The 223896-nt window shown below is 64.5% G+C and carries 224 protein-coding genes, 1 tRNA gene, 3 pseudogenes and 1 riboswitch (1 of these 229 only partly in view); of the genes and pseudogenes, 107 read left to right on the top strand and 121 right to left on the bottom strand.

Annotated features, from left to right (window positions below; all coding sequences use genetic code 11):
* Positions 1 to 135: 135 nt before the first annotated feature.
* Positions 136 to 735 (bottom strand): NADPH-dependent F420 reductase, encoded by a 600-nt coding sequence (locus tag ABID58_RS13885; RefSeq protein WP_354033036.1) that lies wholly within the window; start codon positions 733 to 735, stop codon positions 136 to 138.
* 45 nt (positions 736 to 780) lie between these two features.
* Positions 781 to 1515: an SDR family NAD(P)-dependent oxidoreductase gene (locus tag ABID58_RS13880; protein ID WP_354033035.1), complete on the bottom strand. Its 735-nt coding sequence runs from the start codon at positions 1513 to 1515 to the stop codon at positions 781 to 783.
* 268 nt (positions 1516 to 1783) lie between these two features.
* Between ABID58_RS13880 and ABID58_RS13875 the strand changes: the two genes are divergently transcribed.
* Positions 1784 to 2680: a LysR family transcriptional regulator gene (locus ABID58_RS13875; RefSeq protein ID WP_354033034.1), complete on the top strand. Its 897-nt coding sequence runs from the start codon at positions 1784 to 1786 to the stop codon at positions 2678 to 2680.
* Positions 2681 to 2855: 175 nt separating this feature from the next.
* On the opposite strand, the gene ABID58_RS13870 is transcribed toward ABID58_RS13875, so the two are convergent.
* The 3 genes from ABID58_RS13870 to ABID58_RS13860 all read right to left on the bottom strand — a co-directional run bounded on the left by ABID58_RS13870 (position 2856) and on the right by ABID58_RS13860 (position 4266).
* Positions 2856 to 2932 (bottom strand) — tRNA-His (locus tag ABID58_RS13870).
* Positions 2933 to 3127: 195 nt separating this feature from the next.
* Complete coding sequence (locus ABID58_RS13865) at positions 3128 to 3559, bottom strand: phasin (RefSeq protein ID WP_148751179.1); 432 nt, start codon at positions 3557 to 3559, stop codon at positions 3128 to 3130.
* A 323-nt stretch (positions 3560 to 3882) separates the two neighbouring features.
* Entirely contained in the window at positions 3883 to 4266 is a 384-nt protein-coding gene (locus ABID58_RS13860; RefSeq protein WP_354033033.1) for a phasin family protein, read from the bottom strand.
* Between the two features lie 228 nt (positions 4267 to 4494).
* On the opposite strand from ABID58_RS13860, the gene ABID58_RS13855 reads away from it, so the two are divergent.
* Entirely contained in the window at positions 4495 to 7794 is a 3300-nt protein-coding gene (locus ABID58_RS13855; protein ID WP_354033032.1) for a PAS domain-containing sensor histidine kinase, read from the top strand.
* 37 nt (positions 7795 to 7831) lie between these two features.
* On the opposite strand, the gene ABID58_RS13850 is transcribed toward ABID58_RS13855, so the two are convergent.
* Positions 7832 to 9805 carry a methyl-accepting chemotaxis protein gene (locus ABID58_RS13850; protein ID WP_354033030.1) on the bottom strand — a complete coding sequence of 658 codons (1974 nt, stop codon included), beginning with the start codon at positions 9803 to 9805 and terminating at the stop codon, positions 7832 to 7834.
* A 361-nt stretch (positions 9806 to 10166) separates the two neighbouring features.
* Here ABID58_RS13850 and ABID58_RS13845 point away from each other — a divergent pair, with 361 nt between their 5' ends.
* Positions 10167 to 10316, top strand: a complete 150-nt coding sequence (locus ABID58_RS13845) for a hypothetical protein (protein ID WP_354033029.1) — start codon at positions 10167 to 10169, stop codon at positions 10314 to 10316.
* On the opposite strand, the gene ABID58_RS13840 is transcribed toward ABID58_RS13845, so the two are convergent.
* The 12 genes from ABID58_RS13840 to ABID58_RS13785 all read right to left on the bottom strand — a co-directional run bounded on the left by ABID58_RS13840 (position 10297) and on the right by ABID58_RS13785 (position 22354).
* A complete protein-coding gene (locus ABID58_RS13840) occupies positions 10297 to 10767 on the bottom strand; it encodes a DoxX family protein (RefSeq protein WP_354033028.1) in 471 nt (156 codons plus the stop codon). The genes ABID58_RS13845 and ABID58_RS13840 overlap by 20 nt on opposite strands.
* Before the next feature lie 193 nt (positions 10768 to 10960).
* Positions 10961 to 12133: a thiolase family protein gene (locus ABID58_RS13835; RefSeq protein WP_354033027.1), complete on the bottom strand. Its 1173-nt coding sequence runs from the start codon at positions 12131 to 12133 to the stop codon at positions 10961 to 10963.
* A 268-nt stretch (positions 12134 to 12401) separates the two neighbouring features.
* Complete coding sequence (serA, locus tag ABID58_RS13830) at positions 12402 to 13991, bottom strand: phosphoglycerate dehydrogenase (protein ID WP_354033026.1); 1590 nt, start codon at positions 13989 to 13991, stop codon at positions 12402 to 12404.
* 169 nt (positions 13992 to 14160) lie between these two features.
* Positions 14161 to 15333 carry a phosphoserine transaminase gene (locus tag ABID58_RS13825; RefSeq protein WP_148751172.1) on the bottom strand — a complete coding sequence of 391 codons (1173 nt, stop codon included), beginning with the start codon at positions 15331 to 15333 and terminating at the stop codon, positions 14161 to 14163.
* A 79-nt stretch (positions 15334 to 15412) separates the two neighbouring features.
* Positions 15413 to 15604 carry a hypothetical protein gene (locus ABID58_RS13820; protein WP_246229842.1) on the bottom strand — a complete coding sequence of 64 codons (192 nt, stop codon included), beginning with the start codon at positions 15602 to 15604 and terminating at the stop codon, positions 15413 to 15415.
* A gap of 173 nt (positions 15605 to 15777) precedes the next feature.
* Positions 15778 to 16242, bottom strand: coding sequence for a GNAT family N-acetyltransferase (locus ABID58_RS13815; protein ID WP_354033025.1), 465 nt, complete (start codon positions 16240 to 16242; stop codon positions 15778 to 15780).
* Positions 16243 to 16287: 45 nt separating this feature from the next.
* Positions 16288 to 16878 (bottom strand): glutathione S-transferase family protein, encoded by a 591-nt coding sequence (locus tag ABID58_RS13810; protein WP_354033024.1) that lies wholly within the window; start codon positions 16876 to 16878, stop codon positions 16288 to 16290.
* Positions 16879 to 16953: 75 nt separating this feature from the next.
* Complete coding sequence (locus tag ABID58_RS13805; RefSeq protein WP_354033023.1) at positions 16954 to 17811, bottom strand: outer membrane protein; 858 nt, start codon at positions 17809 to 17811, stop codon at positions 16954 to 16956.
* Positions 17812 to 18020: 209 nt separating this feature from the next.
* Entirely contained in the window at positions 18021 to 18863 is an 843-nt protein-coding gene (locus ABID58_RS13800; RefSeq protein ID WP_354033022.1) for an outer membrane protein, read from the bottom strand.
* 227 nt (positions 18864 to 19090) lie between these two features.
* The gene (locus ABID58_RS13795; RefSeq protein ID WP_354033021.1) at positions 19091 to 20332 is read right to left on the bottom strand and encodes an MFS transporter; all 1242 of its coding nucleotides are present in this window, start codon (positions 20330 to 20332) and stop codon (positions 19091 to 19093) included.
* 287 nt (positions 20333 to 20619) lie between these two features.
* On the bottom strand, positions 20620 to 21966 hold the full coding sequence (gene glmM / locus ABID58_RS13790; RefSeq protein ID WP_148751165.1) for a phosphoglucosamine mutase: 1347 nt from the start codon (positions 21964 to 21966) through the stop codon (positions 20620 to 20622).
* 220 nt (positions 21967 to 22186) lie between these two features.
* Complete coding sequence (locus tag ABID58_RS13785; RefSeq protein ID WP_187434829.1) at positions 22187 to 22354, bottom strand: hypothetical protein; 168 nt, start codon at positions 22352 to 22354, stop codon at positions 22187 to 22189.
* 133 nt (positions 22355 to 22487) lie between these two features.
* Here ABID58_RS13785 and ABID58_RS13780 point away from each other — a divergent pair, with 133 nt between their 5' ends.
* Positions 22488 to 23630 (top strand): alpha-hydroxy acid oxidase, encoded by a 1143-nt coding sequence (locus ABID58_RS13780; protein WP_148751164.1) that lies wholly within the window; start codon positions 22488 to 22490, stop codon positions 23628 to 23630.
* Between the two features lie 120 nt (positions 23631 to 23750).
* On the opposite strand, the gene ABID58_RS13775 is transcribed toward ABID58_RS13780, so the two are convergent.
* From ABID58_RS13775 to ABID58_RS13740, 8 genes and pseudogenes are all read right to left on the bottom strand, one after another.
* Positions 23751 to 24380, bottom strand: a complete 630-nt coding sequence (locus ABID58_RS13775) for a single stranded DNA-binding domain-containing protein (RefSeq protein WP_148751163.1) — start codon at positions 24378 to 24380, stop codon at positions 23751 to 23753.
* Positions 24381 to 24454: 74 nt separating this feature from the next.
* Positions 24455 to 25081, bottom strand: a complete 627-nt coding sequence (locus ABID58_RS13770; protein ID WP_148751162.1) for a hypothetical protein — start codon at positions 25079 to 25081, stop codon at positions 24455 to 24457.
* Positions 25082 to 25137: 56 nt separating this feature from the next.
* Complete coding sequence (locus ABID58_RS13765) at positions 25138 to 25977, bottom strand: shikimate dehydrogenase (RefSeq protein WP_354033020.1); 840 nt, start codon at positions 25975 to 25977, stop codon at positions 25138 to 25140.
* 52 nt (positions 25978 to 26029) lie between these two features.
* A pseudogene (locus ABID58_RS13760) lies at positions 26030 to 27788 on the bottom strand (SulP family inorganic anion transporter).
* 90 nt (positions 27789 to 27878) lie between these two features.
* Positions 27879 to 28151: pseudogene (locus tag ABID58_RS13755) on the bottom strand (helix-turn-helix domain-containing protein).
* A gap of 264 nt (positions 28152 to 28415) precedes the next feature.
* The gene (locus ABID58_RS13750) at positions 28416 to 30464 is read right to left on the bottom strand and encodes an elongation factor G (protein WP_354033019.1); all 2049 of its coding nucleotides are present in this window, start codon (positions 30462 to 30464) and stop codon (positions 28416 to 28418) included.
* A gap of 161 nt (positions 30465 to 30625) precedes the next feature.
* The gene (locus tag ABID58_RS13745) at positions 30626 to 31105 is read right to left on the bottom strand and encodes a DUF992 domain-containing protein (RefSeq protein ID WP_354033017.1); all 480 of its coding nucleotides are present in this window, start codon (positions 31103 to 31105) and stop codon (positions 30626 to 30628) included.
* Positions 31106 to 31527: 422 nt separating this feature from the next.
* Entirely contained in the window at positions 31528 to 32730 is a 1203-nt protein-coding gene (locus tag ABID58_RS13740) for a pyridoxal phosphate-dependent aminotransferase (RefSeq protein WP_354033016.1), read from the bottom strand.
* A 541-nt stretch (positions 32731 to 33271) separates the two neighbouring features.
* On the opposite strand from ABID58_RS13740, the gene ABID58_RS13735 reads away from it, so the two are divergent.
* The 6 genes from ABID58_RS13735 to ABID58_RS13710 all read left to right on the top strand — a co-directional run bounded on the left by ABID58_RS13735 (position 33272) and on the right by ABID58_RS13710 (position 37157).
* Positions 33272 to 33922: a glutathione S-transferase family protein gene (locus ABID58_RS13735; RefSeq protein ID WP_148751155.1), complete on the top strand. Its 651-nt coding sequence runs from the start codon at positions 33272 to 33274 to the stop codon at positions 33920 to 33922.
* 155 nt (positions 33923 to 34077) lie between these two features.
* Complete coding sequence (locus ABID58_RS13730) at positions 34078 to 34254, top strand: hypothetical protein (protein WP_354033015.1); 177 nt, start codon at positions 34078 to 34080, stop codon at positions 34252 to 34254.
* Positions 34255 to 34324: 70 nt separating this feature from the next.
* On the top strand, positions 34325 to 34486 hold the full coding sequence (locus ABID58_RS13725) for a hypothetical protein (protein WP_354033044.1): 162 nt from the start codon (positions 34325 to 34327) through the stop codon (positions 34484 to 34486).
* Positions 34487 to 34615: 129 nt separating this feature from the next.
* On the top strand, positions 34616 to 35428 hold the full coding sequence (locus ABID58_RS13720; RefSeq protein WP_354033014.1) for a PAS-domain containing protein: 813 nt from the start codon (positions 34616 to 34618) through the stop codon (positions 35426 to 35428).
* Positions 35429 to 35501: 73 nt separating this feature from the next.
* A complete protein-coding gene (locus ABID58_RS13715; RefSeq protein WP_148751153.1) occupies positions 35502 to 35957 on the top strand; it encodes a GNAT family N-acetyltransferase in 456 nt (151 codons plus the stop codon).
* A 258-nt stretch (positions 35958 to 36215) separates the two neighbouring features.
* Entirely contained in the window at positions 36216 to 37157 is a 942-nt protein-coding gene (locus ABID58_RS13710; RefSeq protein WP_148751152.1) for an aldo/keto reductase, read from the top strand.
* Positions 37158 to 37174: 17 nt separating this feature from the next.
* Here the strand turns inward: ABID58_RS13710 and hmuQ are convergent, their stop codons facing one another.
* Genes hmuQ through ABID58_RS13690 form a run of 4 tightly spaced genes read right to left on the bottom strand, consistent with a single transcriptional unit; the run spans position 37175 to position 40630 of the window.
* Positions 37175 to 37498 (bottom strand): heme-degrading protein HmuQ, encoded by a 324-nt coding sequence (hmuQ, locus tag ABID58_RS13705; RefSeq protein WP_354033013.1) that lies wholly within the window; start codon positions 37496 to 37498, stop codon positions 37175 to 37177.
* A gap of 56 nt (positions 37499 to 37554) precedes the next feature.
* The gene (locus tag ABID58_RS13700; RefSeq protein ID WP_430640169.1) at positions 37555 to 37818 is read right to left on the bottom strand and encodes an endonuclease domain-containing protein; all 264 of its coding nucleotides are present in this window, start codon (positions 37816 to 37818) and stop codon (positions 37555 to 37557) included.
* Positions 37819 to 37856: 38 nt separating this feature from the next.
* The gene (locus ABID58_RS13695; RefSeq protein WP_354033043.1) at positions 37857 to 39074 is read right to left on the bottom strand and encodes a DUF1501 domain-containing protein; all 1218 of its coding nucleotides are present in this window, start codon (positions 39072 to 39074) and stop codon (positions 37857 to 37859) included.
* 2 nt (positions 39075 to 39076) lie between these two features.
* Positions 39077 to 40630 (bottom strand): DUF1800 domain-containing protein, encoded by a 1554-nt coding sequence (locus ABID58_RS13690; RefSeq protein WP_354033012.1) that lies wholly within the window; start codon positions 40628 to 40630, stop codon positions 39077 to 39079.
* A 114-nt stretch (positions 40631 to 40744) separates the two neighbouring features.
* Here ABID58_RS13690 and ABID58_RS13685 point away from each other — a divergent pair, with 114 nt between their 5' ends.
* Entirely contained in the window at positions 40745 to 40948 is a 204-nt protein-coding gene (locus ABID58_RS13685; protein WP_354033011.1) for a cysteine-rich CWC family protein, read from the top strand.
* A gap of 91 nt (positions 40949 to 41039) precedes the next feature.
* Here the strand turns inward: ABID58_RS13685 and ABID58_RS13680 are convergent, their stop codons facing one another.
* From ABID58_RS13680 to ABID58_RS13670, 3 genes are all read right to left on the bottom strand, one after another.
* Positions 41040 to 41735 (bottom strand): glutathione S-transferase family protein, encoded by a 696-nt coding sequence (locus ABID58_RS13680; RefSeq protein WP_354033010.1) that lies wholly within the window; start codon positions 41733 to 41735, stop codon positions 41040 to 41042.
* 99 nt (positions 41736 to 41834) lie between these two features.
* A complete protein-coding gene (locus tag ABID58_RS13675) occupies positions 41835 to 42065 on the bottom strand; it encodes a hypothetical protein (RefSeq protein WP_148751146.1) in 231 nt (76 codons plus the stop codon).
* Positions 42062 to 42841: a TSUP family transporter gene (locus ABID58_RS13670; protein WP_354033009.1), complete on the bottom strand. Its 780-nt coding sequence runs from the start codon at positions 42839 to 42841 to the stop codon at positions 42062 to 42064. The genes ABID58_RS13675 and ABID58_RS13670 overlap by 4 nt, the downstream gene beginning before the upstream one ends.
* Positions 42842 to 43160: 319 nt before the next feature.
* Here ABID58_RS13670 and ABID58_RS13665 point away from each other — a divergent pair, with 319 nt between their 5' ends.
* From ABID58_RS13665 to uvrB, 4 genes are all read left to right on the top strand, one after another.
* Positions 43161 to 44075, top strand: coding sequence for a LysR substrate-binding domain-containing protein (locus ABID58_RS13665; RefSeq protein ID WP_354033008.1), 915 nt, complete (start codon positions 43161 to 43163; stop codon positions 44073 to 44075).
* Between the two features lie 174 nt (positions 44076 to 44249).
* A complete protein-coding gene (locus ABID58_RS13660) occupies positions 44250 to 44477 on the top strand; it encodes a hypothetical protein (protein ID WP_148751143.1) in 228 nt (75 codons plus the stop codon).
* A 61-nt stretch (positions 44478 to 44538) separates the two neighbouring features.
* Positions 44539 to 44769, top strand: coding sequence for a hypothetical protein (locus ABID58_RS13655; protein WP_354033007.1), 231 nt, complete (start codon positions 44539 to 44541; stop codon positions 44767 to 44769).
* A 107-nt stretch (positions 44770 to 44876) separates the two neighbouring features.
* The gene (gene uvrB / locus ABID58_RS13650) at positions 44877 to 47924 is read left to right on the top strand and encodes an excinuclease ABC subunit UvrB (protein WP_354033006.1); all 3048 of its coding nucleotides are present in this window, start codon (positions 44877 to 44879) and stop codon (positions 47922 to 47924) included.
* Between the two features lie 102 nt (positions 47925 to 48026).
* On the opposite strand, the gene ABID58_RS13645 is transcribed toward uvrB, so the two are convergent.
* A complete protein-coding gene (locus ABID58_RS13645) occupies positions 48027 to 48266 on the bottom strand; it encodes a hypothetical protein (RefSeq protein WP_354033005.1) in 240 nt (79 codons plus the stop codon).
* A 273-nt stretch (positions 48267 to 48539) separates the two neighbouring features.
* On the opposite strand from ABID58_RS13645, the gene ABID58_RS13640 reads away from it, so the two are divergent.
* The 4 genes from ABID58_RS13640 to ABID58_RS13625 all read left to right on the top strand — a co-directional run bounded on the left by ABID58_RS13640 (position 48540) and on the right by ABID58_RS13625 (position 51181).
* Positions 48540 to 48980 carry a nuclear transport factor 2 family protein gene (locus ABID58_RS13640; RefSeq protein WP_354033004.1) on the top strand — a complete coding sequence of 147 codons (441 nt, stop codon included), beginning with the start codon at positions 48540 to 48542 and terminating at the stop codon, positions 48978 to 48980.
* Positions 48981 to 49238: 258 nt separating this feature from the next.
* Positions 49239 to 50156 carry a hypothetical protein gene (locus tag ABID58_RS13635; protein ID WP_354033003.1) on the top strand — a complete coding sequence of 306 codons (918 nt, stop codon included), beginning with the start codon at positions 49239 to 49241 and terminating at the stop codon, positions 50154 to 50156.
* 172 nt (positions 50157 to 50328) lie between these two features.
* Entirely contained in the window at positions 50329 to 50751 is a 423-nt protein-coding gene (locus tag ABID58_RS13630; protein WP_354033002.1) for a hypothetical protein, read from the top strand.
* 292 nt (positions 50752 to 51043) lie between these two features.
* Entirely contained in the window at positions 51044 to 51181 is a 138-nt protein-coding gene (locus ABID58_RS13625; RefSeq protein WP_187434827.1) for a hypothetical protein, read from the top strand.
* Positions 51182 to 51223: 42 nt separating this feature from the next.
* Here ABID58_RS13625 and ABID58_RS13620 read toward each other — a convergent pair whose 3' ends face one another.
* The 3 genes from ABID58_RS13620 to ABID58_RS13610 form a co-directional block, all read right to left on the bottom strand.
* Positions 51224 to 51370 carry a hypothetical protein gene (locus tag ABID58_RS13620; RefSeq protein WP_314951336.1) on the bottom strand — a complete coding sequence of 49 codons (147 nt, stop codon included), beginning with the start codon at positions 51368 to 51370 and terminating at the stop codon, positions 51224 to 51226.
* Between the two features lie 201 nt (positions 51371 to 51571).
* Entirely contained in the window at positions 51572 to 52051 is a 480-nt protein-coding gene (locus ABID58_RS13615) for a MaoC family dehydratase (RefSeq protein ID WP_354033001.1), read from the bottom strand.
* On the bottom strand, positions 52051 to 52503 hold the full coding sequence (locus ABID58_RS13610) for a MaoC family dehydratase (protein ID WP_148751135.1): 453 nt from the start codon (positions 52501 to 52503) through the stop codon (positions 52051 to 52053). The genes ABID58_RS13615 and ABID58_RS13610 overlap by 1 nt, the downstream gene beginning before the upstream one ends.
* Before the next feature lie 159 nt (positions 52504 to 52662).
* On the opposite strand from ABID58_RS13610, the gene ABID58_RS13605 reads away from it, so the two are divergent.
* On the top strand, positions 52663 to 52959 hold the full coding sequence (locus tag ABID58_RS13605) for a DUF4282 domain-containing protein (protein ID WP_045003742.1): 297 nt from the start codon (positions 52663 to 52665) through the stop codon (positions 52957 to 52959).
* A gap of 143 nt (positions 52960 to 53102) precedes the next feature.
* Here the strand turns inward: ABID58_RS13605 and ychF are convergent, their stop codons facing one another.
* From ychF to ABID58_RS13585, 4 genes are all read right to left on the bottom strand, one after another.
* Positions 53103 to 54200 (bottom strand): redox-regulated ATPase YchF, encoded by a 1098-nt coding sequence (gene ychF / locus ABID58_RS13600; RefSeq protein ID WP_354033000.1) that lies wholly within the window; start codon positions 54198 to 54200, stop codon positions 53103 to 53105.
* 5 nt (positions 54201 to 54205) lie between these two features.
* Positions 54206 to 54811, bottom strand: coding sequence for an aminoacyl-tRNA hydrolase (pth, locus tag ABID58_RS13595; RefSeq protein ID WP_354032999.1), 606 nt, complete (start codon positions 54809 to 54811; stop codon positions 54206 to 54208).
* A gap of 58 nt (positions 54812 to 54869) precedes the next feature.
* Positions 54870 to 55595 (bottom strand): 50S ribosomal protein L25/general stress protein Ctc, encoded by a 726-nt coding sequence (locus ABID58_RS13590; RefSeq protein ID WP_354032998.1) that lies wholly within the window; start codon positions 55593 to 55595, stop codon positions 54870 to 54872.
* Positions 55596 to 55778: 183 nt separating this feature from the next.
* Positions 55779 to 56030, bottom strand: coding sequence for an accessory factor UbiK family protein (locus tag ABID58_RS13585; RefSeq protein WP_128953911.1), 252 nt, complete (start codon positions 56028 to 56030; stop codon positions 55779 to 55781).
* A 184-nt stretch (positions 56031 to 56214) separates the two neighbouring features.
* Between ABID58_RS13585 and ABID58_RS13580 the strand changes: the two genes are divergently transcribed.
* The 4 genes from ABID58_RS13580 to pgeF are packed head-to-tail and all read left to right on the top strand — an operon-like array spanning position 56215 to position 59713.
* Positions 56215 to 56952: a dienelactone hydrolase family protein gene (locus ABID58_RS13580; RefSeq protein WP_148751131.1), complete on the top strand. Its 738-nt coding sequence runs from the start codon at positions 56215 to 56217 to the stop codon at positions 56950 to 56952.
* An 8-nt stretch (positions 56953 to 56960) separates the two neighbouring features.
* Positions 56961 to 57806: a prolipoprotein diacylglyceryl transferase gene (lgt, locus tag ABID58_RS13575; RefSeq protein ID WP_354032997.1), complete on the top strand. Its 846-nt coding sequence runs from the start codon at positions 56961 to 56963 to the stop codon at positions 57804 to 57806.
* 21 nt (positions 57807 to 57827) lie between these two features.
* Entirely contained in the window at positions 57828 to 58946 is a 1119-nt protein-coding gene (locus ABID58_RS13570) for a class I SAM-dependent methyltransferase (RefSeq protein ID WP_354032996.1), read from the top strand.
* Positions 58946 to 59713 carry a peptidoglycan editing factor PgeF gene (gene pgeF / locus ABID58_RS13565; protein WP_354032995.1) on the top strand — a complete coding sequence of 256 codons (768 nt, stop codon included), beginning with the start codon at positions 58946 to 58948 and terminating at the stop codon, positions 59711 to 59713. Before ABID58_RS13570 ends, pgeF begins: the two co-directional genes overlap by 1 nt.
* 3 nt (positions 59714 to 59716) lie before the next feature.
* Here the strand turns inward: pgeF and ABID58_RS13560 are convergent, their stop codons facing one another.
* Positions 59717 to 60289 carry a hypothetical protein gene (locus ABID58_RS13560; protein ID WP_354032994.1) on the bottom strand — a complete coding sequence of 191 codons (573 nt, stop codon included), beginning with the start codon at positions 60287 to 60289 and terminating at the stop codon, positions 59717 to 59719.
* Between the two features lie 93 nt (positions 60290 to 60382).
* On the opposite strand from ABID58_RS13560, the gene ABID58_RS13555 reads away from it, so the two are divergent.
* Together ABID58_RS13555 and ABID58_RS13550 are read left to right on the top strand one after the other, a co-directional pair.
* Positions 60383 to 61021 carry a hypothetical protein gene (locus tag ABID58_RS13555; protein ID WP_502916406.1) on the top strand — a complete coding sequence of 213 codons (639 nt, stop codon included), beginning with the start codon at positions 60383 to 60385 and terminating at the stop codon, positions 61019 to 61021.
* Positions 61022 to 61215: 194 nt separating this feature from the next.
* Entirely contained in the window at positions 61216 to 62169 is a 954-nt protein-coding gene (locus ABID58_RS13550) for a ribose-phosphate pyrophosphokinase (protein WP_187434825.1), read from the top strand.
* A gap of 81 nt (positions 62170 to 62250) precedes the next feature.
* Here the strand turns inward: ABID58_RS13550 and ABID58_RS13545 are convergent, their stop codons facing one another.
* The gene (locus tag ABID58_RS13545; RefSeq protein WP_354032993.1) at positions 62251 to 63339 is read right to left on the bottom strand and encodes a serine hydrolase domain-containing protein; all 1089 of its coding nucleotides are present in this window, start codon (positions 63337 to 63339) and stop codon (positions 62251 to 62253) included.
* Between the two features lie 97 nt (positions 63340 to 63436).
* On the opposite strand from ABID58_RS13545, the gene ABID58_RS13540 reads away from it, so the two are divergent.
* Positions 63437 to 63766, top strand: a complete 330-nt coding sequence (locus tag ABID58_RS13540) for a PadR family transcriptional regulator (protein WP_354032992.1) — start codon at positions 63437 to 63439, stop codon at positions 63764 to 63766.
* Positions 63763 to 64335: a DUF1700 domain-containing protein gene (locus tag ABID58_RS13535; RefSeq protein ID WP_354032991.1), complete on the top strand. Its 573-nt coding sequence runs from the start codon at positions 63763 to 63765 to the stop codon at positions 64333 to 64335. Before ABID58_RS13540 ends, ABID58_RS13535 begins: the two co-directional genes overlap by 4 nt.
* A gap of 113 nt (positions 64336 to 64448) precedes the next feature.
* On the opposite strand, the gene ABID58_RS13530 is transcribed toward ABID58_RS13535, so the two are convergent.
* Positions 64449 to 65006: a 6,7-dimethyl-8-ribityllumazine synthase gene (locus ABID58_RS13530; RefSeq protein ID WP_354032990.1), complete on the bottom strand. Its 558-nt coding sequence runs from the start codon at positions 65004 to 65006 to the stop codon at positions 64449 to 64451.
* Between the two features lie 76 nt (positions 65007 to 65082).
* Positions 65083 to 65242, bottom strand: a riboswitch (FMN riboswitch).
* A gap of 406 nt (positions 65243 to 65648) precedes the next feature.
* Between ABID58_RS13530 and ABID58_RS13525 the strand changes: the two genes are divergently transcribed.
* Positions 65649 to 66149 (top strand): type III secretion system chaperone family protein, encoded by a 501-nt coding sequence (locus ABID58_RS13525; RefSeq protein WP_148751121.1) that lies wholly within the window; start codon positions 65649 to 65651, stop codon positions 66147 to 66149.
* A 199-nt stretch (positions 66150 to 66348) separates the two neighbouring features.
* Positions 66349 to 67188: a pyrroline-5-carboxylate reductase gene (gene proC / locus ABID58_RS13520; RefSeq protein ID WP_354032989.1), complete on the top strand. Its 840-nt coding sequence runs from the start codon at positions 66349 to 66351 to the stop codon at positions 67186 to 67188.
* Positions 67189 to 67202: 14 nt separating this feature from the next.
* Here the strand turns inward: proC and ABID58_RS13515 are convergent, their stop codons facing one another.
* The 4 genes from ABID58_RS13515 to ABID58_RS13500 form a co-directional block, all read right to left on the bottom strand.
* The gene (locus ABID58_RS13515) at positions 67203 to 67595 is read right to left on the bottom strand and encodes a thioesterase family protein (RefSeq protein ID WP_354032988.1); all 393 of its coding nucleotides are present in this window, start codon (positions 67593 to 67595) and stop codon (positions 67203 to 67205) included.
* A gap of 173 nt (positions 67596 to 67768) precedes the next feature.
* Positions 67769 to 67972 (bottom strand): tautomerase family protein, encoded by a 204-nt coding sequence (locus ABID58_RS13510; protein WP_008144861.1) that lies wholly within the window; start codon positions 67970 to 67972, stop codon positions 67769 to 67771.
* 121 nt (positions 67973 to 68093) lie between these two features.
* Complete coding sequence (hisS, locus tag ABID58_RS13505) at positions 68094 to 69593, bottom strand: histidine--tRNA ligase (protein WP_354032987.1); 1500 nt, start codon at positions 69591 to 69593, stop codon at positions 68094 to 68096.
* 80 nt (positions 69594 to 69673) lie between these two features.
* Positions 69674 to 70756 carry a branched-chain amino acid aminotransferase gene (locus ABID58_RS13500; RefSeq protein ID WP_354032986.1) on the bottom strand — a complete coding sequence of 361 codons (1083 nt, stop codon included), beginning with the start codon at positions 70754 to 70756 and terminating at the stop codon, positions 69674 to 69676.
* Between the two features lie 338 nt (positions 70757 to 71094).
* Here ABID58_RS13500 and ABID58_RS13495 point away from each other — a divergent pair, with 338 nt between their 5' ends.
* The 3 genes from ABID58_RS13495 to ABID58_RS13485 are packed head-to-tail and all read left to right on the top strand — an operon-like array spanning position 71095 to position 73773.
* Positions 71095 to 71637, top strand: coding sequence for a MarR family winged helix-turn-helix transcriptional regulator (locus ABID58_RS13495; RefSeq protein ID WP_187434824.1), 543 nt, complete (start codon positions 71095 to 71097; stop codon positions 71635 to 71637).
* Positions 71634 to 72365, top strand: a complete 732-nt coding sequence (locus tag ABID58_RS13490) for a response regulator (protein WP_148751115.1) — start codon at positions 71634 to 71636, stop codon at positions 72363 to 72365. The genes ABID58_RS13495 and ABID58_RS13490 overlap by 4 nt, the downstream gene beginning before the upstream one ends.
* Positions 72366 to 72384: 19 nt before the next feature.
* Positions 72385 to 73773, top strand: coding sequence for an ATP-binding protein (locus tag ABID58_RS13485; RefSeq protein WP_148751114.1), 1389 nt, complete (start codon positions 72385 to 72387; stop codon positions 73771 to 73773).
* A 17-nt stretch (positions 73774 to 73790) separates the two neighbouring features.
* Here the strand turns inward: ABID58_RS13485 and ABID58_RS13480 are convergent, their stop codons facing one another.
* Both ABID58_RS13480 and ABID58_RS13475 read right to left on the bottom strand, forming a co-directional pair.
* The gene (locus ABID58_RS13480; protein WP_354032985.1) at positions 73791 to 74321 is read right to left on the bottom strand and encodes a DUF3617 domain-containing protein; all 531 of its coding nucleotides are present in this window, start codon (positions 74319 to 74321) and stop codon (positions 73791 to 73793) included.
* A gap of 53 nt (positions 74322 to 74374) precedes the next feature.
* Positions 74375 to 74668 carry a hypothetical protein gene (locus tag ABID58_RS13475; RefSeq protein ID WP_148751112.1) on the bottom strand — a complete coding sequence of 98 codons (294 nt, stop codon included), beginning with the start codon at positions 74666 to 74668 and terminating at the stop codon, positions 74375 to 74377.
* A 182-nt stretch (positions 74669 to 74850) separates the two neighbouring features.
* Here ABID58_RS13475 and ABID58_RS13470 point away from each other — a divergent pair, with 182 nt between their 5' ends.
* From ABID58_RS13470 to ABID58_RS13455, 4 genes are all read left to right on the top strand, one after another.
* Positions 74851 to 75315, top strand: coding sequence for a hypothetical protein (locus ABID58_RS13470; protein ID WP_148751111.1), 465 nt, complete (start codon positions 74851 to 74853; stop codon positions 75313 to 75315).
* Between the two features lie 119 nt (positions 75316 to 75434).
* Positions 75435 to 76136, top strand: coding sequence for a ribonuclease T2 family protein (locus ABID58_RS13465; RefSeq protein ID WP_354032984.1), 702 nt, complete (start codon positions 75435 to 75437; stop codon positions 76134 to 76136).
* A 53-nt stretch (positions 76137 to 76189) separates the two neighbouring features.
* Positions 76190 to 77056, top strand: coding sequence for a 23S rRNA (adenine(2030)-N(6))-methyltransferase RlmJ (locus ABID58_RS13460; RefSeq protein ID WP_354032983.1), 867 nt, complete (start codon positions 76190 to 76192; stop codon positions 77054 to 77056).
* A 252-nt stretch (positions 77057 to 77308) separates the two neighbouring features.
* On the top strand, positions 77309 to 77524 hold the full coding sequence (locus ABID58_RS13455; protein ID WP_027534220.1) for a cold-shock protein: 216 nt from the start codon (positions 77309 to 77311) through the stop codon (positions 77522 to 77524).
* A gap of 86 nt (positions 77525 to 77610) precedes the next feature.
* On the opposite strand, the gene ABID58_RS13450 is transcribed toward ABID58_RS13455, so the two are convergent.
* Complete coding sequence (locus ABID58_RS13450) at positions 77611 to 78234, bottom strand: outer membrane protein (protein WP_148751108.1); 624 nt, start codon at positions 78232 to 78234, stop codon at positions 77611 to 77613.
* Between the two features lie 251 nt (positions 78235 to 78485).
* Here ABID58_RS13450 and uvrC point away from each other — a divergent pair, with 251 nt between their 5' ends.
* The 9 genes from uvrC (at position 78486) to ABID58_RS13405 (ending at position 87271) form a co-directional block, all read left to right on the top strand.
* Positions 78486 to 80558 carry an excinuclease ABC subunit UvrC gene (uvrC, locus tag ABID58_RS13445; RefSeq protein ID WP_354032982.1) on the top strand — a complete coding sequence of 691 codons (2073 nt, stop codon included), beginning with the start codon at positions 78486 to 78488 and terminating at the stop codon, positions 80556 to 80558.
* A 100-nt stretch (positions 80559 to 80658) separates the two neighbouring features.
* Complete coding sequence (pgsA, locus tag ABID58_RS13440; protein WP_148751106.1) at positions 80659 to 81276, top strand: CDP-diacylglycerol--glycerol-3-phosphate 3-phosphatidyltransferase; 618 nt, start codon at positions 80659 to 80661, stop codon at positions 81274 to 81276.
* Entirely contained in the window at positions 81273 to 81524 is a 252-nt protein-coding gene (gene moaD / locus ABID58_RS13435; RefSeq protein ID WP_354032981.1) for a molybdopterin converting factor subunit 1, read from the top strand. The genes pgsA and moaD overlap by 4 nt, the downstream gene beginning before the upstream one ends.
* Before the next feature lie 3 nt (positions 81525 to 81527).
* Positions 81528 to 82010: a molybdenum cofactor biosynthesis protein MoaE gene (locus tag ABID58_RS13430; protein ID WP_354032980.1), complete on the top strand. Its 483-nt coding sequence runs from the start codon at positions 81528 to 81530 to the stop codon at positions 82008 to 82010.
* Positions 82010 to 82969, top strand: a complete 960-nt coding sequence (gene prmB / locus ABID58_RS13425) for a 50S ribosomal protein L3 N(5)-glutamine methyltransferase (RefSeq protein WP_354032979.1) — start codon at positions 82010 to 82012, stop codon at positions 82967 to 82969. Before ABID58_RS13430 ends, prmB begins: the two co-directional genes overlap by 1 nt.
* 78 nt (positions 82970 to 83047) lie before the next feature.
* Positions 83048 to 83635, top strand: a complete 588-nt coding sequence (locus tag ABID58_RS13420) for a phage holin family protein (RefSeq protein WP_354032978.1) — start codon at positions 83048 to 83050, stop codon at positions 83633 to 83635.
* Positions 83635 to 84765 (top strand): YihY/virulence factor BrkB family protein, encoded by a 1131-nt coding sequence (locus ABID58_RS13415; protein WP_354032977.1) that lies wholly within the window; start codon positions 83635 to 83637, stop codon positions 84763 to 84765. Before ABID58_RS13420 ends, ABID58_RS13415 begins: the two co-directional genes overlap by 1 nt.
* Before the next feature lie 151 nt (positions 84766 to 84916).
* The gene (locus ABID58_RS13410; RefSeq protein ID WP_354032976.1) at positions 84917 to 86401 is read left to right on the top strand and encodes an EAL domain-containing protein; all 1485 of its coding nucleotides are present in this window, start codon (positions 84917 to 84919) and stop codon (positions 86399 to 86401) included.
* Positions 86402 to 86416: 15 nt separating this feature from the next.
* Positions 86417 to 87271 (top strand): TIGR01459 family HAD-type hydrolase, encoded by an 855-nt coding sequence (locus ABID58_RS13405; protein WP_148751099.1) that lies wholly within the window; start codon positions 86417 to 86419, stop codon positions 87269 to 87271.
* Between the two features lie 141 nt (positions 87272 to 87412).
* On the opposite strand, the gene ABID58_RS13400 is transcribed toward ABID58_RS13405, so the two are convergent.
* Positions 87413 to 87808 (bottom strand): response regulator, encoded by a 396-nt coding sequence (locus tag ABID58_RS13400; protein WP_007596883.1) that lies wholly within the window; start codon positions 87806 to 87808, stop codon positions 87413 to 87415.
* 228 nt (positions 87809 to 88036) lie between these two features.
* Here ABID58_RS13400 and ABID58_RS13395 point away from each other — a divergent pair, with 228 nt between their 5' ends.
* The 7 genes from ABID58_RS13395 (at position 88037) to arfB (ending at position 97089) form a co-directional block, all read left to right on the top strand.
* Entirely contained in the window at positions 88037 to 89008 is a 972-nt protein-coding gene (locus ABID58_RS13395) for a bifunctional riboflavin kinase/FAD synthetase (RefSeq protein WP_354032975.1), read from the top strand.
* A 203-nt stretch (positions 89009 to 89211) separates the two neighbouring features.
* Complete coding sequence (gene ileS / locus ABID58_RS13390) at positions 89212 to 92220, top strand: isoleucine--tRNA ligase (protein ID WP_354032974.1); 3009 nt, start codon at positions 89212 to 89214, stop codon at positions 92218 to 92220.
* A 9-nt stretch (positions 92221 to 92229) separates the two neighbouring features.
* Complete coding sequence (gene lspA / locus ABID58_RS13385; RefSeq protein WP_148751096.1) at positions 92230 to 92724, top strand: signal peptidase II; 495 nt, start codon at positions 92230 to 92232, stop codon at positions 92722 to 92724.
* Between the two features lie 110 nt (positions 92725 to 92834).
* Positions 92835 to 93566 (top strand): hypothetical protein, encoded by a 732-nt coding sequence (locus ABID58_RS13380; RefSeq protein ID WP_148751095.1) that lies wholly within the window; start codon positions 92835 to 92837, stop codon positions 93564 to 93566.
* A 192-nt stretch (positions 93567 to 93758) separates the two neighbouring features.
* A complete protein-coding gene (locus ABID58_RS13375) occupies positions 93759 to 95150 on the top strand; it encodes a M16 family metallopeptidase (protein ID WP_354032973.1) in 1392 nt (463 codons plus the stop codon).
* On the top strand, positions 95147 to 96538 hold the full coding sequence (locus tag ABID58_RS13370) for a M16 family metallopeptidase (RefSeq protein WP_502916405.1): 1392 nt from the start codon (positions 95147 to 95149) through the stop codon (positions 96536 to 96538). Before ABID58_RS13375 ends, ABID58_RS13370 begins: the two co-directional genes overlap by 4 nt.
* 128 nt (positions 96539 to 96666) lie before the next feature.
* The gene (gene arfB / locus ABID58_RS13365; RefSeq protein WP_354032971.1) at positions 96667 to 97089 is read left to right on the top strand and encodes an alternative ribosome rescue aminoacyl-tRNA hydrolase ArfB; all 423 of its coding nucleotides are present in this window, start codon (positions 96667 to 96669) and stop codon (positions 97087 to 97089) included.
* A gap of 59 nt (positions 97090 to 97148) precedes the next feature.
* Here the strand turns inward: arfB and ABID58_RS13360 are convergent, their stop codons facing one another.
* On the bottom strand, positions 97149 to 97562 hold the full coding sequence (locus ABID58_RS13360) for a hypothetical protein (protein ID WP_354032970.1): 414 nt from the start codon (positions 97560 to 97562) through the stop codon (positions 97149 to 97151).
* Between the two features lie 234 nt (positions 97563 to 97796).
* Between ABID58_RS13360 and mutL the strand changes: the two genes are divergently transcribed.
* A complete protein-coding gene (gene mutL / locus ABID58_RS13355) occupies positions 97797 to 99608 on the top strand; it encodes a DNA mismatch repair endonuclease MutL (protein ID WP_354032969.1) in 1812 nt (603 codons plus the stop codon).
* A 1-nt stretch (position 99609) separates the two neighbouring features.
* Here the strand turns inward: mutL and rsmD are convergent, their stop codons facing one another.
* A complete protein-coding gene (gene rsmD / locus ABID58_RS13350) occupies positions 99610 to 100167 on the bottom strand; it encodes a 16S rRNA (guanine(966)-N(2))-methyltransferase RsmD (protein ID WP_148751089.1) in 558 nt (185 codons plus the stop codon).
* Position 100168: 1 nt separating this feature from the next.
* Positions 100169 to 102265: a pseudouridine synthase gene (locus tag ABID58_RS13345; RefSeq protein WP_354032968.1), complete on the bottom strand. Its 2097-nt coding sequence runs from the start codon at positions 102263 to 102265 to the stop codon at positions 100169 to 100171.
* 119 nt (positions 102266 to 102384) lie between these two features.
* On the opposite strand from ABID58_RS13345, the gene ABID58_RS13340 reads away from it, so the two are divergent.
* Positions 102385 to 102843 (top strand): nucleoside deaminase, encoded by a 459-nt coding sequence (locus ABID58_RS13340; RefSeq protein WP_354032967.1) that lies wholly within the window; start codon positions 102385 to 102387, stop codon positions 102841 to 102843.
* Here ABID58_RS13340 and ABID58_RS13335 read toward each other — a convergent pair.
* Both ABID58_RS13335 and purD read right to left on the bottom strand, forming a co-directional pair.
* Positions 102840 to 103745, bottom strand: coding sequence for an alpha/beta fold hydrolase (locus tag ABID58_RS13335; protein ID WP_354032966.1), 906 nt, complete (start codon positions 103743 to 103745; stop codon positions 102840 to 102842). The genes ABID58_RS13340 and ABID58_RS13335 overlap by 4 nt on opposite strands.
* 133 nt (positions 103746 to 103878) lie before the next feature.
* Entirely contained in the window at positions 103879 to 105162 is a 1284-nt protein-coding gene (gene purD / locus ABID58_RS13330) for a phosphoribosylamine--glycine ligase (protein WP_354032965.1), read from the bottom strand.
* 203 nt (positions 105163 to 105365) lie between these two features.
* On the opposite strand from purD, the gene ABID58_RS13325 reads away from it, so the two are divergent.
* Together ABID58_RS13325 and ABID58_RS13320 are read left to right on the top strand one after the other, a co-directional pair.
* Entirely contained in the window at positions 105366 to 106181 is an 816-nt protein-coding gene (locus ABID58_RS13325; RefSeq protein WP_354032964.1) for a TIR domain-containing protein, read from the top strand.
* Positions 106081 to 107337: a tetratricopeptide repeat protein gene (locus ABID58_RS13320; RefSeq protein ID WP_354032963.1), complete on the top strand. Its 1257-nt coding sequence runs from the start codon at positions 106081 to 106083 to the stop codon at positions 107335 to 107337. Before ABID58_RS13325 ends, ABID58_RS13320 begins: the two co-directional genes overlap by 101 nt.
* Before the next feature lie 97 nt (positions 107338 to 107434).
* On the opposite strand, the gene ABID58_RS13315 is transcribed toward ABID58_RS13320, so the two are convergent.
* The 5 genes from ABID58_RS13315 to ABID58_RS13295 form a co-directional block, all read right to left on the bottom strand.
* Positions 107435 to 107947 (bottom strand): IS3 family transposase, encoded by a 513-nt coding sequence (locus tag ABID58_RS13315; protein WP_354032962.1) that lies wholly within the window; start codon positions 107945 to 107947, stop codon positions 107435 to 107437.
* Between the two features lie 163 nt (positions 107948 to 108110).
* Positions 108111 to 108632, bottom strand: coding sequence for a hypothetical protein (locus tag ABID58_RS13310; RefSeq protein WP_354032961.1), 522 nt, complete (start codon positions 108630 to 108632; stop codon positions 108111 to 108113).
* 797 nt (positions 108633 to 109429) lie between these two features.
* On the bottom strand, positions 109430 to 109732 hold the full coding sequence (locus ABID58_RS13305) for a winged helix-turn-helix domain-containing protein (protein WP_028157942.1): 303 nt from the start codon (positions 109730 to 109732) through the stop codon (positions 109430 to 109432).
* A 4-nt stretch (positions 109733 to 109736) separates the two neighbouring features.
* The gene (locus tag ABID58_RS13300; protein ID WP_354032960.1) at positions 109737 to 110291 is read right to left on the bottom strand and encodes a hypothetical protein; all 555 of its coding nucleotides are present in this window, start codon (positions 110289 to 110291) and stop codon (positions 109737 to 109739) included.
* Positions 110288 to 111298, bottom strand: a complete 1011-nt coding sequence (locus tag ABID58_RS13295) for an alpha/beta hydrolase (protein WP_354032959.1) — start codon at positions 111296 to 111298, stop codon at positions 110288 to 110290. The genes ABID58_RS13300 and ABID58_RS13295 overlap by 4 nt, the downstream gene beginning before the upstream one ends.
* 119 nt (positions 111299 to 111417) lie before the next feature.
* Between ABID58_RS13295 and xseA the strand changes: the two genes are divergently transcribed.
* Positions 111418 to 113055 carry an exodeoxyribonuclease VII large subunit gene (xseA, locus tag ABID58_RS13290; protein ID WP_354032958.1) on the top strand — a complete coding sequence of 546 codons (1638 nt, stop codon included), beginning with the start codon at positions 111418 to 111420 and terminating at the stop codon, positions 113053 to 113055.
* A 254-nt stretch (positions 113056 to 113309) separates the two neighbouring features.
* Here the strand turns inward: xseA and ABID58_RS13285 are convergent, their stop codons facing one another.
* On the bottom strand, positions 113310 to 113459 hold the full coding sequence (locus tag ABID58_RS13285) for a hypothetical protein (protein ID WP_354032957.1): 150 nt from the start codon (positions 113457 to 113459) through the stop codon (positions 113310 to 113312).
* A gap of 43 nt (positions 113460 to 113502) precedes the next feature.
* Positions 113503 to 114333, bottom strand: a complete 831-nt coding sequence (locus ABID58_RS13280) for a dienelactone hydrolase family protein (RefSeq protein WP_354032956.1) — start codon at positions 114331 to 114333, stop codon at positions 113503 to 113505.
* Between the two features lie 179 nt (positions 114334 to 114512).
* Between ABID58_RS13280 and ABID58_RS13275 the strand changes: the two genes are divergently transcribed.
* Entirely contained in the window at positions 114513 to 114740 is a 228-nt protein-coding gene (locus tag ABID58_RS13275; protein ID WP_354032955.1) for a DUF2093 domain-containing protein, read from the top strand.
* Positions 114741 to 114756: 16 nt separating this feature from the next.
* Here ABID58_RS13275 and ABID58_RS13270 read toward each other — a convergent pair whose 3' ends face one another.
* The 7 genes from ABID58_RS13270 to ABID58_RS13240 all read right to left on the bottom strand — a co-directional run bounded on the left by ABID58_RS13270 (position 114757) and on the right by ABID58_RS13240 (position 120776).
* Positions 114757 to 115065 (bottom strand): hypothetical protein, encoded by a 309-nt coding sequence (locus tag ABID58_RS13270; protein ID WP_354032954.1) that lies wholly within the window; start codon positions 115063 to 115065, stop codon positions 114757 to 114759.
* A gap of 177 nt (positions 115066 to 115242) precedes the next feature.
* A complete protein-coding gene (lpxK, locus tag ABID58_RS13265) occupies positions 115243 to 116259 on the bottom strand; it encodes a tetraacyldisaccharide 4'-kinase (RefSeq protein WP_354032953.1) in 1017 nt (338 codons plus the stop codon).
* Entirely contained in the window at positions 116252 to 117568 is a 1317-nt protein-coding gene (locus ABID58_RS13260) for a 3-deoxy-D-manno-octulosonic acid transferase (RefSeq protein WP_354032952.1), read from the bottom strand. The genes lpxK and ABID58_RS13260 overlap by 8 nt, the downstream gene beginning before the upstream one ends.
* Positions 117561 to 118274 carry a lysophospholipid acyltransferase family protein gene (locus ABID58_RS13255; protein WP_148755094.1) on the bottom strand — a complete coding sequence of 238 codons (714 nt, stop codon included), beginning with the start codon at positions 118272 to 118274 and terminating at the stop codon, positions 117561 to 117563. Before ABID58_RS13255 ends, ABID58_RS13260 begins: the two co-directional genes overlap by 8 nt.
* Positions 118271 to 118516, bottom strand: a complete 246-nt coding sequence (locus ABID58_RS13250; RefSeq protein WP_128953976.1) for a DUF4170 domain-containing protein — start codon at positions 118514 to 118516, stop codon at positions 118271 to 118273. Before ABID58_RS13250 ends, ABID58_RS13255 begins: the two co-directional genes overlap by 4 nt.
* Before the next feature lie 57 nt (positions 118517 to 118573).
* On the bottom strand, positions 118574 to 119386 hold the full coding sequence (locus ABID58_RS13245) for an inositol monophosphatase family protein (protein ID WP_354032951.1): 813 nt from the start codon (positions 119384 to 119386) through the stop codon (positions 118574 to 118576).
* Positions 119373 to 120776, bottom strand: a complete 1404-nt coding sequence (locus ABID58_RS13240) for a TldD/PmbA family protein (protein ID WP_148755092.1) — start codon at positions 120774 to 120776, stop codon at positions 119373 to 119375. Before ABID58_RS13240 ends, ABID58_RS13245 begins: the two co-directional genes overlap by 14 nt.
* 278 nt (positions 120777 to 121054) lie before the next feature.
* Here ABID58_RS13240 and ABID58_RS13235 point away from each other — a divergent pair, with 278 nt between their 5' ends.
* On the top strand, positions 121055 to 121573 hold the full coding sequence (locus tag ABID58_RS13235; protein ID WP_354032950.1) for a DUF6101 family protein: 519 nt from the start codon (positions 121055 to 121057) through the stop codon (positions 121571 to 121573).
* Here ABID58_RS13235 and ubiA read toward each other — a convergent pair.
* Together ubiA and ABID58_RS13225 are read right to left on the bottom strand one after the other, a co-directional pair.
* Complete coding sequence (gene ubiA / locus ABID58_RS13230) at positions 121570 to 122502, bottom strand: 4-hydroxybenzoate octaprenyltransferase (protein ID WP_148755090.1); 933 nt, start codon at positions 122500 to 122502, stop codon at positions 121570 to 121572. The two genes, ABID58_RS13235 and ubiA, sit on opposite strands and share 4 nt — an antisense overlap.
* The gene (locus ABID58_RS13225; protein ID WP_148755089.1) at positions 122499 to 123158 is read right to left on the bottom strand and encodes a hypothetical protein; all 660 of its coding nucleotides are present in this window, start codon (positions 123156 to 123158) and stop codon (positions 122499 to 122501) included. The genes ubiA and ABID58_RS13225 overlap by 4 nt, the downstream gene beginning before the upstream one ends.
* Before the next feature lie 210 nt (positions 123159 to 123368).
* Here ABID58_RS13225 and ABID58_RS13220 point away from each other — a divergent pair, with 210 nt between their 5' ends.
* On the top strand, positions 123369 to 124124 hold the full coding sequence (locus tag ABID58_RS13220) for a 16S rRNA (uracil(1498)-N(3))-methyltransferase (RefSeq protein ID WP_354032949.1): 756 nt from the start codon (positions 123369 to 123371) through the stop codon (positions 124122 to 124124).
* 15 nt (positions 124125 to 124139) lie between these two features.
* On the opposite strand, the gene ABID58_RS13215 is transcribed toward ABID58_RS13220, so the two are convergent.
* The 3 genes from ABID58_RS13215 to ABID58_RS13205 all read right to left on the bottom strand — a co-directional run bounded on the left by ABID58_RS13215 (position 124140) and on the right by ABID58_RS13205 (position 126552).
* The gene (locus tag ABID58_RS13215) at positions 124140 to 125198 is read right to left on the bottom strand and encodes a helix-turn-helix domain-containing protein (RefSeq protein ID WP_354032948.1); all 1059 of its coding nucleotides are present in this window, start codon (positions 125196 to 125198) and stop codon (positions 124140 to 124142) included.
* Positions 125158 to 125664: a hypothetical protein gene (locus ABID58_RS13210; RefSeq protein ID WP_148755086.1), complete on the bottom strand. Its 507-nt coding sequence runs from the start codon at positions 125662 to 125664 to the stop codon at positions 125158 to 125160. The genes ABID58_RS13215 and ABID58_RS13210 overlap by 41 nt, the downstream gene beginning before the upstream one ends.
* A gap of 180 nt (positions 125665 to 125844) precedes the next feature.
* Positions 125845 to 126552, bottom strand: a complete 708-nt coding sequence (locus tag ABID58_RS13205) for a GntR family transcriptional regulator (RefSeq protein WP_354032947.1) — start codon at positions 126550 to 126552, stop codon at positions 125845 to 125847.
* Between the two features lie 237 nt (positions 126553 to 126789).
* Between ABID58_RS13205 and ABID58_RS13200 the strand changes: the two genes are divergently transcribed.
* The 9 genes from ABID58_RS13200 to ABID58_RS13160 all read left to right on the top strand — a co-directional run bounded on the left by ABID58_RS13200 (position 126790) and on the right by ABID58_RS13160 (position 136659).
* Positions 126790 to 128364, top strand: a complete 1575-nt coding sequence (locus ABID58_RS13200) for a sugar ABC transporter ATP-binding protein (RefSeq protein ID WP_354033041.1) — start codon at positions 126790 to 126792, stop codon at positions 128362 to 128364.
* Entirely contained in the window at positions 128361 to 129698 is a 1338-nt protein-coding gene (locus ABID58_RS13195) for an ABC transporter permease (RefSeq protein WP_354032946.1), read from the top strand. The genes ABID58_RS13200 and ABID58_RS13195 overlap by 4 nt, the downstream gene beginning before the upstream one ends.
* A gap of 37 nt (positions 129699 to 129735) precedes the next feature.
* Positions 129736 to 130659, top strand: coding sequence for a substrate-binding domain-containing protein (locus ABID58_RS13190; protein ID WP_430640200.1), 924 nt, complete (start codon positions 129736 to 129738; stop codon positions 130657 to 130659).
* 139 nt (positions 130660 to 130798) lie between these two features.
* The gene (locus ABID58_RS13185; protein ID WP_148755082.1) at positions 130799 to 131392 is read left to right on the top strand and encodes a DUF1349 domain-containing protein; all 594 of its coding nucleotides are present in this window, start codon (positions 130799 to 130801) and stop codon (positions 131390 to 131392) included.
* 213 nt (positions 131393 to 131605) lie between these two features.
* Positions 131606 to 132757, top strand: coding sequence for an ATP phosphoribosyltransferase regulatory subunit (locus tag ABID58_RS13180; RefSeq protein ID WP_148755081.1), 1152 nt, complete (start codon positions 131606 to 131608; stop codon positions 132755 to 132757).
* Between the two features lie 3 nt (positions 132758 to 132760).
* The gene (gene hisG, locus ABID58_RS13175) at positions 132761 to 133738 is read left to right on the top strand and encodes an ATP phosphoribosyltransferase (RefSeq protein WP_354032945.1); all 978 of its coding nucleotides are present in this window, start codon (positions 132761 to 132763) and stop codon (positions 133736 to 133738) included.
* 88 nt (positions 133739 to 133826) lie between these two features.
* Positions 133827 to 134873 (top strand): glycosyltransferase family 2 protein, encoded by a 1047-nt coding sequence (locus tag ABID58_RS13170; protein ID WP_148755079.1) that lies wholly within the window; start codon positions 133827 to 133829, stop codon positions 134871 to 134873.
* Positions 134870 to 135715 (top strand): ChbG/HpnK family deacetylase, encoded by an 846-nt coding sequence (locus ABID58_RS13165; protein ID WP_354032944.1) that lies wholly within the window; start codon positions 134870 to 134872, stop codon positions 135713 to 135715. Before ABID58_RS13170 ends, ABID58_RS13165 begins: the two co-directional genes overlap by 4 nt.
* Before the next feature lie 125 nt (positions 135716 to 135840).
* Positions 135841 to 136659, top strand: a complete 819-nt coding sequence (locus ABID58_RS13160) for a DUF2076 domain-containing protein (protein ID WP_354032943.1) — start codon at positions 135841 to 135843, stop codon at positions 136657 to 136659.
* Positions 136660 to 136724: 65 nt separating this feature from the next.
* Here the strand turns inward: ABID58_RS13160 and ABID58_RS13155 are convergent, their stop codons facing one another.
* The gene (locus ABID58_RS13155) at positions 136725 to 137540 is read right to left on the bottom strand and encodes a L,D-transpeptidase (RefSeq protein WP_354032942.1); all 816 of its coding nucleotides are present in this window, start codon (positions 137538 to 137540) and stop codon (positions 136725 to 136727) included.
* A 312-nt stretch (positions 137541 to 137852) separates the two neighbouring features.
* On the opposite strand from ABID58_RS13155, the gene ABID58_RS13150 reads away from it, so the two are divergent.
* Entirely contained in the window at positions 137853 to 138632 is a 780-nt protein-coding gene (locus ABID58_RS13150; protein WP_354032941.1) for a protein phosphatase CheZ, read from the top strand.
* Positions 138633 to 138820: 188 nt separating this feature from the next.
* Here the strand turns inward: ABID58_RS13150 and ABID58_RS13145 are convergent, their stop codons facing one another.
* Entirely contained in the window at positions 138821 to 139342 is a 522-nt protein-coding gene (locus ABID58_RS13145; RefSeq protein ID WP_354032940.1) for a hypothetical protein, read from the bottom strand.
* Positions 139343 to 139661: 319 nt separating this feature from the next.
* Between ABID58_RS13145 and ABID58_RS13140 the strand changes: the two genes are divergently transcribed.
* The 3 genes from ABID58_RS13140 to ABID58_RS13130 all read left to right on the top strand — a co-directional run bounded on the left by ABID58_RS13140 (position 139662) and on the right by ABID58_RS13130 (position 143052).
* Entirely contained in the window at positions 139662 to 139958 is a 297-nt protein-coding gene (locus ABID58_RS13140) for a co-chaperone GroES (RefSeq protein WP_014491914.1), read from the top strand.
* A 117-nt stretch (positions 139959 to 140075) separates the two neighbouring features.
* Complete coding sequence (gene groL / locus ABID58_RS13135; protein ID WP_148755073.1) at positions 140076 to 141704, top strand: chaperonin GroEL; 1629 nt, start codon at positions 140076 to 140078, stop codon at positions 141702 to 141704.
* Between the two features lie 136 nt (positions 141705 to 141840).
* Positions 141841 to 143052 (top strand): hypothetical protein, encoded by a 1212-nt coding sequence (locus ABID58_RS13130; protein ID WP_354032939.1) that lies wholly within the window; start codon positions 141841 to 141843, stop codon positions 143050 to 143052.
* A gap of 131 nt (positions 143053 to 143183) precedes the next feature.
* Here the strand turns inward: ABID58_RS13130 and ABID58_RS13125 are convergent, their stop codons facing one another.
* Positions 143184 to 143582, bottom strand: coding sequence for an META domain-containing protein (locus ABID58_RS13125; protein WP_354032938.1), 399 nt, complete (start codon positions 143580 to 143582; stop codon positions 143184 to 143186).
* A gap of 136 nt (positions 143583 to 143718) precedes the next feature.
* Positions 143719 to 145383 (bottom strand): L-lactate permease, encoded by a 1665-nt coding sequence (locus ABID58_RS13120; protein ID WP_354032937.1) that lies wholly within the window; start codon positions 145381 to 145383, stop codon positions 143719 to 143721.
* A 315-nt stretch (positions 145384 to 145698) separates the two neighbouring features.
* Between ABID58_RS13120 and ABID58_RS13115 the strand changes: the two genes are divergently transcribed.
* A complete protein-coding gene (locus tag ABID58_RS13115; RefSeq protein ID WP_148755069.1) occupies positions 145699 to 147462 on the top strand; it encodes an ABC transporter ATP-binding protein/permease in 1764 nt (587 codons plus the stop codon).
* 76 nt (positions 147463 to 147538) lie between these two features.
* Here the strand turns inward: ABID58_RS13115 and ABID58_RS13110 are convergent, their stop codons facing one another.
* The 5 genes from ABID58_RS13110 to ABID58_RS13090 form a co-directional block, all read right to left on the bottom strand.
* On the bottom strand, positions 147539 to 148564 hold the full coding sequence (locus tag ABID58_RS13110) for a TorF family putative porin (protein ID WP_354032936.1): 1026 nt from the start codon (positions 148562 to 148564) through the stop codon (positions 147539 to 147541).
* 432 nt (positions 148565 to 148996) lie between these two features.
* Complete coding sequence (locus tag ABID58_RS13105) at positions 148997 to 149389, bottom strand: histone (protein ID WP_354032935.1); 393 nt, start codon at positions 149387 to 149389, stop codon at positions 148997 to 148999.
* Between the two features lie 70 nt (positions 149390 to 149459).
* Positions 149460 to 150782, bottom strand: coding sequence for a glycolate oxidase subunit GlcF (gene glcF, locus ABID58_RS13100; protein ID WP_354032934.1), 1323 nt, complete (start codon positions 150780 to 150782; stop codon positions 149460 to 149462).
* Positions 150779 to 152017: an FAD-binding protein gene (locus ABID58_RS13095; RefSeq protein WP_354032933.1), complete on the bottom strand. Its 1239-nt coding sequence runs from the start codon at positions 152015 to 152017 to the stop codon at positions 150779 to 150781. The genes glcF and ABID58_RS13095 overlap by 4 nt, the downstream gene beginning before the upstream one ends.
* A 33-nt stretch (positions 152018 to 152050) precedes the next feature.
* Complete coding sequence (locus ABID58_RS13090; RefSeq protein ID WP_354032932.1) at positions 152051 to 152740, bottom strand: ArsR/SmtB family transcription factor; 690 nt, start codon at positions 152738 to 152740, stop codon at positions 152051 to 152053.
* 229 nt (positions 152741 to 152969) lie between these two features.
* Here ABID58_RS13090 and ABID58_RS13085 point away from each other — a divergent pair, with 229 nt between their 5' ends.
* On the top strand, positions 152970 to 153305 hold the full coding sequence (locus ABID58_RS13085; RefSeq protein WP_354032931.1) for a putative quinol monooxygenase: 336 nt from the start codon (positions 152970 to 152972) through the stop codon (positions 153303 to 153305).
* Between the two features lie 51 nt (positions 153306 to 153356).
* On the opposite strand, the gene ABID58_RS13080 is transcribed toward ABID58_RS13085, so the two are convergent.
* Positions 153357 to 154850, bottom strand: coding sequence for an FAD-linked oxidase C-terminal domain-containing protein (locus tag ABID58_RS13080; RefSeq protein WP_354032930.1), 1494 nt, complete (start codon positions 154848 to 154850; stop codon positions 153357 to 153359).
* Between the two features lie 254 nt (positions 154851 to 155104).
* Between ABID58_RS13080 and cycA the strand changes: the two genes are divergently transcribed.
* Entirely contained in the window at positions 155105 to 155500 is a 396-nt protein-coding gene (cycA, locus tag ABID58_RS13075; RefSeq protein ID WP_148755061.1) for a cytochrome c-550 CycA, read from the top strand.
* Positions 155501 to 155518: 18 nt separating this feature from the next.
* On the opposite strand, the gene ABID58_RS13070 is transcribed toward cycA, so the two are convergent.
* Positions 155519 to 156475 carry an alpha/beta fold hydrolase gene (locus ABID58_RS13070; RefSeq protein WP_354032929.1) on the bottom strand — a complete coding sequence of 319 codons (957 nt, stop codon included), beginning with the start codon at positions 156473 to 156475 and terminating at the stop codon, positions 155519 to 155521.
* A 330-nt stretch (positions 156476 to 156805) separates the two neighbouring features.
* Between ABID58_RS13070 and ABID58_RS13065 the strand changes: the two genes are divergently transcribed.
* The gene (locus ABID58_RS13065) at positions 156806 to 156988 is read left to right on the top strand and encodes a hypothetical protein (protein ID WP_354032928.1); all 183 of its coding nucleotides are present in this window, start codon (positions 156806 to 156808) and stop codon (positions 156986 to 156988) included.
* Positions 156989 to 156990: 2 nt separating this feature from the next.
* Here ABID58_RS13065 and ABID58_RS13060 read toward each other — a convergent pair whose 3' ends face one another.
* The 3 genes from ABID58_RS13060 to ykgO form a co-directional block, all read right to left on the bottom strand.
* A complete protein-coding gene (locus tag ABID58_RS13060; protein WP_354032927.1) occupies positions 156991 to 157251 on the bottom strand; it encodes a hypothetical protein in 261 nt (86 codons plus the stop codon).
* A 125-nt stretch (positions 157252 to 157376) separates the two neighbouring features.
* Positions 157377 to 158015 (bottom strand): tetratricopeptide repeat protein, encoded by a 639-nt coding sequence (locus ABID58_RS13055; RefSeq protein WP_354032926.1) that lies wholly within the window; start codon positions 158013 to 158015, stop codon positions 157377 to 157379.
* A 135-nt stretch (positions 158016 to 158150) separates the two neighbouring features.
* A complete protein-coding gene (gene ykgO, locus ABID58_RS13050) occupies positions 158151 to 158276 on the bottom strand; it encodes a type B 50S ribosomal protein L36 (RefSeq protein WP_006611362.1) in 126 nt (41 codons plus the stop codon).
* Between the two features lie 306 nt (positions 158277 to 158582).
* Here ykgO and ABID58_RS13045 point away from each other — a divergent pair, with 306 nt between their 5' ends.
* Entirely contained in the window at positions 158583 to 159467 is an 885-nt protein-coding gene (locus tag ABID58_RS13045) for an amidohydrolase family protein (protein WP_354032925.1), read from the top strand.
* A 79-nt stretch (positions 159468 to 159546) separates the two neighbouring features.
* Here ABID58_RS13045 and ABID58_RS13040 read toward each other — a convergent pair whose 3' ends face one another.
* Positions 159547 to 160731 (bottom strand): alpha/beta fold hydrolase, encoded by a 1185-nt coding sequence (locus ABID58_RS13040; protein ID WP_354032924.1) that lies wholly within the window; start codon positions 160729 to 160731, stop codon positions 159547 to 159549.
* A 204-nt stretch (positions 160732 to 160935) separates the two neighbouring features.
* Between ABID58_RS13040 and ABID58_RS13035 the strand changes: the two genes are divergently transcribed.
* The 4 genes from ABID58_RS13035 (at position 160936) to ABID58_RS13020 (ending at position 163775) form a co-directional block, all read left to right on the top strand.
* On the top strand, positions 160936 to 161517 hold the full coding sequence (locus ABID58_RS13035; protein ID WP_148753262.1) for a TetR/AcrR family transcriptional regulator: 582 nt from the start codon (positions 160936 to 160938) through the stop codon (positions 161515 to 161517).
* A 93-nt stretch (positions 161518 to 161610) separates the two neighbouring features.
* Entirely contained in the window at positions 161611 to 162342 is a 732-nt protein-coding gene (locus tag ABID58_RS13030; protein WP_354032923.1) for a haloacid dehalogenase type II, read from the top strand.
* A 56-nt stretch (positions 162343 to 162398) separates the two neighbouring features.
* Complete coding sequence (locus ABID58_RS13025; protein WP_354032922.1) at positions 162399 to 162866, top strand: YbaK/EbsC family protein; 468 nt, start codon at positions 162399 to 162401, stop codon at positions 162864 to 162866.
* Positions 162867 to 162929: 63 nt separating this feature from the next.
* Positions 162930 to 163775, top strand: a complete 846-nt coding sequence (locus tag ABID58_RS13020) for an adenylate/guanylate cyclase domain-containing protein (protein ID WP_354032921.1) — start codon at positions 162930 to 162932, stop codon at positions 163773 to 163775.
* Positions 163776 to 163834: 59 nt separating this feature from the next.
* Here the strand turns inward: ABID58_RS13020 and ABID58_RS13015 are convergent, their stop codons facing one another.
* Entirely contained in the window at positions 163835 to 164200 is a 366-nt protein-coding gene (locus ABID58_RS13015) for a hypothetical protein (RefSeq protein ID WP_354032920.1), read from the bottom strand.
* A 97-nt stretch (positions 164201 to 164297) separates the two neighbouring features.
* A complete protein-coding gene (locus tag ABID58_RS13010) occupies positions 164298 to 165284 on the bottom strand; it encodes a tripartite tricarboxylate transporter substrate binding protein (protein WP_354032919.1) in 987 nt (328 codons plus the stop codon).
* Positions 165285 to 165441: 157 nt separating this feature from the next.
* Between ABID58_RS13010 and ABID58_RS13005 the strand changes: the two genes are divergently transcribed.
* Positions 165442 to 165699 carry a hypothetical protein gene (locus ABID58_RS13005; RefSeq protein ID WP_148753256.1) on the top strand — a complete coding sequence of 86 codons (258 nt, stop codon included), beginning with the start codon at positions 165442 to 165444 and terminating at the stop codon, positions 165697 to 165699.
* 115 nt (positions 165700 to 165814) lie between these two features.
* Here ABID58_RS13005 and ABID58_RS13000 read toward each other — a convergent pair whose 3' ends face one another.
* Together ABID58_RS13000 and ABID58_RS12995 are read right to left on the bottom strand one after the other, a co-directional pair.
* Positions 165815 to 166336, bottom strand: coding sequence for an REP-associated tyrosine transposase (locus tag ABID58_RS13000; protein ID WP_502916407.1), 522 nt, complete (start codon positions 166334 to 166336; stop codon positions 165815 to 165817).
* A gap of 199 nt (positions 166337 to 166535) precedes the next feature.
* Positions 166536 to 167471, bottom strand: a complete 936-nt coding sequence (locus ABID58_RS12995; RefSeq protein ID WP_354032917.1) for a LysR family transcriptional regulator — start codon at positions 167469 to 167471, stop codon at positions 166536 to 166538.
* Between the two features lie 117 nt (positions 167472 to 167588).
* On the opposite strand from ABID58_RS12995, the pseudogene ABID58_RS12990 reads away from it, so the two are divergent.
* From ABID58_RS12990 to wrbA, 3 genes and pseudogenes are all read left to right on the top strand, one after another.
* Positions 167589 to 168335 (top strand): annotated as a pseudogene (locus ABID58_RS12990) (SDR family NAD(P)-dependent oxidoreductase); the annotation flags it as partial.
* Positions 168336 to 168438: 103 nt separating this feature from the next.
* Complete coding sequence (locus ABID58_RS12985; protein WP_354032916.1) at positions 168439 to 169137, top strand: pirin family protein; 699 nt, start codon at positions 168439 to 168441, stop codon at positions 169135 to 169137.
* 47 nt (positions 169138 to 169184) lie between these two features.
* Positions 169185 to 169784 carry an NAD(P)H:quinone oxidoreductase gene (wrbA, locus tag ABID58_RS12980; RefSeq protein ID WP_148753252.1) on the top strand — a complete coding sequence of 200 codons (600 nt, stop codon included), beginning with the start codon at positions 169185 to 169187 and terminating at the stop codon, positions 169782 to 169784.
* Between the two features lie 51 nt (positions 169785 to 169835).
* On the opposite strand, the gene ABID58_RS12975 is transcribed toward wrbA, so the two are convergent.
* The 4 genes from ABID58_RS12975 to ABID58_RS12960 form a co-directional block, all read right to left on the bottom strand.
* On the bottom strand, positions 169836 to 170720 hold the full coding sequence (locus ABID58_RS12975) for a protein-L-isoaspartate O-methyltransferase family protein (RefSeq protein WP_354032915.1): 885 nt from the start codon (positions 170718 to 170720) through the stop codon (positions 169836 to 169838).
* A 79-nt stretch (positions 170721 to 170799) separates the two neighbouring features.
* Complete coding sequence (locus ABID58_RS12970) at positions 170800 to 171945, bottom strand: GNAT family N-acetyltransferase (RefSeq protein ID WP_354032914.1); 1146 nt, start codon at positions 171943 to 171945, stop codon at positions 170800 to 170802.
* Between the two features lie 152 nt (positions 171946 to 172097).
* Entirely contained in the window at positions 172098 to 173450 is a 1353-nt protein-coding gene (locus ABID58_RS12965) for an O-antigen ligase family protein (RefSeq protein ID WP_354032913.1), read from the bottom strand.
* Positions 173451 to 173489: 39 nt separating this feature from the next.
* Positions 173490 to 174557, bottom strand: coding sequence for a glycosyltransferase (locus ABID58_RS12960; RefSeq protein WP_354032912.1), 1068 nt, complete (start codon positions 174555 to 174557; stop codon positions 173490 to 173492).
* 304 nt (positions 174558 to 174861) lie between these two features.
* On the opposite strand from ABID58_RS12960, the gene ABID58_RS12955 reads away from it, so the two are divergent.
* Positions 174862 to 175758: a glycosyltransferase gene (locus ABID58_RS12955; protein ID WP_354033040.1), complete on the top strand. Its 897-nt coding sequence runs from the start codon at positions 174862 to 174864 to the stop codon at positions 175756 to 175758.
* Between the two features lie 18 nt (positions 175759 to 175776).
* Here the strand turns inward: ABID58_RS12955 and ABID58_RS12950 are convergent, their stop codons facing one another.
* Entirely contained in the window at positions 175777 to 176805 is a 1029-nt protein-coding gene (locus tag ABID58_RS12950; protein WP_354032911.1) for a glycosyltransferase family 2 protein, read from the bottom strand.
* A 391-nt stretch (positions 176806 to 177196) separates the two neighbouring features.
* On the opposite strand from ABID58_RS12950, the gene ABID58_RS12945 reads away from it, so the two are divergent.
* From ABID58_RS12945 to ABID58_RS12925, 5 genes are all read left to right on the top strand, one after another.
* Complete coding sequence (locus tag ABID58_RS12945) at positions 177197 to 177997, top strand: class I SAM-dependent methyltransferase (protein ID WP_354032910.1); 801 nt, start codon at positions 177197 to 177199, stop codon at positions 177995 to 177997.
* 297 nt (positions 177998 to 178294) lie between these two features.
* Positions 178295 to 180589 carry a GumC family protein gene (locus ABID58_RS12940; RefSeq protein WP_354032909.1) on the top strand — a complete coding sequence of 765 codons (2295 nt, stop codon included), beginning with the start codon at positions 178295 to 178297 and terminating at the stop codon, positions 180587 to 180589.
* Positions 180582 to 181388 carry a WecB/TagA/CpsF family glycosyltransferase gene (locus ABID58_RS12935; protein WP_354032907.1) on the top strand — a complete coding sequence of 269 codons (807 nt, stop codon included), beginning with the start codon at positions 180582 to 180584 and terminating at the stop codon, positions 181386 to 181388. The genes ABID58_RS12940 and ABID58_RS12935 overlap by 8 nt, the downstream gene beginning before the upstream one ends.
* A gap of 14 nt (positions 181389 to 181402) precedes the next feature.
* Positions 181403 to 182395: a UDP-glucose 4-epimerase GalE gene (gene galE, locus ABID58_RS12930; protein WP_148753244.1), complete on the top strand. Its 993-nt coding sequence runs from the start codon at positions 181403 to 181405 to the stop codon at positions 182393 to 182395.
* A gap of 204 nt (positions 182396 to 182599) precedes the next feature.
* A complete protein-coding gene (locus tag ABID58_RS12925) occupies positions 182600 to 182941 on the top strand; it encodes a hypothetical protein (protein WP_148753243.1) in 342 nt (113 codons plus the stop codon).
* Here the strand turns inward: ABID58_RS12925 and ABID58_RS12920 are convergent.
* A complete protein-coding gene (locus ABID58_RS12920; protein WP_354032906.1) occupies positions 182915 to 186481 on the bottom strand; it encodes a bifunctional diguanylate cyclase/phosphodiesterase in 3567 nt (1188 codons plus the stop codon). The genes ABID58_RS12925 and ABID58_RS12920 overlap by 27 nt on opposite strands.
* A 367-nt stretch (positions 186482 to 186848) precedes the next feature.
* On the opposite strand from ABID58_RS12920, the gene ABID58_RS12915 reads away from it, so the two are divergent.
* Both ABID58_RS12915 and ABID58_RS12910 read left to right on the top strand, forming a co-directional pair.
* A complete protein-coding gene (locus ABID58_RS12915; protein ID WP_354032905.1) occupies positions 186849 to 188216 on the top strand; it encodes an LLM class flavin-dependent oxidoreductase in 1368 nt (455 codons plus the stop codon).
* Positions 188217 to 188231: 15 nt separating this feature from the next.
* Positions 188232 to 188393 carry an Rv2993c-like domain-containing protein gene (locus ABID58_RS12910; RefSeq protein ID WP_354032904.1) on the top strand — a complete coding sequence of 54 codons (162 nt, stop codon included), beginning with the start codon at positions 188232 to 188234 and terminating at the stop codon, positions 188391 to 188393.
* On the opposite strand, the gene ABID58_RS12905 is transcribed toward ABID58_RS12910, so the two are convergent.
* Positions 188376 to 189296, bottom strand: a complete 921-nt coding sequence (locus ABID58_RS12905; protein WP_354032903.1) for a LysR family transcriptional regulator — start codon at positions 189294 to 189296, stop codon at positions 188376 to 188378. The two genes, ABID58_RS12910 and ABID58_RS12905, sit on opposite strands and share 18 nt — an antisense overlap.
* Before the next feature lie 130 nt (positions 189297 to 189426).
* Here ABID58_RS12905 and ABID58_RS12900 point away from each other — a divergent pair, with 130 nt between their 5' ends.
* The 3 genes from ABID58_RS12900 to ABID58_RS12890 all read left to right on the top strand — a co-directional run bounded on the left by ABID58_RS12900 (position 189427) and on the right by ABID58_RS12890 (position 191326).
* Entirely contained in the window at positions 189427 to 189825 is a 399-nt protein-coding gene (locus ABID58_RS12900; protein ID WP_246230054.1) for a hypothetical protein, read from the top strand.
* Positions 189826 to 189865: 40 nt separating this feature from the next.
* Positions 189866 to 190396, top strand: coding sequence for a DUF8737 domain-containing protein (locus ABID58_RS12895; protein ID WP_354032902.1), 531 nt, complete (start codon positions 189866 to 189868; stop codon positions 190394 to 190396).
* A gap of 90 nt (positions 190397 to 190486) precedes the next feature.
* A complete protein-coding gene (locus ABID58_RS12890) occupies positions 190487 to 191326 on the top strand; it encodes a DUF8737 domain-containing protein (RefSeq protein WP_354032901.1) in 840 nt (279 codons plus the stop codon).
* 9 nt (positions 191327 to 191335) lie between these two features.
* Here the strand turns inward: ABID58_RS12890 and ABID58_RS12885 are convergent, their stop codons facing one another.
* Positions 191336 to 191791 (bottom strand): Lrp/AsnC family transcriptional regulator, encoded by a 456-nt coding sequence (locus ABID58_RS12885; RefSeq protein ID WP_148753238.1) that lies wholly within the window; start codon positions 191789 to 191791, stop codon positions 191336 to 191338.
* Positions 191792 to 191945: 154 nt separating this feature from the next.
* Between ABID58_RS12885 and ABID58_RS12880 the strand changes: the two genes are divergently transcribed.
* A complete protein-coding gene (locus ABID58_RS12880) occupies positions 191946 to 195419 on the top strand; it encodes an indolepyruvate ferredoxin oxidoreductase family protein (protein WP_354032900.1) in 3474 nt (1157 codons plus the stop codon).
* Here the strand turns inward: ABID58_RS12880 and mctP are convergent.
* Both mctP and ABID58_RS12870 read right to left on the bottom strand, forming a co-directional pair.
* Complete coding sequence (gene mctP / locus ABID58_RS12875; protein WP_354032899.1) at positions 195381 to 196880, bottom strand: monocarboxylate uptake permease MctP; 1500 nt, start codon at positions 196878 to 196880, stop codon at positions 195381 to 195383. The two genes, ABID58_RS12880 and mctP, sit on opposite strands and share 39 nt — an antisense overlap.
* 10 nt (positions 196881 to 196890) lie before the next feature.
* Positions 196891 to 197070 carry a DUF3311 domain-containing protein gene (locus tag ABID58_RS12870; protein ID WP_354032898.1) on the bottom strand — a complete coding sequence of 60 codons (180 nt, stop codon included), beginning with the start codon at positions 197068 to 197070 and terminating at the stop codon, positions 196891 to 196893.
* A gap of 175 nt (positions 197071 to 197245) precedes the next feature.
* On the opposite strand from ABID58_RS12870, the gene iaaH reads away from it, so the two are divergent.
* Entirely contained in the window at positions 197246 to 198670 is a 1425-nt protein-coding gene (gene iaaH, locus ABID58_RS12865) for an indoleacetamide hydrolase (protein WP_354032897.1), read from the top strand.
* Positions 198671 to 198838: 168 nt separating this feature from the next.
* On the opposite strand, the gene ABID58_RS12860 is transcribed toward iaaH, so the two are convergent.
* Complete coding sequence (locus ABID58_RS12860) at positions 198839 to 199750, bottom strand: LysR family transcriptional regulator (protein ID WP_148753234.1); 912 nt, start codon at positions 199748 to 199750, stop codon at positions 198839 to 198841.
* 140 nt (positions 199751 to 199890) lie between these two features.
* Between ABID58_RS12860 and ABID58_RS12855 the strand changes: the two genes are divergently transcribed.
* The 3 genes from ABID58_RS12855 to ABID58_RS12845 all read left to right on the top strand — a co-directional run bounded on the left by ABID58_RS12855 (position 199891) and on the right by ABID58_RS12845 (position 203210).
* Positions 199891 to 201042, top strand: a complete 1152-nt coding sequence (locus tag ABID58_RS12855; RefSeq protein WP_354032896.1) for an HlyD family secretion protein — start codon at positions 199891 to 199893, stop codon at positions 201040 to 201042.
* 61 nt (positions 201043 to 201103) lie between these two features.
* Positions 201104 to 202723: an MDR family MFS transporter gene (locus ABID58_RS12850; protein ID WP_354032895.1), complete on the top strand. Its 1620-nt coding sequence runs from the start codon at positions 201104 to 201106 to the stop codon at positions 202721 to 202723.
* A 25-nt stretch (positions 202724 to 202748) separates the two neighbouring features.
* Complete coding sequence (locus ABID58_RS12845) at positions 202749 to 203210, top strand: carboxymuconolactone decarboxylase family protein (protein WP_354032894.1); 462 nt, start codon at positions 202749 to 202751, stop codon at positions 203208 to 203210.
* Between the two features lie 142 nt (positions 203211 to 203352).
* Here the strand turns inward: ABID58_RS12845 and ABID58_RS12840 are convergent, their stop codons facing one another.
* The 6 genes from ABID58_RS12840 to ABID58_RS12815 form a co-directional block, all read right to left on the bottom strand.
* Positions 203353 to 204213 carry a D-amino-acid transaminase gene (locus tag ABID58_RS12840; RefSeq protein WP_354032893.1) on the bottom strand — a complete coding sequence of 287 codons (861 nt, stop codon included), beginning with the start codon at positions 204211 to 204213 and terminating at the stop codon, positions 203353 to 203355.
* Between the two features lie 188 nt (positions 204214 to 204401).
* Complete coding sequence (locus ABID58_RS12835; RefSeq protein ID WP_148753229.1) at positions 204402 to 205133, bottom strand: amino acid ABC transporter ATP-binding protein; 732 nt, start codon at positions 205131 to 205133, stop codon at positions 204402 to 204404.
* 12 nt (positions 205134 to 205145) lie between these two features.
* Positions 205146 to 205838, bottom strand: coding sequence for an amino acid ABC transporter permease (locus ABID58_RS12830; RefSeq protein ID WP_354032892.1), 693 nt, complete (start codon positions 205836 to 205838; stop codon positions 205146 to 205148).
* Positions 205839 to 205842: 4 nt separating this feature from the next.
* Positions 205843 to 206574 carry an amino acid ABC transporter permease gene (locus ABID58_RS12825; RefSeq protein ID WP_148753227.1) on the bottom strand — a complete coding sequence of 244 codons (732 nt, stop codon included), beginning with the start codon at positions 206572 to 206574 and terminating at the stop codon, positions 205843 to 205845.
* Positions 206575 to 206827: 253 nt separating this feature from the next.
* On the bottom strand, positions 206828 to 207739 hold the full coding sequence (locus ABID58_RS12820) for an amino acid ABC transporter substrate-binding protein (protein WP_148753226.1): 912 nt from the start codon (positions 207737 to 207739) through the stop codon (positions 206828 to 206830).
* 84 nt (positions 207740 to 207823) lie between these two features.
* The gene (locus ABID58_RS12815; RefSeq protein WP_354032891.1) at positions 207824 to 209224 is read right to left on the bottom strand and encodes a M20 family metallopeptidase; all 1401 of its coding nucleotides are present in this window, start codon (positions 209222 to 209224) and stop codon (positions 207824 to 207826) included.
* Between the two features lie 240 nt (positions 209225 to 209464).
* Here ABID58_RS12815 and ABID58_RS12810 point away from each other — a divergent pair, with 240 nt between their 5' ends.
* Positions 209465 to 210844 carry an LLM class flavin-dependent oxidoreductase gene (locus ABID58_RS12810; protein WP_148753224.1) on the top strand — a complete coding sequence of 460 codons (1380 nt, stop codon included), beginning with the start codon at positions 209465 to 209467 and terminating at the stop codon, positions 210842 to 210844.
* Between the two features lie 13 nt (positions 210845 to 210857).
* On the opposite strand, the gene ABID58_RS12805 is transcribed toward ABID58_RS12810, so the two are convergent.
* Positions 210858 to 212519, bottom strand: a complete 1662-nt coding sequence (locus tag ABID58_RS12805; protein WP_354032890.1) for a thiamine pyrophosphate-binding protein — start codon at positions 212517 to 212519, stop codon at positions 210858 to 210860.
* A gap of 145 nt (positions 212520 to 212664) precedes the next feature.
* Between ABID58_RS12805 and ABID58_RS12800 the strand changes: the two genes are divergently transcribed.
* Positions 212665 to 213090 carry a TfoX/Sxy family protein gene (locus ABID58_RS12800; protein ID WP_354032889.1) on the top strand — a complete coding sequence of 142 codons (426 nt, stop codon included), beginning with the start codon at positions 212665 to 212667 and terminating at the stop codon, positions 213088 to 213090.
* On the opposite strand, the gene ABID58_RS12795 is transcribed toward ABID58_RS12800, so the two are convergent.
* The 3 genes from ABID58_RS12795 to ABID58_RS12785 form a co-directional block, all read right to left on the bottom strand.
* Complete coding sequence (locus tag ABID58_RS12795; RefSeq protein WP_354032888.1) at positions 213044 to 213550, bottom strand: GFA family protein; 507 nt, start codon at positions 213548 to 213550, stop codon at positions 213044 to 213046. The two genes, ABID58_RS12800 and ABID58_RS12795, sit on opposite strands and share 47 nt — an antisense overlap.
* 250 nt (positions 213551 to 213800) lie before the next feature.
* Positions 213801 to 214928, bottom strand: a complete 1128-nt coding sequence (locus tag ABID58_RS12790) for an alkene reductase (protein ID WP_354032887.1) — start codon at positions 214926 to 214928, stop codon at positions 213801 to 213803.
* Between the two features lie 120 nt (positions 214929 to 215048).
* Positions 215049 to 216545, bottom strand: coding sequence for an aldehyde dehydrogenase family protein (locus ABID58_RS12785; protein ID WP_148753220.1), 1497 nt, complete (start codon positions 216543 to 216545; stop codon positions 215049 to 215051).
* A 192-nt stretch (positions 216546 to 216737) separates the two neighbouring features.
* On the opposite strand from ABID58_RS12785, the gene ABID58_RS12780 reads away from it, so the two are divergent.
* Entirely contained in the window at positions 216738 to 217583 is an 846-nt protein-coding gene (locus ABID58_RS12780; protein WP_354032886.1) for an SDR family NAD(P)-dependent oxidoreductase, read from the top strand.
* 9 nt (positions 217584 to 217592) lie between these two features.
* Here ABID58_RS12780 and ABID58_RS12775 read toward each other — a convergent pair whose 3' ends face one another.
* Entirely contained in the window at positions 217593 to 219290 is a 1698-nt protein-coding gene (locus tag ABID58_RS12775; RefSeq protein ID WP_354032885.1) for a S53 family peptidase, read from the bottom strand.
* 166 nt (positions 219291 to 219456) lie between these two features.
* On the opposite strand from ABID58_RS12775, the gene ABID58_RS12770 reads away from it, so the two are divergent.
* Positions 219457 to 221016, top strand: a complete 1560-nt coding sequence (locus ABID58_RS12770; RefSeq protein ID WP_354032884.1) for a flavin monoamine oxidase family protein — start codon at positions 219457 to 219459, stop codon at positions 221014 to 221016.
* Between the two features lie 5 nt (positions 221017 to 221021).
* On the opposite strand, the gene ABID58_RS12765 is transcribed toward ABID58_RS12770, so the two are convergent.
* The 4 genes from ABID58_RS12765 to ABID58_RS12750 form a co-directional block, all read right to left on the bottom strand.
* Complete coding sequence (locus tag ABID58_RS12765) at positions 221022 to 221228, bottom strand: hypothetical protein (RefSeq protein WP_148753217.1); 207 nt, start codon at positions 221226 to 221228, stop codon at positions 221022 to 221024.
* A gap of 73 nt (positions 221229 to 221301) precedes the next feature.
* On the bottom strand, positions 221302 to 221715 hold the full coding sequence (locus ABID58_RS12760) for a Rieske (2Fe-2S) protein (protein ID WP_148753216.1): 414 nt from the start codon (positions 221713 to 221715) through the stop codon (positions 221302 to 221304).
* A gap of 5 nt (positions 221716 to 221720) precedes the next feature.
* On the bottom strand, positions 221721 to 222833 hold the full coding sequence (locus tag ABID58_RS12755) for an amidohydrolase family protein (RefSeq protein ID WP_354032883.1): 1113 nt from the start codon (positions 222831 to 222833) through the stop codon (positions 221721 to 221723).
* A gap of 14 nt (positions 222834 to 222847) precedes the next feature.
* Positions 222848 to 223896: the 3' portion of an amidohydrolase family protein gene (locus ABID58_RS12750; RefSeq protein ID WP_354032882.1), read on the bottom strand. The gene runs 13 nt beyond the window's last position; only the last 1049 of its 1062 coding nucleotides appear in the window; the start codon falls outside the window, past its right edge — the gene reads right to left on this strand; the stop codon is at positions 222848 to 222850.

The raw sequence follows: 223896 nt of genomic DNA, 5'->3' as shown, positions 1-223896 counted from the left end.
CTGAAAGCGACCAGCGAAAGATTTGGCAGCTTGCGCTGCCAAAAAAAATGCGCTCGTCATCTTGACGACCGGCCGGCTAATGGGTGTCACCGTAACGCCGCGTGCCGCGCTTCTCTACTGTCCGCAATGCGTCGATTACTGCTCCTTCTTGAACAGATCCTTGAAGATGAGCCGGCCCCAGGTGCGGCCGCGTGCGTGCACCAGCGCGCCACCCTCGTTGAGCTTTCCCAAGTCGACCGGTGCGAACCCGAGTTGTTTGGCCAGGGCCGCCACCGGAGCGATCGCGTCCTCGTCGTCACCAGACAGAAAGACCACCCGGTGACCGCCCTCGACGACCGGATCGGCAGCCAGGGCGGCCGCAGGCAGGTGATTGAACCCTTTGACGAGCCTCGCCCCGGTGAACGCCTTCGCGACGAACGCGGAGGACGGGAGACCGTGCAGCTCTTCAGGGACTGGAAACGCGTTCATGGCGTCGATGATCGTCTTGCCTTTCCAGCTCGGCAGGGCCTTCGCAACCTCGCGATGCTCCCCGAACGGGACCGCCAGGATGATGGTGTCGGCCTCGAGCGCATCCCGCAGCGACTTGGCGACGACACTGGGTCCAATCGCCCGGGCTTGCGGCGCCAACGCCTCGGGCGGCCGGCGGCTCGCAACCGTCACGTCGATGTTTTTGCGGGCGAAGGCGTGGGCGAGCGCCTGGCCTATCTTGCCGAATCCTACAATCGCATAGCTCATTCGAACTTCTCCGATCCGTGTTGTTGATATTGATTTGCTGGCGCTTCAGATCGCCGAGAAGCCGCCGTCGACGGACAACTCCACCCCATTCACGAAGCTCGAATCGTCTGAAGCGAGAAACAGCGCGACCGCCGCAATCTCCTCGGGACGACCCATCTTTCCCCGCGGGATCAGGGATTCGAACATCCGCTTCGCCTCCTCGGTGAGAACCTGATCCTGCATCGGTGTGGCGATCGGCCCCGGGTGCAGCACGTTCACCCGGATGTTCCTGCCCTTCAGCTCGTTGAGCCAACCGCTTGCGAATGCGTGCAACGTCGCCTTGCTCGCCGCATACACGCTGTAGCCAGGAAAACCTTTGATCGAAGCAACTGACCCGGTCATGAAGATTGATCCGCCATCGCGAAACAGCGGCAACGCCTTCTGGACCGTAAACAGCGTGCCGCGCGCATTCAGGTTGAAGGTCGCATCGAAATGCTGCTCGGTAATCTCGCCCAGTGGGACGGCTTCGCCCGTGCCGGCGCTCGCGTAGAGGATGTCGATCCCGCCCTTCTGCCGCTTGACCGTGTCGAACAGGCGGTCGAGATCGCCGAGATTGGCCGCGTCGCCGCGCACGCCGGTCACGTTCCGGCCGATCAGCTTGACGGCCTCGTCCAGCGCCTCCTGCCTCCGGCCCGTGATGAATACATAGGCGCCTTCGTCAACGAAGCGCCTGGCGCTCGCCAGCGCCATGCCGCTCGATCCACCCGTGACGACGGCAACCTTACCCTCAAGCTTTCCCATAACTTCTCCTGTCGTGATGTCGGGACAGCATCTGCCCCCGAGAAGCTCGAGATGGGTCTGCCGGCCTCACGCGGCGAGTGCGGAAGCGCGCACATCGGTGGTGCGAAATCGATCCGGCCGAACGACTGCAGTCGGCCGCAATCGGTGTCCGCCGTTCGGAAATTGGACCGCGCTTGCCGCCATAGGGCTAGGACGACCGCCCCTACTGCTGGTCGATGTGTTAGAGACGGGATTCGGGAAGGCGCACCGCGCGGTGCGGGATTGCACCATGATCGACTGGGATGACGTTCGCTACTTTCTTGCCGTCGCGCGCGGAGGCTCGGTGCGGGCGGCCGCCGAGCGCCTCGGCGTGAACCACGCGACCGTGCTGCGACGCATCGCCCAGCTCGAGGAACGCCTCGGGGTCCACATGTTCGAAAAGCTGCCGTCGGGCTACCGCGTGACGGCTGCGGGCGAGGAGGTGCTCGAGTTCGCGGACCAGATGGAAGCGTCGTCGCACCAGCTGGAGACGCGCGTCTTCGGCCGCGACCAGAGCGTGCGCGGGCTGCTGCGGGTGACGCTGGCGCCGCCGCTGGCGACACACCTGCTGATGCCGGACTTCGCCGATTTCGCGCGTCTGCATCCTGATATCGAGATGGAGATCTTGTCGTCCGGCGAGCTGGCAAATCTGACCAACCGCGAGGCCGACGTCGCGATCCGCGTCGTCTACGACCGCAAGACCCTGCCGCTCAATCTTCACGGCATGAAGGGACCGGAGCTGTACGGCGGCGTCTACATGTCCCGCGATCGACTGGCCGCGTGGCGTGCGGGCGCGCCTGATCCGATCCGGTGGATCGTCATCAGCATTCATGGAATCCCGGACTGGGCCAGCGAGGGTGAGGTTCGCACCACCGGCGTTCCATTCAGGATCACCGACGCCGAGGCGCAGATCGCCGCCGTGCGGCAAGGGCTCGGGATGACGACACTGCCGTGCTTCATCGGCGATGCCGACCCCCTGCTGGCGAGGGTGCCGGGTACCGAGCTGCACATGTACGGAACGGTCTGGCTTCTCACACAGGGAGACACACGCAAGACGAAGCGCGTGCGGCTGTTCACGGAGTTCGTATCCCGCAGGCTCGCCGCGTACGCGCCGCTTCTCGCGGGACTGTCGATATCGCGCGAGTGAGGCGGGGGAGGTCGGCGGCGGCGGAGTTACGCGGACAGTGCACAAAATTGCCTTTGACCGGCATTGCGGATAGGGCGTGCCCTGCAGGATGGACAGTTTTGTGCACTGTCACCGTAATCCAAAAAACGTCAGGTCTATCAGTAAGATGCTGAACTACGGGCCAATTTAAGTGGCATGGTACAGTTGGGTGGGCTCGAACCACCGACCTCCTGTTCCACAGACAGGCGCTCTAACCAACTGAGCTACAACTGCATCCTTGCGAGCCGCACCTTGGGCGCCCTGAGAGGGCCGGTCACCGAGGGGGGCTGGACGGGGCGGAAACTAGGTGCAACGGCCGTTTTTGGCAAGGCCGCAAAACCCGATAATCGGGCCTCGAACAACGTTATTTCCAAAGCAAAACCCGGGCTTCGCGGCCCGGGTTTCCTAATCAATTCAGGCCCAATCCGCTCAGGCGGCGGGGTAGAGCTTCGAGGCAGAGGCCTTGATCGGCTCGGCAGTGGCGCTGGCGACGCGCTGGGTGATCTCGGCCAGCTCCTTGGCCTGGGCCTGGAACGTCTCGAGCTGCTTCTTGGCGTGGCCGGTCCAGAGCTGGAAGGCGTCGGTCGGCGACTTCACGCCGAGCAGCTCCTGGGTGAAGTCCAGATGGGCCGTGGTGTTGGCCTTGGCGAATTCCATCAGCTTGGCGGTGTACTCGTTCGCGCCCTTCGAGGCGTTGGCGAACACGGCCTCGATGGTGCCGTTGTGGGTTTCGGCGGCGTCCTTGAACTTGGCGTAGTTCTCGCGGGCCTGCGAAACGCCCTTTTCGGCGAATGCGCGCACCTGCTCGGGGACCTCGAACGGAATGATCGAGGCAGAAAACGGATCAGTCGCACCTGTCATGGTTGTCCCTCACGATAAAGAAAAATGGAGTGAGCCTTCTGGCGCGCCCGCCGACCCAACCGGGGCCATTTCTTCTTGCGAACTGGCGGGTACGAAAGACTGGAAAACGCAGAACAAACGAGATGGCTCGTCCAGCGCCCAGCAGTATCGCTGCCTAACATGTCAACATTGTGCAGCGCAACGCGATCCGGAGGCGCGTGCGGAAATTTAATCCCGGGGAGAGTGAGGTTCCCGGGGTGGGGAACCGGGGGTTGAGTTATTTTGCCGTCCGATGGATTTCCGGGCTCGGCGACTTCGTCGCGCCCCCGGAATGACAGAGCGGGCTAATGCTTCGGCTTGGTCGCATCCATCGCCGCGCGGCTGACGATCTGGCCTATTTCGTTGGCCTGCTCGGCCAGGGCCTTCATCTGGGCCTGGACATATTCGCTGTGCAGCCGCATCACCTCGGCGACATCCTTGGCGTGGACCAGCGACTGGGCGTAATTGAGCGAGGCCTGCACATTGGTCTCGGCGAAGGCGATCGCCCTGGCGCCGATGTCCTTGGCGCCGGCGCGCATGGAGGCACCGCGCTCCTCGATCGAGCCGGCGGCGGCCTCGGCGTTGGCGAGCAGTTTTTCGAAGGCGTCGCGGGCCTGCTTAAGACTGGATTCCGCCACGTTGCGCATCTCCGGCGGAAGGTCGAAAGGCTCATGGGACTGATCGGTCATGGCTGCGGCTCCTGTCATGTTGTGCCGGTTTTGCCGAATCCTGCGGATGCAACGACGCGGCGGCTTGCGGGTTCAGCCACATTAAGGTTATCGCGGCTTTAGGACGCGCCCGTTAAGCTCGGGCCGTGGACCTGCCCGCCGCCGCGGGCGATACTAACCCTTTCTTAAGGCTGTCATTCCCGGCAGTCCCTGACGTGACGCCAACAAGCGAGACTTAAAGCCGGTCGGATGACGAGTTCGGATTTCCAGTTGCGCGGCGTCGGCGATCCCAGGCTGTCCGTGCATGCGACCTCTCCGCTGCCGGCCTGGCTATGGTCGCCCGACGGCAGCCGCGTGCTGTGGGCCAATGCCGTCGGGGCAAAATTCTTCGGCGCGGCGAACGCGGCTATCCTCGCGGCAAAGACGTTCGGGCCGGCCGACGTCCATCGCCGCCAGATCACCCGCCTCGCCCGCCAGCTGCCGGCGAGCGGCGCCATCAGGCTCGAACGGCTGCGCGGCTTCGGCGCCCGGCTCGGCACGCTGATGACCTGCGCCTGCGCGCGGCTTGTCTTTGCCGATGGCGGCGAAGGCGTGCTTGTCACCGCGATGGATGCGGGCGCGCGCACCATGCCGCTGGTCGAGCGGCTGCATCGGCTCGTCGACGGTGCGGCCGTGCCGATGGCAGCGTTCGCACCCGATGGCATGTTCGCCGGCGCCAGCGAAGCCGCCCGCCCCCTGCTCGGCTTTCGCGATCTCGGCGAAGCCGGCCTCGAGCAGGCGCGCAGCGATGCGCTGGCGCAAGGTCGCGTCGAGCTGCCGATCGGGATCGGCAAGATGGTGCTGCAACGGGTCGGCACCGGTGCCGATGTCGGACTCGTCGCGCTGATCGAGCCGGCGATCGTGCAGGCTGCGGTGGTGGCCGAGAGCGCGCCTGATCCTGCGCCGCAGGCCATCGAGACGCCGCTTGCGAACGAGCCCGCCGCGGGAATCGACCTGTTCGACGCCTTTGCCGATCTGGACGAAACGCCTGAGACGGCCGAGACGCTCACGCCCGAGCCGCCCGCGCGCGAAGCGGCGCCGGAAACACCGGTTGAAAACCCGCCCGCAGCCATCGTGCCGCCGCAAGCCGCGCCGATCACGGGCACCATGGTCGAGCCGCCTGGACATGCGGAGACACCGCGCAAGCATCCGCTGCGTTTCCTGTGGCAGATGGATGCGGCGGGGCGCTTTGTGCTGGCGTCGAGCGAGTTCATCCACCTGATCGGCCCGCACACTGCGGCCGGCTTCGGCCGGCCCTGGCGCGAGATCGCCGAAGCGTTTGCGCTCGATCCGGACGGGCGCGTGGCGCAGGCGCTTGCCAGCCACGACACCTGGGCCGGCATCACCGTGAACTGGCCGGCCGATGGCGGCGAGCATCTGCCGGTCGAGCTCGCAGGCCTGCCGGTCTACGACCGCGAGCGCAACTTTGCTGGCTTCAAGGGTTTTGGCGTCTGCCGCGATCTCGACGACCTCAACCGGCTCGAGGCGCTCAGGCGCTACGAGCTGTTGTCAGAGCAGCCTGTGCCGCAGAGCCTCTGCGCCGATATGGTCGAGCCTGATCCCGAGGAGGGGGCGCCGCCTCCGCCGATCGAGCCGCCTCCGCCACCACCTGAACCTGAACCGCCCGTACTCATCACCGAAGCGAATTCACAGCAAACCGATCTGGAAACATCCGTGGAAACGCCTCCCAATGTCGTACCGTTCCGTCCGCCCGGCGACGCCAGATCACAGGGTGATCAGAGATCGCCGACGCTGACGCCGGTCGAGAACAGCGCGTTCAACGAGCTCGCGCGACAATTATCCGAGCGACTCGAACGCGAGCGCGAGACGATTGCATCCGTCGCAGCCGAGCCGCCGGCGGACGAGGTCACGCAGGAAGCACCAACGCCGGAGCCTGAGGCGCCGGCGGCCTCGGCCGAATGGCTGACCGAGCCCGCACCGCCCGCGCGCGGCGACAGCACGCGCGACCGCGCGCTGCTCGATCTGGTGCCGACGGGAATGCTGATCTACCGGCTCGATCGCCTGCTCTACGCCAACCCCGCGTTCCTCACGCGGATGGGCTATGTCAGCCTGACCGCGCTGGAGGATGCCGGCGGGCTGGATGCGCTCTATGTCGAGCCCGGCGTCTCCGCTGCCAGCAGCACATCGCAGGCCGGCACGCCGGTGACGATCAGTGCTGCGATCGCCAATGGCGAGCAGCCACTGGCGACCACGGAAGCGCATCTGCACACGATCGACTGGGACGGCGCCAGCGCGCATGCGCTGATCTGCGCGCTGCCCAATCCTGCACCTGTCGTGGCCACGCCTGTTGTCGCAGCGCCCGCGATGGCCGAGCCGGTGGTGGTGATCCCCGATCTGCCGGAGTCTGAGGCCGACTTGGAATCCGAGCTGGAGGCCGGCGATGCCGAGGCGGAGGATCTCGCCGCGATCCTCGACACCACGGCCGAGGGCATCGTGATGTTCGATGCCGAAGGCAACATCCACGCCTGCAACCGCAGCGCCGAAGCGCTGTTCGGCTATGACGGCGATGCGCTGATGCAGCAGAATTTGCTGACGTTGTTCGCGCCCGAGAGCCAGCAGATCGTTGTCGACTATCTCGAAAGCATCCGGAGCGAGGACATCGCGAGCCTGCTCGACCACGGCCGCGAGGTCCTGGGCCGCGAGAAGAAGGGCGGCGTGCTTCCGCTCGCCATGATCATGGGCCGCACGCGGCCCGACGGCCCGAATTTCTTTGCCGTGTTCCGCGACCTCTCGCAAAGCAAGAAGGGCGAGAGCGAGCTGACGCAGGCGCGACGCCTGGTCGATGGCGCAGCGAATGCCAAGGCCGACATGCTGGCGCGGATCAGCCACGAGATCCGCACGCCGCTCAACGCCATCATCGGCTTTGCCGAGGTGATGATCTCCGAGCGTTTTGGTGCGCTCGGCAACGAGCGCTATGGCGAATATATGAAGGACATCCGCGCCTCCGGCGAGCGCGTGATCACCATCATCGACGATTTGCTGGAGCTGTCGCGGATCGAGACCGGCAAGCTCGATCTCAGTTTCACCAACCTCAACCTCAACGACCTCGTGGAAGCCTGTGTCACCGTGATGCAGCCGCAGGCCAACCGCGAACGCATCATCATCCGCACCTCGCTCGCGCATGCGCTGCCGCAGGTGACGGCGGACGCGCGCGCGCTGCGTCAGGTCACGATGAATTTGATCTCGAACTCGATCCGGCTTGCCAGCGCCGGCGGCCAGGTCATCGTCTCGACCGCATTGAACGATCGCGGCGAGATCGCGCTTCGGATCCGCGACACCGGCCATGGGCTGACCGAGACGGAAGTCGCAGCCGCGATGGAGCCGTTCCGCACCCCGCCACCGGGCGACGCCGCGGACAATTCCGCGCTGAGCCTGTCGCTGACCAAGGCGCTGGTCGAAGCCAACCGCGCCCAGTTCAACATCAAGAGCGCGTCGAATTCCGGCACGCTGATCGAAGTGGCGTTCGCGCCGGTGGTGGCAAGGGCGTGAGGTTCACGTCATGTCCGGGCATGACGGCGCGGAAGCTTCAAGCCGCGCGCACGGTATCCAGGAACTTGCCGACCTCTAACTTCAGCCGGTTGCTGTCGCCCGACAGCGACCTGGCCGCGGAGAGCACCTGGGTCGATGCCGAGCCGGTCTCGACCGCGCCCTGCCGCACATTGCTGATGTTGGCGCTGACCTGCGTGGTGCCGGCCGCCGCACTCTGGACGTTGCGCGATATCTCGCTGGTCGCGGCGCCCTGCTCCTCGACGGCGGCCGCAATGGTGGACGAGATCTCGGACAGGCGCTCGATCGTGCCGCCGATGGTCCTGATCGCGCCGACGGACTCGTTGGTCGCGCCCTGAATGCTCGCGATCTGCTGACCGATCTCGCCGGTAGCCTTCGCAGTCTGCTCAGCCAGCGCCTTCACCTCGGAGGCCACGACGGCGAAGCCGCGCCCGGCTTCGCCCGCACGCGCCGCCTCGATGGTGGCATTGAGCGCCAGAAGGTTGGTCTGGCCCGCGATCGCGTTGATGAGCTCGACCACATCGCCGATGCGCGCGGCGGCCTTTGACAATTCGCCGACGCGATCATTGGTGTGCCCGGCCTGGCTGACGGCCTCTCCGGCGATGCGCGCGGAGGCCTGCACCTGGCGGCTGATCTCGGTGACGGAGGCGGTCAGCTCCTCGGCGGCGGACGCCACCGACTGCACGTTGGTCGCGGCCTCCTCCGACGCAGCTTCGACCAGCGTGGCAAGCTCGGTCGAACGGCTCGCGGTCGTCGTCAACGACGTCGCCGACGCCTCGAGCTCGGTGGCAGCGGACGACACCGTCTCGACGATCTCGCCGATCGCACCCTCGAAATCGTCAGCCATCCTGATCATGTCGGCGCGTCGGCGCTCGGCGGCGAGCTTGTCCTGCCTGATCTTTTCTTCCGCCTCCTCGCGCGCCTTCTGCTCGGCGTTGATCTTGAACGTCTCGACGGCTTGCGCGATCTCGCCGATCTCGTCGGGGCGGCCGAGGCCGGGCAGCACGATCGCGAAATTGCCCTTGGCCAGCTCGATCATGGCCGCCCGCATCGCGGCAAGCGGCTTTGCGACCGAGCGGCCAATGAAGATGCCGAGCCCAAGCACGCCGGACGCGATCAGAGCGATCGCCACGGCGATCCAGAACTGGATGCCGTCCCGCTCGGCAACGTTGCGCCGGTCGGCTTCGGCGCGGATGCTGTCGACCGATTTCGAGACCTGCTCGACGACAGGTTCGACCGTCGAGAACGCCTCCGACATCGCCTTCAATTCCGTCGCGAGCTTCAGCGCGGTCTCGATCCAGGCGGAGAAGTCGCGCTGATAGTCGGCGAGCCTCGCGCGCAGCTCGGCCTTCGCGTCGTCGGGAACGGCGGCGGCGTCGACGCCGGCCAGAAATTCCGACGCGCGCTTCTTCATCTCGTCGCCGTATTTGGCATTACGACGCAGCATGAAATCCTTCTCGTGCCGGCGCATCATCAGCATGATCACCTTGAGCGCGGAATTCTGGAGTTGGTCGACCTTGCTCTCGATCTCGTGGACGGAGGTCCGCAGGCGGCCTTCGAGGCCCGAATTCTCGTCAAGCCCGAGACGCTCCCGCTCCGCGACCACCGTGGCGAAACGGATCTGATAGATCTTCAGCGCTTCCTTCATCGCATCGATCTTTTGCGCGAGCTCGGGCTTGCCGAGCGCCGCGATCCTGCCGCGGAGCTTTTCGATATCGCGTGCGACCTGGCGCGAGATCTCGAGCTGACGCTGCGCCCTCGCCGGGTCACTGCGCAGCAGAAAATCCTTTTCGGCGCGGCGGCCTTCGAGCAGCTCGACCGCAATATTGTTGTTGAGCTCGAAGACCGTGCGCGCGTTCTCGGCGGCGTCGCGCGACAGGCCCATCGCCCGCTCGCCGTAGAGATGAATGCCGCCGATGAGGACGACACCGACGACGCCGATGACGCCGATCGCAGTGATCTTGTGGGTGAGGCGAAGAGCGAGAAGCCGCATCTTGGTACCAAGCTAGAGTGACCGATGCGGTTGATGAAACCCTGATGCGTAGAAACTTCCGTTAATTTGCGGGCACGTGGAACTACGTGTTTTGTCATAAAGCTCGCCGTCAGGATGTGTTGACCGTTCCCACGATAGCGGCTTCTGCACTGTGACGTGCACAAGCCGGTTTACCAACCACCGCGGCGCTCGTCGCGAATCAAGGGCTCGCGGACGGCAGCACCGAGAGCGCTTCGCGGCTCATTTTCCGAGCATCTGGGCGTCTTGCTACCCTCAAGACTACCCCTGAAGAGGACTTGCAGCGTCGACTCGGCTGAGCAACATTCGCGCAATTTCAGAATAGCCATTTTATGAGGGCATCATGCCTGACATATTGGAAGTGCTGTTGTGGTGCGCAGCATTGGCGACATGGCTGATGCTTCTCTTCGCAATCGTCGGCGAGACTCTCAAGCCGCTCTCAAAGAGCATCCGCCGACTGGTCGCGCAAGCTTTCAAGCTCTACGTGAAGTGATTGCGGGCCACGATACTCGATCGAAGCTGAACCGGCCCGCGCCAGTGACGAAGATCAACATGGCCCCGCCCATGATCGAGATATTCTTCAAGAAATTATTGTACTGATTGATCTGCTGCCCACCGGCGGGATATTCCCAGTAGCGATGTGCAATCGCGGTTGCCATCAGCACGAAGACAAACATCAGAACTGCGCAATAGCGCGTACGGATGCCCAATATCAAGCCTGCGGATATGACGACTTCCAGCGTGATATTCACGATCGTGAACAGCTCAGGCGCTGGAAGATTCAGCGATCGAAAATAGCCCACCGAGCCGCTGAAGTCGGCTATTGCTCCGTACGCGCTTCCAACGAACACCCATGCCAGCAGAACACGGCCAATCAGGAGCAGTGCGCCAGTTCCGGCTGTGGCGACCCCATCGGCTGTCAGAAAATCCGAATCAGCTTTCATCGGTAGATCCCCAGGGTGTTTTGTGCAACGCCGGCTGGAAACATTTAGTACCGAGAGCACACAATAGCATGAACGGGCGGACACATGAAGCGCCCGTGCCGGCTGTTTGGCACGGCGGCAAAGCACGTCGAGCTACATACGAAAAAGGCACGGCGCTTGCGGCGCCGTGCCTTTCACATTCAGATGGCCTTGATCAGCTGTAGATCTCGAACAGGCCGGCGCCGCCCTGGCCGCCGCCGATGCACATGGTCACGACGCCCCACTTGGCCTTGCGGCGGGCGCCTTCCTGCAGCAGGTGGCCGGTGAGACGGGCGCCGGTCATGCCGAAGGGATGGCCGATCGCGATCGAGCCGCCGTTGACGTTGTACTTCTCGGGGTCGATGCCGAGCTTGTCGCGCGAATAGAGGCACTGGCTGGCGAAGGCCTCGTTGAGCTCCCACAGATCGATGTCGTCGATCTTCAGGCCATGACGCTTCAACAGCTTCGGCACGGCGAAGATCGGCCCGATGCCCATCTCGTCGGGCTCGCAGCCTGCCGCAGCCCAGGCGACGAAACGGCCGAGCGGCTTGAGGCCGCGCTTCTCGGCATCCTTGGCTTCCATCAGCACCACGGCGGCGGCGCCGTCGGAGAGCTGGCTGGCATTGCCGGCGGTGACGAACTTGCCCGGGCCCTTCACCGGCTCGAGTTTTGCCAATCCTTCCAGCGTGGTCTCAGGACGATTGCATTCGTCGCGGTCCACCACGTAGTCGACAATGCTCTCGGCCTTGGTCGCCTTGTCCACCACCTTCATCTTCGTTTTCATCGGGACGATTTCGTCCTTGAACTTGTTGGCCTGCTGGGCCGCGGCCATGCGGCGCTGCGACTCCAGCGAATATTCGTCCTGGTATTCGCGGCTGAGCTTGTAGCGCTCGGCGACGATGTCAGCGGTGTCGATCATCGCCATGAAGATGGCGGGCGCCGTGTTGAGCAGCTCGGGATCGACCCATTCCTTCGGCGAGCCGCCGCCCGGAATCGAGATGCTCTCGACGCCGCCGGCGACGATGCAATCGGCACCGTCGGAGCGGATCGAGTTGGCGGCCATCGCGATGGTCTGAAGCCCTGAGGAGCAGAAGCGGTTCACCGACACGCCGCCGGTCGACTTCGGCAAGCCTGCGAGCAGCGCGGCCTGGCGGCCGATGTTCGGCGCGCCATGGGCGCAATTGCCGAGATAGCAATCCTCGACATAGTCCTTGTCGACGCCGGCACGGTCGACCGCGTGGTGGATGGCGTGGGCCGCGAGCGACATCGGCGGCGTGATGTTGAACCCGCCACGGCCGGACTTGGCCAGGCCCGTGCGCGCGTAGGAAACGATGACGGCTTCACGCATGGTTTTTCTCCCTTTCGAACATTGGTATGGAGGCGTTGGCACGAAGTGTTCTCGGCGCCATTGGTACACAAAGTTCGGCAGCTTGGGAAAAATAAAGCGCGGCGCTGCATCAACAAAAACACCGCCCTCGAGATGAGCGCGGCGCCGTTGTTCCGCAGGTCGGAATATATGATATGATGATCGTCATTCCGGAGCGGCTCGCAGAGCCGAATCCGGAATCTCGAGATTCCGGATTCGATGCTTTGCATCGCCCCGGAATGACGATTGCCTAGAACGTCAGCGCCTTGACCTGCTTGACCTGCGGCAGCGCCTGTACCTTGGCGAGCAGATCGGCCGGCACCGCGCCGTCGACCTCGACCAGCGCGATCGCATCGCCACCCTGCTCGACACGGCCGAGATGGAAGGTCGCGATGTTGATCTTGGCGTCGCCGAGGAGCCCTGCAAACTTGCCGATGAAGCCCGGCTTGTCCTCGTTGGTGACGTAGATCATCGACTTGCCGAACTCGGCGTCGACGCGGATGCCCTTGATGTCGACGAGGCGCGGCTTGCCGTCATGATAGACAGTGCCGGAGACCGAGCGCGCCTGGCGTTCGGTCGCGACCGTGACGGTGATCAGGCTCTCATAGTCGCTTTGCGCGGCGCGCACGATCTCATCCACCACCATGCCGCGCTCCTTGGCGACGACGGGCGCGGACACCACGTTGACCTCGCCCAGCATCGGCCGAAGCAGGCCCGACAGCACCGCCGAGGTGATCGCCTTGATCTTCATCTCGGCGACGTGGCCCTCATAGGTGATCTCGACCTTGAGGATGCCGCTTTCGGTGAGCTGGCCGGCGAACGAGCCGAGCTTCTCGGCGAGCGCGATGAACGGCTTCAGCTTCGGCGCTTCTTCCGCGGTGATCGAGGGGAAGTTCACCGCGTTCGAGATCGCGCCGGTGAGCAGATAATCCGACATCTGCTCGGCGACCTGCAGCGCGACGTTTTCCTGCGCTTCCGTGGTGGAGGCGCCGAGATGCGGCGTGCAGATCACGTTGGGATGGCCGAACAGCACGTTCGTCGTCGCGGGCTCCTCGACGAAGACGTCGAAGGCGGCGCCGGCAATGTGCTTGGCGTTGAGCGCATCGACCACCGCCTGCTCGTCGACGAGACCGCCGCGGGCGCAGTTGATCAGGCGCACGCCCTTCTTCATCTTGGCGATTGCGGCCGCATCGATGATGTTCCTGGTCTTCTCGGTCAACGGCGTATGCAGCGTGATGAAGTCGGCGCGCTTGAGCAGGTCATCCAGATCGACCTTCTCGACGCCGATGTCCTTGGCGCGCTCCGGCGACAGGAAGGGGTCGAACGCGACCACCTTCATGCGCAGCCCGAGCGCGCGGTCGGCGACGATCGAGCCGATATTGCCGCAGCCGACCACGCCGAGCACCTTGCCGGTGATCTCGACGCCCATGAAGCGGTTCTTCTCCCACTTGCCGGCCTGGGTCGAGGCGTCGGCCTGCGGGATCTCGCGGGCGAGCGCCAGCATCAGCGTGATGGCGTGCTCGGCGGTCGTGATCGAATTGCCGAACGGCGTGTTCATCACGATGATGCCCTTGGCGGTCGCAGCCGGAATCTCGACATTGTCGACGCCGATGCCGGCGCGGCCGATCACCTTGAGGTTGGTGGCCTTCTCCAGGATCTTGGCGGTCGCCTTGGTCGCGGAGCGGATCGCGAGGCCATCGTAATTGCCGATGATCTCGGCGAGCTTGTCCTTGTCCTTGCCGAGGTTGGGCTGGAAGTCGACCTCGACGCCGCGGTCTTTGAAGATCTGCACGGCAGCAGGCGAGAGCGCGTCGGAAATGAGAACTTTGGGTTTGGTCATGGATGTCTTCCTTCACACCCTCCCCTGGAGGGGGAGGGTCGGCGCGAAGCGCCGGGGTGGGGTGAAGCTGCAAACTCGAACTTCGCCAGTGCGCCGTGTGGAGAGATCACCCCACCCCGCCGCACCTGACGGTGCGTCGACCCTCCCCCTCCAGGGGAGGGTCAGAACATCACGCTGCCTTGGCGAGCTGCGCCTTGGTCTCGGCAAAAGCCCAGTCGATCCACTGCGTCAGCAGCTCGACATCCCGGGCCTCGACGGTGGCGCCGCACCAGATGCGCAAACCCGCCGGCGCATCGCGGTAATAGGCGAAGTCGTAGCCGGCGCCTTCCTTCTCGACGAGAGCGACCAGCTTCTTGGAGAACTCGGCCTGCGCGTCCTCCGAGAGCGAGGTGATCGCGGGATCGATGAACTTCAGGCACACCGAGGTGTTGGAGCGGATCGCGGCGTCCTTGGCCAGGAAGTCGATCCAGGGCGTCTTCGCCTTCCAGTCGGCCAGCACCTTGGTGTTGGCGTCGGCGCGCGCGATCAGCGCCTTGAGGCCGCCGATCGACTTGGCCCAGCTTAGTGCGTCGAGATAATCCTCGACGCAGAGCATCGACGGCGTGTTGATGGTCTCGCCAACGAAGATGCCTTCGTTGATCTTGCCGCCCTTGGTCATGCGGAAGATTTTCGGCAGCGGCCAGGCCGGCTTGTAGGTCTCGAGCCGCTCCACCGCGCGCGGCGACAGGATCAGCATGCCATGCGCGGCTTCGCCGCCGAGCGCCTTCTGCCAGGAGAAGGTGACGACATCGAGCTTGGCCCAGTCGAGGGCTTGCGCGAATGCAGCCGACGTCGCGTCGCAAATGGTCAGGCCTGCGCGGGTCGCGCTGATCCAATCCGCGTTCGGCACGCGGACGCCGGAGGTGGTGCCGTTCCAGGTGAAGACGACGTCGCTGTTGGGATCGACCTTGGAGAGGTCGGGAATTTCACCGTAAGCCGCATTGAGCTTGGTGACGTCCTTGAGCTTCAATTCCTTGACGATGTCGCTGACCCAGCCTTCGCCGAAGGATTCCCAGGCGAGCGTGGTGACGGGCCGTGCCCCGAGCAGCGACCACAGCGCCATCTCGACCGCGCCGGTATCCGACGCCGGCACGATGCCGATGCGATAATCGGCCGGCACTTCAAGCACTTCGCGCGTCAGATCGATCGCGAGCTTGAGCTTGGTCTTGCCCACCTTCGCGCGATGCGAACGGCCGAGCGCTGCGTCCTTGAGATTTTGGGCGTTCCAGCCGGGGCGCTTGGCGCAGGGGCCGGAGGAGAAATGCGGCACGTTCGGCCGCGAAGCGGGCTTCGCTACAGTCATAATCTACCCTTCCAGATAGTAAGCCTCCCGTTGGGGGGAGGTGTCCCGCCGCGGCTGATACGGGAATCGGGAAGACCAGTCAAGGAAGTTCCGGCGTCTCACGCTGGAGTGATGGCTCCTCCGGCACGAGATCGGGGGATGCAACCGGGGCGAGCGCGTTCAGTAAGTCCGTGGCCTCGCTGATCAATTGCGCGGCGCGGCGGCGGCTGCCGACCTTCAAAATGCATTTGTCGTTGGCCTGCACAACGTAATCGTTGCCGACCTTGATCATGGAATAGCTTGCCATCGAAATCCCCGAACCGACCGAGCCCGGTTTCAGACGCTGGCGTAGCACCGTTCGTTCCCCGATCAACGTGAACGACCAAGGGGTAGTTTATCAGCTCTTAAGATGAACGAACGCGCGATCGGATTTCGCAAGCAGCGCAACGGTCCCCACGGCCTGCATCAAAAACGCACAGTCATGCCGGCGTGACTCAATGCAAATCCGAGACGCTTGTAGAAGCGCTGCGCGTCGACACGGCTCGCATGCGTCAGCAATTCGACCAGATTGCAGCCGCGCGCCTTGGCTTCCGTCATCGCCCATTGCACCAATTGCTCGCCGATGCCGCGGCTGCGGCAATCAGAGGCAACGCGGACGTCCTCGAGCAGGCCGCGAATGCCGCCTTGCGAGCTGATGCCCGCGAGCACCGCGAGTTGCAGGCAGCCGACCACCCTGCCCTCGCTCTCGGCGACCACGAGCGTGAGATTCTGGTCTCGCTCGACCCGCTCGAACGCCTGATAGTAGACGGCCGGAAGCGGATCCTCGACGCGCTCGCGGGCGCGGCCGAGATGATCGTCGGCGAGCATCGCCACGATCGCGGGAACGTCCTCGCGACGCGCCGGACGGATGGAGACGGACTTGTCGTTCATACGGGAAACTCCAGGATTCCGTGCGACGGATTCCGCGCGAGGGATTTAGCGCGCCGGCGGTAGACCGAGACAGGCCTCGGCTTCGGCGATCCAGCGGCGGATGGCGGCATAGCGGTCGAGATCAAAACCGCCTTCATGCGCAAGGCGCGTATAGGCAAGCAGCGAGACGTCGGCGAGCGAGATCTCATCGTCGGCGAAGAAGCGGCTCGTTGTGAGATGCGCCTCCATGCGGTCGAGCGCCGCATAGCCGCGCTTGACCTTGTCGGGATCGAGCTCGGAGGGATGCTTGCCGAGATAGACCAGCTGAAAGCGGCACACCGCGATATAGGGCTCGTGGCTGTACTGCTCCCAGAACAGCCATTCGTCCATCTTGGCGGCAGCAAAGGCGTCGCGCGGCACGAGTGCGCTGTCGCGGGCAAGATAGCGGATGATGGCGTTGGACTGCGCCAGCGTGCGGCCGTCGTCGAAGGCGACAGTCGGCACCTGGCCGGCGCCGTTCATCTCAAGAAATTGCGGCGTGCGCGTCTCGCCCTTGCGCGTATCGATCTCGATCCAGCGATAGGGCAATGCGAGCTTGTCGCAGACCCACTTCACCTTCAGACAATTGCCCGAGTTGCTATCGCCGTAAATCTGCATCGCTGCCGCCTCGCTTTCGCCCGGCAGAGCATCAGGACGGAAGCAGCCTGTCAACCGCGGCGCAGCGCAGCAGCGTCAGAACTTGTAGCCGAGCCCGACACGCGCATTGTTCAGCGTCACCGAGGTGTTCATGACGGGCGAAAATTTCACGTACTCGTATTCCACGCGCGCGAACAGACCGTCCCAGATGCAGTATTCGACGCCGAGGCCGGCGGTCCAGCCCACCGCGAAGGCGTTGGTCCGGCGCTGCGTCTGCGCCTGCGACTGCGCTGGAACGGCCTGTGGCGCTCCGAAAGTGGTCGACGTCACCGTGACGCCGCCGACGACAATCGAATTCGTCACATCCTGACGCAAATCCACCGTGCTCGTTACCGAGCGAGAGACGTCCATTCGGCCGACGGCAGCGCCGGCGAAGGCATAGGGCATGAAATCGCCGCCGTCCCAACCGACGCGGCCGCGCAGCGTGATCATGTCCTTGACCTTCGCCGCGGCGGTGCCGGTCAATGTCACGTCGTAATTGTCGGTGACATTCGCGGCATGCGTATCGCCGGCCGGATTGACGATCGTGAGCGAGTTGCTACCCGACGTCGAAGTGGCGAGGTTGTTGAAGTAGGTGTAGGTGCCCTCGAGACTGAGAATGGCATCGTACCATTGCCAGTTGCGGCCGACGAAGGCGTTGAAATTGGTGCTCTGCGTGTTCGTCTTGTTCATGAGCGACCAATTGGCGGTCGGCTGCTGCAGCACGCTGTCACGGAAGATGAAATTGGTCAGGCCGACGACGCTCTGGCTGAAGTCGCTCGCGTCGGTGGAGTAGCCGGCGCCGCCGCCGAAATAGGTGCCATCCCAATTATGGGACGTCTTGGACAGGCCGTCGGTGAAGCCGCCGCGCAGCACGGGCAGATCCGGCATGTCGGCCGCGTGTGCGGCGGACATAGATCCCAAAGCCGCCACCACCAACCAAAGCCTACGCATTGCAACGCTCCATCGAACTCGAACTTTCGCTCGTGATCATGGCTCGTTAACCTTAACCAATGGTTGCGCCGGAGGCTTTCGTCGCCGCCGAGCAATGAAAAATATGCCACGCAAAAACGGCGCGGGAGCATCCCGCGCCGTTAAGAGACATTAAGCGATGGGGCGAACGATCAGCCCTTGGTGACGAGCGGCGGCGGCATGTAGGCCGGCGGGCTGTTGAGCTCCCAGCGCACGCCGAGCTTGACGTCGTGCGAGGTGAGCTCCTTGATCTTGATCGAGGTTGGGCCCGAGCCGCTGTTGTCGAACAAGCGGTAGTTGCCAGGTGCCGCATCGCCGAGGTTCATGTAGCTGTAGGCCAGTTCAACGGTGAACCCGGGATTGACCTTGTAGGCGAGGCCGGCGTGGGCGGCCCAGGCAAGGTTCCACTTTCCGTTGTCGGCGAAGTAGGCGACGCTGTTGGCCAGGGGTGGAGTATTTCCCACGGTGTATGACACGCCGTCGTCGCGGAAGCCGCTGATCTTGTTGTAGGAGCCGCCAACACCGGCACCAATGAACGGCGTAATGCACCACCAGGTGCCGAGGTCAACGTAAGCGTTGGCCATGACAACCCATTCGGATTTGCTGCCGCTGTAGTTGTTGGAGCCGACGAAGCCGGGCCCGATGACGTTATCCGCACCATGCAGGTTAGCCTTGCCACGGTACTGGCCGATCACGTCGGTGCGAAACCAGTTGTTGAAGCGATAGCCGACACCGAGGTCGAACAGCGGCGACGAGTCGAAGCCAAGTCCCTCCGTCGTCTTCGTAAACCCAGGCCCGACGGCGCCCTCGATGCTCTTGGCGCTCTGGTTGGTCATGCCGACGTCACCGCGCAGGTACCAGCCGCCGAAGTCCGCGGGCGGGGCGGGCGGCGCGTACATGGGGGGCGGGGCCGCGATCGGCATATCGGCGGCGAACGCCATCGACGAGATCAGTGACGCCGCACCCGCGGCAAGGAGAGACTTAACGCTACGCATTGGCTTCGTCCTTATGGCCGGTGAGGCAAAATGCAGCTGCCTCACGTTCTGGAAACTCACGGGCGGACGATGGCAGCAAATGCTTAAGCGCCACTTAACCCTAATTTTTAAGGTTGATTTTTTCTCACTACACACGCGGATGCGGCGCAAGCGTTGCAAAAATGCGGCAGCCGCGCTCCGCAATTACTAACGATTGGTGAAGCTGCAATGCAGCGAAACGGGATCTGTTAACGCACGTGCCGCGGCAGCTTGGGCAGGAACACCGCAAGCAGCCCGATCGCCGGCAGATAGGCGCAGACCTGGTAGACGAACTCGATCGAGGTGTGATCGGCGAGCTTGCCGAGCACGGCCGCGCCGAGCCCGCCGATGCCGAAGGCGACGCCGAAGAACACGCCGGAGATCATGCCGAAGCGATGCGGCACCAGTTCCTGCGCGAACACGATGATTGACGACGTCGTCGAGGAGATGATGAGACCGATGATGACGGTGAGTACCGCGCTCGCGTAAAGCCCGGCATAGGGGAGCGCCAGCGTGAACGGCAGCGCGCCGAGGATCGAGATCCAGATCACGATCTTGCGGCCGAAGCGATCCCCGAGCGGTCCGCCGAGAAACGCACCGACCGCGTTCGCCGCAAGGAAGATGAAGAGGTACATTTGGGCGGCCTGCGTCGACACGTTGAAACGGTCGATCAGGTAGAAGATGTAGTAGCTCGACAGGCTCGATACGTAGAGCTGCTTGGAGAACAACAATGCCACCAGCACAACGAGCGCGACCGCGACCCGGCGCGAGCTCGGCGCGTCAGGATGGGCCTGCGCGACCACTGTCTTCTTCGCCTTGATCTGCGGCTCGTACCAGCGGCCGATGCGCCAGAGGATGACGATCGCGAGGAACGCGATCGAGGAGAACCAGGCGATGCTGCCCTGCCCGAACGGCACGACGATCAGGGCTGCGAGCACCGGCCCCATCGAGGTGCCGAAACTGCCGCCGAGCTGAAACACCGATTGCGCGAAGCCGTAGCGGCCGCCGGAGGCCAGCCGCGCGATGCGCGCGGATTCGGGGTGAAACACCGCCGAGCCGAGACCGACCAGGGCAGCGGCAATCAGGATGACGAGATATTGGTGCGCGGCGCTGAGCAGCAGCAGGCCGAAGAAGGTCGAGGCCATGCCGATCGACAGCGAGTACGGCTGCGCCTTCTTGTCGGTGTAGTGACCGACCACCGGCTGGAGCAGCGACGCCGTGAACTGGAACGCCAGCGTGATCATGCCGATCTGCGCGAAGTCGAGCGCGTAAGTGTCCTTGAGGATCGGATACACCGAGGCGATCAGCGACTGCATGGTATCATTGAGGAAGTGCGAGAAGCTGATGCCGGCGAGCACGACATAGGCCGGCCCTGCGGCGGCGGGCGCGATGTCGGCGACGACGACCGGCTCGGTCAGTGTTTCCTCGGAGACGAGAACTGGCTTGTTCAATGGATCGATCCCGGCAGGCGCGGCGAACCGCCACACTGCCTAACTACGATGACCGTGGTGGCCGAACCACCACCAATCGTCGATAGCTGGAATGCGTGTGTTTGCCCTTCTTCCCTTGCTGGAGAGGGTTTCTATCCGCGAGCCTGGAATCGTAGGGTGGGCAAAGGCGCACTTGCGCCGTACCCACCATCAATATCGATCCAACATTGCAGCAGAAGCGGTGGGCACGCTTTCGCCTTGCCCACCCTACGATACTGCCACAAGGGGAGAAGGAAGGCGCTCTCGGCTCAAGCCGCCGCGGCCTGGCCCAGCGCGGAGACGATGGTGTCGACGATGTCCTCGATCAGGACGCGGTCCTCGCCCTCGCCCATGACACGGATCACGGGCTCGGTGCCGGAGGAGCGGATCAGCAGGCGACCGTGACCGTTGAGCCGCTTCTCGCCGTCGGAGATCGCCGACTGCACCTCGGAATCGTCGAGCGGCTTGCCGCCCTTGTGGCGGACGTTCTTGAGGATCTGCGGCAGCGGATCGAAGCGGTGGCAGACTTCCGACACCGGCCGGCGCAGCTTCTGCACCACGGCCAGCACCTGCAGCGCGGCCACGAAGCCGTCGCCGGTGGTGGCGTAGTCGGACAGGATGATGTGGCCGGACTGCTCGCCGCCGAGATTATAGCCGCCGTTCAGCATCTGCTCGAGCACGTAGCGATCGCCGACCGGCGTGCGCACGAGATCGAGCCCCTGCCCTTGCAGGAAGCGCTCGAGGCCGAGATTGGACATCACGGTTGCAACGATGCCCGGACGTGACAGCCGTCCGTCGTCCTTCCAGCTCTGCGCGATCACCGCGAGCAGCTGGTCGCCGTCGACGACATGGCCGCGCTCGTCGACCAGGATGACGCGGTCCGCGTCGCCGTCGAGCGCAATGCCGATGTCGGCCCGCATCTCGCGCACCTTCTTCGACAGCGCCTCCGGCGAGGTCGAGCCGCATTCCTTGTTGATGTTGAAGCCGTCGGGCTCGACGCCGATCGGCACCACGTCGGCGCCCAGCTCCCACAGCGCCTCCGGCACCACCCTGTAGGCGGCGCCATTGGCGCAATCGACGACGACGCGCAGGCCGTCGAGCGAGAGGTCGCGCGGCAGCGTGCGCTTGGCGAATTCGATGTAGCGGTCATGCACGCCGTCGATACGGCGGGCGCGGCCCAGGCTCGCGCTTTGTGCGAGACGCTTGTCGAGGGATTCGTCGAGCAGCTGCTCGATCTGCTTCTCGACATCGTCGGAGAGCTTGAAGCCCTGCGGGCCGAACAGCTTGATGCCGTTATCCTCGAACAGATTGTGCGAGGCCGAGATCATCACGCCGAGATCGGCGCGCATCGACTTGGTCAGCATCGCCACCGCCGGCGTCGGCATCGGGCCGACCAGCAGCACGTCCATGCCGACAGAGGTGAAGCCCGCGACCATCGCATATTCGATCATGTAGCCGGACAGCCGGGTGTCCTTGCCGATCACGACGCGGTGGCGGTGGTCACCGCGCTGGAACGCAAGGCCTGCGGCCTGGCCGACCTTGAGCGCGAGCTCCGGCGTGATCAGCCCGTTGGCGCGGCCCCGGATCCCGTCCGTCCCGAAATATTTGCGGCTCATATCGTCCCCCACGCAACAACCAGGGACCCCCACGACAACCTCCGGGTGCCCGAACGGGCCCCGCATCCCTGATTTGCTGGGATCTTATAATCCCTGCGCCGCTAAATTGGCTTCAAAAAATGTGATTAATCATTACGAGACCGGGGCCGCCGGCGTCCCGGTAACTCCTTGTTAACATTATATTTCCGGTTTGAGGGCCGGAACGAAGCGGAACCTGACCTTAGTCCGTGCGCTTCACATGACCGTCCGCACGGCTCGGCGCCGGCTGGGTGACGTTGACGGGATCGGAGCCCGGAAAGGTCTCTTCCAGCCCCTCCTCCAGCGCTTCCTCGAGGTCGCGCTTCTCCTTGATTTCTTCCGGCGAAGGTCCTCTGTGCGGCTTGGTCATGGCGTCCCTCCCGCAAACGATTTGGCTGTGCATCCAACCATGCTAGATGACCTCGAAACCTTCCGATGCAAGGCTCCTAGCATAGGCCTCTTGATATGAGCCTCTTGATACAAGACGGGCCGGGGAAACGTTCATGAAGCACATCACCTGTATCGACGATCTTCGCGCTCTGCATAAGCGCCGCGTGCCGAAGGCCTTCTTCGACTATTGCGACCGCGGCTCCTATGCCGAGGAAACGCTGCGCGCCAATCGCGAGGACATGCAGGCGATCAAGTTCCGCCAGCGCATCCTGGTCGACGTCTCCAGGCGCGACACCTCAACCACGATCCTCGGCGAGCCCTCGACCATGCCGCTGATCCTGGCGCCCGTGGGACTACTCGGCATGCAGCATGGCGACGGCGAGATCCATGCCTGCCGCGCGGCGCAGGCCGCCGGCATCCCGTTCACGCAGTCGACGATGTCGATCTGCTCGATCGAGGACATCGCGGCCAATGTCGAGAAGCCGTTCTGGTTCCAGCTCTATGTCATGAAGGACCGCGGCTTCATCAAGGAGCTGGTCCAGCGCGCGATCGCGGCGAAGTGCAGCGCGCTCGTGCTGACCGTCGATCTTCAGGTGATCGGCCAGCGCCATGCCGACATCAAGAACGGCATGACCATCCCGCCGGAATGGTCGCTGTCGAAGTTCATCGATTTCGCCACCAAGCCGGCCTGGGTCGCCGGCGTGCTGCAGGGCAAGCGCCGCACCTTCGGCAACATCGCCGGCCACGTCAAGAACACCGAGGACCTCAACCGCCTCGCCGAATGGACCGCCTCGCAGTTCGACACCTCGCTGAACTGGAAGGACGTCGAGTGGATCCGGAGCATCTGGCCGGGCAAGCTCGTCATCAAGGGCATTCTGGACGTCGAGGACGCCGAGGAAGCGGCCAAGACCGGCGCGCAGGCGCTGGTGGTGTCCAACCATGGCGGCCGTCAGCTCGACGGCGCGCCGTCCTCGATCGAGGTGCTGCCCGAGATCGCCGACGCCGTCGGCGAGAAGATGGAGATCATGTTCGACGGCGGCATCCGCTCCGGCCAGGACGTGATGCGCGCGCTCGCGCTCGGCGCAAAATCCTGCATGATCGGCCGCGCTTATGCGTATGGCCTCGGCGCCGGCGGCCAGGCCGGCGTCGCCAAGGCGATCGACATCATCCAGAAGGAGCTGCTCACGACCATGGGCCTGTGCGGCGTCAACAGGATCGACGAGATCGACGATCATGTGATTGCGGTCGCGCCCTAGAACAGTTGCCGTAGGGTGCGCAAAGCGAAGCGTGCCCACCAACTCTTACGAAACGCAGGAAAGCGGTGGGCACGGCGCCAGTGCGCCTTTGCCCACCCTGCGAGTCCAGCGCTCAGTCGCTCACATCGGCGGCGTCAGGCCATCGCGGCCGACATTGACCCGGTTCGCTTCCAGCGTGCCGTCATCCTTCTTCGCCGCACCAAAGATGATCAGCTTGGCGCCGGGCTTGATCTCGGACTTGTCGCTGGCGACGAAGGTGACGATCGGGGTCTCCGGCGGCACCACGACCTTCTTCTCGCCGTCCTTGTATTTGACCGTGATGTTCTGGCCGTCGGTGCCCTTGACCGTCTGCGCTACGGTGGCGTTGGTCATGGTCGAGTTGGCGCGCGCATCCCAGGGGCGGAAGCCTTCAGCGGCGCCGCGCTGGTTTTCCGGAAAGATATGGACGGCAATGGCCTTCTGCGTGCCGTCGGGCTCGGGCATGGCGGTGACGCCGATATAGGAGCCCTCCTTGATCTCGGAGAGCTGCGTCTTCACCACCGCGAAGACGGCGACGTTGTCGGTCATCTTCACCTTCACATCGGTGCCCTCGCGCGTCTTGATGCCGAGGGTGTTGCCGTCGATGCTCTCGATGGTGCCGCGAATGCGCACGGTCGGCGCCTGCTGCTGCGCTGAAATGGATGATGTAACGATACAGGCGACGAATGCTGCCGCGACGGCGCGCGGCATCCAGTTGTTCAGGCTTGGCATGATGGTCCCCTTCAGGGTTTGCGGCGATCAGACAGGGCAACCCCGTCTGACCGCCGCTATTCCCTGAATTCCGATCACATCGGCGGGGTCATACCGTCACGGCCGACATTGACGCGATTGGTCTCGAACGAGCCGTCGGGCAATTGCTTCATGAAGGCGATGACCTTGGCGCCGGCCTTCAGCTCGGACTTGTCCGCGGGCACGAAGGTCACCACCGGTGTCATATCGGACACGAACACTTTCTTCTCGCCGTCCTTGTACTTCACCAGCAGCGTATGGCCGTCGTTGCCGACCACGCTCTCCGACACCGTGGCATTGGTCATGCTGGAATTGGGCTTGAGGTCATAGGGCCGCGAGCCTTCGCCGGTGCCGCGCATGCTCTCCGGAAACACGTGGACCTCGACGGCGTTCTCGCCACCGTCCGGTCCCGGCACGGTGGTGGCGCCGACGAAGGAGCCGACCTTGATATCGGCCAGCGAAATCTTGGTGACGCCGGCCACGCGCAGGTCGGAAGCGATGTGAAGCTTGACGTCCTCGCCGCTGCGCGACTTGACCAGCAGAGTGTCACCCTCGACGCGCTCGATCGTGCCGCGCACGCGGGTCGGCACCGGCGCCCTTTGCGCGACGGCCGCGAGGGTGGAAGCAGCCACCATCGCAACAGCGATGAGCGGGCGCGTGAAATTTGCACGTTGGATCGTCATGACAGTCTCCGATTATCCCCACGGATAGTGAACGCCGGAGACGGCGCACTATTCTCTCAAGTCTTTGTGAGATCGGCCTCGACCAGCGCGCGCAGTTCCGCACTCACCTCGGGCCTCCGGCCGAACCACAGCTCGAAGCCGCGCACCGCCTGGTGCAGGAGCATGCCGAGCCCGTCGGCGGTGTCGAGCCCGCGGGCCCTGGCTGCCGCGAGCAGCGGCGTCACCAGCGGGACATAGACGAGGTCGGCGACGACGGCCCCTTGCGGCAGCCGCGCCACATCAACATCGAGTGAAGGCTGGCCGTGCATGCCGAGCGAGGTCGTGTTCACGAGAAGTTTTGCGCGCGGCAGGACGTCGTTGATCCGGTCCCAGACAAGCGGATGCACGTTCGGCCCGAATTGCGCCGCTAGCGCCTCGGCCCGCGCCAAAGTACGGTTGGCGAGATGAACGCGGCCAAAGCCGCGTTCGAGCAGGCCGAACACCACCGCGCGCGAGGAGCCGCCGGCGCCCAGCACCAGCGCTTCATCCGCCTTGTCCCAGCCGGGCGCGCCGGCGTCGAGATTGCCGAGAAAGCCTTCGACGTCGGTATTGGTCGAGCGCAGCTCACCGTCGGCAAACCACAGCGTGTTGGCGGCGCCAATCGCCTTGGCGCGCGCATCGGGGGTCGACAGCTCCAGCACGCCGACCTTGTGCGGAATGGTGACATTGGCGCCGACAAAACCACGCAGCGACAGCCGCAGCACGAAATCGCGCAGGTTCTCGGGCGGAACCGCCTCGATGACATAGCCGCCTGCGATGCCGAGCGTGCGCAGCCAGTAATGATGGATCAGCGGCGAGCGCGAATGCGCGGCCGGCCATCCGATCAAGCAGGCTGCGGGCGATTTGGGCGCGGTCATCTTTCCCTCGGGTCGTGTCGAGGGCGATCCATTTCGCGTCCGGCCGGTCCTGTCAAGCAGGCGGGGACGGCACCGTGGATTCGGTCGCGCCGGGAGCCGCCTTGATATCGGCGACCGCGCGCTCGATGGTCTGGCGATAGCGCGCGCGCTTCGGGCTCACGCCGTGGGTCAGCAGCGCGCGGCGGACCGCGGGCGAAGCCCCGGTGATGAATAGCCGGATGCCCTTGCGCTGGGCCTTGGCGGCGACGCGCCCCAACACGTTCGCCGCGGTGGAGTCCAGGAACGGCACCGCGGCGAAATCGACCACGAGCGCCTTGCGCTTGTCGGCAATGCCGTCGAGCACGCCTCCGATCGCAGACGCAGCACCAAAGAAGAACGCGCCGGTGATGCGATAGACCAGGACGTCGCGGTCGACCGCGAGCGCGGGATCGTAAGGCACGCGCTCGCCATTGCCGTCATCGGGACGATCGGCCGCGACCAGCGGCGAGCGCTCCTCGATGCCGGTCATCTCCGCCATGCGATGGATGAACAGCACCGCACCGAGCGCGAAGCCGACCAGGATGCCTTCGGTCAGATCGCGGAAGATCGTGAGCAGGAAGGTTGCCAGCAGCACGACGGCATCGCCCCAGGACGAGCGCAGCAGCGTCGCGAATTCCTGCTTCTCCGCCATGGTCCAGGCCACCACGACCAGCACGGCGGCAAGTGCGGCGAGCGGGATGTAGCTCGCGAGCGGTGCAGCGACCAGCATGAACAGCAGCAGAAAGACGGAGTGCAGCATGCCTGCCAGCGGCCCGCGCGCGCCGGCGCCGAATGTTGGTCGCGGTGCGCGCAATCAGGCCGGTGACACAGATGCCGCCGAACAGCGCTGCGCCGATATTTGCGGCGCCTTGCGCCACCAGCTCGCAATTGGAGCGGTGACGGCGCCCGGTCATGCCGTCGGCGACCACCGCCGACAGCAGCGATTCGATGGCCGCGAGCAGCGCAAACGAGATCGCATCCGGCAGCACCGCTTTCGCCTTCGCGAGCGAGAACGCCGGCAGCGCGGGCGAGGGCAATTCGCGCGGGATGCCGCCGAAACGACTGCCGATGGTTTCGATTGGCAGCGACAGTGCAGCCGTCGCGATCGCCGCGAGCGCGACCGCGATCAGGATGCCGGGCCAGGACGGCCGCCAGCGCCGCAAGCCCGCGATGATGGCGACGCTGACGAGAGCGACGCCAAGCGCGGACGGATTGATGGTGTGAAGGCCATCCGCCAGCGCGGCGAGCTTCGGCACGAACTCGCTCGGCTCTTTCCCCGCGAGCGTGATGCCTGCGAGATCGCGCAGCTGGCTCGCAAAGATGATCACGGCGATACCGGCGGTGAAGCCGACCGTGACGGGATAGGGGATGAACTTGATGTAGGTGCCGATGCGCAGCAGGCCCGCGGCGATCAGCACTATACCTGCCATCATGGTGGCGAGGATGACGCCGTCGACGCCATGCCGCTCCGCCGTCACCGCGACCAGCACGATGAAGGCGCCCGCGGGGCCGCCGATCTGGAACCGGCTGCCGCCGAGCAGCGACACGATGAAGCCGCCGACAACCGCAGTGTAGAGCCCGCGATCCGGTGTCACGCCGGAGGCAATCGCAATCGCCATCGACAGCGGAAGCGCGACGATCGCGACCGTGAGGCCCGCAAACACATCGGCGCGGAAATCCGCGAGGCCATAGCCTTCGCGCCAGACGGTAATGAGCTTTGGCAGATAGAGTTCGGTAAAGGTCGGCTGACGAAGGTGGTGCAGCTTGCCTGCGTGTTCGCCCGTGATGCTCATGCCCACAATGCTCCGATGCATCGTGCGGCCGCGTGCTCCGGCGCGACGGTGCGTTAGTTCAGACTGCTTCCGAGCATGATCATGGCAAGATCATGCTCCCACCCGACGCGGCGGCCCCGGCTCTTTCAGCCGAACGCCACGTCCGCCGCCGTCGCTGCGCGCGTGTTCGGCGATCAGCTCGACGCCGGCCCGCTCGAACGCTTCGACCACCTTCATCAGGGTCTCGACCACGCCGCGAACGTTGCCGGTGCTCGCCTCCATCCGCTAGATGGTCGGCAGCGAAACGCCTGCGAGCTCGGCCAGGGTTTTCTGGTCAATGCCAAGCAGCGCGCGGGCTGCTCGCATCTGGAACGACGTGATCACCTTGGCCTCACGTGTCAGAGCTTATAAGTGATGTCTCACACATGTACAATGATGTAAAATACATCATATGAGGCCGAATGCAAGTGCTCTCGCTGCCTCCCCCCGTCATTGCGAGCACAGCGAAGCAACCCAGAATCCCTCTGCGGAACGACTCTGGATTGCTTCGCTGCGCTCGCAATGACGAGTCGAGAGCGCGCGGCCCCCTCTCTCCCCGCAAGGGCGAGGAGAGGAGAAAGCGGTGCGTCCCTTACTGCGCGAGTTGGATCACGCCGCGTGCTGATGCGCGGCGATGATCTGGTCGGCGGCGCGGCCCGTGACTTCGGCCATGTGGTCGAACTGACGGGTGAAGCTGCCGGCGCCTGCGGTTGCCGAACGCAGCTCGACGATGAGCTCGCCGATCTCCGCCTCCGGCATCATGGCGCGGACGCAGTCCCAGCCGCTCCAGCCGTCGCGGGTGTCGAAGCCGAGAATCTGGCCGCGCCGCGCCGACAGGATCGCGTTGATCTTGGCGGTGGCATCGGTCGGACACACGATCTCGACCACGTGGATCGGCTCAAGCAGCACCGACTGGCATTGCGGCAGGCCTTCGTTGAGCCCGACCCTCGCCGCCGTGCGGAAGGCCAGGTCGGAGGAATCGACGCTGTGATAGGAGCCGTCCGTCAGCGTCACCTGCAGATCGGTGACGGGGAAGCCGAGCGGCCCGCGCGCGAGCCCGTCGACGACGCCCTCCTCCACCGCACCGATATAGTTGCGCGGCACCGCGCCGCCGACGACCTTCTCGTCGAACTTGAAGCCCTCGCCGCGCTGCAGCGGTCTGATGTCGAGCACGACATCGCCGAACTGGCCGTGACCGCCGGACTGCTTCTTGTGGCGACCACGCTGGACGATCGGCTTGCGGATGGTCTCCTGGTAGCCGATCGCAGGCGGATGCGAGGAGATCTTGACGCCGAACCGATCGCGCAGCCGCTCGCTCGCGACACGTAAGTGCATCTCGCCCTGCCCCCACAGCACGGTGTCGTGGGTCTGGGCGTTCATCACGACGACGAGGGAGGGATCCTCCTCGTGCAGCCGCGTCAGCGCCTGTCCGAGCTTGACGTCGTCCTTGCGGTCGGTGGCCGCAACTGAAATCGCGAGCACCGGCGGCGTCGGCTCTGAGGCCGCAAGCGCGGCTGGCGCGGTCTTGCCGCTCGAGACCGTGTCGCCGGTCTTGACCGGATCGAGCTTGGCGAGCGCCACGGTGTCGCCGGCTTCGGCAGCGGCACGCTTGGTGTCGTAGGCGCCGTTGACGGCGAGGATACCCGAGATGCGGCTCACCCCGCCGGAGGACGATTGCAGCGTGGCGCCGTCGTCGAGATGGCCGGCAAGCAGCCGCGTCAGCGACAGCTTTCCGCCGTGCTGCGAGTGCAGCGTCTTGAAGACGAAGCCGAGCGCGTCCTTGGCGGAGGGCACGCCGAGACGCTTTGCGGTCTCCGCAATGCCGGGCGCCTCGTGGCGCAGCGCCTTCATCAGACGCAGCACGCCGTTTTCGCGCGCGGCAGCGCCGAGCAGCACGGGGCAGATCAGTCCCTCGCGCAGTTCGCGGGCGAGGTCGTCGAACACGGCATCGCGCGGCGGCTGGATGTCTTCGAGCAGCTGCTCCATCAGCGCATCGTCGTGGTCGGCGAGCTTCTCCAGCATCGAGAAGCGGGCCTCCTTCTCGCGATCGAGGTCGCCGCCTTCGAGCGCAACCACTTCGGATGCCTTGTGCTCGCGATAGACGAACGCGCGCTCGAGCGCAAGATCGACGAAGCCCTCGATCAACTCGTCCTTCCAGATCGGGATCTGGCGCAGCACCAGCGGCACGCGCGAGGCGGGCTGGAGCGTCGCGAGCGTCTCGCGGATGCGCTTGTTGGCGCGGTCGATCTTGTTGAGGAACAGGAAGCGCGGGATCTTCAGCTCCTCCAGCTCGCGCAGGATGATCTGAAGCTGCGGCAGCTTCTTCTCGTCGGCCTCGCAGACCACGATTGCGGCGTCGATCGCGGGAAGCGCGGCGCGCATGTCGTGGGCGAACTCGACGGAACCGGGACAATCCAGGAAAGTATAGCTGTCGCCCATGAAACTCGTGGTGGCGGCAGTCAGCCCGACAGTCATCTTGTGATGACGGGCCTCAGGCGTGGCGTCGCCGACGGAGGTTCCGGCGTCGACGCTGCCGGCGCGCGGGATTGCGCCCGTTCGCGCCAGGATTGCTTCGAGAAGTGTGGTTTTACCGCTTTGGAATGGGCCCACCAGCGCAATGCACCGTGGACCTCGGGGACTTCTGACGTCTTGTCCCATTCGCCGCCTCCTTGTTTGGAGCTCGGCCCATGATTGGGTCGGCAAACGCAGATGCTCTGCCCGTCCCCGAGATTTGGCAAGCGTCAAACGTCGCTGCGGTGCGTCGTCAGTGTCTTAACCTCTCTCGAAGGCAGAGCTAAGCGCGACAGCGTCGTCGGGCGTTAACGGCCCGGACGAAGTTCCAGGCTTTCAAGTCCGGCTGCGACGTTGAGGCCGACCTGGCCCTGCACGCTCAACGGTTGAAGCGCGATCGAATTGTTGGAGCCGCCGACCAGCGCATTACCGCCGAGGCCGACGCCGACCGAGGCGCTGCCCTGCGCGCCGGCATAATTGCCGGAGAGATCGCCGGGGCCGAGCCGGTTGACCGGCGCGAACACGCCCCAGGCGAGCGCCGTCTCCTGGGTGATGCCGAGGTCGATGCCCACTTTACGGATCGTCGCGACATAGCGGTCTTCGGGCAGACCGTCGGCGCGCAGCACGCAGCCGAGATTGGTCACCGATCCCACCACGAAGCCGACGCTAGCGCCGCCGCGGCATTCGAGCACGCCGACCTGCACCATCCGCGACTGCGCGCTGGCGCCCGCGATGGAGGCGACGAGGCTCGCAATGGTGAGTCCGGCAAGGAGGAGTGAGCGGCGCATGAAATGTCTCCGGCTATGAATGTGATGCGAGCAGAGAAGCAGCCTGCAAGCGGCGCGCGATGGTCTATGCCACAAGAGTCCTGTGGGTGCCAGATCGGATGCATTGAAAACCGAACTCGCGGAAGGAGCCCCTCACCCCACCCTCTCCCCGCAAGAGCGGGGCGAGGGAGCGAGAGAGTGGTGCGCCCCTTACGTTAAGCAATAATTAGCGCGCGCTATCGTGTGCGACTTAACCTCTCCCCGCGCTTCCGCGGGGAGAGGTCGGATTGCGCCTGGCGATGCGCAGCATCGTCCAAAGCAATCCGGGTGAGGGGCAAGGCACGCTGCTGGCCCAAACGAAAGTCCATCCGACTCCGCGCAATCGAAACACCAACAAAAAGGCCCGCCGAAGCGGGCCTTTCAATGCTGAACCGGGGACGTGCCTAGCGCAGGTTGCCGCAGAAGCGCTGGATGCGCTTGCAGGCGTCCTCGAGGTCCGAGGTCTTGGTCGCGTAGGAGATGCGGAACGCCGGGCCAAGGCCGAAGGCCGAACCCTGCACCACGGCAACGCCTTCGGTCTCCAGGAGCTCGGTGACGAACGTCTCGTCATTGTCGATCGCCTTACCGGACGGCGCGGTCCTGCCGATCGTGCCGGCGCAGGACGGATAGACGTAGAACGCACCCTCGGGACGCGGGCATTCGATGCCGTTGGCCTGGTTGAGCATGGAGACGACGAGATCGCGACGCTCCTTGAACACCTTGTTGTTGGCGGCGATGAAGTCCTGCGGACCGTTCAGCGCTTCCACCGACGCCCACTGCGAGATCGAGGACGGGTTCGATGTCGACTGCGACTGGATGGTCGACATCGCCTTGATCAGCTGCGCGGGACCACCGGCGTAGCCGATGCGCCAGCCGGTCATGCAATAGGCTTTCGAGACGCCGTTCACGGTGAGCGTGCGGTCGTAGAGGCTGGGCTCGACCTGCGCGACGGTGGTGAACTGGAAGTCGTCATAGACGAGGTGCTCGTACATGTCGTCAGTCATCACCCATACATGCGGATGCTTGACCAGCACGTCGGTAAGCGCCTTGAGCTCTGCCTTTGTGTAAGCCGCGCCGGTCGGGTTCGACGGCGAGCACAGGATGACCCATTTGGTCTTCGGCGTGATCGCGCGATCGAGCGCCTCGGCCTGAAGCTTGAAACCGGCCGCGGCTGTGCAGACCACCGGCACCGGCTCGCCGCCGGCGAGCGCCACCATCTCGGGATAGCTGACCCAATAGGGCGCCGGGATGATCACCTCGTCGCCCGGATTGATGGTCGCCATCAGCGCGTTGTAGAGCACCTGCTTGCCGCCGGTGCCGACGATGATCTGGTTCGGCTTGTAGACGACGCCGTTCTCGCGCTGAAATTTCGCGATGATCGCGTCCTTCAGCTCGGGGATGCCGTCGACCGCGGTGTACTTGGTCTTGCCGGATTCGATGGCGCGGATCGCCGCCAGCTTGATGTTGGCGGGCGTGTCGAAGTCGGGCTCGCCGGCGCCGAGGCCGATGACATTGCGGCCCGCCGCTTTCAGCGCGCGTGCTTTATCCGTGACCGCGATGGTCGCGGACGGCTTCACACGGTCGAGCGCAGCAGCAAGGAAGGCCATCGTCATCTCCTGACAAGCGTCGTGAACCCTTTGGCCTCACGACTCTGATTGTGGGAATGGAGACACCCTAAAACGTGTGCCGCTGCGCCGCAAGAAACTTCGGCCCGATCCCAGAAAAGTTTACGGGTCTGGAGCGTTGCAAGGCGCGATTTCCCGCAATTTTCAGCAACTTTGCCGGGCAAACCCCTCATATCCGGCAAGGCCTGTCCTCGGAGCAATTTTGCGCCGCTCGAGCGCCACAAGACTGACTGCCGGCTGACGCGCAAGGCCTGCGGCCGATCGTCAACCGGTGGCGAGCTCGCGACCCGTCACCGCCTCGCACACGATCGCGCGAAGCGATGCGTCGTGCATGTTGACGCAAGCGTGATCTCACTTGCAGCGTCACACGAACATGATCTTCTGCAGCGTTGCAGTGCGGTAGGGTTTTCGAGTTTTTCTATGGGCCAGCCCTTGCGGCGGATTCGCATCGGCATCATTGTTTAGCCGCGGCGCGGGGCAACAAGCGCCGAACCTTCCCGTCCCTCGGAATCGAACTCCCAGAATGTACAAGCTCTATTCGATGCAACGCTCGGGCAACAGCTACAAGGTCCGCCTTGCGCTGGCGCTGTTGAACGTGCCCTACGAACCCATCGAGGTGGACATTCTCCGCGGCGAGAGCAAGACGCCGGACTTCCTGGCGAAGAACCCGTCAGGACAGGTGCCGCTGCTCGAGGTCGGCGACAATCGCTATCTCGCCGAGTCCAACGCCATCCTGTGGTACGTCGCCGTCGGCACGCCGCTCGCGCCGGAGAACCGCATCGATCGCGCCGAGGCGCTGCAATGGATGTTCTTCGAGCAGCACGCGCTCGAGCCCAATATCGGCGCCGCCTATTTCTGGCTGTCGCTGGTCAAGGGCGGCCGCGACCTGCAGACCCACGCGCTGGAGGACTGGATGGAGCGCGGCTATGGCGCGCTCCAGGTGATGGAGAACCACCTCAAGACCAGCGCCTATTTCGCCGCCCGCCAGCTCACGGTCGCCGACATCGCCTTGTACGGCTACACCCACCTCGCCGACCGCTGCGATTTCGACCTTTCGCCCTTCCCGGCGATCCGGGACTGGCTGAAGCGCGTCGAGGCTGCGCCCGGCTTCGTGGCGATGGACTGGCGCCCCGCCGAGATCGACGACTCCGCCAGCATCGCGGCGGAGGCCTGAAAACCGGTGCAACGTTAAGAAATAGCGGGCACTGCGTTAACCTTTGCCCTATTCCCGCCGCTTTCGGTGCAACTGCCGCCCCATTATTGCCCGCTGGAATTGTGAAGTTGTTCGGCGTCGCGGGTGATTCGCTCGCACGTTGAAGGATTTAGGCCATGATTCGGGCGTCCGGCGCGGTCGGCTTTCAGGGCCAAACCGATACCGTCTCGTCTCCCCGGCTAACCAACGCAGTCGCGGCCTCGCTCGCCGTCGCTGCCCTCTCGCTTTGTCTGATCGTCACCCTCACGGTGCTGTCGACCAAAGCGACCATGGCGATGGGCCTGCCGGTCTGATCCCCGTTTCATCCTTGATAGCCTTCAAGGTGCCGCGCGGCCCCGCGCCGACAGGCATCGTGACAGGACAATGATGAAATCGCCTGTGGTAGTCGTTGCAATCACCCTGACTGCGGCCATCCTGGTCGCGGTGTCGCTTTTGATTGTCGTCGGCACCCGCAAGGGCCCGGGGACGTCGACGTGGAACGCGCCCGCGCTGCAGCAGCGCATGATGCACGTGCATTTGGTCTAAAATCATCCGAAAGCTTTGAGCACGCAGGCAAGCGCCCCTTAAGCGCACCGCGCGAAATCGGGTTGCGCTTGCGCAACCATCGGTCAGTCTGGCGGAATTATCTCGTTCAGGGAGGAACGAGCCAGGCCCATGCGGTTCGGATGGCGTGCCATTTCCGGTCCCGTGCTTACGGCAGCGATCGCACTGCTGGCAATCCCGCTCGACCGTCACGCTCCCGCGCTCTCGCTTGCACCGCTGTTCGTTGGCATCGTGGCGTTGGCCGGCTCGCTCTCGGGCTTTGCCTCTGCGCTCGGCAGCGCCGCCATTGCCGTGATCGGCGCAGCGCTGCTGTCTCTCGGCCACCGCACCGCGCCCGGCTTTGACCTGACCGATCTCGCGCCACTCGGCCTGCTCGCGCTGACGACCGCCGGCACCGCAGGCATCACCGGGCTGATGCGCGAGCGTCTGGTCGATGCCTTTGCCACTGAGCGGCACAACCACGCCACTGCGGCACGGCTGTCGGCAGCGCTCGACCAGGTCGATATCGGCATCGTGCTGCTCGATGCCGAGACCCGCGCCGAATTCATCAACCGCGCCTTCCGCGATTATTTCGCACTGCCGGACGAAAAGGCCGACGAGAAGCCGCCCTTCATCGCGCTGATGTATCACGGCCGCGACACCGGCGCCTTCGAGCTGCCGGAGGACGAGCTGGGCGCCTTCATCGCGCAGCGCATGGAGATGGTGCGGATCGGCGACGCCACGCCGATCAATATCAATTTGCGCAATGGCGAGGTGCTGCGTTTCGTCTGCACCGCACTGCCCGACGGCGGCCGCATGCTGAGCTACACGCCGGTGACCGACCTCGTGCGCCACACCGACGCGCCGGCGCGCGCCGATTACTATCGCTCGCTGCGCGATCCCACAGGGCGGAAGCTGACCCGGTACTTGCGCGTCGCGGAGTGATGCGCGACATCGCAATTGATCGATACGCCCTTCATCAGTATGAAGGACACCTCATCGATCGTGGATTTTCCAGATGTCGCTCACCATTCGCTCCGTCACCCGACAGGATTACGATCAATGGCTGCCGCTGTGGGACGGCTACAACGCCTTCTACGGCCGCTCCGGTCCGACCGCGCTCGCGCCTGAGATAACCAAGGTGACGTGGCAGCGCTTCTTCGATGCCTACGAGCCGGTGCATGCGCTGGTCGCCGAAAGCGATGGCCGCCTGCTCGGGCTCACGCACTACCTGTTCCATCGCAGCACCACCGCGATCGAGCCGTCGTGCTATCTGCAGGATCTGTTCACGCTGGAGGCCGCACGCGGCAAGGGCGTCGCCTCGGCGCTGATTGACGGCGTCTATGAGCGCGCCAAGCTCGCGGGATCGCCGCGGGTCTACTGGCAGACGCACGAGACCAACGTCACGGCACAGAGCCTGTACGACAAGGTCGCGGAACGCTCCGGCTTCATCGTCTATCGCAAGATCTTCTGATCCTGCTGTCTAACCCTGTGGATAACTCGGCCTGTCACCGGCGCGTAACACACCGGGACTAAGTTGCGCCTGCGTCTGATCAGGCCCCCCGTCACCGATCAAGCGCCCCAAGCGGTCCCCGTCAGTCGCCGCGTCTGACAGGGGCCGCATTTTTTTGTCCGCAGTTCCTTTCAGCATGGCTGCAACGCAGGCAGACGCTTGCCGCTGTGTCGCACCGCGGTCACAATGGGCGTCTGCTCTCGTCTGACAGGATCTCCCATGGAAATTCGTAATCTCGGCGGCTCCGGCCTGCGCGTGTCCGCAGTCGGACTCGGCTGCAACAATTTCGGCCAGCGCACCGATCTGGAGACCTCGCGCAAGGTGATCCACCGCGCGATCGATCTCGGCATCACGCTGTTCGACACCGCCGACATCTATGCCGGCCAGGGCGGCTCGGAGACGGTGCTCGGCACCGTGCTCGGCGACCGCCGCAAGGACATCGTGCTCGCCACCAAATTTTCCAAGCCGATGGCGGCCGACGGCACCAAGCAGGGCGCCTCGCGCCGCTACATCATGAACGCGGTCGAGGCCAGCCTGACGCGGCTGAAGACCGATTACATCGATCTCTACCAGCAGCATGATTACGATCCGCTGACGCCGCTGGAGGAGACGCTGCGCGCGCTCGACGATCTCGTCCGCCAGGGCAAGGTCCGCTACATCGGCCATTCCAATTTTCCGGCGTGGCGCATCGCGGAGGCCGAGTTCACCGCGCGCGCGATGAACGTCGGCCGCTTCGTCTCGGCCCAGGACGAGTACAGCCTCGTCGTCCGCGACATCGAGAAGGATCTGCTGCCCGCAGCCCAGGAATACAAGCTCGGCCTGCTGCCGTTCTTCCCGCTGGCGAGTGGCCTCTTGACCGGCAAGTACCAGCGCGGCGCAGCAGCCCCCGCCGACACGCGCTTCGGCAAGGCGCCGGCGCTACGCGACCGCTACGTTACGCCGCGCAACGAGGACATCGTCGAGAAGCTCCAGGCCTTTGCGAAGGCGCGCGGCCATTCGATGCTCGAGCTCGCCTTCTCCTGGCTCGCCGCCCGCCCGCAGGTCTCGAGCGTGATCGCAGGCGCCACCCGGGTGGAGCAGGTCGAGCAGAACGTCAAGGCGATCGCCTGGCAGCTGAGTGCGGACGACCTTGCCGAGATCGATGGGATCACCAAGGGCTGAGCTTTTGAAACGCGGCGCTATTTGGCGCCGCGTCCGACCGTCTGCATCACCTCAAAGCCCTCGAACTGGGGATGGCCGAGATAGAGCGGCTTGTTGTCGCCGGCACGCTGATGCGCGGCGCGAAACGCCTCCGACTTGGTCCAGGCCTCGAACGCCGCGTGATTGGCCCACACCGTGTGCGAGGCATACAGCGTGTGGTCCTCGAGCTCGGGCCCTTTAAGCAGATGGAATTCGACGAAGCCCGGCACCTTGTCCAGATGCGTGTCACGCGACAACCAGACCTGCTCGAAGGCAGCTTCCGATCCCTTGGTGACCCGGAAGCGGTTCATGGCGATGTACATGCCGGTGGTCTCCTGATGTGAGGCAAGCGCCGCTCTCTCGCTCCCTCGCCCCGTTCTTACGGGGAGAGGGTGGGGTGAGGGGCTGCCTCCGCGAGTTCGGTTTGAATGATGGTCAAAACGCCCTCAATGTTGCCGAGCACGTCGTTGTTCCAGAAGCGAAGGATCTTATAGCCTTTTTCGCGCAAGCGTTCATCCCGGATCGCGTCGGCTGCCGACCCGTTGTGCTGGCCGCCATCGACTTCGATGATGAGCCGCTTCTCGCGACAAACAAAGTCGCAGATGTATCCGATGACCTGCCCCTCACCCGGATTGCTTCGCAATCCGACCTCTCCCCGCAAAGAGCGGGGAGAGGTTGAAATCACACCACCAGCCCCTTCATCGGCCTTGCGCTTGCGCTATCCGGGAACACCGTCTCGGCCAGCACGCGATCCGACAGGCCGAACTGGCCCTGCAGCACGCCCTTGATGACGGAGCGGAGATCGGTGGTGGGCTTGAGGTCGCGGGCCTCGAAGAGGTTGGCGAGCTTGAGGCCGGGCCAGTCGGAGATGACGCGGCCGCCCTTCACCGCGCCGCCGGCGAGCAGCGCGACGGTCGCTGTGCCGTGATCGGTGCCGTCGGTGCCGTTGATGCGCGCGGTGCGGCCGAATTCGGTGGCGACGACGACGACGGTGTCGCGCCAGCGATCGCCGAGGCCGCTTTCGAATTCGGCGAGCGCACCGTCGAGACCGCCGAGCAGGAAGGCGAGACGTCCGACCGGACCACCCTCGTTGGCATGCGTATCCCAGCCGTCGAAGGCGAGTGCGGCGATGCGCGGACCGTCATCGGCCGCCATCAGTTTTGCGGCACCGCGCGCGACCTGCCGCATCTGCGCGACCGCATTGCCGGGCTTCGGCTTCATGTCGTCGCCGCTCGCGGCCTTCTCCAACTGGAGGCCTTGCGACAGTGCCGAAGCCAAAGCGGGATCGCGATGACGGTAGAGATCGACCAGCCGCATCGCGGTGTCGTCGTCGGCCTGCGGCAGCGCGACCGGTGCCCAGCCGACGGTCGGCGCATTTCCGCGCAGAACCAGCGGCGTGGTGGGCCCCACCGCGAGCCCGCTCGACACGCGCTCGCCGCGCGGCAGCGCTTCCAGCGCGCGGTTGAGCCAGCCGGACTGCACGCGGCCCGGGCCCGCATAGCCGCTCTCGAGCACGTCCTGGCCGTCGAAATGCGAGCGATCGCGATAGGGCGTCGCCACCGCATGGATCACCGCGGCATGCTGGGCGCGATACATGCGGGCGAATTCCGGCATCGCCGGATGCAGCGCGAAGAAAGTATTGAGCATGATCGCGGGATGCGCGCCATCCGCCGCGAGCGCGATCGAGCCGTGCAGGCCGGCATAGTCGGGGTCGCTGACCGGCGCGACGGTCGCGAGCCCATCAAGCGCGCCGCGCAGGATCACCACGACCAGCCGGGGGTCACGCCCATCGGCCGCGCGCGCGAATTTCGGCAAATAGGCCCAGGCAGCAAAGGACGCGCCGCCGAGCAAGAGTCCGCGGCGCGAGGTGAGGAGCCGGTTTTCGACGCAGTCGATCATCATCATCTCCTCTGCAGTTCCGGCGACATCAGCAGCAGCGCCAGCGCCTGCTGGCGCGATTCCGCGCGCTCGATGGTTTTGCGTGTTTCGGTTGACGCAGCATCGGCTGCAGCAAATTCCAGAAGATCAAGCGGATCGATGTTGGGTCCGAGCCGCGCACCCATCTGCGAAGCGATGTCGAGCCGGAGCTTCATGCCTTCGGGCGCGGCCCACGCGGCGCTCGTGTCCGGAAAACCGTTCGGTCCGGCCGGTGTCCACAACGGCTGGCCGAGCAGGTTCAGATTGCCGAGATAACCGCCGGGATCTTCCGGCACGCGCGCAAGCAGCCGCCCGCTCGCGATCACGAAATCATAGGGCGAGCGCATCTTGGTCAGCGGCGCCTTCCAGGCTTCGTCGGAATCGACAATCGCCGTGGCAAGGGCCTTGAGGTCGCCATCGGTCCTGACGAAGACATCGCGCAACCGTGCCACGAGCGCGGGCGGCGGATCGTCGGCAACGAAGTGGCGGACGAGTTTGGTGGCGATGAAATTCGCAGTCGAGGGATGGCGCGCGATGTCGCCGAGCGCGGCTTCGCCCTGCGCCAGGCCAGTCGCTTCGTAGGTTTTGCCGAGCAGCAGCTGCGGCCCGGGCTGATGTGCGTTGGCGTTGAAGGCGAACGAGCCGGGCGCCCCGAGCTGCCCCTGCCGGCCGGCAAAGGTCCATCCGGTGATGATCCGCGCGAGCGAGGTGACGTCCTCCTGCGTATAGCCGCCGCCGACACCGAGCGTATGCAGCTCCATGATCTCGCGCGCGAGGTTCTCGTTCAGCCCGCGCTTGCGGTTCTGGCCCGCGCGCGAATCCGGTCCGAGCGATTGCTGGTTGTCGAGGAAGAACAGCATCGCCGGATGCTGCTCGACCGCCTTCAGCATATCGGCGAAGCGACCGAGCACGTGCGGGCGGATTGCCTCGCGCTCGAACGCGCCGGCCCACATCCGCGCCAGCTCGCCCTTGTTCGCAGAGATGCAGAAATGATTGGACCAGAACACGACCAGGCGCTCGGTGAAGCCACACTCGACCAGCGTCGCGCGCTGCAGGCGCGCCAGCGCTTCGGCGCGAAAGGTCTTCTGGATGACGTTGAGCGGTTGCGCCGGTTTTGCAACAGCAGGCGCGGCGGCATTGGGCTGCATGCCGTCAGGCTTCATCGCACTGTCGGCCGGCTTCGCCTCGGCCATTTGGCCGGCGGCGATCTCGGTCGCGACCGTGTTCAGCGAGAGATTGCGACGCAGCTTCTGATCGGCCGGCGCCTGCGGCGGCGATTCAGTCGGCACGCCGGCCTTTGCCGCCGCCTCGCGCGCCTGCTTGACCTGGTCCTGATAGGCGAACGCGGCTTGGCCTAGTTGCGGCGTCGATTGCAGGCCCGGCGCCTCCAGCAGCGCGCCAAAGGGCCGCGCCAGTTCAGCCTTCACGAAGCCGCGCGGATCGGAGGCCGCATTTATGAGATCGCCGGAGGCCCCGCCGCGGGCGCCGAAGCCGAAGCGGTTCAGCGCGACGAGGGCGGCTTGCGAATCGCGGGCCATCGATTTGTCCTCCGCACGGTGCCAACCGCTTCCCTGCTCTGTGCGCGGCGCTTAATATACCGCAGCCGGAGATGAACCCGACATGAAAATGACGGCAAAGCTTTTGCGTAAATCATGACAAATCCGAAAGAAATCACGCTGACGCCACCGGCCCCGCGCCGCCTCGCCTGTTCCCGCTGCGGCACCGAGTTCGGCTGCGACCTCTCGGGCAATTGCTGGTGCGCGGAGGAGACGGCAAGACTGCCGATGCCGGTCAAGGGCGAGGATTGCCTATGCCGGGAGTGTTTGCGCAAGGCGGCGGCAGAGGCGGTTTCGTAGGGTGGGCAAAGCGGAAGCGTGCCCACCACTTTCATTGCATGTGAAGAGATGGTGGGCACGGCGCTTTGCGCCTTTGCCCACCCTACAAAGCTTACACCGTATGTCCCGGCGATTTCCGCGCCATGCCGTCGAACGCATCGAGCAGCTTTTCGCGCCACGCATAGACCGGATCGTCCGCCTCGAGCAGGCTGAACGGGCTCACCACCCGCGCCCACTGAAAACCGCCGAACACGATGTAGTCGGCGTAGTTCGGCGCGCTGCCGCCGAGATAGGCCTGCGTCTTGAACGTCTGCCGCATCACCTCCAGCGATTTGCGGAACGCGATGACGCCGGTGTCGCGGCTCGCCTGGACTTCCTCCAGGGGCTTGCCGAACCGCGCCTCGCGCGACTTGCGGAAATAGGTGGCATCGACATCGGCGAGATTCTTCGGAATGTCCGCGATGATCAGCGGGAAGATGCCGCCGACGATGGCGATGTCGCCCCACGCATTCAGCATGCGTGCCATGGCGCGGCCGCCCTCGCCGCCGAACAGCGACGGGCGATCCGGAAAATGGTCTTCGAGATAATTCGCGATCGTCCAGGAATCGACCACCGGCTTGTCATCATGCAACAGCACCGGGACCTTCTCCGAGCCGTGAGGCGCGATCTCGCTCTTCTCGGTGAAGCGCCAGGGCAGCGATTCCGCCGTCAGCCCCTTGTGCGCCAGCGCCATCCGCGTGCGCCAGCAGTAAGGGCTGAAGGGGCGCGAGGCGTCGGTGCCAACGAGTTCGTAGAGTTTGAGCGACATATTGGAGTTCCGTCATTGCGAGCGCAGCGACGCAATCCAGTCTGCCGCTGCGGAGACATTCTGGATTGCTTCGCTCGCGCTCGCAATGACGTTGTGGCGTCACCGCCCGTTGGTTCGCAGCAGCCTTTCGCCGTCTTCCGTCACCGCGATGATCAGGCCGATGCCGGGCAGCGTCTCGCGCGCGACGAAACCGCGGTCGGCGGCGTCCTCCCAGATCGTGAGCCGCGGGCACGAGGTCTTCCAGGTCGCGATCACCTCGGCATAGGCGCGCGGCTCGCGCGCGATCCATTCGACGAAGTCCAGCACCAGCGGATCGGCGGTTTCGCTCATTGCAAACCTCCCTTGTCGAAGGCCGCCAGCACCGGCGTGCGAACCAGCAGCCAGCCGCCATAGGCGATGTAGTAGCAGGCGATGGTGGAGATCAGCTTGTTCGACCAGGCCACGAACTGCTGGTCGGTCATGGCTTCGAGAATGCGCCGCGCCAGCGTGGTGCCGAGCATCGAGGCTGCGATCGCGACGCCCGCGAGCACGGGATCGAGCGTGGCGGCCTGATCGATGACGCCGCCGAAATAGATCAGCTTGGTGAAGTGACTGACGAGCTGGCACATCGCCTTGGTCGCGACCTTCTCGCGCCGGCCGAAATCGCCGCCGAGGAAGAAAGTGTCGAGCAGCGGACCGGAGACGCCGGTCATCAGCATCAGGCCCATGCAGATCGTGCCGTAAACGCTACCCTGCCAGAGGCGATCCGGATCGGGCTTGATATTGGTCGGCAGCAACCGTGCCATGAACGGCGTGGCGCCGAGCATCAGCAGCGCCATCGGCTTGTCCGGCACGTAGCGGGTGAGCGACCACGCCGCCAGCGCGATGGCGGCGCCGACCATGTAGTTCGCGACCGGCCGCCAGCGGATATGCGCGCGCCACAGCAGCGCGCGCCAGCCGTTCGAGGCCATCTGCGTGATCGCATGCAGCACCATCGCGGTCGGCAGCGGCATCAACGCCAGCAGCACGCCGATCAGGATCAGCCCGCCCGCCATGCCGAACAGCCCCGACAGGAACGCGGTGGCGACCATCAGCAATCCAAGGGCAGCGATCATGATCGGCGTCACGAAGGGGTTCTCCTGTGGGACTCAGCGAAAGTAAGGGACGCAGACTGCTCGGATCTCCCTCGCCCCGCCTGCGGGGAGAGGGTGGGGTGAGGGGGAGTCTCCGCGGGGACGGTGGCAGTTAGACTCGCGGAGAGTCCCCCTCACCCGGAATTTGCCTGCGCAAATTCCGGCCTCTCCCCGCACGCGGGGAGAGGCGAAGAAGACCGCGCTCGCGTCGGCAAATCAGCATGAATTACGCTGATATTTCTGCCTTGCTTGCCCCTTGTTCGCAAACTGAGTTATCTTGGCCTGGCATCAGCTTTCCTGAGGGTGTTTGCATTTGCGGCGGCTGCTCTTTCTCAACGGCATCAAGGCGTTCGAGGCGGCGGCGCGGACCGGCAGCTTTGCTGCGGCCGGCGTCGAGCTGAGCGTGTCGGCGGCCGCCGTCAGCCGCATGGTGCATCTGCTGGAAGAGCGGCTCGGCGTCGCGCTGTTCGAGCGCAAGGCCAACAAGCTCGTGCTGACGCAGGCAGGCCGCGCCTATCAGAGCGGGCTGACGCCGATCTTCGATGCGCTCGCGAGCCTCACCGCGCAGGTCACGGCGCCCTCCGGCGTCCGCGTGCTCACGATCGGCGTCGGCCACACCTTTGCGATGCGCTGGCTGATCCCGCGGCTGTCGGAGTTTCGCAGCGAGGAGCCCGACATCGAGGTGCGCTTCACCACCGGCGGCGCCGAGGTCGCATTCGGCGAGGACTGGAGCTGCGGCATCAAGCTCGGCACCGGCGACTGGCCGGGGCTGGTCGCCGAGCCGCTGTTCGCCGGCGACCTCACGCCGGTCTGCGTGCCTCGCCTCGCCGCCAGCCTGAAGCGCCCCGCCGATCTCAAGGGCCCGAGCCTGATCCGCGTCACGCATTCGCCGGAGGACTGGCCGCTCTGGCTCAAGGCCGCCGCCCTCCCCCGCATCAACGCGCGCGGGCCGGAGTTCCAGTTTTACGGCCAGGCGCTCCAGGCCGCCGTTGACGGGCTTGGCATCGCCATGGGCATCCGGCCCTATATCGACGACGACCTCGCCGCCGGACGCCTGATCGCGCCATTCGACCTCTCGGTGCCCAAGGGCATGCGCTGGTATCTGCTCTACCGCAGCTTTCAGACCGAGCAGCGCGACTTTGCCGCGTTCCGCCGCTGGATCATGCGGGCGGCGGCGGAACCCGCTGCCCGGCCGCGGCGGGCCGGGCGCGCCGCCGGACGGGGCTAGATTCTTGTTTTGACGCGTTTTCTTTACGCGAACCGGTATCCACTTCGCTCGAAAACGCTCTGGCCCATCACCCTTTCGGATGAAAAAGCCGGCCGCTTGTGAACGGCTTCACATCTCAAAATCCGCAAACGTGGTCGTCTAACCCTCCGACAAGAGAGCATTTGGGGACTACCAATGACGACCCTTTACGACGGCTTTGACATCGAATCCTTCGAAGCTGGCAAGGGACTGTGGCACGCCCGGATCCGGCGCGCCGATTTCAGCCCGGTTGCCATCGACGGTGTGCTGTTTCCGGCCATGGAAGTCGGCTTCGCCTGGCCCGATCCCGACGCCGCGATCGCCGATGCCAAGCATCACATCGACCGCTTCCGCCGGCGTGCCGACGAGGGCGACGACGAATAGACCCAGCGAGACGGCAACAGGGCTGAGCGACAGCGTGGCGTAACAGGGGGGACACCGGTTCATGTCAGTCATCGACTTCGAAGGCGCGCCGCGGTCGCGAATTTATTCGCGCAAGGTACTGGCGATATGCCCGGAATGTGACGGCGATCTCACGGTGCTCCGTGTGATCGGCGGTCGCGCCGGGTGCGAGTACTGGACCATGCGCTGCACCGATTGCGGTGGGATCCATCTCGACATCCTCGAGCCACGCCTTCCGGTCGTGGACGGCGAAGGACCGCTGCCGGCGGCGTGAGGCGAAACCGCTGAACGATGGCCCTGCTGCCAACCTGCTGTCAGCAGCCTACGCACGGACGGGCATTCGCTCTTTTCTGAGGGGCGGACTCGTCCCATATTCGCCTCATGGCGAAGAAACCTGCTCCCCCAAAATCTCCTAAATCCAAGGCTCCTAACTCGAAGGCTCATCGGCCCGACGTGCAGCCGATCGGGCCGGCCCTGGCCGAATTGCTCAATCCCGCGATCAATCGCGGCGATGCCGGGCTTGGATCCGGCACCGGCCTGCAGCCGCCGCCGGACAATTCGCGCGACCGCCGCGCCGGAGGCGAGGCCGCCGCGCATCGGGCTCGCGCCTCGACGCCCAAAGACCTTCAAAAGCAGTTTCCGCAGGACATCGCGTCGGGCAGCGCGACTCGTGGCTTACCCCCCTCCCCGACCAAGGGGGGAGCGAGCGGAGAGACCGGTGCGTTTGAAGAGGCGCCGCAGGCCAATTACGGAACCGCGGCCACGATCCCGACGCTCGATCCGGAACTGGCCCGCCAGCTCGGCCTTCCCACCGAGGAGGATGACGCCGAGGCGATGGCGCGCCCGCCGCGCAACAAGATGGAGGCGCTCGGCGTCAAGGCGACCGCCGAAGCGCTGGAATCGCTGATCCGCGAGGGCCGGCCGGAGTTCCGCAGGGATGACGGCTCCACCAAAGTGTGGACCCCGCACCGGCCGCCGCGGCCGGAAAAGTCCGAAGGCGGCGTGCGCTTCGAGATCAAGTCGGAATACGAGCCGCGCGGCGACCAGCCGACCGCGATCGCGGAGCTCGTCGAAGGCATCCAGCGCAACGACCGTTCGCAGGTGCTGCTCGGCGTCACCGGCTCGGGCAAGACCTACACCATGGCCAAGGTGATCGAGGCGACGCAGCGGCCCGCCATCATCCTGGCGCCGAACAAGACGCTCGCCGCCCAGCTCTATGGCGAGTTCAAGAGCTTCTTCCCCGACAACGCGGTCGAGTATTTCGTCTCGTATTACGACTACTACCAGCCGGAAGCCTATGTCCCCCGCACCGACACCTACATAGAAAAAGATTCTTCGATCAACGAGCAGATCGACCGCATGCGCCACTCGGCGACGCGCGCGCTGCTCGAACGCGACGACGTCATCATCGTCGCCTCGGTGTCCTGCATCTACGGTATCGGCTCGGTCGAGACCTACACCGCGATGACCTTTGCGCTGAAGAAGGGCGAGCGCATCGACCAGCGCCAGCTCATCGCCGATCTCGTCGCGCTCCAGTACAAGCGGACGCAAGCCGATTTCACCCGCGGCACGTTTCGTGTGCGCGGCGACGTCATCGACATCTTCCCGGCGCACTATGAGGACCGAGCCTGGCGCGTCAACCTGTTCGGCGACACAATCGAGAACATCGAAGAATTCGATCCGCTCACCGGCCACAAGCAGGACGAGCTCGAATTCATCAAGATGTACGCCAATTCGCACTATGTGACGCCGCGTCCGACGCTGGTGCAGGCGATTAAGTCGATCAAGTCCGAGCTGAAGCAGCGGCTCGACCAGCTGCACGACCAGGGCCGCCTGCTGGAGGCGCAGCGGCTGGAGCAGCGCACCACCTTCGACCTCGAGATGATGGAGGCGACGGGAAGCTGCGCCGGCATCGAGAACTATTCGCGCTATCTCACCGGCCGCCTGCCCGGCGAGCCGCCGCCGACGCTGTTCGAATACGTCCCCGACAATGCGCTGGTGTTCGCCGACGAAAGCCACGTCACGGTGCCGCAGATCGGCGGCATGTTCCGCGGCGACTTCCGCCGCAAGGCGACGCTGGCCGAATACGGCTTCCGCCTGCCCTCCTGCATGGACAACCGCCCGCTGCGTTTCGAGGAATGGGACATGATGCGGCCGCAGACGGTCGCGGTGTCGGCCACGCCCAGCGCCTGGGAGATCAACGAGAGCGGCGGCGTGTTCGTCGAGCAGGTGATCCGCCCGACCGGGCTGATTGATCCTCCCGTTAATATTCGTCCGGCCCGTACCCAGGTCGACGATCTCGTCGGCGAGGTCCGCGCCACGGCGCAGGCCGGCTACCGCTCGCTGATCACGGTGTTGACCAAGCGCATGGCGGAGGACCTCACCGAATATCTGCATGAGCAGGGCATTCGCGTGCGCTACATGCACAGCGATATCGATACCATCGAGCGCATCGAGATCATCCGCGATTTGCGGCTCGGCGCGTTCGACGCGCTGGTCGGCATCAACCTCTTGCGCGAAGGCCTCGACATTCCCGAATGCGCGCTGGTCGCGATCCTGGACGCCGACAAGGAAGGTTTTTTGCGCAGCGAAACATCCTTGATTCAGACCATCGGCCGCGCCGCGCGCAACGTCGACGGCAAGGTGATCCTCTACGCCGACCAGATGACGGGCTCGATGGAGCGCGCCATCGCCGAAACCGACCGCCGCCGCGAGAAGCAGGTCGAGTACAACACGGCGCATGGCATCACGCCGGAGAGCATCAAGAAATCGATCGGCGACATCATGAACAGCGTCTACGAGCGCGATCATGTGCTGGTCGAGATCGGCGGCCACGACATGACCGACGATGTCATCTCGATCGGCCACAATTTCGAAGCCGTGCTCGCCGATCTGGAAACCCGCATGCGCGAGGCCGCCGCCGATCTGAACTTCGAGGAGGCCGCGCGCCTGCGCGACGAAGTCAAGCGCCTGCGCGCCACCGAGCTCGCGGTCGTCGACGACCCCACCGTCAAGCAGCGCACCGTCGCCGGCAAGGCGGGCGCCTATGCCGGAGCGAAGAAATACGGCGACGCCGCCAATCTGCCGGTCAGCGCGATGAAGAAAAAAACTGTTTCCGCTGCACTCAAGGCCAGCAGCGGTGCCTCCTCCCCCTCTCCCCGTTCTTCACGGGGAGAGGGTCGGGGTGAGGGGCAGTCCACGGGTGGTGGCAGTGGTGGCTCGAGAGTCCACAAGCCGCATCTCGACGAGATGCACGGCCCGGAGTCGCTGCCCTACCGCGCGGACCGCGCGCTGCCGTCAAAGCCGTTCGGCGGCGAGAGCCGGATCATCCAGCCGACGGATTCGCGCCAGTCGGGGCCGGAGTTCGGCCCGGCGCCGAAGTCGACGGGTGGGATGCCGGGACACAGGGGTGGGTGGAAGAAGAGGTAGGCGACGGAATATCTTCCGCGCTCGTCGGCCTTCGAGCGCGTTGTGCAGACGGGACTTTCTCGCGGTGGAGGGAGCGTACCGCCGGCGCAGATGGAGTGGTGCCTACAGCTTGCCCTGCCCGTTTGCCTGGCTCTGCTGTTGCTGCTGCTTCCCCTGCTCGTTGGCGCGGTGGCGGCCGTAGAGGCAGCCGGCTGCGGCGCCGAGGACGCCGTGGTGGCCGGCATAATGGCCGGCGACGCCGCCGACGACGGCGCCCTTAATGCAGCCCTTGGCGTTGGCGCCGGAGGTTGCGCCGAGCACGAGAAGCGCGGCAGTGATGGCAATGAGCGGCGGCGATTTCATGATCGATGTCTCCGGATGCGGTGTCGCCGTCTCAACTGACGTGGCGGGTCCGGGTTCCCGACGCGAGGGCTGACCCGATTCCGGTAAAATTACGGGGTTCTATTGTAAATCTCACAATCTGCGCTCAATTGTGCATTGCAAAATCGTGATTTGCATTTTCGCAGATCAAGCCTATTTTGTTCGTACACGAATGAATTGAGCAGCCGCCTCGCACCTTACTGTGCATGGGGTTGTTTTCCGTTTTTCTGCAAGCCAGTTTCAGGACGCCCCAAAATGACAGAGCACAGCCTCTGGCGTTTCTCGCGTGCGTTGCACCGCGCGATCAACGACCGGCATTTCGAGGACATCAAGGCCCTGATCGACGAGGACGTCGAGTGGGCGATCTATGGCCCGATCGACATGTTTCCGTTCCTCGGCGCGCGCCAGGGCAAGGCGGCCGTGCTCCAGGTCATCCGCCAGCTCGCCGACAATTTCCGCGTCCGCCGCTTCGACCGCGAGAGCATCATGCTGGGCGTCGATTCCGCCTCCTCGATGCTGCGCTATTCGCTCACCGCGCTGGACTCCGACAAGCCGATCAGCTTGCGCGTCGCGCAGTTCGCCCAGTTCAGGGCGGACCGGCTCATCAGCATGCGCGTGCTGGTCGACACTTTTGACCTGGTCGAGCAGGCACTCGGCCGCGCCATTCATCTGCCGAAGATGACCGGCGTCGGCTGAGGGGGACACCAACGGGCTCCGCAATGCGGGACCGATCGATTGATGCTCCCGCGACGCGTTCCGGCCTCCAGCCCCGCCGGACGCCCTCGTGGAGATGCTCGTCATCGGGCGCGCGCGTCTTGTGCGCGGCCCGTTGGTTCGGCATTCTTGGCGCCACAATTCTCTGCGCCACAATTCTCTGTGCCACAATTCTTGGCGCCACAATTTTGCGACGATAGCGCCGCATCCTGTGCGCGAACTGGGCTCGCGGGCAAGGTCATGGAATTCTCGACAGGTTTTGGCTGGATCCGGCTGCCGCTGGCGGCCGCGTTCATTGTCGGCTCGGTTCTGACAGCCCCGGCACAGATCATCCCGCCCTTCTCCCCTGCCCCCGCTGCGACCGCGCCAGACGAGGAGGCCGACGCCGCCGAGACCGCCGATGTCAACGACCCCGACGTGCTCAAAGGCATCGACGTCGACAAGCTCGACTGGAGTCAGCTCGCCATCGACGCTGGCACGCTTAACGACCTCATCGCCGCCAAGAAGCGCGCGCAGGCCGCCGCCAACAACGGCATCAACTGGTCGACCAATGCCAACGCGAACGGCTCCTCGGCCGTGACCGTGAAGCAGTCGGTGTCCTCGTTCTGGGACACCCGGATCGGCGCCGACATGACGGTGGCGAAAGAGCCGACCACGATGTCGGAGCTGATGGCGCAGAAGGCCGCGAATGGCGGCAACCTGCCGCAATCTTCCGGCAGTGCCTGGGCCACCGCGACCGCGCCGGGCGCAGGCCCCGTCTGGGACAAGACCGCGGTCGAAGCCCGCGTCGATCCCGGCGCCGAGCAGAGCAAGCTTGGCGCGTTGCTGACCAAATCGGTGCCGCTGTCGAGCGATTATTCGCTGACGCTCCAGAACGGCTACAGCGTCAACCAGCAAGGCACCACGGCGCTGCCCGGCGTCGGCGGCCACGTCACCCGCAATTACGAGACTGACCAGTCCGCCAAGGTCACGATCGTCGACACCGGTACCAGCATCACCGCCGGCCAGACCATGTCAACCACCGACGACAAATGGCTGCGCAAGTTCGGCGCCGAGCAGAAGCTGTTCGACAACGTCACCGTCTCCGGCTCGGTCGGCGAGACCTCGCAAGGCGCGATCAACAAGAGCCTGACCGCGGGCTTCAAGAAGAGCTGGTGAGCCATCTTTAGAATCCCGTAACCATACGCCACGGCAAAACCCCCGAATGGTCCGCCCTTGCCGCATCTCGGCCCCGTTGCGGTCAAAATCGGACGCCCTCATGCACCGGCCTGACACCCATCGTCGTGCGGGGGACACTCGCGCTGCGCTCAACGCGAACAGGGGAATAACGATGAACGCCATGCGTCCGGAAAAGACCGAGACCACCGAGACCGAGACGGTCGACACCAACCTCGCCGCCGTGACGGAAGTCGAAGCCGGCATCCGCGATTTCGTCCGCAACGACATCGCCTATCTGCGCCGGCCGGCCGCGACAACCACCGACGCGCCGCCGCTCGATCCGAGCGCGGAAGCCACCGTCACCAACGTCAACTCGCTGATCCAGCGCGTCGCCGGCACCTCGCTCGCCGAGATCGAGAACCTGATCTCCGAGCTCGAGAGCCTGCGCGACCTGCTGCATGCCGAAGGCCAGCGCGTCCAGCGCGAGATCTCGGGCTACGCCCAGCTCAGCCAGGCCGCGATGAAGTCGACCCGCATGATCGCCGACAACGTCTCCCAGTGGAAACGCGCCGCCGACGGCCTGCGCAACAGCTGATCGCAGCACCAGTCATCACAGCCGCCGCGTTCCGGACGGGACGCGGCGGTTTTGATTCAGGGGTGCCGCTCTCGTGCCCCGGACGCGATGCGGCACGCAGTGACGCGTCGCAGAGCCGGGGCCCACGTTAATACGGAACGCGCGTTACGATGGGTCCCGGCTCTGCGCAGCAGCGCTAAGGCGCTGCAGCGCGTCCGGGACACGAGAGTGCGCTATTGAACCCTCCCCGCCCTCGCACCGACCAATGCCAAGCGCCCGCAGCCTTTGCGGCCGGGCCCGGGGATATTTTCAGATGGAAAGCATTCGGCCCGAAAACACGGACCCGATACCGCTGCGGCCCGCGCCGAACCAGTTCGGGACCATCATGCTGCGCTTTGTCGGATTGCTGGCCGTTGCGATCGCGATATTGGCGTTCGTCTATAGCCGCTGAGGGCGGAGGCCGTGTCGCGGCACCGCGAAAGTTAACCAGCTCTTAACGGCTCGCGTCGATGCTCGAGGCTTCCAGGGTGTAGGCGCCGTCGGCATAGCCCTTCACCACCATGCCGGCAACCAGCATCACGGCCAGCGTCGCGGTCGCGAAGATAAATCCAACCAGCTTGAGTGCGCCGCGGTCTGCCATCGTGCTCGTCCCCTGTACTCCGCCCAGTTCGTTCAAATAGACAGCGACAGGTTCATAATTGGTTAGCAACTCGATGGTTCCGGTAACTGCTTCGCAAGGACCGGCCATCACGCCGAGGCTTATGGCAGCAGCCCAGAATCGCGTCCATAGCGCGCGGGCAACACTCGCGAGCCGATTTCGGCCGTTCATCCTGGAACTGGTCTAACCGCCCTGCCGCATCGGCACGAAGGCGCTGGCGGTGATGGAATAGACCTCTTCGCCACGCTGGTTGGTGCCGGCGGTGCGGGCGGTCAGGATGCCCCAGCCCGGGCGCGAGGCGGAGGTGCGCTTGTCGATGACGACGTTGCAATAGCTGATGGTGTCGCCGGCCAGCACCGGCTTGATCCAGCGCAGGTCGCGAAAGCCTGGTGACGGCCCCCACACCGCGACCTCCTCGCCACGCGCTGCGGCTTCACGCGCCAGACGCTGGCCGTCGGCGACAAGCAGGCTCATGCAGGCCGAGCCGACATGCCAGCCCGACGCCGCAAGCCCGCCGAACAGCGAGTTCTTGCCCTCCTCCTCATCAAGGTGGAAACGCTGCGGATCGAAATTCGCCGCGAACGTCTTGATCGACTCCGCCGTGAAAGTGTAGGCGCCGATGTCGCGGCGATGGCCGATCTCGATCTCCTCGAAGAATGGCATCAGACCGCTCCCGCGCGCCGCTCGATCAGGATCGGCGAGGTCATCTCGCACAGCGCTTCGCCCCTGCCGTTGCGCATCGTGCATTTGAACTTGACGATGCCGAGATTCGGCCTGCTCTTCGAGGTCCGGGCTTCCACGACGTCGACATCGAGCATGAGGTCGTCGCCGGGCCTCAAAGGAGACAGCCAGCGCACCTCGTCGACGCCGGGCGATCCGAGCGAGGCGGCGCGGGTGATGAAACCGTCGGCCATCATCCGCATCATCAGCGAGCAGAGGTGCCAGCCCGAGCCGGACAGGCCGCGCAGCATGCTTTTGCTGGCGGCCTCTTCGTCTAGATGCATCGGTTGCGGATCGAACTCGGCGGCGAAAGCCAGGATCTCGTCGCGGGTGACATGGCGCGGGCCGAACGTTCCATACCGGCCGGTCGGGAAATCTTCGAAGGTCAGGGTCATCTTGGGAAAGCTTTGCGGGAATGACAGATTGTGGCCGCACTTTGCGGCAATCTCAACCCGCCGGCCCGCATGGCTCGTGCTACATTCGGCGAGTCGGGCCGGACCTGCCTCATTGTCGGATTGACGCAGTCGGGGGCGCCATTTGCCCGGGGGAGAGAGATGTTTTCATTCAGCGACCTGTTTCAATGGGACCGCTTCATCACGCCGACGATCATCAAGACCTTCTACTGGCTGGTGATCGGCGTGATCTGCCTGTTCGGACTCTCCGGAATTTTTGCCGGTCTCACCGCGATGGCGATCAGCCCGTTCGCCGGCTTCCTGGTCGTGCTGGAGTCGATCGCGGGCGTCGTCGTCGGAATCGTGTTCTCGCGCATCGCCGCGGAACTGATCCTGATCGTGTTCCGCATCAACGAGCATCTCGGCGCGATCCGGGACCAGGGCGGCGGGGTGCGGTGAGGCTCTCGTGTCCCGGACGCGGCGCGGCATGAAATGACGCGACGCAGTGCCGGGACCCATGCATCCGCAAACAAGATTCCTGGGCCCCGGCTCTGCAGCGCACCGCAAGAGCGCCGCGCAGCGTCCGGGGGACGAAACCCGCGCTAAGTATTAAACCGGAAATGCATCACGTCGCCGTCGGCGACGACGTATTCCTTGCCTTCGAGCCGCAGCTTGCCGGCATCGCGAGCGCCGGCTTCACCGTTCAGCGCGACGTAATCCTCATACGCAATCGTCTCGGCGCGGATGAAGCCCTTCTCGAAATCGGTGTGGATCACACCGGCGGCGCCCGGCGCCTTGGTGCCGCGATAGATGGTCCAGGCGCGCGCTTCCTTCGGGCCCACCGTGAAATAGGTGATGAGGTCGAGCAACGTGTAGCCGGCGCGGATCAGGCGATCGAGCCCGGCCTCTTCGAGACCCAGCGTCTCCAGGAAGTCGGCGCGTTCGTCACGCGAGATCGTGGCGATCTCGGATTCGATCTTGGCAGAGATGACGACGGCGACCGCGCCCTCTTTCGCCGCCTGCTCTTCGACCGCCTTGGAGAAGGCGTTGCCTGTCGCGGCAGAGCCTTCCTCGACGTTGCAGACGTAGAGGACCGGCTTTGACGACAGCAGGCCGAGCATCCCGAAGGCGCGCTCCTCCTCCGCCTTGCGCTCGACGAGGCGCGCGGGCTTGCCTTCGCGCAGCAGCACCAGCGTGCGGTTGACGAGGTCGAGCTGCTCCTTGGCGTCCTTGTCGCTGCCCTTGGCCTTCTTGCTGAGGTTGTCGACGCGCTTCTCGAGGCTGTCGAGATCGGCGAGCATCAGTTCGGTCTCGATCGTCTCGATGTCGGCGACCGGGGCGATCTTGCCCTCGACATGGGTGATATCGGAATCTTCAAAGCAGCGCACGACATGCGCGATGGCGTCGACCTCGCGGATGTTGGCCAGGAACTGGTTGCCGAGGCCTTCGCCCTTGGAGGCGCCGCGCACCAGGCCGGCGATGTCGACGAAGGTCAGCCGGGTCGGAATGATCTGTCCCGATTTGGCGATCGCCGCCAGCTTGTCGAGCCGCGGATCCGGCACCGCGACCTCGCCGACGTTCGGCTCGATGGTGCAGAACGGATAGTTCGCGGCCTGCGCCGCGGCCGTCTCGGTCAGCGCGTTGAACAGGGTCGACTTGCCGACATTGGGCAATCCGACGATTCCGCATTTGAATCCCACGAGCGTTATTCCTTGCCGTTCTCGTCCTTGGTCAAAAATCCCTTCGCCTGCATCGCAAGATGCACCCTGTTGGCGAAGGTCGCGTCCGTGCCCTTGACGATCAGTGCGGCATGCTCGGCCACCGCGTCGCAGAGCGTCATCACCCAGTCGTTGTCGGCTTTGGCGAAGTCCGACAGCACATGGCCGTGCACCATCTCCTTGACACCGGGATGACCGATGCCGAGCCTGACACGGCGATACTCGTTGCCGATATGGGCGGAGATCGAGCGCAGGCCGTTATGTCCGGCAATGCCGCCGCCGATCTTCACCCGAACCTTGCCCGGCGCCAGTTCGAGCTCGTCGTGAAACACCGTGACGTCACCGGTCGCGATCTTGAAGAAGCTCGCCGCCTCCTGAACGCTGCGGCCGGAGTCGTTCATATAGGTCATCGGCTTGAGCAGGATCACGCGCTCAGTGCCGAGCGTGCCTTCCGAGGTCTCACCCTGAAAACGACGGCGCCATGGTGCGAAACCATGACGCCGCGCAATCTCGTCGACGGCCATGAAGCCGATATTGTGCCGGTTACGTGCGTATTTCGCGCCGGGATTGCCGAGCCCAACAAAGAGTCGCATGACGCGGCGCGCCCCTCGCTCGGCGCGCGATCAGAGACCGCGCGCCAGCTATGAGAGATTACTTCTTCTTGTCGCCGCCGGCGGGAGCCTTGGCAGCCGCCGCCGGAGCAGCAGCACCCGCAGCCGGAGCAGCACCTGCCGCCGGAGCAGCTGCACCAGCCGCCGGAGCCGCGCCACCAGCAGCAGCCGCAGCCGCGGCCTTCTGCTCTTCGGCGTAGCCGGACGGCGGCACGATGGTGACGAGGGTCGCGTCCTCGCGGGCCAGCGCCTTGACGCCGGCCGGCAGCTTGATATCGGCCAGATGCAGCGAGTGACCGATTTCGAGCGAGCCGACATCGGCCTCGATGTATTGCGGGATGCTCTCGACGCCGCATTCGAGTTCGATCGCATGGGCGACGATGTTGACGGCGCCGCCGCGCTTCACGCCGGGCGAGCCTTCCGCCTTCACCACGTGCAGAGGCACGCTGATGCGGATGGTGGCGCCTTCGCCGAGCCGCATGAAGTCGACATGGATCGGGAAGTCCTTGACCGGATCGAGGTGATAATCGCGCGGAATCACGCGGTGCTTCTGGCCTTCGAGGTCGATATCGACCAGCGTGGTCAGGAACCGGCCGGCGAGGATGCGCTGACGCAGTTCGCGATCATCAACCGAGATCGGCAGCGGGGGCTGCTTGTTGCCATAGATCACTCCGGGCACTTTCCCGGCGCGACGCTCAGCCCGGGCGGCCCCCTTGCCGCTCTTCGGACGTGCGGTCGCCTTCAATTCCTTGACGGTCGTCGCCATAGTCTAAGTCCTTGTTTTTGCAAAAGTTAATGGGCCGCAGCGCGGCCCATGGCATCGTTCGCAGCAAGCCTCCAGGGGTGCGGGGGCCACGAACTGCCGGGCTTTTAGCCGGAAGATGCAGAAATGACAAGGAGAATGGGCTGCCCGCCCGGGTTCCAACCCTCCAGGGGACGGTAAGCGACCTCACCCGCCGAGCTTGGCCTCCAGCGCCGCGATACGCGCCTTCAGGGCCTCGTTCTCCTCACGAGCGAGGCGGGCCATGTCCTTGACCGCCTCGAACTCCTCGCGCTTGACCAGATCCATGTCGCGCAGGAATTTTTCGGCCTGATTGCGCAGCACCGTATCGAACTCCCGCTTGGCGCCCTGAGCAGCTCCGGCGGCGTCGTTCATCAAGCGGCCGATCTCGTCGAAAAACCGGTTGGTGGTCTGGGTCATGTCGGTCTCCTGATCGGTCTCTTGGCGGCCTGCGATAAACTTTGCGCGAACGGCGGATAAGACAATGGCAATCCGCGGAGGCCGGTTCAAGGCCCACGCGGCGGTATCCTTGTCATGCCCCGGTTTCCTTGCAATCGTATTCAACGTCCCTGCATAACAAGAATCACAAAGCGGAACGCAAGACATGATCGAGCAGCAGATCGCAATTCCCACCAGGGACGGCCACACCGCGACCTTCATCGTTCATCCCGAGCGCGCCGGACCGTTCCCTGTCATCCTGTTCTACATGGACGCGCCGGCGATCCGCGAAGAGCTGCGCGACATGGCGCGCCGGCTCGCGACATCGGGCTATTACGTGATGCTGCCGAACCTCTATTACCGCTCCGGCGTGATGGAGCTCGGCGCGCTGCCGGCCGATCCGAACGCACCGGAGCGCAAGCGCATGTTCGCGCTGATGGGCTCGCTCACGATTCCCATGATCATGGACGACACGCGTGCGCTGCTCACCTATGCCGAGGGTCAGACGGCCGCGAACACTGAGATCATCGGCACCGTCGGCTACTGCATGAGCGGCCGTTACGCCGTCAACGCCGCCACGCATTTCCCCGATCGCGTCAAGGCGGCCGCCTCGGTCTACGGCACGCAGCTCGCGACCGATCAGGACGACAGCCCGCATCTCGCCGCGAGCAAGACCAAGGCCGAGCTCTATTTCGCCTGCGCCGAGACCGACATCTACGCGCCGACCGAGATCATCGAGAGGGTCAAGCAGGGCATGAGCGGCGCGAAAGCCGAGGTCGAGATCTATCCCGGCACCCATCACGGCTTCGCCTTTCCCAAGCGCCCGGTCTATGACCGCGACGCCGCCGAGCGGCATTGGGAGCGCCTGCTGGCGCTCTATCGCCGCAATCTCGTCCAGTCATAGAAGGCACGATGCCCTTTCTGCTCATCGACTTTCCGTCCTTCAACCCGATCGCGGTCGCGATCGGGCCGTTCGCGATCCGCTGGTACGCGCTGGCCTATATCGGCGGCATCGTCATCGGCTGGCTCTATGCGCGCTCGCTGTTGAAGAACGAGCGGCTGTGGGACGGCCCCGCGCCGATGTCGCTGGTGCAGATCGACGACTTCATTCTCTGGGTCACGCTCGGCATCATCCTGGGCGGCCGCACCGGCTACGTGCTGTTCTACAATCTGCCCTTCTTCATCAATAACCCCGCCGCGATCTTCAAATTGTGGGAGGGCGGCATGTCCTTCCATGGCGGCTTCCTTGGCTGCGTCGTCGCGGTGATGTGGTTTGCCTATCGCAACGGCATCTCGATCCTGTCGCTCGGCGACATCACCACCGCGGTCGCTCCCGTAGGGCTGCTGCTCGGGCGCATCGCCAATTTCATCAACGGCGAATTATGGGGCCGCGCCACCGATGCGAGCCTGCCCTGGGCGATGATTTTTCCCCACGATCCGACCCACCTGCCCCGCCATCCGAGCCAGCTCTATGAAGCCGGCATGGAGGGCATCCTACTGTTCACGGTGCTCGCGATCATGATCCGCTTCGGCGCGCTGAAACGGCCGGGTATGATCCTCGGCAGCTTCATCCTAATCTATGGGCTGACGCGGATCGCCGGCGAGCATTTTCGCGAACCGGACGAGCAGCTCGGCTTCCTCTGGGGCGGGTTAACCATGGGTATGCTGCTGTCGATCCCGATGCTTATCGTCGGAGGTATACTTATTGTATGGGCTGTCAGGCGCGGTGCGCCGAAGGCGCTCGATCCCATTCGTTAATTCATTTCGAGAAGACAGATCGTGACCGAACAGCCATTGCTCAACGAGATCAAGGCGCTGATCAAATCCTCGGGCCCCATGCCGGTCTGGCGATACATGGAAACGTGCCTGATGCATCCGCGCCACGGATATTATGTCTCGCGCGATCCATTGGGACGAGAGGGCGACTTCACCACCGCGCCCGAAGTCAGCCAGATGTTCGGCGAATTGCTGGGATTGTGGACCGCCTCGGCCTGGAAGCAGATGGGCTCGCCGCAACTCCTGCGGCTGATCGAGATCGGCCCCGGCCGCGGCACCATGATGGCGGACGCGCTGCGCGCACTGCGCGTGCTGCCGCCGCTCTATCAAGGGCTGAGCATTCATCTGGTCGAGGTCAATCCGGTTCTGCGCGAGCGGCAGAGTGCGACATTATCGGGCGTGCGCAACAATATCGCCTGGCACGACAGCATCGATGACGTGCCTGAGGGACCGAGCATCATCCTCGCCAACGAATATTTCGACGTGCTGCCGATCCACCAGATGGTGAAGCGCGAGAATGGCTGGCACGAGCGTGTGGTCGAGATCGACCCCAACGGCAAGCTTCAGTTCGGCGCGGCCGCCGAGTCGACGCCACGCTTCGACGTGCTGCTGCCGCCCCTGGTGCGCGCGGCGCCGGTCGGCGCGGTGTTCGAATGGCGGCCCGATACCGAGATCATGAAGCTCGCCACGCGCGTGCGCGACCAGGATGGCGCGGCGCTGGTCATCGACTACGGCCATCTGCGCAGCGATGCCGGCGACACCTTTCAGGCCATCGCACGTCACTCCTTCACTGATCCCCTGAAGGCGCCGGGCCAGGCCGACCTCACCGCCCATGTCGACTTCCAGGCGCTCGCGCGCGCGGCCGAGGACGTCGGCGCTCGCGTGCACGGACCGGTGACGCAAGGGGATTTCCTCAAGCGTGTCGGCATCGACACCCGCGCAGCCGCGCTGATGCAGAAGGCGACGCCGGAGGTGGCGACCGACATTTCCGTGGCACTGAAGCGGCTGACCGACACCGGGCGTGGCGGCATGGGCGCGATGTTCAAGGTGCTCGGCATCTCCGAGCCGCGACTGACGGGCCTTGCGGGTCTCAGCGATCTCGAACAGGCCGGAGGCCATTGATGACCCTCACCTCGTCGCTGCTGTCGGCGGTGCCCGGCCTGCGCCATTCCTTCTTCACGCGTGAAGGCGGCGTCTCAAACGGCATCTATGCCGCGCTGAACGGCGGGCTCGGCTCCAGCGACGATCAGGCCCTTGTCGCAGAGAACCGCCGCCGCATGGCCGAGCATGTCGGCGTTGCGCCGGAGCGCTTCCTCAGCCTGCATCAGATCCATTCGCCCGACGTCCTCGTCGCCGACGCGCCTTGGCCAAGCGGCCCGCGGCCGAAGGGGGATGCACTGGTGACCAAAACACCCGGCATCGCGCTCGGCGTCTCCACCGCCGATTGCGGCCCCGTGCTGTTCGTCGATCCCAATGCGCGGGTAATCGGCGGCGCGCATGCCGGCTGGAAAGGTGCGCTCACGGGCGTGCTGGAGGCGACGATCTTCACGATGGAAAAGCTCGGCGCCACGCGCAGCGGCATCATCGCCGCCATCGGCCCGTTGATCCGGCAGGACAGCTACGAGGTCGGCAACGAGTTCGTCGCACGCTTCATCGAGGCGGATGCCGACAACGCCGTGCTCTTCATCCCGTCGGTGCGCGAGGGCCATGCGATGTTCGACCTCGCCGGCTTCATCCGCAAGCGGCTGGAAGCCGCCGGCATTTTGATGGTCGAGGATCTCGGTCTCGACACCTACGCCGACGAGCGCTTCTTCAGCTATCGCCGCTCGGTTCACCGCAAGGAGCCGGACTACGGCCGTCATATTCACGCGATCGCGCTGGAGGGGTAAGTGTCAGTCGTTACACTTCTCGAATAGCGGTGTTTGCTGCTGGGTGCGATCCCATTGCGTCGGCAACTCCTCGTACTGCTTGGAAGGTGGGGGCGGCGGCGGAGGTCGGACGTAAAAGCCCTCTTCGACGTCAAACTTCTTCCTGTCCTCGCGATGCGCGGAAAATGTTCGATATTTCTCGCCAACCTTCAGCAGGACAATCTCCCAGGGCTCGCCAGGCTGACGCCACCACACCGCCGCGACGGTCGGCGGAGGATCCTGAACCGACACGAACTTGATCTTGTCGTCCGCGATGCGCGTCGCCGCATAGATAGTGCTGATGAATGTCCGCACCTGCCCGGGTGAAAACGTTCCTATCACGTTCCTGATTGTCGGCGATCCCGAGGACGGCACAATGTATGTCATCCGCGCGCCGCAGCCGTTGCTCGTGCAAGCCTGATTTGGATCCCGCTTGCAATCGACCGACCACGTCCCAACCAAACCGAAGGACCGAATGACCTCGGCAGCGCTCTCTGCGGCAGCGGCCGGGCCTGCGGCAAGGCATGCGATGATCAAGCCAAAAGCCGGGCCCCTCATCGACCGCTCCCCATCCACATCGGCCTGATCGGTTAAACCCTGTGTTCTGCCTGCCCTAGACGTTAAGCGATTTTAACGATATCGCAAGGCGCAATGAGGGAAGCGTCAACCCGCCTGCTCCAAACCCGGATAATAATGCGCGCCGCGATCGCCGCCGCATCGATCGTGATCGCTTGCGCGCTTGGCGGCTGCGCCGGGGGTGGCAGTGCTGCTGATTCCTACGCGATGGCGCCGAGCGCCGGCTCCGGGGCGACGGTCGCCTTCGAGTCGATCGACGGGCCGCCGCCGCAGGTGTTCGACCGCATGGTCGGCGTGCTCGACAGCGAATCCAAGCTTCGCAGTCTGTCCGTGGTCTCCCGCGAGGCGACGGCTGCCTACCGGGTGCGCAGCTACCTCTCCGCCCAGGTGGTGCGCGGCAAGACCGTCATCGCCTGGGTCTGGGACGTTTATGACGCCAACCAGCAGCGGGCGCTGCGCCTCTCCGGCGAGGAACCGACTGCGGCCAAGGGCGGCCGGGACGCGGCGCGTGATCCCTGGCAGGCGGCCGACGACCTCGTGCTGCGGAAGATCGCCCAGGCCGGATTCAGCGGACTTTCCAATATGATCAACGGAGCGCCGGCGGACTCGCCGGGCTCGGTTCCGGGCCTGCGCGGACCCGCCGTAGCAGGCGTGGCACCCGATGCTGGGGCGCCGGAGAGGCAGGCCTCGGCGCTCGGCTATGCCCAGCAATAACCACCGCTAAACCACGGGCCCAAGTACCAGCCAAGCCGTTGGCCCGACTCAGGATTTTCAGAGGGAAAACGTAGCATCCCGGGTTGCCATTGCGGGCTTCAGCCTGATATTTCCTCGCCCGTCGTAACCGTGCTGCCAGTGGGTATTCTCTGATGTTGAACGTCGTATCCAGCAAAGCGCGGGAGGAAGCGTCCATGTCGGCCAAAAACGGCTCCATCAAGCTCGTCGCCGGCAACTCCAATCCGGCTCTCGCGCAGGCCATCGCGCAGGGCCTCGACATGGCGCTGACCAAAGCGGTGGTCCGGCGCTTCGCCGACATGGAGATCTTCGTCGAGGTCCAGGAGAACATCCGCGGCTCGGATGCCTTCATCATTCAGTCGACCTCGTTTCCGGCGAACGACAATCTGATGGAGTTGCTGATCATCACCGACGCGCTGCGCCGCTCCTCGGCGCGCCGCATCACCGCAGTGATCCCCTATTTCGGCTACGCCAGGCAAGACCGCCGCTCCGGCTCGCGCACGCCGATCTCGGCCAAGCTCGTCGCCAATCTGATCACCCATGCCGGTGTCGACCGCGTCATGACGCTCGACCTGCATGCGGGCCAGATCCAGGGCTTCTTCGATATCCCGACCGACAATTTGTTCGCTGCCCCCCTGATGGTGCGCGACATCCGCGAACGTTTCGATCTCGGCAAGGTGATGGTGGTATCGCCCGACGTCGGCGGCGTGGCCCGCGCCCGCGGCCTCGCCAAGCGCATCAACACCCCGCTCGCCATCGTCGACAAGCGCCGTGAGCGTCCGGGCGAGTCCGAGGTCATGAACGTGATCGGCGACGTCGCCGGCTACAGCTGTATCCTGGTCGACGACATCGTCGACTCCGGTGGCACGCTGGTGAACGCAGCCGATGCGCTGATCGCCAAAGGCGCGAAGGACGTCTCCGCCTACATCACCCACGGCGTGCTCTCCGGCGGCGCGGCGGCCCGTATCGCCGGCTCGAAGCTGAAAGAGCTCGTCATCACTGACTCGATCCTGCCGACGGAAGCAGTGACCAAGGCCCCGAACATCCGGACGTTGCCAATCGCGAGCCTGATCTCCGACGCGATCGCGCGCACCGCGGCGGAAGAGTCGGTGTCGAGCCTGTTCGACTGACCTGGTTTTACGCTGTCCTGGGGTGGGCAAAGGCGCGACGCGCCGTGCCCACCTTTTTTCTTTTGCGACGCCGGCGGCGCCTCACGCCGCAAAGCCCGGCAGCACCACCTCCTTCATCAGCGCGAGCATCACTTCGGTCTGCTCCCGGCCGGATCGCTGATAGTTTCCGCAGTGGATCACCACGACGAGATCGCGCGCCGGCATCACGAACAGATATTGGCCACCCCAGCCGACACCGCCGAACCAATGCAGGGGTTGCGCCGTGACGAAATCGCCCATGTACCAGTGATAGCCGTAATCGCGGCCAACCCGGGTCGGGACGACCGGTGTGGTCACGCGCTTCACCCAGTCGGACGGAGCGACGGACTTTCCATTCCAGCTGCCGTCCGCCAGCATGAGCTGACCAATCTTGACGAGATCGCGCGGCAGGAGACGCGCCCCTGACGCCGCACGCGGTTCGCCGTCACGGCCAACGTTCCAGTCGGACGGACCAAAGCCGAGCGGATCGAACAGCACGCGGCGGCAATAGGCCGGCAGGGCTTCGCCGGTACCCCTGGCAATGAGCCGACCCAGCAGCGCGGTCGCGCCGCCGCAATAAGTCCATTTCGCGCCTGGTTCGCCGACGATCGGTCGCTCCAGGATGAAGCGGTAGCGATCGGGCGCGGCTTCCATCGCCGTCTCGGCGTTGCGTGGATCGCCGTAAACAATCGCAAGCTCCTCCCATTCCAAGCCGAGCGTCATCGAGAGCACATGGTGGATCGTGATCTTGTCGCGGCCGGGCTGCGCGGCGAGATCGGCATATTCCGGAAACTGCGCGTAGAGCTTTGCGTCAGGCGGCGGCACCTTGCCTTCCGCGAGCGCAATGCCATAGGCGAGACCGACGACGCTCTTCGAGACAGAGCGCAGATCGTGCAGCACGTCGGGACCAAAGACGACGTCGCCGAGCGGAGTGCCCAAGCGCTCGTCCGCGCCCCGGCCGTAATGCTCGAACACAAGCTTGCCGCCCTGGCTGACCAGGAGCACATGCAGACCGGGCACCTTTCCGGTCTGCATAAGCCCGGCGAGGCGCTCCGCGGTATCGGACGATCCAGCAATCGCGGGCACGGCCCGCGGAAGGACGACGCTCGCGCCCAGGCCAGCCAGAACATGACGACGGTTGAGATAAGCCATGGATCAATTCCTCCGGAATGGGGTATACACAGGTACCTTGTAATACACAGTACCTTGCTATATAAGCTCCCCCGAAAGCGGTGTAGTCAAGGAGGAAATGGCCGACTCGTCGAATCAGGTTCAGCTCAAGAAGGGTGCGCTGGAGCTCTGCGTGCTCGCCCTGCTCGCACGCGGCGAGAGCTATGCCTATGAGATCGCGAGCACGCTGTCGGCCGGCGTCGGCATGGGTGAAGGAACGATCTATCCGCTTATGCGGCGGATGCAGGATGATGGGCTGGTCGACACCCGCCTCGAGGAATCCAGCAGCGGCCCGCCGCGCAAATATTACCGGCTGACGGCCGCCGGCCGCGCCGCCTTCACCGCGCAGAAGCGCGAATGGCGAAGCTTTTCGGATGCCGTGGACCGGTTGCTCGGAGACGCCAAATGAACCGCGCCGACTTCCTTCAGATGCTCGGCGATGGGCTCGCGGGACTGCCCGCGGCCGAGATCGACGACATCCTGGCCGACTACGCCGCCCATTTCGAGGAGGCCCGCGCCTCGGGGCGGACGGAGCAGGAGGTCGCCTCCGCGCTTGGCGACCCCAGACGGCTGGCACGCGAGCTGCGCGCCGAGACGGGATTGCGCCGGTGGGAGAACCATCACTCCTTCCGCAACTCCACGGCCGCGCTGTTCGCGCTCAGTGGCCTCGCCGTGGTCGACATCGTCCTGCTGCTGCCGCTGCTGCTCGCTGTGCTGCTGATCCTGCTCGTGATCGCCTTCGTGATGTGCGTGCTGGGAATCGTCGGCATCGGTTTGCTCATCAGCGTCTACAAGCATTCCGGCGACGGGCGGATTGTCGAGCTGATCTTGCGCGGGCTCGCAGGCGTCGCGCTGGTAACCACGGGCGCAGGGTTCGCTGCGTTGCTGGCGCTGGGACTCAATGCCGCCGTCCGGTGGCTCGGCAATTATGCCCGGCTGCATTACCGGCTGCTCAAGCCGGACCGGACCGAGCCGTGAGTTTCAGCCGGCTTCCGATCTTGCCGGCCGCCCCGTCTCAACACGGCCTCCTCCCGCCACCGACCTGATGGAACGGCGGCGGGATTGACGATCAGCGGCGTGTGAAGGGACAGTTACACAATCCCCGCCGCGACCTGGCCGCGCAGGCGCTCCAGGCCGTGCAACGTCTCCGCACAAGCGGCCGCGACCTCGACGCCCTTGATCGCAAAGTGCCTGCGGAAGAAATCGTAATGCACCTCGGTCTCGTGGAATTGCTGCGGCGTCAGCACGGCGGAGAACACCGGCACCTCGGTGCGGAGCTGCACGTCCATCAGCGCCTTGATCACGGTGTCGGCGACGAACTCGTGGCGATAGATGCCACCGTCAACGACAAGCCCGGCCGCGACGATCGCGGTGTAACGCCGGGTCTTGGCGAGGAGCTGCGCATGCAGCGGGATCTCGAACGAGCCCGGCACCTCGAACACGTCGACATGAGTGAGGTGGCGCGCCTCCGCCTCCTTCATGAAGGCAATGCGGGCCTCCGCGACCACGTCGCGGTGCCAGCAGGCCTGCACGAAGGCCACCCGCTGCGGCTTCGCAAAGCGCGGATGCTCGGTCACCGGGTCCTGTGGAACCGACGGCGGTTGTGTCTGGGAGATTTCGGCTTGGGGATCTTGCAACATCTGATTCATGGCTTTCCTCAGTTAAGGACCAGAATCAGGGCACACGGAACGACAAACAGCCGCATCTTGCGATGCGTCTGCCACCGACCGTTCTCTTTCATCCGGACTTTAACCGTCGGCTTCGGAGTTGCACCGAATCTGCTGACCCTTCCCTTTGGACAAAAACCTTGGGGAAGGCGCTCGCGGGCTTAGGCCTTTCGACCTTTACCGCCGGTGGGGACTTTCACCCCGCCCTGAGAACATCGGCCGCTCGGGATTGAGCGACCTGAGGGAAATATGACGCCGGTCCGGCGCCGCAGCAAGCGTGTTCCGCATGGGAAAACCGCATGGTCCCATGCCGCCCATGGCGGGCTGGCCCTCGGGGGGCGGATTAACGGTACGCTGTCCGGGAGTCCGATTCCGGTTTGTTCTTTTCGTTAATAATTGTGGCCGAGATGAGCTGTGGACGAACGAGTCCTGGCTTGTGGACGGACTCGGCAGCCGGTTGCGCAGATTCCGCAAATCACATCAGTTGATCCGCGACAAGCCCGCGCTGGTCCCAAGATCGCGAGAGCGACTCCGAAGGGATCGCCTTAACGACATTAAGGGAGCGCGCGCCGGACCAACCGCGTGCGTATCAAAGACAACAAGAAGGCAAGAGGTCGAGACGGCATGTCCCTGCTCGAAGGCACCATCGATTCCAAAAGCCACCCGCTCGCGGTGGTCGAGGATATCGCTGCCAGCAACAACTGGCCGTTCGAACGTTCCGGCGAAGACGAGCTGACCATTGTCTCGAAGGGGCAATGGACCGACTACCAGATCTCGTTCACCTGGATGGGCGAGATCGAGGCGCTGCATCTGGCTTGCGCTTTCGACATGAAGATTCCTGTTGCACGCAGAGGCGAGGTGCAGCGGCTCGTCGCCGCGGTCAACGAGCAATTGTGGATCGGCCATTTCGACCTGTGGACCAACACCGGCATGATCATGCACCGTCAGGCGCTGGTGCTGCCGGGCGGCCTGACCGCCTCGACCGCGCAATGCGAAGCCATGCTCGCCGGCGCCATTCACGCCTGCGAACGCTATTTTCCGGCGTTCCAGTTCGTGGTGTGGGCTGGCAAGACGACCGCGCAGGCCATGGACGCCGCGATGTTCGATACGGCGGGTGAGGCGTAAGGCCGCGCCCTTCCTCTCCACCGTCGTCCCGGACAAGCGCAGCGAAGCGGAGCGCCGATCCGGGACCCATACCGCGTGATCTAGCTTTGTGGCACGCGGCTTGTTGCCAACACCTCGATCCACTAGAACCACTCGTGGGATATGGGTCCCGGCCCCCCATGCGCAATTGCGCACTAGGCCGGGGACGACACCTTTGTTCATGGTGACCGCAGTGGCCAGCAGCAGCACTCTCCAAAACATCACCGGAACCATCCTGCTCGCCGGCGCCGGCAAGATGGGCGGCGCGATGCTGACCGGATGGCTGGCGGGCGGGCTCGATCCGCGCCGCGTTGCGGTGATCGATCCGCACATCTCGCCCGAGATCAGCGCGCTCGCCGCCAAAGGCGTTGCGCTCAATCCCGACGCGAAGGCGGCGGGCCGCGTCGAGACGATGGTGGTCGCGGTGAAGCCGCAGATGTTCCGCGAGGCCGGCGCCAAGCTGAAATCGTTCGTCTCGGAAAACACCTCGGTGGTCTCGATCATGGCGGGAACCACGATTGCCTCGCTCAAGGAGGTCTGCGGCGGCGCCGTGGTGCGCGCGATGCCGAACACGCCGGCCGCGATCGGCCGCGGCATCACCGTGGCCGTCGCTGCGAAGAACGTCAGCACCTCGCAGCGCGCGGTGGCCGATGCATTGCTGCGCGCCACCGGCTCGGTCGAATGGGTCGAGGATGAAAGCCTGATAGATGCCGTCACTGCCGTCTCCGGCTCCGGGCCCGCTTACGTGTTCCTGCTCACCGAAGAGCTCGCACGCGCCGGCGTCGAAGCTGGCCTGCCCGAGGCGCTGGCGACAAAGCTCGCGCGGGAAACGGTCGCGGGCTCCGGCGAGCTGCTGCACCGGTCGGATCTTCCCTCCAGCACGCTGCGCCAGAACGTCACCTCGCCCGGCGGCACCACCGCCGCGGCGCTCGGCGTGCTGATGGGCGAGCCCGGCCTGCGCGATCTGATGATCCGCGCGATTGCGGCGGCGACGAAGCGGTCGAAGGAATTGGCGAAGTAGCGCAGCATTTGCCGCTACGCTCCCAACCGCTTGTTGAACATCGCGACATTGACGAGCCCGCGCGCATGCCGGCCTTCGCCGAGCTTGCGCGCGCCTTCGAATGCCTCGACCTCGAAGCGGATGACGCGGCGCTCGACGGCGATCACTTTCGCAGTGGTCCGCACCGTTGCGCCGACGAGGGCAGCGGCGAGATGGCGGATGTCGACCTCGGTGCCGACAGTGACCCAGCCCGGCTGCAGCGCGGAGCGGATCGCATCGCCCGACGTCATCTCCATCTCCAGGATCATCATCGGCGTCGCATAGACCATCGGCATATCAGGCACGAAATGCCCGACCGTGCGCTCGGCCGGCACCACCAGCGTGCGCTCGGCGCTCATGCCGATTGTGATGAAGTCGCGTGCGTCCATGGGGCTTGCTCGGTGTCGTCCCGGACAAGCGAAGCGCAGATCCGGGACCCATAACCACAGGATCGAGTTTGGCGAAGACTCGGAGTTACCAGCTCGCCTCCACAACCACTCCCTGTGGTTATGGGTCCCGGCTTTCGCCGGGACGACGGCGGTGGATGCCGAACGAGCGCTGGCTACTTCTTCGCCGCCGCGGCGCGTTCCACGAAGGTCTTGCCGCCTTTCATCTTGTGGCGGAGCGGGGCTTCGTTGATCTGGATGACGACGGCATCGGCGTCGACGCCGAGATTCTTCACCAATGCCTGCGTGATGTCGCGCATCATGCCGGCCTTCTGCTCGTCGGTGCGGCCTTCGGCCATGCTGACGGTGATCTCAGGCATATTATCTCTCCCTCTCGCCTCTCCGTCATCGCCGGGCTTGTCCCGGCCATCCACGGACATCGCTATCAAACAAGACGTGGGTGCCCGGGACAAGCCCGGGCACGACGATCGAAACGAATGGCTAGCTCCAGCTGACGTCATGGCGCGCTAGCACCTCGCGCACTTTTGCGACGAGGTCGGCTTCGCTGCACGAGAACTGCGCGGGGCGCGTCTCGCGCCATTCCTGGTTGGAGGCGATGGCAGCGGCGGCCTTGGCGCCCTCGATCAGATCCTTGATCTGCAGTTCGCCGCGCGCCTTTTCATCCGAGCCCTGGATGACCACGCAGGGTGAGTTGCGGCGGTCGGCATATTTGAGCTGGTTGCCCATGTTCTTGGGATTGCCGAGATAGAGCTCGGCGCGGATGCCCGCGGTGCGCAAGCTTGCCACCATCTTCTGGTAGTCGGCGACGCGGTCGCGGTCGAACACGGTGACGACGACGGGGCCGACTTCGGGCCGCGTGTCGAGCTTGCCGAGCAGCGTCAGCGCGGCCTGGAGCCGCGACACGCCGATCGAGAAACCGGTCGCCGGCACCGGCTCGCCGCGGAAGCGCGAGACGAGGCCGTCGTAACGGCCGCCGCCGCCGACGGAGCCGAAGCGCACCGGGCGGCCCTTCTCGTCCTTGGTGTCGAGCAGCAGTTCGACCTCGTAGACGGGACCGGTGTAGTATTCCAGTCCGCGGACGACAGAGGGATCGACCTTGATGCGGTCCGGACCATAACCGGAAGCTTTCACAAGCCGCTCTATTTCCTCCAACTCTTCGCGGCCTTGTTGACCGACTTTGCTGTCACGCAGCCGCAAGTCAATCTGAGCAATTTTCTCGTCGGCATCATCAACTTGCTCGATGACACTCGTGACCAAGACAATATCAGCAGGCTTTAGTCCCGCGCCCTTTGTAAAGTCACCAGACTCGTCCTTTCGACCTTCACCTAGCAGTTGCTGGACTCCGGCAAGACCGAGCCGATCGAGCTTGTCGATCGCGCGCATAATCGTGAGCCACTGGCTATCGTCGGTAATCCCGAGCGCGTCGCGCACGCCGTCGAGCACCTTGCGGTTGTTCACCTTCACAACGTACTGGCCGCGCTCAATCCCCAGCGCTTCCATCGTGTCCGCGGCCATCATGCAGATCTCGGCATCCGCCGCGGGCGTCGCGGAGCCGACCGTATCGGCGTCGAACTGCATGAACTGGCGGAAGCGGCCGGGGCCGGGCTTCTCGTTGCGGAAGACGTAGCCGACGCGGTAGCTGCGATAGGGCAGGACCAGGCCGTCGGTGCCGTAGCGCTCGCCGACATAGCGCGCGAGCGGTGCGGTCAGATCGTAGCGCAAGCTGATCCACTGCTCGTCGTCGTCCTGGAACGAGAACACGCCCTCGTTCGGACGATCCTGGTCGGGGAGGAATTTGCCGAGCGCGTCGGTGTATTCCATCGCCGGCGTCTCCACCGGCTCGAACCCGTAGAGCTCGTAGACGGCGCGGATCTTCTCGACCATCTCGCGGGTCGCCCGGATCGCGGCGGGATCGCGATCCTCGAGCCCGCGCGGCAGCCGCGCCTTCAGTTTCTGGGGTTTTTTGGGTTTTTCGGCCATGCGGGCGTTTACCAGCCGACGTGCGATGCGGCAACTATTCTTGCCCTCTCCCCCTGTGGGAGGGGAGAAGGAAAAGTGCCTCAAAACACCTTGCGGATCCAGCTGTGCGGATCGTTGGTGCGACCGTACTGGATGTCGACGAGCTGCTTGCGCAGGCCCATGGCGACGGGGCCGGCGGCGCCGCTGCTGATCTCGAAATCGCCGCTCACCGAGCGCACCTTGCCGATCGGCGAGATCACGGCAGCGGTGCCGCAGGCGAAGGCTTCCTTCAGCTTGCCGCTCGCCGCATCCTTGCGCCACTGGTCGATCGAATACGGCTCCTCGCGCACGGTCTTGCCGGCATCGCGGGCGAGCGTGATGATGGAGTCGCGGGTGATGCCGGGCAGGATGGTGCCGAGCGGCGGCGTCGACAGCGAGCCGTCCTCGAACACGAAGAACACGTTCATGCCGCCGAGCTCCTCGATGTAGCGGCGCTCGATCGCGTCGAGGAACACCACCTGATCGCAGCCGTGCTGGATGGCTTCCGCCTGCGCACGCAGGCTCGCCGCGTAATTGCCGCCGCATTTGACGGCGCCGGTGCCGCCGACCGCGGCACGCGTGTAATTCTCGGAGACCCAGATCGAGACCGGCGCGGGGCCGCCCTTGAAATAGGAGCCGACCGGCGAAGCGATCACCGCAAAGATGTATTCGGACGACGGCTTGACGCCGAGGAAGGTTTCGCTCGCGATCATGAAGGGGCGCAGATAAAGACTGCCCTCGCCGCCCGGGATCCAGGCGCGGTCGATGCGCACGACCTGCTCGACCGCCTCGATGAAGACGTCCTCGGGGAGCTGCGCCATCGCCATGCGATCAGCGGAGTCCTTGAAGCGCCGCGCATTGGCGTCGGGACGAAACAGATTCACCCCGCCGTCATCGCGCTTGTAGGCCTTGAGGCCTTCAAAGATCTCCTGGGCGTAGTGCAGGACCGCGCCGGCCGGATCGATCTGGAAATTGGCGCGGGCCTCGACGCGCGCCTCATACCAGCCGCCCTTGGCCTGGTTGTAGCGGACCACCGCCATGTGGTCGGTGAAAACGCGTCCGAAGCCGGGATCGACCAGCTTGGCGACCCGGTCCTTCTCAGGCGTCGGATTGGATGCGGGCTGGATGTCGAATTTCATGCTCATGTCCTTGGCTCCCGCTGCCGGTGGCTGCGCTGTTCCGCCGTCCGCCTGCCCGTTCCGGGCCCGGCTGACTTGATGTGGTTTCTGGCCGAACCACCGCCAGCCTTGTTACGGCCGGTTTCCGTGGCCAGCATGTCGGTCGAGGACATGCTTTTGCGGAAGGCGGAAGTCCAGTATGTTTTGCCGAAATGCCGCTCGACAATCGCACGGTAGATCTGATCCGGCCGTTGCCGCCTGTCCGGCTCGCTCCGGCCGCCCTTGAAAATGCCACCCGACACGAGACGATCTAAAATTTCGTGTGGGCCAATCGTTTTGTAACATTGAACCCAAGATACGTCAATATGCCTGACATAAATTTCGCGACTCCCTCTCAAGACGCTGCCGAGCCACGGCCGGCGGCAGGCGAAGGAGGCAATTTGCGCTGGGATATCATCGAGCTGCTGTTCTTCGCCTATCGCGATTTCGTCGGCGACCCCGACCAGGAGCTGGAGGCTTTTGGCTTCGGCCGGGCCCATCACCGGGTCATGCACTTCGTTTATCGCTATCCCGGCCTGAAGGTCGCCGACCTGCTCGACGTCCTGCGCATCACAAAACAATCGCTCGGCCGCGTGCTCAAGCAGCTCCTGGACGAGGGCTACATCTTGCAGAAGACCGGCGACAATGACCGCCGCCAGCGGCTGCTCTATGCGACGCCGAAGGGCGAGGCACTGGTGCAGAAGCTCGCCGGCCTGCAGACCACGCGCATCACCAAGGCGCTCGCCGAGCTGGCGCCGCAGGATGCCGAGACCGTCAAGCGTTTCCTGCGCGCGATGATCGACCGCGACGATCCGGACAAGGTGCTCGAGACGATCTTCGCCACCAGCCATCAAGACGAAAAGGAGTGACCGTGCCGCTCGCTGCCACGCTCGCCCGTCCGCCGGTAGAACCGGCTGACGACGCCCCGCATCTTCTGCTGGTCGACGACGATCGCCGCATCCGCGATCTCTTGTCGCGCTTCCTCGCGGCCGAAGGCTATCGCGTCACCACCGCTTCAAGCGCGGGTGATGCGCGTTCAAAGCTTTTGGGCCTGCATTTCGACTTGCTCATCCTCGACGTCATGATGCCCGGCGAGACCGGCTTCGATCTCGCCCGCTTCATCCGCACGTCCTCTTCGGTCCCGATCGTGATGCTGACGGCGCGCCATGAAGCCGAGGCCCGCATCGAGGGTCTTCAGATCGGCGCCGACGATTACGTGGCAAAGCCGTTCGAGCCGCGTGAGCTGGCACTGCGCATCAACAACATCCTCAAGCGCGCCGCGCCGCCGGCGCAGGCCGTGACGGTCGAGAAGATCGCATTCGGTCCGTACGTCTACCATCTCGATCGCGGCGAGTTGCGCCAGGGTGAGGAGGTCATCCACCTGACCGACCGCGAGCGCGAGATGCTGCGGATTCTCTCGGAGACGCCGGGCGAGACCGTGCCACGCAGTGCGCTGACCGGCAATGGCAGCGTCAACGAGCGCGCCGTCGACGTGCAGATCAACCGCCTCAGGCGAAAGATCGAAACCGATCCCGCCAATCCGCTGTTCCTTCAGGCGGTGCGCGGCATCGGCTATCGGCTGGTAGCCTCGCCATAAAAGCAGTGAAGCACGACCGATGAGCACGATCGATACCGGCCTGACGCTGCTCAAGAGCGCCGCCGGACGCGTCTCTGCCGCCAATGGCTGGATGGGCAACGCGTTCAAGGGCTGGATGCCGACCGGCCTCTATGCCCGCGCACTGCTGATCATGATCGTGCCGATGGTGATCCTGCAATCGGTCGTCGCCTTCGTGTTCATGGAGCGGCACTGGAACACGGTGACGCGCCGGCTGTCGGCCGCGGTGGTGCAGGACATCGCCGGGCTGATCGACGTCTACAAGGGCTATCCGCAGGACAAGGACCGCGACCAGATCCGCCGCATCGCGCAGCAGCGCCTCGGTCTCGTCGTCGACTTCCTGCCGGCCGGCGACATGCCGCCGCCGGGACCAAAGCCGTTCTTCTCGCTGCTCGACCAGACGCTGTCGGTGCAGCTCGGCCGCCAGATCGGGCGCTCGTTCTGGATCGATACGGTCGGCCGCTCCAACCTCGTCGAGATCCGCATCCAGCTCGACGATGCCGTGATGCGCGTGTTCGCGCAGCGCAGCGCCGCCTACGCCTCGAACTCGGAAATCTTCCTGTTCTGGATGGTCGGGACATCGTCGATCCTGCTGATCGTGTCGGTGCTGTTCCTGCGCAACCAGATCAAGCCGATCCTGCGGCTTGCGGACGCCGCGGAAAGTTTCGGCAAGGGCCGCGAGGCGCCGAACTTCAGGCCGCGCGGCGCGCGCGAGGTGCGGCGCGCGGCGGGCGCCTTCCTCGAGATGAAGTCGCGCATCGAACGTGCGATGGAGCAGCGCACCGCGATGCTTGCCGGCGTCAGCCACGACCTGCGCACCATCCTCACCCGCTTCAAGCTCGAGCTGGCGCTGATCGGCGACAGCCCCGAGATGGAGGGCATGCGCAAGGACGTCGACGAGATGTCGATGATGCTTGAGGATTACCTTGCGTTCGCCCGCGGCGATTCCGGCGAGCAGTCGCAGCCGACCGACATGGCCCAGGCACTCGAGGAGCTGCGCAGCGATGCCGAACGCCACGGCCACATCGCGACCGTGACATTCAGCGGCCTGCCCGTGGTGACGGTGAAGCCGGCCTCGTTCAAGCGCTGCCTCGCCAATCTCGTCACCAATGCGGCGCGCTACGGCAAGGCGATCGCCATCTCCGGCCAGCGCGATCACCGCTACCTCACCGTGACCGTCGACGACGACGGCCCCGGCATTCCCGTCCATCTGCGCGAGGAAGTGTTCAAGCCGTTCCTGCGGCTCGACAACGCCCGCAACCAGGACGAAGGCGGCACGGGCTTAGGCCTAGCCATCGCCCGCGACATTGCCCGCTCGCATGGCGGCGACATCACGCTCGGCGACAGCCCGATGGGCGGATTAAGGGCGAGCGTGCGGATTCCGGTGTAGCTGCAGCAGCCCCCCGCCTACTTCGGCAGCAGCGCTTTCAGCTTATCGACATCGCGGACGTTCATCTTGAAGCCGCCGGGCATCACGATGTCGCCGGGCTTCTGGTCCGGCTTGCAGGCGCCGAGCCATTTCGCTTCGAGCGTCATGGTGGAGTCACGCCCCGCGGCGCCGACCGCGCCACCTTGCGCATGCGACGAGGTCTTCACCGTGTAGGCCGAATTGAAATCGCCGGTGATCTCGGCGTGCGAAGTCGTGGACATGCCGGCGACGCTGCACTCGGAATCGCTGACATAGCCGGTCGCGGTCTTCTTGACGTCCTGCCTGGAGCAGGCCTGCTTGGCCATCGGCGAGATGTTGCTGTTCATCTGCTTGTCGACAGCCTCGTCGGTGCAGTGCTGCATGGTCATTTCCGGCATCGCCGAGCCGGTCCTGACCATCTTCAATTCCCAGAGACCGGCCTTGCGTACCGGCAAATCGTCGGCCGAGGCGCTAACCGCCGACAACCCGAGACAAGCGACTGATCCGAGCAAAGCAAGCTTGCGCGTCATGCGAGGGACTCCGGCTGAGATGTCGTGCGCAACCTCTGGCGTCCCGAAACGAGTCAGTAGAGCGTGCGGATCGGACGATCGGCGGCGCCATAAGGCACCCAGCGGCAGGCAAAGGAGAGGTAGCCGCCCTCGTAGGCCTGCACGGCGAGGAATTTCACCACCTTGCCGTAGCGCGCACAATGATCCACCGCGACCTGGCGCGCATCGGTCTGCGTCGCCATGGAATAGGCGATGATACCGCCGGTGTCGTTGCCCTTGAAGGGCGGCACCGGAAGGATGTCGGCGCGCGCCGACTGGCTCGCCATGATCCCCAAGGCAAGAAGGCCCGCGGCCGCAATGATTCGCATTCCCGTCACTCCGATTGGCTGGCAGCACTTTACGGTGCCGGACCGCCGGTGAAAAGAACGGATAGGCCGTTGGCTGCGACCTTATGGTCAACTCGTGGCCGAGTGTTGCCGCGCTGCACTTGACCTCTCCCGCCCTTCGCGTCACCGTCCTGCCTTCGCGGATCATGCTGTCTGGATTGCCCATGCGCGCCTCAACCTCCCTGAAATCGCTTCGCCTTGCCGCCGTTCTCGGCCTCATGTTCGGAGCGCTGTCGCTCGGTGAGGCAAGGGCCGCCAATCCGCTGGAGCTGAATTTCTGGCTGAGCGGGCCCCGTTATGACGGCAACGTCGCCGATTGCGAGAAGGCACTGCCGACGATCGCGAACCAGTTCTGGGAGAAGGAAAGCTCGTTCTGGAATTCGCCTTTGAAGATCGAGGGCTTTTCGGCCGTTCACGAGACCGCGTTCCGGCCTTGGGCGTCCGACAACATTCCGCGCCGCTACTGCACCGGCGAGGCCATGCTCAACGACGGCAAGATGCGCAGGGTGCACTTCTCGATCGTCGAGGACGGCGGCTTTGCCGGTTACGGCCAGGGCGTGGAATGGTGCGTGGTCGGGCTCGATCGCAACTGGGCCTACAATCCGGCCTGCCGCGCCGCCAAGCCTTAAGTCGAAGATCCCTGATTCGAACCGATCCAGCCGCCGATCGACGGCCGCCTGAATTTTGTTCTTGAAATGTTCTTGTTGCCTGCTAGGCTTATTGCACAGTCTAGTTGAGGGACGTCGCCATGTTTCATTTTAGATTGCATTCGCTCTCCCGCCTTGTGATCTCATTGACCCTTGCCGCGGGGCTGATCGCGCTGGCCGGCGGCGCGAAGGCGCAGGACAAACGGCAGAACGCGCCGGGCGAATTCGATTTCTATGTGCTGTCGCTATCCTGGTCACCGTCCTTCTGTGAGGAAGCGGCCGAGCGCGGCCGCGGCGGGGGGCGCTCGAATATCCAGTGCGAGGGACGGCCTTATTCCTTCGTGGTGCACGGGCTGTGGCCGCAATATGAGAACGGCTTTCCGGAATATTGCCAGCGGCCGTCGCCGCGGCTGAACCGCAACATCGTCTCCTCGATGCTCGATCTGATGCCGGCGCCGGGGCTGATCTTCAACGAATGGGACAAGCACGGCACCTGCTCGGGGCTGACCGACCGCAACTACTTCGAGACGATCCGCAGGGCGCGCGCCGCGATCAAGATTCCGGCCGAATATCTCGATTTGTCGCAGGCCAAGACCGTGGCGCCGGGCGAGGTGGAAGAAGCCTTCGTCAAGGCCAATCCGGGCCTGAGCAACGCAGCCGTCTCGGTCACCTGCAACCGCACCCGGCTCTCCGAGGTCCGCATCTGCCTCAGCAAGGATTTGCAGTTCCGCGCCTGCGAAGAACTCGACCGCCGCGCCTGCCGCCGCGACCAGGTGACGATGCCGCCGATCAGGGGTGGGTAGTTCAGGCTGTCGTGCCTCTTTGCTCAAGCCATCGCGTGGCGTAGTGCTCTTGCATGAACTATCGCCACGCCTTTCACGCCGGCAACTTCGCCGATGTCATCAAGCACATCGTGCTGGCGCGCATCCTGACCTATTTGCAGGACAAGCCGGCCGCCTTCCGCGTCATCGACACCCATGCGGGTGCCGGCCTCTATGATCTCGACAGCGACGAGGCCCGCCGCAGCGGCGAGTGGCTGACGGGGATCGCGCGGCTGATGCAGGCGCGCCTTTCGAACGAGACCGTCGCGCTGACCAAGCCGTACATGGACATCGTCCGCGCCTTCAATCCGAAGGGCGAGCTCAAGGCCTATCCGGGCTCGCCCTTGATCGCGCGCGGCCTGATGCGGCCGCAAGATCGCCTTGTGGCCTGCGAGCTCGAGCCGAAGGCACGCAAGGCGCTGATCGGCGTGTTGCGGCGGGACGAACAGGCCCGCGTGGTCGATCTCGACGGCTGGATGGCGCTGCCCGCGTTCGTGCCGCCGAAGGAGCGGCGCGGGCTCGTGCTGATCGACCCGCCGTTTGAGACCAAAGACGAGCTCGAGAGACTGGGCGAGGCCTTCTCCACCGCTTATGCGAAATGGCCAACCGGTATCTATGTAATCTGGTATCCCGCCAAGAGCCGGCGCGCCACCGACGCGCTGGCGCAACTGGTGGCGCGGACCGCGGCTGCAGCAAAGACTCCGGGAAAATGTCTGCGGCTCGAATTCAGCGCCGCGCCGCAGATGGACGGCGCACCTCTCACGTCCGCCGGGCTGTTGATCGTCAATCCGCCCTATACGCTGCAGGGCGAGCTCAAGACGATCCTGCCCGAGCTGGAAATGCCGCTCGGCCAAGGCGGCGCTGCCAGATTCCGATTGGAAGTACCAAAGCCTTACCCCTAAAGCGCCGCCATTCTTGGGAAAAAGATGCAGTAGCGGTAGTCAATCTGCAAAGAACCGTATTATGCTGTTGGCGTGACTGGCTTTACGTTCCGCTTCCGCGAATGGTTGCGGCGGAGTGAAGGCCTAACAAAGATCCAGTCGGACCGAAGGGTCTGCCCAAGGATGGCCAGCTCTCCCGGGCTACGTGATGCCCGGTCATGTCGCGACGCGCGTCTGCGTTGCGACGGAGGAGCAATGAGGGGGAGTTTCCCGATGGCCAATACGGGAACGGTTAAGTTCTTCAACGGCGAGCGCGGCTACGGCTTCATCAAGCCGGACGACGGCGGTCGCGATGTCTTCGTTCACATCACCGCGGTTGAGCGGGCGGGACTGAAGGACCTTGCCGAAGGACAGCGTATCACATTCGAAGTCGAACCGGACAAGAAGGGGAAGGGGCCGAAGGCGGTCAATCTCGTGATCCTTTCGTAGCGAACCTGCCCCAAGAAGCCTGGCGCAAAAAAGTCCCGGCCGCGAGCGGCCGGGAGGCTGTAGTCCGGTATTTTCTTATTTGGCTATCAGAAGTGATAGTTCACGCCTGCGCGAACAACGCTGGCGCTATAGCCGTTTGACACGCCTGTAATTGCGAACTGGCTCGACGACAGATCGATGTAGAGATATTCGAGCTTCGCGCTCCAATTCGGCGCGAAGCCGACTTCCGCGCCGACGCCGGCGGTCCAGCCGGCGGTGGTGTGCGATTCCGTCCAGCCGAAGGTCTGCGCGCGCAGCTCGCCGAAGGCGAGGCCGGCGGTGCCGTAGAACAGGATGTTGCTGAAGGCATAGCCGGCGCGACCACGCAGTGTGCCGAACCAGGGATTGGAGAACTTCCACGGTGCAAAAGTGTCGTCGGCGCCTGCGGCCTGGATGTCGCCCTCGACACCGAACACCCACGGGCCGTTCTGGAAATTGTAGCCGGCCTGCACGCCGCCGACGAAGCCGGAGGGCTTCACGGGCGTGTTGCTCACCGAGCCCCATTCATAGCCGAGATTGGCGCCGAGGTACGGGCCGGCCCAGCTGTAGCCATTGAGCGGCTGATTGACCGTATAGGGCGCACGCTGCCCGTAACTGAGATCGGCGGCCCCTGCCGAAGCCGCCCAGCCGGCTGCAACCAACGCGGCTGCGCCCACAACGAGCCCCTTCATCACACACTCCAACGCAACTGCCGCAACCGGGTGCGAGGCCCGCACCGCCGCGCAAGGCCAGACCGCATGGTTACGGAACCACCACTTTTTCGCGTAAGATTTATCGAGAGTTTTAAGTTAAAGGGCTGTTAAGACCCGTTACCGCGCTGTTAACAGACTTAAGGAAGCGTTACCGGGAGCTGCGCTGCCATTCTGTGCGTGCGGCACGGCCGGAACTTCAAATCGGCTCCCCCAGCGCCTAAATTCGCACCATGGTTCACGATTCCACCGACGATCCGGACGACGCACGCGCGCGCAAATCGCCGCGAGTTGCGACCGCCGACGCCCCGCTCCAACAGCCCCAGGAGACGGCGCCGCCCGACCTCGATCCCGCCACCATGGGCGGCGACGACGAGGACGATGCACGGCTGCCCGACATTCTGGAAGAGAGCGGCGCGATCGGCGAGGAGCCGCTGGCGACCGGTCACGAGGCGATCGAGCGCGCGGTCCGGCTCGCGCCGACCTCGCCCGGTGTCTATCGCATGCTCAGCGCGAATGCCGACGTGCTCTATGTCGGCAAGGCCAAGAACGTCAAAAAGCGCCTGTCCAACTACGCCCGCCAGGGTGCCCCGCTGCCGGCGCGCATCCTGCGCATGATCGCGGCCACGGTGACCGTGGAGATCGTCTCGACCACGACCGAGACCGAGGCGCTGCTGCTGGAAGCCAACCTCATCAAGCAGCTGCGGCCGCGCTTCAACGTGCAGCTGCGCGACGACAAATCGTTTCCCTATATTCTGATCACCGGCGACCATTGGGCGCCGCAGATCCTGAAGCACCGCGGGGCGCAGACCCGGCCCGGGCGCTATTTCGGCCCGTTCGCCTCCGCCGGCGCCGTCAACCGCACCATCACGGCCTTGCAGCGCGCATTCCTGATCCGCTCCTGCACGGATTCCTTCTTCGAGAGCCGCTCGCGGCCCTGCCTGCTCTACCAGATCCGCCGTTGCGCCGGACCCTGCACCCGCGAGATCGACTTCGGAGGCTATACGACGCTGGTGCGCGAGGCGACCGACTTCCTGTCCGGCAAGAGCCAGGCGGTGAAGCAGGAGCTCGCAGGCGAGATGGAGAAGGCTTCCGGCGAGCTCGAATTCGAGAGCGCGGCGCTCTATCGTGACCGCCTCGCCGCGCTGTCGGCGATCCAGTCGCAGCAGGGCATCAATCCACGCACGGTGGAGGAAGCCGACGTGTTCGCCATCCACCAGGAAGGCGGCTTCTCCTGCGTCGAGGTGTTCTTCTTCCGCACCGGCCAGAACTGGGGCAACCGCGCCTATTTCCCGCGCGCAGAGAAGACCTTTACGCCGGAGGAAGTGCTGGGGTCCTTCCTCGCACAATTCTACGACGACAAGCCGCCGCCGAAGACCATCCTGCTCTCGCATGACATCGAGGAGAGCGACCTGCTCGCCAACGCGCTGTCGATCAAGGCCGGCCACAAGATCGAGGTCACCACGCCCAAGCGCGGCGAGAAGAAGGAGCTCGTCACCCACGCGCTGACCAATGCGCGCGAAGCGCTCGGCCGCAAGCTCGCGGATACTGCGACCCAAAGCCGCCTGCTCGACGCCATGGCCACGACGCTGAGCCTGCCGCATGCGCCCAAGCGCATCGAGGTTTACGACAACAGCCACATCCAGGGCACCAACGCTGTCGGCGCCATGATCGTCGCCGGCCCGGACGGTTTTGTGAAGAACCAGTACCGCAAGTTCAACATCAAGTCCGAAGGGCTCACGCCCGGCGACGATTACGGCATGATGCGCGAGGTGCTGGAGCGCCGCTTCAAGCGCCTGATCAGCCCGCCCGAAGAGAGCCCTGCCAAGGTCAAGGACGACGATTTCCCGCAATGGCCCGATCTCGTGATCATCGACGGCGGCCGCGGCCAGCTCAACGCCGTCAGGGAGATCTTCACCAATCTCGGCCTGACCAAGGTCTCGCTGATGTCGGTCGCGAAGGGGCCGGACCGGGATGCCGGCCGCGAGACCCTGTTCATGCCGGAGCGCGAGGCGATCAAGCTGGAGCCGCGCGACCCCGTGCTCTATTTCATCCAGCGCCTGCGCGACGAGGCCCACCGCTTCGTCATCGGCTCGCACCGCAAGCTGCGCAAGAAGGACATTCGCGAGGCCGGTTTGCAGGAGATTCCGGGCATCGGCCCGTCACGCAAACGTGCCCTGCTGCACCATTTCGGAACCCTGAAGGAGATCGAACGCGCCTCGATCGCCGATCTCGGCAAGGTTCCTGGGGTGAGTGCCGAGAGCGCCCGCAGGATTTTCGACTATTTCCATCCCCAGCCGGGGTGAACTAAAGGGGCCGAAGCTATAGTCATATGGTCGTCGCATCCCGCGCCCCAATTGGGGGCGGACGGTTGACCTTCAGGCTGGAGCGGTATTGGTAGGACCGATGAACATCGCCACGACACGAGGGACGACCAGCCGCGCGATGTCCCTCCCGAACATCCTGACCTATGGCCGGATCGCCGCGATCCCGGTCGTGGTCGGATGCATCTATGCGCAGTCGATCATGGACTACCCGTTGTGGCTGCGCTGGGTCGCAGTCGCGATCTTCATCGGCGCCGCGGTGACGGACTATCTCGACGGCTATTACGCGCGGATCTGGAATCAGCAATCGGCGTTCGGCCGGATGCTCGACCCGATTGCCGACAAGCTGCTGGTCGCCTCCTGCCTCCTGATGCTGGCCGCCGATGGTATCATCCATGGCTGGTCGCTGTGGGCCGCCATCGTGATCCTGTGCCGCGAGATCCTGGTCTCGGGCCTGCGCGAATACCTCGCCGCGCTCCGTGTCAGCGTGCCCGTGACCAAGCTCGCCAAATGGAAGACCACGGTTCAGCTCGTCGCGATCGGCTTTCTGCTCGCCGGTCCGGCCGGCGACGAGGTCGTTCCTATGGTCTCGCTGATCGGCCTCGTCCTGCTATGGGCCTCGGCGATCCTGACCATGTACACGGGCTACGACTATTTCCGCGCCGGCATCCACCACCTCATCAAGGAGGACGAGGGATGAGGGTGAAGTACTTCGCCTGGGTGCGCGAGCGCGTCGGCAAGGCCGAGGAGACGATCGAGCCGCCCCCGACGGTGCGCACCGTCGAGGAGCTGATCGCCTGGCTGTCCGGTCAAAGCGAGGCTCATGCCTATGCGTTCGAGAAGCCGAAGGTGATCCGCACCGCGATCGACCACGCCCACGTCAAGGCCGACGCCGCGATCGTTGGCGCCCGCGAGATCGCGTTCTTCCCGCCTATGACCGGCGGCTAGGCCATGACTCCCCCTATGACCAGCTGCCCCGTCACGATCCGCATCCAGGAAGACGATTTCGACATCGCGCGCGAGATCGCGGTCCTGACCGAGAGCAGAACCGATATCGGCGCGGTCGTCAGCTTCTCCGGCATCTGTCGCGCCGACGAGGACAGTTCGAAGATCGCGGCGCTCACGCTCGAGCATTATCCTGATATGGCGGAAGAAGAGATCAAGCGCCATGTCGACGAGGCGATCTCGCGCTGGCCGCTCAACGGCGTCACGGTCGTCCATCGCGTCGGGCGGTTCATGCCCGGCCAGAACATCGTGCTGGTGCTCACCGCCTCGCAACACCGCCGGGCGGCGTTCGAGGCGGCCGAGTTCATGATGGATTATCTCAAGACCAGCGCACCGTTCTGGAAGAAGGAAGAGCGCGACACCGGCACCGGCTGGGTAGAGGCCCACGCCCGTGACGACGAGGCCGCCGCCCGCTGGACCCGATCCTGATGGCAAGAGCCGTGAGAAAGACCACGCGCGGCCGCGCTGCGCCAAAACTCACGAAGGTCGGCCGCGGCGAGCTGCTCACGCTGATCGATTTCGTCCGCTATGCGGTCAGCCGCTTCGTCGAGGCGAAACTTGCCTTTGCCCACGGCACGACCGATCCGGTGGCGGAAGCCGTCTTCCTGGTCTGCGAAGCCCTGCACCTGCATCCCGACCAGTTCGAGATTTTTGGCCATGCGCGCGTCACCGCCGCTGAAGGCAAGACCCTGCTCGATCTCATCCATAAGCGCGTGACCACACGCAAACCGGCGGCCTACCTCGTCAACAAGATCTACATGCGCGGCCTGCCGTTCTATGTCGACGAGCGCGTCATCGTTCCGCGCTCCTTCATTGGCGAGCTCCTGGATTCGCATTTCGGCGGCGACGGCGAAGCGGGTTCGCTGATCGACGATCCCACGGCCGTCGAGCGCGTGCTCGATCTCTGCACGGGATCGGGATGTCTCGCGATACTCACCGCATATCACTTTCCGAATGCCATGGTTGACGCCGTCGACATCTCCAAGGGCGCACTCGAAGTCGCGGCGCGCAATGTTGGGGAACATCGGCTGGATGAGCGGATCACGCTCCATCGGGGCGACCTGTTCGCGCCGCTCGGCGCCAACAAATACGACCTTATCATCACCAACCCGCCCTACGTCGACGCGGAAGGCATGGCGGCGCTGCCGCCGGAATGCCGGGCCGAGCCGAAGCTCGCCTTCGACGGTGGCGCCGACGGCCTCGACGTCGTCCGTCGCATCCTGCGCGATGCGCCAGACCATCTCACACCGGACGGCGGCCTGCTCTGCGAGATCGGCCGCGGTCGCGAGCTGGTCGACGAGGCTTTTCCGGAACTGCCCCTGCTCTGGCTCGACACGGAGGACTCCGAGGGCGAGGTGTTCTGGATCGCGGCCGCCGATCTCGGTTGATCGAGCACGCGGCGGAACAAGTCAAATTCCGCCACGTTCATCCCCCAACGAAGTTACGCGCTTTCGGAGGATATCCGCATGCTCGCGCCATCGGGCGAATTGCTGCGCGCCGGCATGGCGCTGAAACTCAACCATCTCAAGCGCGCGGCGCGGTCGTATCTGCGAGACCGCACCAGCCAGACCACCGGACGCGTGACGTCCTACGCGGTCGCGGTGGGACTGTTCGTAGTGGCCGGGCTGTTCCTGATTGCGGCCCTCTTTGTCGGCCTGATCGCTCTCTACCGGTGGGTTGCGATCACCTATGGACAATTCTGGGGGTTTGGGGCCGTCGGGGCGGTGCTGTTGGTACTGGCCGTCGCCTGCGCCGGCGTCGCCATGGTGCAGATGAAGCGCAAGCCCAAGCCGATCGTGCCACTCGCCAGCCGGCTTCGAGTGGCGATTGCCACCCCGCGCATTCCGCTCGGAACCGTCAAGGAGGCGGTAAAGGAGGTCGCGACGACGATTCCCCTAGTGCCGCTCGCGCCGGGCGAACGCGGCAATGGCAGCAAACCCAGCTCCATCCACACCAACCGACCGGTGCAGCTTGGCCTGATGCTCGCGGCGATAGGTGTCTTGGGGTTCACTGCCGCGCGGCGAAGGCGGCACGGGCATGGATCGGACGCGTGATGCCCGCGCGGCGCTCCGAGCAGTTCGATAAGTGGCTGCTGATGGCAGCCAGTGCCGTGTTCGTGCTGAGCGCGGAACGGTATTTCAAGGAGTCTGGCCTGATCCGGTCGGGGCCTCCGCAGGACCACCGCCATAACGAGGCGAATTCGCCGGAGACGAGCGCCGGGCGTGCGGCCGCGCAGCCCGGACGCGGCCGTCGCTCCAACGATCCGTTCGCAATTCCTTGGGCCGGCTGGAAGGATATTTTCTGGCGCACCTATCAGCGCATCGATGAAGATCGCTTGCTCGCGACCGCGGGCGGCGTCGTCTTCTTCGGGTTGCTGGCGATCTTTCCGGCGATAACCGCGCTCGTCTCGTTCTACGGCCTGTTCGCCAATCCCTCGACGATCGCCGGCAACCTGCAGACCCTCGCGATGATGCTGCCCGAGGGTACGTTCCAGATCATCCAGGACCAGGTCGCCCGCGTGGTGTCCAAAGGCAATACAGCACTTGGGGCCACGTTCCTGTTCGGCCTTGTGCTTGCGATCTGGAGCGCCAACGCCGGCGTCAAATCCGTCTTCGACGCGCTCAACGTTGCCTACGAGGAGCGTGAAAAGCGCAGCTTCATCCGCCTGAACCTGGTGTCGCTGGCCTTCACGGTCGGCGGCATCGCAGCGCTGCTGTTGATGGTGGGCGCCGTGGTCGCCTTCCCGCTCGCGCTGAACCATATCGGGCTTGCGCCCGAAAGCAGGCTGGTCATCGCTCTCGCACGGTGGCCGCTGCTGTTCGTCCTCCTGCTGGTAGCGCTTGCCATCCTCTACCGCTTCGCGCCCAGCCGGGATGCGCCGCGCTGGCAATGGCTGAGCCTCGGCGCAGTGACGGCCGCCATCCTCTGGATCGCCGGCTCGGCACTGTTGTCCTGGTACCTGTCCGAATTCGCCAACTACAGCGCGACGTACGGCTCGCTTGGCGCGGCGATCGGCCTGATGATGTGGATGTGGATGTCGGCCATCGTCATCATGTTCGGGGCCGAGCTGAACTCGGAGGTCGAGCGGCAGACCCTGCGCGATACGACCACCGGACGGCCCAAGCCGCTCGGCAGCCGCGACGCCGTTTCGGCCGACACGGTCGGCGCCGCCGCGCCGTCCTGACCCGGCACTCGCCGCGTGCGGCCGCTATCCCCTCGAATCAACAATGATGTTAGGGTCGTGCATGCTTGGGAAGCATGAGGCGTGACGGGTGCGAATTGCGGCCCGTGTTTTCCCGGGTGAGGCAGTCAGATCTTGAGGCATAACGCGCGGCATGATTCGCATTTCGACGATCTTCATCGCCATCTGCATGGTTCTGGTCGCGGCCTCGCTCGGGCTCGTGCTCTACGCGGTCGCCGGCATCAGCGGAACCGAATCCGCGATCGTGGCCCTGACCGCGCTGACCTTCCTGATCCTCTACAACGCGGTCTCGATGCGGCTGCGCGACCGCAGTGACGTCGGCGGGCAGATCGCCGACCTGTCGCGCGGCACCGCCGATCTCGCCCGCCAGGTAGCCGAGTACGGCCGCCGGCTCGCCGCGATCGAGGGCCGTATCGCCTCGTCCAATTCGACCAATTCCGATCGTGTCCAGTCGGTGGTCGGCGAGATCAACGAGCTCGGCGGGCTGGTCAGGCAGCTTGCCGCCACCGTGTCGACCCATGAGGACCTGCTGGCCGGTCACGCGCCGGCGCCGGCCCCCGCTCCGGCCACCAGGCCGGAGCCGGAAGCACCGATCGACCTGATGGCGCCCTTCGAGGAACGTGCGGCCGCTCCTCCGCCGCTTCCCGCACCGCCGCGGCCGACGCCGCCGGCCGTCCAGACCCACACCGCCAGTGCCGTTTCGACGGTCAATGGCCGCAACCAGACCCAGATGCTGGTGACGTTGCGCAACGCCATCGACGAGAACCGCATCGACATCTTCCTCCAGCCGATGGTGACGCTGCCGCAGCGCAAGGTCCGCTTCTACGAGGCCGTGACCCGGGTGCGCGACGAGCGCGACCAGCTGATTGCCGCGGAAGAGTTCATCAGCATCGCCGAGGTCTCGGGGCTGATCGGACGCATCGACAACATGGTGTTGTTGCGCTGTGTCCAGGTGTTGCGGCGGCTGATGGTGCGCAACAAGGATGTCGGCGTGTTCTGTAACGTCGCGGCTTCGACGCTCGGCAATTCCACCACCTTCGCGCAATGCCTCGACTTCCTCGAAGCCAACCGGGCGCTCGCGCCATCGCTGGTGCTGGAGTTCAAGCAGTCGACCTTCCGCGGCCTCGGCCCTGCAGAGACCGAGAATCTCGCGGCACTCGCGCAGCGCGGCTTCCGCTTCTCGATCGACCATGTCACCGACTTGCGGATCGAGCCGCGCGAGCTCGCCGACCGCGGCGTGCGCTTCATCAAGGTCCCGGCCTCGCTCCTGCTCGACCCCAAGCAGGCGTCGACCTCGGATATTCATCCCTCCGACCTGTCCGACCTGCTCGGCCGCTTCGGCATCGATTTGATCGCGGAGCGGATCGAGGGCGAGCGCGCGGTGATCGACTTGCTCGACTATGACGTGCGGTTCGGCCAGGGCTTTCTGTTCGCACCGCCCCGGCCATTGCGGCCCGAGGGGGCATCTGCTACCGGCGGGGCCGCGTCGAACCCGGCGCAGGACATTCAGGGATCCAATGGCTCCGGAACACCCAGCCCAGGCGCAACATCAGCTGCGGCGCCTGCCGCCCCGTCATCGCGCATCACCGGCAACGCGGCGCTGGCGCGCCGCATCTGATCGGCCGCACGCATCATGACCACGCTGCATTTCGCCCAAAGCCTGCGCGAGCTCGTGGGCGGGGTCGACGTCGTGCTCAGCGACATCTGGGGCGTGGTCCATAACGGGCTGGAATCCTTCCCCGAGGCCTGCGAGGCGCTGCACACCTATCGCAGCCGTGGCGGTACGGTGATCCTGATCACCAACGCGCCGCGCCCGGCCGCCTCCGTGCAGCGGCAACTGCGCAAGCTCGGTGTCGCCGACGAGACCTATGACGCAATCGTCTCCTCGGGCGATCTGACCCGGCACTATGTCGCCGAGCATCCCGGCCGCAAGATGTTCTGGCTCGGCCCCGAGCGCGACAACTCGATCTATCGCGGCCTCGATGCGAAAACCGCGCCGCTGGAAGAGGCCGACTACATCGTCTGCACCGGTCTCTATGACGACGAGACCGAGACCGCGGAAGATTATCGCGGCATGATGCTCAAGGCGCGCGAGCGCAAGCTGACGCTGATCTGCGCCAACCCCGACATCGTGGTCGAGCGCGGCGACCGGCTGATCTATTGTGCCGGCGCGATTGCCGAGCTGTATCGCGAGCTTGGCGGCGAGGTGATCTTCTACGGCAAGCCGCACCGACCGATCTACGAGCGCGCGATGGCGCTCGCCGGCGAACGCCAGGGGCATCCAATCGATCGGAAAAAGGTGCTGGCGATCGGCGATTCCGTCCGCACCGACCTGACCGGCGCACGTGAATTCGGCGTCGACTGCCTGTTCGTCACCCGCGGCATCCATGCCGAGGAGTTCGAGGGCCTCGACCAGCTCGATCCCAAGTCAGTGACGGAATTGTTCGGCCACCCGCCGAAGGCGCTGATGCGCGAATTGAAGTGGTAGGAACTATCGCGCCCCGGACGCAGCGCGAAGCGCTGCAGAGCCGGGGACCAGAAGCCGCAAGTGATGTCGTGGATGGACTGGGTGCCGGCTCAGCGTCGCGTTACTAATGTAACGCGCCTTGTCCGGGACACCAAAGCGCGCCTACGCGCTCGCCATGTCCGGGAAGACCGCCTCGATCTTGGTCTTCAGCGTCGCCGCATTGAACGGCTTGACGATGTAGTTGTTCACGCCGGCCTTCTTGGCCGCGATCACGTTCTCGGTCTTCGATTCCGCCGTGATCATGATGAAAGGCGTGGTGGCGAGATTGGGATCTGCCCGCACTTCGCGGAGCAGGTCGTAACCCGTCATCGGCTCCATGTTCCAGTCGGAGATCACGAGCCCGTACTTCTTGCCGCGCATCTTGTTCAGAGCCGCCGAGCCGTCGCTGGCATCATCGATGTTCTCGAAGCCAAGCTGCTTCAGGAGATTCCTGATGATACGGATCATGGTGCTGTAATCGTCCACCACCAGAACCGACATCGACAAATCAACCGCCATCTCGACTCCCCCAACGCAAACCCAGGAAATATTACGATCGGACCTGCCGGCCGTAGCCCGCGGTTCCACGTTTCAAGCACTAGCACCAAGGCGTTAAACAGCGCGTTAACTGGGGCCGCACCCGCTGAATTGAAATCGCCGTTCCGTGCATCCGCCCCTCCGGCTTGACTTCGCCGGTCGGGTCAAGCCACGGTCCCGGCCGGTCCCGCCGGCTCGAGAATTCCCCTGATGGCCCCGCAATTTACCGTTATCCGCGATACCACGCCGGATTCTGCGATCCTGAAGGGGGCCGTGGTCGCCATGGGCAATTTCGACGGGGTCCATCTCGGCCACCGGGCCGTCATTGCCGCAGCCCTGGAGATGGGCCGGGCGCATGGCCGCCCTGCGCTGGCGCTGACCTTCGAGCCGCATCCGCGCCGGTTCTTCAGCCCCAACACCCCACAATTCCGTCTGACGGACGAACGCGCCAAGCTGCGGCTTCTGGCCGGGACCGGGCTTGCCGGTGCCGTGGTCATGACCTTCGACAAGGCCCGCGCCGGCACCAGTGCGCAAGACTTCATTCACCATGACCTGATCGGGCGCCTCGGCATCGGTGGCATCGCGGTCGGCTACGACTTCCATTTCGGCAAAGGCCGCGTCGGCTCGCCCGGCCTTTTGGTGAACGAGGCACCCCGGCTCGGCATCGAGGTCGACGTCCAGCCGCATGTCGATATCGACGAACGCCCGGTCTCCTCCAGCGCGATCCGGATCGCGCTCGCCGAGGGCCAGATCGACGAGGCCACCACCATGCTGGGCGCGCCCTGGTTCATCACTGGCGAGGTCATCCATGGCGAGAAGCGCGGCCGCGACCTCGGCTATCCCACCGCCAACATCCGGCTCGACGCCAATTGCGGCCTGAAGCACGGAATCTACGCCGTGCGGGTCGGCCGCGGGCCTGAGCGTCTGAGCGGGGTGGCGAGCTTCGGCCGTCGGCCGACCTTTGATAATGGCGCGCCGCTGCTCGAAATCTTCCTGTTCGACTTCAAGGGCGACCTTTACGGGCAGGCGCTGGACTGCGCCTTTATCGGCTTCATCCGCGAGGAGCTGAAATTCGACAGCCTGGAGGCCCTGATCCATCAGATGGACGACGATTCCGCCCGCGCTCGCGCTATGCTGGCCGCCGCCCCGGACGCGTTTCCGCGGCTCGGGACCGTCGATTGAAGGCCCAAAGCCGGCCCGCCGGACCTTTGCGCTTCCCTTAGCCCCCTGCTATGGAGAGCCCATGTTTGCGCGGCGCATCATAGGGATTAGCAGCCCGGCTTCCGCCTGAGCCTTCGGCTCGGCGCAAGACCGGGATTTTGTCGTTTCACCCCGCGATTCCGCATCGCCATCCGTTCCCGCGCCATTCCGAGCCAGTCAGCCTCATGTCCGAAAAGCCGCAAAAGTCCCAAAAATCCGAAGTCAAAGACTATTCGAAAACCCTGTTCCTGCCGCAGACCGAATTCCCGATGCGCGCCGGCCTGCCGCAGCGCGAGCCGGAAATCCTCAAGCGCTGGTACGAGATCGGCCTGTACGAGAAGCTGCGCGAGGGCGCGAAGGGTCGCGACAAGTTCGTGCTGCATGACGGCCCGCCCTATGCCAACGGCAACATCCATATCGGGACGGCGCTGAACAAGATCCTGAAGGATCTCGTCACCAAGAGCCAGCAGATGCTCGGCTTCGATTCCAACTACGTGCCCGGCTGGGACTGCCACGGCCTGCCGATCGAGTGGAAGGTTGAGGAAGAGCACTACCGCAAGAAGGGCAAGCAGAAGCCCGACTTCCGCGACTCAGCCGCGATGATCGATTTCCGCAAAGAGTGCCGCGCCTACGCCACGCACTGGCTCAACGTGCAGCGCGAGGAGTTCAAGCGCCTCGGCGTGATCGGCGACTGGGATCACCCCTACGCCACCATGAACTATCCGGCCGAAGCCCACATCGCGCGCGAGCTGATGAAGTTCGCCGCCAACGGCACGCTCTATCGCGGCTCCAAGCCGGTGATGTGGAGCGTGGTCGAGAAGACCGCGCTGGCCGAAGCCGAGGTCGAGTACGAGGACTACACGTCCGACATGGTCTGGGTGAAATTCCCGATCACCTCGCCCGCGCATGGCGCGCTGGCCTCGGCCAGCGTCGTGATCTGGACCACCACGCCCTGGACGCTGCCGGGCAACCGCGCGATCTCGTTCTCGCCGAAGATCGCCTATGGCCTCTACAAGGTGACGGACGCCCCGGCTGACAATTGGGCCAAGACCGGCGATCTGCTGATCCTCGCCGACGCGCTCGCCGCAGAGGTTTTCAAGCAGGCACGCGTCACGGCTTACGAGAAGGTGCGCGACATCCCCGGCGACACCATGGACGCGATCGAATGCGCCCATCCGCTCAAGGGGCTCGCCGGCGGCTACGAATTCATCGTACCGCTGTTGTCCGGCGACCACGTCACCGACGACACAGGCACCGGCTTCGTGCACACCGCGCCCAGCCACGGCCGCGAGGATTTCGACGTCTGGACGGCGAGCACCCGCGAGCTCGATGCCCGCGGTATCAACAGCGCGATCCCCTACACCGTCGACGAGAACGGCGCCTATACCGACCACGCGCCGGGTTTTGCGGGCAAGCGCGTCATCACCGACAAGGGTGAGAAAGGCGATGCTAACGAGGCCGTGATCAAGGCGCTCGTCGACAAGGGCATGCTGCTCGCGCGCGGCCGGCTCAAGCACCAATACCCGCATTCCTGGCGCTCGAAGAAGCCGGTGATCTTCCGCAACACGCCGCAATGGTTCATCGCGATGGACAAGGACATTGCCACTGATGGCAAGACCAAGTCCGGCGATACGCTGCGCGCCCGCGCGTTGCACGCAATCTCGGTGACGCAATGGGTGCCGCCGTCAGGCGAGAACCGCATCACCGGCATGATCGAGGCCCGCCCCGACTGGGTGATCTCGCGCCAGCGTGCCTGGGGCGTGCCGATCGCCGTTTTCGTCCTCGAGAAGGGCGACGGCTCCGCCGAGATCCTGCAGGACGAGGCCGTCAACACCCGCATCGGCGACGCCTTCGAAAAGGAAGGTGCGGACGCCTGGTATGCGACCGGCGCGCGCGAGCGCTTCCTGGGGCCGCGGGCCAACGAGGATTGGCAGAAGGTCGACGATATTCTCGATGTCTGGTTCGATTCCGGCTCGACACACGCCTTCGTGCTCGAGGACCCCGAGCAATTCCCCGGTCTCGCCGGCATCAAGCGCAAGGTCGACGGTGGCACCGACACCGTGATGTATCTCGAAGGCTCGGACCAGCATCGCGGCTGGTTCCACTCTTCGCTGCTGGAGAGCTGCGGCACGCGGGGCCGCGCGCCCTACGACATCGTGCTGACCCACGGCTTCACCCAGGCCGAGGACGGCCGCAAGATGTCGAAGTCGCTCGGCAACACCATCGAACCGCAGGCCGTCATCAAGGAATCCGGCGCCGATATCCTGAGACTCTGGGTCGCGTCCTGCGACTATACCGACGATCAGCGCATCGGCCCCGAGATCCTGAAGAACACGGTCGAGACCTATCGCAAGCTGCGCAACACCGTGCGCTGGATGCTCGGCACGCTGGATCACTACAAGCCGGCTGATGCGGTTGCGCCCGCCGAGATGCCCGAGCTCGAACGGCTGATGCTGCACGAGCTTGCGATGCGACAAGCCGTGATTCGCTCGTCCTACACCACGTTCGACTATAAGAACGTGGTCGCCACACTATCTGCTTTCTTGAACAGCGAACTGTCAGCCTTCTACTTCGATATCCGCAAGGACACGCTTTATTGCGACCCACCGTCCTCGTTACGGCGGAAGGCTGCGCTGACGACGATCGATCTGCTGTGCGACGCCGTCCTGAAGTGGCTTGCGCCGATTCTGAGCTTCACCGCCGAGGAGGCCTGGGCGATGTATAGGCCCGATGCTGCGCCATCGGTGCACCTCACGCAGTTCCCCGGTGGAATGGGAAGACTTTTTGACGACAAGCTCGCCGCGAAGTGGGAGACCATCCGCAACGTCCGCCGCGTCGTCACCGGCGCGCTGGAGCTCGAACGTGCCGCCAAGAACATCGGCTCCTCGCTCGAAGCCTCGCCGGTGATCTATGTCGCCGACCGCGAGATGCTGGCGAAATTGTTCGACACCGATCTTGCCGAGATCTGCATCACCTCGAACTACGAGGTGCGTGAGGGCGCGGCACCAGCCTCTGCATTCCGTCTCGATGCCGTGCCCGGCGTCGCGGTCGTCGTCGAGAAGGCTGTCGGCACCAAATGCGCCCGCTCCTGGAAGATCTCGCCGACCGTGGGTGAAGACCCTGAATATCCCGACGTCACCCCGCGCGACGCCAAGGCGCTGCGCGAATGGAAGGCGTTGGGCGTGAGCGTCTGATCCCCGGCCATGACCCCGCTCCGCGCCGGCATTCTCGCAGCCGTGGCCACGCTCGTGGCCGATCAGGCCTCAAAGCTCTGGCTGCTGAATGGGTTCGACCTTGCCCGTCGCGGCGTGGTGAAGGTGATGCCGTTCTTCGACCTGGTGTTGGCCTGGAACATCGGGATCAGCTTCGGCTGGCTCCAGAATGACGATCGGGCCGCGCAACTCGCGCTGATGGCGGTGAAGGTCGTCGCAGTGATTGCACTCGCGATCTGGATGGCGCGGTCACAGACTCGGCTCGCCACGGTGGCCCTGGGACTGATCATCGGCGGTGCCATCGGCAACGGCATCGACCGCCTGGCCTATGGCGCGGTGGTCGATTTCGCCCTGTTCCACATCGAAATCGCCGGAAATACCTATAATTGGTACGTCTTCAACCTGGCGGACGTGGCGATCGTTGCTGGGGTGGCGGCCTTATTGTATGATTCCTTCCTCGGGGTACCCGCCGCAAAAGCGCCCTGATCCCGGCTGATACGGACCGGAGGCGGAACCTTGCTTGGCGAGGGGTGGTCGCGCGAGACGCGGCGAGACCGGCACGATCAAGACTGCCACAGTATGGAACAGGTATAGGCATGGGTAGCTCCGAGACCAGCGGTTCGATCGGCCGAGACGCCCGGCGGGGACTTTGGCTGGCGCTGAAATTGTCAGCCGTCGCCCTCGGCATCGGTCTCGTGATGTCGGCAGGCCCGGTCCGCGCCGGTGACGACGGCGACGATGATGACGACATGACCTTCGAAGAGAAGCTCATCGACAATCTGATGTCCGGCATCGGCGCCAAGAGCATGGAAAAGAAGGGCATCGAGTACCGCGAGCGGTCGCCGCTGGTGGTGCCGCCCAAGCTCGACCTGCCGCCGCCCGCCAGCGCTGACGCCAAGGATGCGCCAAACTGGCCCAAGGATCCCGACGAGAAGCGCCGCAAGGAGGCCATCGCTCAGCGGAAGAAGGCGGGCAACAAAGCAGCGGAGTACTTGCAAAACGCCCGCCCGCTGTCGCCGGCCGAATTGGACGCCCATAAGACGGCCGCCCCGGACAAAACCACCAATGATCCGATCCAGCCAGGCAGCAACACCAACCACCCGACGATGAGCCCGGCCGAGCTCGGTTACACCGGCGGCCTGTTCAAGATGTTTTCGAACAACAAGGACGAGAGCAAGCAATTCACGTCCGAGCCGCCGCGCCAGTCTCTGACCGAGCCGCCGCCGGGATATCAGACGCCTTCGTCGAGCTATGCCTATGGTACCGGCGAGGATAAGTCGCGGCGGACCTATTTCGACGTCAGGTCGGGTAAGGAAAAGGAGCAATAAGCTCCTTGCCCGTCGCACGCAGGCGTGGACCCGCCGCAATCGTCCGGTGTAGGCCGGCGCGGCAGATGACCTATTTTTAAGTACAACTTGACCGCATTCTCTGCTTCGTGACCCGAAGCTCAAAGCCGCGCGGTGTAGCATGCCGTGCTTTCACGCCCGGACCTCAGGGTCCGGGCTTTCACAAGGATCGTGATGTCCTCACACCGATCGGTTGCCTGCCTCTTCGCCGCGCTGCTCTCGACATCTGCCCTCGACGTCGGCAGCGCAACCGCCCAGACGACGGTCACGTCGGCGCCGCCCGCCAGCTTCACGCTCAGCAACGGCCTCCAGGTCGTGGTGATCCCGGACCACCGCACGCCCGTGGTCACGGAGATGATCTGGTACAAGGTCGGCTCGGCCGACGAGACGCCGGGCAAATCCGGCCTCGCCCACTTCCTCGAGCACCTGATGTTCAAGGGCACCGAGAAGCACCCGGTCGGTGAATTCTCGCAGACCGTGCTCCGCGTCGGCGGCAACGAGAATGCCTCGACCTCGGTCGACTACACCAACTACTACCAGCGCGTGCCGCGGGAGCAACTGCCGAGCATGATGGAGTTCGAGGCCGATCGCATGACCGGCCTGATCCTCAAGGACGAGAATGTGCTGCCCGAGCGCGACGTCGTGCTCGAAGAGTACAACATGCGCGTCGCCAACAGCCCGGACGCACGGCTCAACGAGCAGGTCATGGCCGCGCTCTATCTCAACCATCCCTATAGCCGGCCGGTGATCGGCTGGCACCAGGAGATCGAGAAGCTCAATCGCGAGGACGCACTCGCCTTCTACCGCCGCTTCTACGCGCCGAACAACGCGATCCTGGTGATCGCCGGCGACGTCGAGGCCGCCGATGTGCGCCCGCTGGTCGAACGCAATTTCGGCCCGATCCCGGCCCAGCCGGCGATCCCCGCGCGGCGCGTCCGCCCGCAGGAGCCGGAGCCGGCGGCACCGCGCACCGTCACGCTGTCCGACCCGCGCGTCGAACAGCCAAGCCTTCGCCGCTTTTACCTGGTGCCCTCGGCGACGACAGCTGCGGCCGGCGAGAGCGCCGCGCTCGACGTGCTGGCGCAGTTGATGGGCAGCGGCAGCAACTCCTATCTCTACCGCGCGCTCGTCGTCGACAAGCCGCTCGCGGTCTCCGCCAGCGCCAGCTACTCGAGCATCTCGCTCGACCCGACCCAGTTCACGATCTCGGCTTCGCCGAAATCCGGTGTCACCTTCGCAGACATCGAGCAGGTCATCGACGGCGTTATCGCGGACATCGTTGCCAACCCGATCCGCGCGGAGGACCTCGAGCGGGTCAAGACCCAGCTCATCGCGGAGGCGATCTACGCCCAGGACAATCAGGCGGTGCTGGCGCGCTGGTATGGCGGTGCGCTGACCACGGGCCTGTCGATCGAGGACATCCGAAGCTGGCCCGACCGCATCCGCGCCGTCACCGCCGAACAGGTCCGTCAAGCTGCACAGAAATGGCTCGAGAAGAAGCGCTCGGTGACCGGCTATCTGATCAAGGATACCGCTACCGCCAAGCGCGAGGAGAAGCGTTCGTGACCCATTCCTTCCTTCGCGCAAGACACTTCCTACGCACACGTCACTTCGTATTGTCCGTCGCCACCGGCGCGGCACTCGCGCTTGCCTCGGTCTCGCCCTCGCAGGCGGCGGCAAAAATCCAGCACCTGGTCTCGCCGGGCGGTATCGAGGCCTGGTTCGTCCAGGACGCAACCGTGCCGCTGATCGCCATGGAATATTCCTTTGCCGGTGGCTCGGCGCAGGATCCCAAGGACAAGCCCGGCGTCGCCAATCTGGTCGGCGACCTCCTCGACGAAGGCTCCGGCGATCTCGATTCCAAGACGTTCCATGAGCGGCTCGACCGCCGCGCCATCGAGCTCTCCTTCAGCGCGACCCGCGATACCTTCCGCGGCAGCCTGCGCATGCTGCGTGACAACAAGGACGAGGCCTTCGACCTGTTGCGCTCGGCCCTGACCTCGCCGCATTTCGACACCGCCGATGTCGAACGCATCCGCTCGCAGGTGATCTCGGGCCTGCGCCGCGACACCACCAACCCGAGCTCGCTCGCGAGCCGCAAATTCCTGGAGATGACGTTCGGCGATCACCCTTACGGGCAGCAGACCGCCGGCGCGCTGGAGAGCGTGCCGACCATCACGGTCGCCGACATGAAGGATTATGTCGGCCGTATCCTCGCCAAGGACACGCTGAAGATCGCCGTCGTCGGCGATGTCGATCCGGCCACCCTCGGCAAGCTGCTCGACCACACGTTTGGGAGCTTGCCTGCCAAGGCCACCCTGACGCCGGTCCCCGACGTCGAAGCCGCCAAGCCGCCGCAGCGCGCCTTCGTGCCGCTCGACGTGCCGCAGACCGTCATCACCTTCGGCGGTCCCGGCGTGATGCGCAGCGATCCGAACTTCATGGCGGCCTATGTCGTCAACCATATCCTCGGCGGCGGCGGCCTGTCCTCGCGGCTCTATCGTGAGGTCCGCGAGAAGCGCGGTCTGGCCTATTCGGTATTCGAATCCCTGCTCTGGATGGAGCATTCGGCGATCTTCATCGGTAACACCGGCACCCGCGCCGACCGTGCCGGCGACACCATGGATGCGATCGAGAAGGAGGTGCGCCGCATCGCCGACGAGGGCCCGACGCAGAAGGAGCTCGACGAGGCCAAGTCCTATCTCAAGGGCTCGCAGATGCTGGCGCTCGACACCTCCTCCAAGCTCGCGCAGGCGTTGCTGCAGTATCAGCAGGACAAGCTGCCGATCGACTATATCGAGAAGCGCAACGGTATCGTCGACGCGGTGACGCTGGACGACGCCAAGGCCGCTGCCAAGCGGCTGTGGGCCCAGGGGCTTTTGACCGTCATCGTCGGCCGCGCCCCGCAGGCTGCCGCACAGCCGGCTGCAGCACCGGCGACCAAGTCGGACTGACAAGTCGGACTGACGTCCCCTGACGTTTCCTGAAATGGCCGGGCTCGCCCGGCCATTTGCGTTTCCAGATGCACCATTGCCGAAAATGGACGTCCGCGATATGTCCGGGCATCACCAATGGTGCCATCATGCTGCGGATATCCCGCGATCTCGTCATCGACGAGGACGACATCGAGATCGGCTTCGTCCGCGCTTCCGGCCCGGGCGGGCAGAACGTCAACAAGGTCGCGACCTCGGCCCAGCTGCGCTTCGACACGCGCAAGCTGACCATTCCGGAGGATGCGGCAATCCGGCTCGCCCGCATCGCCGGCCAGCGCATGACCAAGGATGGCGTGATCGTGATCCACGCCCAGCGCTTCCGCACCCAGGAGCGCAATCGCCAGGACGCCATCGACCGGCTCGTCGATATCCTGAGTGAGGCGATGATACGGCCGACGCCGCGTCGCGCGACAAAGCCGACGTTTGGCTCCAAGCAGCGCCGCCTCGAGGGCAAGAAGCGCCGCAGCGATATCAAGGCCGGACGCGGAGGCGGACGCGGCTTCGACGATTAGCAGGACGGACACAACCGGAGGAAACTCCGGTCGCAGGGCGCGACCGGAGTTTTAGCGTTCTAGTAACGCTTGCCCGTGGCTGCGCCGCCCGTCGCGGCATCGTCGGCGGTCCCCTTGTGCGCAGCGTTGCCCGTCGTGCCGACCGTGCCTTTGGTGCTCTTGGTCGACTTCATTCCGGTCTTCTCACCAGCTGCGCCGGGCTGAGCGCTCATCTCCTCGTCGCCACTGCCCATCGTGCTGCCTTGCATGGGCTTGCTTTGCACGGTGCCGCCTGTTTTGGCGGGCGGTGCGCCTTGCGCGAGTACGGGCGCGGCAACAAGAGCCGACAGAGCGCATGCGATCATCGAGGTCTTCACCAACTTCATCCATTTCTCCTGGATTTTTTCGCGATGAATGGCACGGCCGTTCCCCGCGCCGCTCGTCTGCACCGGGCCATTGCATCTCGTCAAGAAATCAAGCGACGCGATCGTCATGCAACCCGGATCGTGTGGTCATCGTTTAGGGATTTGACGGCGGTTTCGCGGAATTATGCTCCGCATATAAGGCAGCGCGGAACACTGCGAGGCGCGATTTGCTCGAACGTCCAATGGCTTCAACGCAATAGTCCACAATCTTCCCCGCTGGATCACGATCCTGTTGCCTGGCACATGCTTTTGACGCAACACGGCATAGAATAGCGCGTCCAGCGAATCTCCAGACCGAGCCCCATGCCCGTCCGTCAGCTTCCAGAGCAGGTCGTCAACCGCATCGCCGCTGGCGAGGTGGTCGAGCGTCCGGCGAGCGTGGTCAAGGAGCTCGTCGAGAACGCGATCGATGCCGGCGCGAGCCGGATCGACGTCTTCACCGATGGTGGCGGGCGGCGACGAATCGGCATCACCGACGATGGCAGCGGGATGACGGCGAAGGATCTCGCGCTCGCGGTCGAGCGCCATGCCACCTCCAAGCTCGACGACGAGGACCTGCTCCAGATCCGCACGCTCGGGTTTCGCGGCGAGGCGCTGCCCTCGATCGGCTCGGTCGCGCGTCTCTCCATCACCACGCGGCATGCCAGCGAGCCGCATGCCTGGGCGCTCACTGTCGAGGGCGGCGAGAAATCCGAGATCATGCCGGCCGCGCTCGCGCACGGCACCCGCGTCGAGGTCAACGATCTCTTCTATGCGACCCCGGCCCGGCTGAAATTCCTGAAAACCGACCGCACCGAAGCGGAAGCGATCCGCGAGGTGGTGCGGCGGCTAGCCATGGCACGGCCCGATGTCGCCTTCACACTTGCGGGTGAAGAGCGTGCACCGGTGACCTGGGCCGCCGCGCTGCCCGGTGCCGCCGGGCGGCTGACGCGGCTCGGCGATATCCTCGGCACGGAGTTCCGCAGCCATGCCTTCGAGGTCCATGCCGAGCGCGAGGGCGTCGTCGTCGCCGGCTATGCTGCAGCACCTGCGCTGACGAAGGCCAACGCGCTCGGCCAATATCTCTTCGTCAACGGCCGTCCGGTGCGCGACAAGCTGATCTTGGGCGCTGTGCGCGGGGCCTATGCCGACTATCTGCCGCGCGACCGGCATCCGGTACTGGCGCTGTTCGTCACGCTGGATCCACGCGAAGTCGACGCCAACGTGCATCCGGCCAAGACGGAGGTGCGCTTCCGCAACGCCGGCCTCGTGCGTGCGCTGATCGTGCACGGGCTGAAGGAAGGTCTCGCGCGCGAGGGCCGCCGTACCGCCGCCAACAGCGGCGAGACCGTATTGTCATCGTTCCGGCCTGCTTTCACGCCGCGCCCCGCAAGCTGGGACTGGCGGGCTTCGCCATCCGCGCCGATCGCACCAATGCCGTCGTTCGAAGGCTCCGCTGCGCCCGCCTTCGCCGAGCGCACGCAGGCCGCGTTCGATGTTGGCGCGCCCAGCGCCGACGTTCGGTTCGAGGCGCAGCCCGTGGCCGATCTCGTCGACCGTCCGCTCGGCGCTGCACGTACGCAGCTCCACGAGACCTATATCGTGTCGCAGACCCGCGACGGTCTCATCATCGTTGACCAGCACGCCGCGCATGAGCGCATCGTCTATGAACGGCTGAAGGCATCGCTTGCCGAGAACGGAGTGCAGCGGCAGATCCTGCTGATCCCCGAGATCGTCGAGATGGACGAGGCCACGGTGGAGCGGCTGCTTGAACGCAGCGAAGAGCTCGGATCATTTGGTCTTGCGATCGAATCCTTCGGTCCCGGCGCGGTGGCGGTGCGGGAGACGCCATCGCTGCTCGGCAAGACCAATGCGGGCGCGCTCTTGCGCGATCTCTCCGAGCACATGGCCGAATGGGACGAGGCGCTGCCGCTGGAGCGCCGCCTGATGCACGTCGCCGCCACCATGGCCTGCCACGGCTCGGTGCGCGCCGGCCGAAGGCTGCGGCCGGAGGAGATGAATGCGCTGCTCCGCGAGATGGAGGATACGCCGAACTCGGGCCAGTGCAATCACGGCCGGCCGACCTATGTCGAGCTGAAGCTGGCCGATGTGGAGAAGTTGTTCGGGCGAAGGTGAGTTACGGGTTGCGCTTCAAAAACACGAACTCCGTGTCATCGTAAGCCCGCCGCTCCAATTCCTCGTACCCCTCCGGCGTCACGAATTGCGCGGCTTTCGCCTCTTCGACCACCAGCAGTGCCCCTGGCGTCAGCCAGCCACCATCGCGCAAGGACGCGAGGGCCTTCTCCGCAAAGCCCTTGCCGTAGGGCGGATCGAGAAACACCAGCGAGAACGGCTCGACGGGATGTGCGGGACCGAGATCGGTCGCGTCGCGGCGATAGACTTTTGTGACGCCGCCGAGGCCGAGTGACTCGACGTTGTTGCGGAGCAGCGCGCGCGCCTCCGCGCCGTTGTCAACGAACAGCGTGAACTTCGCGCCGCGCGAGGACGCCTCAATGCCGAGCGCGCCGGTGCCCGCGAAGAGATCGAGCACGCGTGCGTCCTCGATCGGATCGTCATAGGCGTGCACAAGAATGTTGAACACCGACTCACGCAGGCGATCCGCCGTGGGACGGATGTCACGCGAAGACGGTGAGGCGAGATTGCGCCCCTTCAAACGACCGCCGACGACGCGCAAGCTAGTCCTCCCGCGGCGTCAGATCGCGCTTGCCGTGATAGCCGCGCTTGGGACGACGCGGCGGGCCGTAGCCGCTCGCCTCGGCCTCGTTGCGCTCGCGCGCTTCGTCGCTGCCGGTGCGCTGCACCAGCACGCGGCGGCCCTTGCGGTCAGCGATCACATCGCGCTTGGCGGCAGGCTTCTTCTCGCGCGGCGCTTCGGCGTCGTCGCTCGACGATGACTTCTGCGGCACGTCGAACTGCGCGCCCGACTTCTCGATGATCTTTTCGCCGAGCTGATCGCGCAGCACGCGCGCGCGGATTTCCTCGACCTGGCCCTCGGGCACCTCGCCGAGCTGGAACGGACCGTAGGAGACGCGGATCAGCCGGTTCACCTCGAGGCCGAGATGAGCGCAGACGTTGCGCACCTCGCGGTTCTTGCCTTCGCGGATCGCAAACACCAGCCAGACATTGGCGCCCTGGTCGCGCTCCAGCGTCGCCTCGATCGGACCGTATTTGACGCCCTCGACCTCGATGCCTTCCTTCAACTGATCGAGCTGGGCCTGCGTGACGTCGCCATGGGCGCGAACGCGGTAACGCCGCAGCCAGCCGGTGTCCGGCAGCTCAAGCGTGCGTGCGAGGCCGCCGTCATTGGTGAGCAGCAAGAGGCCTTCGGTATTGAAGTCGAGCCGGCCGATCGAGATCAGCCGCGGCAGCCCTTCCGGCAGATTGTCGAACACGGTCGGACGGCCCTCGGGGTCGTCATGCGTCGTCATCAGCCCGCGCGGCTTGTGATAGAGGAACAGCCGCGTGCGCTCGCGCTCCGGCAACGGCTTGCCATCGACCAAAACGACGTCATTGCGCGTGATGTCGAGCGCCGGCGAGTTGATCACGCGGCCGTTGACGGTGACGCGGCCCTGCGTGACCATCTCCTCGGCATCGCGGCGCGAAGCGAGCCCCGCGCGCGCCAGCGCCTTGGCGATGCGTTCGCCGGCCTTCTTCGGCTTCGGCGCTTCTTCCCGGCGCGGCCGGCCCTCGAAATCGCGATCGCGCTGGCGATAGGCACCGCGGCCACCGAAGGCCGGACGCTTCTCGAAGATCCTGCTCTCGTCCTCGTTTTCACGACGCGGACGGTCGCCGAAGCGGCCTTCGTTGCGGGGATGCTCGTGCCAGTCGGAGCGGCCTTCGGAGCGCTCGCGCGGGCGGTCGAATTTCGGACGGTCGCCGCCGCGCGCACCGCGGTCGCCATCGCCATCGCGGCGGGGCCGATCGAATTTCGGACGGTCCTCACGCGGGCGATCGAACTTTGGTCGATCGAACTTGGGTCGATCGAACTTGGGTCGATCGAACTTGGGTCGCTCCCGGAACGGACGATCACCTGATGCGCGATCGTCGCGGGAACGCGAGAAGCGCGGACGGTCCTCACCTCCGCCTTCGCGCTTCTGCCAGGGCTTGTCCTCGCTGCGGTCACGCCCACCGAAATCCTTGCGGGGACCCTTGCTGAAGTCCTTGCGCGGCGGCCGGTCGCCGCGCGGACGATCATCGCGCTTCTGCCACGGCTTTGAATCGTCCCGCTCGCCGCGATCGCGCGAAAACTTCCGTTCGCCGTCGAACTTGCGTTCCGGACGATCGCCACGCGGCGCATACGGCCGCTTGTCGCCGAACTTCTTGTCGCCGAAGCGACCGGCGGGACGCGCGTCGTCGCGATCCCGACTGCGCGGCGGGCGGTCGTCGCGGCCGTGGGACGGACGGTCACCGCGCGGCTTGAACGAGCGCTTCTCGCCATCGCGCGACGGACGATCGGAAAACGGACGGTCGCCGCGCGGCTTGAAGCTGCGCTCGCCGCCACGGTCATCGCGCTTGAATTTCGGACGGTCGCTGAAATCGCGGCGCGGCGCATCGCCATCCGCGCGGGGGCGGAACGGACGACTGTCACGGTCGCCACGGGGCGGGCGGCTGTCGCGGTCGCCACGGGGTGGACGCTTGTCGCCGTCGCCCTTGGGCTCAAAGCCGCGCTTGGCGAATTTCTTGTCGGGACCGCGCGGCTTGCCGCTGCGGCCGCCTTTGGCCGGGCCTCGCCGGCCGCGGGAATCGTTGTCTTTGTCGCTGTCGCGAGGCATGAATAATCTCACTCAGGGGGTGGCCAAAAAGCATTGTGCGCGCTCATGTCGAGCCGCATGCTCAGGCAAATTCAGTAAGCACTTCTGCTGAAGGCGCAGCTACTAGCAGGTTTCTTCGGATGATACGAGGCTTGAAAGCCCCCTCTTTCATGGATTTGGCGCTCAAAACGGCCGAAAATGCCGGAAAGGCGGGCGAAGTTCCGATCGGGTGCGTGGTGGTCCGCAATTACGAGGTGATCGCCACCGCCGCTAACCGGACGCTGACCGATTACGACCCCACCGGCCATGCCGAGATCATTGCGCTGCGCGAGGCAGCCAGCAAAATCGGCAGCGAGCGCCTGGTCGACTGCGACCTCTACGTGACGCTGGAGCCCTGCACCATGTGTGCGGGCGCAATCTCCTTTGCAAGGGTCCGCCGGCTCTATTACGGGGCGGCCGACCCCAAGGGCGGCGCGGTCGAGTCCGGCGTGCGGTTCTTCGCGTCGCCGACCTGCCACCACGCGCCGGACGTCTATTCCGGGGTCGGCGAGAGCGAGGCGGCGCGGCTGCTCAAGGAGTTCTTTCGCGAGCGGCGTTAACCGCCCGTGAAAAACTCCCGTAGCGCCTTCGCGGTGACGTCCGGATTCTCCTCAGTGAGGAAGTGGCCGGAGTCCACCGGCTGGCCTTCGACGTTGGTCGCCCATTGCTTCCAGATGTCGAGCGGGGTCGCGGCGGCCTGGGCGATGCCGACGCCGCCCCACAGCGCCAGCATGGGAACGGTGATCTTCTTGCCGGCCTCGAAATCGGCCTTGTCGATGTCGTAGTCGATATAGGCGCCGGCGCGGTAGTCCTCGCACATCGCATGGATGCGGGCGGGATCGCGGAACGGGGCGATGTAGTGATCGAGCGCGCGCTTGTCGATCGCGTCCAGCGTCTTCGACTTGGTCTGGCTCGCCATCTTGAAGCGGAGGAAGAATTCGCCCTGGCCCGAGATCAGCGTCTCCGGCAGCGGCGCGGGCTGGGCGAGAAACGTCCAATGATAGATCTTCAGCGCATAGGCGCGGTTGATCCGCTCCCAGTAATTATAGGTCGGCAGGATATCGAGCACGGCGAGCTTCGACAGCCGGCCGGGATGATCGAGCGCCAGCCGGTACGACACCCGGCCGCCGCGATCGTGGCCGGCGAGCGCGAAGTGGACGTGACCGAGGCTCTCCATCGCCTCCACCATGGCCTTGGCCATCGCGCGCTTGCTGTAGGGCATATGCAGCGCGTCGCTCTCGGGCATGTCGGACCAGCCATAGCCCGGCAGGTCGGCGATGATCAGCGTGAACCGGTCGGCCAGCTCAGGCGCCACGCGGTGCCACATCACATGCGTCTCGGAGAAGCCGTGCAGCAGCAGCAGCGGCGGCCCCTTGCCGCCGACGCGGGCGAAGATGCGGCCGAACGAGGTGTTGATCCATTCGGAGGCGAAGCCGGGATAGAGATCGGCGAGATCGGACATGAGTTCCATCACCTCAGAACAAAAATGTCGAAAACAACCCCATGCACAGTAGCTAAGTTCAAGACCTGACTGCACATTTTTGGAGTGCCGACGAGCGCGGCCAATCATTGCGCGCCGAGCCGAAAAAACGCTGTCAGCCCCTCGCCTTCTCCGCCTCCACCGCCTGCCAGCCGATATCGCGGCGGCAAAAACCCTCCGGCCAGTTGATGCGGTCGACGGCCTGGTAGGCGCGCGCCTGCGCTTGCGTCACGGTCGTCCCCAGCGCGCAGACATTGAGCACGCGGCCGCCATTGGCGAAGATGGCGCGGTCCTTCTCGACCGTGCCGGCGTGGAAGATCTCGACGGTCTCGACGTTGGCGGCGTCATCGAGCCCCTCGATCCGCGTGCCCTTCTGGTAGTCGCCGGGATAGCCCTTTGCGGCCATCACCACGGTGAGCGCGGATTCCGGATACCAGCGCAGATCGAAATTCTTCAGCTGCCCGTCGCAGGCGGCGAGGAACGCCGGCACGATGTCCGACATCATGCGCAGCATCAGCACCTGGCACTCGGGATCGCCGAAGCGGACGTTGAACTCGAACAGCTTTGGGCCCTGCGTCGTCAGCATGATGCCGGCGTAGAGAATGCCGCGGAACGGCGTGCCGCGCTGCTTCATGCCGGCCACCGTCGGCAGGATGATCTTGGCCATGATCGCGTCGTGGATCGCCGGCGTCACCAGCGGCGTCGGCGAATAGGCGCCCATGCCGCCGGTGTTCGGGCCGAGATCGTGGTCGAACACGCGCTTGTGGTCCTGGGCGGACGCGAGCGGAATGGCGGTCTCGCCGTCGCAAAGCGCGAAGAAGCTGATCTCGCGGCCTGGCAGAAACTCCTCGATCACGACTTCGGTGCCGGCTTCGCCAAACGCGCCTTCGAACATCATGGCGATGGCGTCCTCGGCCTCGCGCACGGTCTTGGCGACAACGACGCCCTTGCCGGCGGCAAGGCCGTCGGCCTTGACGACGATCGGCGCGCCCTGGCTCTGCACATACGCCCGCGCGTCATCGGCGTTGGTGAAACGCTTGTAGGCGCCGGTCGGAATGCCGAATTCGGTGCAGAGCGCCTTGGTAAAGCCCTTGGAGCTTTCGAGCTGGGCGGGGATCTTGTTCGGCCCGAACGCCTTGATGCCGGCGGCGGTGAGATCATCGACGATGCCGGCCGCCAGCGGCGTCTCCGGCCCGACCACCACGAGCTCGACCGCATTGGTCTTGCAGAAGTCGATCACGGCGGCATGGTCGGCAACATCGAGCGCCACGCATTCCGCCTCGCGCGCGATGCCGGCATTGCCGGGCGCGCACCAGAATTTGGTCACCAGGGGGGAGGCTGCGATTTTCCACGCCAGGGCATGTTCGCGGCCACCGGAACCAAGCAGGAGAATGTGCATCGAAGGCTCAGAATGAGGGGTTTTGCTGGGGGCGGAGGTCGCACGAATCGCGGCAGGCCTCAAGAGGGCTGGCCCCAAACTCCCCGTCATTCCGGGGCTTACCGCTGTATAGCTCGCTTTGGTTGTTATTATCGGTCAACTACCGCGCTCAACCCCACCGAATCATAGGCTATTGTCAGAGCCGGCACAGTCGAGGAGTGGAAATGGTCAAGGTACGGGCCTTTGTGGGCCACAGCTTCACTGATGAGGATAAAGACGTCGTCACTCAGTTCCTTGAGTATTTTGACACCCTTACGAAAATTAATTCCTCGTTCTCCTGGGTTCACGCCCGCGCCGCTGAACCAAAGCAGCTTGCCGAGAAAGTCTTGGAGTTGGTCAAGGGCTGCAACACTTTCATCGCAATTTGCACGAAGAAGGAATTGGCCGTCGCTTCTTCGTCGGGCGCAAGATTTCTGAAGCGATTTATCTGCTCCGAAGACGCGCTTCAATCGAAGACCTCTGATTGGGTCATCCAAGAAATCGGCCTCGCTATCGGACGGGACATGCACGTTGTCCTTCTGGTTGAGAATGGCGTGAGGCCGCCGGGAGGGCTTCAGGGGAACATCGAGTACATCCAGTTTTCCCGCGGCGCTCCCGAGAAAGTATTCAATCGAGTGGCCGAGATGATTCACGCCATTGGTCTTGACCAAGCGACAATCTCGTCCAGTTCGGTCGAGGCCACGGCCACTGCGCCGGAACCTCCTAAGGAGGACAAGCCGGTTTCTGAAGCTGATCTTACTCCGCAAGCGACCTGGAATGAGGACGATTTTGAGCGCGCCCAGTTTCGCTCAGTGCTGCGCAACGTTCCATCCGTGGCACTTAAAGAGGGTTTCTTGAAGTTGTCCGGCAAGACAGCTGAAGTGCGACAGGCGATTTGGGATGCGCGCGACGACTGCTATCGTCTCATTTTTGGTCGCGGTGGTGATCTGGAGAGGTTACGCCGTTTGTCGGAGGACTACCCTTCGATCACCACGATTTAGACGGCTCTATGCCCGTGCACTTCGTCATTTCGACAAGGATGCCGTTGCCGCAAGGTTATATGACGAAGTTGCTGCCCAGACAGCCGACCAAACAGAACACTTTGACAGTTTGTGTAGAGCCGCGTCCGCCTATCAGACAAGCGGCGATCCTCAAAAAGCGGCTCGAATTCTGAGACAACTTCGTGCCGAGGCGCACTCTGGCGGTAACGCGAAGCTGCTCAAGGAATTGTACTCGACGATGCTTGATCTCGCCGAGTTGCAGAAAGATCAGTATTTTCAGCTTGGCGTACTTGAGGGCCAGATAGATCAATCACCCGCTTCTTATCGGACCCGCTTTGCGTTGGCGTACTTGCACTCGCAACTCGGTCATGAGGACCTTGCACTACATCACTATCTGCAAATCCCTGCCGATGAGCGTCAACCTATGGACTGGAATAATCTCGGTGTCGCGTACAATAATTTCAAAGTGAGGGGGCGCGCCGTCCAAGCATTCCGTAAATCGGAGACGGCAGGCGAGACTTTGGCGATGGCCAATCTTGGCTATCAGCTGTTGAATGCAGGGTTTGTAAGCGAAGCTCAGGCGATTTGCACTAAAGCGCTTACTATTGAAGGGTTTCATGCGAATGTTGGTCATCTGTCGGTGGCCCTTCGAGAGCACTCAGAGGCTGAGCAAAAGTCGGTTGAGGCGACGCTTGATCAAGCGAAGCAGCGCGCCGAATACTACAACTCGTTTGGAAACAGCCTCGGAATGTCCGAGTTGACTGACCTAGCAACTGTTTGGGTCGGTCCGGAATGCGAGTTGTCCCTTAGGATTGACGGCGACCAAATGAGCTTGGACGGGAGTTACCAACGTGCCGCCAATGCGTTGAGCGCCGCGCTTGGAATGGTCTCGTCGAGCGTGACCGTGCGACATGAGCTGAAATTTACCGGTGCCTTGCGCGGCCGAGCGGTCGTTGGGCTGTTCAAACGAACCTCGGATGAAAAGTCACGGAGTTTACTCAGCGCTCAAACCGAGCCACAGCGCTTCCTTATGATTGTGTCAGAAGAGACTCTCACCGTACTTTATCCCTCTGAAAATTCGGCCGTACCCGTCCTCTTCAGACGTCGCGAGGCGGTAGCGCAATTGCCATGGCAGAATGAGCTGCCGCGAGAATAGGAAATCGCCGAAACTGGTTTAGTGCGGTCCAGTGCTGGACTGCACCCCTCAAGTGAGACACGATAATCTCGGTGACAGGGTCGGTTGCCACGACGGGTTATCGTGCCTTGTTTTGCGCGAACACGGCTTCGAACTCAAGGGGCGATTGATAGCCGAGCGCTGAGTGCAGGCGTTCCTTGTTGTAGACGTCCGCGATGAAGCTATCGATCCGGCGACGCGCGTCTCGGATGTCGGAGAACGCCTTGCCGTTGACCTCTTCGGCCTTGAGCGTTTTCATGAAGCTCTCAGCCTTGGCGTTGTCGAAGGGGTTGCCCGGCCTGCTCATGCTGATCGTGATGTCACGATCCGCTAATATCTGGCGGTAGGCGATCGAGGCGTATTGCACGCCGCGATCGGAGTGGTGGATCAGGCTGCCGCGTTGCGGCTTGCGGGCCGCGATTGCCCGGTCCAATGCCGCGATCGCGAGTGAGGCATCGAGCGTGTTCTCGAAGGCCCAGCCAACCGCCTTGCGCGAGAAGGCGTCGAGGATGACCGCAAGATAGGCGAAGGTCCTGGCGAGACGGACGTAGGTGATGTCCGCGACCCAGATCTGATCAGGGGCGGACGGCACCAGGTATTACGGTGACAGTGCACTAATCTCTAAAGCCAGCGGAGCTGATACCATTTAGTGCACTGTCACCGTAATTGCATTGCTTAAGGGTTTGAGATTATTCCGCGCATCCTTTGGCAAAACTAATGCGACTTAAAGGAAATCCGTCAGACTGTGCACTCGCTCAGGAATCGTGGGATTGGCTTGATGCCTTCCCCGTGGCGAGTTCCGGGCGAAGGCCCAAACGGACGGCTAGTTCGCTCAGCTCGAAGCGGAGTTCTAAGAGATTGCGGGCTATGACCTCAATTTCAGATAGCGGCACTTTTTCTGTGACGGCTGATAAGCGGCGGCCTCGCACTCGAATTGCCTTTCGCTCTGCCAAGCCTTGAACCGGACTCGATGACCAAAGACCGTGAACGATTTTGTTACGGTCTTTGCTGCCTGCCTCTATGCGTTTTAAAATGTCGACGAGCATGTCCGAATCGCTTTCGTCGGGAATTGCGCCGCGCAAGGCTAGGATTTGGAGTATTGTGAGTTTGTTTGGAAAGGAAAGGTTGCTGGTAATTACTAGGCCACGATCCGGGGTGATCTCATAGAGGCCGAGTATCACTAGCTCCATGACCATCTCGATTGCTTGCCAGTTGACCACGACCGCACCAATGGCGCGGAGATGATGGTCGGGCACGATGGAAAGAGGCTGGCTCATGTCAAAACAGACCGGTTAATTCACTGCCAAAAAAGCTCGAGAGCATTTCGAGACTACGCTACCGTTCGCGTTGCGAACGCCGCATGAGCCGCTAAAAGAAAATCGAAAGCGAAGAAGCAGAAGAAGCGGAAGCCTGCCTAAGCAAACTCCCGCCCCCCTGTTACATCAACGCTTTTATGATTGCCGCGATGCCAAAGAGGCACGCGGCAACGTTAACGTTGATGGTTAGTCTGATCTGAGGTTTCATTGCTGATGCCCTCGGATCACGCGCGCGCAATCCGTGAGGGTTGCGTTAAACGTCCCATCGAACGAATAAGCCGTCGTTCATGGGTGCATTGGCCCACTATTGGCGCTCTAGAACCGCCGCTAGGAGACCCTGCGTCACCCCCAAGTATCCTTCCGCTGGATCGCCGTCTGATGGCGAGTGCGTTGGGGTCGGGCCACAGGCCTACAGGTTGCCCGCATCGTCCCTAACGCCGTGGTGTACGGCGGCGCTAGCGGACCCGTAGTTCAATAATACTGGGCGACTCGCTACTTTGAGTCGAGCCGTTTGCCGAGCTTGTCCGCCAGTATTTGACGTGCCGCTTCGCTTGGGCAGCAGATCAAGGCCGGGCTCACCGAGGCCGACATCGGCGGAAGGGCGGAACCCCGTAATGGGGACACCACACGGACACCGACTCAACTTTCCCTTATCGTTGCAATCGGTTGGCTCGGCGCGAAACTCCCACAATGGGGAGGGCGCTGCAATCTGCACCGCGATCTGCAGCAAACGTCGCTGCGCGACGGAATGACCCGTGCTAAACTTGCTTCCCCGCAATGATCTCCTGCAACGTCGCCACATGCCGCGCGAAGGCGCCGCGGCCCGCCGCAGTGGCGGTGACCGTCGTCTGCGGCTTCTTGCCGACAAAAGCCTTGTCGACCGAGACGTAACCGGCCTTGGCCAGCGTCTCGATATGCGCCCCGAGATTGCCGTCGGTGGCGCCGGTGAGCTTCTTGAGCCGGGAAAATTCGAGACCCGCGGCGGTTGCCGGCAGCGAATTCAGCGCCGCCATGATCTTGAGCCGCAGCGGCTGGTGGATGATGTCGTCGAGCTCGGCCATGGCGCTAGCTCCGTCGCATCCAGAGGCCGCCGACGATCAGGCCGGCGCCGTTGACGACGGCCATCCACGGCAGAAATGCGTCGCCGGTGACAAAGAAATAGCCGACCAGCGTCAACGCGGTGATCGCGAGCGCGATCACGACGAAGGCATAGCCGAACCAGAGGCCGGCCAGCGCATAGAACAGCATGAAATAGATGGTCCAGAACGTGCCCTGCTGGCGCGGCGTGAAATGGCCGAGGACGTGGGCGCAGAGGAAGCCGAAGGCGACGAACATCAGGAAGGCGAGCAGCATCCGCAGGTCGAAGCTGCGAACGCCCGTCGCGGTCTGGTTCGCCGAGCTGATCGCGAACGAGCCGACGATGCCGAGGGCATAGACCGCGAGCCAGTAATAATAGGCTTCACGGGGCCAGAGCCAGGTCGCGATGTTGGCGACGAACACCAGCACGCCCCACATGATCATCATCTGGCTGGCGAGATCGTAGATGCGCGACTGCCGCACGCGCTGGACGATGTCGTCGATCTCGGCGAGCGCCTCGGAGGCCTGCTTGCTGTCGATCACGACTGCCCGCTCCCGCGCGTCGCCACGTCCTCGGCGATCGCATTGACCGCCTTCGGATTGGTGACCATGCCCATGTGGTTGACGCCCTCGATGACCTTGACGTCGACGGACGGCCTGATGGCCTGCACGGTCTCGGCATATTTGTCGGAGATCATCATCTCGTCCTCGGCGCCGCCGAAGATCGTCATCGGATGCGTCACCGCCGGCAGATCGAGACGATAGCCATGCGTGGCGAAGTTACGCATCAGGCGGTCGGAATAGGTCGCCGTCAGAATCCGTTCCGAATTCGGCGGCACCGCGAAGGCCAGCACCGGAAGCTGCGCGCAGCAATCGATGCCGAGCTTGCGCAGCGCGGCGAGGCCGAGGAAGCGCGGAATGTCGGCATTGGCCCAGCCGCCGGAATGCGGCTTGTTGGTCGGCGCGTCATAGCCGAGATAGGGCGCGACCAGCACGGTGCGGACGAACAGGTCCTGCACGATCGGGGTCGCCGCGACGCGCAGCGAGAAGCCGCCGCCGGCGGAATGGCCGACCAAAGTGAGCGGCAGATCCGGCGCGCTCTTGCGGACATGGGCGACGAAGTCGACGAGGTCGTCCTCGAGCTGGCCGACATAGCCGATGTCGCCGCGCGTGCCTGAAGCTCCGTGGCCACGGGTGTCGAGCGCCCAGGTCTCGACGCCGTGCGCGGCCATCGCCGCCGTCAGGGCATGATTGACCGTGCCTGAGGAGCCGGACGAGCCATGGATGAAGATGGCGCCGCGGCCGGTGTCCGCCCCCTTCGGCGCGTAGTGCCGGAAGCCAAGCCAGGTGCCGTCGCGGGCCTGGAAGCGTTCGAGCGGCGGGAGAGTGGACCAGTCGATGCCCCTGGCGGAATCCGAGACGGAGCGCATCTCGGCGGGCCGCTGCAACGGAGTGGCGATCAAGGCGATGAAGATCAGCGCCACTGCACCGACCGCGCACAGACCCCATTTCAACAAGCCCAGGGCACCTCGCAGCAACCGCGTCGCCATGATCCAAACTCCCTTACAAGTCCAACAATAGAGAACTCTATATTACAGAGTACTCTCCATATCAATACCCGGATTGGCGCCGCGCGGCGAAAATCCTTAACGTCGGGCTAGATCCCAACATGCCGAATCGTTTGCCGATGCCTGCGGAACCTCTGCCCAATACGCCCGAATTCACCGTCTCCGAGCTCTCCCAGTCCCTGAAGCGGACGGTGGAGGACACCTATGGCCATGTCCGGGTCCGCGGCGAGATCTCCGGGTTCCGCGGCGCCCATTCCTCCGGGCATTGCTATTTCGCGCTCAAGGACGAGAGCGCCAAGATCGAGGCGGTGATCTGGAAGGGCGTGCACGGCCGGATGCGCTTCAAGCCCCAGGAGGGGCTCGAGGTCATCGCCACCGGCAAGCTCACGACCTATCCGGGCTCATCGAAATACCAGATCGTCATCGAGGCGCTGGAGCCGGCCGGCATGGGCGCGCTGATGGCGCTGATGGAGGAGCGCAAGAAGAAGCTCGCCGCCGAGGGCCTGTTCGACGAAGCGCGAAAACAGTTGCTGCCATGGCTGCCGGAGGTGATCGGCGTCGTGACCTCGCCGACCGGCGCCGTGATCCGCGACATCCTGCACCGGCTCGAGGACCGCTTCCCCCGCCACGTGCTGGTGTGGCCGGTGAAAGTTCAGGGCGACGGTTCGGCCGAGCAGGTCGCGGCCGCGATCCGCGGCTTCAACGCGATTGCCCCGGGTGGCAAGATTCCGCGGCCCGATGTGCTGATCGTCGCGCGCGGCGGCGGCTCGCTGGAGGATCTCTGGTCGTTCAACGAGGAGATCGTGGTCCGCGCCGCAGCCGAGAGCCTGATCCCGCTGATCTCGGCGGTCGGCCACGAGACCGACATCACGCTGATCGATTTCGTCGCCGACAAGCGGGCGCCGACGCCGACGGCAGCCGCGGAGATGGCGGTGCCGGTGCGCAGCGAATTGTTCGTCGAGGTCGCCGATCTGGCGCGGCGCACGCGCGCCTATTGGCAGCGTGCCCACGAGAGCCGCCGCAGCGAATTGCGCGCCGCCGCACGCGCCCTTCCCGCGGCGTCCGATCTGCTCGCGATCCCGCGGCAGCGGCTGGATTCAGCGGGCGCCTCCCTGCCCCGCGGGCTCAAGGCCAACACGCATGCGCATTTCCGCAGGTTTACCGCGGCAAGCTCAAAGCTGACGCTGCGGGTGCTGCACGGCCAGATCGCGCAGGCCAGCCACCGGCTCACCGTGTGCGGCGAACGGCTCGGCCTGTCGGCGCGCTCGCTGCTGCGGCAACGGCGCGACCGCTTCGCCGGGCTTGAAGTGCGCCTGCGCGCCTCAAAACTCTCCAACGCGCAGGCCCAGCGCAACGCGATTGTCCGCCAGCGCGAGCGCACGCATCGCCTCGCTGAGCGCGCCAACCGCGCGCTTGTCACCTTGCTGCAGCGGTTGGATGCCCGCGTCGAGAACAGCGGCAAGCTGCTCTCCGCACTGTCCTATCGCGGCGTGCTCGCCCGCGGCTTTGCGCTGGTGCGGGATGACGCAGGGCATCCGCTGCATTCGGCGGATAGCGTCGGACCGAATGCGCGGCTCGCGATCGAGTTTGCGGATGGACGCGTGAACGCGACGGCGGATGCCGATGTCCCGGCGCCCGTGGCCAAGCGCGCGCCGGCGCAGCCAAAGCCCGCGGCGCAGGAGACGAAGCCCGCGCCGAAGCGCGTGGGCAAGCCGGTGGATCAGGGCAGTTTGTTTTAGGCCCCCCGCTGTCATTCCCCGCGAAAGCGGGGAATCCAGTACGCCGCGGCTTCTCGGTGAATCACAACAGTCTCGGAATACTGGATCGTCCGGTCAAGCCGGACGATGACAGCGAGGATGTGGCGCGCGCGCAGCCCCAACCTCGTCATTGCGAGCGCAGCGAAGCAATCCAGAGTCCCTCCGCGGAAAGATTCTGGATTGCTTCGCTGCGCTCGCAATGACGATGTGGAGGCAGTGCGTAGTTCCCCCCGCCCCTACCGGCAGGACAAGCCGGCGTCGATCGTGGTCCAGAAGCCGCAATGGTCCGGGGCGAGCTGGGTCGAGCCGGCGTGGGCTTCGAACAGGAAGATCACGACGGTGAAGATCACCAGTGCGGAGGAGAACAGAGCGAAGCGATTGCGCATGAGAGATGCGTTTAGCCGACATCATGGTCGAACTAAGGCACCACTATCGCGCCAGCCACTCCGCGACTTCCTTCTGCGAGTCCGCACGCGCCTCGGAATCGGTGCCGAGATGGCCATGCTCGGGTACGGCGGCGTCGGTGCTGCTGGCGGCCGCGTGCAGCGGCGTGTTGGCGCGGTCGAAATCGTGATAGGCGCCGGGATAGACCACGATGCGCGCAAGCGCGCTGCGGCCGTGCGCGCCATCCACCATCTGGCGGCAGGCCGGCGGCGACGAGACGTCGTCATTGGCGCCGATCAGCACCAGCGTCGGCACCCGCGTGCTCCAGCCGAGACCGGCGGAGATCCGGCAATCCGGGTAGAATGCGATCGCGGCGCGGAAGTCCGGTCCCGCATCGCGCGCCACGCTCTGCGGACGCACCGCCCAGAGCAGCGCGCTGGCGCCGTTGGCCCAGCCCATCAGGCTGACACGGTTACGCGCCACCCAGCTCTGCTTCATCAGCCAGGCACGCGATGCCGCGATGTCGGTGACGCGCTCGCGCCGCGCCTTGACGTGCGTCTCCTTGACGCGGCATTGCGGACCGAGCTCGCGCGAGCCGTAGCTGTCCGGCAGCAGCACCGCATTGCCCGCCCTAAGCAGGCGCTCGGCCCAATCGCGATAGCGCGGCTGGACGGAATCGGAATGGCTGCCGAGGCCGCCGCAGCCATGCAGCGCGATCACGGTCGGAAACGGCCCCTCGCCCTCGGGCTTGAACAGTTGCGCATGCAGGACGCCTGACGACAGCGGAATCTCGATCTGCGCAGGTGCAGGCGCCGGCGCAGCATGCGCGGCCGATATCAGAACCGTCAGGAACAGGGCGGTCAGCGGAAGGCGCATCGGACTCTGTTGGAGGTGGCGCACGGCCTCAAGCACTATCATGCGGTAACGGCGGCAAAACATCACAAACCGGTGGGTTTAACGGGCGGACAAGCCACCCTATTTATGCTACATCCAGTCCAACACATCGTGCCCTGCAAGGTTTTCCGAACAGGGCCCATCCACGGAGACTTTCGACCGTGCTGAACAAGTTCGGCCCCTCGGGCCATGGCGAAGCGCAGGTACAATATCTCGACGGCGATTTCCGCGTGATCTCGCCGGGGACATTCGTGCGCTGCGCCATCACCGACACACGGATCCCGCTCGACGAATTGAAATACTGGAGCGTCGACCTGCAGGAAGCCTACGCCACGCCCACCGCCGTGCTGCAGCGGCATTTCCCCAACGCGCCGAAGCCGCAGGCGTGAGGCCTCACCCGCGCGGCTATTCCTGCTCGGGACCATCCGTGCCCACGCAGGTCTTGATCGCACTCTTGCGCGCCTCGCCGACCACCTTCTGATCGATCGCCTGTTTCAGGCAATCGAGCCGCGCCTGCGCCATGCAGAGCTGCATCTGGTCGCGCTTGTCCTGCCCCTTGAGGTTCTGCGTCGTTGCGAGACAAGTCACGCGCTTGGTCGCGGGAACCGGCACCGTGGCGCCTGAAGCCGCGGGGGCCGGCGTCGTCTGTGCAAACATGGGCGCAACGATCAGACACACAAGGCCGGCGGCAAGGGCCGCGAGAAGCAGTTTCATCGCATTCTCCGAGATCGCGTGGGATCGATATAGGTTTTGCGATGAACGTTGGCTGAATGGCGGACTGCTGTAGGGTGGGCAAAGCGCAGCGTGCCCACCACCTCACTCCGGACGCGAACATAGATGGTGGGCACGCTTCGCTTTGCCCACCCTACGAGACGATCGTTCGCGGAAATTTCAGCGGCTTGAAAAGCGCCGCTCGCGGGCCTTGTAGAGATGGTCGCTGATCAATTGCTTGAGCTTGGCCGGATCGCCGAACTCGAGCTGGACGGCGAACGGCACGACACCATCGGGCACGCCGTCGCAGCCGCGCAGGCGCGCGAGATCCTTTTCCGTCGTCACCAGGATGAGCTGCTCGCGCCGCGCCTCGGCTGCCAGCGCGGCGAGCTCGCCTCGCGAGAACATGTGGTGATCGGCGAAGGGACGCGTGCGTGCGACCTCGATTCCGCAGGCTGCCAAGCTGCGGAAGAAACGCTCGGGATCGCCAATGCCGGCGAAAGCCAAAACCCGCTTGCCGAACAGTTGCGCGACGGCAGCCGCGTCCGGCTTCAGGCGCGCGCGTAGCACCGGCTTGTCGCGCGCGGAGATCTTCGCCGCGACATCGTCCGCAGCATGGCCGTCGCCGATCAGCACCAGCGCGTCGGTGCGCGCAAGCTGCGCCTTCAGCGGCGCGCGCAGCGGACCGGCCGGAAACACCTTGCCGTTGCCGAGGCCGCGCGCGCTGTCGATCACGATCAGCGAAGCGTCCTTCAACAGAAGCGGGTTCTGGAAGCCGTCGTCCATCAGGATCACGGTGGCGCCTTGGGATTTGGCCAGCGCGACGCCGTCGAGGCGGGCGCGTGCGACGGCGACGGGGACGTCGCGCACCATCATCAGCGGCTCATCGCCGATATCGGCAGCGGTATGACGTTCGCGATTGACCATCACCGGGCCGTGCAAGCGTCCGCCATAGCCGCGGCTGAGCACCACCGGTGTCTCGCCGAGCTCGCGCAGCAGCTTGGCCAGCGCCAGCACGGTCGGCGTCTTGCCGGCGCCGCCGACGTGGTAATTGCCGACGCAGATCACGGGGATGCCGGCATCAAATCCACTGCGCGCCATGCGGCGCGCAGCGATGGCGCCATAGAGCGCGCCCAACGGGCTGAGGAGATATGAGTTCGGGGAACGCGGCCGGTACCAGAAGGCCGGCTCACGCATTGGCGGCTCCCATCTCGATCCGCAACTGCATCAAATACGGCTCGAGCGCCGTCATGGTGCGATCGAGCGCGCCGCCGAGCTGCTCGACCACGCCTGTTCCTGCGCGCTGTATCTTGTCGCGTATGGCCGGATCGGCCAGCAGCTGGCCAAGCTGCTTGACCAGCGCCTCCTGCGTGTCGGCCTGGCGTGCACCGCCGCGGCCGTCGAGTGCCTCATAGACGTCGGCGAAGTTGAAGACGTGCGGACCATGGACGATGGCCGCACCGAGCTTGATCGCCTCGATCGGATTCTGGCCGCCATGGCGGATCAGCGATCCGCCCATGAAGACGATCGGCGAGAGACGGTAGAACAGGCCAAGCTCGCCCATGGTGTCGGCGACATAGATGTCGGTCGCGGCCGTCGGCAGCTCCTCGCGCGAGCGCAGGGCCGGCTTCAGGCCCGACGCCGTGATCAGACCTGATATCGACGAGCCGCGATCGGGATGCCGCGGCACAATCACGGTCAGAAGCTGCGGGAAGAAACCGACGAGGTTGCGATGCGCGGCGACCAGCATCTCGTCCTCGCCCGGATGGGTCGAGGCTGCGACGATGATCGGACGCCCGCGCGTCATCGTCATCAGCCGTTCGAGCCTTGCGGGATCGGCCGGCGGCGCCGGAACGTCGAGCTTGAGATTGCCCGTGGTGACGACGTCGCGGCTGCCGAGCGTGGAGAAGCGTTCGGCATCGGTGTTGGACTGTGCGAGACAAATGTCGAACCGCGACAGCAGCGCCGAGATGGTGCCGTGCATCCGGCGCCAGCGCGGGAAGGAGCGCTGCGACATCCGCCCGTTGATCAGCACCATCGGCACCCGGCGCGCCGCGCCTGCCAAAATCAGGTTCGGCCACAGGTCGGATTCGATGAACAGTGCCAGCGAGGGCTTCCAATGGTCGAGGAAGCGCGCGACGTAGCGCGGGGAATCATACGGCACGTATTGATGGATGACGTCGGGCGCAAAACGCTTTGCCACAACGGCGGCCGAGGTGACCGTGCCGGAGGTGAGCAGGATGCGCAAATTGAGGTCGCGCAGCCGCTCGATCAGCGCGGCCGCGGCCAAAACCTCGCCGACGCTGGCGCCGTGGATCCAGACCAGCGGGCCATGCGGACGCACGTCCCGGCTGAGCCCCCGCCGCTCGCCGACGCGCGCGGGATCTTCCTTGCCCTGCTTCAGCCGCCGCTTGATCAGCGCAGGCGCGAGCGGCACCAGGCCCGTGGCCAGGCGCCGATACATCCGCAGCGTCATCGGCAGCCCATGAGGCAGCGAATTAGCCATCTGCAGGTCCCGGACGACCAAGCTGCGCATAGGCGCGGCGGGTCGCTTCGTTCAGCGTGTCTTCCAGCTCCTGCCGCAGCGCTTCCATGGTGGCGGCATCGGCATCCGGCGGCACGTGGATCTCCTTGATGCCGACCAGAGCGCCCCGCCCGAACGGCAGGTTGATGGTGGTGCGGTCCCAGTTCTTGAGCCGGATGAAGCGGCTGGTCGCCATTGCGAAAGGCATGATCGGCCGCCCCGATTCCCGTGCCAGCATGATGATGCCGAGGCCGGCCACGCGCGAACGCTTGGGGACATCGGCGGTCAGCGCGACATTACAACCGTCCTGGAGCGTGTACACCATTTCCCTGAAGGCGCCGACGCCGCCTTTGCGGTGGAAAGCGCCGCCGTGATCCCCGGAACCCCGGATCAGGCCGATGCCGAGCCGCTCGACGGCGATCGCGTTGAACTCGCCGTCGCGATGCCGGGAGATCAGCACCTTGGCCCGGTAGGAATCCTTGTTCTTGATGAACGGGGTGAGGAAATGCTGGCCGTGCCAGAATGCGAAGATCGCCGGGATCTGCGGCTCGACGATGTCATAGACGTCGGGCGGATCGAACGTGAACCTGTTGGTCCGCCAGACCAGACGCAGATATTCGGCCGCCAAGACCCCGACGGCACGCTGAAACCAGCTGCTTCGTAGCGTATTGCGAAGCAGTTTTTTCAACGCGCCTTCGTTTCTTGATTCGGGTCGAGCAGCCGGTGGAGATGGACGATGAAATAGCGCATCTGCGCGTTGTCGACCGTGCTCTGCGCCTTGGCGCGCCAGGCGGCGTGGGCGGACGCATAGTTCGGATAGAGGCCGACGATCTCGACGTCGTCGAGATTCTTGAAGGTGTTGTGCTCGAGGTCGAGCAGCTCGCCACCGATGACGAGATGGAGCAGTTGTTGCGGGGCACTATCAGACATGGGTTCTCCTAACGGGCTGCCCGGCAAAGCAGTGTTCGAAAAGCATAACGGACGCGCTCAGGGCAAGGGGCGATTTCGAAAATGCGCGACAATGCTCGCATGACGATCGCGTCCCGCTGCCACCAGCACCCCGTGCGCCACTTCCCGACGATTATAGAGGATGGGATCTCCGGAGAGGTCGCTCATCCTACCATCCGCTTCCTGCACGATCAAATCGGCCGCCGCAAGGTCCCAATCATGGCTGTTGCCCCCCGCAAAAGCCGCATCCAGCCCGCCATTAGCGACCCGGCAGAGCCGGAGCGCCAGCGACCCGATTCGCGGATGCAGCTTGATGTCGCCGCCGCTTGTATTGAGTCGCTCGACCATCGGCTTCGGGCCGGCGACCCGAGCGAAGTCGAGCGCGGTCCCCCCCGTCGCCCGGACCGGCTTGCCGTTGAGGATCGTGCCCTGGCCGCGGACGGCGAAAAAGAACTCGTTGCTAACAGGCGCGAACACCGCAGCCAGCACCGGCGAGGCATCCTCGACCAGCGCGACGCTGACGCACCAATCGTCATGGCCGTTGAGATAGTTGCGGGTGCCGTCGATGGGATCGACCACCCAGGTCAGCCGCCGTGACAGCCGCGTGGCATCGTCGGCGCTCTCCTCCGAGAGCCAGCCATAGTCCGGCGTGGCGCCGCGCAGCCGCGCTTCCAGGAGGTCGTTGACGGCGATGTCGGCTTCCGAGACCGGCGAGGACGCGCCCTTGGTCCACTTCTTCAGCTCGGTGCGGAACATCGACTGCGCGAGGCGACCTGCCTCCCGCACCGTGTCCTGCAGCAGCGCCGCGTCGCGCGTCAGAACGTTTGCGTCGAGACTGTCAGCGTCCGCCAAGCGTCAGTCCTTCGATGCGCACCGTCGGCGCATTGATGCCGTAGCGGAACTCGAGATTGTTGGCCGGCTGCATCGACTTGAAGATCTCGAACAGATGGCCCGCGATCGTCACCTCGCTCACGGGATAGGTGAGCTCGCCGTTCTCGATCCAGAAGCCGGAGGCGCCGCGGCTGTAATCGCCGGTGACGCCGTTGACGCCCGAGCCGATCAGATCGGTGACGTAAAAGCCCTGCTTGATGTCCGAGATCAGCTCGGCCGGCGTCGGCGTGCCCGGTTCGAGATGCAGATTGTACGGCCCGGGCGACGGCGAGGACGACACGCCGCGATGGGCGTGGCCGGTGGTGGTGAGGCCGAGCTCGCGCGCGGTGGCGCAATCGAGCAGCCAGGTCGTCAGCACGCCCTCGTCGATCAGCGCGGTCTGCTTCACGGCGACGCCCTCGGCGTCAAACGTCTGCGAGCGCAGGCCGCGCTTGCGCAGGGGGTCGTCGATGATGCGGATGTTTTTCGCAAACAGCTGCTGACCGAGCTTGTCCTTCAGGAAGCTGGTCTTGCGCGCGATCGAGGCGCCGTTGATGGCGCCGACGACATGGCCGACCAGCGAGCCCGCAACGCGCGGATCGAACACGACGGGCACCTTGCAGGTCTCGACCTTGCGCGGATTGTAGCGCGCCACGGTGCGCTCGCCGGCGGAACGGCCGACGATTTCCGGCGACAGCAAATCGGCACCGTGCGGCGCCGAGGTGAAGTCGTAGTCCCGCTCCATGCCGGTGCCTTCGCCGACGATCGCGGTCGCCGAGATGCCCTGGCTCGAGCGCAAGTATGAGCCGTGGAAACCGGTCGAGGTGACGAGCACCATGCCGCCCATGCCGGCGGAGGCCGAGGCGCCGCCGGATTTCGACACGCCCTTGACGGCAAGTGCTGCGGCTTCGGCTTCGAGCGCGCGGCGCTCGAGCTCTGACGTCGCGGGAACATCGGGATCGAGCAGATCGAGATCGGGGAAATCGCGCGCGAGCAGCGCGGGATCGGCGAGCCCGACATATTTGTCGTCGGGCGCAACACGCGCCATCGCCACCGCACGCTCGGCAAGCTTGGTCACGGCATCGCCGCTGGCGTCATTGGTCGACACCACGGCCTGGCGCCGGCCGACCAGCACGCGCAGGCCGACATCGTCGCCCTCAGACCGCTCGGACTCCTCGACACGGCCGTCGCGCACCTCGACGCCCTGCGAGATGCCGCGCACCGCGACCGCGTCGGCCGCATCCGCGCCGGCGCGCTTCGCCGCCTCGACCAGACGCTGAGCAAGATCCGAGAGCGCGGACTGATCGAACAGGTCGCGATTGGCTTTGGACGTTTCCTGGGGCAAAAGCGTCGAGCTTGGTGAAGGGTTCACAAACGAAATCCTGTTGGGACGCGGGAGGTTTCGGGGCGATCGGGGCCCTGAACACCAGATGTGCCCAAATGGTGCGGACTTCAAGCATTATCAGCCTGCAGAAGGCTCAGATTCGCGGCTTCTGCGCAACGTCTCGTCAATCATGCGCGCCAAGGTCTTGTCAATCATGGCGGGCGGTGACGCCGGATTAACCAGGCTTTTTAAGCGGTTTCGGAAACGAGCGCGCTAAGGTCCTCGCATCGACCGGGAACATAATCCTGGCGGGGAGAACTAAAGCCGTGAGGCGTCAAACAGCAACATGCGGGGCCAACCCCGCCGGGTCGAGCCGCAGCTTGCGGCTCGACCCTCTTTCCCTTCCGGTCCGCTTCGATGCGCATGATCCGCGTGCCGACGGCTACACCAGGCAAATCGAGCTTCATCGCGAGCGTGTCGTGCTGCGCCGTGCCGTCCGCGGCATGCAGATGGCGATCAACGTCCGCGTCAGCGACTTCACCGGCGTCGCGCTGCGCGGCAATGACGAGGCGCAGACCCTCGTCCTGGTGCATCGCGATCCCTCGCTCTCCGTTCCACTGCTGGTCAGTGCCGATGGCGACGATCTCGCTGAGGCCTGGGCGATCTGGAGCGAGATATTTGCGCTGCCGCAGCTCGACGAAGGTGCCCGCAAGCCCGCACCGCGCCGTCGCCGCCGCAACGCGATCCGCGACCGCCGTCCGAAATTCCTGATGCGCCGCCGCACCGCCATGGCGCGCGAGCTGCCGGTTCATCGCGGAGAACGCGAGATCACTGCAAGGAACTAAGCCGCGCGGATCACCGCGTCGGCCAGCAATCCCGCGAACAGCAGCGCCCCCGCATATTTGTTCGAATAGAACAGCCGCCTGCAGAGCTCGGGATCCTCGATCCGGAGCCGCGCGATCTGCCAGCCCAGATGCACGGCGAAGGCGGCAAGCCCGAGCCAGGCTGGCCAGCGCGCATCGCCTGAGGCGAGTGCGACACCGATCAGCATGACTGCAAGACCATAGAACAGGATCAGCGCCTGGTGCGTATGTGCGCCGAACAGGCGCGCGGTGGACTTGATGCCGATCAGCGCATCGTCCTCGGCGTCCTGATGCGCATAGATGGTGTCATAGCCGATCACCCAGGAAATCGCGCCGGCGTAGAGCACCAATGCGGTGACGTCGATGCGCCCGAAGGTGACGGCGAATCCCATCAGGGCGCCCCAGGAGAAGGCGAGCCCGAGCACGATCTGCGGCCACCAGGTGATGCGCTTCATGAAGGGATAGATCGCAACGATCAGAAGCGAGGCGATGCCGGTCAGAACCGCGAAGCGGTTGAACTGCAGCAGCACGACGAGCCCGATCAGGGCCTGCGCGACCATGAAGGCGAGCGCCTGCCTGGTGGTCACCTGCCCCGACGGCAGCGGCCGCGAGCGGGTGCGCTCGACCTTGTCGTCGAGGTCGCGGTCGGTGATGTCGTTCCAGGTGCAGCCGGCGCCGCGCATCACGAAGGCGCCGATCAAGAACAGCACGATGACAAGCGGCAGGCGATGGACATCATGCGCCATGCCGCTGGCGAGCGCGGCCGACCACCAGCACGGCATCAACAGAAGCCAGGAGCCGATCGGACGATCGAAGCGAGACAAGCGCAAATAAGGCCGCGCCCATTGCGGCGCGAGCGTATCGACCCAGTTGCCGGTGGAATCGGCAACGCGGGCGGATGTGTCACTCATCGGGTGAGGACGTTGCCGTTGAGCGTATCGAAGGTGCTGCCGCCCTTCTTGCCTGCATTGGCTTCCGGCGCCGAGCCCGAACCCACCACCTCGCTGAGCGACGGACCGGCCGGACCGCGGGGCTGGTTCTGCATCTGCTGCGCAACGTTGCAGACCTTCGTCGCCATGGCCTCGGTGTTCTTGTGGCCGTCCTTCATCTGGGCGCCGACGTTCGGCGGGATTCCGCATTTGGCGGCATGAACCTCGATGTATTTGATCATCTTGGTCTCAGCCTGGCTGAAATTGCGGATCAGCTTGCAGGCCTCATCCGGCGGCGCATGACGGCTGCTCGCGGCCTGGATCAGCTTGCCGCGCTTCTCGGCCTCCTCGCGGAGCGGCATGAAGGCCTTCATGCAGTCCTCGCCGGAACCGCCTTGCGTCGGTGGCGCCGCGCTGAAGGCGCCGGCACCGCCGATGGGAGCTGCGCCGTTGGTCGGGAACGAGGCTTGCGGTGCACCGCCGACGGAGGCGACCGGCGCCGAACCGTTCACTGGCGGAAACGCGGGATCGGGTGCGGACCGGCCCGGCAGCGGCGCCGGGAACCCCTGGGCGTAGGCGCCAGCAGCACCCATGGTCAGCATGGCGGCAGTGATCGGAACCATCAATCGACGGATCATCAAGATAGTCTCTCCGGCAGGAGCTTACGGGGTCGGCGTCTTCCCAATTGAAGCGCAACCAGCGCGCCCGCGATTTTACGATTCCCGCCGGCGCTTAACAACCCGTCGAATAGGGCAAGAGCGCGGCGCGCCGACGCACCAATTCGGCAATATTTACCCCCGAAACGGCTGGTTTCGGTTAAGAACGGCGGCAAATCGGACTTTTGATCGATGCCCTCCCACGATTTTCGCGCCCCCCGCCTGTTCGTCGAGCCCTCCCTGGCCCTGGATGCCAGGGTTCCGCTCGACCGGGACCAGAGCAACTATCTCGGCAATGTGCTGCGGCTTGCCGCCGGGGCGGAGGTATTGGTCTTCAACGGCCGCGACGGCGAATGGCAGGCCGCGATCGAAGGCCGCAAGCGGCCCGACAACCTCGTCATCCTGCAGCAAGTCCGCCCCCAGGATCGGCTGCCCGACCTCGCTTACGTGTTTGCGCCGCTCAAGCATGCCCGGCTCGATTATACGGTCCAGAAGGCCGTGGAGATGGGCGCCGCCATCCTGCAACCGGTCCAGACCCGGTTCACCCAGGCCTCGCGCGTCAACACCGAGCGCATGCGCGCCAATGTCATCGAGGCCGCCGAGCAATGCGGGATCCTGAGCCTCGCCACCGTGGCCGAGCCCGCGCCGCTCGAGCGCTACCTCAGCCAGCGCCCCGCCGATCGCCTGCTGGTGTTCTGCGACGAGGCGGCCGAGGTCGAGAATCCGATCCAGAGCCTGCAACAGGCGCGCGCATCCGGGCATGGTATCGACGTCCTGATCGGCCCCGAGGGCGGCTTCGCCGAAGAAGAGCGGGCCCTGCTGCTGCGCCAGCCCAGGATTCTGCGGCTGGCGCTGGGCCCGCGGATCCTGCGGGCAGACACGGCCGCGGTGGCGGCGCTGGCGCTGGTGCAGGCCGTGCTGGGCGATTGGGGCGCTACGGCCGGTTAGGTCGCGATCTCCCTTCTAGCTGTGCTCCCGCACAGCTCGATGCAGGGTCTCGGACGGCAGCTCGCCGAACGCCGCCCTGTAGCTCGCCGCGAACTCGCTCAAATGCCAGAAGCCATGGGCAATGGCGCAGGCCTTCACGCTGCGCCGTCCCGGGCCGGTGCGCAGTTGCCGGCGCACCGACCAGAGACGCAGGACCCGGCTATAGCGATTCGGGCTCATGCCGCAGATGGCCTGCGTCGCACTCTGCAGGGTCCGAACCGACACGCCCACCCGCTCGGCCATTTCGGTCGTCTTGAGCCAGATCGTCAGATCGTGCCGGATCGATCTTTCCATGTCGGCGACGATCCGTAGATAGCTCTCTGTCGTGGCATGCACAGACCTGCTGTCCACGCTGGTCCGGATGGCGCCGTCGATCGCGCCGAGCAGGGATTGTTCGACAGCCGCTCGCGAAATCGGCCCGTTCAGGAAGTCCGGATCGTTGGCGGCGGTTTCAAGCGTTGCCGAGATCAGGCACTGCAGCGAGGCGAGCACGTCCGCTGCCGGGCTCAGCAAATGATAGCCATCCAGTCGAGACCAGGGCCCGCACGCGGGCGGCGTGAAGTAGACCACACCGATCAGACGGCCGACCGGCTCATAGACCAGGCAATCGGACGCGCCCTTCAAGATGACAATCGAACTACCGATTGACTGCCCATTGATGCGGGTCGAGGTCACATGATCCATCGGCACCACCACGGCGGCGGCATGCGCCAGCTGATAGCCGCGAATGATCCGCGGGAAGGTCCTCACCAGCGACAGGCTCAGGGTCGGCAGACTGAGCCGCGCGCGCATGATCGCGGTCGACCCGGCAGACAACGGCATGCTGGACGCACCGGCATATCTCTCGCTGTCGCCGAAATGATCGATGTCATACGACCGGAGCTCGAGCGCCGCGGATGGCTTGAGACCCTGGAACGACAACAAGCGCTCAGCAGCGCTTTTTTGAACTCCATCGCCAGCAATGTTGAGATGGCTTTGATCCATGTCCTGCCGCTTACTTCGCCTTCTTCGTCGCCACGACCAGTTTGGCGGCACTCAGATCATCCGGTCCGTTGATGCCGGCGCGCTTGAGATCGCGAAGCAGCTTCGTCAGCAGCAGCATGTTGGTCTTCTGTAGCTCGTGGTTGTTGCCAAACTTGAATGCATTCTGCTCGGTCACGATCAGCCCGGCCTTGGTCTCGGCGAGAACCTTCCGCCTCTTCAGTCCCGCCACGCGACGACGAACCGTCTCCAGCGGCAGGCGGAGGAAGCGAGACAGTGCCGCGCGGGACACGCCCTGCTTGATCGTATCCGGCTCGACCGTGTGAATGCTGGAAAACCTCTCGTCCAGTGACGGATCGTTCATCACATTGATGACGTTCGCATTGAGAATCGCGTGCACGATCAGAAGGTCCATCGGATCGAATTCGTCGTAATTCCGGAACATCTCGCTGATCGAAAACAGCATATAGGCCAGCGTGTGTCGCGAGACCGTCCGGATAATATCAGAAGCATTGCGCATGAATCGGAAGCCAACATTCATCTTGTAAACGAAGGCAGCAGCGAACGTCTCATCCGCCATACCCAAAATGAGTATGCGACGACTTGTCCGCCGGACTCAATCGCATTGTGACGTCAGGGGGTGCAGGCGCGTCGGATCGCGAAAGCGAGATAGTTCTGCGTCTGGCTGGGCCCGCGGGTGCTAGTCTTCAAAGAAGCCGGGATGTTTCGCGACAAAAGACTGCAGCTCGCGCGATACGCGATCGAGATGGTTCGCCATTTGGTTTTTTGCCTGATCAGGCTGATGGGCAGCAATCGCTCGAAATATCGCTTCGTGCTCGCGGAAGGTTCCCTCGGGTCGTCCCGGCTCCGGCAGAAGCGTCCGGCGAACGCGCTCCAGATGAGTCCGGATCGGATCGAGAACCTCGCCAACCCGCCCCAGCCGCAAGCCCTCAGTCATCTGGCGATGAAATCGGGTGTCGAGTTCGTGGAAACCCTGGAGGTCACCGCTGGTGATGGCGGCCATTTGGTAGGCGACGTTCTGACCAAGCGCAGCAATCGCATCGTCCGGCATGTCGGCCGCGCAGACCCCGACCACCTCTATCTCCAGCGCACGCCTCATCAACATCCATTGCCGCACATCCTCAAGGTGGATCTTGGCCACGTAAGAGCCGCGCTGCGGCTCAACCACGACAAGCCCCTCAAAAGCCAGCCGATTGATCGCGGTCGTTATGGAAAGTCGAGACACCTCGAAAATTGCACACCACTCATTCTTGTCGATTGGCGCGTCCGGCGCGAGCGCACCCGAAACGATGGCCCGCTTGAGCGCCAAATAGGCCTGGTCGACTTTCGACCCGCCCGCCCGACGCGCGGCGGTCGTTCCTCCGCCGAATCCGCCGACTGAATGCATGCTCTGGTCCTTTGGCTGACGTTCACATTTCCAGTGGTGCGGAAGCCAATTGTTGACAGCAAGAGGCTTGACGAGCGGCAACTGATATAACTAGCATATCAGAAAAATGACGAACGAACAGCTGGCGCGCGACGTCTCCTGAGACTTTGAGCGCGCTGGGAGGAGAGTAGCCCGATGGAGACACGCTTCGGCGCCCTCGGAGAAGAGGATGATCGGGCCGCGCACCGCTCCCCGCGTATGGTCGAGCTGGGCCGGGCCTGCGCGCCGACCGGGCAAATTGTGCTTTCTGCGGAGCGCGTCTCGAAGTCTTTTGCCGGTGTAAAGGCGCTCAGTAGCGTCGACTTCGATCTGCGCTGCGGCGAGGTGCACGCACTGATGGGCGAGAACGGTGCCGGCAAGAGCACCTTGATGAAAATTCTTGCGGGCGTGCATACGAATTACCTGGGGACGATCGAGGTCGGTGGCCGGGCCGCCGCATTTGCCGGTGTGCGCGATGCTGAAGAGGCCGGCGTCGCGATCATCCACCAGGAGCTCAATCTCGTTCCCGAGCTGAGCATCGCCGACAATATCTTTCTGGGTCGCGAGCCGCTGATCGGCGGCGTGCTCATCAACCGCCGCCGCATGGTCAAGGCGGCGGAGCGCCTGCTGCACCGCCTCGGCGTCCGGATCGCTCCCGAAAGTCGACTCGCCGACTTGCGCGTCGGCGAGCAGCAATTGGTGGAAATCGCCAAGGCGCTATCGCTCGACGCCCGCATCCTCATCATGGACGAGCCGACCTCTGCATTGTCGTCGTCGGAATGCGAGACCCTGTTCAAGATCGTGCGGCAACTCGCGAGCGAAGGCGTCGCGATCATCTACACCTCGCATCGTATCGAGGAGGTGCTCGATCTCGCCGACCGGGTGACGGTGCTGCGCGACGGCAGGCACGTTGTCACGGCTCCGATCGGTGACTTGTCGCGGGGCGCGATCATCTCGGCGATGGTCGGCCGCGACATGGTCACAAGCGATCGCGGGGCGGCCGCGCAAGACGGCGCGAACGTCCTTTCGGTGGATGACCTGACGCTGGACACGCTTGGTCCGCATGGCTGGCGCCGGATGTTGCACGGCGTCAGCTTTCAGCTCGGGCGCGGCGAGGTCCTGGGCATCGGCGGCCTGCTCGGTTCCGGCAGGACGGAGATCCTGGAGTCTATCTTTGGTGTCGCGAACGGTTGGCGGGGCGGCGCCATCGCGATCGATGGCGCGACCGTCGATATCAGCTCGCCAGCGGAGGCCTACCGCCTCGGTGTCGCGCTCGTGAGCGAGGATCGCAAAGAGCGCGGCCTGCACCTCGCGGCCTCGATCTGCGACAATATCGCCCTGCCCTCGATCGGCGCGCTGTCGCGCTTCGGCCTGCGCGCCGTCGCGCGTGAACGCGCGCTGGCGGCCGACATGGTCGGCCGGCTCTCGGTCCGCTGCACCGGCATCGATCAGACGGCAGCTGCGCTCTCCGGCGGCAATCAGCAGAAGGTCGTGATCGGCAAGTGGCTCGCCACCGAACCGCGGATTCTGCTGCTCGACGAGCCGACCCGCGGCATCGATATCGGCGCCAAGCAGGATATCTACCGGCTGATCTTTGATCTCGCCGCGCAAGGCCTCGGCATCGTCGTGGTGACCTCCGAGATGCCGGAGCTTCTTCTGCTGTCCGACCGCATCCTGGTGATGTGTGAGGGGCGGCAGACCGGAATCCTGCGGCGCGAAAGCGCGACGCAAGAGACGGTGATGCGCCTTGCAGCGCCGGGCATGGCAGCCTGGTCGCAGGAAACATTGTCATGAAGGCGCTTCTTCGGCTGTTGTCCCGGACCAAGCTTTACTGGGGCTTGCTGCTCATCTGCCTGGTCGGCGCCCTCACCTCGCCGCATACGTCGTCCGGTAACAATATCTTCCTGTCCTACGGCAACCTGACCGATGTCCTGCGGCAGGTCTCGATTACGGGCCTGGTCGCCACCGGCATGACGATGGTCATTCTGCTCGGCGGCATCGATTTGTCGGTCGGCTCGGTCATGGGCTTTTCGACGGTGATCTGCGCGATGCTGCTCACCAAGCCCGGCTGGACCGCGGCCGCTGTGATCGGCGTTCCGGCGGCGACGCTTGTCAGCGGTGTTGCCGTTGCCCTTGCTGCGCGCTTCATCTTTGCCGGTCTCGCCCGTGGCCGTGATGTCAGCGCGGGGCGACGCCGCGAGATCGCGCTATCGTCATGGCGCAGCACGGGGCTTCCAGGATTGCTCGGCCTTGTCGTCGCGATCGCGGTGGCATGGTGGACGGGGAACCAGGTCGCGACCAAATTCGGCGTTCTCGGCGTTCTCCTCGTCGCGCCCTGCCTCGCCTTGATGCTCGGGGCGATCAACGGCGTCCTGATCGTCACCGGTCGATTGCAGCCCTTCATCGTCACGCTGGCGATGATGGTCAGTGCGCTCGGCATCGCCCGTCTCACCGCCGGCCAGGACAATGCCGTCGTGCCGGTCTACACCGGCACCAACGCCACCGAATCATTCGAGCTGCTCCGCTCGATGCTGTGGGGCGTGCTGCCGGTGCCGAGTGTTTTCTTCCTCGCGGCGATCGTCCTGTTCGGCGCGATCCTGCGTTTCACGACCTTTGGACGCTACGCCTATGCGATCGGCGGCAACATCGAGGCCGCCAAGCTTTCGGGCATCAAGGTCGCCCAGGTCCAGCTCACCGCCTATCTGCTGTCCGGGCTCCTGGCGGGAATTGCAGGGGTCCTGTTCGTCGCGCAGTACCGGCAAGGCAAGCCCGATGCCGGCGCCGGGCTCGAGCTCGACGCCATCGCCGCGGTCGTGATCGGCGGCACCAGCCTGATGGGCGGCCGAGGCGGTCTCGCCGGCACCTTCGTCGGCGTCCTGATCTTCGGTTTGCTGTCGGACATCCTGCAGCTTCAGAACATCGACTCCAACGTCCAGCTGCTGATGAAGGGGTTGATCATCGTCTGCACCGTGCTGGTGCAGGAGCAGAATCTCGGCCAGCTCATCGCGCGATGGCGGTTCAGCCGATCGCCGGAAGCCAGCGCCGATCCGAAAACAGCCGAATCCTGTCGGCTGCCAAGCGCCGCCAAGGCGCAATTTGCAAGGGAGGATTTCGATGAAGCGTCGTGAATTCCTAAAATTGTCGACCACCATGGCCGGCGCCGCGATGACGATCTACGTGCCGGCCGGCTGGAGTCCCGCCAAGGCCGCCGCGAAATGGAAGGTGGGCTTCAGCCAATGCACCACGCTCGAGCCGTGGCGCGTGCAGTTCAACAAGGACATCCAGGCCGAGGCAAAGAAGCAGCCGGATGTCGAGCTCGTCATCACCGACGGCCAGGACAAGACCGAGAAGCAGGTCGCCGATTGCGAGAACCTCGTTGTCCAGCAGGTCAACGTCCTGTTGATCTCACCTAAGGAATCGGCGGGCCTGACCGGCGTCGTCGAGAAGGCGATCGACGCCAAGATCCCGGTCATCGTGCTGGATCGCAACGTCGACACCAAGCGGATCACACAGTTCATCGGCGGCGACAATGTCGCGATCGGCAAGGCCGCCGGCGAATATGCAGTGAAGCTGCTCGGCGGTCCCGGCAAGGCGGCCGGCAACGTCGTCGAAATCTGGGGCGGCATGGGCACGCAGCCCGCCCACGACCGGCACGACGGCTTCCATGCTTTCACCGACAAGGAGCCGGGCATCAAGAACCTGCTCAACAACCAGTCGGGCGACTGGAAGCAGGATAAGGCCTACAACATCATGACGACCGCGCTGCGCAACAACGAGAAGATCGACCTGGTCTATGGCCATAACGATCCGATGGCCTACGGCGCCTATCTCGCGGCCAAGGACGCCGGCCGCGACAAGGATATCAAGTTCATTCTTGGCATCGATGGCCTGCCGGATGAAGGCGTGACCTGGGTCAGCAAGGGGCAGCTCACGGCGACTTTCCTCTATGCGACGCCCGGAGCCGAAGGGCTGCGGCAAGCCGTCAAGCTCTTGAAGGGCGAGAAGCTGGAGCCGGTCATCACCTTGCCCACAATGCTGATTACGAAGGACAACGCATCGGATATCCTGAAGAAGAACGGGCTGCTTTGACCTCCTGATCTTCAGGTTGACGCAGGAGTGACAGAGTCTGGTTCGACCTGGTCGAACCGGACTCTGCATTCGTTTGGGTTGTGTCCTCCTGCTTGTGGGATGGCGCTGGACCGGCTGCCAATGCTGATCGAGGTTTGACATGAGCGATCCGATCTTCCGTAGAAGCGACGGCGTGTGGCTGAATGAACCGGAACGGTGGACCGCGCGCGGCGACGGCCTCGAGATGGTCACTGATCGAGCCACCGATTTCTGGCGCGAAACCCATTACGGCTTCAGTCGGGACAGCGGACATTTCCTGGGCTTCCGCACCGCCGAGGCATTCACCGCCGAATTGCGCGTCCAGGGCGACTTTCGGGCGCTCTACGACCAGGCGGGCATCATGGTCCGTATCGACGCGCAACGTTGGGTCAAGGCCGGAATCGAATTCTCCGACGGCCGCGCCATGCTTGGCAGCGTTCTGACCGACGGACGATCAGACTGGGCGACAGCCCCCTATGGGCACGACGCCGGCGACTTCTGGATGCGCGCAACCGTGACCAATGGTGTCCTTCGCTTGCAGGTTTCGGCCGATGGCAAGCTTTGGCCGCTTGTGCGATTGGCGCCATTCGCCAAGGCAGACTCGTACCTTGTGGGGCCGATGGCCTGCACGCCCGAGCGGGCCGGATTGAAGGTCGTTTTTTCGGCGTTTCGCCTGACGCCGCCGCTCGGCAAGGATCTGCATGATCTCGGCTGAGGCGCGAGCATCAGCTCTGTCGTATGCGCATCCCGGCCACCAGTGGCTTTCCCAGGACATCTGGGGCACGACAGAAGACCGTTAAGCGATTGATCCTTTGGAGGTCGAAACCGCTTTCAGGCCATGCTAAGGGCTGCGCCAGCTTGCCTCCCCTTGGCCTCCTCTTGGCCTCCCCTTGCCCTGCCCGGTTCCGCCGGGACGATGGACCCCGAGATGACCGCGACTGCCACCTCAAATGCTGCCGGCTCCGCCGCCTGGGCGGATACGCTGCTGTTGTCCTTTGCGCAGGCCGGCTATGTCAGGGCCGAGCCCGCCATCCTGCAGCCGGCCGAGCCGTTCCTCGACCTGTCCGGCGAGGACATCCGCAAAAGCCTCTATCTGACGACCGACCTGTCCGGCGACGAGCTCTGCCTGCGCCCCGACCTGACGATCCCCGTGGCGCGCGACTATCTCGCCTCCAGCCGCGCCGGCCAGCCGGCCGGGTTCAGCTATCTGGGTCCCGTGTTCCGCTACCGCAGCGGACAGGCCAGTGAATTCCTCCAGGCCGGGATCGAGTCGTTCGGCCGCCAGGATCGTGCCGCCTCGGATGCCGAGACGCTGGCGCTGGCGCTGGAGGCGACCGCGGCTTTCGGCGTGCGCGACGTCGAGATCCGCACCGGCGACGTGGCGCTGTTCAACGCATTGCTCGACGCGCTCGACCTTTATCCGGTCTGGCGCCGCCGCCTGGTCAAGGACTTCCATCGCAGGATCAGCCTGGAGCAGGATCTGGAAGGGCTGGCCCGCACGACCGCAACCACGCGCAGCGAATATGAGGGCGTGCTGGCTGCGCTGGCGGGCTCCGATCGCAAGGCGGCGCTGGCCTTCGTCACCGATCTGATGTCGATCGCCGGCACCACCAATGTCGGTGGCCGCACCACGGCCGAGATCGCCGACCGCTTCCTCGAGCAGTCGACGCTGAAGGGCGGTGCACTGCCGCGCGAGGCGGTCACCGTGCTGAAGCGCTTCCTGTCGATCTCAGGCAATCCGGACGATGTCATTGCCGCGCTGCGCGCGCTGACCGCCGACGCAAAGCTCGACCTTGCCGGCGCAATCGACCAGTTCGAGAGCCGGATCGGCTTCATGGCGGCGCGCGGCATCGACGTGAAGGCCACGCGCTTCTCGACCGCGTTCGGGCGCGGCCTCGATTACTACACCGGCTTCGAATTCGAGCTGCATCACAAAGGCAACGGCGCCGAGCCGCTGGTTGCCGGTGGCCGCTATGATGGACTGATGACCCAGCTCGGATCGCCGGCGCCGATCCCGGCCGTCGGCTTCTCGGTCTGGGTGGACGCGCTGACCAGGATCGGCCGCAAGGTGGGAGCTTAAGTCATGAGCGCGCCATTCGTTCTGGCCGTTCCCTCCAAGGGTCGCCTCCAGGAAAACACCGAGGCCTTCTTCGCCCGTGCCGGGCTCAAGCTGTCGAAGGCCGGCGGCGCCCGCGACTATCGCGGCACGCTTGCAGGCCTCGACAATGTCGAGGTCGCCTATCTCTCGGCGAGCGAGATCGCATCGCAGCTCGCCCGCGGCGTCGCGCATCTCGGCGTCACCGGCGAAGACCTGGTGCGCGAGAATATCGCCGACGCCGACAAGCGCGTGTCGCTGATCGACGGGCTCGGCTTCGGCTATGCCGACGTCGTAGTCGCGGTGCCGCAGGCCTGGATCGACGTCCGCACCATGGCGGATCTCGACGACGTCACCACCGGCTTCCGCGAGCAGCATCACATGCGGATGCGGGTCGCGACCAAGTTCGTCAACCTCACCCGCGCCTTCTTCCAGAGCCACGGCATCACCGATTACCGCATCGTCGAGAGCACTGGCGCGACCGAGGGCGCGCCGGCGGCCGGCAGCGCCGAGCTGATCGTCGACATCACCACGACAGGTGCGACGCTCGCCGCCAATGGCTTGCGGGTGCTCGACGACGGCGTGATCCTGCGCAGCCAGGCCAATCTGGTCGCCTCAAAGGAGGCCGACTGGTCGCCGCAGGCCCGCGAGACCGCCCGCGTCATCCTCGACCACATCGCCGCCCGGGCCCGGGCCAACAAATATCGCGAGGTCCGGACCCGCTTCCGGCAATGCGACGCCACCCTGCTCACCGAGGCCCACAGCCGTTTCGGCGTCGAGGCTCCGTTCGGCGGGCCGACCTCGTCGGGCATGCTCACGCTGCACTGCCCACCCGGACAGCTCTACGCGCTCGCGAGCTTCCTGCGCGAACATGGCGCCGAGACCGTCTCGGTGGTCTCGCTCGACTACGTGTTCGACCGGGAGAACCCGCTGTTCGCCAAGCTCGAAACGTTCCTGCGGCAGTGAGCCTCAGGTCCGTTCAGCGTAGCGACAGCAAGCAGCAGCTACCATATGCTGTTGAGATGACTTTGAACGCCCTCTGGAACCTTGATCGATGACGCTGGGCTCTGACGTTTCCGGCCTGACCGCCACCGCAGCGAGTGCCGCTGCGAAGGGGCTGTCGATTGTCGTCCCCGTCTATAACGAGGCGGCGGGCCTCGCCGTCCTGCATCAGCGCATCTGCGATATCGCCAAGACCTTGCGGCAACGCTACCGGCTGTCCTGCGAGGTCATCTACGTCGACGACGGCAGCGCGGACGCGACGCTGTCGATCGCCCGCAGCCTGCCGGCCGATGCGGTCGATGTCCAGGTGGTGTCGCTGTCGCGCAATTTCGGCAAGGAGGCTGCACTGATGGCCGGCCTCGACCACGCCCGGCTCGGCGCGGTTTTGTTCATGGACGGCGACGGCCAGCACCCGCCGACGCTCGTCGAGCAGCTCGTGCGGCACTGGATCGAGGACGGCTATGATGTCGTCTACACCGCCAAGGCCCATCGCGACAACGAGCCCTTCCTGCGCCGGGTCGCCGTGCACGGCTTCTACGCGCTGATCAACTGGGGCGCGCGCCAAAAGATCCCGGAAGATGCCGGCGACTTCCGCCTGCTGTCGCCGCGCGCGGTCGCAGCGCTGCGGCAGCTGCCGGAGCGCAACCGCTTCTTCAAGGGCCTGGCAAGCTGGATCGGCTTCCGCCAGATCCGCGTAGACTACGAGCCGGCGCCGCGCACCCATGGCGTGACGACCTTCAGCGCCGCGCGTCTGCTTGGCCTGTCGATCGAAGGCGTGACCTCGTTCTCGGTGGCGCCGCTGCGTTTTGCGAGCCTGCTCGGTGTGATCCTCGCCGGCGGCGCCTTCCTGTTCGGCCTGTCGATCCTGTGGGAGGTCTGGACCACCGGCAAGCAGGTACCCGGCTATCCTTCGCTCGTGATCGGCCTGATGACGATCGGTGGCGTGCAGCTCATCATGATCGGCATCGTCGGCGAATATATCGGCAAGATCCTCTCGGAGCTGAAGGCGCGTCCGATCTACTTCGTCGCCGAGCACAGTGAAAAGCATTTCGAGACCGGCAAGGCCGACGACGCGTCGAAGAGGACGGCGGCCGAATGAGTGCGGCGGCAGCGCCGCGGCCGATCTGGCTCTGCGCCGACGATTACGGCATCAGCCTGGGTGTCAATCGCGCCATCCGCGACCTGGTCGCTCGCGGCCGCCTCAACGCGGCCTCGGTGATGATGGTGGGCCCCGCGATCGAGCGTGGCGAGATCGATACGCTCCAGGCCGCAGCGAAGACGAGCCCGCGCTGCGCGATCGGATTGCATGTGACGCTGTCGGCGCCGTTCCGCCCCCTCACCATGCATTTCCGGCCGCTCGACGGCGACATGTTCATGGCCTTTCCAAAACTGCTGCGCGCCGGATTTCTGCGGCGGCTCGACCGCGAATTCTTTCGCAACGAGGTGAGAGCGCAGCTCGCAGCTTTCGCAGAAGCCTTCGGCCGCGCGCCCGATTTCGTCGACGGCCATCAGCATGTGCAGCTGTTTCCGCAGGTGCGCGACGGCTTCCTCGATGCCGTCAGCGAAGCGGCGCCCAACGCGTGGGTGCGCCAGGGCGGACGCGACCTGCCGCTGGCGCAACGGCTGGCGTCGCCGAAAGCGATGGTGCTCGATGTCCTCAGCGCGCAATTCCGCCGCCGGGCCAAGCGCGCCGGTCTTGCGTTCAATCCCGCATTTGCGGGCGCCTATGATTTCACACGCGCGGCCGATTTCGGCGATCTGATGCGGCAGTTCCTGGAAGGTCTTCCCGAGGGCGGCCTCGTGATGTGCCATCCCGGCTTCGTCGACGAGGTCCTCACCGGCCTCGACCCGATGACGGATGTCAGGGAACGCGAGCATGCCTATCTCGCGAGCGACGCCTTTGCGCAGCTTCTCGCGACCAGCCACGTGACATTGCAATGAAACCGGCGAAATCGAGCCCGCGGGGCAGTCTGTCGCATACCGAAATTTAATCCGGCCGCCACTGTTGGGGCCACAATGGAACCCTACATTCCGCTTGCGCTTGTTTCGCGCGAGGGAGACAGACCATGACGCCGCAGGAACGCCAGCTCGTCGACGACCTCTTCGATCGACTTTCGAAACTGGAAAATGCACCGCGCGATCCCGACGCGATCGCCGCGATCTCGGACGGCTTACGCAAGGCGCCGGGCGCAGTCTATGCGCTGGTGCAAACAACGCTATTGCAGGACGAAGCGCTGAAGCGCGCGCATAACCGCATCCAGGAGCTGGAAGCAGCCCATGCGCCGGAGCAGTCCCAGTCCGGCGGCTTCCTCGATACCATGCGGGACACGCTGTTCGGCTCGAGCCCGTCGCGCGGCTCGGTTCCGAACGTGCCGCCGCATGACTCCCGGCCGGTCTGGAACAGCGGCCAGGCGATGCAGCAGGCCCAGCCGGGCTACGGCCAGCCGCCTTATGGTCAGGCCTACGGACAGGGACCAGGGCAAGGCTATGGCGCCCCGCCGGTCGGTGGTGGCGGCGGCTCGTTCCTGGGCACGGCAGCCGCGGCCGCAGCCGGTGTGGTCGGCGGCTCGCTGCTGCTCTCCAGCATCCGCGGCATGATGGGCGGACCGCATCAGCAGGCGTTTGGCGACACCAACGCCTTGGGTGACCGCAGCCCGTGGGGCGGCAGCGACCAGTCGGGCGGCTCACTTGCCCGCGATGCCGGCCTCAACGACATCGGCTCGAACCGTGATCGCGACGACTCGCGTCAGGGCTTCCTCGACCAGGCGTCGAACGATCGGGATAACAACGATCAAAGCGACGACGACAATAGCGACAGCAATGTCGACCTCGCCGACGACAGTGACTTCGGCGGTGGAGACGATGGCGGCAGCGATTACGCGTAAGGCTGCTACTTCAAACCAAAACGGCCACCTAAAGGGTGGCCGTTTTCATTTCGAATGTCAGGCGCTCACATCACCACGACCTTGGTGCCGACATTGACGCGGCCGTAGAGATCGATGACGTCCTCATTGCGCATGCGGATGCAGCCGGAGGAGACGTTGGTGCCGATGGTCCAGGGCTCGTTGGAGCCATGGATGCGGTAGAGCGTCGAGCCCAGATACATCGCGCGTGCGCCGAGCGGATTTTCCGGGCCGCCTTCCATGTGCCGCGGCAGATCGGGGCGGCGTGCGATCATCTCCGCCGGCGGCGTCCAATCCGGCCATTCGCGCTTGGCCGTGATCGACTTCACGCCGCTCCAGGTGAACCCCTCGCGTCCGACGCCGATGCCGTAGCGCATCGCCCGGCCGTTGCCCTCGACGAGATAGAGAAACTTGTTGTTGGAATCGACCACGATCGTGCCAGCGCTTTCCTTGCCGCTATAGTCAACAAGCTGTTTCTCGAATTTCGGATCGAACGAACGCTGCCGCGGATCGATTGCCTCCTGCTGGAGACCTGCACCTTGCTGATATCCGCCCTGCATCTGCGGCTCGCCCATCGGCGGCAGGCGGCGTGGATCGTTGTAGGCGGGCTGCTGCTGATAGATCGGCTGCTGCGGCGCATAGGCCGGACCGCGGCCGGGCCCATCGCCGAACAGGAACTCGATGAAGCCGCCGCCCATATTGGCATTGGAGGCGACGCGCACCGGCGCCGGCGGCATATGCGGCTGGTAGAGCACCGCGGGCGGATCGTTCGGCATCGTATTGTCGAACGCGCTGGCGCGGTCGGCGCCGACAAGGAAGGCGCAAGCGCTGCCGAGCAGCGCGACAGACATTTTCTTGAACATCGACGTACTCTGTACTGTTTCGTCTAGTTGCATTCGCCGCCGAACGCGGCTTGCTGTCCGCGTCCTCGACGTGGTCAATAAAGAGCAAACTCCGTTTCGTTTGGTAAACAGAATCGACGTTTCGATTCACCACGTCGCGCGCGGCGGGACAATTTGGCGGTCAGCGTTTATTTTCGATGAAGGGCGGAGCCTCATGGTTAATCGCCCGTTTGCATGTCGTCGCGCGCGGCCGCACGACAGTTCCTGCCGTGAACCTCGTGTTAAATTGCTTCTGCCTACAAAGACGCGTGAGTGAGGTGGGGGGAGTTCCTGATGGCTGTTCACCGCAAGCGTTTTCGTGTCGAGGATATCGCCGGTGGCGAGATGCCAATTCTTGACGTAGCAGAAGAGGCAGGCCCGATGCATACCGAGATTATGGCGGAGCTGCGCGCGATCCGCGCACAGATGGCAAGGGGCACTGTGCCCATGTCCGGCAGCGCAGCCATGGCGGCGATCGACGCCTCCACGAACCAGGAGCTTTCCGACGCACGCACGATGCTCGAGACCTATCGGGCCCAGATCGAGCAGTGCGAGAAGCTGAAGGTCGAGCTCGACCTCATCCATGACGCCATCGACCGCACCAAGCGCGAGATCGCGACGCTGCACGGCAAGAGCTTTGACGGCGGCGAAATGGCCAAGGTCAATGGCGAGCTCGGCGCGGTGGTCGGCGGCACCGAACAGGCGACCCAGCAGATCCTCGAAGCCGCGGAGTCGATCGACCAGGCGGCTAGCGCGATGTCCAAGGTGCAATCGGCCGATCAGCAGAAGCGGCTCGCCGACGACATCCAGGAACGCGTCATCTCGATCTTCGAGGCCTGCAACTTCCAGGACCTGACCGGCCAGCGCATCAGCAAGGTCATGGGCACGATGAAGTTCATCGAGCAGCACATCAATGCGATGATGGAAATCTGGGGCGGCGTCGACGCGATCAAGGCCCACGTGCCGGCGCAGGTGGATACCCGCAGCGAGGACGACAAGCTGCTCAACGGCCCGAAGCTCGCCGGCGACGTCGGTCACGCCTCGCAGGACGATATCGACGCGCTGTTCGACTAAGCGACGCGACAGACGGAAAGCAAACGCCGGCGAGAAGCCGGCGTTTTTTCGTCATTGCGAGCGCAGCGGAGCAATCCAGAGTCCCTCCGCGGAACCAGTCTGGACTGCTTCGTCGCACCAGCGCAAAATTGCTTCGCAATTTTGTCGCGGGCTCCTCGCAATGACGAGCGGTTAGAGCTCGGCCCGCCTCACGCCCTCGGCGCGCAGCGGACGTAGACCATGTTGCCGTAGCGGGTGGCGGCGTCCTTGTCGACGAAGCGGGTGATCATGACGCGGCCGTCGAAGGAGACGATCTCGCGGTCCTGCTCGCCCGGCGTCGGGCCGGGGGGGCCGATATAATTCTTGCCGCCCGGCGAGCCCTTCAGCCGCAATTCCTGCGGCGTGGCCTGGTCGGCGAGATGCATGACCACGCCGCCGGAGGTGCCGGCGCCGATCACGTAGGGATTCTTGCACTGGGCGCGCGCGGCCGCCTCGGTGCGGGCGCGGTCGGCCGGGTTCTGGAACGAGGCGAGACCCCAGCGGCCGACGATCTCGTCGCCGCGGATCGAGGCTGGCATTTCCGGCCCGGTGCCCGGCTCGGCCTCGGGCGCCGGCTGGGACGAGGAAAAGGACGGCAGGCTCATGCCGCCGCCGCAGGCGCCGAGCAGCAGCGCCAAGCAAGAGGCCGCCGCCAGATTGGCAACCGTGCGCGCGTGAGCTGAACTGATCATGGCATTCCCCCGAACAAGACCATGGCCGCATCCCTCCCGCAGCCAAGCGCAAAACCGCAGCCGTAGCAATGACGTCTTAATATACGCCCGCGCCGGAATCGAGTTTCCGTAGACACCATCCTATATCCGCCTCACCAATCGCTTAACCACCTTTGCTTGACAGGATCGCAGTCAAGCCATATCCCCTGCGCACTATTAGCACTCGGAAAGACCGATTGCTAAGGGGCGCCGTTTGATCCTCGGGCAGAGGATGGACGGGAGCGCCGCCCTCACCCACTTCCGCTACTTTCGGAAAACTGAGCCTCCAAAGGGAAACGTCATGGCTAAGTCCAAATTTCGTCCGCTGCATGACCGTGTCGTGGTCAAACGTATCGATGCCGAGGAAAAGACCAAGGGCGGCATCATCATCCCCGACACCGCCAAGGAAAAGCCGTCCCAGGGCGAAGTCGTCGCCGTCGGCCCCGGCGGTCGTGACGAGGCTGGCAAGCTGATCCCGATCGACCTCAAGGTCGGCGACCGCGTGCTGTTCGGCAAGTGGTCGGGCACCGAGGTCAAGATCGACAACGAGGAGCTCCTGATCATGAAGGAGTCGGACATCATGGGTGTGATGGCCTAAGGCCAGACGCCTGAACAGCCGCTGAATGCCATGCCCGGATCATCAGGTCCGGGCATCCATCATTCCGCAGCACAGCATCAAACAAGACACATCACGACATAACAGGGATTGCAGACCATGGCTGCCAAGGAAGTCAAGTTTTCCGGAGACGCGCGCGATCGCATGCTGCGCGGTGTCGACATTCTCGCCAACGCCGTCAAGGTGACGCTCGGCCCCAAGGGCCGCAACGTCGTCATCGAGAAGTCGTTCGGCGCGCCCCGCATCACCAAGGACGGCGTCACCGTCGCCAAGGAGATCGAGCTCGAGGACAAGTTCGAGAACATGGGCGCCCAGATGGTGCGTGAGGTCGCCTCCAAGACCAACGACCTCGCCGGCGACGGCACCACCACCGCGACCGTGCTGGCCCAGGCCATCGTGCGCGAAGGCGCCAAGGCGGTTGCTGCCGGCATGAACCCGATGGATCTCAAGCGCGGGATCGATATTGCGGTGACGGCCGTGGTCAAGGACATCGAGAAGCGCGCCAAGCCGGTCGCCGCTTCCTCCGAGGTCGCCCAGGTCGGCACCATCTCGGCCAACGGCGACGCCGCCATCGGCAAGATGATCGCGCAGGCGATGCAGAAGGTCGGCAACGAGGGCGTCATCACCGTCGAGGAAAACAAGTCGCTCGACACCGAAGTCGACATCGTCGAGGGCATGAAGTTCGACCGCGGCTATCTCAGCCCCTACTTCGTGACCAACCCCGAGAAGATGACCGCCGAGCTCGAGGACGCCTACATCCTCCTGCACGAGAAGAAGCTCTCAGGCCTGCAGGCCATGCTGCCGGTGCTGGAAGCCGTGGTGCAGTCGGGGAAGCCGCTCGTCATCATCGCCGAGGACGTCGAGGGCGAGGCGCTGGCAACCCTGGTTGTCAACCGCCTGCGTGGCGGCCTCAAGGTTGCGGCCGTCAAGGCGCCGGGCTTCGGTGACCGCCGCAAGGCCATGCTGGAAGACCTCGCGATCCTGACCGGTGGCCAGCTGATCTCCGAGGATCTCGGCATGAAGCTCGAGAACGTCACGGTGAAGATGCTCGGTCGTGCCGGCAAGGTCGTGATCGACAAGGAGAACACCACGATCGTCAAGGGCGCCGGCAAGAAGCCGGAGATCGAGGCCCGCGTCGGCCAGATCAAGGCCCAGATCGAGGAGACCACCTCGGACTACGACCGTGAGAAGCTTCAGGAGCGTCTCGCCAAACTCGCCGGCGGCGTCGCGGTGATCCGCGTCGGCGGCGCGACCGAGATCGAGGTCAAGGAGAAGAAGGACCGCGTCGAGGACGCGCTCAACGCCACCCGCGCCGCGGTGCAGGAAGGCATCGTCCCCGGCGGCGGCGTGACGCTGCTGCGCGCCAAGAAGGCTGTGGGGCGTCTCACCAACGCCAATGCCGACGTGCAGGCGGGCATCAACATCGTGCTGAAGGCGCTGGAAGCTCCGATCCGCCAGATCTCGGAGAATGCCGGCGTGGAGGGCTCGATCGTGGTCGGCAAGATCCTCGAGAACAAGTCCGAGACCTTCGGCTTCGACGCCCAGACCGAGGACTATGTCGACATGATCGAGAAGGGCATCATCGATCCCGCCAAGGTGGTGCGCACCGCGCTGCAGGACGCCTCCTCCGTGGCCGGCCTGCTGGTGACCACCGAGGCCATGGTCGCCGAAGCGCCGAAGAAGGAAGCCCCGCCCGCGCCGGCCGGCGGCGGCATGGGCGGCTTCTGAGCCCATCCTCACCCGATAGTGTTGCGAAGGCCGCCTCCGGGCGGCCTTCTTTTTTGTCGACACTCACCTGCGCTTCAACCGGCGGCCAAAACCCACTACGGTGACGCCGATTCCATTCTTTCGAGGACTTTCGTCAATGCGCGCGCTTCTGGTTTGTTCGACCGCCCTTTTGGCGGCCCTGCTCGCCGTCTCTCCCGAGGTCGCCTCCGCCCAGATGAAGCTGTCGCCGAAGGCCACGGCGCCCGGCGGCATGGAGACGCGCTATTTCACCTCGATCGACGGCCTGATGGATGGCAATGCCGACGTGATCCTGAAGGAGACGCGGCAGGGCAAGACGGTCACCGCAGCCGTGCTCGACGTCTGCTACCCCGTCGCCAAGAACTCCGACCGCAAGGACCGCTTCGTCGTCAATCTCCAGATCGCAGGCCAGACGCTGAGCGGCACAACCTCGAGCCTCGGCGCGAAAGCGCCAGTCACGGTCAAGCTCACGCGCAAGCCGACCGGCGACACCTTCGAGTTCCGCGGCCAGATCGGTATCGGCCAGGCCGTGACCGAAGTGACCTCGCCTGACAATGCCGATCTCAGCGAGAAGGAATTTTTGGACAACCAGACCACCGACGACGGCATTACGCCCCAGCCGAAGGATTTTACCGAAGTCTCGCCCGAAGCGATCGCGGTCAAGGTCAAGCTGGATAACGCGACCGACTTCCTGAAGAGCCTCAAGGGCCAGGACGTCGAGGTGACGCTGGCAAGTCTCAGCGTCGGCTGCGACGCGCTGCGCGCCGGCGAGCAGACCATCAACATGTCGGTCGACCCGGAGCGCTCGGCCGCACTGCTCGCGAAATTCAAGGCGATGCCGGGTGTCACCGCCGCCGGCTGGACCGCAGGGCTGGCGGAGATGGACCGCACCATCCGCATCCCCGCCGCCGACTGGCGCGACGGCGACAAGATCAACCGCGACAAGCTTGCCACCGCGGTGGCTGGCGTGCTGGGCAAGACGCTTGCGGCAAAGCCGGTCTCGCAGAGCTTCAACGCCGCCACCGGCAAGCTCAAGCTGGTCTTCAAGCGTCCGAACCAGGATTTCCCGGCGCTCGATCTCACCGACACGATCGAGGTTTCGGGCCTCGTCTCCGCCGACAAGCCGGGGCCGACCGACAAGCTGCTGGTCTGGATCGGCAGCCCCTCGACCACGACCGCCGATGAGAGCAGCGGCGCGAAGCTCAACGTATCGGATGAGGCGAGCGCCGATGAGGAAGGCGACCAGCCCGACGACAACGGCTCGATCGAGGCGCTCGCCAGGGAGCTGAAGGGCCAGCGCTGGGACGCCGACAAGTCGGTGTGGAAGTAGGCGCACACAACAACGCGCTGTCATCGCCCGGCTTGGCCGGGCGATCCAGTACTCCGAGACGATTGTGATTGAATAGATAGGCCGCGGCATACTGGATTCCCCGCCTTCGCGGGGAATGACCAGAGCGAGCCTCAATTCCCGTTGGTACGAAACCGCAGCGGCTTCGGGCCGATTAGCGTGAGCATGTCGCCCTGGCGCTTCCAGGTCTCGGCAGCGGCGAGAGCGGCGACGAGATCGTCATCGGCCTGGGCCTTTGCCGGCGGACAGGAGCGATCCTGAATTGCGCCGGGAACGAAAATCACGGTGTTGCCGGCCACCGAGAACTGTCCCTTGCCGCCCTTGCACCAGAGCTCGATCACGACCTCGCCATTGTCACCGATCTCGATGTTCGGAATTCGTTTCGAACCGGGCTGCGGCACGGCCTCCAGCGTCATCTCGGTACCGAAGGGAAAGCCCTCCTGCGCATGCGCGACTGTGGACATCGCAAGCACCGCGGCCGCCGCACATACCATCCGCTTGAACGAAACCATGAGACCTCTCGATCGACCTGACTCACCGGATCTTCTATAAGACAGCGAAGCCTTTGAGAAGATTCGTCGATCCAAGACACAAAAAATCCCCGCGAGCCGAGACCCGCGGGGAATTTCATTGTAACACGCCTCCCCGTTACTTCAGCACCAGCGCGGTGAACGGCCAGACGTAGGCCTGCAACGTCACGAGCACGCCGACCAGGCAGGCCAGCACGATCGAGTGCCAGAACACGAAGCGCAGGATCGTGCCTTCGTGGCCGTACCATCTGGTGGCGGTGGAGGCGACAACGATCGATTGCGCGTCGATCATCTTGCCCATCACGCCGCCGGACGAGTTCGCCGCCGCCATCAGGATCGGCGACAGGCCGATCTGCTGCGAGGTGATTTTCTGGAGGTTGCCGAACAGGATGTTCGATGCGGTATCCGATCCGGTCAGCGCCACGCCCAACCAGCCGAGCAGCGTGCCGAAGAAGGGATAGAGCACACCGGTCGCGGCGAAGGCGAGACCGAGCGTGGCGTCGACACCGGACAGGCGGGTGAGCGTGCCGATCGCGAGCATCGCTGAGATCGTGATCAACGAGATCGCACACAGCCGGATGGTGCGGCCGTACTCGGTCAGCAACCTGCCGGGACCCACGCCCATCAGGATGCCGGAAATGATCGCCGCGATCAGCATGCCAGTGCCGGTGAACGACAGGTAGGTGAAGCTGAACACCGCACTCTCCTTGGTCGGCCCTGGCGCGACCGGCGGCATCTTGTTGATCATCTGGTGCAGTTCGGGAACGGCGTAGTTCCAGGTGAAGATCCCGTTCGCCCAGGTCTTGAAGGCGCCGTTACCCCAGATCAGCATGACGATGCAGACGATGATCCACGGCAACAGCGCGCTCCACAGCTCGGCCTGCGTGAGCGGAGTTTTGTCGAGCGGCGTTGTCGTGCCCATATGCGATACCGATTCGTCGCGGCCGCGCAGCGCAGCCGAGAGCCACAGCTGCTTCGGCTGCCACACCTTCAGGAACAGGATCAGCGCGCCCATCGAGATCAGCGACGCCCCGATGTCGACGATCCAGGGATTGATGTAGTTCGAGATCACGAATTGCGGGACCGCGAACGACACGCCGGTGACGAGGATCGCCGGCCAGATGTCCTTCATGCCCTTCCAGCCCGCGAACGCCCACACCACCCAGAACGGTACGATCAGCGAGAAGAATGGCAATTGCCGTCCGACCATGGCGCCGAGGATGTAGGGATCGAGCCCCGTGACCGAGGCAAGGCCCTGGATCGGCGTGCCCAGCGCGCCATAGGCGACCGGCGCCGTGTTGGCGATCAGCGACAGGCCGGACGCCGCGAGCGGCGAGAAGCCGAGCCCGATCAGCACGGCGCCGGTGATTGCGACCGGTGTGCCGAAGCCCGAGGCCCCCTCGAAGAAGGCGCCGAACGAGAAGGCAATCAGCAGCAATTGCAGCCGCCGGTCCTCGGTGACGCCGCCGACCGCGCGCTTCAACAGCTCGAACCGCCCGGTCGTCACCGTCACCTGGTAGAGGAAGATGACGTTGAGAACGATCCAGCCGATCGGAAAGAAGCCGGTCACAATGCCGAGGATCGAGGCGCGGATCGACATGTTCACCGGCATGGTGAAGATGAAGATCGTGATCAGGTTGGTCACGATCACGGCGATAACAGCTGCGATATGGGCCTTGACGCGCCCGCTCGCGATCAGGACCAACAGCGTAACGACGGGTATCGCCGCCGCGATCGTCGACAGCACGGGGCTGTGCAGCGGATCATAGATTTGATTCCACATGGTCTTCCTCCCCCACGCGTTTATGTGGCAGGCCGGCAAGCGTGGGCGGCGGGCCTGCTCGACGTTGGAAGCGATAACCCCCGAGTTGGACGCGAATTCCTCGCGAAAGCCGCGGTTCCCGCCTGCTCACAAGCTCGCGAAAATCTGGCAGCCCCCACCCCCACGCCGTTATGCCCATGCTAGGGTTGCAAGCCGCGGCTAGCCAACGCAAATTGCAGAACTTGCGACTTTAGTCTAAGCGCATCCATTTTCTGCCATGCCCTCAGCCGCTTGGCTTTGGCGCCGCTGTGCATATCCGTCAGGAGATCGCCCTCTGTGAGAAACATCAGCGCCACGCTCGCGACCGTCTGGCGAATCGCCGGCCCGTATTTCCGATCGGAGGACAAATGGGCCGGCTGCGGCCTGCTCGGCGTCGTCGTCGCAATGGAGCTGGCGCTCGTCGCGATCAATGTGCTGCTCAATCAGTGGCAGAACCGGTTCTACAGCGCGCTCCAGGCCTACGATCTGAATGAGTTCGTCATGCAGGTCTGGATCTTCCTCGGCCTTGCCTTCACCTACGTGGCGCTGGCCGTCTACAAGCTCTACCTGAACCAGTGGCTGCAGATCCGCTGGCGGCGATGGCTGACGCAACACTATCTCGGCGAATGGCTCGACGGCGCCACGCATTACCGCATGCAGCTGAAGGGCGACGCCGCCGATAACCCGGACCAGCGTCTCACCGAGGACGTCACGAACTTCGTCGAGCAAACGCTCGTCCTCGGTCTCGGCCTGCTGTCGTCCATCGTGACGCTGGCATCGTTCATCGTCATCCTCTGGGGTCTGTCCAACAGGGCGCCCCTGCATATTTACGGCACCGATATCGTCATCCCGGGTTTCCTGGTCTGGTGCGCGCTGGCCTACGCGCTCCTGGGTACGGCACTGACGCACTGGATCGGCGCGCCGCTCATCAATCTTTATTTCGAGAAGCAGCGCTACGAGGCCGACTTCCGCTTCAACCTGATCCGCGTGCGCGAAAATTCCGAGCAGATTGCACTCTTGAAGGGAGAGAGCGCGGAGCGAGGTCATCTCCTTCAGCGCTTCGGCTACGTCATCGGCAACTGGTATGCGATCATGAGCCGGACCAAGCGCCTCACCGCCTTCACGGCGAGCTACGGTCAGGCTGCGACGATCTTTCCCTATGTGGTGGTCTCGCCCGCCTACTTCGCCAAGAGCATCCAGCTCGGCGACATGATGCAGACCGGCTCGGCGTTTGGCCAGGTGCAGGATGCGCTGTCCTTCTTCGTCACGGCCTATCGAACAATCGCGGAATGGCGCGCGATCGTCGCGCGTCTCGACGGCTTCGAGATGTCGGTCGATGCCGCGGCAAACCTGCCGGCGCATGAGGCGACGATCGAACTCAGGGCGGCAGGCGGCAGCCGCAATATCGGCCTCGAGAAGCTCTGCGTGTATCTCCCCAACGGCACGCCGCTGGTCGCAGCCGACGGCTTCGCCATCCAGGCGCCCGAGCGCGTGCTCGTGACCGGGCCGTCGGGCTCCGGCAAGTCGACCCTGTTCCGCGCCATCGCCGGCATCTGGCCGTTCGGCACCGGCACCATCGCCATCCCCGCGCAGGCGAAGCTGATGATGCTGCCGCAACGCCCCTATTTCCCGGTCGGCGCGCTGGGGGACGCCGTGATCTATCCCGCAGCACCCGGCGCATTCCAGGCCACCCAGATCCGGGACGCGTTGATCGCGGTCGGCCTGCCCGACCTCGCCGAACGGCTCACTGAGGACGGCCACTGGAACCGGATGCTGTCGCTCGGCGAGCAGCAGCGCCTCGGGCTCGCCCGCGCGCTGCTGCATGGGCCGGACTATCTCTTCCTCGACGAGGCCACCGCCTCGCTCGACGAGGCATCCGAGGCGCGGCTCTACCGGCTGCTGGCGGAAAAGCTGCCGCAGGCCACCATCGTCTCGATCGGCCATCGCTCGACGCTCGACGCCTTCCACACCCGCAAGGTGGCGATGGCAAAGGACGGCGCGATCCATGTGCTGGGCAATGGCAGTGCGCCGGCCGAGCCAGAGCCGAGCGCGGCTCGCTGAGCGCGCAGGAAGCGGCGCCCAAAACAAAAGGGCGGCAGATAGCTCTGCCGCCCCCGTTAGTCGTCTCGGGACAAACTTACTTCAGGTTGGTCATCGCCGTCAGGTCGAAGGACAGCTTGGCGATACCGGCCGTGCCGCACCAGTTGGAGCCGACGCCGGTCGGGTTGATCGCAGTGACGTTGGTGGTACCGGAGCCGTTGAAGGCGCTGGTGAAGGCGTTGCAATTGCCCTTGTTCAGGTCGGTGTCGGAGTAACGCAGGTCCAGCGTGAACACCTTGTAGGTGAAGCCGATGCCGACGTTCCAGGTGTTGTAGTCGGCGTACTTGATGCCGTTCGGGAACGGCCCGGTAAAGCCGGGATTGGTGAAGGTCGTGCCGTAGAAGGAGTCGCTGGTGCCGAGGAACTGGCGACCGAACTCGCCCGACACATACATGCCGACGCCGCTCGAACCGAAGATCGTGCTGGGCGCAGTGTACTTGGCGGTGATCGAGGCGTAGTCGCCCCAGGCGCCGGAGTTCAGGAAGTTCGGCGAGTAGTACTCGTTCAAGCCGACCGACCAGTTGTCGTTGATGGTGTAAGTGACCTTGCCGTAAACTTCGAAGAAGCTGACATCCTTCTTCATGACGTTGCCGTTGGGAAGGAAGTTCGCGAAGCATTCCGCGCTAATCGGGTTACCGCCCGCGTCGACAGCCAGGCCGCCGTTGCCGCCGTTGTAGCAGGTTCCGCCCGGATACAGGTAGCCCCAGACGCCGATGTCGAAGGCGAACGCGCCGAAGGTCGGGCGGATACCGCCATAGACGTCGATTTCGGCCGCAGCGCGGTTGGCGAAGGAGATGCTCTCCCCGGACACGCCGATATAGAGCTGGAGGTCCTTGTTGATGTTGTAGCGGGGCTCGAAATAGGCGGCGACCGACGGCTTGTGGTTCGACTGGGTCACGCCGCGGAAGATGTAGTCGCTCATGATCGCGCCGCCGAAGGCGATATCCCAGGGATCAAACGCGGGCGGCGGCGGCGCCTTCAGTGCCTTCACGTGCAGATCTGCCGCGAAAGCCGAACCCGTCACCATTGCCAGCGCCGTTGCTAACAAAGTCACTTTTTTCATTTCGATCCCCATCACCAGTTCTAGACCCCGGTCGAGTTCCGGAAGCCCCCCGGGGCCACCCGACCTGATTGCAAATTTCGTTACCGCCGCAATCTGGATTGAGGGATGTGAACCGTGAAGCAAAAAACACGGGCATCTGCCGACTTTTTGGGCGTTCTGACGATTCCACGAAAGGTTGTTGGCCGGTGTTGCTTCCCGATCACATTATTTTCACTCCAAAGTGCACAGAGCCGTCCGGGATACTACGTAGGTCCGCGGCACCGTGGCGCGCGTGCCACGAATCAGCTGACTCAAAAAAGGGCAACTTCCGGCCGCAGCCGAAGCGGCGATGCAAAAAGGCCGCAGCGTTACCGCCGCGGCCTTCCTGTTGTCGATCATGGTCGGGGAATGAAGTCGGCCCTTGGGCTGAGCTTGGGCCCCAACCCTTGAGGCCTAACCTTGTCCTTCGGCCGGCGTCGGCTCCGCAGAAGACGAAGGCATCGCCCAGCTTGTCTCGGCGGCAGGCTCGGGTGCCGGTGCTGCCACTGGAGCTGCCGGCTTCGGCGCGGGAGCTGCCTTCGCCTTCTTCGGTGCGGCTTTCTTGGCGGCCTTCTTCGGCGCGGCCTTCTTCACGGCCTTCTTGGCCGCAGCCTTCTTTGCCGTCTTCTTGGCGGCCTTCCTCGGCGCAGCCTTCTTGGCCGATTTCTTCGCAGACTTCTTAGCGGATTTCTTGGCAGACTTCTTGGCGGACTTCTTGGCCGCCTTCTTCTTCGTCGCCTTCTTCGCCGCTACAACCTTCTTGGCCTTTTTGGCCTTCTTGCTTTTTTTCTTACTCGATTTCGCCATCGTGATCCTCCTGTTGCCGCCGTACAATGGTCGATCGGGCGCCCTTCAGCCGTCACCTCCGGACGAAAGCTCAGCGCGACGCATCCAGTGCCGGTCGCGCCCCGCCCGTAGCCCAATCGAGAAGCTCAATCGTGTGTACGACCGGGACTGACGTGCCACTGGCAATCTGCACCATGCAACCGATATTGCCCGCGGCAATCATGTCCGGCTTGACGCTCGCGATGTTGGCAACCTTGCGATCGCGCAACCGGCCCGCAAGCTCAGGCTGGAGAATGTTGTAGGTCCCCGCCGAACCGCAACACAAATGGCTCTCCGGGACATCTTTCACCACGAATCCATTCTTGGAAAGCAATTCTTTCGGAAGCCCCGTGATTTTCTGCCCGTGCTGCAACGAACACGCGGAATGATAGGCGACAACGATGTTGTCTTGCCGTGCAGTCGTTTGCAATCCGAGGCCCGCGACGTATTCGGTGATGTCCTTCGCAAGCGCGGACACCTTTGCCGCATCGGCTGCGAACGCGCCGTCCTCGCGCAGCAGATAGCCGTAGTCCTTGATCACCGTGCCGCAGCCGGACGCCGTCACCAGGATGGCGTCGAGCCCCTCGCCAGCGGCTTCCTTCTGCCATGCCGTGACGTTGGCCCGGGCCCGGCCCAGCGCGTCATCGTCGTGACCGAGGTGATGGGTCAGCGCGCCGCAGCATTGCTCGTCCCTGACCAGGACGACCTCGATGCCGTGACGGGTCAGCAGGCTGATGGCGGCCTGGTTGATGCGCGGCGCCAGCACCTGCTGGGCGCAGCCCTGGAGCAGCGCGACCCGGCCGCGCTTCTTGCCAAGCGCAGCGAACACGCTGCCCGGACGCGCGCCCGGCGCCGGCAGCCGCCCTGGGGCCAGCGCCAGCATCGCCTTGAGGCGCTGGATCAGGCCGGGCGTGGCCGAGGGCCGCGGGGTCGGCAGGAAGACGGCAAAGGGCCGGGCCAGCTGTGCCAGCCGCATGCTGATGCGAAACCGCTGCGGGTCGGGCAGCACGAAGGCCAGCACCTGGCGCAGCAGCCGCTCGGTCAGCGGCCGCTGATAACGCTGCTCGATCCTGACACGGGCCTGATCGACGAGGTGCATGTAGTTCACCCCGGAGGGACAGGTCGTCATGCAGGCCAGGCACGACAGGCAGCGGTCGACATGCTTGACCACCTCGGCCGTTGGTGCCTGGTCCTTCTCCAGCATCTCCTTGATCAGATAGATGCGGCCGCGCGGGCTATCGAGCTCATCGCCGAGCAGCACATAGGTCGGGCAGGTCGCGGTGCAGAACCCGCAATGAACGCAGGCGCGCAGGATCTTGTCGGCTTCAGCGATGTCGGGGTCCGCAAGCTGCGCGAGTGAGAATTCGGTCTTCATGCCGCAGTGCCCCGCGTCAGCCGTCCCCGGTTCAAAATGGATTTTGGATCGAAACTGGTGCGGACCCTATCGCTCAGCGCGGCAATGCCGGGCGATTGCGGATGGAACACGTCGACGCTGCGCCTGACGTCGTCAGCGGCCCGGATCAGCGTGGCATGCCCGCCGAACGCATTGGCCCGCTGGCGCACGGCCTGGGCATGCGCGTCGGCCGTCGGCGGCAGTGCCGCCCAGATCAGCCCGCCGCCCCAGTCGTAGATGACGTCGCCGCCGGTCTCGCGCGCCAATTGCGTGCCGAGCGCCGCGCCCGAAGCCGGCGGACAGACGATCCGCCACACCGGCCAGCCGCCAAGCACACCGCTGGCCGCGAACGGCAGCACGTCGCGGATGGTGGCCCACAGCGTGGATGACGCTGCGTCCTCGATCAGCGTTGCGGTTCCGAACGGCGCCAGCAATTCGAGGAGCGAGCCGGCGCGATGGGCGGCGGAGGCCGTGATGCCCTCGAGCCGCAGCACCGTCAACGCCTCGCCCTGGCCGGCGATATCGCCAAGCCCGTCGGTCTTGGCGCGGTAGGCCGATTTCGGCAGATGCGCGGCGGCGGAGACGTCGAAGGGCGAGCCGAGGGCCGCAATCATCGCCTTGTTGGCGGCCGCATCGTCGAGCCCGCGCAGCAGCAGCGTCCGCTCGGCCTCGGGCTTGGGCATCACCTTCAGCGTCACTTCAGTCATCACCGACAGCGTGCCCCAGGAGCCAGCAAGCAGCTTGCAGAGGTCGTAACCTGTGACGTTCTTCACCACCTTGCCGCCGGTCTTGAAGCTGTCGCCGAAACCCGAGACCGCATGCGCCCCCAGGAGATGGTCGCGCGCCCCGCCCGCCTTGATCCGGCGCGGGCCGGCCAGCCCGGCCGCGATCATGCCGCCGATGGTGCCTGATACGGGCGTGCCGAGCAGCGGCGCCGTGTTGATCGGCTCGAAGGCGAATTGCTGGTTCTTGGCATCGATCAGCGACAGCACGTCGGCCAGCGGTGCGCCGGCCTGGAGCGTCACGATCAATTCATTGGGCTCGTAGGAGGTGATGGCGTTGAGCGCGGAGACATCGAGCACGGCGTTGGTCGCCATCGCATGCCCGATGCTGCGCTTGGAGCCATGACCGATGATCTCGAGCGGCTGCTCATTGGCAATCGCCGCGCGCACCACCTCTTCGACGTCTTTGGCGTCTCTGACCCTGAGCGTATCCACGCGTCTAGCGGGTAACGAAATTTGGCCCCAAAATCAAATGCGGACACCGAACAGGGAGCGGAATGCGTCAAGCCCGGTATCGGTGATCTCGACCGAGCGCCCCTGCGGCCTGCGGCGGATCCAATCCCGCTGGAACGCCAGCTCAGCGAGTGCCGCACCTGCCCGCCCTGCCAGATGCGGCCGGCGTTCGCTCCAGTCAAGACAGGGCCGGCACAGCACCCGCCGATGCCGCGACGACGGGCGGAGATCAATACCGAAACTGCCGAGGAACGCCGTGCCCGCTTCCGTCAGCTCACCAACCTCCTGGTCGAGAACCAGATATTCGCGCTCCCGCAGCGCGTCCGCGAGGGCGACACCGAGCTCGCCCGCGAGGTGATCGTAGCAGGTCCTCGCTTGCCGCATCGCGGCATCGATCCGTGCCGGCGGCCGCGTGGCTTGCGGACCTGTTACGGCGACCGTCATCATGCCCTCCAGGACCTGCGCGACGAGCGGTGTGGCCAGCCGGTACAACCGGCGCGGCCCCCGCCGCTCGACTTTCAGAAGCGCGTGCTGCACCAGCCGGCCGAGATGCCAGCTCGCCGTCTGCGGCGTGACGCCGGCGACCAGCGCCAGCTCGCCCGCGGTCTGCGCGCGTCCGTCCATCAGTCGCGACAGGATCAGGGCCCGGCCGGGATCGGCGATCAGGGCCGCTAGGTCGGCGAGCTCGCGTGCGATGGTCGGCATGGCCGGCTCCGGCATGTGACGAAAACCCATCCTGCTTGTCGCACCGGACGTCGCCGCAACGTTTCGATCAGGATCGAAATGTTCACGACATCGACACTTCGATCACCAGCGAAGCCAACCGGCAAGACATCGCGAGATGGTCGCAGCGATCGCGATCGAAGACGAAGCAAGGGATCTCTCGCCATGGACGGCGGCGTCATCTCAGGCACAGGAGCAAGGAGCAAAGACAATGAACCACTATGCAACACAGAAATCGATCAGCGACGCTGTCGACGGCGGCGGCCTGCTCGTGGTCGCGCAATGGGAGGCCAAGCCCGGCGAGGCCGACAGGATCGCAGCCATCCTCGATCGCTTCCTGCCGGAGGCGCAGCGCGAGGACGGCGTCAAGCTGTTCCTGATCTCGCGGGCTACGGACAATCCGGCGCAGTTCCTGTTCTACGAGCTGTTCCGCGACGAAGCCGCGTTCAAGGCACACCAGGAGAGCGCGCATTTCAAGACCTACATCGCCGGCGAAGCGCTGCCGCTGCTGGCGAAGCGTGAGCGCGCGCAATACGGGCTGCTGTAAACGCTCGTGGAGGGAAGCGCTCGCGTCGCAAGCTCTTCCCTCCATAAGATCCTAGAACCGCGGAATGTCCGGGAACGCAACTTTACCGGCATGCACATGCATGCGGCCGAGCTCGGCGCAGCGGTGCAGGGTCGGAAACACTTTTCCTGGGTTGAGCAGGCCCTGGGAGTCGAAGGCGCATTTCAGCCGCTGCTGCTGGTTGAGATCGATCTCGGTGAACATGTCGGGCATGAGATCACGCTTCTCGATGCCGACGCCATGCTCGCCAGTGAGCACGCCGCCGAACTCGACGCAGGCGCGCAGGATGTCGGCACCGAAGGCTTCGGCGCGCTCGATCTCGCCGGGCTTGTTGGCATCGTAGAGGATCAGCGGATGCAGATTGCCGTCGCCGGCATGGAACACGTTGGCGCAGCCGAGCTGGTATTTTTCCGAGAGCGCGCGGATGCGGGCGAGCGCCTTCGGCAGCGCGCCGCGCGGGATCGTGCCGTCCATGCAGAGATAGTCGGGCGAGATGCGCCCCACCGCGGGAAACGCAGCCTTGCGGCCGGCCCAGAACAGATTGCGCTCGGCCTCCGAGGTCGAGATCTGGCAGGTGGTCGAGCCGCAGCCATTCGCAATGGTCTCGACGCGCGTGATCAGCTCGTCGACCTCGATCTTGGGACCGTCGAGCTCGATGATGAGCAGCGCCTCGACGTCGAGCGGATAGCCGGCATGGACGAAGGCTTCGGCGGCATGGATCGCGGGCTTGTCCATCATCTCCATGCCGCCGGGAATGATGCCGGCGCCGATGATGCGCGCCACGCATTCGCCGGCCGCCTCGACCTGCGCGAAACCGACCATCAGCGCGCGCGCCGTCTCCGGCTTCTGCAGGATGCGCACCGTGATCTCGGTGATGACGCCGAGCAGACCTTCTGAGCCGGTAATGACGCCCATCAGGTCGTAGCCGGAATTTTCGCACCCCTTGCCGCCGATGCGCAGGATCTCGCCGCTCATCAGGACAAATTCGCAACCGAGCACGTTGTTGGTGGTCATGCCGTATTTGAGGCAGTGCACGCCGCCGGAATTTTCCGCGACATTGCCGCCGATCGAGCAGGCGATCTGCGAGGACGGATCGGGCGCGTAATAGAAGCCGGCATGCGCGACCGCCTGGCTGATCGCGAGATTGGTGACACCGGGCTCGGTGACGACGACGCGATTGTCGAAATCGATCTCGCGGATGCGCTTGAACTTGCCGAGACCCAGCAGCACGCCGTCCTCCAGCGGCAACGCGCCGCCGGATAGCGAGGTGCCGGAGCCGCGCGGCACCACCTTGATGCCGTGGGCGGCACAATATTTCAGGACGAGCGAGACCTGCTCGGTGGTGTCGGGCAGCACCACGACCATCGGCGGCTGCCGATAGGCGGTCAGCCCGTCGGATTCATAGGCCCGCATCTCGGCAGGCGTATCGATCACGCCCTCGCCGGGCACGATCGCGCGCAGTGCAGTAACGATCTCGGCGCGGCGCGCGAGCACGGCCTGATCGCTCGCAGGCATCATGATGGCCATGACTTGTCCTTCCGGCTCACGCCGCAGTGTCGATTTGTCGCGACAAATCAACCACGTCCGGGGCCGTTTGGGTAGGCCATCCGAAAGTCGGAGCAACGATCTTCCGGCGAGTTCGCTCTGGGACAAGTGGGAAATCATGAAACCTGTCATGGTTTCGCGGCTTGTCCAAGCCGAGCGGGCCGTGCCAAAACCGGCAGGGTTCGACGATCGCCGACCGAATAAGACCCCACCGGGAAAGAGACGAAGAGCACCCTATGAAAAAACTGACTTTTGGCGCGCTGATGATCCTCACCGTCACTGCCACGGCCACCAGCGCGATGGCGCAGGATGCCGCGGCCGGCAAATCGTCGTTCAACAAATGCCTGGCCTGCCACGCCATCGGCGAAGGCGCCAAGAACAAGGTCGGCCCCGAGCTCAACGGCCTCGACGGCCGCAAGTCCGGCACCGCGCCGGATTACAGCTATTCGGACGCGAACAAGAATTCCGGCATCACCTGGAACGAGGCGCAATTCAAGGAATACATCAAGGACCCCAAGGCCAAGATCCCCGGCACCAAGATGGCGTTCGCCGGCATCAAGAACGAGACCGAGATCAACAATCTGTGGACCTATGTGTCGCAGTTCGACAAGGACGGGAAGATCAAGCAGTAAGCGGGTGAGCGGCGGCCGCTAATCCGCGGCCGCCTGCGCCGCGGCGACTTGACCGATTATTGTCTCGATCTCCGTCTTCACGAGATCCGGCACCGCGTTCTGCACCATGTGGCCGAGATCGGGCAGCACGATCAGCTTTGCGTTCGGCACCGCCGCTGCGAAGGGGCGCGCGTGGATGTCGGTCTTTACCGTCTTGTCGGGCTCGCCGGCGATGATCGTGACCGGCACCCTGATCTTGCCGTAGCGTGGAGCCTGCTCGGCCACCGACGCCTTCAGCGTCACCAGATCATAGGCATTGGCGATGAATTCGCGCGGACGCAGCAACAGCGGCGTCGCGGACTCCTTCACGAAACCGTCCGGCATCGTCTGCGGCAGGAAGACGCTGCGCGCGCCAGACTCGGCGACGAAATAGCCCAGTGGCAGCGTGATGGTGTAGGCGAGCAGCGGCCCAATCACCGGCATTGCGATGATCTCGTTGTAGCGGCCGACGCCGCCGCGCCAGGGATGGGTCACCGGCGCCAGCATCACGAGGCCGGCGACGCGGCTTGCGTGATCGAGCGCCAGCCGCGCGCCGAGCGCCCCGCTCCATGAATGCGCGACGAAGACGGCGCGATCGATCCCGAGCTTGCCAAGCGCCTCGTCGATCATCCGCGCCTGGATGTCCGGCGTCGAATCCTGCCGTCGCGCGCGCGTGCTCCAGCCATGGCCGGGACGGTCGATCAGGATGACGCGATGCTGCTTGGCCAGGAGGTCGCCGAGCGGATGCCGCATCACTTCGAGGTTGGAGCTCGCGCCATGCAGCATCACGATCGGCAGGCCGGCATCGCGCGGACCGATGTCGACGACATGGAGCGTCGCACCCTCGACCTCGATCATCCGGCCCTGCGGCGGAAAGCTACGCTGCACGGCGACGATTCCGGCCTGCGTGACCACCGCCAGCAGAACCAGCGCGGTCGCAATTGACATCACGATCATGGAGAAAGTCCGGGCAATCCAGGGCACATGGCAGCTACGGGTCTTAGCACACGGCAGTTCGCCCGGTGGGCGTCAGCGCTTCCACCGGAAATGCCGGGGCTGTGGATATGTGCATAATCTCAATCTGCAAAAACGCAATGGAATCAATGGCATTCCTAGGCGACACACAAGCCTCGGATCAGCTTCATGCAGTCGTCATGGCGGCTTCCTTATAATCGCCACGGTCGGTTCCGCCATCTAGGCGCGGGTGGGCGCCGATCCTCCTCGCAACCTCACGGCTGCGGGAAAGGCCGGCAGGATTTGTCCTGGCTTGAACCGGAGGATTTTTCGATGAGCTTGAGATCGAACGATACTGCAATCGACGAGATCGTCGCGAGCTGCAACGGCGACCTGCGCGGTGCCGTGCGGGCGCTGCTCCTGATCAACGAGCATCTCGAGACGGAGCTTGCAAAGGCTTACGCAGCGGCCGTCAATCGCGGTCTTGCCGAACGCGGCGGCAGCGTTCTGCACTAGGCCTAGCCTGCGCCGTCCTCGGCCTTTTGCTCATCGGGCGTGAGTGCGGGACAGGCGCGAATGGTCGAGCGTGCCAGCTTGGCATCGTCCTTGGACTTGTAAGGACCGTCGCCGAACCAGATGTCGCCGTTGATGACCGGATTGCTGGTCACGATGTTGCATTTGCCGGTGGCGCGATTGCCGACCACCCAGAACAGCCCGTCGGCAAGGCTGATCGTTCCCGACGCCAGCAGCAAGCTACAAGCAAAGATCAAACGCTTCATGGCTTTTGCTCCTGCCATGCAGGTAGGCCTGCGGCGGCGCCGGCAATAGTCCTTGCGACGTTGCGCCTCCGATCGTGGTTAATCGGCGGGCGCCACAACCGCTCAAGAAATGATCGAGTTAGAGGCTAGATGTCGCGGCCTTCGACCTTCTCGGTCAAAGCCTTCACCTGATCGGGAATCTTCTCGAGGTGCGGATTGACGGCGAGCGCCTTGCGATAGGCCTCGAGCGCGCGCTTCTCGTCGCCGACGTCCTGCATGATCATGCCGAGCCCCGCGAGCGCGCCAAAATGACGGGGCTCCCTGGTGAGCACCTCGCGGATGTCGGCGAGCGAGCGGGCATAATCGTTCTGCATGTAATAGAGCGTGGCGCGCCGATTCCAGGCTTCGATGTAGTCGGGGCGGAGCTTAATGACCGAATCCAGCAGCTTGATCGCGACGTCGATCTTCTTCGCATCGACGGCCGCCTTGGCCCGCGCCATCAACAATGCTGCGGTGTCGCTCGGGGTCTGGAGCCAGATCGCCCAGATCCGCGCCTCGACATGCTTGGCGCTGTCTTCGTCAGGGGCGGCCTTCAGCGCGCCGAACAGGAAATCGAGATTCTTGGTGCGCTCGGCCTTGGGCAGCTTGGCCGGCGCTTCCGGCAGCTTCTTCTGCTGCTTCGCCGGAGGGGCCGGATCATCCTGCGCCAACACGGGCGCGAAGCCGGCGGTCCCGAGAACCAGAGCCAGGCACAGCGTGCGCGCGAAAGGGAATCTCACTGCCATCATCAAAGTCTAAACGCGTAAAGCCGCCCTTGCAAAGCAGGGCGGCGTCAAACTCGTGTGAGACCGTGGTCTTGCGGGGCGCGTGCGCGAGGCGAGCGCGAAGGCGATCAGCCCGCCCGGATCAGCCCGCCCGGATCAGCCCTGGCGAGCCTTGAAGCGGCGCTGCACCTTGTTGATCACATAGACCCGGCCCTTGCGGCGGACCAGGCGGTTGGCGCGATGGCGACCGCGCAGCGACTTCAACGAGTTACGGACCTTCATGGCAGAATCCTGAACGTTCGAAAGGCCGTGTTCGGCACTACCGTTTCGGCACGCGCGAATGTGGCAAAATGAGATCTTTCCCGCTGGCGGACTGACCGCCCGGGACGGGGCGGTTCTTAAGGCATGGCGGGAGGTGATGTCAATGTTAACTGCCCGGTTCCGAACCGGCAAATTCGTGAAAACAACCCCATGCACAGTAGAAACGGCCGGATCGGCCCGATTCTGACCGCGCCGATCCGCCCAAGGTTCGCTTGCCAAGTTCGTTATATCATATAATCAATTTGGCAACCCGTCGGGAGGACCCCCATGCCGAAGCTGAAGCTGCCGAACATTGACGATGTCGTCGCCATCGACATCCACACCCATGCCGAGGAGCCCTGCGGCTGCCATCCCGACGACGGCTACGACGATTTCCAGGCGCAGATGGCCGACTACTTCAAGTCGCCGAACAAGCATCCGCCGACCGTGCCGGAGACCGCGGCCTATTACCGCTCCAAGAACATCGCCGCGGTGATCTTCCCGGTCGATGCCGAGCGCGAGACCGGCTTCCGCCGCTACAACAATTACGAGATGATCGAGGCCGCCTCCGACCATCTCGACGTCCTCATCCCCTTCGTCTCGATCGACCCGCACAAGGGCAAGCTCGGTGCCCGCGAGGCGCGCAAGCTGATCGAGGAATACGGCGTGCGCGGCTTCAAATTCCACCCGACCATGCAGGGCTTCTACGCCAACGACCGCATGGCCTACCCGCTCTACGACGAGATCAACAATGGCGGCGCGATCGCGCTGTTTCATACCGGCCAGACCGGCGTCGGCTCGGGCATGCCGGGCGGCATGGGCATGCGGCTGAAATATTCCAACCCGATGTACATGGACGACGTCGCGGCCGACTTCCCCGACCTCAAGATCATCCTCGCCCACCCCTCCTTCCCCTGGCAGGAGGAGGCGCTGTCGGTCGCGACCCACAAGCCGAACGTCTACATCGACCTCTCCGGCTGGTCGCCGAAATATTTCCCGCCGATCCTGGTGCGCTATATCAACTCGATCCTGCAGGACAAGATGCTGTTCGGCTCGGACTGGCCGGTGATCACGCCGGACCGCTGGCTGTCGGACTTTGCCAAGATCGACATCCGCGACGAGATCCGCCCGAAGGTGTTGAAGGCCAACGCGCGCAAGCTGTTGGGAATTTAGCCGCGTATTCATCGCCACAGCGCATCGAGGGCTTCGAGCGCTATCGAAGCCCTCACGCTCAAGACTTGTGCCAGGCCTCCTAACGGCTGGTGTGATCCGCCCCACCCACCTCCTTGGTGAAGGCGAGCAGGAGCGTGCTGAGCCGAACCGGTTGCTCCTGTTGGATCCAGTGACCGGCGCCGTCGATCAGCTCGATGTCACGCATCCTCGTCGCCGCCTTCGTCCTCATGAGATCGATCGCGCCCGGCGCCGCATAGGTGCCCCAATCGCTTTTCCCGCCGATGAAGAGCGACGGGACGTCGATCGTCTTGCCCGAAAACAGGCGCAACTCAGCGTTCAGGTCGGGGTCGGAAAAGACGCGATAAGCCTGCAGGGCGCCTTGAAACCCGGTGCGGCCATACTCCTCCGTGTACACGGCAAGCTCCGGCTCGGTGAGCCATTTGCTGGCCAAAACCTCGGCGGCGGAAGGCTGGAATGGAGCGACGGTCTGCGACATCGTCTTGCCGAGATCCATGACGTAGTAGGTGGGCATTTGTGCCAGCTCTGTGGCGGTCGGCGCCTTCAACGGATGCGGCTTATTTCCCGGCCAGTCAGCGCTCTTGGCGTAGAAAAATGCACGAAGAAACGCGTGTAAGCCTTGAGGCGGGTGCCACAGATCATCGTTCGCCTCCCGCGTGCTCAGATATTGCTGATAATGCTTTCGCGGCGGATCGAGCGCCGCCAGCGCGGCCGCCAACTTTTGATTTCCAGTGTTCGGTTGAGCCGACGATGCCTCGCTTTCCGCAATATTGAACGGAAACGCCGGCGGACCGGGGAACGGTGCGCTCATCAGCACCACCGAGGGAAAGACGTCGGGTCGGGCCAACGCACAATAGGCCGCCACGGGTGAGCCGAAGTCGTGCCCGACGAGCATTGCCGTGTTTCGATACCCCAACGCCGAAACCAATCCGAGGGCGTCACGCGTCATATTCAACAAGCTGAAAGGCTCTAGCGGGGCGTCATAGCCGTTCACCCAACCGGTGGTGCGACCAAAACCCCGCTGGTCGGGCGCCACGACATGGTACCCGGCGTCAGCTAGAATTGGGATCAGGTGTCGCCAGCCGTAAGCCAAATCCGGAAAGCCGTGCAGAAGCAGCGCGAGCGGCCGGCCGGAGCTTTCGTAACCGGCTTCGAGAATATGGACATCGAGGCCGTTGACCCCATGGATCATGCGCGAGCGCACCCCCTTGGGAAGCGTTCCCCCGCCGTATGATGATGTGGTCAAATCACTTCCTCCAATAGGGTTTGCGCGGGCCGGGCAAAGCGAAGCCGCAATCAGGCTGGCCGCGCCCATCGCTAAGACGGCTCGTCGGGACACTGATGGCTTGAAACTACATGGACGACTCATCAGCCGGGCTCTTTCTATGGTGATCGCCATAGTATGGCGATCACCATAGTCGCGTCAAGCGGATCGTGTTAGGTTCACGGCATGCCACGTAAGACTGATGCCCGCGCTCGCGCGATTGCCACGGCCGAACGCCTGTTTCGCATCCAGGGCTACACTGCGACTGGATTGACCCAGATCATTGAAGAAAGCGGCGCGCCCAAAGGATCGTTCTACTTCCACTTTCCACGCGGCAAGGCACAGCTCGCAGAGGAGGCCATCGATCATTACGTTGCGACTAGAATTGCGGTATTGCGGACTATCTCGGCGAATACGACGGGAGATGCTCTGAATTTCGTTCGCCAGATTTTCGGTACATTCGCGGCCGAAATGGTCGCCTCTGATTTCCAGTATGGATGTCTGATGCAAAATCTGGCGAATGAGCTGCCCGCGCTCGACGCTGAGCTGACCAAACGGGTAGCGCGCGGATTTGCCGATTCAACCGAGATTGTTGCGGAGCATTTCAGGGGGTGCGGTTTCGCTCCCGCGCGCGCATCCTCTACCGCAGCCGCATTGGTAGCCGCCGTCGAAGGCGCGCGAACGATCGCCCGCCTGGAGCGCACGCCGGCTGTATTCAAGGCGCTGGCGGATGTCAGCGTCCAGAGGTGGGCCGCCCCCGAGGGGTGATCCGGGTTCAATGTTCTCGCCCCGGGCGCATGGATCGCCATCCGGACGCCTTGTATAGTCCTTGCGCCCCTACGACCCCGGAGGACCGGTCAATTGCCCCTCAAAGCCGTCGTCTTCGATGCCTACGGGACGCTCTACGACATCCAGTCGGTCGCGGAGATCACCGAGGATGCGTTTCCGGGCTATGGCGAGATCATCACGCAGGTCTGGCGGATCAAGCAGCTCGAATATACCTGGTTGCGCTCGCTGATGCGGCGCTACCAGGATTTTTCTGCCGTCACGCGCGACTCGCTGGCCTATACGCTGCGCGTGCTCGGGCTTACCTACGAGCGCGAGGCCTTCGAGCGCGTCATCGAGAAATATCTGCATCTCGATCTCTATCCGGATGCGACCGCAGCGCTTACCGCGCTGAAACCGCGAAAGCTTGCGATCCTGTCCAACGGCAGCCCGGACATGCTGACTACGCTGGTGCGCAACTCCGGCCTCGACCGCCTGCTCGACGCCACCATCAGCGTGGACGCGAACAAGATCTTCAAGCCGAGCCCGCAGGCCTATGAGCTGATCGGCGAGGTGCTCGGCACCAAACCAGACGAGGTGCTGTTCGTCTCCTCCAATCCCTGGGACGTGGCCGGCGCGAAAGCGTTCGGGCTCAACGTTGCCTGGATCGAACGGGTGACGCCGGAGGCCATGGCGTTGGCTTGCGTCGAGAACGAACTCGTGGCACCGCTGACGCTATTCAAGGCGATCCGCACCCAGATGGACGAGCTCGGCTTTGCGCCGGATCATCGCGTCCGCTCGCTCTCGGAGCTGGCAAGAATCGCCTGAATCAAGCATCGCCTGAGTATCGCCGCCCCCCGTAAGTCCTCGATGAGCTGACTGGAATGAGCCTGGAATCCGTTCGCGCCTTCTTCGCCGAGAAAGCCCCCGACATCACCGTGATGGAATCCCCGATCAGCTCGGCGACCGTGACGCTGGCTGCCGAAGCCTATGGCGTCGAACCCGCTATGATCGCCAAGACGCTGTCCTTGCGCGTCGGCGAGCGCGTGATCCTGATCGTCGCCGCCGGCACCTCGCGGATGGACAACAAGAAGGTCAAGGCAGCGTTCGGCGGCAAGCCGAAGATGCTCGGGCTGGAAGAGGTCGCCGAGATCACCGGCCACGAGGTCGGCGGCGTCTGCCCGTTCGGGCTGAAGTCGCCACTGCCGGTCTATTGCGACGTCTCGCTGAAAGCGTTCGACGTGGTGGTGCCGGCCGCAGGCTCGACCCACAGCGCCGTGCGCATCACGCCGGAGCGGATGGCCGAGCTGACCGCGGCCGAATGGATCGATGTCTGCGAGGTCAGGCCATAAAGCGGCGACAGCCTGTACTGATGCCTGATGCATTTGCCGGTCAGGGAGGCTAATGTCTGGACCATGCCCGATGACAAGGTGAAACGACGACTGACCACCGTGCTGTGCGCCGATGTGCACGGCTATTCTCGCCTTATGGAAGCAGACGAGGCGGGAACGCTGGAAACGCTCCGCCGCTACCGCACGGCCATTGCGGGATTGGTGGAGCGTCATGACGGCCGCATCGTGAATACGTGGGGCGATGCTGTCATCGCCGAGTTCGCCAGCGTCGTCGAGGCCGTGCAATGCGCGGTCGAGATTCAGCAGGAAATTTCCAATCAGGATTCGGACCTACCTCACGCGCACCCGATGCGGTTTCGCATCGGCGTCAATCTCGGCGATGTGATGGTGGATGGTTCCGATCTTTATGGAGACGGGGTCAATATCGCGGCGCGCCTGCAAGAACTTGCCGAACCCGGCGGCATCGTGATCTCCAGCTCCGCCTACGATCAGGTGCACAACAAATTATCTGTTGGCTTCGACTGCCTCGGCCAGCGTCCCATGAAAAACATTGCTCCCATGACCAGCTATCGTGTGACCATGAGCGGCCAAACCGCTCAGCCGCGGAGCTTTCCGCCTGGCGAACACCTGACGTCTCAGGGCGCTGTTGCGGGTTCGGAAACTGACGCCGCACGCCGCGACAGATCCGAGCCATCCACGTGGATGCGCTTCGTTTCAGATGGGCTGGCGAAGCTGCCCCGCCCGGTCGCAGTGGCCCTCACGGTGTCGGCCTTCCTGATCCTGATCAATGTTTTCACTGGGATGCACAGGATCTGGTTCCATTGGCCAGTTGCAGCGATACTCTTCGGCGTCCTCATGCGGACAGCGCTCGGGCGTCGACCTGAGTCGGACAGCAAGAGGAACCGCTGAATGAGGCGGCATGACCGCGTCTTCACGCCTGCCGCTGCGCATCTTTCCGGATCATGTTCTCAGAAGCGCTGATCGTCGCCATCGTCATAGGGCCGCGGCTGCGCCTGCGGAGGTGGCGTCGGCGCGTTGTTGTAGCGCGGCTGCGGAACAGCCCGGCCGCGCGGAACCGGCTGCTGTGGTGGCATCTGGTTGTTGGACTGGAACACCGCGCGACAGCCGCTGGAGAGTTGCGGCGTGTTCTGCCGCAGGCAGGCGGTGATGCGGCTCACATCCGGGATCTGATCGCTGCACAGGCGCCAGACATCCGGCGTGCAGGCCATCTGCTGCTCCATGGTGCCGCGATACTCCTCGGCGGACGCGGCGCTTTGCGCGACGATGCCGCTGATCGCAAGCGCCGCACCCAGCGCAATTCGCTCTGTTCGCATGGTCCCAATCCTTCTCGAATCCCTCGATTTGTCCTGAATCAATGAGACGCGGTCAGGTTCTGGCCCAACAAAAAAATGTGAAAATTCGGGTAGGAACCTACTCGACCCTGCCGATCTTCCTGACCGCCGCGATCAGCCGCGCACTGTCGGTCGCCACGAAATCGGAGAACGCTGGCGCATCCTGATAGGCGACCAGACTGCCCGAAGCATCGAAGGTCTTGAGCACGTCAGGGCTCGTCATCACCTGCGCCATCGCCTCGCGCAAGCGGCTTGCGATCGGCGCGGGAAGAGCGCTCTGCGCAAACAGCCCGGCCCAGATGTACATCTCGACATCCTTGTAGCCGAGCTCCTGGAAGGTCGGCACGTCGGGAAAGCTCGCAACACGCTGCGCGCCGCAATTGCCGAGCACGCGCAGCTTGCCGTCGTCGACCTGCGGCTTCAGCGTGCCCGGTGCTGCTGCGATCGCCTGCACGGTGCCGCTGAGCAGCGCGGTCAATGCCGGCCCCGCGCCGCGAAACGGCACGTGCAGCAGCTTGATATTGGCGCTGTTGGCGAACATCTCCATTGCCACATGCAGCGTGCCGTAAGGTCCGGATGAACCATAGGTGATCTGGCCCGGGCGCTTCTTCGCGTCCTCGACGAATTCCTGCGCCGTCTTCCATGGCGCCGAAGTCGGCACCGCAAGCAGCGTGGGATCGGCCAGCACGCGCGCGATCGGCATGAATTGCGCCACTTCATACGCGACCGGACGATCGAACAGCCGGTCGGCCTCGGGCAGCACCGCGAGCGAGGACAATGTCATCAGCAGCGTGTAACCGTCGGGCTCGGCGCGCGCGGCTGCAGCGTTGCCGACCGATCCGCCGGCGCCGCCGGCGCGGTTGTCGACGATAACGGACTTGCCGAGGATCCGCTCCAGCGCCTGCGCGACGGGACGTGCCGCAAGATCGGCCTGGCCGCCGGCCGGGAACGGCACGATCATGGTGATGTTGCGGGCGGGGTAGCTTTGCGCGAAGGCCTGTTCTGGCAACGCGCCCCGCAACAACGGCAATGCGGCAACGGCGCGCAAGACGTCGCGTCGATCCATGGCAGCCCCCTCCTCTTATTTTCTTGTTTCGCTCCCAGCCTAGCGCGGCGATCGGCAAGAACAAGCTGTTTACGAAGCGTTATCCATGTTCGCCCCGCTCCGGAACGCATCGCGGCACCCTCCGTTGCCTTCAGAAGGTCTTGCCAGGGAGAGTGCCATGGGAAAATTCGCGACCATCGACGTGGCGCTGGACGAGATGCTGGTGAACCTCGCAGCGATCGTCCTGCGGCTTTCAAAGCCCGAAGTGACGCGAACGCCGGAAGCGCGGCGTGCCCTGGCGCAATCGGTGCATCAATACGCAGTGTGCGCCGCACGTTCGACCGACCCGCGTGTTCACGACTTGAAGTCGCAGCTCGAGCAGACCGTAAAGCCGAGCTTGCGCATTGTCGCAATCGACGGCGTGAAGGTGTCGTAGTCAGAGGTGGTGCGCACGCTTCGCTTTGCCCACCCTACGATAGCTTGCTGAGACGATAGACGAGCGAGATCTCGTAGGGTGGGCAAAGGCGCGCGCTTGCGCGCCGTGCCCACCATCACTCGCCGAAGTGCCCAGAAATATCCCGCATATCCCCTCCCCAATCCGCGGCAAGGATGCCCTGCTCCACATAACGATGGAAGCTGCTGAAAGACCAATCGCGCGCCTGGGTGACGAGGCCGTGCTTCACAGGATTAAAATGGATGTAATCAACGTGTCGCTCTAGATCCGCATCGTCACGAATTGCGTGCTCCCAATAGCGACGCTGCCAAATGCCTTTCTCGCGCTTGAGCAGCTTGCTTGCTGATCGCTCTTGCGGTTCTAAGCCTCGCGAAAAGCCGCCTTTGATCAGATTCCAACGTGACGAAAAATCGACGTCGTGGTCCGGAAGGGACCAAACGGCATGGAGATGCTCGGGCAGGATACAAATAGCGACTGTCTCGAACGGGCGGCGCTGCTGGACGGTCCGGTAAATTCGCCTGAGGCGATCAACATGATCCACGAGCAGAGTGCTTGAACGGTCGGCGAGCGCAACCGTGAAGAAGAACGTGCTGCCTTGCGCTCGGCGATATCGAGGCACTGTAACCTTCTCGTCCAAGAGTGGTGGGCACGCTTCGCTTTGCCCACCCTACGATAGCCGCTCGGAGGATAGACTAGCGAGATCTCTCCGTCATTGCGAGCGCAGCGAAGCAATCTAGAGTGCCTCAGCGGAGCGATTCTGGATTGCTTCGCTGCGCTCGCAATGACGAGCGGATGAAGCCGTGCCTATCTTGCGACGGCTACCCCGCCTTCCCACCCTTCTTCGACTGCCGCTTGCACGTGCCCGGCAGCTTCGCTGCGAGGAAATCGCCGAGCGCTTCGACGCGCGCGGGGCGCGGGCCGCCCGGTGGGGTCACGAGGTGCACGGCGCCTTCGGCCTGCTTCCAGTCCTTCAGGATCACTTCGACTTCACCGGACGAAATGGCATCGCCGACGATGAACTCTGGGAGCTCGGCGATGCCGAGGCCGGCGATCAGCGACGGCATCACGGCTTCGCCATTGTTGACGCGAAGCAGGCCGCCGGGGCGGACGCTGGCCTGCTCGCCGGCGGAATTGGTGTAGTGCCAGACGTTCGCCGTCGAGAGATAGGCGTAGCTGAAGCATTTGTGCTCGGCGAGATGCATCGGATGCGTCGGCCGGCCGTGCTTCCTAAGGTAGGACGGCGCGGCCACGGTGAAGCGCGGCATGGTGAAGAGCCGCCGCGCGATCAGTGACGAGTCCGGCAGCCGCGCGATCCGCACCGCCATGTCAAAGCCCTCGCCGATCAGGTCGATGGTCGCGTCGCTCAAATGCAGATCGACCGAGACCTCCGGATAGGTTTCGAAAAACTCCGGCAGCAGCGGCGCCACCGCCTTGATCCCGAACGTCATCGGCACCGCGAGCCGCACCAGGCCGCGCGGCGCCACCGATTGCGCCAGCGCCTCGTTCTCGGCCGCCTCGCCGTCGGCGAGCAGGCGCGTCGCGCGGTCGGCGAGCTTGTGGCCGGCATCGGTCAGCGCCAGGCGACGCGAGGTGCGGTTGAACAGGCGGGCGCCGAGCCGCTCCTCCAGGCGGGTCACGGCCTTCGACACCGTGGCCTTGGACATCGTGAGCTCGCTTGCAGCCCCCGCAAACGACCGCAATTCCACGACTTTTGCGAAAATCGCGAGCGCCTCGAAATCGGGGAGTTTTGCCATGGCAACGGTCCCAATCAGGGTATTTAGGGAAACAATGTGTTTCGACAGTTTCTATTTCTATACCACAGGCGGAGGCTTATCCAAGGGTCATCAGAAATTCAGGACTGGAGAAATCCAATGACCAAGAAGCTCTCAGGCAAGGTTGCTCTCGTCACCGGCGGTTCGCGCGGCATCGGCGCGGCCTCGGCCCGCGCTCTCGCCGATGAAGGCGCGGACGTCGCCATCAGCTACGTCGCCTCGCCCGAAAAAGCCGAAGCCGTCGTCGGCGAACTGAAGGCCCGGGGCGTCAAGGCCCGCGCCTTCAGGGCAGACCAGGCCTCCGCCAAGGACGTGACGAAGCTGGTCAACGATGTCGCCAGGGAATTCGGCCATCTCGACATTCTCGTCAACAACGCCGGTGTCGCCAATGGTGGCGCGATCGACGACGCCAACGTCGACACGGCCGCGTTGGAGCGGCAGGACCAGGTCAACGTGCATGGCGTGATTGCGGCGATCCGCGCCGCCTCGCAGTTGATGGGTGAAGGCGGCCGCATCGTCACCGTCGGCTCGATGCTCGCCGACCGTGCCTCGTTCCCCGGCCTGGCCGACTACGTCGCCACCAAGTCGGCGGTCGTTGGTTACACCAAGGGCGCGGCGCGCGACCTCGGCCCGCGCGGCATCACCGTGAATGTGGTGCAGCCCGGCTCGATCGACACCGACATGAACCCGAAGGATGGTGGCGAGTTCGCCGAGACGCAGCGCAAGCAGCATGCGCTGCAGCGCTTCGGACGGCCTGAGGAGGTTGCCGCCGGCGTGGTCTTCCTCGCAAGCCCGGAAGCCTCCTTCGTCACCGGCACCGTGCTCAACGTCGACGGGGGGGGGGGGGGGGGGGGCGGCGCCGGCCCCGCCCCCCCCCCCCCCCCCCCCCCGCCGGGCCCCCCCCCCCCCCCCCCCCCCCCCCCCCCCCTCCAATCAGGGAACCACTTCCATGATCGAACTCAGACCTTTTGCAAAACTCGGCGGCGCCGATCACGGCTGGCTCAAGGCCAAGCATCATTTCTCGTTCGCAAGCCATTATGACCCGAGCAACATGGGCCACGGCGCCTTGCGGGTGTGGAACGACGACGAGATCGCGCCGAACACCGGCTTTCCCGCCCATCCCCACGCCAACATGGAAATCATCACCTATGTGCGCGAGGGCGCGATCACCCATCAGGACAGCCTCGGCAACGAGGGCCGCACCGAAGCGGGCGACGTGCAGGTGATGAGCGCCGGCAGCGGCATCCGCCACTCCGAGTACAATCTCGAGCCGACCAAGACGCGGATCTTCCAGATCTGGATCGAGCCGACGCTGCGCGGCGGTCAGCCGACCTGGGGCTCAAAACCGTTTCCGAAGTCGGATCGCTCCGGCAAGCTCGTCACCATTGCGAGCGGCATCGAAGGCGACACCGACGCGCTGCCGATCCGCGCCGATGCGCGGGTGCTCGCCACCACGCTGAAGGCCGGCGAGAGCGCCGAGTACGAGCCGCAAAAGGCGCGGCACCTCTACCTGGTGCCTGCGGCGGGCGCGGTCGAGATCAACGGCGTGCGCGTCAACGCCCGCGACGGCGCCGCGATCCGCGACGAGGCCAGGCTGAAGATCACGGCGCTGGAAGACACCGAGCTCGTGCTCGTCGACGCCGCGTAACGCTTCCAAGCAACCCATCATCTCAATCGATCCCAACGGAGACCACCATGACCAAAGTTCTCGTCCTGTATTATTCCGCCTATGGCCACATCGAAGCGATGGCCAATGCCGTTGCCGAAGGCGCGCGCGAAGCCGGCGCCACCGTCGACATCAAGCGCGTGCCAGAACTCGTTCCGGCCGAGGTCGCAAAGGCCTCGTATTACAAGGTCGATCAGGCCGCCCCGGTCGCCAAGATCGAGGACCTCGCCAATTACGACGCGATCATCGTCGGCACCGGCACCCGCTTCGGCCGCATGGCTTCGCAGATGGCGAACTTTCTGGACCAGGCCGGTGGACTCTGGGCCAAGGGCGCGCTGCACGGCAAGGTCGGCGGCGCCTTCACCGCGAGCGCAACCCAGCATGGCGGCCAGGAGACCACGCTGTTCTCGATCATCACCAACCTGCTGCATTTCGGCATGGTCGTGGTCGGCTTGAACTATGGCTTTGCCGGCCAGATGAAGCTCGACGAGGTCACCGGTGGCGCGCCCTACGGTGCCACCACGATCACCGGCGGCGACGGCAGCCGCCAGCCCAGCGCCAATGAGCTCGCCGGCGCGCGCTATCAGGGACGCCAGATCGCAGAGACCGCCAGAAAACTGCACGGCTAAGCTGCAGCTGCACAACCAGCCGCATGGCTGGTGCGATTAGGGCGGCATCGGTCAAGCCTGCGTGATGTCTGCGTGCGGCGGGATGGTGACCGCCGGCGCCGATGCGGGCGCCGTTGAAAGCCACCAGCCGTCGCCGGCGAACCAGCAGGTATCGTCGGGCACGTCTCCTCGCCGCAGCGATTGCACGCTCTCCCATCCGTTCGCGAACGCCTCCGCCAATCGGCGGCCGGCATCTGCGTCCTGAAGTCCGGCGCAACCGATGAACTGGGCTCGCCCCAGGAATTTGGCCGGCCAGGCCGCGCCCTGCTCCGGGCGCGTGATCATCAGCATGCCGCCGAGCACGCCTTCCGGCGCCAGCGGAAACACCAGCCGCCCGCCGGGCCGCAACGCCGCGAGCCATTCCGTGGCCGGCTGCGCGGCGCCCGCGCAGACATAAATCACGTCGACATCAGGCAGATCGGACGCAATGCCCGAGCGCTCGCGCAGCTCGACTGTGGCGAAGTGCTTTAAATTCTCGCGTGCAAGCGCCGCCAGGCGTTCGTCGATCTCATAGGCATAGACGCAGCCATTGCGACCGGCGAGCTCGGCGAGAATGGCGGTGTAATAGCCGCTGCCCGCGCCGATCTGCAGCACGGTCTCGCCTTCCCTGACGCCGCAGCCACTGAGCCAATAGGCGTGCGCGCCGGGCATGCCGATGTTGACGCCACGCGCCGAATCCAGCGCCAGCAGCGCGTTCTGATAGAGAAAGGCGGGATCGTCGTCGGGCGTCTCGACGTAACGATGGCCGCCGAACGAGATCGACCACGGCCCGGGCCCGGCGAAGGGTTCGCGCCTCACGTTGCGAAACGCCTGCTCGAGACGCGGGTCCGTGGTCTTGGCTGCAGCGCAGATCAACTGCGCATAGAACGCGCGAAATTTGTCCGAACGATCGTCCATGTCGCCTCCTGGCGGCGGCGACGATAGCACAATCATTGCGATATTCGAGTGACCGTGCAACCCGCGAACGTGGACGGCTCTAGCGCGTACCCTTGCCGATCGCCCGCGCCGCGAAGGCGGCGAGCCTCGGATGGCGGCGCAAGCCCTGGGCAGCGTGGTCGCGCAGCACATAGGGCAGCCCGCGCCATGACAGGGCGACGCTGACATCGGTCAGGGCGACCTGCTCCGCGCCGAAGCGGCGCTTGTAATCGTGATTGCCGATGCTGAGATCGAAGCGCCGCACGCCCTGCGCATGCAGCGCTGCCATGGTGCGCTCGGTCACGAGCAGCCCCGGCGAGCAATTCGCCCACGTCTTGCCGGCATGGCCGATCCGCAGCAAATAATAGGTCGCACCATATCTGACGCCGAGCGTGGTGGCGACGACGCCCTCGTCGCAGACCAATGCCGAGATCACGGCATAACCTTCCACAACGCCTTGGCGAGCTACCTCGCGATAGAAAGCAGCATGGGCCTCGTCGTTGAGGACGAACCGCGAGCCGAGCTTCTGCATGCGCTCCTGCTGCTGGACATCCATCACGTCGAGAAGCTCGTGCGCGCGGGCAACATCGTTGGCAATCTCGAACCGCGCGCCGGCATGACGGCTGAACACGCGCCAGCAGCGCGGCATCTGCATGCGCTTGATCGACGCCTGATAGTCCGCATAGTCGTCGCCGGTCAGCACGAGATTGCCGTTGAGCGAGCAGGAGCCGGAACGGCCGAGCGACAGCAGCGGGTTCGGCTTGGCGCCGACATAGGCCGGCATCTTCTTCAGCCGCAGCAGGTCGAAGCCGTCAGGCAAGGCGCGCAACGCATCCACCAGCGCCGCGCCGATCGCCTGCGCGCCGACCGCATCGAAGGTTGCATCGCAGGCCAGGATCGGAGCGTTGTTGTCGGAGACACCGAGATCGGCAAACTCGACGACGCGGATGCCGCGCCTGACGTGGCTGAACATCGGCACCATCGCGATGTCCTTGCCGGTCGCCGGATCGGTGATGATTGCGATCAGCGGCGCTACGCCATGAAAGGCTTCGTACCAGGCACCGAGCCAGTAACCATGCTGGAATGCGGTGCGATGGCCCGCATTCAGGCGCAATGCGGCCTGTCGCCAGTCACGCAAGAAATCGACTGAGATTCCCGATGTGCTGGACACCCGACCATCTAGTTGCTCGAGGCTGAGAAACGCCATTTGCGGGGGCATACGGTTACTGAACGTGTCCAGATAGATTATGTTTTGTCGCAGACCACAAGTTACGTCGATGCTTATCGTTAAGCCGATACCGTCGCAGCGCGCGCAACGCCCCCGTGTCCCGATATGAAACGCACGACTGCGACAAGCTGTCAGCGATCGGGTTCCATTTGCGCGACGCATTGGAACCGGGCCAGGAAATGCAACCCGGCGGCCGCGAGCGCGAACATGAACCAGACCGGGTTCTGCCGCTCGAGCAAGTAGGTCTCGGTCGTCCCGAAATACAGGCCGAACAGCCAGATGGTCAGGAACAGCTTGCCCAGCGCGTTGCTGCGGTTGTGAGCCTGGGTCTCCTGGAAATTGCGAAGCGGCGCCAGGACGAAGATGAGGACGACCAGCAACAGGCCCGGCAGGCCGATGGTGACGGCGAGATCGAGATAGCTGTTGTGGCTGTGCGCCGCAGTCACCGCCCATTCGGAGCCTTTTGCGGTCTGCCGCGCGGTCACGTCGTCCCAGAACGCCGCATAGCCATGGCCGGTGATCGGCTTCTCCGCCACCGCTGCAAGCGCGAACTCCCAGATGTCGGAACGGCCGGTGAAGGTGGGATCGACCGGAAGCGCTCGCGTGATGCTGCCAAGCGCCGGGCTCAGGACGCTGCCGACCGTCAGCAGGTTCATCACGATCAGCGGCGCGAAGCAGATGATCCGCTTCAGCCACAGGCTGCGCGTGACGTAGACCAGCGACGCCAGCGCATAAATCGCCAGGCACAGCACCGACGAGGTCTTGCCGCCGGTGAAGATCAGGAAGATGCCGGCCAGCAGGGCGACCGCGGGCCCCATCACGAAAGAGCCGACGGCAGACAGGTAGATACCGACATAGACCAGAATGGTCATCACCGGCGAGGCGACGTTCTTGTGGCCAAAGCTGCCGCGCCAGTCGCCGGCGAGCTGCGGCTCGGTGATGTCGAGCGCGCTATGGATCGAATATTGCGGGGCGAGAAAGACCCCGAGAAAGCACAGCGCCAGCAGCACCAGCGCGGCGCCGCCGAGGCAGAGGTTAAAGCTCCGCTGCGTCGGCGGCAGCAGCGGCAGGATCACCGCGAGCGAGGTGACGCTGGCTGCGAGCACGAAGCGCTGGATCGAGACCTCGCGGCTCTCCGACAAAACGACGTTGATCAGCATCCAGCCGACCAGGCAGAGATGCAGCGGCGTCACCAGGGTCTTCAGCGAGGGTGCATCGGTGGTGAGAACGAACATCACGCCGATTGCGCCGAGCAGGCCGAAGGTAATGTAGTTCAGCGCCATCCGCCCGCCGACGACGGTGGCGACGTCCTCGCTGCGCAGGTCCGGAAACGGATCGAGCGTGATCATGACCAGCAGCAGGGCCGCCACCATAATGAGGCAGCGCGCCACCTGGACGACATTCAGCTTGGCGAGCTCGTCGCGCAGCGCATGGCCGAGCGAACGGGCCTCGACGTCAGTCATGTCTGCGGCGCTGCGATCCATGCCTCTAGGCCGGGTGGGACGATGGGGGACCTCAGAGGTCTAGCCCATCCCCGTTAACCATCCGTCAACCAGCATGCCGGAGGTGGCCGCGACCCGCTGCTGCCGTGCGACGCTGCGCGCGATCTCGTAATATTGCAGCGCGCGCTCCTCCAGCGTCAGGTTGTCCATGATGTAGCCGCGCGGATCGAATTTGCCCGAGGTGCAGCCGGCCCAGAAATCGGCCCAGCTGTCCTCGAAGCCGGCGCGGTCCGTGAATTTGAGACCGCAGCGATCGTCCCAATAGGGCACCGACGACACCGGCTCGAACTGGACGCGGTGCGGATAATAATCGGGATCGGGCCAGGGGCCGCCGGGATCCCAGGCAAACACCGGCACGCCGCAGGACAGCGCCTGCTGATAGGCGATGCCCTGGCTCTCGTTCTGGCACAAGAAGATCATCGCGCGCGAACGCGCCAGCGCGGCCTGATAGTCTTCCTCGTTGTAGCCGCCGTAACGCAGCTCGGTGAACGAGCGGCCTTCCTTGATCAGCCGCGCGCGAACCGGCTCGACCAGCTCCGGCACGTAGCGGTCACGATCCCAGCTGACCTTGTCATAGAGGAGAACGTCGACGGTCTTGTCGCGCGGGCGCGACGGCGCCCACAGATCGGTGTCGATGCCAACGGGCCAGGCTTCGGTCTCCGGCCAATAAGGCCGGTACATGTCGGCGTACCAGTCGCCGGGCACCACGACCTTCTTGACCGGAAGGCGCTTGAACAGGTCGGGATCGTCGAGCGGATGATTGTGGGCGGCAACGCCAAGCAGGATCGGGTTCTTCCAAGCAAACTTGTCGAGCAGGAAGGTGCGGCCGATGATACAGGCGACTTCCTCGGGATGCTGCCCGATGTAGCCGTAGTCGTTGACACGATAGCGGATGCCGAGCCGGTCGAGCCCGGCGCAGAGATTGAGGAACACGCGCAGCTGTCCGCTCATGCGCGGCTCGCCGAACAACATCTTGCGTGCCATGCGCCGCAGATGCCGGTCGCCGGGAAACCAGCGATCGTCCTTGTCCTCGTAGAACAGGTTGAGGATCATGTCGTCCGGATCGTAGTCGAATGTCTTTGCGGGCACTGGATCCATCCGCGGCAATCAGGCCTGCATTCTCGCATGAGACCCGCTGTCGCACCTCTGAAAGCTGCGACAGACTTAACGCCGCAGGTTTAACGCTAATCTACGAAACCGACGACCAGACGGCCTTCGCAACAACGATTTGATCGTTATGCGGGTATCATCCGCGCCAGCTCAGACCGCGATTGCCGACGGCCTGGTTAACAGACCCTTAAACACGACGAGCCATCGCTTGACCCTCACCGACGCCACGCTCGATGCACCGGCCGCCGCGCTCGCGGCGGCGGATGCGCGCGCAACGTCGCCTGTGGTTTCCGTGATCGTCCCTGCGAAGAATGCCGCGGCCTATATCGGCGAGACCATCGCAAGCGCGCTGGCGCAGGCCGATGTCTCCGAGGTGATCGTCGTCGATGACGGCTCGACCGATGATACGGTGGCGATCGTCCAGGCCATCCGCGATCCACGGCTCTGCCTGATGATGAACGACGCCGGCGGCGTATCGGCTGCGCGAAATCTCGGCGCACGAAGCGCGCGCGGGGACTGGTTGATGTTCCTCGATGCCGATGATCGGCTGCGGCCCAATGCCGTGACGACGCTGCTGACGGCGGCGAAGGCTGCGCCCCGCGCGATGCTGGTCTATGGCGACTACAACACGATCGACAGCGCGGGACAGACGATCGGCCGCCGCGGCCTCCTGAAGGGACGCCGCAAGCCGTCCGGCAACGTGCTGGAGCGGCTCGCCGGCGGCAATTTCATCGTCAACGGGGGCATCATGCTCATCAAAGCCGACGCCTTCCGCGCCACCGGCGGCTTCGACGTCTCGCTCCGCTACTGCGAGGACTGGCATTGCTGGTGCCGCCTCGCCGCACTCGGTGACTTCGCCTACGTGCCAGAACTCTTGCTCGATTATCGCCTGCACACGGCCAACACGATGAACGCGGCGGTGCGGACGCCGCAAGACTTCTTTCCAGCGGTCGCGCGCGTGTTCGACGATGAGTTGATCCTCGGCAAGCTGCCGGCCGGCACTGCGCCCCGTTTGCGGCAGGCAGCGGAAATCCACCTCGTGACCTATGCGGCGACGCAAGCCGTCCGCTTCGGGAGATATCGCGAAGCGCTCGGTTATCTCGGCATGGTCGGCCGACGCTCGCTCAAGGCGATGCCGCGGTCCGCGATCAGGATCGCTCTGTCTTATTTTGGAATCTGACGCCCCGGCGCGAACACGTCAGGAGACGGTCGTCGAGGCCTTGTAGGGCTTCGGATCAAAGCCAAAAGCCGCGAGCGCGGAACCGACGGCCACCAATACGGGGTGCATCGCGACGACGGCTTTCGATGACGTCAGCAGGCGAGCCGAGCGGACCAGCGACAGCGGCAACCGCCCGAGCATCCGCGCAAACACCCGCGCCCGCGCCGCCGCGCCTGGCGCAGCCTTGATCTGCACACGATAGTTGATCGCGCCGATGCGCAGGCCGCGCCTGGCAATCCAACCGAGGCTGGTGCGGTCTTGCGGCACGGTCTCGCTGATGACGGCCTCCGCGGTCCAATGGAAATTCATGCCGGCATTGCGGCCGCGATAGAAGAAGTCGCAGTCTCCGCCGCCAAGGAAATTGAATTGTAGATCGAAGGCAGGGCTGCCGAGCCGCTCGAACGCCGCGCGCGTGATCAGGCAGTTGCCGCAGCCGTAGATCAGCGGCACCGCACCGGTGTAGTCGTAAGCCGGACAGAAGGCGGGATGGCGAGCGAGCCAGGGCCGGCTGTGGTCGTCGAACACCGGAAGCACCGGACCGCCGACCACGTCGGCACCGGTCGCCTCCGCAGTGCGAACCATCAACTCGAGCCAGTCGGGCGAAGCGATCTCGTCATCATCGATCATCAGGAAGCGGGTCGCAGCCGGAAACAGCGCCTGCGCCGTCTCGAACGCGGCGTTGATCGCCTGGCAATTGCCCTGCCGCTTCTCGACCAGGCAGATGCCCTGGAGCTTGCCCGAAGTGAGATACTCCGCGGCCACTGGCGCGCTCGCGCGCCCGGCCGCGTCGTTCTCGACCATGACCACCGCAAAGGCGCGCGAGGTGCGCTGGTTGACGATCGAGTCCAGCGTCAGCCGCAGATGGTCGGGGCGACGGAAGCAGGGAATGCAGACGACGATGCCGACCGAGAGATCGATGACGCGCGAGCTCGCGGCGATCTCCCGGTTGGGATCGCGCACGGCATCCGAGATCCGGCTGGCGGACAAATCGATCGGGATCAGCGTCATGGCGTTCTAGATGACCGAGATATGTTGAAAAAGCCCTGCGTCCATAGTCCCAAGGCGACACGGCCGCGCGGGACAGATACGTCCCAAGATGAACGGCCTGCTGCAGCGCTCAAGCTGCACCGCGACGCTAGTGTGCCCGCTATGACGCGTCCTATCATGCGCTTAACCGCTTTCGCGTGTTTTTCCTGCGAATTCCTGCGCGCGTGGTACTGCAATTTGCAGTCCATCACCTGCCAACAGCGTAACATGGACAATGCCGTAGTTAACGCATGGCCGGATTAACCCGGCCGTAAGCACCGCGACCGGTGAAGGCGTGCGGCATCAGATTTGCTCTTCGGGCACGAGATACTTTTCCTGTAAATTTGAATCGAACAAGCGCGGTCAGAAAAACATGAACAAGTCAGCCACGATCGATCTCGCGACGGCTACCAGTGCCCAAGACCTCACAAGTCCCGCGCACACCCAGGCTCTGCTCGACCTCGTCGCCGGCGAAGCCCGCGACAGCCTGCTCGGCGTTCACGAGGTGCTGCGCCGCGAGCTGCCGCAGGGCCGGCTTGCAATCTACGAGGCCGGCGGCGGCTCCTCGAGCTTCCTGCCCATGGACGTGCTCGGCCGCAGCCGTGTGACCGTCGTCGATATCGACGAAGACCAGGTCCGCAACAACACCTACGCCGACGAGGCGATCCTCGGCGACGTCCAGACCTATCGTTTCGGCCCGGAAACGTTCGACGTTGTGATCTGCTACAACGTGATCGAGCACTTGCCCGACGTCGAGGCGGCGCTCCTAAACTTCCGCGATGCGCTCAAGCGCGGCGGCATGATCCTGATCGGGGCGCCCAATCCACGCTCGCTGTCCGGCGTCGTCACCAAATATTCGCCGCACTGGTTTCATGTCTGGTTCTACCGGACTATCCGCGGCATCAAGACCGCCGGCCTGCCCGGCGAGGCGCCGTTCCCGACCTTCTTCCACCCGCTGGTGACGCTGTCGAAACTCGAAGCGTTCGCCGCGACCCATGGCCTGGAGACGATCTACCGCCGTGAGGTCGAGAGCCCGCGCTATCCCGAGATGCGTCAGCGCAAGCCGCTGTTCGCCGCCCTGGTCGACGCCGGCGCCGCGATGATGAACGCCGTGCTTCCGCGCGGCACCGACGTCCGGCGGGGCGACTATCACGTCATCCTGCGAAAGCGCTGACGGTCATGCGCGCGCTGGCCGGCTGTCACGCTGCGAAGCCGCACGCGCGCGCGCCGCGAGGTACGCACGGTAACGAACCGTTAATCACTGAGGGAGCGCTGCCGCCGGGGCGTCACGACGACGCGGCAAATGGCGACCTGCGCTTAAACGCTTTGTTTGCCATTTCGGTGAATAGTCCCTCAATGAGTATGGTTAATTTTCCCTGTTGCGTTGATTGCGCACCTATTTCCCCGGTGCGAGGCGTAAAGCGAAGAGTAACCCCTCAGCGCGCGGGCGTTGGAATGAAAGCTGGGGATTATGCTTGACTATAACCAGCCGATCGACCGGGCCAGACATCCGACCATGTCGGAGGCCCCGCAGCGGGCATCCGAGGCCAGCTTCAACGTGCTGGAGCTCGTCCGCCTGCTATGGCGGCGCAAGATTGCGATTGCTTCTGCGGCGCTGATCGGCGCGTGCCTCGCCGTCACCGTCGGCAAGAGCCTGACGCCCCGCTACACCGCGACCGCCCAGCTTTACGTCGACCCGCGCGAGCTCCAGCTCGTCGATCGCGAGCTCACGCCGCGCGCGCAAGATCTCTCCGGCATGTCGATGGTGATCGAAAGCCAGGCACGCCTGATCACGTCCAACAGCGTATTGCTGCGAGTGATCCAGCAAGCCAATCTCGACAAGGATCCCGAATTCGGCAGCGGTGGTGATGGCAATAGCCCGATGTCGTCACTGCTCGGCCTGATCGGTCTCCAGCCCCGCGCTCCCTCGGCTGCGGACATCAAGGACGTGCAACTCGCCGCCCTCGACGCGCTGAACAAGCACATCACCATCCGCAAGACCGAAAAGAGCTTCATCGTCGATATCGAGGTCTGGTCGACCGATCCCGCCAAAGCGGCGATGCTCGCCAACACCTTGACCAACGTCTATCTGACAGAGTCCCGCAACTCGCAGGCCCTGGCGGCGCGGCGCGCGACCACCGAACTGTCCGGCCGGCTGAAAGAGCTGCGCGAACGGCTGCGCAACGCCGAAACAGCACTTGCCACCTACAAGGCGCAGAACAATTTTGTCGGCACCCAGGACGCGCTGATATCTGATCAGCAGCTCTCCTCCAGCAACCAGCGGCTCTCCGCGGCTCGCGCGGCGACGATGGACGCCCAGGCACGGCTGGACCAGATCGAGGCAAACAAGCGGACCGCCGCGGATGCCGGCGCCATTCCCGAAGCGCTGCAATCGCCGACGATCGCGAACCTGCGCGCGCAATATGCCGACGCCCGCAAGAAATATGCGGAGCAGACCGCCGAGCTCGGCCCGCGCCACCCGGCACTGCGCCAGACCGAAAAGCAGGTCGAGGATCTCAAGCGCACCATCAGCGAGGAGATCGAGCGCTTTGCGCAATCGGCCAAGAACGATCTGACCCGTGCCCGCGACTATGAGGCGTCGCTCAACCGGGCGCTGGAGGTGCAGAAGCGGCAGAGCGTGCAGCTCAGCCAGGCCGCCGTGCGCCTGCGCGAGCTCGAGCGCGAGGCCGAAGCCAGCCGCGACGTCTATCAATCCTTCCTCAAGCGCTCGCGCGAGACCGAGGAGCAGGAGACCCTGAACACCTCCGCGGCCCGGGTTATCGGCGAGGCCACGGTGCCGCAGCGGCGCTCGTTCCCGCCGGCGATGAGCCTGTTCGCCATGATCGGCTTCATCTTCGGCGCACTTGCCGCCGCTTCCTGGTTCGTCGCGGCCGAGCATCTGTTCAACGGCGCGACCGCGCCCGAACCGAGCCGCCGCGAGCGCACGCCCGCGCAGGATCTTACGAGACCTCAGCCCGAAGCGGCCGCGCCTCCACCTGCGCTCGCGCTGGTCGAGAAACCACTGATCGCCCGCCTTCAGGAAGCCGACGTGATCCGCACGCTCGGCGCCATTCTCGCCACCGGCGGTGGCGTCGATCTGACCCGCGTCGGCTGGCCGACGCTGCGCCCCGGATTTCCGCTGACGACGCTGCTCAACGCCTTGCGCGATATGCGGGCGGCGATGGCTCGTCGTGCCGGCGGCAAAACCATGCCGGTGATGGCGCTGGTCGGCGCCGGCGACACCACCGGGCGCAGTGTGGCCGCACTGAATTTCGCGCTCGCAGCCGCGCGCGATGGCAGCCGCGTGCTGATGATCGACGCGGACCATCAGGCGCACAGGCTCTCGAACAAGGTCAATCGACCCGGCAAGAGCGAGCCGAGCAAGCTTGGCTGGCTCTCGATCGGAGCCAAAACTGCGCGCGAGATCAAGACCGTCAACGGCATCTCGGTATTGCCGGCGGCCGAGAGCGATGCCGGCAAGGCCGCTGATGCCATCCGCAAGGCGATCGCGCAGGCGCGCTCGGCCGGCGGTTATGACGTCGTCATTCTCGATGGCCCCGCGATGCCGCTTTCTGCCGCCGGCCGCAAGCTGCTCGATAGCGCCGATGCGCTGGTGGCGGTGCTGCCGACCAGCCTCGACATCAATGACAGCATGGAAGAGATTCTGGCCGCACTCGGTGGTGCCCAGCGCAAGCTCGTCGGCGTGGTGCTCGACGAGCTCGCCCCCGCGACCCAAACGCGCCAGCGAGGCAAACAATATGCTTGAGCGCCGCGTCAATCTGGACGGCCGGGCCGCGACTGCCGAGGTGCCACGGATCACCGTCGGCGGCCTTCGCATGGCCGCACTCGACCTGGAAGCCACCGCCGATTTCATGATCGAGGCGACGGATCCGCGTCATCGCATTGGCCGCCCGTTGTATCTAACGTCGGCCAATGGCGAGGTGCTGGCGCGCTGCTCGACCGAGCCGCAGACCGAACGCCTGTTCCGCGCCGCCGATCTGATCAATGCCGACGGCCAGCCGCTGGTGGCGGCGTCAAAGCTGCAGTCCTGGTTTCCGCTGCCGGAGCGCGTTGCCACCACGGACCTGTTCCATATCGTCGCGCGCAAGGCTGAGGTTGCCGGCCGCACCTTCTACATGCTCGGCGCCAGCGAGGAAGAGAACGCTGCGGCGGTCAGACGGGTCCAGAACATGTATCCGAAGCTCAAGATCGTCGGGCACAGTCACGGCTATCTCCATGGCGACGCCCTGCGGGCCAAGGTCGAGGAAATCAACGCCCTCGCGCCGGATTGCCTGTGGGTCGCGCTCGGCGTACCTTCTGAACAGGCCTTCGTCGAGGAATACACGCCGCTGCTGACCAATGTCGGCGTTATCAAGACGTCAGGCGGCCTGTTCAATTTCCTGTCGGGCAGCCGCTCGCGCGCACCGCAATGGATGCAGCGGATCGGACTCGAATGGGCTTGGCGCACCTGGCTCGAGCCGCGCCGCCTGTTCTGGCGCTATTTGACCACCAACCCCCGCGCGATCTATCTTCTCTTCAGCCGCAATCGGCCGTTCAATCGCTGAGAAGGTAGAACGACATGAATGACCAGCCGACTGTCCTCGTCACAGGAGGCGCGGGCTATATCGGCTCGCATGCCTGCCGTGCCCTTTCCGCTGCCGGCTATCGACCCGTCGTCTATGACAATCTCACAACGGGTCATCGCAGCTTCGTGGCCGGGGAGCTGGTGACGGGCGATCTGCTCGACGGCGCGACGCTGGCGCGCGCCTTTGCCGACCATAAGGCGACGGCGGTGATGCATTTCGCGGCGGCGAGCCTTGTCGGCGAGTCCATGACGGACCCGCAGAAATATTATATCAACAACGTCCAGGGCACGCTGTCGCTACTCCAGGCGATGCGCAACGCCGGCTGCCACCGCATCGTGTTCTCCTCGAGCGGCGCGGTCTATGGCAACGCCGATTCCAAGGCGCTGCCGGAGGATTTTCCCTGCGCGCCGATCAATCCTTACGGTGCTTCGAAGTGGATGATCGAGCGCATGCTCGCCGATTATCGCGCGGCCTACGGCTTCGGCGCGTTCTGCCTGCGCTATTTCAATGCCAGCGGCGCCGATCCGGCCGGCGGCATCGGCGAATTGCGTGACAACGAGACGCATCTCATTCCGCGCGCCATGATGGCGCTGCAGGGTCATGTCGAGTTCGCAGTGTTCGGCGGCGACTATGACACGCCCGACGGCACTGCGATCCGTGACTATATCCACGTCACTGATCTCGCTGCTGCGCATGTCGCGGCTTTGAAGCTGCTGGAAACGGGACATACCGGCGGCAGCTTCAATCTCGGCACCGGCGCGGGCTTCTCCGTGCGCGAGATCCTCACTGCTATCAGGCAGGAAACCGGGCGCGAGGTGCCGCACACCGTCAAGCCGCGCCGCGCCGGCGATCCCACCTATCTGGTCGCCGACCCCTCGGCCGCCCGAAAAGTGCTGGACTTCGTGCCGCGCCATTCCGACCTGCCGACCGTGATCCGCACCGCCTGGGCCTGGCACCAGAAGGCGCATCCGCTCAAATCGCGCTAGGCGCCGTATTATCTTGCCGACCGGAACCCCGAGCGGCTAAAGAGATTGTTACAGTCAGCGGCGGCGACCAAGCCGGCCGCCGCATGGCCGCCAATGGAAGCGGCGCACGTGGCTCGACCGACAGCGCGAGCCGATTTTTCACAGCGAAGGCGACAATCGAGTCCGCGCATCGGCCCGCTATCTGGCGCGGTCCAAGGAGCACGAATGCATCAGGCCGCAAGCCTGCAATTCGAGCGCGTGATGGGCGAGCTCGTCCTCTGGCACGCCGTGCCGGAGGACGAACGCTCGCCGGCACCGGCCTGGTGGTGGGGACCCGCGATGGCCGTGCTCGACGCGCACGAGCCGATGCGACACGCGTGGTGTTGCGAGCTGGGCCTCGGCGACGGCTCGAGCTTCGCCGAAGGCGCACATGCCATTTTCGAGCTGTTCGCCGAGCAAACCTCGCCGTCCTGGCCGGATAATTTTCCGCGCAAAGCGAAAGTGAAGGAAGCGGACATCCGCGAGCTGCACCCGCAGCCGTCAGACGACAGCGCGTTTCAGCCGTAGTGCCGCGGATTCGTCCGCAGTCGGATCCGCCTCCGGTTGGAGCGGCGGCGCGACGAGCGCCTCCATCGGCCGCAGCAGCTCGGCCATCTGCCGCGCCGGCACCGGCTTGGAGATCAGAAAACCCTGCATCTCGTCGCAGCCATGGGTCCGCAGGAAGGCCTCCTGCTCGGCGTTCTCGACGCCCTCGGCAACCACTGTCATGCCGAGCGCCTTGCCCATGCTGATGATCGCCTGCGCGATCGCTTGGTCTTCCGAATCCTGCGGCAGGTCGCGCACGAAGGAGCGGTCGATCTTGATGGTGTCGATCGGAAAATGCTTCATCAGCGACATCGACGAATAGCCGGTGCCGAAATCGTCGATGGCAAGCCGGATGCCGCGGCTCTGGATGGCGTCGAGCACCTTCAGCGCGCGTCCGACGTTGCGCATCATCATGCTCTCAGTGACCTCGAGCTGGAGCAGCACCGGCGACATGCCGGAGGCCGCCAGCGCCTCGTCGACGTCCTGCAACAGATGCTCGTCGACGAACTGCCGCGGTGACAGATTGACCGCCATCGACACCGGCAGCAGGCCGCGGCGCTGCCAGGCCATCGCCTGCGCGCAGGCCTCCTTCACCACCCAGCGGCCGATCGGCACGATCAGACCGGTCTCTTCCGCAAGTGGAATGAACTGCGCCGGCGAGATATTGCCGAGATCGGGATGGCTCCAGCGCAACAGCGCTTCCACGCCGGTGATCTGTCCGGTCTCCATGTCGACCTTGGGCTGATAATTCAGCGAGAACTGCTCGCGCTCCAGCGCCCGGCGCAGCGCGCTTTCGAGCGATAGCCGTTCGATCGACTGCGTCTTCACTTCCTTGGAGAAGAAGCGATAGCCGTTCTTGCCGTCTTCCTTGGCGAGATACATCGCCATGTCGGCGTTCTTGGTCAGCGTCTGCGCGTCGGCGCCGTTGGCCGGATACATCGCGATGCCGATCGAGGCGGTGGTGTGGCACTCATGGCCGGCGAGCTCCATGGGCTCGGCGAGCGCCGTCAACAGCCCGGTGGCGATGCGCTGGACGTCGTCGATCTCGCCGCACTGGTCGAGGATCACCACGAACTCGTCGCCGCCGAGGCGAGCCACCACGTCGCTTTCCCGCAGCGCGCCGCGCAAGCGGTTCGCCACCTCGAGCAGGAGCAAATCGCCAGCCTCATGACCCAGCGAATCGTTGATGACCTTGAAGCGGTCGAGATCGATGAACAGCACCGCGAAGCGGTGATCGTGGCGCTGCGCCGCGTCGATCGCCTCGCGCAGCAGCCCGTTGAAGGTCTCGCGGTTCGGCAGATCGGTCAGGCTATCATGCGACGCCAGATATTCGATGCGCTCGTCCGCCTCGTTCTTCTCGTCGGCGCGATCGAAATTCTCGATCGCAAAGGAGACGTTATCGGCGAGACGCTGCAACAGCTCGACGAACTCGGAGGTGAAGGTATCCTGCTCGGTCGACATGTAGATCATGACGCCGACCGGCTTGTCGTGCGTGATCAGCGGGAACGCCGCGCCAGAGCGCGCGCCATCGCCCTGCAGCACGCCATGGAAGGCGCTCACACGGCTGTCATTGACATAGTCGTTGCTGACACAGGGCTGCCGGGTGCGGAACGCGGTGCCGCTCATGCCGCGGCCTTCGGGCCGGTCGGCATCGATGGAGAGACGAACGTTCCGCGTGGTCTCGGCCGACGGCCCCGCGGCCGCGACGATCTCGAGCTGGTCGTTGTCGGCCTTGGCGAGCGCAATGGTCGTCGAGGTGAACTTGCCGCCGGTGGACGCGGCCTGACACACGAGCTCAAACAGCTCGGTGCGTGACTTGGCGCGCACGATCGCTTCGTTGGTGGCGCTCAGCGCCGCGAACATGCGCGTCAGGCGCTCCTTCTGCTCCTCGGTCCGCGACCGCTCCTCGGCCCGGTCGAAATTGTCGAGCGCGAAGGCGACATTGGCCTGGAGCCGTTGCAGCAGCTCGACGAATTCCGGCGTGAACGTGCCGCACTCCGGCGAGTTGAAGAGAAATACGCCTTCGACACGATCGCCGTTGAGCAGCGGCAGCGCCGCGGAGGATCCGATACCGTTGCGGCGGGCGTTGGCCACCCAAGGCGTGATCCGGTGGTCGGACAGCACGTCGTTGCTGATGCAGGGCTGGCGCGTGCGGAAGGCCGTTCCGGTCAACCCGCGCCCTTCGGGCACCTGGTCGGAGGTGGAGAATTTGAAGTTGCGGACCGTATCCGCGTTTGGCCCGTAGCAGGCGGTAACGCGGAGCAGCTCGGCTTGATGATCGACCAGCGCGATGGCGGCGGAAGTAAACTTCGCGCCCTTCGCTGTTGCTTCGCAAACGAGGTCGAACAGCTCGGCCCGCGAGTGTGCGCGCAGGATCGCCTCATTGGTCGCGCTCAGCGCCGCATACATGCGCGCTAGGCGTTCCTCTTCCTCGGCGATCCGTGCCTTCTCAGCCTCGCGGTCGAAATTGTCGATGGCAAAGCAGACGTTCTCGGCGATGCGCAGCATCAGCCCGACGATTTCCTCGTCCTTGGCCCAGGACTGGCTGAGGAAGGCCAGGATCACGCCAATGCTTTGGCCGTGCTTGATCAGGGGGGCCGCGACACAGGCGGCGACGCCGGTGTTGACGTTGGCCTGCTCCCACGGCGTACCCCTGGTGCGACGCGCGAGATCGCGCTCGACGATGGGCTTCTGGGTCCGAAACACCTCGCCGGAAATACCACGGCCATAGGGGTTCTCGGGATCGACCGAATAGCTCGTCTGGGCGACGATCTCCACGTTCTCACCGGTACCGGCGACAGGCTTGAGCCAATGCGAGCCCCGCTCCTTCAGCAAGACGAATGTCACCAGCGACTTGCCGCCGTGCACGGAGGCATCGCACACAAGCTGGTACAGCTCTTGCTCGTTTTTCGCACGCAGAATGGCCTCGTTGGTCGCGCTGAGCGCGCCGAACATTCGGTTGAGACGTCGTGTCGCCCGCTCGCTGGTCTGCCGCGCGGTCTCGCGCGTGAAATTCTCCAACGCATAGGAAATGTTGGCCGACATGCGCTCGAACAGCGACACCATTTGCTCGGTCAGCGAGCCGGCCTCGCTGCGGGTCACGAACAGGACGCCGACGCTCTTGCCGTTGCACAGCAGCGGCAGGGCCGCGGCCGCGCCGATATGCGCCTTGGCCGCCCCCTCGCGCCACGCCAGCGAGCGCGGGTCATTCAGATAGTCGTTGCTGATGCAGAGCTTCTGGCTGCGAAACGCTTCGCCACCGACGCCCATGCCTTCGGGGGTGCCGGCTTCCGTGGTGATCTCGATTGCGCGCAGCCGCGCCACGTCGTCGCCGCAGCCGGCCGCAAAGCGCAAGCGCTGGCCATCCGGCTCCACTAGGAACACGGCAACAGCCATGAAGTCTCCACTCGCGAACCCGGCGTCGCAGACCTTCTGGTGCAGCTCGTCCGGCGATTTCGCGTAGAGGATCGCTTCGTTGATGGCACTCAACGCTGCAAAGGTGCGCGCGAGGGTCGTCTGCACGATCTTAACTCCCGGGCATTTCTGCCGATTTCTCCCGGGTGCTTTATGAACGGGGATCGGCTAAGTGGTCGTTATTGCGCACGGGAAACCGCCGATCAAAGTGAACGAGCTGCGAACGGCAGACCAGAAACTGTCGAGAATCCCGCCGCGCGGCACGCAAGGACGCATAGTCGTTCGACGAAAGGCGCGTTCTCTTAACGAATTTGCAGCCCAGTATTGGTTTACGGGAGATTGATATCGGCGTGGGGCTTTGAAACGATGGCTCCCAACAACCGCCCACCCAAGGGTGATGACCGAGGGAACGCCATGCGAGTACAGGCTCGACACCGTCCTCGATCTCTCCTGACCCCATCTGGAGAACAGCAGCATGAATCGGCAGATGGTCCTGGTCGGCTTCCTTCAGGCGCAGAACTGCACGAACCTGCCAAGCTCGTGGCGGCATCCGGACTCGCGCTCAGATTCGATGTCGGCGGATTATTACCAGGAGATCGCCAGAATCCTCGAAGCCGGCAAACTCCACATGGCGTTCTTCGATGATCGGCTGGCGATGCCGGACCGCTACGGTAACGACCACGCCCACACCGTCGAATACGGCATCCGTTGCGTGAAGATGGATCCGCTGATCGTGCTGACCACGATGGGCCTGGTCACCGACAAGCTCGGGCTGGGCGCGACCTGCTCGACCACATACTACGAGCCCTTCGACGTCGCCCGCCGCTTCGCGACGCTCGATCTGATGTCGGGCGGACGCGCGGGCTGGAACGTCGTGACGTCGCTGAACGACGGCGAGGCGCTCAACATGGGGCGCGACTCCCATCCCGAACACGATTCCCGCTACGACAAGGCCGACGAATTCATGGAGGTCGTGCTCGGCCATTGGGACACATGGGAGGACGGCGCGCTCATCATGGACAAGACGAGCGGCCGCTTCGCCGATCCGAGCAAGGTGAAGCGGCTCGATCACAAGGGGCCAGCCTACAAATCGCGCGGGCCGTTCACGGTGCCGCGCTCGGACCAGGGCCATCCCGTCATCATCCAGGCCGGCGCATCCGGCCGCGGCCAGCGCTTTGCAGGATATTGGGGCGAGGTGATCTTCACCGCCGCGCGCAATCTCGCCGGCGCCAGGGAAGGCTATGCGGCCGTGCGCAACGAGGCGGCAAAGGCCGGCCGCGATCCCGACCAGATGCGACTTTGCAATCTGACCACGCCGGTCTGCGCCGCGACCAAGGCGGAAGCCGAAGACAAGATGGCCCTGATCAACAAGCTGCCACTCGAGATCGACGCGCTGTCGCTGCTCGCCGAAGCGCTCAATTACGATTTTGCCTCCAAGGATCTCGACGAACCTTTGACGACGGACGACTTGAAGAGCATGCAGGGCATCCTGGGGATCCGCGACGGCGTGCTGAAGAATTCCGGCAAGAGCAATCCGAGCGCGCGCGACTTCGTCACCTTCTCCGGCCGCGGCCAGGTGCACGACGCCATGGTCGGCGGCCCCAGGGAGATCGCGGACAAGTTAGAGGAAATGTTCGTCGAGCGCGGCTGCGACGGCTTTGTCATCGCCGCGACCTATGTGCCGGGCTCTTACGCGGACTTCGTGCAACATGTCGTGCCGGAATTGCAGCGGCGCGGGCTGTTCCAGAAGGAATATCGCGGCAAGACACTGCGGGAAAATCTCGGGCTGAAGCGGCCGGCCGCCGGCGCCTGGAAAGTACAGCCGCGCGACGCCGCGGAATAACAACGAGTACAAGACATGCGCTGGGTGAAATTCACCGCCTCCGGCAAAACCTCCTGGGGTCTGATCGAAGGCGATCCGCTCAGTGAATGGCAGTGGACGTCGCGCACACGCTCGGCATTGGCACGCTGCGCAATCGGTTTGTGCGGGAGGAGCGGTAGATCAGCTTATGGCGCCTGAGCGGCCCTTCACATGGTCGATAAAGGCCCGCAGCTTCGGCATGATTTGTCGGTGGCCGGGATAGTACAGGAACACACCCGGTGTCATCGGCGCGAATTGCTCCAGCACATGGACGAGCTTTCCGACCGCCATGGCGCCGGCGGCCAGTGGTGCGGGCACTTGCGCAAGACCCACACCTTCGACGGCGGCCCCGAGCATCGTGGGAAAGTCATAGGCGATAAAAGGTCCCGAAACGGCAATCTCGATCGAACGGCCGTTGTCGTTGAGCGACCATGATGCGAGCGCTCCGTTCGATCGTCGCAGTCTCAAGCAGGCGTGCTCGCGCAGATCGTCCGGGCGCTCGGGCCGGCCGCGGTGGGCAAGGTAAACCGGGCTGCCGACGATGATGAGGGGTAGCGGCTTCGTCAGCCGCACCGCAACCATGTCAGGTGTGATGAACTGCCCCATCCTGATGCCGGCATCAAAACCTCCGGCTGCGAGGTCGACCAGCTCTTCGCTTGCGGCAAGCTCCACCTCAATCTCGGGAAACGCCCGGCAGAACGACGCGACCACCGGCTCGAGCAGGATCGGCACGATCGAGCGCGGTACGGTGAGACGCAGGAGACCGGCCGGCCGCTGTCCGAGCTCACGGGCCGCCCCGCTTGCCGCGATCAGTTCCTCGAAGGCCGGTCTTGCGCGCGCAAGGAATCTCTCGCCGGCTTCGGTCAGCCCGACGCTGCGGGTCGTGCGGATGAACAGCGCTGCGCCGACGCGCGCCTCGAGCGCTCGTATCGCCTGACTGATGGCCGATGGCGTTACCCCGAGTTCAGCGGCCGCCCGGCGGAAACTGCGATGCTGGGCGACACTCAGAAACGCCTCCACCCCGTCGAGCGCGCCGTGCCTGACTGTGAAGTTCTGCTTCATAGCCCGTCAACATTATCGCGAATAGTCGCGCGCGGGAAGCGGGCTTACATCCGAATTGCAAATGAGCCGCACTGCGGCGTGCGCCCGACACCTGCGACATCGCGGCGACCGCCGTGATCGGAGAAAACCGATGAAGGCAATCCGCAACGTCATCCTGGCACTCACCCTCACACTGACAGGCGCTATTTCCATGGCCGATCCATCCCTTGCCCAAGCACAAGCCACGCCGCCGACCTCCGGGGTCATGGTCATCCTGACCGTCAAGGCCGGCGTTACACGCGAACAGGTCATGGCCGTCATGCCCGATGAAATCAGGCAGACCGTGCAGCTCTATCTCAACGGAAAAGTTCGCGAATGGTATTCGCGGTCCGATGGGCGCGGAACCGTCTTCCTGCTGGATGTCAAGGATGTCGCCGAAGGGCACGCGATCATGGATGGCCTGCCGCTCGCCAAGCAGGATCTCATCGACCACGAATACATCGCGGTCGGTCCGCTCATGCCACTCCGCCTGCTCATGACCAAACCCTGAGCACCCGCCGGCGCAGAACCGGATTCGAACCCCACCCGACATGTCGGACAATCAAGGACACCCGAACGTGCCACCGAGCTTCAACCTTCCGTTCGTCCTCAGCGTCGCCGGCGCCTTCCTGGCAAGCTCGGTGGTGGCCATCGTCTATGTTTGGCCGGTGGTCCGCACGATGCCGCGTCACGACGCCTTGAGACTTCTCGCGGCTTTCCATGCGTTCAGGTTCTTGGGGATGAACTTCCTGGTTGCCGGGTTCGTGTCTTCGGAGTTGAGCCCGGATTTCGCCAGCGAAGTCGGTTGGGGAGACCTCATCGCCGCCACTCTCGCGCTCATTTCAATGGCTGCGCTCTCCTGGCGATGGTCCATCGCCGTTCCGATGGTCTGGATATTCAACGTCTGGGGCACGCTGGATCTTCTGAATGCGTACTACATGGGCGCGACGAAGATCCAGAATCCCGGCCTCTTCGGCGCCGGCATTTATATCCCGGCCCTTTATGTGCCTCTGCTGCTGGTCAGCCACGTTCTGGTCTTCATGATTCTGTTGAGGTCCGGACCGGAAGAACAGACACCGTGACACCGCGAGCGGATCGCAATCCGCGACATTGCCGTCCGAGATGCCTTGCGTCTGTCCGCGACCGGGATCTCCTCTCCCGAAGGAATGCCAATGAACACCGATGCTGTTTCCGTTGCTGTGATCGTCCCGCGTCCCGTCCGGCTCAGCCTGATATGGACCGTTTCATTCGCGATGCTGTGGACCTGGTTGATCTACTCGCTACCCGCACTTGCGGAGAGCGGCTTTCCTGCGCTGGGCGTTCGGCTGATGGCTCATGGGCTCATAGCGGTTGGCTTGTGGCTCGGCCTCGAAGGCACCGACTTGACAGCAAGGCAACGCCAAGCGACCTGGCTGGTCTTCATGGTGCCTTTCACGCTCTGGGCTGCCGTCGCCTGGACGGCAGCCATCAACGGCGCATTTCGCACGGGCACCTCTCCCTTGCCGCTGCTGCCAGTGGCGATCCTGCTGCCGGTGATCTTCGGTGCTCCGGTGCTGCTGTGGTCGAAACGAGTGGGGCAGCTGCTTGATGCGATGCCGCCGACCTGGCTCATTGCCCTTCAGGTTTACCGCATTTTTGGCACCCAATGGCTCGTCTACTGGCTGAGTGGGATGCAGCCAGGCCTATGGGCGCTCCCGGCAGGGATTGGCGATGTGCTGACCGGTCTCTTCGCCGTGCCGGCGGCGCTTGCGCTCGCAGCTGGAACGGCTGCGGGGCGGAAGGGGGCTATCCTTTGGAACATCTTCGGCCTCGCAGATCTCGCCGTCGCGATCACCCTGGGAATGATCATGTCGCCCGGCCCGTTCCAGCTGATCGTTCCATACGGCCCGAGCATGGCCCTGGACACCTTTCCGAACGTGCTGACCCCCGCCTTCGTCGTGCCAAGCTCGATCCTATTGCACGCGCTGTCGCTGCGCCAACTGATCCGGCGCAGCCGGGCGGAGACGGTGTAAGCCGCGGTCTCAAAACGGCAGCGCCACGCTGGTCTTGATTTCCTTCAGCACCACATTGCTGCGGACGTAGCGGATGCCGGGAATGCGGAACATGAACTCATCGAGGAAGCGGTTGTAGGCCGCCATGTCCTGCACGACGACGCGCAGATGATAGTCGGCGTCGCCCGTCGTCGCAAAACACTCCAGCACCTCACGGCGGCCGGTGACGCGGGACACGAACTCGTCGACGAATTTAGCGTCGTGCCGCTCCAGCGAGACGTGGAGGATGGCGGACATTGCGAACCCTGCCTGCTCGCGCGCAACCAGTGCCGCATAGCCACGAATAACTCCGCTGTCCTCGAGTGCACGCACCCGGCGCCAGCAGGCCGAGGTTGACATGCCGACCTCGTCAGCGAGCTGCTGGTTGGTAGCGCGGCCGTCCTTCTGGAGGTGGGCGAGAATCCGCGTGTCCTGATCTTCGATCATCGATACCTCAGAAATCGATTAAATCTACCAGATTTTCGCTTTCATTGCAAAATTCTACCGAATTAACGCCCACCGCGGGGATGAATAGGTAAGACCTACCAACGCCCCAAGCCTAACCTTGGCCTATTCGGCAGGATGCCGCGCGAGGCCCGCCATGGACGCCATTCCGTCACTCGACAGTTACGAGCTCTCAGACCGCTACGAGCGCGAGGACGGCCGCGCCTTCCTCACGGGCACGCAAGCCATCGTCCGCATCGCGCTCGACCAGATCAGGCGCGACCGCGCCGCGGGGCTCAATACCGCCGGCTTCATCTCCGGCTATCGCGGCTCACCGCTCGGCGGCATCGATCTCGAGCTGTGGCGCATCCAGGAGCGCCTCAAGCGCGACCACATCGAATTCCTCTCCGCCGTGAACGAGGACCTCGCGGCAACCGCGGTGCTCGGCTCGCAGCAGGTCGAAACCCAGGCCGACCGCGAGGTCGATGGCGTGTTCGGGCTCTGGTACGGCAAGGGCCCCGGCGTCGATCGCTCCGGCGATGCGCTCAAGCACGGCAATGCCTACGGCTCGTCACCGCATGGCGGCGTGCTGGTGGTCGCCGGCGACGACCATGGCTGCGTGTCGTCCTCGATGCCGCACCAGTCCGACGTCGCCTTCATGAGCTGGTTCATGCCGACGCTGCATCCCGCAAGCGTCAGCGAATATCTGGAGTTCGGCGAATATGGCTACGCGCTGAGCCGCTTCTCCGGCATGTGGGTCGGCTTCAAGGCGATCTCGGAGATCGTCGAGTCAGGCGCATCCGTCGCGCTGCGCCCACCGCGCATGTTCCGCACGCCCGACTTCACGCCACCACCAGGCGGACTGCACTATCGCTGGCCCGATCTGCCGGGCCCGCAGATCGAGGAGCGGCTGGAAGCGAAAAAGCACGCGGTCTACGCCTTCGCCAAAGCCAATCCGATCGATCGACATATCTACGACATTCCAAACGCCACCTACGGCATCGTCACCACAGGCAAGGCGCATCTCGATCTGATGGAAGCCCTGCGGCTGATGGGCCTCGATGAAGCCGCCTGCCGCAGCATCGGCATCGACATCTACAAGGTCGGCATGGTCTGGCCGCTGGCACTGCACGACGCCATGGATTTCGTGAAGGGCAAGCGCGAGATCCTCGTGGTCGAGGAGAAGCGCGGCATCATCGAGAGCCAGTTCAAGGAATATTTTTACGACTATCCCGGCGCAAAACCCGAGCGCATGGTCGGCAAGCACGACGAAACCGGCGCGCGGCTGATCTCCTGGATCGGCGAATTGTCGCCGCGCGCCTTGGCGTCCGTGCTCGCTCGCCGGCTCGATCCGATTTTTCCGGGCCTCAATCTTGCGGCGCGTGCAGCCGCACTGCTGCCGGAAGCCGAGCGCACGATCAACGTCGCAGGCGCGACGCGTACGCCCTATTTCTGCTCCGGGTGCCCGCACAACACCTCGACAAAGGTGCCCGAGGGATCGAAGGCGCTGGCCGGCATCGGCTGCCATTTCATGGCGAGCTGGATGGACCGCGAGACCTCCTCGCTGATCCAGATGGGCGGCGAAGGCGTGAACTGGGCCGCCTCGTCTCGCTTCACCGGCCACAAGCACGTCTTCCAGAATCTCGGCGAAGGCACTTATTATCACTCCGGCTCGATGGCGATCCGGCAGGCGATCGCCGCCAAGGCCAACATCACCTACAAGATCCTGTTCAACGATGCGGTGGCCATGACCGGCGGCCAGCCGGTCGACGGTCCCATCAGCGTGCATGCCATCGCGCACAGCGTCCGCGCCGAAGGCGTGGCCCGCATCGCGGTGGTGTCGGACGATCCCGCGCAATTCCTGTCCGCGGATCTGCCCGGCGGCGTCACCATTCATCCACGCGAGGAGATGGACGCCGTGCAGCGCGAGCTGCGCGACATCTCCGGCGTATCGGTGCTGATCTACCAGCAAACCTGCGCAACCGAGAAGCGGCGCCGGCGCAAGCGCGGCCAGATGGCCGATCCCAAGCGCTTTGCCTACATCAACGATCTCGTCTGCGAGGGCTGCGGCGACTGCTCGGTCGAGTCCAACTGCCTCAGCGTCGAGCCGAAGGAGACGCCCTTCGGCCGCAAGCGCCAGATCAATCTGTCGGCGTGCAACAAGGATTTCTCCTGCCTCAACGGCTTTTGCCCGAGCTTTGTCACCGTCGAAGGCGCGACGCGCCGGAAGAAGAGCGCGACCCAGTTCGATGCAATCGGTCGCGCAGCCACGCTCCCCCTCCCCGCCCCCGCCACGCTCGACCGTCCCTACGATCTGCTCGTGACCGGCGTCGGCGGCACCGGCGTGATCACGATCGGCGCGCTGATCGGGATGGCCGCGCATCTGGAACGACGCGGCGTCTCGGTGCTGGATTTTACCGGCTTTGCGCAGAAATTTGGCCCGGTGCTGAGCTACATCCGCCTCGCTTCAAGTCCCGAGGCGCTGCACCAGGTCCGCATCGACCAGGGCGCGGCCGATGCGCTGATCGGTTGCGACCTCGTCGTCAGCTCCTCGCCGAAGGCGTCCGGCACCTATCGCCGCGGCACGCGCGCGACCATCAACACCGCGGAGATGCCGACCGGCGACGTCGTCCGCTTCCGCGACGCCGATCTCGCTTCCCCTGCCCGCCTGAGCGCGATCGGCCGTGTCATCGGCAACGACAATCTCGACAGCATCAACGTCAATGCCCTGGCCGAGCGGCTGCTCGGAGACGCCGTCTATGCCAATATCATCATGCTGGGCTTTGCCTGGCAGCGTGGACTGGTGCCGGTTTCTCTCTCGGCGCTGCTGCGCGCGATCGAGCTCAATGGCGTCGCGGTCGAACGCAACAAGCAAGCTTTTGCCTGGGGCAGGATCGCCGCTGCTGATCCGGGCCTATTGCCGGAGGCGAACGAGACGCCAAAAGCAGAGACGCTCGACCAGCTCATTGCTCGCCGGGGCGATTTCCTCACCGCCTATCAGGATGGGGCTTATGCGGCGCGCTATCGTGCACGCGTCGCAAAAGTTCGTGCTGCCGAAGCCGCGCTGAACAGCGAGGCCCTGACCGAGGCCGTCGCCCGCGCACTCTTCAAGCTGATGGCCTACAAGGACGAATACGAGGTCGCGCGCCTGCACATGCAGACCGGCTTTCTCGACGAATTGAAGCGCGAGTTCGAGGATGGCTTCAGCGTCCAGTATCATCTCGCCCCACCGTTCCTGCCATCCAGGCACGACGCCCGCGATCGGCCGCGCAAGCGCGCCTTCGGTCAGTGGATTCAGATGCCGCTCGCCATGCTGGCGCGGCTGAAGGGATTGCGCGGAACGCGGTTCGATCCATTCGGCTACACGGCAGAACGGCGCGCCGAGCGGGAGCTGATCGTCTGGTATGAAGGCTTGATCGAACGGATGCTCGACGGGCTCGAAGCGGCGCATCTCCCCGATCTCATCACCATCGCGAAGGCCCCGATGGAGATCCGCGGCTACGGCCCGGTGAAAGATGCCGCGATCCACAAGGTCATGACCGACGTCGAGCGCTTGACGGCAATGCTCGATACCGTGCCGCCAGCACCGGCGTCAGGACTCCACCGTCAGGCTGCGCTTGGTGCCGGGTGAGACCCAGCCCATCACAAGCGTGACGACCGCCGCGACGGCGATGTTGAGCAGCAGCGCACCGAGGCCGACATAGAAGGTGTGATTGGCACCGCCAAAGGCGATGCTGGCGAGCGGCTTCAATCCGTTGCTCCAGGCTGTCCAAGAGCCCCAGCCGATGCCGGCGGCCCAGCCGAGCAGGAGCCCTTCAGCCCTGAACCAGGGGGTGTAGAGACCGAACACCAGCGCAGGCAGGGTTTGGAGAATCCAGAGGCCACCAAGCAACTGGAGATCGAGCGCATATTGCGTCGGCAGGAACAGGATGAACGCCAGCGCGCCCACCTTGACGACCAGCGAGGTGATCTTGGCCACCGACGCCTCGCCGGCGTGGGTGATGTCAGGGTTGACATAGGACTTCCAGACATTGCGGGTGAAGAGATTGGCCGCACCGATGCTCATCACCGCCGCCGGCACCAGTGCGCCGACCCCGATCGCGGCAAAAGCGAAGCCCGCGAACCACGACGGGAACAGGGCCTTGAACAACATCGGCACGACATCATTGGGAGACGTGACCATGATATGCGCGGCATGGGCCATGTAACCGAGCAACGCGATCAGGCCGAGCAGCAGCGTATAGGCCGGCAGCAGGATCGCGTTCTTGCGGATCGTGTCGGCCGATTTCGACGCGAACACGCCGGTCAGCGTATGCGGGTACATGAACGCTGCCAGCGCCGAACCCAGCGCGAGGGTCGCATAGGCCAGCATCTGCTCGGGCTTCAACAGCAATCCGGTATTGCCGCCCTTGGCTGCGAAGGCATCATTCGCGGCGGAGAACACCGCGCCGTAGCCGCCGAGCTTGGCCGGCACGACGACGACGGCCACAAGCACCACGATATAAATCATGATGTCCTTGACGAAGGCGATCAGCGCCGGAGCGCGCAGGCCGGAGCTGTAGGTATAGAGCGCAAGGATGACGAAGGCCGCGACGATCGGCAGTTCGCCGGTGAGACCCGTCGCCTTGATCACGACCTCCATGCCGATGAGCTGGAGCGCGATATAGGGCATGGTCGCGACAATGCCGGTCAGCGCCACGACGAGCTCGAGCGCGCGCGAGTCATAGGTGGCGTGGACGACATCGGCCGCCGTGACATGGCCCGCCGCATGCGCGCGCTTCCACAGCACCGGCATCACCGCGAACACGAAAGGGTAGACGATGATGGTGTAGGGCAGCGCGAAGAAACCATAGGCGCCGACCGCATAGACCAGCGCCGGCACCGCAATCACAGTGTAGGCAGTGTAGAAGTCGCCGCCGACCAGGAACCAGGTGACCCAGGTGCCGAACTGGCGCCCGCCCAAGCCCCATTCGTCGAGATGCGCACTGACCTCGCCCGTCTTCCAGCGCGCGGCGACGAATCCCATCACGGTGACGAGGACAAAGAAGAAGATGAAAACCGAAAGCGGCACCCAGTCGATCTGAGCGGTCATGGCGCGGTCCTCACTGCGTCTCGTCAGGCGTGCGGCTGCGCCAGACCAGCCAGATCAGCAGCGATGAGATCGGGACCCAAGCCAATTGGTACCAATAAAAGAACGGAAAGCCGAACAGCGACGGTTCGGCAAAATTGTAGAAGGGGACCCAGAGGAGGCCGACATACGGCAGCAATAACAGGATCCTCATAATGTCCTCCGGGCTCAGCCAGCAATCGTGCCGACCTCTTCGATCTCTCAACGAGATAGGAACCGGATCGTTGCGCGCACCAGCGGCATTCTCTGTTGTTGCGGTGCGGCGCGAGAAAATGTGATCATGTGGCCTGATCCTTGCTGATGGGCTGATCGGACTGATGGGGACCTCGATGAACCTTGATCAACTGACCTTGATGCAGGCCGTGGCCGAGCTCGCCGCCGGAAAAAGCACGAGCCACGCGCTCACCTCCGAGGCGCTCGCCCGCGCCAAGGCCAATGCCGACCTCAACGCCTTCGTCACCCTGGACGAAGAAGGCGCCCTGAAGGCTGCCGTCGCGTTCGATACGCAAGGTGCGGGCGCCGGGAGCAGGCCGCTCGGCGGCGTCCCCATCGTGATCAAGGACAATATCGAGGTCGCAGGACTGCCCTGTAGCGCCGGCACGCCTGCGCTGAAGGATTACGTTCCGAAGGCCGATGCACCCGTGGTCGCAAAGCTGCGCGCCGCCGGCGCGGTCATCATCGGCAAAACCAGCATGCACGAGCTTGCGTTCGGTATCTCCGGCTACAACACCGCATTCAAGACCGGCGCGGAGTTCGGCGTGCGTAACGCCTATGATCGTGCCTTGATTGCCGGTGGTTCTTCGTCCGGAACGGGCGCCGCGATCGGCGCCCGGATCGTTGCAGGCGGGCTCGGCACCGACACCGGCGGATCGGTGCGCGTCCCCGGCGCACTGAATGGCTGCGCCTCGCTGCGGCCGACCGTCGGACGCTATCCGCAAGCCGGCATCGCGCCGATCTCGCATACCCGCGATACCGCAGGGCCGATGGCGGCGACGATGGCAGACGTTGCGCTGCTAGACAGCGTTATCGCGGGCGGTGATATCGTTCGGCCGGCCGATCTGCGGCGGGTCCGTATCGGCCTCGTGAAGAGCATGCTGGCGAACCTCGACGGGGATACTGAAACCGCCTTTCAGGCCGCGCTCGCCCGATTGAAAGCGCAAGGCGTGACCGTGGTCGACATCGAGATGCCTGAGCTGACCCAGCTCAACGGCCGGGTCGGATTTCCGGTCGCGCTCTACGAGGCCTATGACGACATGGTTGCCTATCTCAACCGCACCGGCACAGGCGTGACCATCGAGGCCATGGTCGCGAGGATCGCGAGCCCCGACGTCAAGGGCACCTATGAAGGGTTGGTGCTGCCGCGCAAATTGCCGGCGCCCGACGGCAGCCTTGTCGATGCAAAGCCGCTTTACGTCGAAGCCATCAATGTCGCGAGGCCGGCGCTTCAGGCGCTCTACCAGCAGACCTTTGCAAGCAATGGGATCGATGCGATCGCGTTCCCGACCACACCCAGGGTTGCGATCGCTTCGAATCCGGAATCCAGCAGTCTCGAGAATTTCGGCCTGTTCATCCAAAACACCGATCCCGGCAGCAATGCCGGCATTCCCGGGATCCAGATTCCGATTGCGCTTGGCGAGACCAGCAAACTGCCGATCGGACTGGAGCTCGACGGCCCCGCGGGCAGCGACAAACGGCTGCTCGCCATCGGCATCGCGCTCGATGCCGTGTTTGGGCGGCTTCCCGCGCCGCGTTGACGCGATCGTAGCTTCTTGCCTAGACCAAAGACCCTCGTCATTGCGAGGAGCGCTTGCGACGAAGCAATCCAGAGTCTTACTGCGGAAAGATTCTGGATTGCTTCGCTTCGCTCGCAATGACGAAAGGTGGTGGGCACGGCGCAAGGGCGCCTTTGCCCACCGCGCCAGCTAAGAATACGGATTGATCAGCTTCTGCTGCTCGGCGCTGTGATGCACGAGCATGTCAATGAAGGTCCTGACCTTGGCCGACAGGTGATGGCGATGCGGATAAACCGCGTTCATCGACATCTCGACCGGCCGGTATTCCGGCAGCAGGCGCACCAGTCGGCCGGCATCGAGATCGTCGCTCACCAGGAATCCTGCGAGCAGGCCGATGCCGGCGCCCTCGATCACCATCCGTCGCAGCGCTTCACCGCTGTTGGTGACAAGGCTACCCGAGATGCGCACCGATGCCGGCGCACCCCTGCGATCGAAGAAGCGCCACTCGTCGCCGAAGGGATAGTTGAGGTGACGGCCGCAATTGTGGCCGGTGAGCTCGGCGAGTTGCTGCAGCCGGCCGTGCTTTTCGAGATAATCGTGCGAGCAGCACAGCACGTGACGCCAGGTGGCGAGGCTGCGGACGATCAGGCTTGAATCCGGCGGCGGGGTCATGCGCAGCGCAACGTCATATCCCTCCTCGATGAGGTCGACATTGGCTTCGCCCATGCGCAGATCGACCTTCACGTCCGGATAGGTCGACAGCAGCTTTGCCACCACGCCCGCCACGAAAGGCACCATGTGCGTAGCGGAATGAATCCGCAGCGTGCCCCGCGGCACCGACTGCAACGCGCCGGCGATGTCGTCGGCCTGCTCGATGTCGGACAGAATCTGGACGCAGCGGTCGTAATAGGCCTTGCCGATTTCCGTGACGCTGACTTTGCGGGTGGTGCGATTGAGCAGGCGCGCGCCGAGCCGCTCCTCGAGCGCCTGGATGTGGTTGCTGACCATCGTCGTGGACATATTGAGCTTGCGGGCGGCGGCGGAGAACCCGCCGGTATCAACGACCCGGACGAAAGCGGTCAGGCTAGTCAGCCGGTCCATGGGGCGCCTCGGATTATGCAGTATGAGTGGACAATCATTTTGCTTTTTGGCGGATTATCACAAGCGCCGGAACAGCGCATCTTCTGCCCAGACAACAGCGCCCCTTCGGAACGGGACGTCTGGGGAATCCGGAGGATGTCATGTCGAACGCGGCTTATACTGCTGAAACTACTGATAAAATCAGCCTGAAGCCGTCCCGGCAGGCGATCAAGCGCGCGGCGCTCGGGCTGGCGCTGGCCCTTGGCGTCGCTGTGGCCGGCGATTTTGGCTACGATTACCTGACGACCGGCCGCTACCTGGAATCGACCGATGACGCCTATGTGAAGGCCGATTCCACCATCATCGCCCCGAAGGTGTCGGGCTACATCGCCCAGGTGCTGGTCGGCGACAATGAAAAGGTGAGAGCGGGCCAGGTGCTGGCCAGGATCGACGACCGCGACTTCAAGGCCGCGCTCGGCCAGTCCCGCGCCGACGTCGCCGCAGCCGAAGCCTCGGTTCGCAACCTCGATGCCCAGCTCCAGCTGCAACAGCCGATCATCGAGCAGAGCACCGCCGACGTCACGGCTGCCGACGCCAATCTGAAATTCGCGCAGGAAGAGCGCGCCCGCTACGACGACCTCATGAAGTCGGGCTCAGGCACGATCCAGCGCGCACAGCAGACCGATGCGGCGCTCCGCGCCAGCAACGCGCAATTGCAGCACGCCAAGTCGGGCCTGGTCGCCGCGCAGCGCAAGGTCGATGTGCTGACCACCCAGCGGGCCCAAGCCACCGCGCAACTCGATCACGCTCGCGCGGTCGCGGACCAGGCTGAGCTGAACCTGTCCTACACCGAGATCACCGCGCCGGTTGACGGCACGGTCGGCGCCCGCAGCCTGCGTGTCGGCCAGTACGTGCAGGCCGGCACGCAATTGATGGCAGTGGTGCCGCTCGATGCGGTCTATGTGGTCGCGAATTTCAAGGAGACCCAGCTCACGCATGTGCGCGCCGGCCAGCCGGTCGAGCTGCGTGTCGACAGTTTTCGCAATCGCACGCTGCACGGTCATGTCGACAGCCTTTCGCCGGCCAGCGGACTTGAATTCGCGCTGCTGCCTCCCGACAATGCGACGGGTAACTTCACCAAGATCGTGCAGCGCGTGCCGGTGAAGATCGTGCTCGACGATCACAGCCTCGCGGGCCTGTTGCGGCCCGGCATGTCGGCGGTGCCGACCGTCGACACCAAGGCAACCGTGGTGGCCGAACGCGAGACGATCAGGAGCGTCGCCGACAACGCGACGCGACCGAACGGTGGCTGACGCCGATTATCCAAACCATCCGCCTAATGCATCCTGTCTCTGCAACCGAGACGAGGCTTCCATGAGCACGCTTCAACCGACGCTCAACGCCGCTTCCGCCGCCAATCTCCCCGCTCTGGCTGCAGCTCCCGCAGCGCCGGCCGTCTCTGCCAAAACCTGGATCGCGGTGATCGGTGCCACGCTCGGCGCCTTCATGGCAGTGCTGAACATCCAGATCGTCAACGCCTCGCTCGCCGACATCCAGGGCGCGATCGGCGCCGGCATCGACGACGGCGGCTGGATCTCGACCTCCTACCTGATCGCCGAGATCGTGGTGATCCCGCTGTCCGGCTGGCTCGCGCAGGTGTTCTCGATCCGGATCTATCTGCTCACCAATGCGATCCTGTTCCTGGTTCTCTCCGCGGCCTGTGCGCTGGCGCAGGACCTGCCGCAGATGATCGTGCTGCGCGCCGTGCAAGGCTTTACCGGCGGCGTGCTGATCCCGATGGCTTTCACGCTGATCATCACGCTGCTGCCGCGTGCCAAGCAACCGGTGGGTCTTGCGTTGTTCGCGCTGTCAGCGACGTTCGCGCCGGCGATCGGCCCGACTATCGGCGGCTATCTCACCGAGAATTTCGGCTGGCAGTACATTTTCTACGTCAACCTCGTGCCGGGCGCGATCATGGTCGGCATGCTCTGGTACGCACTCGACGCCAGGCCCATGAAGCTGTCGTTGCTCGCGGACGGCGACTGGGCCGGCATCATCACCATGGCGATCGGCCTGTCCGCGCTCCAGACCGTGCTGGAGGAAGGTAACAAGGACGACTGGTTCGGCTCGCCCTTCATCGTCAAGCTGTCCGTCATCGCAGTCGTGGCGCTAGGCGCGTTCCTGATCATCGAGCTCACGGTCAAGAAGCCGCTGTTGAACCTGCGCCTGCTGGTCCGCCGCAATTTTGGCTTCGGCATGCTCGCCAATTTCCTGCTCGGCGTCGCGCTCTACGGTTCGGTGTTCATCCTGCCGCAATATCTGTCGCGCATCCAGGGCTACAATGCCGAGCAGATCGGCGCAGTGCTGGCCTGGACCGGATTGCCGCAGCTCGTGCTGATCCCACTGGTTCCGCGCCTGATGCAGAAGTTCGACGCGCGGATCATCATCGGCGTCGGCTTCGTGCTGTTCGCAGGCTCAAACTTCATGAACATCTATATGACCAACGACTACGCCGCCGACCAGCTGTTGTGGCCCAACGTCGTACGCGCCATCGGCCAGGCGCTGGTGCTGGCGCCGCTGTCGGCCGTGGCAACCGCCGGCATCGAGCCGGAGAACGCGGGATCGGCCTCCGGCCTGTTCAACATGATGCGCAATCTCGGCGGCGCCGTCGGCATAGCGCTGCTCCAGACCGTGCTGACCAAGCGCGAGCAGTATCACTCCAACGTGCTGATGCAGTCGGTTTCGGTGTTCGAGCAGGCCACCCGCATGCGGCTGGAACAGCTCACGCAGTATTTCATCAACCACGGCGTGCTCGACCGTGCCGACGCAGCGCATCGCGCCTATGTCGCGATCGGCCATACCGTTCAGAAGCAGGCTTACATCTTTGCCTTTAGCGACACCTTCTACCTGCTCGGCATGGCGCTGATCGTGGCCCTGATCGCCGTATTCTTCCTGAAGAAGCCCGGCCAGGCCTCGGCCGGCGGAACTCACTGAATCAACCCAGCAAAGGAGAACGACCATGAAGCCCCGCATGAATTTCTACCAGGCCGCCCCCGACACGATGAAGGCGCTGATGGCGCTGGAAGAGCAGATTCAGTCGACGGGTCTGGAGAAATCGCTGATCGAGCTCGTCAAGATCCGCGCCTCGCAGATCAACGGCTGCGCCTTCTGCATCAACATGCACACCGAGGATGCCCGCAAGCGCGGCGAGACCGAGCAGCGCATCTATCTGCTCAACGCCTGGCGCGAATCCCCGCTCTATACCGACCGCGAGCGCGCCGCGCTGGCCTGGACCGAGTCGGTGACGCTGATCGCGGAAACGCGCGCGCCCGACGACGTCTACGCCGAGGTCCGCGCGCAGTTCTCCGACGCAGAGACGGTGAACCTGACCATGCTGATCGGCGCCATCAATGCCTGGAACAGGCTAGCGATCGCGTTCCGCGCGGTTCATCCGGTGAAGGTGAAGGCGTCGGTGGCGTAGGGGTGCGACACGCCCTCGCGGGCAACTGTCATGCCCCGCGAAGGCGGGGCATGCAGTATTCCAGAGACAGCGAAGTCTATAACAACCGCCGCGGCGTACTGGATCGCCCGCCTTCGCGGGCGACGACGGCGGTGGGTGTGGCTCAGACCGCCGTCGCCTTGGCGAACTCCACATAGATCTCGCGAAGCCGCGCGGCAAGCGGGCCGGGCTTGCCGTCGCCGACCTTTTTGCCGTCGATCGCCACCACCGGCTGGACAAACAGCGAGGCCGACGTCGCAAAGGCTTCCTTCGCCGCGAGTGCCTCTTCCACAGTGAAGGAACGCTCCTCGACGCGGAGCTGACGCTCTTCGGCGAGCGCGACCACGGCCTTGCGGGTGCAACCGGGCAGGATCGCGTTGGAGTTCTTGCGGGTGACGATGACGTCATCCTTGGTGAGAATGAACGCTGACGACGAGCCACCTTCGGTGACATAACCGTCTTGCAGCATCCAGGCCTCGCCGGCGCCAGCTTCTGCCGCCGCCTGCTTCGCCAGCACCTGCGCCAGCAGCGCCACGCTCTTGATGTCGCGCCGCTCCCAGCGGATGTCGGGCACCGTGATCACGTTGATGCCGGTCTTGGCGGAAGCTGCGTTGATGATGTCCTTTTCGGAGGTGAACATCACCAGGCTCGACTTGACGTCGCCCTTGGGGAAGGCGAAGTCGCGGCCCTTGTCGGCGCCGCGGGTGACCTGGAGATAGACCAGGCCGTTCACGACCTTGTTGCGGGCGATCAATTCCTTCTGGATCTCGGTGATGCGCTCGACCGTCTCCGGCAGCCTCAAGCTGATCTCGCCGACCGAGCGCTCCAGCCGCGCCAGATGCGAGGCGTTGTCGACGAGCTTGCCGTCGAGCACGGCCGAGACCTCATAGATGCCGTCGGCGAAGAGGAAGCCGCGGTCGAGCACCGAGATCTTCGCGTCCGAGAGCGGGACGAATGAGCCGTTGACGTAGGCGGTCGAATCCAAGGCTGGTCTCCTGGCGGGAAAGGGAGATTTATCGACCTGTATAGGGGATTTGGTGAGCGCGATAAACCCCGCTCTTCGTCATCCCGGGGCGCGCGTAGCGCGAGCCCGGGATCCATCTCACCTCATGTACTGCGGCCCGATGGATTCCGGGCCTGGCCCTTCGGGCCATCCCGGAATGACGGCGGAGATTAGTGCGACAAGATCTTCGACAAGAACTTCTGCGCGCGGTCGCTGCGCGTCTTGCCGAAGAAATCGTCCTTCGGCGCATCCTCGACGATCTCGCCGCGGTCCATGAAGATCACGCGGTTGGCGACCTTGCGGGCAAAGCCCATTTCGTGGGTCACGACCATCATGGTCATGCCTTCGCGCGCGAGATCGACCATGACGTCGAGCACCTCGCTGACCATTTCAGGGTCGAGCGCCGAGGTCGGCTCGTCGAACAGCATCACGATCGGATCCATCGCGAGCGCGCGCGCGATCGCGACACGCTGCTGCTGACCGCCGGAAAGCTGCGCCGGAAATTTCTGCGCCTGCTCATTCAGGCCGACGCGGTCCAGGAGCTGCATGCCCTTCGCCACCGCCTTGTCGGACGACCGCCCGAGAACCTTCTGCTGGGCGAGGCAGAGATTGTCGATGATCTTCAGATGCGGGAACAGCTCGAAATGCTGGAACACCATGCCGACGCGCGAGCGCAGCTTCGGCAGATTGGTCTTGGGATCGTTGACCTTGGTGCCGTCGACGCTGATGTCGCCTTCCTGGAACGGCTCCAGCGCGTTGACGCATTTGATCAGCGTCGACTTGCCCGAGCCGGAGGGTCCGCAGACCACGACGACCTCGCCCTTGGTGACGCTGGTGGTGCAATCGGTCAGCACCTGGAAGGTCGGGCTGTACCATTTGTTGACGTGGCTGATTTCGATCATGACCGACTTGCTCTAGCGGATGATGGCGATGCGCGCCTGAAGACGGCGCACGCCAAAGGACGCGATACAGGAAATGGTGAAGTAGACGACGGCGGCGAACAGGTACATCTCGACCAGACGGCCGTCGCGTTGCGCGACCTTGCTGGCCGCACCGAGGAAATCGGTGATCGACAACACGTAGACCAGCGAGGTGTCCTGGAACAGCACGATGGTCTGCGTGATCAGCACCGGCAGCATGTTGCGGAACGCCTGCGGCAGCACGACGTAGCGCATGGTCTGGGCGTAGGTCAGGCCAAGCGCGTTGGCCGCGGCCGGCTGTCCCCGCGAGATCGACTGGATGCCGGCGCGCATGATCTCGGAGAAATATGCCGCCTCGAACATGACGAAGGTGATGAGCGAGGAAGCGAACGCGCCGACGCTGATCGGGCGCGAGGCACCGGTCACCCATTGTCCGATATAAGGCACCAGGAAGTAGAACCAGAAGATCACCAGCACCAGCGGCAGCGAGCGCATGAAGTCGACATAGACGCCGGCGATGCGGCCGAGCGTCTTGTACCCGGACAGCCGCATCAGCGCGATCGCGGTGCCGAAGACGAGGCCGCCAAGTGCTGCGAGGCCCGTCAGCATCAGCGTGAACGACATGCCCTCATAGAACAGATAGGGCAACGCACGGATGACAACCCCGAAATCAAAATTGCTGAACATGGCGCTATTTCCCCGTGATGTAGCCGGGGATCGCGACCCAGCGCTCGAGGAAGCGCATCGCTGTCACGACGACGGCGTTGACGAGGAGGTAGAGGAGCGTTGCAGCGGTAAAGGCCTCGAACACCTGAAAAGAGAACTCCTGCATCGAGCGCGCCTGGCCGGTCAGCTCGAGCAGACCGATGGTGATGGCGACCGCCGTGTTCTTGATGGTGTTGAGGAACTCCGAGGTCAGCGGCGGCAGGATGATGCGGAATGCCATCGGCAGCAGGATATATCGATAGCCCTGAAAGGTCGTGAGACCGAGCGCCGTTGCCGCCATCTTTTGACCGCGCGGCAGCGAGCCGATGCCGGCCTGCAATTGTATCGCGACGCGGGCTGACATGAAAAATCCGATGCCGATGGCCGCCGTCCAGAACGGCGCGTTCGGCAGTTGCTTCAGCCAGGTGCCGGTCGACTTCGGCAACAATTCCGGCAGTACGAAGTACCACAGGAACAGCTGCACCAGCAGCGGCATGTTGCGAAAGAACTCAACCCAGCAGAAGCCGAACCAGCCGGCGGCCTTGGACGGCAGCGTCCGCATGACGCCGACGATCGAGCCGAAGACCAGCGCGATGATCCAGGCGAGCACCGCCGTCTTCAGGGTCAGCACCAGTCCCGACAGCAGCATGTCGAGATAGGTGCCGGTCCCCATCGGGTTCGGCTCGAAGAAAATTCCCCAGTTCCAGTGGTAGTTCACGTGTCCCCCGCGCGAACGCGCCAATCACAGGCGTCTTGAGTAGGTCTCGAAAATAGGTCTTGGCCGTGTATGCAAATGTCCGGCCACTCTCCTGCGGAATTCCCTCTCCCCGCTTGCGGGGAGAGGGTTAGGGTGAGGGGGGCTCTCCGCGAGGGAGGTGATAGTCGGACTCGTGGAGAGTCCCCCTCACCCGGAACTCAAGCTGCGCTTGAATCCGGCCTCTCCCCGCAAGCGGGGAGAGGCAAATAGCATCCTACTTATAGTCGTCCGGGTTCGGTGAGTCCGAAGGCTTGGCAAATTCGTTCTTCAGCTCGGCCGAGATCGGCGTGTTGAGGTTGAGGCCCTTCGGCGGGATCTTGGCGGTGAACCACTTGTCGTAGATCTTCTGGGCCTCGCCGGAGGTGTAGACCGCAGCGGTCGCCGCATCGACCACCTTCTTGAACGGCGCATCGTCCTTGCGCAGCATGATGCCGTAGGGCTCGGGCTTGGAGAACGCATCCTTGGAGATGACGTAGTCATCCGGCGACTTCGAGCCGGCAACCAGGCTCGCGAGCAGAACGTCGTCCATCACGAAGGCGACCGCGCGGTCGGTTTCGACCATCAGGAAGGCCTCGGCATGGTCCTTGGCCGGGATGATATTGGCACCCAGTCCCTTCGCGACATTGGCCTCGGTGAGCTGCTTGATGTTGGTGGTGCCGGCGGTGGAGACCACCGTCTTGCCCTTGAGATCGTCGATCGACTTCAGCCCGCTCGACTTCTTGAAGACATAGCGGCTGGCGGTCAGATAATGGGTGTTGGTGAAGGCGACCTGCTTCTGGCGCTCGGCATTGTTGGTGGTGGAGCCGCATTCGAGGTCGATGGTGCCGTTGGCCATCAGCGGGATACGGGTCGCCGAGGTGACCGGATTGAGCTTCACCTCGAGCTTGTCGAGCTTGAGCTCCTTCTTCACGGCATCGACGATCTTGTAGCAGATATCCATCGCGAACCCGACGGGCTTCTGATTGTCGTCGAGATAGGAGAACGGGATCGAGGAATCGCGGAAGCCGAGCGTGATGGCGCCGGTGTCCTTGATGTTCTTCAGCGTGCCGGTCAGCTCTTCGGCGCCGGCCTGGCTGACGACGAAGGTCGCAGCGAGCGCAAGGCCGATGTAACGGAAATGTTTCACTTTTTCTCCCCTTTCAGGATGATGCGGCCGGATGCAAGCACATCTCGGCCCGGATTAGAATGTGACTTTCGGCTGGATGCCGGCTCAGGTTAATTGGCCTCGGGTCAGCGGCTTTGGCAATTCCCCGAGATCCCAGAACAGCCCGGCCATCACCGTCAAGGCCTCTTCGGTCAATGGCAGCAGGATGTGCTCATTGGGCGCATGCTGGGAGCAGCCGGGATAGGAGTGCGGGACCCAGATCGTCGGCAGGCCCAGAATCTCGGAAAATACGTCGTTCGGCAGCGAGCCGCCGAAGTTCGGCAGCACGGCCGGCACCTTGCCGGTGGTGTTTTGGACTGAATCCGCCGCCCATTTGATCCAGGGGCTGTCGAAATCGGTGCGCGAGGCAGCAAAGCTCTGGGCCGCCCGCACCTCGACCATCGGAAAGCCCTTTGCAACCAGATGGCCGCGGATGGCGTCGATCAGGCCATCGACCCTTGTGCCGACCACGAAACGCAGCTGCAGCACGGCATTGGCGTGGCCGGGAATGGCGTTCGCCGGCTTCTCGATATTGCCCGACGACACCGCCAGCACCTCCAGCGTGTTCCAGGCATAGAGCCGTTCGGCCGCGGATAGACCGTCCTCACCCCAGTTCTCCGCAAGCGCGGGCTCGTCCTCGGTCGGCACCACCTGCACATCAGCAAGATAGCTGCGGATCTGGTTAGTGAGCCGCGGGGGCTTCAGCGCGTCGAGCTGAAGCCGGCCGTGGCCGTCGACCAGCGTCGAAATCGCATTGACCAGGATGGTCGCGGGGTTGGCAAGCACGCCACCCCAATTGCCGGAATGATGGCCGCCGTCGCGCAGGTTCACGTCGAGATGGATGCGGATGCCGCCACGGCAGCCCAGAAACAGCGTCGGCCGATCCGCCGACAGCCGCGGCCCATCGGAGGCCATGAACAGATCGGCCTTGAGCGCGTCGCGGTTGAGGTCGCAGATCTTGCCGAGATCGGGCGAGCCGATCTCCTCGCCCATCTCGACGATGAATTTTGCATTGAAGCCGAGCCTGCCGCCGCGCGCCTCGCGCACCGCACGGAGCGCCGCCATGTTGATGCTGTGCTGGCCCTTGTTGTCGGCGGTGCCGCGGCCGTAGAGGCGCGTGCCCACAACCGTCGTGCGCCAGGGATCGCGGCCATCGCGCCACTCGCCCTCCATGCCGTCGACGACGTCGCCATGGCCATAGATCAGCACGGTCGGCAGCGACGTGCTCTCGATATGCTCGGCGAACAGGAACGGTGCCCTGCCGCTGGGGGATTCGACGATGCGGCTGGTGAAGTCGAGCGCGGCAAAAGCCGGTTGCATCTCCTGCTCCAGATAGGCGCGCAGCTCGGGGCCGCGCGACGGATTCTGGCTTTCGGTCTTGAAGCCGACGCGACGATCGAGTTCGGCGAGGAACCCACCGGATTTGAAATCGTCGCGGGCGCGGGCGATGGCGTCGGCTCTGGTCATGACTTGCTTTTTCAAGGTCTCGAGGCGGGCGAGCTTAGCGGGCTACACTGGCGCTCGGAAGTGGCGGGGCTTGGATCGCTCTTGGGATTTGCTTCTTGCTCTCTTGAGATTGGCTTGCCAAGGGCGGCAGCGCTGCTGATTTTGGCCTTGCCAAGGTCGCGATATATGCAAGAACTTCGCCAAGTTGGGGCGCACATCTATCATTCGAAGAGCGCTCAGTACAGGGCGCCGGGAGACCATATGGCCAAGCAGATCAGGCTCAACGCCTTTGCGATGAATTGCGTCGCGCATCAATCACCGGGCCTGTGGACCCATCCGCGCGACCGCACCGCCGAATATAACCGCCTGCCCTACTGGATCGATCTCGCCAAGACGCTGGAACGCGGCCGTTTCGACGGACTGTTCCTGGCCGACGTGCTCGGCGTCTACGATGTCTATGGCAACAGCCCCGACGCAGCCTTGCGCAATGCGGCGCAGACGCCGTCGAACGAGCCGCTGCTTCTGCTCTCGGCGATGGCCGCGGTCACCAAGAACCTGGGATTCGGCGTCACCAGCAATCTCTCGTTCGAGCCGCCCTACCCGTTCGCGCGGCGGATGTCGACGCTCGACCATCTGACCGAGGGTCGGATCGGCTGGAACGTCGTCACCGGCTATCTCGACAGCGCCGCGCGCGGCGCCGGCAAGGACAAGCAGGCCGGGCATGACGACCGCTACGACATCGCCGATGAATATATGGAAGTGGTCTACAAGCTCTGGGAAGGAAGCTGGGAGGACGGCGCGATGCTGCGGGACCGCAAGCGCGGCATCTTCACCGATCCCACAAAAGTTCATCGCGTTAATCATGAGAGTGCGAATTACCGCATCAACAACACCATTCACCTCAGCGAGCCGTCGCCGCAGCGCACGCCGGTGCTGTACCAGGCCGGCACCTCGCCGCGCGGGCGGCAGTTCGCGGCCAAGCATGCCGAATGCGTGTTCATGTCGGGACCCTCGGCCAAGATCATTGCACCGCGCGTCTCGGCGATCCGCCAGGAGGCCGCAGCGCTCGGCCGCAACCCGGCAGAGATCCTCATGTTCAACATGATGACGATCATCCTCGGCAATACCGAAGCCGAAGCCGCGGCGAAATACGCCGACTACCGGTCGCATATCAATCCCGAAGGCGCGCTCGCGCTGATGTCGGGATGGACCGGCATCGACTTCTCCGGCTACGAGCTCGACCAGCAGGTCCGGCACGTTCAAAACGATGCCGGTCGCAGCGCACTCGACAACGTCACCCGCGGCGACCCCGACCGCGTCTGGACCGTGCGCGACGTCATCGAGCATGTCGGCATCGGCGGCGCCGGCCCGGTCGTGGTCGGCACGCCGGAGAGCGTTGCTGACAAGATCGAGGATTGGTTCGAGAAGACCGACGTCGACGGCCTCAATGTCGCGTTTGCGATCTCGCCCGGCGATTTCGAGGACATCGCCGACATGCTGGTGCCGGAGCTGACCAGGCGCGGACGGTACAAGCCGGAATATGCCGAGGGCACGCTGCGGGAGAAGCTGTTCGGCGGCGGCCGCGCGAGGCTCGACGCGCCGCATCCGGCGGCGGGATATCGGGTGGGGACAAAGGGGTAGGCCCGGGGTCGCCCTACACCTTCCCGTCCACCATCACCTCGATCAGCTTCGTTCCGGGCCGGCCAAACGCCGATGCCAGCGTTGCCTTCAGCTCGCGGGGATCGCTGAGCTTGATCGCCTCGCAGCCGAGTGCCTTCGCCACGCCGGCGAAATCCACGGGCGGATCGACAAAGTCCATGCCGACATAATTGTCGTCGCCATGGAAGGCGAGCAGGCGCTGCTTGATGATGCGATAGCCGCCATTGTTGGCGATGACGACGTTGAGCGGCAGCTTGTGATGTGCGGCCGTCCACAGCGCCTGGATCGAATACATCGCGCTGCCGTCGCCGGAGAAGCACACGACGGGCCGATCCGGATTGGCGATGCTGGCACCGACCGAGGCCGGCAGGCCCCAGCCGATGCCGCCCGAGGCGAGACCGTGATAGTCATAGCGATCGCGGTGCGGACGCAGCGCCGTGATCTGGCGGCCGGAGGTGAGGCCTTCGTCGACCAGGATCGCATGGTCCGGCATGGCTTCGACCATTTGCAGCACCAGATAGTCGGGATCGATCGGCGCGCGACCGGCGCTCTTGCCGATCTGCTCGACCAGCGCAGCGCGGCGCGCGCTCCAGTTCTTCGGCGCAAGCTCGGCGAGCCGCTGTTTTGCGCGTTGCGCCAATGCGGCACTACCCATCTCCTTCAGCACCGGGATCAGCGCGCGCAGCGTCTCCTTCACATCCGCCTTCAGCGCGATCTCGGCGCCGTAGTTCTTGGCGATCTCCCAATCGGCGAGACCGACCTGCACAATGCCGAGTCCGTCAGGCAGCGCATCGACCTCGCTATAGACCGACATCCGCAGGGGATCGCCGCCGAGCGCGACCAGGAGATCGTAGGGCGCGAGCATATCGCGCGCGACCTTCTGCACGCGGGCCAGCGCACCGACGAAGCTTGGGCTCTCCGAAAGGAAGTGCGAGCCATAGGGCGTCGAGGATTGATAGGCGGCAGCGCCGAGCAGTTCGGCAAGTTCGGCTGCCTCCTTCAACGCATCGCTCTTGACGACCTCGTCCATGGTGACGATCACCGGGTGCTCGGCCTTCAGCAGGCGTGCAGCAAAAGCCCTGAGCGCCTCATCCGACGGTTTGGTGCGCGCGTCGATGCGGGTGGAGCGGCCGAGATCAATGCCGGCCTCGCTGTTCAGGATATCGCCCGGCAGCGAGATGAACACCGGTCCGGTCGGCGGCGTCATCGCGACCTTGGCGGCGCGGCGCACGATGCGCGGCAAATCCTCCAGCCGCGTCACCTCGACCGCCCATTTCACCAGCGGCTCGGCCATGCGCACCAGCGGGCCGTAGAGCACCGGCTCCATCAGCCCGTGGCCCTGCTCCTGCTGGCCCGCAGTCAGGATCATCGGCGTGCCCGTGAACTGGGCGTTGTAGAGCGAGCCCATCGCGTTGCCGAGGCCAGGCGCGACATGGACGTTGCAGGCGACGAGCTTGCCGGAGGCGCGGCTGTAACCGTCCGCGATCGCCACCACCAGGCTCTCCTGCATCGCCATCACATAGGTGAGATCGAGATGTTCCTTCAGCGCATGCATGATCGGCAACTCGGTGGTGCCGGGATTGCCGAACAGATGCGTGATGCCCTCGTCCTTGAGCAACGCGAGAAAGGCGGAACGGCCGGTGATCTTATTCTTCATGTTTCCTCCAGGCCTCGCAGGCGTTGCCGCGGGGGGAGCCGCATGATGACCGAAGTCGGAGGATGCGCGCAAGGAAGCGCGCTCATGGCTGCCTTGCGCGCGCGAGGAGAAGCTGGAAAGATAGGTCGAAGCCGGAGGGACCGTCATGGCCTACGACGAAGGCACCGCCGCACGGGTTCGCAGGTTGCTGGCGGGCCAACGCCACGTCGCGGAGAAGAAGATGATGGGCGGGCTTTGTTTCATGGTGGACAACGTCATGTGCTGCACCATCAGCGGCCGCGGCGGCATGCTGTTTCGCGTCGGCCCCGAGGCACATGCGCGGATGCTGAAGGAGCCACACACGAGTCCGATGGAAATGCGCGGGCGCATCATGACCGGGTTCGTGCGGGTCTCTGATGAGGGCACGCGAACCGATGTCAGGCTCAAGCTCTGGGTGAAGCGCGCGCTCGATTTCGTGGCGACGATGCCGACCAAGCCGCCAGCGAGGAAGGCTGCGCCGCGCACGGCGGCGGCCAACGCGAAGGCTAAAGCGCCTCCTCGCGCCCCAATTCGAACGGGTCCTCGCCGCTAGCGCGCTTCTTCTTTTTTGAGCGCTGCCAGACCACGCCCGGAAAACCCTTCAGCGGCACCAGCGGCTCGCCGGTATAGGCCCATTCCTGCAGCTCCTCGATGGCGATGTGATAGAGTGGCTGGCGTCCGGTGCGCTCCTTGAACAGCGCACGGGGAATGTTGACCATGTGCGGGCCGCGGGGGCGCTCATAGGCGATCGGCGTGCCGCAATGGGCGCAGAAGCTGCGCGCGGTCTTGGTCGCCTTGTCCTCGTAGCGGGTGAGAGCGGTCTTGCCCGAAGTGATGCGAAAGCGCTTCTTCCAGCTGCCGACATAGGTGGCGTAGGCCGCGCCATGGGCGCGGCGGCTATTGGCAGAGTGATCGTGCCAGGCCCAGCGCGCGGGGACGTCGATCTCGAAGGTGACCTGGCCGCAGAGGCATTGGCCGGTGGCGATTCCTGCGGCAACTGCGGCTTTGGCCATTGTCTCTCTCCGGCGTCATTGCGAGGAGCACTTGCGACGAAGCAATCCAGACCGCCTCTGCGGAAAGACTCTGGATTGCTTCGCTGCGCTCGCAATGACGGAGTTTGTGGTGCGATCGCGTGACAAATCAAGCTCGTCATTCCGGGACGCGCCGAAAGGCGCGGGCCCGGAATCCATCGAGCGGCAAGCCAGGACGTGAAATGGATTCCGGGTTCGATGCTCCGCATCGCCCCGGAATGACGGAAAGAGCCTAGGCCGGCGCCAGCTCGTCATAAACAGGATAGTCCGTGTACCCCTTCTCCTCGCCGCCATAGAAGGTCGCGCGGTTGTACGGGGTGATCGGGTGGTCGTGCTCGAGCCGCCGCGGCAGATCGGGGTTGGAGATGAAGATGCGGCCGAATGCGATGATGTCGGCGTGACCGTCGGCGATCGCGGCATTCGCAGTCTCGCCGGTGAAGCCGCCGGCGGTCATCAGCACGCCGCTGTAGTGCGGGCGGAACAGCACCATGGCTGACGGCACGTTCTCCCAGTGAACATCGGCACGGCCCGCGCCACTGGAGCGCGGCTCGATGAAGTGCAGATAGGCAAGGCCGAGCTTGTCGAGCGCCTTCACCACGTGGGTGTAGAGCGGCATCGGATCGGGCTCGCCGGAATCGTTGGCGATGCCGTGCGGCGACAGTCGCACGCCGACGCGGTTGGCGCCCCAGATCTCGATCGCGGCCTGCGTGACGTCCATCAGAAGCCGTGCGCGGTTCTCGATCGGGCCGCCGTATTGATCGGTGCGCTGGTTGCTGCGCGACTGCAAGAACTGCTCGAGCAGATAGCCGTTGGCGCCGTGGATCTCGACGCCGTCGAAACCGGCGGCGAGCGCGTTCTTCGCGGCCTGCCTAAAAGCCTCGACGATGCCCTTGACCTCTTCCGTCTCCAGCGTGCGCGGCGTCTCGTAGTCGGCGAGCTTGCCGTCGGCAGTCATCGCCTTCATGCCTTCGGCCTTGATCGCGATCGCCGAGGCCGAGACCGGCAGCGCACCACCATGATAGGTCGAATGCGAGACGCGGCCGACATGCCAGAGCTGGAGGAAGATGATGCCGCCCTTGGCGTGCACGGCATCCGTCACCTTGCGCCAGCCGGCAATCTGCGCCTCCGAATAGATGCCGGGCGTCGCCGGATTGCCGCGGCCGTGCGAGAGCACGGGCGACGCTTCAGCGATCAGCAGACCGCCCGGCGTGGCGCGCTGGCCGTAATATTCGGCATTGAGCGGCCGCGGCGAAAAGCTCTCGCGCTCGGCGCGCATGCGCGTCAGCGGCGCCATCGCGACGCGATGCGCGAGCTTGTACGGACCGACCTGCAACGGTCTAAACAACGCCTCGAATTTCATGTGGGCCCCGGATGTCTTTGAAAGGATGCGGATCATATAGCGAGGGCGGCCGCCGGAAAAAGGCGCCGCCCCCTCTAAAAGCAGATATTCCCCAGCGCGGAACGCGGCAGAGGACAGATGTTACGCCGTCTTGATCCAGACGGCCTTCACGTTGAGATATTCCTCGACGTGCTGCTTGCCGGACTCGCGGCCGTAGCCGCTCATCTTATAGCCGCCGAACGGCACGGCGGGGTCCATCGCCTGATAGCAATTGACCCACACCGAGCCGGCGCGCAAGCGTTTCGCGACCGCATGCGCCTTGGTGACGTCCCGCGTCCACAGGCCCGAGCCGAGTCCGAACGTGGTGTTGTTGGCGCGCTTGACCAGCTCGTCCATGTCCTTGAACGCGATCGCGGAGATGACCGGACCAAAGATCTCCTCCTGCGCGATGCGCATGTTGTCCTGGACGCCCGCGAACACCGTCGGCGAGACGAAAAAGCCCTTCGACAACGCACCTTCGGTGACGCGGCCGCCGCCGGCAAGTGCTCGCGCGCCTTCCTTCTGGCCGATGTCGAGATAACCGGTGACGCGCTCAAGCTGTTGCTCGGAGACCAGCGGGCCGATCTGGGTGTTCGGATCGAGGCCGTTGCCGACCTGCAGCTTCTTGCCGAATTCGGCGACACGGCCGACGAATTCCTCGTAGATCGACTGCTCGACGAACAGCCGCGTACCGGCGCTGCAGATCTGGCCGGAGTTGGCGAACACCGCCATCGCGGCACCCGGCACGGCGGCATCGAGGTCGGCGTCGGCAAACACGATGTCCGGCGACTTGCCGCCGAGCTCGAGCGACACGCGCTTGAGGTTGCCGGCCGAGGCACGGATGATCGACTGACCCGTGACATGCGAGCCGGTGAAGGCAACCTTGTCGACGTCATGATGCGAGGCCAGCGCAGCACCCGCGGTCTCGCCATAGCCGGGGACGACGTTGACGACGCCGGGTGGAATGCCGGCTTCCATCGCGAGCTCGGCGATGCGCAGCGAGGTCAGCGGCGCTTCTTCGGCAGGCTTGAGCACCACGGTGCAGCCGGTCGCGATCGCCGGGCCAATCTTCCAGAGCGTCGCGGTGAGCGGGCCGTTCCAGGGAATGATGGCGCCGACGACACCGACCGGCTCCTTCAGCGTGTAGGAGAAGATCTCGCCGGGCAGCGAGTTCTCGATGGTCTCGCCGTGGATCGCGGTGGTCTGGCCGGCGTAGTAGCGCAGCATGCCGACCGCGCGCAGGCGATAGGCGCGGGTGCGGCTGAGCGGTGCGCCCATGTCGAGTGTGTCGAGCTGCGACAATTCGTCGAAATTCTTCTCGACAAGATCGGCGAGCTTGAGCAGCAGGTTCTGCCGCTCGAACGGCTTGACCTTGCTCCAGGGACCCTCGAAGGCACGGCGGGCGGCGGCGACCGCACGGTCGATGTCTTCCTTGTCGCCCTCGGCAACGGTCGCGAGCAGTTCCCCAGTCGCGGGATTGTGGGTCTCGAAGCGCTTGCCGGACGCGGCATCCACCCACTTCCCGTCGATCAGCATCTGCTTGTAGGACCCGTTGGCGAACGGATGGCGCGTGATCGGAATAGCCTGCGACACAGCCATGGCTGCACTCCCTAGGTAGGTGATTGATTGGGTTCGATCTGGGCGGGACCGTTAGGTCAAACAGAATACAGCGGCGCCGGAAGGGCGTAAAGTCGGCGTAGAACGAAGCCCTGCCATGCCGACTTGTGCAGGGTCGCGCGAGCGCCATGTTATAGCTCGACCGAGCGCAACGCCCCTTCCCGGAGAATAGCCATGCCGCATCCTGTCATCGCCAAGGGCAATGTCGCCGTGATCACCGGGGGTGCCTCCGGCATCGGTCTTGCGGCGGCAACAGCGTTTGCGCGCGCCGGCATGAAGGTATGCATCGCCGACGTCGACGAGGGACGGCTGGCAGAGGCCGCAACAAAACTGTCATCGATCGCGGGGACCGCGAATGTGATGACGTCCGCGGTGGACGTCAGCCGTATTGAAAGCGTGACGGAACTGGAACGCGCCGTGGGCGCGCATTTCGGCGGCACGGACCTGTTGATGAACAATGCCGGCATCCAGCCGGGCAGCACATTGTTCGGCCTATCAGACAATTGGCAGCGCATCATTGCCGTCAACATGTGGGGCATCATCAACGGCGCGCGCATCTTCGCGCCCGCTATGATCGCGCGCGGCAAGGCCGGCCTGATCATCAACACCGGCTCCAAGCAGGGCATCACCACCCCGCCCGGCGATCCCGCCTACAACGTCTCTAAGGCCGCCGTGAAGGCATTTACCGAAGCGCTCCAGCATGAGCTGCGCAACACCAGGGATTGCCACGTCACCGCGCATCTGCTGATTCCCGGCTTCGTGTTTACCGGGCTCACCGCGAAGGGTCGCACCGAAAAGCCGGCCGGCGCGTGGACACCGGAGCAGACGGTCGATTTCATGCTTGCGCGACTCGAGGCCGGCGACTTCTACATCCTCTGCCCGGACAACGACGTGCCGCGCGCGCTCGACGAGAAGCGCCTGCTCTGGGCCGCCGGCGATATCGTCGAGAACCGGCCGCCGCTGTCGCGCTGGCATCCGGATTACGCGGATGCGTTCAAGAAGTTCGTCGATCGGAGCTAACCGAGACGATCAGCTCAGCGCAAGCAGGAGCGCGGTGCCGATCGGCGCGCCCCAGCCGGACACCGCATCGAACCCGCGCCGCGCTTCGTATCCGACGCCGGGCTTTGGCTTGGACGCGTTGTGGCCGATGGTGATGTCGTAGCAGACAAGATCTCCTATCGGCCGGCCAAGCGGCGATTTGCGATAGAGCAATGGAGCGAGGAAGCGCTGCCGCTTCTCCGACGGCAGAAGCGCATTGACGCGCGCGATGAGCGCAGCCAGGAGCGGCGCAGACGCGCTGGTCCCGCCGCCATAATCCGGCTTGCCGCGGAAGATCATCGCGTAGCCGGGTGGGCCGGCAAGCGCCGCAATATCAGGCACGATGCGCCCCCAATGACCGGAGCCGTTCAGGGAAGCAATATCGATTCCGCGCTGCCACGCAGGACGACGAAATACCTCACTGACGCCTCCACCCGTTGCCCCTCCTCCTGCTTTCATGCGCCGCCCCGGCGTCTCCCACCACACTTGCTCCGTGACCTCACCGCCGAGCCGCATGATCATCGTGCCGCCGACCGCGAGAACGAACGGGCTGCAGCTCGGAAAGTCCACATGGGCAGCGCCGTCCGTCTCCTCGTCGCCGGCGCCATCGTCGCCCGAGGCGCCGCAGATCGTGATGCCCAGCGCGGCAGCCGCCTGGAGCCGCTCGTTGATGGCCGTACGTGCCGCGGGCGACCAATCACTGGAATCCTCTGCAGACCCCCAGCTCACCGACAGTGCCACCGGCCTGTCCTTGATGACGCGGTTCAATAAATCGACCCAGCCTTTCTGATCGAAAGTCGCAAAATAGACGGACAGCTTGGCACCGGGAGCCAGGCCTGCAGCCACCTCGACGTCCATCATCACTTCGCCGGTATCGTCGAGTGCGTCCTGACGATCGTCCTTTGGCAATTGCTCGATTTGCCTGCGGTTGCGTACCGGCCAGTTGATCGAGACGATCTCAACCTTGGGCCTCTTGCGACCGAATGTCTTGCAGTGGAGTGCGAGGTCCCCGGCAAAATAGCCGCCACCGAACTCGGCAATTGCGATCTTCTGTCCGGCGCCGTCCCCAGGCGGAAAATGATACAGCGCTTCCAGCGAAGACGGGCTGAGCGGCGTCAAGCCGGCACCGATCCTCGCCCTGCTCCGCCACATGACACGCCGCTGGCCGAATCCGATCAACGCAGTGACGATCTTCTTCAGCGAAGCGGGAATCTTGTAGTCGTCCTCCCGATCGCGGAATTGCCCCTGATCCTCGCTCCAATAGACGCCGAGGCGCGGCTGAAACGCCTTCTCCATCTGCGCGACAGTCCCGCTCACGCGCATGCTGCGCGTCTCAAGCGACACATCCACGACCTTGAGGCCGAATTTGCGCAGGACCTGTGACACCTTGTCGGCGTCGCTCTTCGAGGCGCTGTACCGTGCCCTGAACCGGGCTCGCGACAGCGCTCGACCTCCGAGCTTGTCGGCGTCCGGCAACTTGGGTCCACGCAATGTCAGCGTGATCTCGACATGCTGACGCGGATTCTCGTCGCGCAGACGCCTGGCCCCCGCCGTGGGTGGGCGCGCGCTGCCGGAGACAACGACAGGGCGCTTTGCCGCGCCTGCCGATCCGGTCTTGTCGTCACGCTTTGCTGCCTTGCGATTGGTGGCCGCCCTGCGGCCGGTACGCGCCTTAGCCTTTGATGCCATAGCCGGGCCCCCGCCCTCGACACGACCAAAGGTTGCAGGTTATCGTCGATCCCCGGACCCGTCAAATCTGAGGCCCGCCCGGCGACTTTCGCCGCTCGCTTGAGACCGGTCCTCGACCGTCCGAGATTGTTTTTCGATTTTTGATTTCAATCCGAGGATTTCGATCATGCGCTCGATTTTCGCACGGCTCAATCGCCGTTACGGCAGGAAGTTCATCGGCTTCGACCGTCAGAAGCTCGTCAGCTCGACCCTCGCCAACGCAATGGTCGTCACGGCGGCCACACCTCCCCGCGACATGCCACGCCCTGCGCGGGCGGTACGACGGCCGCGTGTCACGATCGTCGGAGCGGGACTCGGCGGCCTGATGGCCGGCTACACGCTCGCTCATTGCTGCGACGTGACGATTTTCGAGGCGCGCGAACGCGTCGGCGGCCGTGTCTGGAGCAAGAACAAGTCGAGCGGCGTGGTCGAAGCGGGCGGCGAGCTGATCGGCTACAATCATCCGCTGTGGCTGGCCCTGGCACGCCAGTTCCGGCTGGGACTCTCGCTGTTCACGCTGGACTCGAATTTCGACGCGCTCGATCTCGATATGCCGATCTATCTCGACGGTCGAAAGATCTCGAACCCGTTCGCGCTCCAGACCCTGTTCGAGCAGATGGAGGCGGCCTTCGGGCGGATGGCAAGGCGCGCGCGGCACGTGCACAAGCATGCGCCCTGGCTCACGTCCGACGCCGACGCGCTGGACTGGCAATCCATGGCGGACTGGATTCGGGACGAACCTAGCTCGCGTCTCGCCAGGCTCGCAATGAAGGAGCAGTTCAGCAACGACGCGGGCCAGCCCGTCGAGCGACAAAGCCTGCTCGCCAATTTCGCGGTGGTCCATGGCGGCGCACTCAAGGGACACCCGGCCGCCTACTTCACCCAGACCGAGACGCTACGCTGCTCGGAGGGCAATCAGTCGCTGGCCGAGCACCTCGCCGAGGAAATCAGGAAGGTCGGAGGAGTGGTCCATCTGTCCTCGCCCGTCGTCGCGATCGACATCGACAAGGAGGGCGTGACGATCACGCCGGAGGGGGCTGCTTCCCATCTCGCCGATTACGTCGTGCTTGCGATTCCGCCGAGCCTGTGGCCGGGCGGACGCTTTGCCAAGATCGAGATCACGCCGCAACTCACGCCCGACCATTACATCTCGATGGGGACGGCCGTGAAATACCTCAGTCCGGTCAAGCGACGTTTCTGGATCGACCATGGGCTGGCGCCGGCCGCGACCTCGAGCCGCTTTGGCGTCACATGGGAAGGCACCGACAATCAGATCGCGCCGCGCGGCCGCGAGGTCGAGCTCAGCCTGTTCGCCGGCAGCAAACCGGCGCAGCAGGCCATTCGACAATGGGAGCGCGGCGGCAAGACCGCCGTCGATGCCTTTTATGCGTCGCGGATCGGCCAGGTCTATCGCGGCTATGAAGACAATCTGTCCCAGCCGCCGGACTTCATTGCGTGGCCCGCCGATCCCTGGACCGGTGCCGGCTATTCCTGTCCCGCGCCCGGCGAAGTCACGCGCGCCGGGCCGCTGCTCAACAGCGCATTTCACAAGCGGATGTATTTTGCCGGCGAGCACACCTGCTTTGCCTATTACGGCTACATGGAGGGCGCGTTGCAGTCCGGCCTGAAGGCAGGGTCGGCGATCCTGAGGGCGACCAAACGCGCCGGCCGGCGCCGGTCGGCCTGAGCGCTTTACAGCGTCTCTTGCTGGTGCCCGCAATTCTTGCAGGCGAACTTGACGCGGCTCTGGCCTTTTTCCGCCTGAACCCGGTTCGGCGCGCCGCACTTGCCGCAGACGGCCTCGATGCGGGTCGTGCCGTGCTTGACGACGATGGTCTTCTTTTCCATCGACTCGCGGATCAGGCGCTCGGCCTCCTCACGCAGGGATTGTTTCGACAAAGCTCGTCTCCGCCTTTAGAAAGCGCGAGAGCCATATCGCACCTGCGGTGGAATCTCAATCGGCAATGCCGGCTCAGACCTCGACAATCACATAACTATCCTCGACATGCACCGGAAACGTCTCGGCGACATACGGGCCTTTCTGCAATTCGTCGCCGCGTTCCACCGCGACCGGATATGACCGGATCCTGACGCGCTTCGGATCGAACCAGGACTGGCCGTTGCGCATGTCGAATTCCCAGCCGTGCCAGGGACAGCGCAGCATCTCCCCGACCCGAGAGCGCTCATAGACGCCGGGCTCAGGCGAGGTCAGCCGCGCCACGCAAGCGGCCTTCTCCAGCGGTGCGCCTTCATGCGGACAGCGGTTCAGCAGCGCAAAGAACTCGCCATTGACATGGAACACGACGATATCGCGGCCCGCGACGTCGACGACCTTGTTGCCGCCGGGCGGGATCTCGGTCGTTCGCGCGACAATGTGACGGGCCATGTTGATCAGAACTTGTAGACCGCACGCGCATTGGTGCTGAAGATCTTTGTCCGCTCGGCCTCCGTCAGCGGTGTCTTGAAGGCGAAGCGCGGATCGTCGAAATCCCAGTGCGGATAGTCCGACGAGAACAGGAGGCGATCGACGCCGACCCATTCGATCAGCGAGCGCAGATGCCGCGCCTCATCGGGCTCGTCGATCGGCTGGGTCGTGAACCAGAAGTGCTCGCGGACGTATTCCGACGGCTTGCGCTTGAGATGCGGCACCTCGCTGCGGAACCGCTCGAAATGCTGGTCCATCCGCCACACCGCCGACGGGATCCAGCCGAAGCCGCCCTCGATGAAGACGATCTTCAGCTTTGGAAACCGCTCCAGCACACCCTCAATGACAAGGCTGGCAAGCTGCGCCGCGATGGTGTGCGCGTTGGACTGGTGCTCCTCGACATAATAGGACGGCCAGCCGCCGCCTGTCGGCGCGTGGCCGCCATAGCCGCCGACATGGATGCCGAGCGGCAGGTCCAGCGCCTGCGCGCGCTCATAGATCGGCCAGTAGCGGCGGCGGCCGAGCGGCTCGTTGGCGCGCGGCGAGACGTTGATCTGGATGTACTCGCCGCTTCTGGCGCAGCGCTCGATCTCGGCGATCGCGAGATCCGCGCCGTCCTGCCCGACCAGGATCGAAGCCTTCAGGCGCGGATCCCTGTGCGACCAGAACGCCAGCTGCCAATCGTTGATGGCGCGCTGAATCGCCGCGCCGAATTCCAAGTTCTGCTGCGAGAAGATGAAGAGATCGAGCACCTGCAAGATCCCGAACTCGACATCGAGCGGATCGAGATGCTGCTTCTGCATGAAAGCGAGGTCGGAACCGGGTGGCCCTCCGGTCGGCGGCCAGGCGTCGCGCCGCGCGATCAATGGCGAGGACCGCGGATAGGGCGTCGTGAACAGATAGGGCGTGCGAAGATGGCTGCCATATTCCTTCAGATGCCGCTGCCAGCGTTTCGGCAGGAACTCGTTGAGGTCGTCGAGCGAATGCAGGCTCGGGTGCACGTCGCAATCGACGATGCGCAGCCGGCTCGCGGCGGGCTGTTCGTCGTCACGCAGCGGACGGTCGATGACTTCACTCATGCGAACCTCCAGGATCAGTTGATCGACAACCGCGGAAATGTCTCCAGCGGATTATCGACGCACATCTTTGCGATGATGCTCTTCGGCAGGTTCGGCGGTATCGGATCGTCACCGTCGAACTGCCAGTGCGGATAGTCGGACGCGAACAGGAACATCTTGTCGGAGCCGATCTGGTCGATGATCTCCTCGACGCTTTTGGCATCGCCCGGCGCATCGAACGGCTGCATGGTGACGCGAAAATTGTCGCGGACGATCGCGGCGGGCTCGCGCTCGACCCAGGGCACCTCGACGCGCACGCCGCGCCAGGTCTTGTTGGCGCGCCACATGAAGGCCGGCAGCCAGCTGACGCCGGATTCCATCAGCACGACCTTGAGGTCCGGAAATTTGCCGAACACGCCCTCATAGATCAAGCTCAGAATCTGCGCCTGAAACGCCTGCGCCTCGACGAAGTAATATTCGTAGCGGTGCGACGGCCAGCCAGCCGAGCTTGGCGCCTGCCGATATTGCGTGCCGGCATGAATCGCGAGCGGCAGCTTGTGCTTTTCGGCGAGCTGGTAGACCGGCCAGAAATGCCGCCGGCCCAGCAGCGTCTCGCCCTGCGCCAGCACCAGGATGGAGACGAAGCGATTGTCGCGCGCGCGGCGCTCGATTTCTTCGATGGCGAGATCCGGCGCCTGCATCGGCACCACGATAGAGGCGCGCAGGCGCGGGTCACGCGATAGCCATTCGGCGGCAATCCAGTCGTTGATCGCCTTGCAGAAGTCCGCCGCCATGTAGGAATCGAACACGGCTTGCGCGCCGTAGAGCACGTTGACGATCGCATGGCTCGCGCCCAATTGGTCGAAGGCGCCCTTCTGCACCATCGCCAGATCAGAGCCCGGCTTCGTGCCATTGGCCGGCCGCCAGTCGGCGCGGCCAGAAAACGGCATGCTCGGCGGATAGGAGGTGAGGTCGAGGCCGTCGATAGCACGGCTCACCACCTGCTCTTTCCAGTGATCACTGAGATAAGGAAGCAGCGTCGTGCGCGTGCCACCAACCGCCGGGTGGATGTCGCAGTCGATCC

Source organism: Bradyrhizobium sp. S3.2.6 (assembly GCF_040546885.1).
In the GTDB taxonomy this organism is placed as follows: Bacteria; Pseudomonadota; Alphaproteobacteria; order Rhizobiales; family Xanthobacteraceae; genus Bradyrhizobium; species Bradyrhizobium cytisi.
The sequence above is the reverse complement of the archived record's forward strand: the minus strand, read 5'-3'. Positions and strand labels throughout refer to the sequence as shown.

Bases quoted from the DNA above. Each gene is read 5' to 3' on its own strand.
- ABID58_RS13885 (WP_354033036.1), bottom strand. From the start codon at position 735: ATGAGCTATGCGATTGTAGGATTCGGCAAGATAGGCCAGGCGCTCGCC.
- ABID58_RS13880 (WP_354033035.1), bottom strand. From the start codon at position 1,515: ATGGGAAAGCTTGAGGGTAAGGTTGCCGTCGTCACGGGTGGATCGAGC.
- ABID58_RS13875 (WP_354033034.1), top strand. From the start codon at position 1,784: ATGATCGACTGGGATGACGTTCGCTACTTTCTTGCCGTCGCGCGCGGA.
- ABID58_RS13865 (WP_148751179.1), bottom strand. From the start codon at position 3,559: ATGACAGGTGCGACTGATCCGTTTTCTGCCTCGATCATTCCGTTCGAG.
- ABID58_RS13860 (WP_354033033.1), bottom strand. From the start codon at position 4,266: ATGACCGATCAGTCCCATGAGCCTTTCGACCTTCCGCCGGAGATGCGC.
- ABID58_RS13855 (WP_354033032.1), top strand. From the start codon at position 4,495: ATGACGAGTTCGGATTTCCAGTTGCGCGGCGTCGGCGATCCCAGGCTG.
- ABID58_RS13850 (WP_354033030.1), bottom strand. From the start codon at position 9,805: ATGCGGCTTCTCGCTCTTCGCCTCACCCACAAGATCACTGCGATCGGC.
- ABID58_RS13845 (WP_354033029.1), top strand. From the start codon at position 10,167: ATGCCTGACATATTGGAAGTGCTGTTGTGGTGCGCAGCATTGGCGACA.
- ABID58_RS13840 (WP_354033028.1), bottom strand. From the start codon at position 10,767: ATGAAAGCTGATTCGGATTTTCTGACAGCCGATGGGGTCGCCACAGCC.
- ABID58_RS13835 (WP_354033027.1), bottom strand. From the start codon at position 12,133: ATGCGTGAAGCCGTCATCGTTTCCTACGCGCGCACGGGCCTGGCCAAG.
- serA (WP_354033026.1), bottom strand. From the start codon at position 13,991: ATGACCAAACCCAAAGTTCTCATTTCCGACGCGCTCTCGCCTGCTGCC.
- ABID58_RS13825 (WP_148751172.1), bottom strand. From the start codon at position 15,333: ATGACTGTAGCGAAGCCCGCTTCGCGGCCGAACGTGCCGCATTTCTCC.
- ABID58_RS13820 (WP_246229842.1), bottom strand. From the start codon at position 15,604: ATGATCAAGGTCGGCAACGATTACGTTGTGCAGGCCAACGACAAATGC.
- ABID58_RS13815 (WP_354033025.1), bottom strand. From the start codon at position 16,242: ATGAACGACAAGTCCGTCTCCATCCGTCCGGCGCGTCGCGAGGACGTT.
- ABID58_RS13810 (WP_354033024.1), bottom strand. From the start codon at position 16,878: ATGCAGATTTACGGCGATAGCAACTCGGGCAATTGTCTGAAGGTGAAG.
- ABID58_RS13805 (WP_354033023.1), bottom strand. From the start codon at position 17,811: ATGTCCGCCGCACACGCGGCCGACATGCCGGATCTGCCCGTGCTGCGC.
- ABID58_RS13800 (WP_354033022.1), bottom strand. From the start codon at position 18,863: ATGCGTAGCGTTAAGTCTCTCCTTGCCGCGGGTGCGGCGTCACTGATC.
- glmM (WP_148751165.1), bottom strand. From the start codon at position 21,966: ATGAGCCGCAAATATTTCGGGACGGACGGGATCCGGGGCCGCGCCAAC.
- ABID58_RS13785 (WP_187434829.1), bottom strand. From the start codon at position 22,354: ATGACCAAGCCGCACAGAGGACCTTCGCCGGAAGAAATCAAGGAGAAG.
- ABID58_RS13780 (WP_148751164.1), top strand. From the start codon at position 22,488: ATGAAGCACATCACCTGTATCGACGATCTTCGCGCTCTGCATAAGCGC.
- ABID58_RS13775 (WP_148751163.1), bottom strand. From the start codon at position 24,380: ATGCCAAGCCTGAACAACTGGATGCCGCGCGCCGTCGCGGCAGCATTC.
- ABID58_RS13770 (WP_148751162.1), bottom strand. From the start codon at position 25,081: ATGACGATCCAACGTGCAAATTTCACGCGCCCGCTCATCGCTGTTGCG.
- ABID58_RS13765 (WP_354033020.1), bottom strand. From the start codon at position 25,977: ATGACCGCGCCCAAATCGCCCGCAGCCTGCTTGATCGGATGGCCGGCC.
- ABID58_RS13750 (WP_354033019.1), bottom strand. From the start codon at position 30,464: ATGGGACAAGACGTCAGAAGTCCCCGAGGTCCACGGTGCATTGCGCTG.
- ABID58_RS13745 (WP_354033017.1), bottom strand. From the start codon at position 31,105: ATGCGCCGCTCACTCCTCCTTGCCGGACTCACCATTGCGAGCCTCGTC.
- ABID58_RS13740 (WP_354033016.1), bottom strand. From the start codon at position 32,730: ATGGCCTTCCTTGCTGCTGCGCTCGACCGTGTGAAGCCGTCCGCGACC.
- ABID58_RS13735 (WP_148751155.1), top strand. From the start codon at position 33,272: ATGTACAAGCTCTATTCGATGCAACGCTCGGGCAACAGCTACAAGGTC.
- ABID58_RS13730 (WP_354033015.1), top strand. From the start codon at position 34,078: ATGATTCGGGCGTCCGGCGCGGTCGGCTTTCAGGGCCAAACCGATACC.
- ABID58_RS13725 (WP_354033044.1), top strand. From the start codon at position 34,325: ATGATGAAATCGCCTGTGGTAGTCGTTGCAATCACCCTGACTGCGGCC.
- ABID58_RS13720 (WP_354033014.1), top strand. From the start codon at position 34,616: ATGCGGTTCGGATGGCGTGCCATTTCCGGTCCCGTGCTTACGGCAGCG.
- ABID58_RS13715 (WP_148751153.1), top strand. From the start codon at position 35,502: ATGTCGCTCACCATTCGCTCCGTCACCCGACAGGATTACGATCAATGG.
- ABID58_RS13710 (WP_148751152.1), top strand. From the start codon at position 36,216: ATGGAAATTCGTAATCTCGGCGGCTCCGGCCTGCGCGTGTCCGCAGTC.
- hmuQ (WP_354033013.1), bottom strand. From the start codon at position 37,498: ATGTACATCGCCATGAACCGCTTCCGGGTCACCAAGGGATCGGAAGCT.
- ABID58_RS13695 (WP_354033043.1), bottom strand. From the start codon at position 39,074: ATGATCGACTGCGTCGAAAACCGGCTCCTCACCTCGCGCCGCGGACTC.
- ABID58_RS13690 (WP_354033012.1), bottom strand. From the start codon at position 40,630: ATGGCCCGCGATTCGCAAGCCGCCCTCGTCGCGCTGAACCGCTTCGGC.
- ABID58_RS13685 (WP_354033011.1), top strand. From the start codon at position 40,745: ATGACAAATCCGAAAGAAATCACGCTGACGCCACCGGCCCCGCGCCGC.
- ABID58_RS13680 (WP_354033010.1), bottom strand. From the start codon at position 41,735: ATGTCGCTCAAACTCTACGAACTCGTTGGCACCGACGCCTCGCGCCCC.
- ABID58_RS13675 (WP_148751146.1), bottom strand. From the start codon at position 42,065: ATGAGCGAAACCGCCGATCCGCTGGTGCTGGACTTCGTCGAATGGATC.
- ABID58_RS13660 (WP_148751143.1), top strand. From the start codon at position 44,250: ATGACGACCCTTTACGACGGCTTTGACATCGAATCCTTCGAAGCTGGC.
- ABID58_RS13655 (WP_354033007.1), top strand. From the start codon at position 44,539: ATGTCAGTCATCGACTTCGAAGGCGCGCCGCGGTCGCGAATTTATTCG.
- uvrB (WP_354033006.1), top strand. From the start codon at position 44,877: ATGGCGAAGAAACCTGCTCCCCCAAAATCTCCTAAATCCAAGGCTCCT.
- ABID58_RS13645 (WP_354033005.1), bottom strand. From the start codon at position 48,266: ATGAAATCGCCGCCGCTCATTGCCATCACTGCCGCGCTTCTCGTGCTC.
- ABID58_RS13640 (WP_354033004.1), top strand. From the start codon at position 48,540: ATGACAGAGCACAGCCTCTGGCGTTTCTCGCGTGCGTTGCACCGCGCG.
- ABID58_RS13635 (WP_354033003.1), top strand. From the start codon at position 49,239: ATGGAATTCTCGACAGGTTTTGGCTGGATCCGGCTGCCGCTGGCGGCC.
- ABID58_RS13630 (WP_354033002.1), top strand. From the start codon at position 50,329: ATGAACGCCATGCGTCCGGAAAAGACCGAGACCACCGAGACCGAGACG.
- ABID58_RS13625 (WP_187434827.1), top strand. From the start codon at position 51,044: ATGGAAAGCATTCGGCCCGAAAACACGGACCCGATACCGCTGCGGCCC.
- ABID58_RS13620 (WP_314951336.1), bottom strand. From the start codon at position 51,370: ATGGCAGACCGCGGCGCACTCAAGCTGGTTGGATTTATCTTCGCGACC.
- ABID58_RS13615 (WP_354033001.1), bottom strand. From the start codon at position 52,051: ATGCCATTCTTCGAGGAGATCGAGATCGGCCATCGCCGCGACATCGGC.
- ABID58_RS13610 (WP_148751135.1), bottom strand. From the start codon at position 52,503: ATGACCCTGACCTTCGAAGATTTCCCGACCGGCCGGTATGGAACGTTC.
- ABID58_RS13605 (WP_045003742.1), top strand. From the start codon at position 52,663: ATGTTTTCATTCAGCGACCTGTTTCAATGGGACCGCTTCATCACGCCG.
- pth (WP_354032999.1), bottom strand. From the start codon at position 54,811: ATGCGACTCTTTGTTGGGCTCGGCAATCCCGGCGCGAAATACGCACGT.
- ABID58_RS13590 (WP_354032998.1), bottom strand. From the start codon at position 55,595: ATGGCGACGACCGTCAAGGAATTGAAGGCGACCGCACGTCCGAAGAGC.
- ABID58_RS13585 (WP_128953911.1), bottom strand. From the start codon at position 56,030: ATGACCCAGACCACCAACCGGTTTTTCGACGAGATCGGCCGCTTGATG.
- ABID58_RS13580 (WP_148751131.1), top strand. From the start codon at position 56,215: ATGATCGAGCAGCAGATCGCAATTCCCACCAGGGACGGCCACACCGCG.
- lgt (WP_354032997.1), top strand. From the start codon at position 56,961: ATGCCCTTTCTGCTCATCGACTTTCCGTCCTTCAACCCGATCGCGGTC.
- pgeF (WP_354032995.1), top strand. From the start codon at position 58,946: ATGACCCTCACCTCGTCGCTGCTGTCGGCGGTGCCCGGCCTGCGCCAT.
- ABID58_RS13560 (WP_354032994.1), bottom strand. From the start codon at position 60,289: ATGAGGGGCCCGGCTTTTGGCTTGATCATCGCATGCCTTGCCGCAGGC.
- ABID58_RS13555 (WP_502916406.1), top strand. From the start codon at position 60,383: ATGAGGGAAGCGTCAACCCGCCTGCTCCAAACCCGGATAATAATGCGC.
- ABID58_RS13550 (WP_187434825.1), top strand. From the start codon at position 61,216: ATGTCGGCCAAAAACGGCTCCATCAAGCTCGTCGCCGGCAACTCCAAT.
- ABID58_RS13545 (WP_354032993.1), bottom strand. From the start codon at position 63,339: ATGGCTTATCTCAACCGTCGTCATGTTCTGGCTGGCCTGGGCGCGAGC.
- ABID58_RS13540 (WP_354032992.1), top strand. From the start codon at position 63,437: ATGGCCGACTCGTCGAATCAGGTTCAGCTCAAGAAGGGTGCGCTGGAG.
- ABID58_RS13535 (WP_354032991.1), top strand. From the start codon at position 63,763: ATGAACCGCGCCGACTTCCTTCAGATGCTCGGCGATGGGCTCGCGGGA.
- ABID58_RS13530 (WP_354032990.1), bottom strand. From the start codon at position 65,006: ATGAATCAGATGTTGCAAGATCCCCAAGCCGAAATCTCCCAGACACAA.
- ABID58_RS13525 (WP_148751121.1), top strand. From the start codon at position 65,649: ATGTCCCTGCTCGAAGGCACCATCGATTCCAAAAGCCACCCGCTCGCG.
- proC (WP_354032989.1), top strand. From the start codon at position 66,349: ATGGTGACCGCAGTGGCCAGCAGCAGCACTCTCCAAAACATCACCGGA.
- ABID58_RS13515 (WP_354032988.1), bottom strand. From the start codon at position 67,595: ATGGACGCACGCGACTTCATCACAATCGGCATGAGCGCCGAGCGCACG.
- ABID58_RS13510 (WP_008144861.1), bottom strand. From the start codon at position 67,972: ATGCCTGAGATCACCGTCAGCATGGCCGAAGGCCGCACCGACGAGCAG.
- hisS (WP_354032987.1), bottom strand. From the start codon at position 69,593: ATGGCCGAAAAACCCAAAAAACCCCAGAAACTGAAGGCGCGGCTGCCG.
- ABID58_RS13500 (WP_354032986.1), bottom strand. From the start codon at position 70,756: ATGAGCATGAAATTCGACATCCAGCCCGCATCCAATCCGACGCCTGAG.
- ABID58_RS13495 (WP_187434824.1), top strand. From the start codon at position 71,095: ATGCCTGACATAAATTTCGCGACTCCCTCTCAAGACGCTGCCGAGCCA.
- ABID58_RS13485 (WP_148751114.1), top strand. From the start codon at position 72,385: ATGAGCACGATCGATACCGGCCTGACGCTGCTCAAGAGCGCCGCCGGA.
- ABID58_RS13480 (WP_354032985.1), bottom strand. From the start codon at position 74,321: ATGACGCGCAAGCTTGCTTTGCTCGGATCAGTCGCTTGTCTCGGGTTG.
- ABID58_RS13475 (WP_148751112.1), bottom strand. From the start codon at position 74,668: ATGCGAATCATTGCGGCCGCGGGCCTTCTTGCCTTGGGGATCATGGCG.
- ABID58_RS13470 (WP_148751111.1), top strand. From the start codon at position 74,851: ATGCGCGCCTCAACCTCCCTGAAATCGCTTCGCCTTGCCGCCGTTCTC.
- ABID58_RS13465 (WP_354032984.1), top strand. From the start codon at position 75,435: ATGTTTCATTTTAGATTGCATTCGCTCTCCCGCCTTGTGATCTCATTG.
- ABID58_RS13460 (WP_354032983.1), top strand. From the start codon at position 76,190: ATGAACTATCGCCACGCCTTTCACGCCGGCAACTTCGCCGATGTCATC.
- ABID58_RS13455 (WP_027534220.1), top strand. From the start codon at position 77,309: ATGGCCAATACGGGAACGGTTAAGTTCTTCAACGGCGAGCGCGGCTAC.
- ABID58_RS13450 (WP_148751108.1), bottom strand. From the start codon at position 78,234: ATGAAGGGGCTCGTTGTGGGCGCAGCCGCGTTGGTTGCAGCCGGCTGG.
- uvrC (WP_354032982.1), top strand. From the start codon at position 78,486: ATGGTTCACGATTCCACCGACGATCCGGACGACGCACGCGCGCGCAAA.
- pgsA (WP_148751106.1), top strand. From the start codon at position 80,659: ATGAACATCGCCACGACACGAGGGACGACCAGCCGCGCGATGTCCCTC.
- moaD (WP_354032981.1), top strand. From the start codon at position 81,273: ATGAGGGTGAAGTACTTCGCCTGGGTGCGCGAGCGCGTCGGCAAGGCC.
- ABID58_RS13430 (WP_354032980.1), top strand. From the start codon at position 81,528: ATGACTCCCCCTATGACCAGCTGCCCCGTCACGATCCGCATCCAGGAA.
- prmB (WP_354032979.1), top strand. From the start codon at position 82,010: ATGGCAAGAGCCGTGAGAAAGACCACGCGCGGCCGCGCTGCGCCAAAA.
- ABID58_RS13420 (WP_354032978.1), top strand. From the start codon at position 83,048: ATGCTCGCGCCATCGGGCGAATTGCTGCGCGCCGGCATGGCGCTGAAA.
- ABID58_RS13415 (WP_354032977.1), top strand. From the start codon at position 83,635: ATGCCCGCGCGGCGCTCCGAGCAGTTCGATAAGTGGCTGCTGATGGCA.
- ABID58_RS13410 (WP_354032976.1), top strand. From the start codon at position 84,917: ATGATTCGCATTTCGACGATCTTCATCGCCATCTGCATGGTTCTGGTC.
- ABID58_RS13405 (WP_148751099.1), top strand. From the start codon at position 86,417: ATGACCACGCTGCATTTCGCCCAAAGCCTGCGCGAGCTCGTGGGCGGG.
- ABID58_RS13400 (WP_007596883.1), bottom strand. From the start codon at position 87,808: ATGGCGGTTGATTTGTCGATGTCGGTTCTGGTGGTGGACGATTACAGC.
- ABID58_RS13395 (WP_354032975.1), top strand. From the start codon at position 88,037: ATGGCCCCGCAATTTACCGTTATCCGCGATACCACGCCGGATTCTGCG.
- ileS (WP_354032974.1), top strand. From the start codon at position 89,212: ATGTCCGAAAAGCCGCAAAAGTCCCAAAAATCCGAAGTCAAAGACTAT.
- lspA (WP_148751096.1), top strand. From the start codon at position 92,230: ATGACCCCGCTCCGCGCCGGCATTCTCGCAGCCGTGGCCACGCTCGTG.
- ABID58_RS13380 (WP_148751095.1), top strand. From the start codon at position 92,835: ATGGGTAGCTCCGAGACCAGCGGTTCGATCGGCCGAGACGCCCGGCGG.
- ABID58_RS13375 (WP_354032973.1), top strand. From the start codon at position 93,759: ATGTCCTCACACCGATCGGTTGCCTGCCTCTTCGCCGCGCTGCTCTCG.
- arfB (WP_354032971.1), top strand. From the start codon at position 96,667: ATGCTGCGGATATCCCGCGATCTCGTCATCGACGAGGACGACATCGAG.
- ABID58_RS13360 (WP_354032970.1), bottom strand. From the start codon at position 97,562: ATGACGATCGCGTCGCTTGATTTCTTGACGAGATGCAATGGCCCGGTG.
- mutL (WP_354032969.1), top strand. From the start codon at position 97,797: ATGCCCGTCCGTCAGCTTCCAGAGCAGGTCGTCAACCGCATCGCCGCT.
- ABID58_RS13345 (WP_354032968.1), bottom strand. From the start codon at position 102,265: ATGCCTCGCGACAGCGACAAAGACAACGATTCCCGCGGCCGGCGAGGC.
- ABID58_RS13340 (WP_354032967.1), top strand. From the start codon at position 102,385: ATGATACGAGGCTTGAAAGCCCCCTCTTTCATGGATTTGGCGCTCAAA.
- ABID58_RS13335 (WP_354032966.1), bottom strand. From the start codon at position 103,745: ATGTCCGATCTCGCCGATCTCTATCCCGGCTTCGCCTCCGAATGGATC.
- purD (WP_354032965.1), bottom strand. From the start codon at position 105,162: ATGCACATTCTCCTGCTTGGTTCCGGTGGCCGCGAACATGCCCTGGCG.
- ABID58_RS13325 (WP_354032964.1), top strand. From the start codon at position 105,366: ATGGTCAAGGTACGGGCCTTTGTGGGCCACAGCTTCACTGATGAGGAT.
- ABID58_RS13320 (WP_354032963.1), top strand. From the start codon at position 106,081: ATGCGCGCGACGACTGCTATCGTCTCATTTTTGGTCGCGGTGGTGATC.
- ABID58_RS13310 (WP_354032961.1), bottom strand. From the start codon at position 108,632: ATGAGCCAGCCTCTTTCCATCGTGCCCGACCATCATCTCCGCGCCATT.
- ABID58_RS13305 (WP_028157942.1), bottom strand. From the start codon at position 109,732: ATGGCCGAGCTCGACGACATCATCCACCAGCCGCTGCGGCTCAAGATC.
- ABID58_RS13295 (WP_354032959.1), bottom strand. From the start codon at position 111,298: ATGGCGACGCGGTTGCTGCGAGGTGCCCTGGGCTTGTTGAAATGGGGT.
- xseA (WP_354032958.1), top strand. From the start codon at position 111,418: ATGCCGAATCGTTTGCCGATGCCTGCGGAACCTCTGCCCAATACGCCC.
- ABID58_RS13285 (WP_354032957.1), bottom strand. From the start codon at position 113,459: ATGCGCAATCGCTTCGCTCTGTTCTCCTCCGCACTGGTGATCTTCACC.
- ABID58_RS13280 (WP_354032956.1), bottom strand. From the start codon at position 114,333: ATGCGCCTTCCGCTGACCGCCCTGTTCCTGACGGTTCTGATATCGGCC.
- ABID58_RS13270 (WP_354032954.1), bottom strand. From the start codon at position 115,065: ATGAAACTGCTTCTCGCGGCCCTTGCCGCCGGCCTTGTGTGTCTGATC.
- lpxK (WP_354032953.1), bottom strand. From the start codon at position 116,259: ATGCGTGAGCCGGCCTTCTGGTACCGGCCGCGTTCCCCGAACTCATAT.
- ABID58_RS13260 (WP_354032952.1), bottom strand. From the start codon at position 117,568: ATGGCTAATTCGCTGCCTCATGGGCTGCCGATGACGCTGCGGATGTAT.
- ABID58_RS13250 (WP_128953976.1), bottom strand. From the start codon at position 118,516: ATGTCTGATAGTGCCCCGCAACAACTGCTCCATCTCGTCATCGGTGGC.
- ubiA (WP_148755090.1), bottom strand. From the start codon at position 122,502: ATGAGTGACACATCCGCCCGCGTTGCCGATTCCACCGGCAACTGGGTC.
- ABID58_RS13225 (WP_148755089.1), bottom strand. From the start codon at position 123,158: ATGATCCGTCGATTGATGGTTCCGATCACTGCCGCCATGCTGACCATG.
- ABID58_RS13220 (WP_354032949.1), top strand. From the start codon at position 123,369: ATGCCCTCCCACGATTTTCGCGCCCCCCGCCTGTTCGTCGAGCCCTCC.
- ABID58_RS13210 (WP_148755086.1), bottom strand. From the start codon at position 125,664: ATGCGCAATGCTTCTGATATTATCCGGACGGTCTCGCGACACACGCTG.
- ABID58_RS13205 (WP_354032947.1), bottom strand. From the start codon at position 126,552: ATGCATTCAGTCGGCGGATTCGGCGGAGGAACGACCGCCGCGCGTCGG.
- ABID58_RS13200 (WP_354033041.1), top strand. From the start codon at position 126,790: ATGGTCGAGCTGGGCCGGGCCTGCGCGCCGACCGGGCAAATTGTGCTT.
- ABID58_RS13195 (WP_354032946.1), top strand. From the start codon at position 128,361: ATGAAGGCGCTTCTTCGGCTGTTGTCCCGGACCAAGCTTTACTGGGGC.
- ABID58_RS13190 (WP_430640200.1), top strand. From the start codon at position 129,736: ATGACGATCTACGTGCCGGCCGGCTGGAGTCCCGCCAAGGCCGCCGCG.
- ABID58_RS13185 (WP_148755082.1), top strand. From the start codon at position 130,799: ATGAGCGATCCGATCTTCCGTAGAAGCGACGGCGTGTGGCTGAATGAA.
- ABID58_RS13180 (WP_148755081.1), top strand. From the start codon at position 131,606: ATGACCGCGACTGCCACCTCAAATGCTGCCGGCTCCGCCGCCTGGGCG.
- hisG (WP_354032945.1), top strand. From the start codon at position 132,761: ATGAGCGCGCCATTCGTTCTGGCCGTTCCCTCCAAGGGTCGCCTCCAG.
- ABID58_RS13170 (WP_148755079.1), top strand. From the start codon at position 133,827: ATGACGCTGGGCTCTGACGTTTCCGGCCTGACCGCCACCGCAGCGAGT.
- ABID58_RS13165 (WP_354032944.1), top strand. From the start codon at position 134,870: ATGAGTGCGGCGGCAGCGCCGCGGCCGATCTGGCTCTGCGCCGACGAT.
- ABID58_RS13160 (WP_354032943.1), top strand. From the start codon at position 135,841: ATGACGCCGCAGGAACGCCAGCTCGTCGACGACCTCTTCGATCGACTT.
- ABID58_RS13155 (WP_354032942.1), bottom strand. From the start codon at position 137,540: ATGTTCAAGAAAATGTCTGTCGCGCTGCTCGGCAGCGCTTGCGCCTTC.
- ABID58_RS13150 (WP_354032941.1), top strand. From the start codon at position 137,853: ATGGCTGTTCACCGCAAGCGTTTTCGTGTCGAGGATATCGCCGGTGGC.
- ABID58_RS13145 (WP_354032940.1), bottom strand. From the start codon at position 139,342: ATGATCAGTTCAGCTCACGCGCGCACGGTTGCCAATCTGGCGGCGGCC.
- ABID58_RS13140 (WP_014491914.1), top strand. From the start codon at position 139,662: ATGGCTAAGTCCAAATTTCGTCCGCTGCATGACCGTGTCGTGGTCAAA.
- groL (WP_148755073.1), top strand. From the start codon at position 140,076: ATGGCTGCCAAGGAAGTCAAGTTTTCCGGAGACGCGCGCGATCGCATG.
- ABID58_RS13130 (WP_354032939.1), top strand. From the start codon at position 141,841: ATGCGCGCGCTTCTGGTTTGTTCGACCGCCCTTTTGGCGGCCCTGCTC.
- ABID58_RS13125 (WP_354032938.1), bottom strand. From the start codon at position 143,582: ATGGTTTCGTTCAAGCGGATGGTATGTGCGGCGGCCGCGGTGCTTGCG.
- ABID58_RS13120 (WP_354032937.1), bottom strand. From the start codon at position 145,383: ATGTGGAATCAAATCTATGATCCGCTGCACAGCCCCGTGCTGTCGACG.
- ABID58_RS13110 (WP_354032936.1), bottom strand. From the start codon at position 148,564: ATGAAAAAAGTGACTTTGTTAGCAACGGCGCTGGCAATGGTGACGGGT.
- ABID58_RS13105 (WP_354032935.1), bottom strand. From the start codon at position 149,389: ATGGCGAAATCGAGTAAGAAAAAAAGCAAGAAGGCCAAAAAGGCCAAG.
- glcF (WP_354032934.1), bottom strand. From the start codon at position 150,782: ATGAAGACCGAATTCTCACTCGCGCAGCTTGCGGACCCCGACATCGCT.
- ABID58_RS13090 (WP_354032932.1), bottom strand. From the start codon at position 152,740: ATGCCGACCATCGCACGCGAGCTCGCCGACCTAGCGGCCCTGATCGCC.
- ABID58_RS13085 (WP_354032931.1), top strand. From the start codon at position 152,970: ATGAACCACTATGCAACACAGAAATCGATCAGCGACGCTGTCGACGGC.
- ABID58_RS13080 (WP_354032930.1), bottom strand. From the start codon at position 154,850: ATGGCCATCATGATGCCTGCGAGCGATCAGGCCGTGCTCGCGCGCCGC.
- cycA (WP_148755061.1), top strand. From the start codon at position 155,105: ATGAAAAAACTGACTTTTGGCGCGCTGATGATCCTCACCGTCACTGCC.
- ABID58_RS13070 (WP_354032929.1), bottom strand. From the start codon at position 156,475: ATGATCGTGATGTCAATTGCGACCGCGCTGGTTCTGCTGGCGGTGGTC.
- ABID58_RS13065 (WP_354032928.1), top strand. From the start codon at position 156,806: ATGAGCTTGAGATCGAACGATACTGCAATCGACGAGATCGTCGCGAGC.
- ABID58_RS13060 (WP_354032927.1), bottom strand. From the start codon at position 157,251: ATGAAGCGTTTGATCTTTGCTTGTAGCTTGCTGCTGGCGTCGGGAACG.
- ABID58_RS13055 (WP_354032926.1), bottom strand. From the start codon at position 158,015: ATGGCAGTGAGATTCCCTTTCGCGCGCACGCTGTGCCTGGCTCTGGTT.
- ykgO (WP_006611362.1), bottom strand. From the start codon at position 158,276: ATGAAGGTCCGTAACTCGTTGAAGTCGCTGCGCGGTCGCCATCGCGCC.
- ABID58_RS13045 (WP_354032925.1), top strand. From the start codon at position 158,583: ATGCCGAAGCTGAAGCTGCCGAACATTGACGATGTCGTCGCCATCGAC.
- ABID58_RS13035 (WP_148753262.1), top strand. From the start codon at position 160,936: ATGCCACGTAAGACTGATGCCCGCGCTCGCGCGATTGCCACGGCCGAA.
- ABID58_RS13025 (WP_354032922.1), top strand. From the start codon at position 162,399: ATGAGCCTGGAATCCGTTCGCGCCTTCTTCGCCGAGAAAGCCCCCGAC.
- ABID58_RS13020 (WP_354032921.1), top strand. From the start codon at position 162,930: ATGCCCGATGACAAGGTGAAACGACGACTGACCACCGTGCTGTGCGCC.
- ABID58_RS13015 (WP_354032920.1), bottom strand. From the start codon at position 164,200: ATGCGAACAGAGCGAATTGCGCTGGGTGCGGCGCTTGCGATCAGCGGC.
- ABID58_RS13010 (WP_354032919.1), bottom strand. From the start codon at position 165,284: ATGGATCGACGCGACGTCTTGCGCGCCGTTGCCGCATTGCCGTTGTTG.
- ABID58_RS13005 (WP_148753256.1), top strand. From the start codon at position 165,442: ATGGGAAAATTCGCGACCATCGACGTGGCGCTGGACGAGATGCTGGTG.
- ABID58_RS12995 (WP_354032917.1), bottom strand. From the start codon at position 167,471: ATGGCAAAACTCCCCGATTTCGAGGCGCTCGCGATTTTCGCAAAAGTC.
- ABID58_RS12985 (WP_354032916.1), top strand. From the start codon at position 168,439: ATGATCGAACTCAGACCTTTTGCAAAACTCGGCGGCGCCGATCACGGC.
- wrbA (WP_148753252.1), top strand. From the start codon at position 169,185: ATGACCAAAGTTCTCGTCCTGTATTATTCCGCCTATGGCCACATCGAA.
- ABID58_RS12975 (WP_354032915.1), bottom strand. From the start codon at position 170,720: ATGGACGATCGTTCGGACAAATTTCGCGCGTTCTATGCGCAGTTGATC.
- ABID58_RS12970 (WP_354032914.1), bottom strand. From the start codon at position 171,945: ATGGCGTTTCTCAGCCTCGAGCAACTAGATGGTCGGGTGTCCAGCACA.
- ABID58_RS12965 (WP_354032913.1), bottom strand. From the start codon at position 173,450: ATGGATCGCAGCGCCGCAGACATGACTGACGTCGAGGCCCGTTCGCTC.
- ABID58_RS12950 (WP_354032911.1), bottom strand. From the start codon at position 176,805: ATGACGCTGATCCCGATCGATTTGTCCGCCAGCCGGATCTCGGATGCC.
- ABID58_RS12945 (WP_354032910.1), top strand. From the start codon at position 177,197: ATGAACAAGTCAGCCACGATCGATCTCGCGACGGCTACCAGTGCCCAA.
- ABID58_RS12940 (WP_354032909.1), top strand. From the start codon at position 178,295: ATGCTTGACTATAACCAGCCGATCGACCGGGCCAGACATCCGACCATG.
- ABID58_RS12935 (WP_354032907.1), top strand. From the start codon at position 180,582: ATGCTTGAGCGCCGCGTCAATCTGGACGGCCGGGCCGCGACTGCCGAG.
- galE (WP_148753244.1), top strand. From the start codon at position 181,403: ATGAATGACCAGCCGACTGTCCTCGTCACAGGAGGCGCGGGCTATATC.
- ABID58_RS12925 (WP_148753243.1), top strand. From the start codon at position 182,600: ATGCATCAGGCCGCAAGCCTGCAATTCGAGCGCGTGATGGGCGAGCTC.
- ABID58_RS12915 (WP_354032905.1), top strand. From the start codon at position 186,849: ATGAATCGGCAGATGGTCCTGGTCGGCTTCCTTCAGGCGCAGAACTGC.
- ABID58_RS12910 (WP_354032904.1), top strand. From the start codon at position 188,232: ATGCGCTGGGTGAAATTCACCGCCTCCGGCAAAACCTCCTGGGGTCTG.
- ABID58_RS12905 (WP_354032903.1), bottom strand. From the start codon at position 189,296: ATGAAGCAGAACTTCACAGTCAGGCACGGCGCGCTCGACGGGGTGGAG.
- ABID58_RS12900 (WP_246230054.1), top strand. From the start codon at position 189,427: ATGAAGGCAATCCGCAACGTCATCCTGGCACTCACCCTCACACTGACA.
- ABID58_RS12895 (WP_354032902.1), top strand. From the start codon at position 189,866: ATGTCGGACAATCAAGGACACCCGAACGTGCCACCGAGCTTCAACCTT.
- ABID58_RS12890 (WP_354032901.1), top strand. From the start codon at position 190,487: ATGAACACCGATGCTGTTTCCGTTGCTGTGATCGTCCCGCGTCCCGTC.
- ABID58_RS12885 (WP_148753238.1), bottom strand. From the start codon at position 191,791: ATGATCGAAGATCAGGACACGCGGATTCTCGCCCACCTCCAGAAGGAC.
- ABID58_RS12880 (WP_354032900.1), top strand. From the start codon at position 191,946: ATGGACGCCATTCCGTCACTCGACAGTTACGAGCTCTCAGACCGCTAC.
- mctP (WP_354032899.1), bottom strand. From the start codon at position 196,880: ATGACCGCTCAGATCGACTGGGTGCCGCTTTCGGTTTTCATCTTCTTC.
- ABID58_RS12870 (WP_354032898.1), bottom strand. From the start codon at position 197,070: ATGAGGATCCTGTTATTGCTGCCGTATGTCGGCCTCCTCTGGGTCCCC.
- iaaH (WP_354032897.1), top strand. From the start codon at position 197,246: ATGAACCTTGATCAACTGACCTTGATGCAGGCCGTGGCCGAGCTCGCC.
- ABID58_RS12860 (WP_148753234.1), bottom strand. From the start codon at position 199,750: ATGGACCGGCTGACTAGCCTGACCGCTTTCGTCCGGGTCGTTGATACC.
- ABID58_RS12855 (WP_354032896.1), top strand. From the start codon at position 199,891: ATGTCGAACGCGGCTTATACTGCTGAAACTACTGATAAAATCAGCCTG.
- ABID58_RS12850 (WP_354032895.1), top strand. From the start codon at position 201,104: ATGAGCACGCTTCAACCGACGCTCAACGCCGCTTCCGCCGCCAATCTC.
- ABID58_RS12845 (WP_354032894.1), top strand. From the start codon at position 202,749: ATGAAGCCCCGCATGAATTTCTACCAGGCCGCCCCCGACACGATGAAG.
- ABID58_RS12835 (WP_148753229.1), bottom strand. From the start codon at position 205,133: ATGATCGAAATCAGCCACGTCAACAAATGGTACAGCCCGACCTTCCAG.
- ABID58_RS12830 (WP_354032892.1), bottom strand. From the start codon at position 205,838: ATGTTCAGCAATTTTGATTTCGGGGTTGTCATCCGTGCGTTGCCCTAT.
- ABID58_RS12815 (WP_354032891.1), bottom strand. From the start codon at position 209,224: ATGACCAGAGCCGACGCCATCGCCCGCGCCCGCGACGATTTCAAATCC.
- ABID58_RS12810 (WP_148753224.1), top strand. From the start codon at position 209,465: ATGGCCAAGCAGATCAGGCTCAACGCCTTTGCGATGAATTGCGTCGCG.
- ABID58_RS12805 (WP_354032890.1), bottom strand. From the start codon at position 212,519: ATGAAGAATAAGATCACCGGCCGTTCCGCCTTTCTCGCGTTGCTCAAG.
- ABID58_RS12800 (WP_354032889.1), top strand. From the start codon at position 212,665: ATGGCCTACGACGAAGGCACCGCCGCACGGGTTCGCAGGTTGCTGGCG.
- ABID58_RS12795 (WP_354032888.1), bottom strand. From the start codon at position 213,550: ATGGCCAAAGCCGCAGTTGCCGCAGGAATCGCCACCGGCCAATGCCTC.
- ABID58_RS12790 (WP_354032887.1), bottom strand. From the start codon at position 214,928: ATGAAATTCGAGGCGTTGTTTAGACCGTTGCAGGTCGGTCCGTACAAG.
- ABID58_RS12785 (WP_148753220.1), bottom strand. From the start codon at position 216,545: ATGGCTGTGTCGCAGGCTATTCCGATCACGCGCCATCCGTTCGCCAAC.
- ABID58_RS12780 (WP_354032886.1), top strand. From the start codon at position 216,738: ATGCCGCATCCTGTCATCGCCAAGGGCAATGTCGCCGTGATCACCGGG.
- ABID58_RS12775 (WP_354032885.1), bottom strand. From the start codon at position 219,290: ATGGCATCAAAGGCTAAGGCGCGTACCGGCCGCAGGGCGGCCACCAAT.
- ABID58_RS12770 (WP_354032884.1), top strand. From the start codon at position 219,457: ATGCGCTCGATTTTCGCACGGCTCAATCGCCGTTACGGCAGGAAGTTC.
- ABID58_RS12760 (WP_148753216.1), bottom strand. From the start codon at position 221,715: ATGGCCCGTCACATTGTCGCGCGAACGACCGAGATCCCGCCCGGCGGC.
- ABID58_RS12755 (WP_354032883.1), bottom strand. From the start codon at position 222,833: ATGAGTGAAGTCATCGACCGTCCGCTGCGTGACGACGAACAGCCCGCC.